210 protein-coding genes, 6 tRNA genes and 1 pseudogene (1 of these 217 only partly in view) are annotated in these 220,538 nt (G+C 68.3%); 106 read left to right on the top strand and 111 right to left on the bottom strand.

The annotated features are described in order from the left end of the window. Window positions 1–124: the 3' portion of a type IV pilin protein gene (locus tag M9799_RS12005; RefSeq protein WP_255662378.1), read on the top strand. The gene continues 308 nt to the left of window position 1, outside the view; only the last 124 of its 432 coding nucleotides appear in the window; the start codon falls outside the window, past its left edge; it ends in the stop codon at window positions 122–124. Window positions 125–148: 24 nt separating this feature from the next. Here M9799_RS12005 and M9799_RS12000 read toward each other — a convergent pair whose 3' ends face one another. The 8 genes from M9799_RS12000 to M9799_RS11965 all read right to left on the bottom strand — a co-directional run bounded on the left by M9799_RS12000 (window position 149) and on the right by M9799_RS11965 (window position 7,374). Beyond that, on the bottom strand, window positions 149–850 hold the full coding sequence (locus M9799_RS12000) for an ABC transporter ATP-binding protein (protein WP_422688580.1): 702 nt from the start codon (window positions 848–850) through the stop codon (window positions 149–151). An 11-nt stretch (window positions 851–861) separates the two neighbouring features. Continuing rightward, window positions 862–1,629, bottom strand: coding sequence for an ABC transporter ATP-binding protein (locus tag M9799_RS11995; RefSeq protein WP_231041908.1), 768 nt, complete (start codon window positions 1,627–1,629; stop codon window positions 862–864). Continuing rightward, window positions 1,626–2,591: a branched-chain amino acid ABC transporter permease gene (locus M9799_RS11990; RefSeq protein WP_231041907.1), complete on the bottom strand. Its 966-nt coding sequence runs from the start codon at window positions 2,589–2,591 to the stop codon at window positions 1,626–1,628. Before M9799_RS11990 ends, M9799_RS11995 begins: the two co-directional genes overlap by 4 nt. 22 nt (window positions 2,592–2,613) lie before the next feature. Further along, on the bottom strand, window positions 2,614–3,531 hold the full coding sequence (locus M9799_RS11985; RefSeq protein WP_231041906.1) for a branched-chain amino acid ABC transporter permease: 918 nt from the start codon (window positions 3,529–3,531) through the stop codon (window positions 2,614–2,616). Window positions 3,532–3,674: 143 nt separating this feature from the next. Continuing rightward, window positions 3,675–4,874 (bottom strand): ABC transporter substrate-binding protein, encoded by a 1,200-nt coding sequence (locus tag M9799_RS11980; protein WP_377008114.1) that lies wholly within the window; start codon window positions 4,872–4,874, stop codon window positions 3,675–3,677. Between the two features lie 105 nt (window positions 4,875–4,979). Further along, window positions 4,980–5,504 carry a carboxymuconolactone decarboxylase family protein gene (locus tag M9799_RS11975; protein ID WP_231041905.1) on the bottom strand — a complete coding sequence of 175 codons (525 nt, stop codon included), beginning with the start codon at window positions 5,502–5,504 and terminating at the stop codon, window positions 4,980–4,982. 33 nt (window positions 5,505–5,537) lie between these two features. After that, complete coding sequence (locus tag M9799_RS11970; protein ID WP_231041904.1) at window positions 5,538–6,506, bottom strand: Bug family tripartite tricarboxylate transporter substrate binding protein; 969 nt, start codon at window positions 6,504–6,506, stop codon at window positions 5,538–5,540. Between the two features lie 73 nt (window positions 6,507–6,579). Continuing rightward, window positions 6,580–7,374, bottom strand: a complete 795-nt coding sequence (locus tag M9799_RS11965) for an SDR family NAD(P)-dependent oxidoreductase (protein ID WP_231041903.1) — start codon at window positions 7,372–7,374, stop codon at window positions 6,580–6,582. 127 nt (window positions 7,375–7,501) lie between these two features. Here M9799_RS11965 and M9799_RS11960 point away from each other — a divergent pair, with 127 nt between their 5' ends. The 3 genes from M9799_RS11960 to M9799_RS11950 all read left to right on the top strand — a co-directional run bounded on the left by M9799_RS11960 (window position 7,502) and on the right by M9799_RS11950 (window position 12,554). After that, window positions 7,502–8,461 carry a LysR family transcriptional regulator gene (locus tag M9799_RS11960; protein WP_231041902.1) on the top strand — a complete coding sequence of 320 codons (960 nt, stop codon included), beginning with the start codon at window positions 7,502–7,504 and terminating at the stop codon, window positions 8,459–8,461. Window positions 8,462–8,583: 122 nt separating this feature from the next. Continuing rightward, complete coding sequence (locus tag M9799_RS11955) at window positions 8,584–10,263, top strand: VRR-NUC domain-containing protein (protein WP_231041901.1); 1,680 nt, start codon at window positions 8,584–8,586, stop codon at window positions 10,261–10,263. Beyond that, window positions 10,260–12,554 carry an ATP-dependent DNA helicase gene (locus M9799_RS11950; RefSeq protein WP_231041900.1) on the top strand — a complete coding sequence of 765 codons (2,295 nt, stop codon included), beginning with the start codon at window positions 10,260–10,262 and terminating at the stop codon, window positions 12,552–12,554. Before M9799_RS11955 ends, M9799_RS11950 begins: the two co-directional genes overlap by 4 nt. 253 nt (window positions 12,555–12,807) lie before the next feature. Here the strand turns inward: M9799_RS11950 and M9799_RS11945 are convergent, their stop codons facing one another. Next, the gene (locus tag M9799_RS11945; RefSeq protein ID WP_231041899.1) at window positions 12,808–13,767 is read right to left on the bottom strand and encodes a Bug family tripartite tricarboxylate transporter substrate binding protein; all 960 of its coding nucleotides are present in this window, start codon (window positions 13,765–13,767) and stop codon (window positions 12,808–12,810) included. Window positions 13,768–13,840: 73 nt separating this feature from the next. Next, entirely contained in the window at window positions 13,841–14,752 is a 912-nt protein-coding gene (locus M9799_RS11940; protein ID WP_231041898.1) for a dihydrodipicolinate synthase family protein, read from the bottom strand. Window positions 14,753–14,853: 101 nt separating this feature from the next. On the opposite strand from M9799_RS11940, the gene M9799_RS11935 reads away from it, so the two are divergent. Further along, a complete protein-coding gene (locus M9799_RS11935; RefSeq protein WP_231041897.1) occupies window positions 14,854–15,759 on the top strand; it encodes a LysR substrate-binding domain-containing protein in 906 nt (301 codons plus the stop codon). An 8-nt stretch (window positions 15,760–15,767) separates the two neighbouring features. Here M9799_RS11935 and M9799_RS11930 read toward each other — a convergent pair whose 3' ends face one another. The 4 genes from M9799_RS11930 to M9799_RS11915 are packed head-to-tail and all read right to left on the bottom strand — an operon-like array spanning window position 15,768 to window position 19,079. Then, window positions 15,768–16,529 carry an alpha/beta fold hydrolase gene (locus tag M9799_RS11930; RefSeq protein WP_231041896.1) on the bottom strand — a complete coding sequence of 254 codons (762 nt, stop codon included), beginning with the start codon at window positions 16,527–16,529 and terminating at the stop codon, window positions 15,768–15,770. Window positions 16,530–16,535: 6 nt separating this feature from the next. Further along, window positions 16,536–17,522: a Bug family tripartite tricarboxylate transporter substrate binding protein gene (locus tag M9799_RS11925; RefSeq protein ID WP_231041895.1), complete on the bottom strand. Its 987-nt coding sequence runs from the start codon at window positions 17,520–17,522 to the stop codon at window positions 16,536–16,538. A gap of 42 nt (window positions 17,523–17,564) precedes the next feature. Beyond that, window positions 17,565–17,843, bottom strand: a complete 279-nt coding sequence (gene catC / locus M9799_RS11920; RefSeq protein WP_231041894.1) for a muconolactone Delta-isomerase — start codon at window positions 17,841–17,843, stop codon at window positions 17,565–17,567. Between the two features lie 60 nt (window positions 17,844–17,903). Beyond that, on the bottom strand, window positions 17,904–19,079 hold the full coding sequence (locus M9799_RS11915) for a muconate cycloisomerase family protein (RefSeq protein WP_231041893.1): 1,176 nt from the start codon (window positions 19,077–19,079) through the stop codon (window positions 17,904–17,906). A gap of 142 nt (window positions 19,080–19,221) precedes the next feature. Here M9799_RS11915 and M9799_RS11910 point away from each other — a divergent pair, with 142 nt between their 5' ends. The 4 genes from M9799_RS11910 (at window position 19,222) to M9799_RS11895 (ending at window position 24,162) form a co-directional block, all read left to right on the top strand. Beyond that, a complete protein-coding gene (locus M9799_RS11910) occupies window positions 19,222–20,142 on the top strand; it encodes a LysR substrate-binding domain-containing protein (RefSeq protein WP_231041892.1) in 921 nt (306 codons plus the stop codon). A 123-nt stretch (window positions 20,143–20,265) separates the two neighbouring features. After that, window positions 20,266–21,459: an acyl-CoA dehydrogenase gene (locus M9799_RS11905; protein WP_231041891.1), complete on the top strand. Its 1,194-nt coding sequence runs from the start codon at window positions 20,266–20,268 to the stop codon at window positions 21,457–21,459. A gap of 246 nt (window positions 21,460–21,705) precedes the next feature. Continuing rightward, window positions 21,706–22,944: a CaiB/BaiF CoA transferase family protein gene (locus M9799_RS11900; RefSeq protein WP_231041890.1), complete on the top strand. Its 1,239-nt coding sequence runs from the start codon at window positions 21,706–21,708 to the stop codon at window positions 22,942–22,944. 252 nt (window positions 22,945–23,196) lie between these two features. Beyond that, a complete protein-coding gene (locus M9799_RS11895; RefSeq protein ID WP_231041889.1) occupies window positions 23,197–24,162 on the top strand; it encodes a tripartite tricarboxylate transporter substrate binding protein BugE in 966 nt (321 codons plus the stop codon). 62 nt (window positions 24,163–24,224) lie between these two features. Here M9799_RS11895 and M9799_RS11890 read toward each other — a convergent pair whose 3' ends face one another. The 11 genes and pseudogenes from M9799_RS11890 to M9799_RS11840 form a co-directional block, all read right to left on the bottom strand. Continuing rightward, window positions 24,225–24,656 carry a DUF4148 domain-containing protein gene (locus tag M9799_RS11890; protein ID WP_231041888.1) on the bottom strand — a complete coding sequence of 144 codons (432 nt, stop codon included), beginning with the start codon at window positions 24,654–24,656 and terminating at the stop codon, window positions 24,225–24,227. Window positions 24,657–24,798: 142 nt separating this feature from the next. Next, window positions 24,799–25,479: a nitroreductase gene (locus M9799_RS11885; RefSeq protein WP_231041887.1), complete on the bottom strand. Its 681-nt coding sequence runs from the start codon at window positions 25,477–25,479 to the stop codon at window positions 24,799–24,801. Between the two features lie 13 nt (window positions 25,480–25,492). Continuing rightward, on the bottom strand, window positions 25,493–26,626 hold the full coding sequence (locus M9799_RS11880) for a thiolase family protein (protein WP_231042165.1): 1,134 nt from the start codon (window positions 26,624–26,626) through the stop codon (window positions 25,493–25,495). Continuing rightward, entirely contained in the window at window positions 26,623–28,095 is a 1,473-nt protein-coding gene (locus M9799_RS11875; RefSeq protein WP_231041886.1) for an AMP-binding protein, read from the bottom strand. Before M9799_RS11875 ends, M9799_RS11880 begins: the two co-directional genes overlap by 4 nt. Then, window positions 28,095–28,679 carry a biotin transporter BioY gene (locus M9799_RS11870; protein ID WP_231041885.1) on the bottom strand — a complete coding sequence of 195 codons (585 nt, stop codon included), beginning with the start codon at window positions 28,677–28,679 and terminating at the stop codon, window positions 28,095–28,097. Before M9799_RS11870 ends, M9799_RS11875 begins: the two co-directional genes overlap by 1 nt. A 36-nt stretch (window positions 28,680–28,715) precedes the next feature. Then, complete coding sequence (locus M9799_RS11865; RefSeq protein ID WP_231041884.1) at window positions 28,716–29,309, bottom strand: energy-coupling factor transporter transmembrane component T family protein; 594 nt, start codon at window positions 29,307–29,309, stop codon at window positions 28,716–28,718. A gap of 2 nt (window positions 29,310–29,311) precedes the next feature. Beyond that, window positions 29,312–30,073 (bottom strand): energy-coupling factor ABC transporter ATP-binding protein, encoded by a 762-nt coding sequence (locus M9799_RS11860; RefSeq protein ID WP_231041883.1) that lies wholly within the window; start codon window positions 30,071–30,073, stop codon window positions 29,312–29,314. 277 nt (window positions 30,074–30,350) lie between these two features. Continuing rightward, the gene (panD, locus tag M9799_RS11855) at window positions 30,351–30,734 is read right to left on the bottom strand and encodes an aspartate 1-decarboxylase (protein ID WP_231041882.1); all 384 of its coding nucleotides are present in this window, start codon (window positions 30,732–30,734) and stop codon (window positions 30,351–30,353) included. 3 nt (window positions 30,735–30,737) lie between these two features. Continuing rightward, on the bottom strand, window positions 30,738–31,583 hold the full coding sequence (gene panC, locus M9799_RS11850; RefSeq protein ID WP_231041881.1) for a pantoate--beta-alanine ligase: 846 nt from the start codon (window positions 31,581–31,583) through the stop codon (window positions 30,738–30,740). A gap of 15 nt (window positions 31,584–31,598) precedes the next feature. Further along, window positions 31,599–32,393 (bottom strand): 3-methyl-2-oxobutanoate hydroxymethyltransferase, encoded by a 795-nt coding sequence (panB, locus tag M9799_RS11845; protein WP_422692659.1) that lies wholly within the window; start codon window positions 32,391–32,393, stop codon window positions 31,599–31,601. Window positions 32,394–32,545: 152 nt separating this feature from the next. Further along, a pseudogene (locus M9799_RS11840) lies at window positions 32,546–34,193 on the bottom strand (acyl-CoA synthetase). A 182-nt stretch (window positions 34,194–34,375) separates the two neighbouring features. Between M9799_RS11840 and M9799_RS11835 the strand changes: the two are divergent. The 6 genes from M9799_RS11835 to M9799_RS11810 all read left to right on the top strand — a co-directional run bounded on the left by M9799_RS11835 (window position 34,376) and on the right by M9799_RS11810 (window position 40,987). Further along, window positions 34,376–35,338 carry a Bug family tripartite tricarboxylate transporter substrate binding protein gene (locus M9799_RS11835; protein WP_231041878.1) on the top strand — a complete coding sequence of 321 codons (963 nt, stop codon included), beginning with the start codon at window positions 34,376–34,378 and terminating at the stop codon, window positions 35,336–35,338. Further along, entirely contained in the window at window positions 35,335–36,615 is a 1,281-nt protein-coding gene (locus tag M9799_RS11830) for a 3-isopropylmalate dehydratase large subunit (RefSeq protein ID WP_231041877.1), read from the top strand. Before M9799_RS11835 ends, M9799_RS11830 begins: the two co-directional genes overlap by 4 nt. Continuing rightward, window positions 36,612–37,151: a LeuD/DmdB family oxidoreductase small subunit gene (locus M9799_RS11825; RefSeq protein ID WP_231041876.1), complete on the top strand. Its 540-nt coding sequence runs from the start codon at window positions 36,612–36,614 to the stop codon at window positions 37,149–37,151. Before M9799_RS11830 ends, M9799_RS11825 begins: the two co-directional genes overlap by 4 nt. Beyond that, a complete protein-coding gene (locus M9799_RS11820; protein ID WP_231041875.1) occupies window positions 37,148–38,002 on the top strand; it encodes an isocitrate lyase/PEP mutase family protein in 855 nt (284 codons plus the stop codon). Before M9799_RS11825 ends, M9799_RS11820 begins: the two co-directional genes overlap by 4 nt. 122 nt (window positions 38,003–38,124) lie before the next feature. Next, a complete protein-coding gene (locus tag M9799_RS11815) occupies window positions 38,125–38,907 on the top strand; it encodes a GntR family transcriptional regulator (protein WP_231041874.1) in 783 nt (260 codons plus the stop codon). A 151-nt stretch (window positions 38,908–39,058) separates the two neighbouring features. Next, the gene (locus M9799_RS11810) at window positions 39,059–40,987 is read left to right on the top strand and encodes a B12-binding domain-containing radical SAM protein (protein WP_231041873.1); all 1,929 of its coding nucleotides are present in this window, start codon (window positions 39,059–39,061) and stop codon (window positions 40,985–40,987) included. A 149-nt stretch (window positions 40,988–41,136) separates the two neighbouring features. Here the strand turns inward: M9799_RS11810 and M9799_RS11805 are convergent, their stop codons facing one another. Next, window positions 41,137–43,383, bottom strand: coding sequence for a hypothetical protein (locus tag M9799_RS11805; RefSeq protein ID WP_231041872.1), 2,247 nt, complete (start codon window positions 43,381–43,383; stop codon window positions 41,137–41,139). Window positions 43,384–43,576: 193 nt separating this feature from the next. On the opposite strand from M9799_RS11805, the gene M9799_RS11800 reads away from it, so the two are divergent. Next, window positions 43,577–44,317 carry a GntR family transcriptional regulator gene (locus tag M9799_RS11800; protein ID WP_231041871.1) on the top strand — a complete coding sequence of 247 codons (741 nt, stop codon included), beginning with the start codon at window positions 43,577–43,579 and terminating at the stop codon, window positions 44,315–44,317. A gap of 96 nt (window positions 44,318–44,413) precedes the next feature. Beyond that, a complete protein-coding gene (locus M9799_RS11795; protein WP_231041870.1) occupies window positions 44,414–44,743 on the top strand; it encodes an I78 family peptidase inhibitor in 330 nt (109 codons plus the stop codon). Between the two features lie 139 nt (window positions 44,744–44,882). Here the strand turns inward: M9799_RS11795 and hemW are convergent, their stop codons facing one another. From hemW to M9799_RS11775, 4 genes are read right to left on the bottom strand one after another with little or no spacing between them, the layout of a single operon-like run. Next, window positions 44,883–46,133: a radical SAM family heme chaperone HemW gene (gene hemW / locus M9799_RS11790; RefSeq protein WP_231041869.1), complete on the bottom strand. Its 1,251-nt coding sequence runs from the start codon at window positions 46,131–46,133 to the stop codon at window positions 44,883–44,885. 2 nt (window positions 46,134–46,135) lie between these two features. Further along, window positions 46,136–46,735: a non-canonical purine NTP pyrophosphatase gene (locus M9799_RS11785; RefSeq protein ID WP_231041868.1), complete on the bottom strand. Its 600-nt coding sequence runs from the start codon at window positions 46,733–46,735 to the stop codon at window positions 46,136–46,138. A gap of 52 nt (window positions 46,736–46,787) precedes the next feature. After that, complete coding sequence (locus M9799_RS11780) at window positions 46,788–47,690, bottom strand: PP2C family protein-serine/threonine phosphatase (protein WP_231041867.1); 903 nt, start codon at window positions 47,688–47,690, stop codon at window positions 46,788–46,790. Next, window positions 47,687–48,700: a serine/threonine protein kinase gene (locus tag M9799_RS11775; RefSeq protein ID WP_231041866.1), complete on the bottom strand. Its 1,014-nt coding sequence runs from the start codon at window positions 48,698–48,700 to the stop codon at window positions 47,687–47,689. Before M9799_RS11775 ends, M9799_RS11780 begins: the two co-directional genes overlap by 4 nt. An 89-nt stretch (window positions 48,701–48,789) precedes the next feature. On the opposite strand from M9799_RS11775, the gene M9799_RS11770 reads away from it, so the two are divergent. From M9799_RS11770 to M9799_RS11755, 4 genes are all read left to right on the top strand, one after another. Continuing rightward, a complete protein-coding gene (locus tag M9799_RS11770) occupies window positions 48,790–49,686 on the top strand; it encodes a YicC/YloC family endoribonuclease (RefSeq protein ID WP_304505200.1) in 897 nt (298 codons plus the stop codon). Between the two features lie 67 nt (window positions 49,687–49,753). After that, on the top strand, window positions 49,754–50,374 hold the full coding sequence (gene gmk, locus M9799_RS11765; RefSeq protein WP_231041864.1) for a guanylate kinase: 621 nt from the start codon (window positions 49,754–49,756) through the stop codon (window positions 50,372–50,374). Window positions 50,375–50,392: 18 nt separating this feature from the next. Then, a complete protein-coding gene (gene rpoZ, locus M9799_RS11760) occupies window positions 50,393–50,596 on the top strand; it encodes a DNA-directed RNA polymerase subunit omega (RefSeq protein ID WP_231041863.1) in 204 nt (67 codons plus the stop codon). Between the two features lie 94 nt (window positions 50,597–50,690). Beyond that, window positions 50,691–52,994, top strand: coding sequence for a RelA/SpoT family protein (locus M9799_RS11755; protein WP_231041862.1), 2,304 nt, complete (start codon window positions 50,691–50,693; stop codon window positions 52,992–52,994). Window positions 52,995–53,189: 195 nt separating this feature from the next. Here M9799_RS11755 and greB read toward each other — a convergent pair whose 3' ends face one another. From greB to M9799_RS11720, 7 genes are all read right to left on the bottom strand, one after another. After that, window positions 53,190–53,753 carry a transcription elongation factor GreB gene (gene greB, locus M9799_RS11750; protein WP_231041861.1) on the bottom strand — a complete coding sequence of 188 codons (564 nt, stop codon included), beginning with the start codon at window positions 53,751–53,753 and terminating at the stop codon, window positions 53,190–53,192. A 77-nt stretch (window positions 53,754–53,830) separates the two neighbouring features. Continuing rightward, window positions 53,831–53,907 (bottom strand) — tRNA-Arg (locus tag M9799_RS11745). A 430-nt stretch (window positions 53,908–54,337) separates the two neighbouring features. Further along, window positions 54,338–54,414 (bottom strand) — tRNA-Arg (locus tag M9799_RS11740). Window positions 54,415–54,416: 2 nt separating this feature from the next. Beyond that, window positions 54,417–54,506, bottom strand: a tRNA-Ser gene (locus tag M9799_RS11735). A gap of 33 nt (window positions 54,507–54,539) precedes the next feature. Next, window positions 54,540–55,856 (bottom strand): serine--tRNA ligase, encoded by a 1,317-nt coding sequence (serS, locus tag M9799_RS11730; protein ID WP_231041860.1) that lies wholly within the window; start codon window positions 55,854–55,856, stop codon window positions 54,540–54,542. 108 nt (window positions 55,857–55,964) lie between these two features. After that, entirely contained in the window at window positions 55,965–56,960 is a 996-nt protein-coding gene (gene ispH / locus M9799_RS11725; RefSeq protein WP_231041859.1) for a 4-hydroxy-3-methylbut-2-enyl diphosphate reductase, read from the bottom strand. 3 nt (window positions 56,961–56,963) lie between these two features. Further along, entirely contained in the window at window positions 56,964–57,449 is a 486-nt protein-coding gene (locus M9799_RS11720; RefSeq protein WP_231041858.1) for an FKBP-type peptidyl-prolyl cis-trans isomerase, read from the bottom strand. Window positions 57,450–57,551: 102 nt separating this feature from the next. On the opposite strand from M9799_RS11720, the gene radC reads away from it, so the two are divergent. The 3 genes from radC to M9799_RS11705 all read left to right on the top strand — a co-directional run bounded on the left by radC (window position 57,552) and on the right by M9799_RS11705 (window position 59,597). Next, a complete protein-coding gene (gene radC / locus M9799_RS11715) occupies window positions 57,552–58,265 on the top strand; it encodes a RadC family protein (protein WP_231041857.1) in 714 nt (237 codons plus the stop codon). A gap of 84 nt (window positions 58,266–58,349) precedes the next feature. After that, window positions 58,350–59,009, top strand: a complete 660-nt coding sequence (locus M9799_RS11710; protein ID WP_231041856.1) for a Smr/MutS family protein — start codon at window positions 58,350–58,352, stop codon at window positions 59,007–59,009. A 135-nt stretch (window positions 59,010–59,144) separates the two neighbouring features. Next, a complete protein-coding gene (locus M9799_RS11705) occupies window positions 59,145–59,597 on the top strand; it encodes a type III secretion system chaperone (RefSeq protein ID WP_231041855.1) in 453 nt (150 codons plus the stop codon). 2,026 nt (window positions 59,598–61,623) lie between these two features. Here the strand turns inward: M9799_RS11705 and M9799_RS11700 are convergent. Further along, complete coding sequence (locus M9799_RS11700) at window positions 61,624–62,028, bottom strand: group II truncated hemoglobin (RefSeq protein WP_231041854.1); 405 nt, start codon at window positions 62,026–62,028, stop codon at window positions 61,624–61,626. Between the two features lie 233 nt (window positions 62,029–62,261). Between M9799_RS11700 and M9799_RS11695 the strand changes: the two genes are divergently transcribed. Then, a complete protein-coding gene (locus tag M9799_RS11695) occupies window positions 62,262–64,379 on the top strand; it encodes an alpha/beta hydrolase domain-containing protein (protein WP_231041853.1) in 2,118 nt (705 codons plus the stop codon). Window positions 64,380–64,428: 49 nt separating this feature from the next. Here M9799_RS11695 and M9799_RS11690 read toward each other — a convergent pair whose 3' ends face one another. Both M9799_RS11690 and apbC read right to left on the bottom strand, forming a co-directional pair. Further along, window positions 64,429–66,951: an ABC transporter permease gene (locus tag M9799_RS11690; protein WP_231041852.1), complete on the bottom strand. Its 2,523-nt coding sequence runs from the start codon at window positions 66,949–66,951 to the stop codon at window positions 64,429–64,431. Window positions 66,952–67,044: 93 nt separating this feature from the next. Continuing rightward, the gene (gene apbC, locus M9799_RS11685; protein ID WP_231041851.1) at window positions 67,045–68,136 is read right to left on the bottom strand and encodes an iron-sulfur cluster carrier protein ApbC; all 1,092 of its coding nucleotides are present in this window, start codon (window positions 68,134–68,136) and stop codon (window positions 67,045–67,047) included. Window positions 68,137–68,255: 119 nt separating this feature from the next. Here apbC and M9799_RS11680 point away from each other — a divergent pair, with 119 nt between their 5' ends. The 3 genes from M9799_RS11680 to M9799_RS11670 all read left to right on the top strand — a co-directional run bounded on the left by M9799_RS11680 (window position 68,256) and on the right by M9799_RS11670 (window position 71,312). Then, on the top strand, window positions 68,256–68,819 hold the full coding sequence (locus M9799_RS11680) for a restriction endonuclease (RefSeq protein ID WP_231041850.1): 564 nt from the start codon (window positions 68,256–68,258) through the stop codon (window positions 68,817–68,819). 124 nt (window positions 68,820–68,943) lie between these two features. Continuing rightward, the gene (metG, locus tag M9799_RS11675; protein ID WP_231041849.1) at window positions 68,944–71,058 is read left to right on the top strand and encodes a methionine--tRNA ligase; all 2,115 of its coding nucleotides are present in this window, start codon (window positions 68,944–68,946) and stop codon (window positions 71,056–71,058) included. Beyond that, window positions 71,058–71,312 carry a hypothetical protein gene (locus M9799_RS11670; RefSeq protein ID WP_231041848.1) on the top strand — a complete coding sequence of 85 codons (255 nt, stop codon included), beginning with the start codon at window positions 71,058–71,060 and terminating at the stop codon, window positions 71,310–71,312. Before metG ends, M9799_RS11670 begins: the two co-directional genes overlap by 1 nt. A 128-nt stretch (window positions 71,313–71,440) precedes the next feature. On the opposite strand, the gene bamE is transcribed toward M9799_RS11670, so the two are convergent. Beyond that, on the bottom strand, window positions 71,441–71,935 hold the full coding sequence (gene bamE / locus M9799_RS11665) for an outer membrane protein assembly factor BamE domain-containing protein (protein ID WP_231041847.1): 495 nt from the start codon (window positions 71,933–71,935) through the stop codon (window positions 71,441–71,443). Between the two features lie 47 nt (window positions 71,936–71,982). Between bamE and M9799_RS11660 the strand changes: the two genes are divergently transcribed. The 5 genes from M9799_RS11660 to M9799_RS11640 all read left to right on the top strand — a co-directional run bounded on the left by M9799_RS11660 (window position 71,983) and on the right by M9799_RS11640 (window position 75,426). Further along, on the top strand, window positions 71,983–72,186 hold the full coding sequence (locus M9799_RS11660) for a DUF3460 family protein (RefSeq protein ID WP_231041846.1): 204 nt from the start codon (window positions 71,983–71,985) through the stop codon (window positions 72,184–72,186). 49 nt (window positions 72,187–72,235) lie between these two features. After that, window positions 72,236–73,108, top strand: a complete 873-nt coding sequence (locus M9799_RS11655) for a segregation and condensation protein A (protein ID WP_231041845.1) — start codon at window positions 72,236–72,238, stop codon at window positions 73,106–73,108. Window positions 73,109–73,154: 46 nt separating this feature from the next. Next, complete coding sequence (locus M9799_RS11650) at window positions 73,155–73,514, top strand: 5-carboxymethyl-2-hydroxymuconate Delta-isomerase (protein WP_231041844.1); 360 nt, start codon at window positions 73,155–73,157, stop codon at window positions 73,512–73,514. 68 nt (window positions 73,515–73,582) lie between these two features. Then, window positions 73,583–74,794 carry a CynX/NimT family MFS transporter gene (locus tag M9799_RS11645; protein ID WP_231041843.1) on the top strand — a complete coding sequence of 404 codons (1,212 nt, stop codon included), beginning with the start codon at window positions 73,583–73,585 and terminating at the stop codon, window positions 74,792–74,794. Continuing rightward, window positions 74,791–75,426 (top strand): tRNA-uridine aminocarboxypropyltransferase, encoded by a 636-nt coding sequence (locus M9799_RS11640; protein WP_231041842.1) that lies wholly within the window; start codon window positions 74,791–74,793, stop codon window positions 75,424–75,426. Before M9799_RS11645 ends, M9799_RS11640 begins: the two co-directional genes overlap by 4 nt. Here the strand turns inward: M9799_RS11640 and pabB are convergent. The 4 genes from pabB to M9799_RS11620 form a co-directional block, all read right to left on the bottom strand. Beyond that, window positions 75,423–77,177, bottom strand: coding sequence for an aminodeoxychorismate synthase component I (gene pabB / locus M9799_RS11635; protein WP_231041841.1), 1,755 nt, complete (start codon window positions 77,175–77,177; stop codon window positions 75,423–75,425). The two genes, M9799_RS11640 and pabB, sit on opposite strands and share 4 nt — an antisense overlap. A 48-nt stretch (window positions 77,178–77,225) precedes the next feature. After that, window positions 77,226–78,335, bottom strand: a complete 1,110-nt coding sequence (gene nadA, locus M9799_RS11630) for a quinolinate synthase NadA (RefSeq protein WP_231041840.1) — start codon at window positions 78,333–78,335, stop codon at window positions 77,226–77,228. Then, window positions 78,335–79,186 (bottom strand): carboxylating nicotinate-nucleotide diphosphorylase, encoded by an 852-nt coding sequence (gene nadC / locus M9799_RS11625; protein WP_231041839.1) that lies wholly within the window; start codon window positions 79,184–79,186, stop codon window positions 78,335–78,337. The genes nadA and nadC overlap by 1 nt, the downstream gene beginning before the upstream one ends. Before the next feature lie 61 nt (window positions 79,187–79,247). Beyond that, entirely contained in the window at window positions 79,248–80,168 is a 921-nt protein-coding gene (locus tag M9799_RS11620) for a LysR family transcriptional regulator (protein WP_231041838.1), read from the bottom strand. Between the two features lie 128 nt (window positions 80,169–80,296). On the opposite strand from M9799_RS11620, the gene lysA reads away from it, so the two are divergent. After that, the gene (gene lysA / locus M9799_RS11615; protein ID WP_231041837.1) at window positions 80,297–81,541 is read left to right on the top strand and encodes a diaminopimelate decarboxylase; all 1,245 of its coding nucleotides are present in this window, start codon (window positions 80,297–80,299) and stop codon (window positions 81,539–81,541) included. A gap of 334 nt (window positions 81,542–81,875) precedes the next feature. On the opposite strand, the gene M9799_RS11610 is transcribed toward lysA, so the two are convergent. From M9799_RS11610 to M9799_RS11595, 4 genes are all read right to left on the bottom strand, one after another. Continuing rightward, on the bottom strand, window positions 81,876–82,877 hold the full coding sequence (locus M9799_RS11610) for an NAD(P)H-dependent glycerol-3-phosphate dehydrogenase (RefSeq protein ID WP_231041836.1): 1,002 nt from the start codon (window positions 82,875–82,877) through the stop codon (window positions 81,876–81,878). Window positions 82,878–82,938: 61 nt separating this feature from the next. Then, complete coding sequence (secB, locus tag M9799_RS11605) at window positions 82,939–83,403, bottom strand: protein-export chaperone SecB (RefSeq protein WP_231041835.1); 465 nt, start codon at window positions 83,401–83,403, stop codon at window positions 82,939–82,941. 128 nt (window positions 83,404–83,531) lie between these two features. Beyond that, window positions 83,532–83,789 carry a glutaredoxin 3 gene (gene grxC, locus M9799_RS11600; RefSeq protein WP_231041834.1) on the bottom strand — a complete coding sequence of 86 codons (258 nt, stop codon included), beginning with the start codon at window positions 83,787–83,789 and terminating at the stop codon, window positions 83,532–83,534. Between the two features lie 45 nt (window positions 83,790–83,834). After that, window positions 83,835–84,239: a rhodanese-like domain-containing protein gene (locus M9799_RS11595; protein ID WP_231041833.1), complete on the bottom strand. Its 405-nt coding sequence runs from the start codon at window positions 84,237–84,239 to the stop codon at window positions 83,835–83,837. Between the two features lie 90 nt (window positions 84,240–84,329). Between M9799_RS11595 and gpmA the strand changes: the two genes are divergently transcribed. The 4 genes from gpmA (at window position 84,330) to M9799_RS11575 (ending at window position 88,019) form a co-directional block, all read left to right on the top strand. Then, window positions 84,330–85,073, top strand: a complete 744-nt coding sequence (gpmA, locus tag M9799_RS11590; RefSeq protein ID WP_231041832.1) for a 2,3-diphosphoglycerate-dependent phosphoglycerate mutase — start codon at window positions 84,330–84,332, stop codon at window positions 85,071–85,073. A 145-nt stretch (window positions 85,074–85,218) separates the two neighbouring features. Then, complete coding sequence (locus M9799_RS11585) at window positions 85,219–86,658, top strand: S41 family peptidase (protein ID WP_231041831.1); 1,440 nt, start codon at window positions 85,219–85,221, stop codon at window positions 86,656–86,658. 69 nt (window positions 86,659–86,727) lie between these two features. Beyond that, window positions 86,728–87,480 (top strand): HesA/MoeB/ThiF family protein, encoded by a 753-nt coding sequence (locus tag M9799_RS11580; protein ID WP_231041830.1) that lies wholly within the window; start codon window positions 86,728–86,730, stop codon window positions 87,478–87,480. Between the two features lie 128 nt (window positions 87,481–87,608). Next, window positions 87,609–88,019, top strand: a complete 411-nt coding sequence (locus M9799_RS11575) for a response regulator (RefSeq protein ID WP_231041829.1) — start codon at window positions 87,609–87,611, stop codon at window positions 88,017–88,019. Here M9799_RS11575 and M9799_RS11570 read toward each other — a convergent pair. Next, entirely contained in the window at window positions 87,997–88,629 is a 633-nt protein-coding gene (locus tag M9799_RS11570) for a response regulator (RefSeq protein ID WP_231041828.1), read from the bottom strand. The two genes, M9799_RS11575 and M9799_RS11570, sit on opposite strands and share 23 nt — an antisense overlap. A 149-nt stretch (window positions 88,630–88,778) precedes the next feature. On the opposite strand from M9799_RS11570, the gene M9799_RS11565 reads away from it, so the two are divergent. From M9799_RS11565 to M9799_RS11545, 5 genes are all read left to right on the top strand, one after another. Beyond that, the gene (locus tag M9799_RS11565; protein WP_231041827.1) at window positions 88,779–90,146 is read left to right on the top strand and encodes a sensor histidine kinase; all 1,368 of its coding nucleotides are present in this window, start codon (window positions 88,779–88,781) and stop codon (window positions 90,144–90,146) included. 201 nt (window positions 90,147–90,347) lie between these two features. Further along, window positions 90,348–90,512 carry a DUF1328 domain-containing protein gene (locus tag M9799_RS11560; RefSeq protein WP_231041826.1) on the top strand — a complete coding sequence of 55 codons (165 nt, stop codon included), beginning with the start codon at window positions 90,348–90,350 and terminating at the stop codon, window positions 90,510–90,512. Window positions 90,513–90,559: 47 nt separating this feature from the next. Next, the gene (locus M9799_RS11555; RefSeq protein WP_231041825.1) at window positions 90,560–90,985 is read left to right on the top strand and encodes a hypothetical protein; all 426 of its coding nucleotides are present in this window, start codon (window positions 90,560–90,562) and stop codon (window positions 90,983–90,985) included. 167 nt (window positions 90,986–91,152) lie between these two features. Beyond that, a complete protein-coding gene (locus M9799_RS11550; protein ID WP_231041824.1) occupies window positions 91,153–91,470 on the top strand; it encodes a BON domain-containing protein in 318 nt (105 codons plus the stop codon). 86 nt (window positions 91,471–91,556) lie between these two features. Then, the gene (locus tag M9799_RS11545) at window positions 91,557–92,666 is read left to right on the top strand and encodes a zinc-binding metallopeptidase family protein (RefSeq protein ID WP_231041823.1); all 1,110 of its coding nucleotides are present in this window, start codon (window positions 91,557–91,559) and stop codon (window positions 92,664–92,666) included. A gap of 18 nt (window positions 92,667–92,684) precedes the next feature. Here M9799_RS11545 and coaD read toward each other — a convergent pair whose 3' ends face one another. From coaD to M9799_RS11525, 4 genes are all read right to left on the bottom strand, one after another. Then, a complete protein-coding gene (coaD, locus tag M9799_RS11540; RefSeq protein ID WP_231041822.1) occupies window positions 92,685–93,185 on the bottom strand; it encodes a pantetheine-phosphate adenylyltransferase in 501 nt (166 codons plus the stop codon). Window positions 93,186–93,276: 91 nt separating this feature from the next. Then, window positions 93,277–94,014, bottom strand: a complete 738-nt coding sequence (rsmD, locus tag M9799_RS11535) for a 16S rRNA (guanine(966)-N(2))-methyltransferase RsmD (protein WP_231041821.1) — start codon at window positions 94,012–94,014, stop codon at window positions 93,277–93,279. Then, a complete protein-coding gene (locus tag M9799_RS11530; RefSeq protein ID WP_231041820.1) occupies window positions 94,011–95,381 on the bottom strand; it encodes a M16 family metallopeptidase in 1,371 nt (456 codons plus the stop codon). The genes rsmD and M9799_RS11530 overlap by 4 nt, the downstream gene beginning before the upstream one ends. Before the next feature lie 20 nt (window positions 95,382–95,401). Further along, the gene (locus M9799_RS11525) at window positions 95,402–96,841 is read right to left on the bottom strand and encodes a M16 family metallopeptidase (protein ID WP_231041819.1); all 1,440 of its coding nucleotides are present in this window, start codon (window positions 96,839–96,841) and stop codon (window positions 95,402–95,404) included. Window positions 96,842–96,869: 28 nt separating this feature from the next. On the opposite strand from M9799_RS11525, the gene ftsY reads away from it, so the two are divergent. Beyond that, on the top strand, window positions 96,870–98,114 hold the full coding sequence (gene ftsY / locus M9799_RS11520; RefSeq protein WP_231041818.1) for a signal recognition particle-docking protein FtsY: 1,245 nt from the start codon (window positions 96,870–96,872) through the stop codon (window positions 98,112–98,114). Here ftsY and cutA read toward each other — a convergent pair. Further along, on the bottom strand, window positions 98,111–98,437 hold the full coding sequence (gene cutA, locus M9799_RS11515; RefSeq protein ID WP_231041817.1) for a divalent-cation tolerance protein CutA: 327 nt from the start codon (window positions 98,435–98,437) through the stop codon (window positions 98,111–98,113). The two genes, ftsY and cutA, sit on opposite strands and share 4 nt — an antisense overlap. A 178-nt stretch (window positions 98,438–98,615) precedes the next feature. Between cutA and rpoH the strand changes: the two genes are divergently transcribed. Together rpoH and M9799_RS11505 are read left to right on the top strand one after the other, a co-directional pair. Continuing rightward, window positions 98,616–99,560, top strand: coding sequence for an RNA polymerase sigma factor RpoH (gene rpoH / locus M9799_RS11510; protein ID WP_231041816.1), 945 nt, complete (start codon window positions 98,616–98,618; stop codon window positions 99,558–99,560). Window positions 99,561–99,658: 98 nt separating this feature from the next. Beyond that, the gene (locus tag M9799_RS11505; protein ID WP_231041815.1) at window positions 99,659–100,657 is read left to right on the top strand and encodes a Bug family tripartite tricarboxylate transporter substrate binding protein; all 999 of its coding nucleotides are present in this window, start codon (window positions 99,659–99,661) and stop codon (window positions 100,655–100,657) included. Window positions 100,658–100,694: 37 nt separating this feature from the next. On the opposite strand, the gene M9799_RS11500 is transcribed toward M9799_RS11505, so the two are convergent. The 3 genes from M9799_RS11500 to M9799_RS11490 form a co-directional block, all read right to left on the bottom strand. Then, the gene (locus tag M9799_RS11500; RefSeq protein WP_231041814.1) at window positions 100,695–101,309 is read right to left on the bottom strand and encodes an SCO family protein; all 615 of its coding nucleotides are present in this window, start codon (window positions 101,307–101,309) and stop codon (window positions 100,695–100,697) included. Between the two features lie 235 nt (window positions 101,310–101,544). After that, window positions 101,545–102,279 carry a hypothetical protein gene (locus M9799_RS11495; protein WP_231041813.1) on the bottom strand — a complete coding sequence of 245 codons (735 nt, stop codon included), beginning with the start codon at window positions 102,277–102,279 and terminating at the stop codon, window positions 101,545–101,547. Continuing rightward, a complete protein-coding gene (locus tag M9799_RS11490; protein WP_231041812.1) occupies window positions 102,227–102,988 on the bottom strand; it encodes an SURF1 family protein in 762 nt (253 codons plus the stop codon). Before M9799_RS11490 ends, M9799_RS11495 begins: the two co-directional genes overlap by 53 nt. A gap of 21 nt (window positions 102,989–103,009) precedes the next feature. Between M9799_RS11490 and M9799_RS11485 the strand changes: the two genes are divergently transcribed. Beyond that, the gene (locus M9799_RS11485; protein ID WP_231041811.1) at window positions 103,010–103,264 is read left to right on the top strand and encodes a twin transmembrane helix small protein; all 255 of its coding nucleotides are present in this window, start codon (window positions 103,010–103,012) and stop codon (window positions 103,262–103,264) included. 83 nt (window positions 103,265–103,347) lie between these two features. Here the strand turns inward: M9799_RS11485 and M9799_RS11480 are convergent, their stop codons facing one another. The 7 genes from M9799_RS11480 to M9799_RS11450 all read right to left on the bottom strand — a co-directional run bounded on the left by M9799_RS11480 (window position 103,348) and on the right by M9799_RS11450 (window position 109,437). Next, window positions 103,348–104,229: a cytochrome c oxidase subunit 3 gene (locus tag M9799_RS11480; RefSeq protein WP_231041810.1), complete on the bottom strand. Its 882-nt coding sequence runs from the start codon at window positions 104,227–104,229 to the stop codon at window positions 103,348–103,350. 43 nt (window positions 104,230–104,272) lie between these two features. Further along, window positions 104,273–104,476, bottom strand: a complete 204-nt coding sequence (locus M9799_RS11475; RefSeq protein ID WP_231041809.1) for a DUF2970 domain-containing protein — start codon at window positions 104,474–104,476, stop codon at window positions 104,273–104,275. Next, the gene (locus M9799_RS11470) at window positions 104,473–105,099 is read right to left on the bottom strand and encodes a cytochrome c oxidase assembly protein (RefSeq protein WP_231041808.1); all 627 of its coding nucleotides are present in this window, start codon (window positions 105,097–105,099) and stop codon (window positions 104,473–104,475) included. The genes M9799_RS11475 and M9799_RS11470 overlap by 4 nt, the downstream gene beginning before the upstream one ends. A gap of 10 nt (window positions 105,100–105,109) precedes the next feature. Further along, window positions 105,110–105,223, bottom strand: coding sequence for a cytochrome oxidase small assembly protein (locus M9799_RS11465; protein WP_231041807.1), 114 nt, complete (start codon window positions 105,221–105,223; stop codon window positions 105,110–105,112). 11 nt (window positions 105,224–105,234) lie between these two features. After that, window positions 105,235–106,887 (bottom strand): cytochrome c oxidase subunit I, encoded by a 1,653-nt coding sequence (ctaD, locus tag M9799_RS11460; RefSeq protein WP_231041806.1) that lies wholly within the window; start codon window positions 106,885–106,887, stop codon window positions 105,235–105,237. A gap of 29 nt (window positions 106,888–106,916) precedes the next feature. Next, entirely contained in the window at window positions 106,917–108,086 is a 1,170-nt protein-coding gene (gene coxB / locus M9799_RS11455) for a cytochrome c oxidase subunit II (RefSeq protein ID WP_231041805.1), read from the bottom strand. A 442-nt stretch (window positions 108,087–108,528) separates the two neighbouring features. Then, window positions 108,529–109,437: a class I SAM-dependent methyltransferase gene (locus M9799_RS11450; protein ID WP_231041804.1), complete on the bottom strand. Its 909-nt coding sequence runs from the start codon at window positions 109,435–109,437 to the stop codon at window positions 108,529–108,531. 120 nt (window positions 109,438–109,557) lie between these two features. On the opposite strand from M9799_RS11450, the gene M9799_RS11445 reads away from it, so the two are divergent. Both M9799_RS11445 and M9799_RS11440 read left to right on the top strand, forming a co-directional pair. Beyond that, window positions 109,558–110,301: a ComF family protein gene (locus M9799_RS11445; protein ID WP_231041803.1), complete on the top strand. Its 744-nt coding sequence runs from the start codon at window positions 109,558–109,560 to the stop codon at window positions 110,299–110,301. 4 nt (window positions 110,302–110,305) lie between these two features. After that, a complete protein-coding gene (locus M9799_RS11440; RefSeq protein WP_231041802.1) occupies window positions 110,306–110,782 on the top strand; it encodes a tRNA (cytidine(34)-2'-O)-methyltransferase in 477 nt (158 codons plus the stop codon). Window positions 110,783–110,792: 10 nt separating this feature from the next. Here the strand turns inward: M9799_RS11440 and M9799_RS11435 are convergent, their stop codons facing one another. Both M9799_RS11435 and M9799_RS11430 read right to left on the bottom strand, forming a co-directional pair. Beyond that, window positions 110,793–111,257 (bottom strand): MaoC family dehydratase, encoded by a 465-nt coding sequence (locus tag M9799_RS11435; RefSeq protein WP_231041801.1) that lies wholly within the window; start codon window positions 111,255–111,257, stop codon window positions 110,793–110,795. Window positions 111,258–111,319: 62 nt separating this feature from the next. Then, window positions 111,320–111,958 (bottom strand): LysE family transporter, encoded by a 639-nt coding sequence (locus M9799_RS11430; RefSeq protein ID WP_231041800.1) that lies wholly within the window; start codon window positions 111,956–111,958, stop codon window positions 111,320–111,322. Window positions 111,959–112,048: 90 nt separating this feature from the next. Here M9799_RS11430 and M9799_RS11425 point away from each other — a divergent pair, with 90 nt between their 5' ends. Continuing rightward, complete coding sequence (locus M9799_RS11425) at window positions 112,049–112,483, top strand: DUF1841 family protein (protein ID WP_231041799.1); 435 nt, start codon at window positions 112,049–112,051, stop codon at window positions 112,481–112,483. A 245-nt stretch (window positions 112,484–112,728) separates the two neighbouring features. On the opposite strand, the gene M9799_RS11420 is transcribed toward M9799_RS11425, so the two are convergent. Then, the gene (locus M9799_RS11420; protein ID WP_231041798.1) at window positions 112,729–113,373 is read right to left on the bottom strand and encodes a c-type cytochrome; all 645 of its coding nucleotides are present in this window, start codon (window positions 113,371–113,373) and stop codon (window positions 112,729–112,731) included. A gap of 110 nt (window positions 113,374–113,483) precedes the next feature. On the opposite strand from M9799_RS11420, the gene M9799_RS11415 reads away from it, so the two are divergent. The 7 genes from M9799_RS11415 (at window position 113,484) to M9799_RS11385 (ending at window position 122,481) form a co-directional block, all read left to right on the top strand. Next, window positions 113,484–114,326: an AAA family ATPase gene (locus tag M9799_RS11415; RefSeq protein WP_231041797.1), complete on the top strand. Its 843-nt coding sequence runs from the start codon at window positions 113,484–113,486 to the stop codon at window positions 114,324–114,326. A gap of 13 nt (window positions 114,327–114,339) precedes the next feature. Next, the gene (locus M9799_RS11410) at window positions 114,340–114,570 is read left to right on the top strand and encodes a hypothetical protein (RefSeq protein WP_231041796.1); all 231 of its coding nucleotides are present in this window, start codon (window positions 114,340–114,342) and stop codon (window positions 114,568–114,570) included. After that, complete coding sequence (locus M9799_RS11405; protein ID WP_231041795.1) at window positions 114,567–115,163, top strand: GNAT family N-acetyltransferase; 597 nt, start codon at window positions 114,567–114,569, stop codon at window positions 115,161–115,163. The genes M9799_RS11410 and M9799_RS11405 overlap by 4 nt, the downstream gene beginning before the upstream one ends. A 21-nt stretch (window positions 115,164–115,184) precedes the next feature. Continuing rightward, window positions 115,185–116,372, top strand: a complete 1,188-nt coding sequence (locus M9799_RS11400) for a vWA domain-containing protein (RefSeq protein WP_231041794.1) — start codon at window positions 115,185–115,187, stop codon at window positions 116,370–116,372. A 4-nt stretch (window positions 116,373–116,376) separates the two neighbouring features. Beyond that, window positions 116,377–118,251 carry an autotransporter assembly complex protein TamA gene (locus M9799_RS11395; RefSeq protein WP_231041793.1) on the top strand — a complete coding sequence of 625 codons (1,875 nt, stop codon included), beginning with the start codon at window positions 116,377–116,379 and terminating at the stop codon, window positions 118,249–118,251. Window positions 118,252–118,254: 3 nt separating this feature from the next. Then, the gene (locus tag M9799_RS11390; RefSeq protein ID WP_231041792.1) at window positions 118,255–122,340 is read left to right on the top strand and encodes a translocation/assembly module TamB domain-containing protein; all 4,086 of its coding nucleotides are present in this window, start codon (window positions 118,255–118,257) and stop codon (window positions 122,338–122,340) included. A 66-nt stretch (window positions 122,341–122,406) separates the two neighbouring features. Next, a tRNA-Arg gene (locus tag M9799_RS11385) sits at window positions 122,407–122,481 on the top strand. 60 nt (window positions 122,482–122,541) lie between these two features. Here M9799_RS11385 and M9799_RS11380 read toward each other — a convergent pair. Further along, window positions 122,542–123,705, bottom strand: a complete 1,164-nt coding sequence (locus tag M9799_RS11380) for a GGDEF domain-containing protein (RefSeq protein WP_231041791.1) — start codon at window positions 123,703–123,705, stop codon at window positions 122,542–122,544. Between the two features lie 391 nt (window positions 123,706–124,096). On the opposite strand from M9799_RS11380, the gene M9799_RS11375 reads away from it, so the two are divergent. Both M9799_RS11375 and M9799_RS11370 read left to right on the top strand, forming a co-directional pair. After that, window positions 124,097–124,420, top strand: coding sequence for a DUF805 domain-containing protein (locus M9799_RS11375; protein WP_231041790.1), 324 nt, complete (start codon window positions 124,097–124,099; stop codon window positions 124,418–124,420). A gap of 136 nt (window positions 124,421–124,556) precedes the next feature. Further along, window positions 124,557–125,171: an FMN-binding negative transcriptional regulator gene (locus M9799_RS11370; protein WP_231041789.1), complete on the top strand. Its 615-nt coding sequence runs from the start codon at window positions 124,557–124,559 to the stop codon at window positions 125,169–125,171. 9 nt (window positions 125,172–125,180) lie between these two features. Here M9799_RS11370 and M9799_RS11365 read toward each other — a convergent pair whose 3' ends face one another. Continuing rightward, on the bottom strand, window positions 125,181–126,083 hold the full coding sequence (locus tag M9799_RS11365) for a LysR family transcriptional regulator (protein ID WP_231041788.1): 903 nt from the start codon (window positions 126,081–126,083) through the stop codon (window positions 125,181–125,183). A 273-nt stretch (window positions 126,084–126,356) separates the two neighbouring features. On the opposite strand from M9799_RS11365, the gene M9799_RS11360 reads away from it, so the two are divergent. The 6 genes from M9799_RS11360 (at window position 126,357) to M9799_RS11335 (ending at window position 132,410) form a co-directional block, all read left to right on the top strand. Beyond that, a complete protein-coding gene (locus M9799_RS11360; protein WP_231041787.1) occupies window positions 126,357–127,601 on the top strand; it encodes an NAD(P)/FAD-dependent oxidoreductase in 1,245 nt (414 codons plus the stop codon). Beyond that, window positions 127,598–129,604: a hydantoinase B/oxoprolinase family protein gene (locus M9799_RS11355; RefSeq protein WP_231041786.1), complete on the top strand. Its 2,007-nt coding sequence runs from the start codon at window positions 127,598–127,600 to the stop codon at window positions 129,602–129,604. Before M9799_RS11360 ends, M9799_RS11355 begins: the two co-directional genes overlap by 4 nt. 24 nt (window positions 129,605–129,628) lie before the next feature. Then, entirely contained in the window at window positions 129,629–130,612 is a 984-nt protein-coding gene (locus M9799_RS11350; RefSeq protein ID WP_231041785.1) for a Bug family tripartite tricarboxylate transporter substrate binding protein, read from the top strand. Then, a complete protein-coding gene (locus M9799_RS11345; protein WP_231041784.1) occupies window positions 130,596–131,012 on the top strand; it encodes a RidA family protein in 417 nt (138 codons plus the stop codon). Before M9799_RS11350 ends, M9799_RS11345 begins: the two co-directional genes overlap by 17 nt. A gap of 122 nt (window positions 131,013–131,134) precedes the next feature. Continuing rightward, the gene (locus M9799_RS11340) at window positions 131,135–131,380 is read left to right on the top strand and encodes a hypothetical protein (RefSeq protein ID WP_231041783.1); all 246 of its coding nucleotides are present in this window, start codon (window positions 131,135–131,137) and stop codon (window positions 131,378–131,380) included. Window positions 131,381–131,432: 52 nt separating this feature from the next. Continuing rightward, window positions 131,433–132,410, top strand: coding sequence for an ion transporter (locus M9799_RS11335; protein WP_231041782.1), 978 nt, complete (start codon window positions 131,433–131,435; stop codon window positions 132,408–132,410). Window positions 132,411–132,418: 8 nt separating this feature from the next. On the opposite strand, the gene M9799_RS11330 is transcribed toward M9799_RS11335, so the two are convergent. Next, window positions 132,419–133,027, bottom strand: coding sequence for a hypothetical protein (locus tag M9799_RS11330; protein WP_231041781.1), 609 nt, complete (start codon window positions 133,025–133,027; stop codon window positions 132,419–132,421). A gap of 235 nt (window positions 133,028–133,262) precedes the next feature. On the opposite strand from M9799_RS11330, the gene M9799_RS11325 reads away from it, so the two are divergent. Then, on the top strand, window positions 133,263–133,769 hold the full coding sequence (locus M9799_RS11325) for an OmpA family protein (RefSeq protein ID WP_231041780.1): 507 nt from the start codon (window positions 133,263–133,265) through the stop codon (window positions 133,767–133,769). A 66-nt stretch (window positions 133,770–133,835) separates the two neighbouring features. On the opposite strand, the gene M9799_RS11320 is transcribed toward M9799_RS11325, so the two are convergent. The 4 genes from M9799_RS11320 to M9799_RS11305 all read right to left on the bottom strand — a co-directional run bounded on the left by M9799_RS11320 (window position 133,836) and on the right by M9799_RS11305 (window position 138,343). Continuing rightward, on the bottom strand, window positions 133,836–135,269 hold the full coding sequence (locus M9799_RS11320) for a phospholipase D-like domain-containing protein (RefSeq protein WP_231041779.1): 1,434 nt from the start codon (window positions 135,267–135,269) through the stop codon (window positions 133,836–133,838). A 61-nt stretch (window positions 135,270–135,330) separates the two neighbouring features. Next, window positions 135,331–136,053 (bottom strand): prephenate dehydratase domain-containing protein, encoded by a 723-nt coding sequence (locus M9799_RS11315; protein WP_231041778.1) that lies wholly within the window; start codon window positions 136,051–136,053, stop codon window positions 135,331–135,333. Then, on the bottom strand, window positions 136,050–136,430 hold the full coding sequence (arsC, locus tag M9799_RS11310) for an arsenate reductase (glutaredoxin) (RefSeq protein WP_231041777.1): 381 nt from the start codon (window positions 136,428–136,430) through the stop codon (window positions 136,050–136,052). Before arsC ends, M9799_RS11315 begins: the two co-directional genes overlap by 4 nt. A 287-nt stretch (window positions 136,431–136,717) precedes the next feature. Then, a complete protein-coding gene (locus M9799_RS11305) occupies window positions 136,718–138,343 on the bottom strand; it encodes an ABC transporter permease (RefSeq protein ID WP_231041776.1) in 1,626 nt (541 codons plus the stop codon). Between the two features lie 96 nt (window positions 138,344–138,439). Here M9799_RS11305 and M9799_RS11300 point away from each other — a divergent pair, with 96 nt between their 5' ends. Beyond that, window positions 138,440–139,507 carry an ABC transporter ATP-binding protein gene (locus M9799_RS11300; protein ID WP_231041775.1) on the top strand — a complete coding sequence of 356 codons (1,068 nt, stop codon included), beginning with the start codon at window positions 138,440–138,442 and terminating at the stop codon, window positions 139,505–139,507. Between the two features lie 80 nt (window positions 139,508–139,587). Then, the gene (locus M9799_RS11295; protein ID WP_231041774.1) at window positions 139,588–139,797 is read left to right on the top strand and encodes a GIY-YIG nuclease family protein; all 210 of its coding nucleotides are present in this window, start codon (window positions 139,588–139,590) and stop codon (window positions 139,795–139,797) included. 226 nt (window positions 139,798–140,023) lie between these two features. Here the strand turns inward: M9799_RS11295 and M9799_RS11290 are convergent, their stop codons facing one another. The 10 genes from M9799_RS11290 to M9799_RS11245 all read right to left on the bottom strand — a co-directional run bounded on the left by M9799_RS11290 (window position 140,024) and on the right by M9799_RS11245 (window position 148,753). After that, window positions 140,024–140,785, bottom strand: a complete 762-nt coding sequence (locus tag M9799_RS11290; protein WP_304505198.1) for an amino acid ABC transporter ATP-binding protein — start codon at window positions 140,783–140,785, stop codon at window positions 140,024–140,026. An 8-nt stretch (window positions 140,786–140,793) separates the two neighbouring features. Continuing rightward, entirely contained in the window at window positions 140,794–141,900 is a 1,107-nt protein-coding gene (locus M9799_RS11285; protein WP_231041773.1) for an amino acid ABC transporter permease, read from the bottom strand. Beyond that, window positions 141,897–142,943 (bottom strand): amino acid ABC transporter permease, encoded by a 1,047-nt coding sequence (locus M9799_RS11280; RefSeq protein ID WP_231041772.1) that lies wholly within the window; start codon window positions 142,941–142,943, stop codon window positions 141,897–141,899. The genes M9799_RS11285 and M9799_RS11280 overlap by 4 nt, the downstream gene beginning before the upstream one ends. 3 nt (window positions 142,944–142,946) lie before the next feature. Continuing rightward, on the bottom strand, window positions 142,947–143,966 hold the full coding sequence (locus M9799_RS11275) for an amino acid ABC transporter substrate-binding protein (RefSeq protein ID WP_231041771.1): 1,020 nt from the start codon (window positions 143,964–143,966) through the stop codon (window positions 142,947–142,949). Window positions 143,967–144,157: 191 nt separating this feature from the next. Beyond that, window positions 144,158–144,904, bottom strand: coding sequence for a lysophospholipid acyltransferase family protein (locus tag M9799_RS11270; protein ID WP_231041770.1), 747 nt, complete (start codon window positions 144,902–144,904; stop codon window positions 144,158–144,160). Continuing rightward, complete coding sequence (locus tag M9799_RS11265; protein WP_231041769.1) at window positions 144,897–146,192, bottom strand: dihydroorotase; 1,296 nt, start codon at window positions 146,190–146,192, stop codon at window positions 144,897–144,899. Before M9799_RS11265 ends, M9799_RS11270 begins: the two co-directional genes overlap by 8 nt. 11 nt (window positions 146,193–146,203) lie before the next feature. Continuing rightward, window positions 146,204–147,166 (bottom strand): aspartate carbamoyltransferase catalytic subunit, encoded by a 963-nt coding sequence (locus M9799_RS11260; RefSeq protein ID WP_231041768.1) that lies wholly within the window; start codon window positions 147,164–147,166, stop codon window positions 146,204–146,206. 2 nt (window positions 147,167–147,168) lie between these two features. Continuing rightward, window positions 147,169–147,687, bottom strand: a complete 519-nt coding sequence (pyrR, locus tag M9799_RS11255) for a bifunctional pyr operon transcriptional regulator/uracil phosphoribosyltransferase PyrR (protein WP_231041767.1) — start codon at window positions 147,685–147,687, stop codon at window positions 147,169–147,171. Next, the gene (gene ruvX, locus M9799_RS11250) at window positions 147,684–148,154 is read right to left on the bottom strand and encodes a Holliday junction resolvase RuvX (protein ID WP_231041766.1); all 471 of its coding nucleotides are present in this window, start codon (window positions 148,152–148,154) and stop codon (window positions 147,684–147,686) included. The genes pyrR and ruvX overlap by 4 nt, the downstream gene beginning before the upstream one ends. Continuing rightward, window positions 148,151–148,753 (bottom strand): YqgE/AlgH family protein, encoded by a 603-nt coding sequence (locus M9799_RS11245; protein ID WP_231041765.1) that lies wholly within the window; start codon window positions 148,751–148,753, stop codon window positions 148,151–148,153. Before M9799_RS11245 ends, ruvX begins: the two co-directional genes overlap by 4 nt. A gap of 22 nt (window positions 148,754–148,775) precedes the next feature. Here M9799_RS11245 and M9799_RS11240 point away from each other — a divergent pair, with 22 nt between their 5' ends. Then, window positions 148,776–150,284 (top strand): cryptochrome/photolyase family protein, encoded by a 1,509-nt coding sequence (locus tag M9799_RS11240; protein ID WP_231041764.1) that lies wholly within the window; start codon window positions 148,776–148,778, stop codon window positions 150,282–150,284. 38 nt (window positions 150,285–150,322) lie between these two features. Here M9799_RS11240 and M9799_RS11235 read toward each other — a convergent pair whose 3' ends face one another. Both M9799_RS11235 and M9799_RS11230 read right to left on the bottom strand, forming a co-directional pair. Continuing rightward, a complete protein-coding gene (locus tag M9799_RS11235; RefSeq protein ID WP_231041763.1) occupies window positions 150,323–152,731 on the bottom strand; it encodes a FimL-related protein in 2,409 nt (802 codons plus the stop codon). A 125-nt stretch (window positions 152,732–152,856) separates the two neighbouring features. After that, window positions 152,857–153,009, bottom strand: a complete 153-nt coding sequence (locus M9799_RS11230; RefSeq protein ID WP_231041762.1) for a rubredoxin — start codon at window positions 153,007–153,009, stop codon at window positions 152,857–152,859. Between the two features lie 114 nt (window positions 153,010–153,123). On the opposite strand from M9799_RS11230, the gene thiD reads away from it, so the two are divergent. Next, window positions 153,124–154,113 (top strand): bifunctional hydroxymethylpyrimidine kinase/phosphomethylpyrimidine kinase, encoded by a 990-nt coding sequence (thiD, locus tag M9799_RS11225; protein WP_231041761.1) that lies wholly within the window; start codon window positions 153,124–153,126, stop codon window positions 154,111–154,113. Next, window positions 154,097–155,401 carry a glutamate-1-semialdehyde 2,1-aminomutase gene (gene hemL, locus M9799_RS11220; RefSeq protein ID WP_231041760.1) on the top strand — a complete coding sequence of 435 codons (1,305 nt, stop codon included), beginning with the start codon at window positions 154,097–154,099 and terminating at the stop codon, window positions 155,399–155,401. Before thiD ends, hemL begins: the two co-directional genes overlap by 17 nt. 247 nt (window positions 155,402–155,648) lie before the next feature. On the opposite strand, the gene M9799_RS11215 is transcribed toward hemL, so the two are convergent. The 5 genes from M9799_RS11215 to dusB all read right to left on the bottom strand — a co-directional run bounded on the left by M9799_RS11215 (window position 155,649) and on the right by dusB (window position 160,707). Next, window positions 155,649–157,145: an APC family permease gene (locus M9799_RS11215; protein ID WP_231041759.1), complete on the bottom strand. Its 1,497-nt coding sequence runs from the start codon at window positions 157,143–157,145 to the stop codon at window positions 155,649–155,651. 211 nt (window positions 157,146–157,356) lie between these two features. Further along, the gene (locus M9799_RS11210; RefSeq protein WP_231041758.1) at window positions 157,357–157,761 is read right to left on the bottom strand and encodes a c-type cytochrome; all 405 of its coding nucleotides are present in this window, start codon (window positions 157,759–157,761) and stop codon (window positions 157,357–157,359) included. A 12-nt stretch (window positions 157,762–157,773) separates the two neighbouring features. Beyond that, entirely contained in the window at window positions 157,774–159,360 is a 1,587-nt protein-coding gene (purH, locus tag M9799_RS11205) for a bifunctional phosphoribosylaminoimidazolecarboxamide formyltransferase/IMP cyclohydrolase (protein ID WP_231041757.1), read from the bottom strand. A gap of 55 nt (window positions 159,361–159,415) precedes the next feature. Then, window positions 159,416–159,649 (bottom strand): Fis family transcriptional regulator, encoded by a 234-nt coding sequence (locus M9799_RS11200; protein WP_175502886.1) that lies wholly within the window; start codon window positions 159,647–159,649, stop codon window positions 159,416–159,418. Continuing rightward, the gene (gene dusB / locus M9799_RS11195) at window positions 159,646–160,707 is read right to left on the bottom strand and encodes a tRNA dihydrouridine synthase DusB (protein WP_231041756.1); all 1,062 of its coding nucleotides are present in this window, start codon (window positions 160,705–160,707) and stop codon (window positions 159,646–159,648) included. Before dusB ends, M9799_RS11200 begins: the two co-directional genes overlap by 4 nt. Before the next feature lie 299 nt (window positions 160,708–161,006). Between dusB and M9799_RS11190 the strand changes: the two genes are divergently transcribed. The 6 genes from M9799_RS11190 to M9799_RS11165 are packed head-to-tail and all read left to right on the top strand — an operon-like array spanning window position 161,007 to window position 166,516. After that, entirely contained in the window at window positions 161,007–161,831 is an 825-nt protein-coding gene (locus M9799_RS11190; protein WP_231041755.1) for an STAS domain-containing protein, read from the top strand. Window positions 161,832–161,835: 4 nt separating this feature from the next. Further along, a complete protein-coding gene (locus M9799_RS11185) occupies window positions 161,836–162,210 on the top strand; it encodes an STAS domain-containing protein (RefSeq protein WP_231041754.1) in 375 nt (124 codons plus the stop codon). Continuing rightward, window positions 162,200–162,604, top strand: coding sequence for an anti-sigma regulatory factor (locus M9799_RS11180; RefSeq protein WP_231041753.1), 405 nt, complete (start codon window positions 162,200–162,202; stop codon window positions 162,602–162,604). Before M9799_RS11185 ends, M9799_RS11180 begins: the two co-directional genes overlap by 11 nt. After that, window positions 162,595–163,602: an ATP-binding SpoIIE family protein phosphatase gene (locus M9799_RS11175; RefSeq protein WP_231041752.1), complete on the top strand. Its 1,008-nt coding sequence runs from the start codon at window positions 162,595–162,597 to the stop codon at window positions 163,600–163,602. Before M9799_RS11180 ends, M9799_RS11175 begins: the two co-directional genes overlap by 10 nt. Before the next feature lie 17 nt (window positions 163,603–163,619). Then, on the top strand, window positions 163,620–164,519 hold the full coding sequence (locus tag M9799_RS11170) for a sensor histidine kinase (protein WP_231042163.1): 900 nt from the start codon (window positions 163,620–163,622) through the stop codon (window positions 164,517–164,519). Window positions 164,520–164,524: 5 nt separating this feature from the next. Further along, the gene (locus tag M9799_RS11165; RefSeq protein WP_231041751.1) at window positions 164,525–166,516 is read left to right on the top strand and encodes a response regulator; all 1,992 of its coding nucleotides are present in this window, start codon (window positions 164,525–164,527) and stop codon (window positions 166,514–166,516) included. 10 nt (window positions 166,517–166,526) lie between these two features. On the opposite strand, the gene M9799_RS11160 is transcribed toward M9799_RS11165, so the two are convergent. Beyond that, the gene (locus M9799_RS11160) at window positions 166,527–166,844 is read right to left on the bottom strand and encodes a response regulator (protein ID WP_231041750.1); all 318 of its coding nucleotides are present in this window, start codon (window positions 166,842–166,844) and stop codon (window positions 166,527–166,529) included. A 186-nt stretch (window positions 166,845–167,030) separates the two neighbouring features. After that, a complete protein-coding gene (locus M9799_RS11155) occupies window positions 167,031–167,603 on the bottom strand; it encodes a hypothetical protein (RefSeq protein ID WP_231041749.1) in 573 nt (190 codons plus the stop codon). A 101-nt stretch (window positions 167,604–167,704) separates the two neighbouring features. On the opposite strand from M9799_RS11155, the gene M9799_RS11150 reads away from it, so the two are divergent. Beyond that, window positions 167,705–168,220, top strand: coding sequence for a YqaA family protein (locus M9799_RS11150; RefSeq protein ID WP_231041748.1), 516 nt, complete (start codon window positions 167,705–167,707; stop codon window positions 168,218–168,220). Between the two features lie 82 nt (window positions 168,221–168,302). Here M9799_RS11150 and M9799_RS11145 read toward each other — a convergent pair whose 3' ends face one another. Together M9799_RS11145 and mdlC are read right to left on the bottom strand one after the other, a co-directional pair. Next, the gene (locus tag M9799_RS11145; RefSeq protein ID WP_231041747.1) at window positions 168,303–169,292 is read right to left on the bottom strand and encodes a Bug family tripartite tricarboxylate transporter substrate binding protein; all 990 of its coding nucleotides are present in this window, start codon (window positions 169,290–169,292) and stop codon (window positions 168,303–168,305) included. 43 nt (window positions 169,293–169,335) lie between these two features. Continuing rightward, window positions 169,336–170,934: a benzoylformate decarboxylase gene (gene mdlC / locus M9799_RS11140; RefSeq protein WP_231041746.1), complete on the bottom strand. Its 1,599-nt coding sequence runs from the start codon at window positions 170,932–170,934 to the stop codon at window positions 169,336–169,338. 83 nt (window positions 170,935–171,017) lie between these two features. Here mdlC and M9799_RS11135 point away from each other — a divergent pair, with 83 nt between their 5' ends. Then, window positions 171,018–171,971: a LysR family transcriptional regulator gene (locus tag M9799_RS11135; protein ID WP_231041745.1), complete on the top strand. Its 954-nt coding sequence runs from the start codon at window positions 171,018–171,020 to the stop codon at window positions 171,969–171,971. Window positions 171,972–172,015: 44 nt separating this feature from the next. Here M9799_RS11135 and M9799_RS11130 read toward each other — a convergent pair whose 3' ends face one another. The 3 genes from M9799_RS11130 to M9799_RS11120 all read right to left on the bottom strand — a co-directional run bounded on the left by M9799_RS11130 (window position 172,016) and on the right by M9799_RS11120 (window position 173,547). After that, the gene (locus tag M9799_RS11130) at window positions 172,016–172,444 is read right to left on the bottom strand and encodes a HepT-like ribonuclease domain-containing protein (protein WP_231041744.1); all 429 of its coding nucleotides are present in this window, start codon (window positions 172,442–172,444) and stop codon (window positions 172,016–172,018) included. Then, the gene (locus M9799_RS11125) at window positions 172,441–172,731 is read right to left on the bottom strand and encodes a nucleotidyltransferase family protein (protein ID WP_231041743.1); all 291 of its coding nucleotides are present in this window, start codon (window positions 172,729–172,731) and stop codon (window positions 172,441–172,443) included. Before M9799_RS11125 ends, M9799_RS11130 begins: the two co-directional genes overlap by 4 nt. An 84-nt stretch (window positions 172,732–172,815) precedes the next feature. After that, the gene (locus M9799_RS11120) at window positions 172,816–173,547 is read right to left on the bottom strand and encodes an ABC transporter permease subunit (RefSeq protein ID WP_231041742.1); all 732 of its coding nucleotides are present in this window, start codon (window positions 173,545–173,547) and stop codon (window positions 172,816–172,818) included. 157 nt (window positions 173,548–173,704) lie between these two features. Between M9799_RS11120 and M9799_RS11115 the strand changes: the two genes are divergently transcribed. Together M9799_RS11115 and M9799_RS11110 are read left to right on the top strand one after the other, a co-directional pair. Then, window positions 173,705–174,739, top strand: a complete 1,035-nt coding sequence (locus M9799_RS11115; protein ID WP_263725227.1) for a DNA topoisomerase IB — start codon at window positions 173,705–173,707, stop codon at window positions 174,737–174,739. A gap of 94 nt (window positions 174,740–174,833) precedes the next feature. Beyond that, window positions 174,834–175,352: a hypothetical protein gene (locus M9799_RS11110; protein WP_231041740.1), complete on the top strand. Its 519-nt coding sequence runs from the start codon at window positions 174,834–174,836 to the stop codon at window positions 175,350–175,352. Window positions 175,353–175,432: 80 nt separating this feature from the next. Here M9799_RS11110 and M9799_RS11105 read toward each other — a convergent pair whose 3' ends face one another. Continuing rightward, window positions 175,433–175,894, bottom strand: a complete 462-nt coding sequence (locus M9799_RS11105) for a PA2169 family four-helix-bundle protein (RefSeq protein WP_231041739.1) — start codon at window positions 175,892–175,894, stop codon at window positions 175,433–175,435. A gap of 189 nt (window positions 175,895–176,083) precedes the next feature. Next, window positions 176,084–176,524, bottom strand: a complete 441-nt coding sequence (locus tag M9799_RS11100; RefSeq protein ID WP_231041738.1) for a hypothetical protein — start codon at window positions 176,522–176,524, stop codon at window positions 176,084–176,086. A 250-nt stretch (window positions 176,525–176,774) separates the two neighbouring features. Between M9799_RS11100 and M9799_RS11095 the strand changes: the two genes are divergently transcribed. Then, on the top strand, window positions 176,775–178,238 hold the full coding sequence (locus M9799_RS11095) for a PepSY-associated TM helix domain-containing protein (protein ID WP_250621319.1): 1,464 nt from the start codon (window positions 176,775–176,777) through the stop codon (window positions 178,236–178,238). An 86-nt stretch (window positions 178,239–178,324) separates the two neighbouring features. After that, a complete protein-coding gene (locus M9799_RS11090; RefSeq protein ID WP_231041736.1) occupies window positions 178,325–179,359 on the top strand; it encodes a GGDEF domain-containing protein in 1,035 nt (344 codons plus the stop codon). Window positions 179,360–179,363: 4 nt separating this feature from the next. Here the strand turns inward: M9799_RS11090 and M9799_RS11085 are convergent, their stop codons facing one another. Genes M9799_RS11085 through M9799_RS11075 form a run of 3 tightly spaced genes read right to left on the bottom strand, consistent with a single transcriptional unit; the run spans window position 179,364 to window position 183,719 of the window. Continuing rightward, on the bottom strand, window positions 179,364–179,669 hold the full coding sequence (locus M9799_RS11085) for a DUF3649 domain-containing protein (protein ID WP_231041735.1): 306 nt from the start codon (window positions 179,667–179,669) through the stop codon (window positions 179,364–179,366). Next, a complete protein-coding gene (locus M9799_RS11080) occupies window positions 179,666–181,288 on the bottom strand; it encodes a PepSY-associated TM helix domain-containing protein (protein WP_231041734.1) in 1,623 nt (540 codons plus the stop codon). Before M9799_RS11080 ends, M9799_RS11085 begins: the two co-directional genes overlap by 4 nt. Before the next feature lie 10 nt (window positions 181,289–181,298). Continuing rightward, on the bottom strand, window positions 181,299–183,719 hold the full coding sequence (locus M9799_RS11075; protein WP_231041733.1) for a TonB-dependent siderophore receptor: 2,421 nt from the start codon (window positions 183,717–183,719) through the stop codon (window positions 181,299–181,301). Between the two features lie 279 nt (window positions 183,720–183,998). On the opposite strand from M9799_RS11075, the gene M9799_RS11070 reads away from it, so the two are divergent. Beyond that, entirely contained in the window at window positions 183,999–185,207 is a 1,209-nt protein-coding gene (locus M9799_RS11070) for an MFS transporter (protein ID WP_231041732.1), read from the top strand. A 70-nt stretch (window positions 185,208–185,277) separates the two neighbouring features. Here M9799_RS11070 and ychF read toward each other — a convergent pair whose 3' ends face one another. Together ychF and M9799_RS11060 are read right to left on the bottom strand one after the other, a co-directional pair. Next, a complete protein-coding gene (ychF, locus tag M9799_RS11065; RefSeq protein WP_231041731.1) occupies window positions 185,278–186,372 on the bottom strand; it encodes a redox-regulated ATPase YchF in 1,095 nt (364 codons plus the stop codon). A gap of 99 nt (window positions 186,373–186,471) precedes the next feature. Continuing rightward, on the bottom strand, window positions 186,472–187,455 hold the full coding sequence (locus tag M9799_RS11060; protein ID WP_231041730.1) for a porin: 984 nt from the start codon (window positions 187,453–187,455) through the stop codon (window positions 186,472–186,474). 526 nt (window positions 187,456–187,981) lie between these two features. On the opposite strand from M9799_RS11060, the gene M9799_RS11055 reads away from it, so the two are divergent. From M9799_RS11055 to M9799_RS10970, 18 genes are all read left to right on the top strand, one after another. Then, on the top strand, window positions 187,982–189,103 hold the full coding sequence (locus M9799_RS11055) for an FAD-dependent monooxygenase (RefSeq protein ID WP_231041729.1): 1,122 nt from the start codon (window positions 187,982–187,984) through the stop codon (window positions 189,101–189,103). Window positions 189,104–189,138: 35 nt separating this feature from the next. Continuing rightward, the gene (locus M9799_RS11050) at window positions 189,139–189,843 is read left to right on the top strand and encodes a DsbC family protein (RefSeq protein ID WP_231041728.1); all 705 of its coding nucleotides are present in this window, start codon (window positions 189,139–189,141) and stop codon (window positions 189,841–189,843) included. Window positions 189,844–189,924: 81 nt separating this feature from the next. Then, on the top strand, window positions 189,925–191,715 hold the full coding sequence (locus M9799_RS11045) for a M61 family metallopeptidase (RefSeq protein ID WP_231041727.1): 1,791 nt from the start codon (window positions 189,925–189,927) through the stop codon (window positions 191,713–191,715). Between the two features lie 238 nt (window positions 191,716–191,953). Further along, on the top strand, window positions 191,954–192,733 hold the full coding sequence (locus M9799_RS11040; RefSeq protein WP_231041726.1) for an enoyl-CoA hydratase: 780 nt from the start codon (window positions 191,954–191,956) through the stop codon (window positions 192,731–192,733). 74 nt (window positions 192,734–192,807) lie between these two features. After that, window positions 192,808–192,884 (top strand) — tRNA-Met (locus M9799_RS11035). 154 nt (window positions 192,885–193,038) lie between these two features. After that, window positions 193,039–193,115: transfer RNA gene (locus M9799_RS11030), tRNA-Met, on the top strand. Window positions 193,116–193,248: 133 nt separating this feature from the next. Beyond that, on the top strand, window positions 193,249–194,571 hold the full coding sequence (locus tag M9799_RS11025; RefSeq protein ID WP_231041725.1) for a M16 family metallopeptidase: 1,323 nt from the start codon (window positions 193,249–193,251) through the stop codon (window positions 194,569–194,571). A 256-nt stretch (window positions 194,572–194,827) separates the two neighbouring features. Then, window positions 194,828–196,429 carry a DUF4394 domain-containing protein gene (locus tag M9799_RS11020; protein WP_231041724.1) on the top strand — a complete coding sequence of 534 codons (1,602 nt, stop codon included), beginning with the start codon at window positions 194,828–194,830 and terminating at the stop codon, window positions 196,427–196,429. Between the two features lie 280 nt (window positions 196,430–196,709). Further along, entirely contained in the window at window positions 196,710–197,450 is a 741-nt protein-coding gene (locus tag M9799_RS11015; protein ID WP_231041723.1) for a DUF4394 domain-containing protein, read from the top strand. A 161-nt stretch (window positions 197,451–197,611) separates the two neighbouring features. Next, window positions 197,612–199,777 (top strand): hydantoinase/oxoprolinase family protein, encoded by a 2,166-nt coding sequence (locus tag M9799_RS11010; protein WP_231041722.1) that lies wholly within the window; start codon window positions 197,612–197,614, stop codon window positions 199,775–199,777. Continuing rightward, window positions 199,774–201,447, top strand: a complete 1,674-nt coding sequence (locus M9799_RS11005; protein WP_231041721.1) for a hydantoinase B/oxoprolinase family protein — start codon at window positions 199,774–199,776, stop codon at window positions 201,445–201,447. Before M9799_RS11010 ends, M9799_RS11005 begins: the two co-directional genes overlap by 4 nt. Continuing rightward, the gene (locus tag M9799_RS11000; RefSeq protein ID WP_231041720.1) at window positions 201,444–203,117 is read left to right on the top strand and encodes a hydantoinase B/oxoprolinase family protein; all 1,674 of its coding nucleotides are present in this window, start codon (window positions 201,444–201,446) and stop codon (window positions 203,115–203,117) included. Before M9799_RS11005 ends, M9799_RS11000 begins: the two co-directional genes overlap by 4 nt. A 35-nt stretch (window positions 203,118–203,152) precedes the next feature. Continuing rightward, complete coding sequence (locus M9799_RS10995; protein WP_231041719.1) at window positions 203,153–204,751, top strand: ABC transporter substrate-binding protein; 1,599 nt, start codon at window positions 203,153–203,155, stop codon at window positions 204,749–204,751. 143 nt (window positions 204,752–204,894) lie between these two features. After that, the gene (locus tag M9799_RS10990; protein WP_231041718.1) at window positions 204,895–206,127 is read left to right on the top strand and encodes a SpoIIE family protein phosphatase; all 1,233 of its coding nucleotides are present in this window, start codon (window positions 204,895–204,897) and stop codon (window positions 206,125–206,127) included. 14 nt (window positions 206,128–206,141) lie between these two features. Continuing rightward, window positions 206,142–206,714 (top strand): SiaB family protein kinase, encoded by a 573-nt coding sequence (locus M9799_RS10985; protein ID WP_231041717.1) that lies wholly within the window; start codon window positions 206,142–206,144, stop codon window positions 206,712–206,714. A gap of 34 nt (window positions 206,715–206,748) precedes the next feature. After that, on the top strand, window positions 206,749–207,138 hold the full coding sequence (locus tag M9799_RS10980) for a DUF1987 domain-containing protein (protein ID WP_231041716.1): 390 nt from the start codon (window positions 206,749–206,751) through the stop codon (window positions 207,136–207,138). Further along, complete coding sequence (locus tag M9799_RS10975; RefSeq protein WP_231041715.1) at window positions 207,135–207,881, top strand: GGDEF domain-containing protein; 747 nt, start codon at window positions 207,135–207,137, stop codon at window positions 207,879–207,881. The genes M9799_RS10980 and M9799_RS10975 overlap by 4 nt, the downstream gene beginning before the upstream one ends. After that, on the top strand, window positions 207,871–209,649 hold the full coding sequence (locus M9799_RS10970; RefSeq protein WP_231041714.1) for a putative bifunctional diguanylate cyclase/phosphodiesterase: 1,779 nt from the start codon (window positions 207,871–207,873) through the stop codon (window positions 209,647–209,649). The genes M9799_RS10975 and M9799_RS10970 overlap by 11 nt, the downstream gene beginning before the upstream one ends. A gap of 42 nt (window positions 209,650–209,691) precedes the next feature. On the opposite strand, the gene M9799_RS10965 is transcribed toward M9799_RS10970, so the two are convergent. The 3 genes from M9799_RS10965 to M9799_RS10955 all read right to left on the bottom strand — a co-directional run bounded on the left by M9799_RS10965 (window position 209,692) and on the right by M9799_RS10955 (window position 213,385). Beyond that, a complete protein-coding gene (locus M9799_RS10965; RefSeq protein ID WP_231041713.1) occupies window positions 209,692–211,428 on the bottom strand; it encodes an ABC transporter ATP-binding protein in 1,737 nt (578 codons plus the stop codon). A 1-nt stretch (window position 211,429) separates the two neighbouring features. After that, entirely contained in the window at window positions 211,430–212,239 is an 810-nt protein-coding gene (locus M9799_RS10960; protein ID WP_231042162.1) for an ABC transporter permease, read from the bottom strand. Window positions 212,240–212,401: 162 nt separating this feature from the next. Beyond that, window positions 212,402–213,385 (bottom strand): ABC transporter permease, encoded by a 984-nt coding sequence (locus M9799_RS10955; protein WP_231041712.1) that lies wholly within the window; start codon window positions 213,383–213,385, stop codon window positions 212,402–212,404. Between the two features lie 155 nt (window positions 213,386–213,540). Here M9799_RS10955 and nikR point away from each other — a divergent pair, with 155 nt between their 5' ends. The 3 genes from nikR to M9799_RS10940 all read left to right on the top strand — a co-directional run bounded on the left by nikR (window position 213,541) and on the right by M9799_RS10940 (window position 216,851). Then, window positions 213,541–213,978, top strand: coding sequence for a nickel-responsive transcriptional regulator NikR (gene nikR, locus M9799_RS10950; RefSeq protein ID WP_231041711.1), 438 nt, complete (start codon window positions 213,541–213,543; stop codon window positions 213,976–213,978). A gap of 111 nt (window positions 213,979–214,089) precedes the next feature. Continuing rightward, complete coding sequence (locus M9799_RS10945; protein WP_231041710.1) at window positions 214,090–216,126, top strand: TonB-dependent receptor; 2,037 nt, start codon at window positions 214,090–214,092, stop codon at window positions 216,124–216,126. Between the two features lie 14 nt (window positions 216,127–216,140). Beyond that, the gene (locus tag M9799_RS10940; RefSeq protein ID WP_231041709.1) at window positions 216,141–216,851 is read left to right on the top strand and encodes a DUF4198 domain-containing protein; all 711 of its coding nucleotides are present in this window, start codon (window positions 216,141–216,143) and stop codon (window positions 216,849–216,851) included. Window positions 216,852–216,875: 24 nt separating this feature from the next. Here the strand turns inward: M9799_RS10940 and M9799_RS10935 are convergent, their stop codons facing one another. Next, window positions 216,876–217,841 (bottom strand): MBL fold metallo-hydrolase, encoded by a 966-nt coding sequence (locus M9799_RS10935; protein WP_231041708.1) that lies wholly within the window; start codon window positions 217,839–217,841, stop codon window positions 216,876–216,878. A 151-nt stretch (window positions 217,842–217,992) separates the two neighbouring features. Next, window positions 217,993–218,778 (bottom strand): 2-oxo-tetronate isomerase, encoded by a 786-nt coding sequence (otnI, locus tag M9799_RS10930; RefSeq protein WP_231041707.1) that lies wholly within the window; start codon window positions 218,776–218,778, stop codon window positions 217,993–217,995. 407 nt (window positions 218,779–219,185) lie between these two features. Between otnI and M9799_RS10925 the strand changes: the two genes are divergently transcribed. After that, window positions 219,186–220,328 carry an MFS transporter gene (locus M9799_RS10925; RefSeq protein WP_231042161.1) on the top strand — a complete coding sequence of 381 codons (1,143 nt, stop codon included), beginning with the start codon at window positions 219,186–219,188 and terminating at the stop codon, window positions 220,326–220,328. Window positions 220,329–220,538: the final 210 nt, after the last annotated feature.

Genomic DNA, 220,538 nt, shown 5'->3' with positions numbered 1-220,538 from the left:
CAAGGCCACGCCGCAGGGCAGCCAGGCCAAGGACGTGCAGTGCTATGGCTTCGCCATCAACGACGTGGGCAGGAAAAGCAATTTCTCCAGGACCAATGCGGCCCTGACCGCCGATTGCTGGTGACTGCCGTGGCAGCCCCTGGCGCCCTCACACCCCGAGATATGCGTGCCACAGCTGCCGGTCGGCATCGAGTTCCGCCGAACTGCCCTGCCAGACGACATTGCCGCGCTCCAGGATCACATGCCGGTCGGCCAGGCCCACCAGCCGGTGCACGTACTTGTCGACCACCAGCAGCGTCTGCCCCGCCGCCTTGAGCGTCGCCAGGCAGCGCCAGATCTCCTCGCGCACCACGGGCGCCAGGCCCTCGGTGGCCTCGTCGAGGATCAGCAGCCGGGGATTCGTCGACAGCGCGCGGCCGATGGCCAGCATCTGCTGCTCGCCGCCCGAGAGCTGGTTGCCCATGTGGTGCTGGCGTTCCTTCAATCGCGGAAACACGCCGTAGATGCGCTCCAGGCTCCAGGGCTCGCCCGCCGCGTGACGCCGGGACGCAAACGCCACCAGATGCTCGCGCACCGTGAGATTGGGAAAGCAGTGGCGCCCCTCGGGAACGATGGCCACGCCCAGGCGCGCGATGGCATCGGGCGATCTGGCGCGCAGCGATACCCCGGCAAAGCGCAGCTCGCCACGGGTGGGCTTCAAGGCACCGATGATGGTCTTGATGGTGGTGCTCTTGCCCATGCCGTTGCGCCCCAGCAGCGTCACCACCTCGCCGGGCAGGATCTGCAGGTCGATGCCGAACAGCACCTGGCTGGCGCCATAGCCGGCTTCCAGGCCCTCGCAGGCCAGCAGTGGAGTGGTGTTCATGCGCTCGCCCCTTCGGCTGGATCGTTTTCGGTGCCCAGGTACACCGCCTGCACCCGCGCGTCGGCCTGGATCTCGGCCGCCGTGCCGCTGGTCAGCACTTTTCCATAGACCAGCACCGAGATGCGGTCGGCCAGCTGGAACACCGCGTCCATGTCATGCTCGATCAGCAGGATCGCCATGTCCTGGCGCAGGCTCTGGATCAGTTCCACCATCTGCGCCGATTCCACCGGGCCCATGCCCGCCATGGGCTCGTCCAGCAGCAGCAGCTTCGGCGCGCAAGCAATGGCCAGCGCCACATCGAGCTTGCGCTGCGCGCCATGCGGCAGCGTGCCGGCCACGCGCTCCCATTCGGAGTCGAGCCCCACGCGGCAGGCCAGCGCCCGGGCGCGCGCGTGCAGCTCGGTGTCGCTCTCGCGCCGGCGCAGGAACCTGAAGCTCGAGCCCGCATGCGCCTGCACCGCCAGCAGCAGGTTCTCGCCCACGGTCTGCTTCGGAAAGATGCTGGTGACCTGAAAGCAGCGCGACAGGCCCGCGGCCACGCGAAGGTGCGGCGCCAGGCGCGTGAGATCGACGCCGTCGAGCGAAAGCGTGCCGCCATCGGCCGCCAGCAGCCCGGAAATCAGATGCACCAGCGTCGACTTGCCGGCGCCGTTGGGGCCGATCAGCGCATGGATCTCGCCGGCGTTCACCGCGAAGCTCACATGGTCCGTGGCCGTCAAGGCGCCAAAGCGCTTGAGCAATTGGTTGGCGACGAGCAGCGTCATGGGGCGGCCCTCCGCGATGCGAGGGCCGCGAGCCCCTTCGGCGCAAGGAACACCACGCCGATCAGCAGCAGGCCCATGGGCGCATGCCAGTACTCGGTGAACTGCTTGAGCAGCTCCTCGAACACCAGCCACACCGCCACGCCCAGCGGCGCGCCCCAGCGCCGGCCCACGCCGCCGATCACCACCATGACGATGAGCAGCGCCGACTGCGTCCAGTGCATCAGCGAGGGGCTGACGAAGCCGTTCTGCGTCGCCATCAACGCGCCCGCCAGGCTGGCCACGCCGCCGGCCGCGGCAAAGGCGCAGAGCTTGAGCCGGTAGGTGGGATAGCCCAGCGCCTGCATGCGCGTCTCGTTGTCGCGGATGCCTTCGAGCGCGCGTCCGAAATGCGAGGCCTCGAGGCGCCACAGGGCCGGCAGTACCAGTGCAACGATCGCCAGCACCACCCAGTACAAGGGCGCGCCGCTGGCAATGACCGGGTTCTCGCCGCCCAGCAGCTGCAGCGGCGTGTACAGCGTGTAGCCGTCGTCGCCGCCGTACGCGCGCAGCGATACCGCGAGATAGAACAGCATCTGCGCGAAGGCCAGCGTGATCATGATGAAGTACACGCCGCGCGTGCGCAGCGCCACCGCGCCGATGAGCGCCGAAACCACGACGCCGGCCACCAGCGCCAGCGCCCAGACCAGCCAGGCCGAGCCGAAGCCGGCCTCGGCCAGCGCCGCCACCGCATAGGCGCCCACGCCGACGAAGCCCGCATGGCCCAGCGCCACCAGACCCACGCGGCCCATCAGGAAGTTCAGGCTCGCGGCGGCCAGCGCGACGATCATCAGCCGGCGCACGAAGCCGGTGTAGTAATCGAGATCGAACAGCGGCGCGACGACCGGGAACAGCGCCAGGGCCAGCACCAGCAGCGCCAGCGCGATCGAGGGGCCCAGCGTCCTCTTTGCAGAAACATTCGACATGGCAAACCCGTCAGGTACCCGGTTAGGCGCGCGCCGGGAACAGCCCCGACGGCTTGAAGACCAGCACGCCGGCCATCAGCATGTACATCGCGATGCCGGCGATGGCCGGCCCCGCATCGGCGGCCAGCGCCGGTGGCAGCAGTTCGCGCAGCAGCGGCGGCAAAAAGGCGCGGCCGGCGGTATCGACCAGGCCCACCAGCAGGCTGGCGACGAAGGCGCCGCGCACCGAGCCGATGCCGCCGATCACGATCACCACCAGCGCCGGAATCAAAATGGCCTCGCCCATGCCGATCGACACCGCGCTGATCGGCCCCATCAGCGCCCCGGCCAGCGCCGCCAGCGCCGCGCCCAGCGCGAACACGATGGCAAACACCTTCGATACGCGCACGCCCATGAACTCGGCCATGGCCCGGTTCGACGCGCCCGCGCGCACCAGCATGCCCAGGCGGCTGTGGTTGACCAGCAGGTACAGGCCCACCGCTACCGCGAAACCCGCGCCCAGTATCAGCAGCCGGTACGAGGGATAGGGCAGCCCCAGCAGATCGATGGGCCCCGACAGCTGCGCCGGCGTGGGCGCCATGATCGGCGAAGGCCCCCAGACGAGCTTCACCAGGTCGTCGGCGATCAGCACGATGCCAAAGGTCGCCAGCACCTGCGCCAGATGGTCGCGGCTGTAGAGCCGGCGCACCAGCAGCGCCTCGAGCAGCGCTGCCAGCAGCACCGTCGCCAGCACCGCCACGCCCACCGCCAACATGAACGAGCCCGACTGCACATGCACCGCGGCCGACACATAGCCGCCCACCATGAACAGCGAGCCATGCGCCAGGTTCAGCGTGTCCATGATGCCGAACACCAGCGTGAGGCCAGCGGCCAGCAGGAACAGCATGAAGCCGTAGCCTAGTCCGTTGAAGATCTGTTCGAGGAAGAAGGTGGGATCCATGGGTTTGGGGGTCGATGAGGATATCTGAGTGAACACACCCTTCGACAGGCTCAGGGGGGCCCGCCTAGGGCGAACGGGTACCAACCGTTCGCCCTGAGCCTGTCGAAGGGTGGAGAGCCGGCTCTAGGAACCTGCCCAGCCGTTTATTTCAGCCCGCACTGCCCCGCAAACGCATCCTGATGCGCCGTCAACACCTTCCCCGGCTGCAGTTGATTCGTCACCTTCCCATCCGCCCCCTGCACCACCTTGCGCAGGTAGTAGTCCTGGATCAGGAACTGGTTGTTGCCGTACTTGACAGGCCCGCGCACCGAGTCGAACGACGCGGACTTCAACGCCTTCACCAGCGCCGGCCGGTCGCTGACCTTGCCGCCCAATTGCTTGACGGCCGCGTCCATGTTCATCACCACGTCATACGCGAAGGCCGCGTACAGCGAGGGATAGCGGCCGTTGTAGGCCTTGCGGAATTCCGCCACGAACTTCTGGTTGGCGGCATTGGGCAGATCGTGGGCATAGGAAGAAGCATTGAACAGGCCCACCATCGAGCTGCCCACGGCCGGGATGATGTCCTCGTCGGCGGTGAAGGGCGAGGAGATCAGCGTGATGTCCTTGTTCAGGCCCGCGGCCATGAACTGCTTGATGAAGTTGATGCCCATGCCCCCGGCCTGGAAGATGTAGACCGCCTCGGGCTTGGCCGCGCGCAGCTGCGCGAGCTCGGCGGCGAAGTCCAGCTGGCCCACCTTGGTGTAGATCTCGTCGGCCAGCGGTTTCTTGTACAGGCGCTTGAAGCCGTTGAGCGCGTCCTTGCCCGCCGGGTAGTTGGGCGCCATGATCACGACCTTGCTGTAGCCCTTGGTGGCCGCGTACTGGCCCGCGGCCTCGTGCATCGAGTCGTTCTGGTAGCTGGTGCCGAAGAAATAGGCATTGCACTGCGCGCCCGCGAGCTGGCTCGGGCCGGCGTTGGGCGACAGGTACGGCACCTTGGCGGCAAACAGCGTCGGGCCCACGGCCAGCGCCACGTTCGAGGCCACGGGGCCGGTGAACAGGTCGATCTTCTCGCGCTGGATCATGCGGTCCACCAGCTGGCGCGCCTGCTCGGGGTTGCCCGCCATGTCGGCCTGGATGAATTCGGCCGGCACGCCGCCCAGCTTGTTGCCCAGCAGCTTCACCGCCAGGTTCAGGCCATCGCGGATCTCGGCGCCGGGCGCGGCAAACGGACCGGAGATATCCAGCGCCACGCCCACCTTGATCGGCGCGGGCGCCTGGGCCTGGGCCAGCAGCGGCATCGAACCCACGGCCAGCGTGGCAACACCCATCAGAAAGCGCGAAGCAAGAACAGCAGACATTGTGACCCTCGTGTTTTGAAATTGGCGATCCCGCCAGGATGCGCAAATGCAGCGATTGTGCCTGTGGATCGTCAAGCTCAAAACAGGATCGATGCCTGCATGCCTTCAGCGCACGTCGTGCGAATGGATCTGCAGCGCCTCGAGAAAGCGCGACACCATGTTGTAGGCCGCCACCGTGGCCGTGATCTCCACCAGCTGCGCGGGTTCGTACCGGGCCGAAACCGCGGCAAAGATGTCGTCAGGCACCTGCACCTGGCGCGTCATCGCGTCGGTATAGGCCAGCACGGCACGCTGCTCGGCGGTGAATGCATCGCTTGGCTCCCAGTCCTGCAGCGCATCGAGCTGGGCCTGCGACACGCCCTCCTGCAGCGCGATGGGCGCGTGCTGCTGCGCCTCGTAGGGCGCCTTGTTCACCAGTGCCACGCGCATGATGATCAGCTCGCGCAGCGCGCCGGGAAGGCTGCTTTGCTGGCGGATCGCGGTCAGGTAGGTCAGCCAGCCCTCGGCGATGGGCGTGCTGTGCAGCAGCATCTGATAGAGGTGCAGGATGCTGCCGCGCTCGGCAACGATGCGCTCGGCCAGCGGGCGCACGGCCTCGCTGCTGCAGTCGGCGTAGGGGATACGGGCCATGGAATACCTTGTGAATGAAGTGAAGGATGGGGTTCAGTCGGCATTGACAATCTTGCGCTTGACCAGATCGGCCATCAGCTCCGAGTCCTTGCGCACGCGCTCGGCAAAGGCCTGCGGCGTGCTGTTGACGACATCGAAGGCGTTGTCGTTGAAGCGCTTCACGATGGCCGGGTCGTGCATGACATCGTGCACGGTCTTGAGCAGCTTCTCGCGTACGTCGGCCGGCAGGCCCGGCGGCGCGACCAGCCCGATCCAGGTCGGGAACTCGAAGCCGGGAATGCTCTCGTTCATCGCCGGCACGTCGGGCAGCTGCGACGAGCGCTGCGGCGAGCTCACGGCAATCGCCCGGATCTTGCCGGCCTTGATATGCGGCAGCATGACCGAGAGACCCGCAAACGCATAGTCGATATGGCCGCCCAGCAGGTCCGTCAACAGCGGGGCCGCGCCCTTGTAGGGCACATGCTCGGTCTTCAGACCCCGGGCCAGCGACAGCTGCGCGCTGTTCACATGGCCGGCCGAGGCCGTGCCCGCCGAGCCATAGGAGCTCTTGGGATGGCCCTGCAGATAGGCCACGAGCTCGGGCAGGTTCTTCGCCGGCACCTCGTTGCGCGTCACCAGGATCTGCGGCGTCGTCACCAGCAGGCTCAGGTAGTCGAAGCCCTTGAAGGTGTCGAAGGGCAGGTTCTTGACAATCAGATGGTTCACCGCCTGCGAGTCCAGCGCCAGCATCAGCGTGTAGCCGTCGGGTTTGGCGCGGTGCAGGTCGGTGGCGCCGAGCGCGCCGCTGGCGCCGGGCTTGTTGTCGATGACCACGGCCTGCCCGAGCCGCTCGCCCAGCGCCTGGCTGATGGTGCGCGCGGTCTGGTCCACGGCGCCGCCCGGCGCAAAGGGCACGATCAGGCGGATGGATTGGCTCGGATAGCCCTGCGCCAGGGCGCCGGCGGAAAATCCCAGGGCCAGCGAGGCGCAGGCGCCAGCAAGCCAGTGACGGCGATCAAGCATGTGTGTCTCCTTCTGTTGTGATGCATGTGGCCGCGGCCGTCTGCGCCCCCGCGCGGCGGCCGCGGCTTGGGGTTCAGCGTGTCGCGGCGACCAGCCCGCCATCGACCACGATCTCGGTGCCCGTGACGTAGCGGCTTTCGTCGGCCACGAGAAACAGCACCGCGTGCGCGGTGTCCCAGCCGGTGCCCATGTGCCTCATCGGCACCTGGTTGTTGCGGTGGTCGATGAAGCCTTGCGTGTCGCCCTTGGCGTATTTCTGCGCCAGGCCCTCGATCAGCGGCGTGTGCATCAGCCCCGGCACCACGCAGTTCAGGCGGATGCCTTCGGGCGCGTGGATCACGGCGGTGGTGTGCGTGAAGTGCAGCAGGCCGGCCTTGGCGGTGGCATAGGCCACCTGCGGCTTGCCCACATAGCGCAGCCCGGCCACCGAAGACACGTTGACGATGGCCCCGCCGCCCTGCGCGCGCATGTGCGGAATGACGTGCTTGCATGACAGGAAAGTGCCCTTGAGATTGACCTGCAGCTGCGCGTCCCAGACGGCTTCGTCCATGTCCACCGGCCCGCCCGGCTGCGACAGCCCGACGTTGTTGACCAGGATGTCGATGCGCCCGAAGCGCTGCACGCAGTCTGCGACGGCACGCGCCACCTCGTCGGCGCGCGTCACGTCGCAGGCACCGACATGGCAGTCGCCGCCCTCCTGCGCCACCAGGCGCTGCGTTTCCTCGGCCTGCTCCAGCGACAGGTCCGTGCCGTAGACCTTTGCCCCCTGCCGTGCCAGCAGCACGGCCGTCGCCCGCCCATTGCCCCAGCCCTGCGCGACCGCGCCGCAGCCCATCACCAATGCCACCTTGCCTGTGAGATCCAGCACCTTGTCTCCTTTTTGGCCATCGCTCGGAGGGCGCCACGGCGGCGCATCCGGGATGCATGCGTCGATGCTATGCGTGGCACATATATTTTTTAAATTCTTTCTTGGGCAGGATTTATAGAATGGCGGAATGAATCTCCCGCCGCGCCATCTGCGCATGTTTCTCGCGCTGTCCGAGTCGTTGAATTTCAGCAAGACCGCCGAGCAGCTGTTCATGACCCAGCCCTCGCTGAGCAAGGCCATACGCGATCTGGAGGAGACGCTGGGCCTGCCGCTGTTCGAGCGCACCACGCGCAGCGTGCAGCTCACGCCGGGCGGCAAGCGCCTGGCGGCCATGGCGCGCACCGTCATCGGCGAATACGACGCGGGCCTGCAGCGCATGCTGTCTTCCGCTGAGGAAGAAGCGCGCCAGCTGGCCATTGCCTCCCTGCCCTCGCTGGCCACCGGCATGCTGCCAGCGGTCTGCGCCGGGCTGGAGCGGCGCTTCGCGGCGCCGCAGATCACGATCCACGATTGCTCCAACAACGCCTGCGTGCAGCGGCTGCTCCACTACCAGGTGGACTTCGCACTGGCCTCGGTCGCTCCCTCGCACCCCGAGCTGCACTACGAGGAGGTGCTGCGCGACCGCTTCGTGCTGCTGTCGTGTGGCCCCTGGCGCCGGCGGCTCGCGCCGCGCATGCGGCTCGACGACCTGGCCGGCTTGCCGCTGATAACCATGACCGATGCCAGCACCGCCATGCGCTACATGAGCGCGGCCTTCCTGCAGCGCGGCATGGAGTTCCGCCCGAAGATGCAGCTCGACCAGGTCGGCACCATTGCCGGGTTCGTCAAGTCGGGCCTCGGCGTCGCGGTGCTGCCCTATCTGGGCATGATGCCGATGCAGAGCCTGCGCGGGCTGCAGGTCTCGGAGATCGCCGACGGCCCGGTGCGCTCGGTGGGCATCGTGACGCGCCGGCTGGGCACGCCCACAACCATTGCCCAGGAGGCCATGGCGGCGGTGCGCGCCGTGGGCATGGACCTGATGGCCAGGCATTCCGACTGGATTCTTGCGCCCGCTGCGCCTGCGGGTGAGTCCTCGCTACAGACCTAGTAGCAAAGCCCATTCCATGGGTTTGTCGCAGGCGCTCCAAACATGTAGTTATGTACAGTACCGCCTTATTCCCCGGTTGATGATCCTGGCCTGCCCGTGGCCAGCACCCGGTCCGGCACACCATGAGCGCGTCCATCCCGGTGCCCCCGCACCGCTATTACTACCTGCACAACTTCGAGCGCGCGCTGGACTGGATCGCGCAGCGCTACAGCGACCTGCTCGATGGCGCCGAGCATGATTTCCTCGCCCAGTTCGCGGCGCTGCCGGCCATGTCGCGCGCGCTGCTGGTGCGCATGCTGATGCGCCGCGGGCCGTGGTTCCGCGCCTCCAAGCTGGTCTACGAGGAGATTCCCGAAGTCTGCGCCGCCACCGGGCCGCTGCTGGCGCTGGGCTGGCTCGACGCGCGCGCGCCCATGCATCTGGAGGAGCTGTTCGACCTGCACACCAAGAGCGAGCTGGCGCCGCTGTTTGCGCCGCCCGAGCGCGGCGGCGGCACGCGCAAGTCGGACTGGCTGCTGGCGCTGGGCGAGGTCCACGCCGAACCCCGCCCCTATGCCGAATGGCACCCGCAGGCCAGCGAGCCGGTCTGGCGCGTCATGCTGGGCGCTTTGAGCGAGCGGCTGCGGCTGATGTTCTTCGGCAATCTGCGCCAGGACTGGACGGAGTTCGTTCTTGCCGACCTGGGCGTGTTCCGGTATGAAAGCGTGGCTTTCGACGCCGCCTCGCGCGCCTTCCAGACGCGCGCCGACATCGACGCGTATCTTGCGCTGCATGCCTGCCGCGAGGCGCTCGAGGGTGGCGCCGATGCCGCAGCCATGCGCCAGGCCATCGAGGCCTGCCGCAGCGCCAACCCCTGGCTGGAGCAGCGCCGCGCCAAGCTGCTGCTGCGCCTGGGCCATGCCTGCGAGCGCGCGCAGCAATGGGACGAGGCGCTGCTGACCTATGCGCAGTGCAGCTACCCCGGCGCGCGCCACCGGCGCCTGCGCGTGCTCGAGCGCCTGGAGCGCCATGAAGAGGCGCTCGCCGGCGCGCTCGAGGCGCAGCGCTCGCCCGAGAGCGACGAGGAATTGCAGAAGCTCCTGCGCATGCTGCCGCGGCTGCAGCGCAGCGCGGGCCAGGGCGCGCCGGGCCGGCGCCCGGGCGCGGCGCAGGCGCTGTCGCAGCTGCGCTCGGACATCGTGCTCGATCCGCCTGCGGTGCCGATGTCCGTCGAATACGTGCTGCGCCAGCATTGGCACAGCGAGGCGGCGCCGGTGTTCTATGTCGAGAATGCGCTCATCAATTCGCTGTTCGGGCTGCTGTGCTGGCCGGCGATCTTCGCGCCGGTGCAAGGCGCCTTCTTCCACCCCTTCCAGAGCGCGCCCGCCGACCTGAGCGCACCCGACTTCACCCAGCGCCGCGCGCAGGAATTCGCGCGCTGCCTGGCGCTGCTCGACACGCCCGACTACAAGGCCGTGATTCTCGAGCGCTATGCCGCCAAGCACGGGCTGCAGTCGCCCTTCGTCTTCTGGGGCACGCTGTCCGAGCCGCTGCTGCTGCTGGCGCTGGAATGCATCGGCGCCGCGCATCTGAAGCTGCTGTTCACGCGGCTGCTGGCGGACGTCAAGGCCAACCGCACGGGCTTTCCCGACCTGGTGCGCTTCTGGCCCGACGAGAAGCGCTACGAGCTGGTAGAGGTCAAGGGGCCAGGCGACAAGCTGCAGGACAACCAGATCCGCTGGCTGCAGTACTGCCGCGGGCATGGCATTCCGGTCAGCGTCTGCCATGTGCAGTGGCGCGCAGGCCCCGGGGACGGTCCGTGAGCTACACCGTCTCCGTGCGCACGCTTTGCGAATTCACCGCCAAGCAGGGAGACCTCGACCTGCGCTTCACGCCCGCGCCCACGGCGCAGCAGGGCATCGAGGGCCACGCGCTGGTGCAGTCGCGGCGTGGCCCGGAATACGAGGCCGAGCTGCCGCTGCAGGGACAGTACGAGTCGCTGCGCGTGCGCGGGCGCGCCGACGGGTTCGACCCGCAGGCCGGGCAGCTCGAGGAAATAAAGACCTACCGCGGCAATCTGACGGCCATCCGCGCCAACCACCGCGCGCTGCACTGGGCGCAGGCGAAGATCTATGGCCATCTGCTGTGCACCGAGCGCGCGCTGCCGCGGCTGAAGATCGCGCTCATCTACTTCAACATCACCACGCAGAAGGAGGATGCGATCGCGCAGGGCTTCGAGGCCGCCGAGCTGCAGGCGTTCTTCGAGGCGCAATGCGCGCGCTTCCTGCGCTGGGCGCAGAGCGAAGACGCGCACCGGCGTGCGCGCGACGAGGCGCTGGCGGCGCTGGCCTTTCCGCTGGGCGATTTCCGCGCCGGCCAGCGCGCGCTGTCGGTGGCCGTGTACCGCTGCGCGCGCGCGCCCGAGGCCGGCAACTGCCTGATGGCGCAGGCACCGACGGGCATCGGCAAGACCATCGGCACGCTGTTTCCCATGCTCAAGGCCTGCCCCGGGCAGGGCCTGGACCGCATTTTCTTCCTGACCGCCAAGGGCACGGGTCATGGCCTGGCGACGCAGGCGCTGGGCCATGTCAACCATGCCATCGGGGCCGGCGGCGCGGCGCTGCGGGGCGGCCCTCCGCTGCGCGCCATCACGCTGCAGTCGCGCGAGAAAAGCTGCGAGCACCCCGACAAGGCCTGCCATGGCGACTCCTGCCCGCTGGCCAAGGGCTTCTATGACCGCTTGCCGGCCGCGCGCGCTGCAGTGCTTGAAGTGCATGCGGTCTGGGACAGCGCGCGGCTGCGCGAGGTGGCGCTGGCGCACGAGGTCTGTCCCTACTACCTCACGCAGGAGATGGCGCGCTGGAGCGATGTGGTGGTGGGCGACTACAACTACTTCTACGACGGCGCGGCCATGCTGCACGCGCTGACGCTGGCGCACCAGTGGAAGGTCGGCATTCTGGTCGATGAAGCGCACAACCTGCTCGACCGCGCACGCAGCATGTACACGGCCGAGCTGACGCCGGGCTCGCTTGCGGCCGCGCGCAAGCAGGCCAAGGGGCGCATCCGCAAGTCGCTCGATGCCTTGAATCGCGCCTGGAGCGACATCCACGCCGGCCAGGACATCGCCTACCAGTGCCATGCACAGGTGCCGCTGGACTTCATGGCGGCGCTGCAGAAAGCCATCTCGCTGATCGCCGAGGCCAATGCCGATGTGCCGATGCTGCCCGGCGATCCGGTGCTGGGCTTCTATCTCGAGGCGCTGCAGTTTTCCGTGCTGGAGGAGAAGTTCGACACGCATGCGCTGTTCGACGTGACGCTGGTGCCCGCGCAGGGCCGGCGCAAACGCTCCTCGGTGCTGTGCATACGCAATGTCATTCCCGCGCCGCACCTGCAGGCACGGCATGCCGCCGCGCATGCGACGGTGCTGTTCTCGGGCACGCTGAGCCCGCATGCCTTCTACCGCGACACGCTGGGCCTGCCTGACGAGACGGCCTGGATCGATGTGCCCGCGCCCTTCAAGGCGGCGCAGCTGGCGGTGCATATCGTGCGCGATGTCTCCACGCGCTACCAGGACCGCGAGGCCTCGGTGGCGCGCATCGTGGCGCTGGTCCGCGCGCAGTTCGCGCGGCGCCCGGGCAACTATCTGTGCTTCTTCAGCAGCTTCGACTACCTGGAGCGCGTGGCAGATGCACTGTGCGCTCGGCCCGACGCGCCGCCCGTGTGGCGCCAGGTGCGCGCCATGGGCACCGACAGCCGCCAGGCCTTCATCGACCGCTTCCAGGCGGGCGGCCAGGGCATCGGTTTCGCGGTGCTGGGAGGGGCCTTTGGCGAAGGCATCGATCTGCCCGGCGACCGGCTGATCGGCGCCTTCATCGCCACGCTGGGCCTGCCGCAGCTCAACCCGGTCAATGAAAGCATGAAGCGCTGCATGCAGCAGCGCTTCGGCACGCGCACCGGGTATGACTACACCTATCTGTTTCCGGGGCTGCGCAAGGTGGTGCAGGCGGCGGGACGGGTGATCCGTTCGGAAAGCGATACCGGGGAGCTGTTCCTGATGGACGACCGCTTCGGGCGGGAGGAGGTCAGGAGGCTGCTGCCGGGGTGGTGGGGATAGGCAGCGCTCTGATTCCTAGGGCTGGCCGCTCATCCTTCGACAGGCTCAGGACGAACGGTTCTATAAAGGCAGTCACCTCAGAACCGTTCGTGGTGATCCTGAGCTTGCAGAAGGATCGAACCATGAACGGCCTCGCTCAAAAAAGCAAGCGCGGACTCCTCAACCCCGTTCGCCCTGAGCTTGTCGAAGGGTGGACGGCCCCCCTCAAGCCACCCCCCTACCTCACCCGTCACAGCTGCTACAGCTTGGGCCCTCACTCCGGCTCGATCCCCGCCGTCTTGATGATCTTCCCCCAGCGCTCATACTCCGCCACCTGGAACTTGCTCATCTCCTCCGGCGAGGACAGCGTCGTCTCCATCCCCGACTGCTGCGCCACGGCGCGCACCGAGGCGGTCTGCATGGCGCTGCGCATCAGCGCATTGAGCTTCTGCACGACCGGCGCGGGCGTTCCCGCGGGCGCATACAGCGCATTCCAGTAGCCGAATTCATAGCCCGGCAGCGATTCGCCGATCGCCGGCACGCCCGGCATCAGCGCCAGGCGGCCCGGGCTGCTCAGGCCCAGTGCCTTGAGCTTGCCGGCCTTGACATGCGCCACCGTGGTGGCCAGGTCGACGATCATCAGATCGGTCTGCCCTGCAATCAGGTCCATCACCGCCGGCGGGTTGGCGCGATAGGGCACGTAGTTGAACTCGGTGCCCGTCATCTGCTGGAACAGCTCGGTCGCCACCTGCGCCGACGAGCTGCCCGAGCCGTAGTTGAGCTTGCCTGGCTGGCGCTTGGCCAGCGCCACCAGCTCGGCAATGCTGTTCACGCCCAGCTTCGGGTTCACGACCATCAGCAGCGGCCCCTTGGCCAGCAGCGCCACCGGCGCGAAATCCCTGATCGGGTCGTAGGGCAGCTTCTTGAGCAGATGGGGATTGGCCGCCTGCGTCGTGTTGGTGGTCATGAACACCGTGTAGCCATCGGGCTGGGCGCGCGCCACATGCTGGGCCGCGATGCCGCCAAAGGCGCCCGTGCGGTTGTCGACCACCACCGATTGCCCGGTTTCCTTGGTGACTTCCGCGGCCACGGCGCGCGCCAGGCCATCGGTGGCGCTGCCCGCGGTCGAGCCCACCACGATGGTGATCGGCCGCGAGGGAAAGCTTTGGGCGTGAACAACGGAGCACAGCGGGGAAAGCAGTGCAAGAGCCAGGAGGGTGCGGCGCGTCGGCATGGTGTCTTGTCCTTAATAGTTATGGGTCGCTTGGAAAAAGGCGCAGCGGCGGACCACTGGCCGAAGAACTCGCTTACTGTTTCCAGCCGGAGAGCAGCGCCTCGAGCTGCTGCTGCTGCGTGCCGCTGAGCGGCCAGGCCGAAGGCGCGCGCGTGGCGCCGCAATCGTTGCCCATCCATTGCAGCGCGGCCTTCACCACGGTCACGTTGGCGCCGTTGTTCTCCTGCGCGCGCAGCTCCTCGAAAGGCAGCATCTCGCCGATCAGGCGCATGGCCTGCGCGTAGTCCGACCGCTCCAGCGCGCTGTGGATGGCCACCGAGCGCTCGGGGAACACGTTGATGAGACCGGAAGTGAAGCCGCGCGCGCCCACCGCGTACAGCGGCGGCGCCCAGACTTCGGCCAGGCCGCCGACCCAGGCCAGATCGCGGTCGGCGGTGCGGCGGATCATCTCGGCCAGCACCAGCGGCGTGGGCGAGGCCCATTTCACGCCGATGACCTCGGGAATGCGGCACAGCGCCTCGATCGTCGCCAGGCCGATGTTTTCATTGCGCAGGTAGAGCACCAGCGGCAGGCCATCGGCGGCTTCTGCAATCTGCTGCACATACTTCACGACGCCGCGCGGCGCGACAAACGGGTCCGGCGGCTGGTGCACCATCAGCGCTGCGGCGCCGGCGCGGGCCGAGGCCTTGGCCAGCGCGCGCGCCTCGTGCACGCTGCGGCCCACGCCGCCGAGCAGCGGCACGCGGCCGGCCACGCACTCGGCGGCCACATGCACCATGCGCTCGGCCTCGTGCGCCTGCAGCCCATAGAATTCGCTGGTGTTGCCGTTGGCCACCAGGACATGCACGCCGGCACCGACCGCGCGGTCGACCACGGGCTGCAGCGGGGCGCTGCAGATCGCGTCCTGCGCGTCGAAGGGGGTGACGAGAATGCCGGAAATGCCATCGAGCGCTGCGCGCAGGGCCGGGCCGGTGAAAGTAGTCATGGGGGCTCCAGGAGACGGTTTATCTGTGGCAGCCACTCTAGAAGTGCCTCGCGGCGGCGTCCAATCCAGACATCGGATGCCGCCATTCAAGAAATGAATCGATGTTCCAACTGACCCAACTGCGCTGCTTCGTGGCGGTGGCTTCCGAGCTGCATTTCGGCCGCGCTGCGGCGCTGCTGCACATGACGCAGCCGCCGCTGACGCGGCAGATCCAGCTGCTCGAGCACGAAGTCGGCGTGCAGCTGCTCGAGCGCGCCGGCGGCGCGGTGCGCCTCACGGTGGCCGGCAGGATCTTCCTGCGCGAAGCCGAGGACATCCTGCGCCGCAGCCAGGCGGCCACGCTGGCCGCGCGCCGCGCCATGCAGGCCGAAGCCGGCAGCGTGACGCTGGGCTTCATTCCCGCGGCCAGCTTCACCCTCCTGCCGCAGCTGCTGGCCTTCGTGCGCGCGCGGCTGCCCGAGGTGCATCTGGTGCTGCGCGAGATGCAGACCGTCGATCAGATCGAGGCGCTCGGCGCCGACCGCATCGACATCGGCATCGTGCGGCCCTTCGCGCCGCGCAGCTTCAGCGCCTCGGCGCCGCTGCTGCGCGAGCCCTTCATGCTCGCGCTGCCGGCGGACCACCCTCTTGCAGCGCTTGACGCCGTGCCTCTGGCGGCGCTGCAGGGCCAGGCGTTCATCGAGTTCTGCCCCTCGGAGTCACGCTATCTGTACGAGATCGTCGCCGGCCAGCTGCGTGCCCATGGCGTGGCGCCGGAGACGGTGCAGACGCTGAGCCATACGCATTCGATCCTGGCGCTGGTCGATGCCAATGTCGGCGTGGCCCTGGTGCCGCGTGCGGCCATGAAGCTGCGCTACGCCAATGTCTGCTTCAGGCCGCTGGCCCAGGTGAGCGGCCTGGATGTGGAGCTGCACCTCGCCTGGCGCCGCGACGGGCGCCACGGCGTGGCCGGCACGCTGCGCGAACTGCTGCAGGGCGACTTCCGCAGCGCCCTGCCGCAGCGCTGAGTGCCGGCTCAGGCGCGCTGGATGAAGCCGTCCAGCAGCTGCGCGAAAACCGCCGGCTGCTCGACGCAGCTGATATGCGCAGCCTCGATAGGGGCCAGCTCCGCGCCGGGGATGCCGGCGGCGATTTCCTCGGACATCGCCAGCGGCGTGGCCGCATCCAGCGTGCCGCCCAGCACCAGCGCCGGGCAACGGATCGAAGGATTGGTCTTATGCAGCGCGATACCCGCCACCGCCGCGCAAGCGCGGGCATAGGGCTCGGGCGCCAGCTGCACCAGGGCCGCGCGCATCTGCGCCACGCGCTCGGGGTGGCGCGCGATGAAATCGGCCGACAGCCAGCGCTGCAGCGCGCCATCGGCGATCGCGGCCACGCCCTGCGCACGCACGGTATCGATGCGCGCCTGCCAGCCCTGGCGCGCGGCCTCGTCATAGCGCGCGGCCGAATTGGCAATGGTGATGCTGCGCACCGCGCCAGGGTGGCGCGCGGCCAGCGCCTGCGCCGTCATGCCGCCCATCGAGACCCCCGCGAAATGCACCGGGCCGCGCCCCAGGCGCTCGATCAGATCGGCCGCGTCCTGCGCCAGGTCCTGCATGCCGAACGCCGCTTCGCCGGCAGGCGAGCGGCCATGGCCGCGCTGGTCGTAGCGCACGACGGTGTAGCGGTCCTTGAGCAGCGCGGCGACTTCGTCCCACATGTGCAGGTCGCAGCCCAGCGCATGGCTCAGGACGATGACGGGGCCTTGGCCCTCGATGATGGAGTGCAGTGCCGGCATGCTTGCTCAATCCACCTTGATGTTGGACGCTTTGATCAGTTTGGTCCAACGATCGGTCTCGGTCTTCAGATGCGCCGCCAGCGCTTGCGGCGTGCTGCCGATCGGCTCGGCGCCAATGGCGTCAAGACGCTTCTTGACCTCGGGGTCGTTCATCGCCTCGTTGAGCGTCTGGCCCAGCTTGGCGACGATGGGCGCGGGCGTGCCGGCGGGCATGAAGGTGGCGAACCAGGGCGAGACTTCATAGCCGGGAACACCGGCTTCCGCCACGGTCGGCACGTCGGGCAGCGAGGGCGAGCGCGTCTTGGTGGTGATGGCGATGGCGCGCAGCTTGCCGGCCTCGATGTGCGGGCGCGCCGAGGTGATGCTGTCGAACATGAAGTCCACCTGGCCGCCCAGCAGGTCGGTGACGGCCGGGCCGCTGCCGCGGTAGGGCACGTGCAGCATCTTCACGCCCGTCAGCGAGGTGAAGTTCGCGCCCGCCAGATGGATCGAGGTGCCGTTGCCGGCCGAGGCATAGGTCAGCGCGTCGGGCCGCTGCTTGGCCTTGGCGATCAGGTCCTTGACGTTCTTCACGTCGGACTGCTTGGCGCCCGCCACCAGCACGTTGGGCACCACGGCCAGCAGGCTCACCGGCGCGAAGTCCTTGATCGGGTCGTAGCTCAGCTTGTTGTAGAGCGCGCCGTTGGTGGCCATGCCGATCGAGGTGATCATCAGCGTGTAGCCGTCGGCGGGCTGCTTGGCCACGAAGTCCGAGCCGATGTTGCCGCCCGCGCCGGGCTTGTTCTCGATCACGAAGGGCTGGCCCAGCTTGCGGCCAGCGACCTCGCCGAGCGTGCGCGCGATCGCATCCATGGCGCCGCCGGGCGGGAATGGCACCACCCACTTGACAGGTTTGTCGGGCCAGTTGCCCACCGTGCCCTGGGCCAGGGCGGGAACGGCGCAGGCGGCCAGCGCGATGGCAGTGAGGGTCTTTTGCAGGATGGGGTTGCTCATGTTTGTCTCCTTGGAATTTTTTGTGGGAATGCGGCCGGTCGCTCAGGCTATGGCCGAGGGATGGCGCGCCAGCGGCGTCACCTGGATCTGCATGTAGGGAAACAGGGGCAGCCCCTGCAGCAGCCCGTGCAGCTCGTCGTTGGAGGCGACATCGAAGACGCTGTAGTTGGCGTATTCGCCCACCACGCGCCAGATCGACTGCCAGCGGCCATCGCGCTGCAGTTCCTGGGAATAGGCCTTTTCACGCGCCTTGATGTCTTCGACCTGCGCCGCGGGCAGGTCATGGGGAATGCGCACGTCCATGCGAACAAGAAACAGCATCGGGGTCTCCTTGATGGGATGGGTGAGGCTGCACGCCCTCGGCGTGCGGCCGGAAAGATTTCAGATCTTGGCCTGGCCCAGGTCCACGTGCACCGGCTGCCGGCCGGCCAGCGCGCGGTCGAAGCGGTCGAGCTGGCTGGGCGAGACCGTGAGGCCGTAGCCCGGGCCGTCGGGCAGCTGCAGCGCGAAATCCTGGATGGTCATCTTCTGCTCGACGATATCGTCGACCAGCAGCTGCGGGCCGAACAGCTCGCAGCCGTGGTGCGCGCCGGGCAGCGTCGAGAAGACATGGGCCGAGGCCGCGCTGCCGATCGAGGTCTCGAGCATCGTGCCGCCATACCAGCCGATGTCGGCGGCCTCGGCAATCGCCGCCACCTTGCGCGTGCGCAACAGCCCGCCATGCTTGGCGACCTTGAGCGAGAACACATGCGCGGCCTGCTCGCGCGCCAGCAGCATCGCGTCCTGCGGCGTGCACACCGTCTCGTCGGCCATGATCAGCGCTCCGCGCAGCTCCTGCGCGAGCTGGCGCAGCGCCGGCACGTTCCATTTCGCCACCGGCTGCTCGATCAGCGTCACGCCGGCCTCGATCAGCTGCGGCAGGCAGCGGCGCGCGGTGTTGCCGTCCCAGGCCTGGTTGACGTCCACCGTGAGCGTCGCGGTGGCGGGCAGGCCGCGCGCGATGCGGCTGACATGGGCCACGTCGTCCTGCGGCGCGCGCGCGCCGATCTTCATCTTGAAGATCCGGTGGCGGCCCTGCTCCAGGCGCAGCTGCGCTTCCTGCAGATCGCGCTCCACATCGCCACTGGCCAGCGTCCACGCCAGCGGCAGGCTCTCGTGCAGCTTGCCGCCCAGCAGCTGCCAGGCCGGAATGCCCAGGGTACGCGCCAGCGCGTCGATCAGCGCCATTTCCACGGCGGACTTGGCAAAGGCATTGCCTTTGCAGGCCAGGTCCATGCGCGCGAGCAGCTGCTCGATGCCGCCGGCCTTCTGACCGAGCACGGCCGGCGCGAGATAGCTTTCAATGGCATGCGCGATGCTCTCGGGCGACTCCTCGTTCCACGATGGGCCGCCGATGGTGGCGGCCTCGCCGAAGCCGCAGGCCCCGCCGCGCAGCCACAGCTGCACGATGACCGGGCTCTGGCGCTGGATCGAGCCAAACGACAGCTTGTGCGGACGGATGGTGGGGATGTCCAGAATGCGTGCCTGGATGCGTTCGATGGTGAATTCTGGGCTCATGCGGATGGCTTTGCTGCGGCGGGGCGGAGGGAAAAATCTCCGAGGAACGCAGGTTACAGCGCTGCTTTCCAGCAATCCAATGATTTATTTCCGCCGATCCATTCGATAATTTCGAATGTTTATTCCGCATCCGAAGGCTCCCATGGAAATCCGCCAGCTGCGCTACTTTCTCGACATCGCCCGCACCGAGCATCTGACGGCCTCGGCCAAGCAGCTGTTCGTCACCCAGTCGACGCTGTCGCACGGCCTGCGCCAGCTCGAGGAGGAGCTGGGCGTGGCGCTGTTCGAGCGCGTGGGCCGTGGCCTGAAGCTGTCGCAGGCCGGGCTGGTGTTCAGGGACTACGCGGCGCGCGCGCTGCAGGAGCTCGAAGCCGGGCGCATGGCGCTGGCCGATCTCGCCAGCCTGCAGGCCGGGCGGCTCACGGTGGGTGTCATTCCCACCTCGCTGCACACGCTGGTGCCCTCGGCCGTGGCGGCCTTCAACGCGCGCTACCCGAAGATCCATGTCGTGCTGCGCGAGCTGCTCGCGCCCGAGATCGAGGCGCTGCTGCTGAGCGGCGAGCTCGACCTGGGCATGGCCTTCCACCCCGCGGGCATCGACGGCGTGGCGTCCGAGCCGCTGTTCGAGGAGCACATGCAGTTCCTCGCGCATGCATCGCACCCGCTGGCAAGCCAGCGCCAGCCGCTGCGGCTGCAGCAGCTGCAGGAGGTGCCGCTGGTGCTGCTGTCGCGGCGCTTTGCCACGCGGCGGCTGGTCGAAGGGCATCTGCGCGCCGCCGGGGTGCAGCCCAGGATCATGGTGGAGATGGAATCCGTGCATGCGCTGATCGAGGCCTGCCGCTGGGGCCCGCAGCTGGCCTGCATCGTGCCCGAGCGCGCCGCCGCACTGCATGGCCAAGGGCTGTGCGCGCTGGGCCTGCAGCCGCCGCTGGTGCGCACGGCCAGCCTGCTGTGGAATGCGCGCACCTCGCGCAGCGCAGCCGCGCAGGCCTTCGCCAGCCTGCTGGCCGAGAGCGTGAAGCGGCAATGGAGCATGCCGGCGACCTCCTCCATTCATGCGTGAATCTCATATCTGGATGCAAACAAATCGTTTGCCCGCAAAGGCGCAACTGCCTACCATCGCCTTCATCTTTTGCCCACCATGCACAAAATGCAGGGCACATCCAACGCATCCAAGGAGACACACATGGCCGGCCAATTCCAATGGGACGATCCCTTCCAGCTCGACCAGCAGCTGACCGAAGACGAGCGCATGGTGCGCGACGCCGCGCGCGACTACTGCCAGGGGCAGCTGGCGCCGCGCGTGCTGGAGATGTTCCGCCACGAGAAGTCCGACATCTCCATCTTCCGCGAGATGGGCGAGCTGGGCCTGCTGGGCCCGACGATTCCCGCGGCCTATGGCGGCGCGGGCCTGAACTATGTGAGCTACGGCCTGGTGGCGCGCGAGATCGAGCGCGTGGACTCCGGCTACCGCTCGATGGCCAGCGTGCAGAGCTCGCTGGTCATGGTGCCGATCAATGAATTCGGCAGCGAGGAACAAAAGCAGAAGTACCTGCCCAAGCTCGCCAGCGGCGAGTTCATCGGCTGCTTCGGCCTGACCGAACCCGACCACGGCTCCGATCCCGGCTCGATGGCCACCCGCGCCCAGAAGGTCGATGGCGGCTACAAGCTCACGGGCAGCAAGATGTGGATCACCAACAGCCCCGTGGCCGACGTGTTCGTGGTCTGGGCCAAGGAAGTGTCCGAGGGCGGCGCCGTCGGCCAGATCCGCGGCTTCATCCTGGAGAAGGGCTGGAAGGGCCTGAGCGCTCCCGCGATCCACGGCAAGGTCGGCCTGCGCGCCTCGATCACCGGCGAGATCGTCATGGACGAGGTGTTCGTTCCCGAGGAGAACGCTTTTCCCGAAGTGCGCGGCCTCAAGGGCCCGTTCACCTGCCTCAACAGCGCCCGCTTCGGCATCGCCTGGGGCGCGATGGGCGCGGCCGAGGCCTGCTGGCACACCGCGCGCCAGTACACGCTGGACCGCAAGCAGTTCGGCCGCCCCTTGGCCGCCAACCAGCTGGTGCAGAAGAAGCTGGCCGACATGCAGACCGAAATCACGCTGGGCCTGCAGGCCGCGCTGCGTGTGGGCCGCATGAAGGACGAGCACCAGAACGTCATCGAAGTCACCTCCCTGATCAAGCGCAACAACTGCGGCAAGGCCCTGGACATCGCCCGCCTGGCGCGCGACATGCTCGGCGGCAACGGCATCAGCGATGAATTCGGTGTGGCACGCCATCTGGTGAACCTCGAGGTGGTGAACACCTATGAAGGTACGCATGACGTGCATGCGCTGATCCTGGGGCGTGCGCAGACGGGGATTGCGGCTTTCGCGAACTGAGTGAAGTCACAAGCGGGGCCGGGCTTAATCTGCCTCCCCGCGCTTGACTTGAGGTGGGACGTTCATGGTTCGACAGGCTCACCACGAACGGTGAAGAACCGTTCGCCCTGAGCTCGGAGCAGGACATGCTGTCGACGAAAGACAGCCTCACCGGAATTCCGTTCGCCCTGAGCTTGTCGAAGGGTGGACGGCCAGTCCTCCAGTGAACACCAATGCCTTCCCTGCAGGGCATCACTTCCCCCAGCCATGAACCCAACACCCACCCCCACCGCCCTCGCCGGCATCAAAGTCCTCGACCTCTCCCGCGTCCTTGCCGGCCCCTGGTGCACCCAGATGCTGGCCGACCTGGGCGCCGATGTCGTCAAGGTCGAGCGCCCGGTGGCCGGCGACGACACGCGCCACTGGGGCCCGCCCTTCCTGCGCGACGCGGACGGCAACGACACGCGCGACGCCAGCTACTTCACCGCCTGCAACCGCAACAAGCGCTCGATCACCGTCGACATGGCGCGCCCCGAGGGCCAGGCGCTGCTGCGGCGCATGGCCTGCGAGGCCGATGTCGTGGTGGAGAACTTCAAGGTCGGCGGGCTGCGCCAGTACGGCCTGGACTACGACAGCCTCAAGGCACTCAATCCGCGCCTGGTCTACTGCTCGATCACCGGCTTCGGCCAGGACGGGCCCTATGCCGAGCGCGCGGGCTACGACCTGATGGTGCAGGCCATGTGCGGCCTGATGAGCATCACGGGCCATGCCGACGGCACGCCCGGCGGCGGCCCGCTCAAGGCCGGCGTGGCGGTGATCGACGTGTTCACCGGCCTGTATGCCAGCAACGCGATCCTGGCGGCCATCAACGCGCGCCACCACAGCGGCCAGGGCCAGTACATCGACATGGCGCTGCTCGATGTGGGCATGGCGGTGCTGGCCAACCAGGCCGCGGGCTTTCTCGCCACCGGCCAGTCGCCGGGCCGCGCGGGCAACGTGCATCCCAGCCTGGCGCCCTACCAGGACTTCGTGACCTCGGACGGCAACGTGCTGCTGGCCATCGGCAACGACGGCCAGTTCGCGCGCTTTTGCGCCGCGACGGGCCATGCCGAATGGGCGCAGGATGCGCGCTTTGCCACCAACACCGCGCGCGTGCGCAACCGCGCCGAGTTGCTGGCATCGATGGAGCCGGTGCTGCGCACGCGCACCACCGCCGAATGGATCACGCTGTTCGAGGACAAGGCCGTGCCCTGCGGCCCGATCAACACCGTGGCGCAGGCCTTCGACGACCCGCAGGTGCGCGCCCGCGGCCTGCGCATCGAACTGCCGCGCGATGATGGCCAGCCGGCCATCGCCGGCGTCGCCAACCCGGTGCGCCTGTCGGCCACGCCCGTGGCGTACCACCGCGCGCCGCCGGCGCTGGGACAGCATACGCAGGAGGTGCTGCAGGAGATGGGGTTGGACGAGGCGCGCATCGAGGCGTTGCGTGAGGGCGGGGTGATTTGACAGCCGTTCCTGCGCCTGTTTCGTCAGGGCTGCGGTTCCAGCCGTTCGTCCTGAGCCTGTCGAAGGATGAAGGTCCTGCGCTCAAGCATTGAGGACAGGCCGTCCATGGTTCGACGGGCCCGCCCAGGGAAGCTCGCCACGAACGGTTCCCAGGGAAACTACCAAAGCATTCCCCCCTCCCGACCGCCCCGCTTCCCCACCAATCCACTAGCATTTGTCCCGTTGAACAAAACATCCAAGGGAGACAAATCAATGCTTCGCAAAACGCTTCTGGCCGCAGGCCTGCTCTCGGTCTTCGGCAGCGCCATCGCCCAGTCCGCCTATCCGAACAAGCCCATCAAGCTGCTGGTGCCCTTTGCCGCCGGCGGCACCACCGACCTGATTGCGCGCGTCATCGCCGACCCGCTGGGCCGCGAGCTGGGCCAGCCGGTGGTGGTCGAGAACCGCGGCGGTGGCGGCGGCAGCATCGGCGCCGCGGAAACCGCGCGCGCCACGGCCGACGGCTACCACCTGGGCATCGCCACGGTGTCGACCACGGCCACCAATCCGGCCATCAATCCCAAGATCCCCTACAACGTCGCCACCGACTTCACGCCGGTCATCAACATCGCGGCCACGCCCAACGTGATTGCGGCCAATCCGCAGTTCGCGGGCAAGAACTACGCGCAGTTCCTTGCCGAGGTGAAGAAGAACCCGGGCAAGTACTCCTATGCCTCGCCCGGCACCGGCTCGATCACCCATCTGATGATGGAAATGTTCAAGCTCTCGACCGGCACCGACATGATGCACGTGCCCTACCGCGGCTCGGGCCCGGCGCTCAACGACGCGGTGGCCGGCCAGGTGCCGCTGATCTTCGACAACCTGCCCTCGGCCCTGCCCTTCATCAAGGAAAAGCGCCTGGTGGCGCTGGTGGTGGCCGCGCCCGAGCGCGTGCCGGCCATGCCCGATGTGCCGACGTTCAAGGAGGTCGGCCTCGAGGCCGCCAACCGCATGGCCTACTACGGCATCGTCGGCCCCAAGGGCCTGCCCAAGGACATCGTCGACAAGGTCAATGCCGCGACGCGCAAGGTGCTGCAGGACCCGGCCATCCGCAAGCGCATCGAGGAAACCGGCTCCATCATCCAGGCCGACACGCCGGAGAGATTCGCCCAGCAGATGAAGGAGGAGCTGGCGGTTTACAAGAACGTCGTGGTCAAGCAGAAGCTGACGATGGACTGATCACGCTGCAATGAACAAACCCCGCCGAGGCGGGGTTTGTTCATGGGTGCATGGGTGCCGGATCAGTAGCTTTCGCCGTACTGGAGCTGGCCCGCATCGCGTGCGCGCTGCATGTCCGCATACACCTGCTCGGACGTCAGGCCCTGGCCTTGCGTCTGCGCCGGGTACAGATCGGGACGCAGCTGGTTCTGGCGCAGGCCGGCTTCGCCCTCGGCCAGTTCGCCATTGGCACGCGCCTGCTCGAGCTCGGCCAGGACCTGGGCACGGGTCTTGGGAGCGGCAGACTGCTGGGCGGGGTATTGCTGCGGCTGCAGCACGTTGCGCGGCAGGCTGCTGCGGGTGTCGATGATGGCACCGCTGCGCTGGGCCTCGGACAGCTCGGCCATGACCTGCGCGCGGGTCAGGCCGGCGGGCTCGGCGGCCAGGGCGTGGCCGGCGGCTGCGGCAGTCAGGGACAGGATCAGGATCGAAGCGCTGTGGCGGATGGATGTCATGGTGTCTCTCAAATCATGTTCAAGGAAAGCTGCGGTCCGGAGATCCGCTGCCAGGCGATGAAGACAATTCTGTGACAGCACGGCCTTTCTGAAGATTGCGCAGACATTACCTTTCCGTCATGTGCACGGCAGGCCGGCATCTTCAGGAAAGCACCTGGAAATACTGCGCCAGCGGCTCGCGCTCGGTCCGTGTCTGGTTGCCCGGCGCCTCGGGATCGGGCCAGCCCAGCGCCACGCCGCAGACCACGATCTCGCTGTCGGGCAGCCCCAGTTCGCGGCGCACGATTTCCGGATACGAGGCCAGCGCCCCGATCGCGCAAGCGCCCAGGCCCTCGGCATGCGCCGCCATCAGCAGGCCGTGCAGGCACATGCCCAGGTCCATGAAGCCGCCGCTGCCGAAGGCGCGCTCGATCGTCACCAGCAGCGCCACCGGCGCGTCGAAGAAGCGGTAGTTGTGCTCGAACTGCTGCGCGCGCGCGGCGGCATCGCCGCGCGCGATGCCCAGGCTGCGGTAGAGCGCCTGCGCCGCGGCCACCTGGCGCTTGCGCAGCTGCATGGGCATGGGTTGGGGAAAGTAATCGTATTCCTCGCGCGGCGGCTGCTGCGTGCGCACTGCCTCGCACAGCGCGACGCTCACGCGCTCGCGTGCCTCGCCCTGCAGCGCCCAGAAACGGCCGGGCTGGAGATTGGCGCCACTGGGCGCCTGGCGCGCGGTCTGCAGCAGCTGTTCGAGCAGTGCCTGGGGCACGGGGGTGGGCAGGAAGCCGCGTATGGAACGCCGGCTTTGCGCCAGCGACGCATAGGAAGGGAAATGGTTCTGCATGAAGAGGTCTGCGCTATGGGATGCCCGCGCGCTCGAATACGGCCGCCGCGCCCAGGCCGCCGGCGCCCGCGATGCAGGCCAGGCCGCGCTGTCCGCGCTGCAATCGGGCCAGCACGCGCACCGCGGCCACCGCGCCCGAGGCGCCGATCGGGTGGCCGCGCGCCAGCCCGCCGCCCTGGGTATTGAGCTGTTCCGGTGCCAGGCCGAGCCGGGCGCGGAAATCCAGGGCCTGCACGGCAAAGGCATCATGCAGCTCCCAGCAATCGATATCCGGCACGCCGAGATCCAGACGATCGAGCAGTTGGCGCGCTGCCGTGGCCGCGCAGAGCATCGGGGCCTCGGGCGCGCCGCCCACGCTCGCGCCGCCGCGCCATAGTGCCGCGGCTTGCAGGCCCCATTCGCGGCAGGCCTCGGGCGTGGCCAGCAGCAGCAGCGCCGCGCCGTCGGCCCTGGGTGAGATCGCCACGGTGCTGATGGCGCATTCGGTTGCCCCCGACGCCGGCAGCGCCGCCACCGGCATGCGCGCCACGCGCTCGGCACGCAGCGCGCGCGGGTAGGCATCATGGTCCAGGCCCTGCAGCGCAATGATTTCCTCAGCCATTGCCGCGCGCGCGGCAGCGGCCCGGGCATGGCTTTGCAGTGCGTGGGCATCCTGCGCCACGCGCGTGCAGCCGATGCGCTGCGCATGGTCGGCCGCGGCCTGCAGCATGTCGGGATCGCGTTCGGGCCAGGGCGCAAAGGCCGGCCGCTCATAGGCCACGGCGCTATGACGGTGCTGGCGGATCGGCGCGCGGCTCCAGGCTTCGGCACCACCGGCAAGGACAACGCGTGCCTGCCCCGAGGCCAGCAGCCCGCAGGCCAGCGTGATGGCGTCAAGGCCCGCGCAGCACTGCGTATCCACGCTGTAGGCGGCGCAGCTCTCATGCAGGCCCGCAGCCAGCGCCAGCATGCGCGCCGGGTTGCCGCCCGCGCCCAGCGCATTGCCCAGCACCACGGCATCGATGGCCTGCGCCGGCAGGCCGGAACGTGCCAGCAGCGCCTGCACCAGCGGCGCGCCCAGTTCATGCGGCTGCAGCTGCGACAGCGCGCCGCCCACCGGCGCCACGGGGGTGCGGGCCCAGCCAATGACGGGAACGGCGCGGTTCATGGCCATGGCTGCAGCGGGTGCGCGCCGGGATCCGCCAGCGCCCGCGCAATCGCCGCGTGATCGGTCTTGCCGCTGGCGGTGAGCGGCCAGGCGCCCTGCCACAGCCACCACTGGCGCGGCGCCTTGTAGGCTTCCAGCGTCTCGCGGCACCACTGCGCAAGGGCCAGCGCATCGGGCATGGGGCAGACATCGTCCATCGATTGCAATACCGCGTGCACCGCATGCCCGCGCAGCCCGTCGGCCACGCCATGCAGCGAGACCTGGCCCAGGGCGGGATGCGCCTGCAGCCGCGCCTCGACCTCCTCGGGAAACAGATTCTTGCCCTGGGTCACGAGCATGCGGCTCTCGCGCCCCAGCAGATGCAGCCGGCCCTGGGCATCGCGATGGCCGATGTCGCGCACCGACAGCCATTCGCCGCGCCGCAGCGCCGCCGAGCCATCGGAATGCCCCACATAGTCCATGAACAGCATCGGGCTGCGCACCCAGATCAGCCCCGGGCCGGCGCTGCTCTTTCCCTCCAGCGGATCGGTGCCTATATGCAGCTCGACATTGCTGAACGGCCGCCCCACCGCCTGCGCCGGCGCGGCGGGATCGGCCTGCATCCAAGCGATATAGCTGGCTTCCGAAGCGCCATAGAACTCGACGATGCGCGCCTTGGGAAACAGCGCCTGCAGCGCCGGCGTGCGCTCGCGCATCCAGCGCGCCCCGCTGATCAGCAGCAGCGCCACGCCATCGATGGGCTGCACAGCGCGGCGCTGCGCCCATTCCAGCATCAGCTGCAGCTGGCTGGGTACAGCCACCAGCAGGGGAAACGTCCCCGACTGCAGCCGCGCCAGCGCGCGGCCCGCGGAAAAGCGCTCCTGTATCTCCACACCCGCGCCGCTCCACAGCCCCAGCAGCGCGGCGAACAGGAATAGCGAGTGCGACAGGCGCCCGGGCGCGAACACCCGCTGCGCGGCCGCCGCCCCCAGGTCCTGCGCCGAGACACGGAAGCTTTCGGCCCACGAGCGGTGGTGGCGGCGAAAGCCCTTGGGCAGGCCGCTGCTGCCCGAAGTGAAGCCGATGTAGAAAGGTGTCTCGGGGCCGGGCTCAGGCATGTCGGCCGCGGGCTGCTGCGCGAATTGCGCCGCAATGCGCGCCTGCACGCCCGCGGGCCAATCCGGGTCCGCGACCGCGGCGCAGCGCCCGCTGGCAATCACCGCCAGGAACTCCACGATGCGCTCCAGGCCCGGGCCACTGCCCTCCAGCAGCACCGTGGCCGGCGCCCGGCATGCGCGCAACGCCTGCGCCTGCTGCTCCACGCGCGCATGCAGCTGCGCAAAAGTCAGCTGCTCCACACCGTTCGACAGCGCAATGGCGCCGGGTTGTACCCGGCTCCAGTGCGCCAGCGGCCCATGCACCAGCGCAAAGGCTTCGGGCAAGCCAGTCCCCGACTCCGGCACGGCCGGCAGGAACGCCGAAGGCCGCATCAGGCGCCGCGCCCGCCCAGGCGCCAGTCCGGCAGCGCCCGGGCCACCGTGTGCACGACCAGCGCGCACAGCACGCACTTGAGCATATCGCCGGGCACGAACAGCAGATCGCCCCAGAAGGCCTGCATCAGCGGAATCTTCGCAACCAGCACCAGCCCGGCAATGCCGAAGGCATGCAGCACCAGCACCCCGCCCAGCACCGAGGCAACGAAGGCGCTGGCCGCGGCGCGCAGCGCGGTGGCCTTGGGCAGCAGCGCCATCAGCAGGCCGGTGGTGAAGGCCGCCGGGATCCAGCCGATGAGATAGCCCGTGGTCGGCGCCATGAACACGCCCAGCCCGCCACGCCCGCCAGCGAGCAGCGGCAGGCCCGCGGCCACGGCGACCAGGAACAGCAAGATAGCCTGCAGTCCCCGCCACGGCCCGAGCAGGCAGCCGGCCATCATCACGCCCAGCGTCTGCAGCGTGATCGGCACCCCCAGCGGCAGGTCGATCTTCGGGATCAGGCCCATGACCGCGATCAGCGCGGCAAACAGGCCCACCAGGGCCATGGATTCGGACTGGCGGCGGGACATGGCGGTTTTCATCTTGGTACTCGTTGGTTCGATCGGAATAAAAGGAAATCAGCCGCCCAGGCGTGCGAACAGCGCATCGGCGACGCGGCGCGCGGACTGCAGCATCTGCACCGTGAGCGGCGCCACCAGCCGCAGCCCGCCGGCGCGGCCGGTGCGCAGGCGGTGGGCATCGTCGAGCTTCTTCCATTGCACGAAAAAATGCTCGGTGAAGCGCAGCATCAACCCCAGCTGCAGGGAAATGCGCTCGGGCTGCAGGCCGATGCGCGCCAGCGGCGCGAGCCACCGGTCCAGCACCTCCAGCAGATCCATCGGGCGCGTGCTCACCGTGAGCGCCACGCCCAGCGTGCAGGCGCAGGCCAGGCGCAGCGCGCTCACCGCCGCCAGCGCCGGCCGGCCCATCCACAGGTGGAAGGCAGCCACCAGGCCCGCGCCGATCAGCACCGTCAGCATCAGCCGGTGCGCGACGCGCGTGGCCGCGCCCAGGCTGAGCCACAGCAGTGCGCAGGCCAGGCCGCAGCCCGCCAGCACCCAGGGGTTGTCGGTGAGGAACAGCAGCGTTCCGGCCAGCGCCATGCAGGCCAGCTTGAAACCCGCGCCCAGGCGGTGCAGCCAGGTGGGCAGCTCGCTGTAGAGGCTTCCCATGTTCAGCTCCTCCTGGAGGGCGCAGCCGCGCGCCGCGCCGCGACTTCCTCGGCCACCGCGGCCTCATACGCCGCGCAGACCTGCGCGCCCGGGCCGTCGCCGCGCACCCGGCCCTGGTCGAGCCAGACCACGCGTTCATAGTCGCGCACATGGGCCAGCACATGGGTCGAGACGATGACCTGCTGCGGCGCCGCGGCGATGTCGTCGGCCAGCTGCGCCTGGCCCGGCAGGTCCAGGCTGGCATAGGGTTCGTCGAGCAGCACCGTGCGCGGCGCGGCCAGCAGCAGCGCCAGCCAGCAGACCATCTGGCGCTGGCCCTGGCTCAGGCTGCTGATGGCGCGCCCGGCCCAGTGCGCCAGCCCGCGCTGCGCAAGGAATTCACGCGCCTGCGCCTTGGCCTCGTGCTTCGCCTGGCCCCAGGCCTGCAGCCCCAGCGCCAGTTCCTCCTCCACCGTGGGAAAGATGATCTGGTCGTCGGGGTTCTGGAACATCATGCCGACCCAGCGCGTGCGCTCGCGCCCGGCCGCATGCAGGTTCTGCCCGTCGAACAGCACCTCGCCCGCGGCGGGCGCATCCAGCCCGCACAACAGGCGGAACAGGCTGGTCTTGCCTGCGCCGTTATGCCCGATCAGCCCGATGCGCGGCGCATCCCAGCGCAGGCTCAGGCCGTCGAACACCGTGGTCTGGCCGCGCGCCAGCCGCACATCGGCCAGCGCAATGGATGGCGTCTGCGCGGCAGGGTCTCGAGCGTGGGAAACGGGCATGGGGGAGTCGGGGGAAAGGAAGGCACGGCAGCGATCGCCGCAAAAGCAAAGTTCGCTTATCTTGCCACCAAATATGCGCGTTCTGCCTACAACTCCATGCAAATAAACAGGGCCCCGAAGGATGCCACATGTTCGCGCAAAGATAGGCGGATATGCAGGCGAAATGCGGTGTGTTGGAGGCCCTTTGATGCATTGCCGCGCTACTCCCCTGCAAGAGCATGCAATTCACCGCAAATGCCGGCGCCCCGTGCCCGCAGATGGGCGATATACGCGAAACTCACAGCACGGTCAGCGCCGGCTCCTCGTGCAGCAATTGCTGGATGCGGTTGCCAGGCCCCATGATCGCCACGCGCGGCACATGGGCCGCCATCTCCTCGGCACCGACATAGGCGTAGGCAATGATGATCACGATATCGCCGCGCTGCACCAGCCGCGCGGCCGCGCCATTGACGCAGATGACGCCGCTGGCGCGCGCCCCGGCAATCACATAGGTCTCGAAGCGCGCGCCATTGTTGTTGTTGACCACATGCACCTTCTCGTTGGCGACGATGCCCACGGCGTCCATCAGGTCCTGGTCGATGGTGATGGAGCCGACGTAGTTGAGGTCGGCCTGGGTCACCTGGGCGCGGTGGATCTTGCTGTTCATCAGCATGCGGAACATGGCTTATCTCTCGAAGGTGATGTTGTCGATCAGGCGCGTGCGGCCCAGGTGCACCGCGGCCAGGGCGATGCATTGCCGATCGTCCTCGCCCAGCGGCAGCAGGTCGGGCCAGGCCAGCAGCTCGAGATAGTCGATGCGGCCCTCGGGCATATGCTGCGCGATGTGCGCGCGTGCCGCCTGCAACGCGGCATCGGGCGCGCTGCCGGCCTGCAGCCGCTGCCGGCACAGCTGCAGCGCGGCGTGGATGGCCGGCGCCTGCGCACGCTCTGTGGCACTCAGATAGACATTGCGCGATGACTTGGCCAGCCCGTCGGGCTCGCGCACCACGGGAATGACCTTGATCTCAAGCGGCAGGTCGTAGTCGCGCACGAAGGTCTGGATGATCGCCACCTGCTGCGCATCCTTTTTCCCGAAGAACGCGCGCTCGGGCTGCACCAGGTTGAACAGCTTGCATACCACCTGCAGCACGCCGTCGAAATGCCCCGGGCGCGAGGCGCCGCACAGGATCCCGGCCTGGCGCCCGGCCAGGATCAGCGGGCCCGCGGCATGCGGGTACATCTCCTCGGTCGATGGCGCGAACACGGCATCGACGCCATGCGCCGCGGCCAGCGCGCAGTCGCCCTCGAGATCGCGCGGATAGGCATCGAAATCCTCGTTCGGCCCGAACTGGCGCGGGTTCACGAAGATGCTCATCACCACCCGGTCGCAATGCCGGCGCGCGCTCTCGACCAGCGCCATATGGCCGCTGTGCAGCGCGCCCATGGTCGGCACCAGGCCGATGGTGTGGCCCTGGCTGCGCTCGCGCGCCAGCCACTCGCGCAGTGCGGCGATGGAAGTCAGTATTTGCATGTGAAGAATGGAAGTTCAGGCGGCGGCGGGCAAGGCGGCGCCGTAGAGCCGCTCCAGTACCGCACCGCCAAGATTGAAGCTGTGGGCTTCGGCCGGGAACGCGCCGCTGCGCACCGCCCGGGCATAGTCCGCCAGGCCCTGCTGCACCTGCGGCCCCACCTGCGCGAACTGCTGCACGAATTTCGGCACGCGGTGGCTGCCGTAGCCCAGCAGGTCGTGGAACACCAGCACCTGGCCATCGGTGCCCGGTCCGGCGCCAATGCCGATGGTGGGAATGTCCAGCTGCCGCGTGATGTGCGCCGCCAGCTGCTGCGGCACGCATTCCAGCACCAGCGCGCAGGCGCCCGCGGCCTGGCAGGCCAGCGCGTCGCGCAGCATCTGCTCGGCGGCATCGCCATCGCGCCCCTGCACCTTGTAGCCGCCGAGCACCGCGGCCGACTGCGGCGTGAGCCCCAGATGCGCCACCACCGGAATGCCGACCTGGGTCAGGCGCCGGATCACGCCGATCACCTCGCCCGCGCCCTCGAGCTTGAGCGCATCGGCGCCGCTGCGCTGCAGCATGTCGACGGCGCAGCGCGTCGCGCTTTCCAGGCCCGCGTGGTAGCTGCCAAAGGGCATGTCCAGCACGATGCAGGTCGCGGGCGCGCCGCGGCGCACGGCCTTGGCATGGTGCACCATGTCGTCCACGGTGACGGGCACGGTGGATTCATAACCCAGCACCACCATGCCCAGCGAATCGCCGACCAGGATGGTGTCGGCGCCCGCGGCCTCGGCATAGCGCGCGCCGGGACAGTCATAGGCTGTCACCATCACGATCTTGCGCTGCTCGCGCTTGAACTGCGGGAATTCGGTCGTCGATCTCATGGCGCTGTCTCCGTGTCCCGGGGGCCTGCGGCGCAAGCCCGGGAAGCTTGTTTTTCGGCGCGCAGACCTTAACACAGCCGCCCTAAACCACCTTGGCGCTAGACGTCGATCGCCTGCGCCGCCCCCGCCCTCTTGCGCAGCTCGAACTTCTGGATCTTGCCGGTGCTGGTCTTGGGCAGCTCGCCGAACACCACCGCGCGCGGCAGCTTGAACCCCGCGAGATGCTGGCGGCAATGCGCGACGATGGCCTCGGGCGTGGCCGTGGCGCCGGCCTTGAGCTCCACGAAGGCGCAGGGCGTTTCGCCCCACCTGGGATCGGGCCGCGCCACCACCGCCGCGGCCAGCACGTCGGGGTGGCGGTAGAGCACGTCCTCGACCTCGATGGAGGAGATGTTCTCGCCGCCCGAGATGATGATGTCCTTGCTGCGGTCCTTGATCTTGATGTAGCCGTCGGGGTATTGCACGCCCAGGTCGCCGCTGTGGAACCAGCCGCCGGCAAACGCATCCTGCGTGGCCCGGGGGGTTCTTCAGGTAGCCCTTCATCGCGATATTGCCCTTGAACATGATCTCGCCCATGGTCTCGCCGTCCTGTGGCACGGGCTGCAGGGTCTCGGGGTCGAGCACGCGCACGTCGCCCTGCAGGTGAAAGCGCACGCCCTGGCGCGCGTTCAGCCGCGCGCGCTCGCCGATGTCGAGTGCGCGCCATTCCTCGTGCTGCGGGCACACCGCCGCCGGGCCATAGGTTTCGGTCAGGCCGTAGACATGGGTCAGATCGAAGCCCATGCGCTCCATGCCCTCGATCATCGAGGCCGGCGGCGCGGCGCCCGCCACCATGGCCTTGACGCCCGCGGGCACTCCCTGCTTCATCGCTTCGGGCGCGTTGACCAGCATGCCCTGCACGATGGGCGCGCCGCAGTAATGCGTGACACCGTGCGCGCGCATGGCATCGAAGATGGCCTGCGGCTCGACGCGGCGCAGGCAGACGTTGACGGCCGCGCGCAGCGCCAGCGTCCAGGGAAAGCACCAGCCGTTGCAGTGGAACATCGGCAGCGTCCACAGGTACACCGCATGCTTGGGCATGTCCCATTCCAGCACATTGCTGATGGCGTTGGTGGCCGCGCCGCGGTGGTGGTAGACGACGCCCTTGGGGTTGCCGGTGGTGCCGCTGGTGTAGTTCAGCGCGATCGCATCCCATTCGTCGGCGGGCAGCTGCCAGTCGAAACCCGCGTCGCCTTCGGACAAAAGCGTTTCATAGTCGATACCGCCCAGCGCCCGCGTCGTGGCGCCATAGACCTCGTCCTGCACCTCGACGACCAGCAGCTCGCGGGTGGATTGGCGCAGCGCCAGCGCCCGGCCCAGCAAAGCGGCGAATTCCGGGTCGACGATCACCGCGCGGGCTTCGCCATGGTCCAGCATGAAGGCGATGGCTTCGGGGTCCAGCCGGGTGTTCAGCGCATTGAGCACCGCGCCGGCCATCGGCACCCCGAAATGCGCCTCGACCATCGGCGGCGTGTTCGGCAGCAGCACCGCCACGGTGTCATTCTTGCCGATGCCATGTTGCTGCAGCGCACTGGCGAGCTGGCGGCAGCGCGCGTAGGTCTGGCCCCAGGTCTGGCGCAGCGCGCCATGCACGATGGCCAGGCGCCCCGGGTAGACCTCGGCGGTGCGCGCGATGAAGGCCAGCGGCGTGAGCGGCGCGGTGTTGGCGGGGTTGCGGGGAAGATCGCTGTCGAAGATGGAAGTCACGGCGGGATTCCTTGCTGAGCGCAACGCGACCCCCGCGCTGCAGGCAACCACTCTACCCGGCCCGGTTGCCGGGCGGAACGCGGGAACCCTCGTACAAACCCGATGGGACCACCTGGTCCTGTTGAGACTGCGGCGCCCGCGGCGGACCATCGGGCCCCAGACCCATAACGACAGGAGACATGATGAAACTCAACCGACGCTGGACCCTTGGCGCCATTGCCGCGCTGGCCCTGGTGCAGACCGTGGCGGCGCAGAAAGCCCCGCCGCTGACGATCGTCGTCGGCGCCACTCCCGGCGGCTCCACCGACACCCTGGCGCGCGTGATCGCCCAGTCGATGGGCACCACGCTGAACCGCACCGTCATCGTCGAGAACAAGCCCGGCGCGGGCGGCAACATCGCCGCCCAGCATGTGGCCAAGAGCGAGCCCAACGGCAACACGCTGCTGATGAGCTTCACCAGCCACACCATCAACGCCACGCTGTTCAAGAAGCTGCCCTTCGACCCGGTGGCCGACTTCACGCCCATCACCATGGTCGCGCAGGTGCCCAGCGTGCTGGTGGCGCGCAAGAACGCGCCCTTCGACGACGTCAAGGGCCTGATCGACTACGCCAAGAAGAACCCCGGCAAGCTGACTTTTGCCTTGGGCGGCCAGGGCTCCTCGTTGCACCTGGCCGGCGAGCAGTTCAAGCTGGCGACAGGCACCGATATCGTCAACATTCCCTACAAGGGCACCGGCCCGGCGCTCAACGACCTGCTGTCCGCGAGCACCGTCGACCTGATGTTCGCCAGCACCATCAATGTGCTGCCGCACTACAAGAGCGGCTCGATGAAGTTCCTCGGCGTGAGCAGCCCCAAGCCGCTGGCGCAGTTCGAGGGCCTGCCGACCATTGCCCAGACCGTGCCCGGCTACCACTCGCAGGCCTGGTTCGGCCTGTTCGGCCCGGCAAAGATGCCCAAGGCCGTGGTGGATACGCTCTATGGCGCGATCAAGAAGGCCATCGACTCGCCCGAGTACCGCAAGCGCATGGAAAGCGAAGCCGCCACCGTGCCCAATATGACGCCCGCGCAGTTCGCCGACTTCATCAGGAAGGACGTGGACCTGTGGGGCGACATCGTGAAGAAATCCGGAGCCACCGTCGAATGACAACACCCCAGACCCTTGCCCAGAAACTCGTGGCCCGCGCCTGCGGCCGCGACCAGGTCGCGCCCGAGGAGCTCGTGACCTGCCGGGTCGACCTGGCCATGATGCACGACTCGGGTGGCCCGCGCCGCCTGAAACCGCACCTCGACGCGCTGGGCGTCAAGGTCTGGGACCCGTCGAGGATCGTCGTCGTCACCGACCACTACGTGCCCGCGGCCGATGCCGACAGCGCGCAGATCGTGCGCATCGCGCGCGACTGGGTGCGCGAGCAGGGCATCGCCAACTTCTACGACGAACAGGGCATCTGCCATGTCGTCACGCCGCAGCACGGCCATATCCGCCCCGGCATGTTCGCCGTCGGCGGCGACAGCCACTCGTGCACCGGCGGGGCCTTTGGCGCCTATATGTTCGGCATCGGCGCGACGGAAATGCTGGGCGTTGCCGTCACCGGCGAGATCTGGCTGCGCGTGCCGCACACCATCGCCATGGAGTGGACCGGGCGCCTGGCGCCGGGTGTCTGCGCCAAGGACATGATGCTGCACATGTGCACGCGCTTCGGCATGGACGGCGGCCAGTACGAGGCCGTCGAATACTGCGGTGAGGCGGTGCGCGCGCTGTCGATGAACGAGCGCATGACGCTGTGCAACATGACGGCCGAACTGGGCGGCCAAGCCGGCCTGATCGCGCCCGACGAGACCACGCGCGACTGGCTGGTTTCCTGCGGCGTGCCCGCGCAGGAGCTGCAGGATCTGGCGCAGTGGCAGACCGATGCCCAGGCGCCGCTGCTGGCGCACCACCGCTTCGACGCGGCAGCGCTCGCGCCCCAGGTGTCGGCGCCCGGCTCGCCGGCGCTGGGCGAAGACGCGCGCAACTGCGGCGAGGAGAAGGTCGACATCGCCTATATCGGCGCCTGCACCGGCGCCAAGCTCGAGGACCTGCGCATGGCCGCCGAGGTGCTCAAGGGCCAGCGCATCGCGCGCGGCGTGGACCTGATGGTCGCGCCCGCCAGCGCCAGGGACCAGCAGGCGGCGCAGGCCGAGGGCACGCTGCAGATCCTGCTGGACGCCGGCGCGCGCCTGCTGCCCACCAGCTGCGGCGCCTGCGCCGGCTACGGCGCCAACACCTTTGCCGAGAACACCACCGCCATCAGCACCACCGCGCGCAACTTCAAGGGCCGCATGGGTGCGGCATCGTCGCGCGTGTTCCTGGGCTCGCCCTATACCGTTGCGGCCTCGGCAGTGGCCGGCCGCATCACCGATCCGCGGGAGATGCTCGCATGAACGACCAGAACCTGGGCCGCTGCTGGATTTTCGGCGACGACATCAACACCGACTTCCTCGCCCCCGGCAAGTACATGAAGTTCAGCATCGACAAGATTGCCGAACACTGCATGGAGGACGTCGAGCCGCGCTTCGCGCGCGAGGTGCGCCCCGGCGACATCGTCATTGGCGGCAGCAACTTCGGCGCCGGCTCCTCGCGCGAGCAGGCCGTCGAGGTGCTGCGCCACCTGGGCGTGCGCTGCGTCATCGCGCAGTCCTTTGCCGGGCTGTTCTACCGCAATGGCTTCAACCTGGGCCTGCCGCTGCTGCTGGGCCCGAAGGCGCCCGCGGCGCCCGCCTGGGGCATCGCGCCGGATGCGCGCGCGCAGTTCGATCTCGAGCAGGCCGTGCTCGAGGTGCCGCAGCAGGGCCTGCGCCTGCAGTGCACGCCGATCCCCGCCCACCTGCTGGCGCTGGTCAACGATGGCGGCCTGGTGCCGCACCTGCGCAAGCGCCTGGCCGCCCGCCCCCAACCCGATTCCAAGGAACCCGCATGAACTTCAAGCAACGCCTGCAGCAAAACAAGATCGTCCTGGCCCCGGGCGTCTACGACCCCTTCACGGCGCTGCTGGTCGAGCAGGCCGGCATGGAAGCCTGCTACCTGTCGGGCGCGAGCATTGCCTACACGCGCTTCGGCCGCCCGGACATCGGCTTCCTGAGCCTCGATGACGTGGCCGGCGTGACCACGCAGATCCGCGAACGCGTGGACCTGCCGCTGATCGTCGATGCCGACACCGGCTTCGGCAACGCGCTCAACGTGCGCCGCACGGTGCAGCACCTCGAGCGCGCGGGCGCCTCGGCCATCCAGCTCGAAGACCAGTCCAGCCCCAAGCGCTGCGGCCATCTGCAGGGCAAGTCGGTGATCAGCGCGCAGGAGATGAGCGGCAAGATCCGCGCCGCCGTCGACGCGCGCCGCAACCAGGACACGGTGATCATCGCGCGCACCGATGCGATCGCCACCGAGGGCCTGGACGCGGCCATCGAGCGCGCCAGGCGCTACGCCGAGGCCGGCGCCGACCTGCTGTTCGTCGAGGCCGTGCGCACGCGCGAGCAGATGGACGTGGTGCAGCGCGAGCTGGGCCACCTGTGCCCGCTGATGGCCAACATGGTCGAAGGTGGCATGACGCCCGTCAAGCCCGCCGCCGAGCTGGAAGAAATCGGCTACCGCCTGGTGATCTTCCCGGGCGGCACCGTGCGCGCGATCGCGCACACGCTGCAGGGCTACTACGCCAGCCTGCACCAGCATGGCACCACGGCGCCCTGGCAGGACCGGATGCTGGGCTTCGACGGCCTGAATGCCGTCATCGGCACCCCGGAGATGCTGGCGCTGGGCGAGAAATACGCCTGAAAAACCGGGGCGCCAGGACGCGCCTGAGGCGGCGCGCCTGAGACGACGCGCCTGAGGCGACGCGCCTGAGACGACGCGCATAATCCGGCGCAACGGCCAACCGGTCGAAAAAGCGCCCAACGATGCCCCCTCCGCCCACGCCCACGCCGCCCCTGTTCCGCCAGGTCGCAGACACCATCCGCGCGCGGCTGCGCGACGGCACCTATCCCGTGGGCATCCCCTTGCCCGGCGAGCGCGCGCTGGCCGATTCCTTCGGCGTGGCGCGCGTCACCGTGCGCTCGGCGCTGGCGCGGCTGCAGGAGGAAGGGCTGGTCACGCGGCTGCGCGGCCAGGGCACGTTGCCGCTGGGCCAGGCCATGGCCGAGCAGCACCCGAAGCTGCACAACGGCCTGCTCGACAACATCGTGAGCCAGGGGTTGCGCACGCGCATCCAGGTGCTGTCGTGCACGCGCCAGCCCTGCGGCGAGGAGATCGGCCGGCTGCTGCAGCTGCCGCCCGCGGCGGCGGTGCTGTGCATCCACCGCGTGCGCAAGTCCGGCGGCGCGCCGGTGATGTATTCCGAAGTCGCGCTGCCGGAGTCCATCGGCGCGGCCATCGCCCAGCCGCTGCTCGAGGAGATGCCGCTGCTGACGCTGATGGAGCGGGCCGGCTACCCCTTCGACCATGGCGAGCAGGAGCTCAGCGCCACCATCGCGCCCGCGCATGTGGCGCTGGCGCTGAAGATCCCCGCGGGCTCGCCGCTGCTGCAGGTGCGGCGCGTGGTCTATGACGCGCGCAAGCGCCCGATCCAGTACCTGCTGGGCTACTACGCCCCCGAGCGCTACCGCTACCGCATGCATGTCTCGCGCAGCGGCAGCGCCAGCAAGGTCTGGATCTCCGAGGGCAGCGCCACACGGCACAGCTGAATCACAGCGACCCTTGCCCGGCGCTGTCTTGCCCAACTTTTTATACTGATGGGCTTTGCCTGAGACTGGCCTGTCGCGCGGACGCCAGACCATCAGGCCCAGGGACCCGCCCGCCGCGCGCCCTCCACTTCCGCGCCCTGCCCTGACCGCCATGTCCACTTCAGCCACCGCGCCCCGCATCCTCTCCGTCATCCCGCCGATGACGCAGCTCAACACGCCCTATCCGTCCACCGCCTACATCACCGGCTTCCTGCGCTCGCGCGGCCTGCCCGCGGTGCAGGAGGACCTGGCGCTGGCGCTGGTGCTGCGCCTGCTGTCGCAGGAGGGCCTGCAGCGGGTGATCGACCTGGTGCAGGACCAGTTCGACGCCGACCCGGGGCGCGCCTTCAGCCCTGCGGTGCAATCCTTCATGGCGCAGCGCGACCGGTATCTGGCCACCATCACGCGCGTCATCACCTTCCTGCAGGGCCGCGACAGCACGCTGTCGCACCGCATCGTCGGCCGCCAGTATCTGCCCGAGGGGCCGCGCTTCGACGCGCTCGACGGCTATATCGACGACGGCAGCGGCGACCCGCTGGGCTGGGCCTTCGGCGCGCTGGGCCAGCACGACCGCGCCAAGCACATCGCGACGCTGTACCTCAACGACGTGGCCGATGTGCTGCGCGACGCGGCCGACCCGCGCTTCGAGTTCGTGCGCTACGCCGAATCGCTCGCTGGCAGCCAGGCCAGCTTCGAGCCGCTGGCGCAGGCGCTGGCCGCGCCGCACACCATGGTCGACGACACGCTGCACCAGCTCACGCTGGAGGCGCTTGAGCGCCATCAGCCCGATGTGGTGCTGCTGTCGGTGCCCTTTCCCGGCTCGGTCTATGCGGCCTTCCGCATCGCCCAGACCATCAAGGCGCATGCGCCAAAGACAAAACTGGTGCTGGGCGGCGGCTTCGTCAACACCGAATTGCGCGAGCTCACCGAGCCGCGCGTGTTCGACTATTTCGACTTCGTCACGCTGGACGCCGGCGAGCGCCCGCTGCTGGCGCTGCTCGAGCACCTGCAGGGCCAGCGCGGCGCCTCGCGCCTGGTGCGCACCTACCAGCGCGATGCACAGGGACTGGTGCGCTACACCAACATGATGGAGGCCGACGTGGCCTTTGCCGAGGTCGGCACGCCCACCTGGGACGGCCTGCCGCTGCACAGCTACCTGTCGCTGCTGGACATGCTCAACCCCATGCACCGCCTGTGGAGCGACGGCCGCTGGAACAAGCTCACCGTGGCGCACGGCTGCTACTGGAAGAAATGCAGCTTCTGCGACGTGAGCCTCGACTACATCGGCCGCTACGAGGGCGCGAGCGCCGCGGTGCTGGCCGACCGCATCGACGCCATCGTGGCGGAGACCGGCCAGACCGGCTTCCACTTCGTCGACGAGGCCGCGCCGCCGAAGGCGCTCAAGGCGCTGGCCACCGAGCTGCTCGAGCGCGGCACGGACATCAGCTGGTGGGGCAATATCCGCTTCGAGAAGACCTTCAGCCCCGAGCTGTGCAACCTGCTGGCCGACAGCGGCTGCATTGCCGTGTCGGGCGGCCTGGAAGTCGCTTCGGACCGGCTGCTGGCGCTGATGAAGAAAGGCGTGTCGGTGGACCAGGTGGCGCGCGTCACCAAGGCCTTCTCCGAAGCCGGCATCCTGGTGCATGCCTATCTGATGTATGGCTTTCCCACCCAGACGGTGCAGGACACCGTGGACGCGCTGGAATACGTGCGCCAGCTGTTCGAGAACGGCTGCATCCAGAGCGGCTTCTTCCACCGCTTCAGCTGCACCGTGCACTCGCCCGTGGGCCTGAATCCCGAGGAATACGGCATCACGCTGACCCCCATGCCGCCGGTGCAGTTCGCCAGGAACGACATCGGCTTCCACGACCCCAGCGGCGTGGACCACGACGCACTCGGCGCCGTGCTGAAGAAAGCCATCTACAACTTCATGCACGGCGTCGGCGTGGAGCAGGACGTGCGCAGCTGGTTCCCGTTCAAGGTGCCCAAGACCACGGTGCCGCGCAACCGGATCGAGAAGGCGCTGCGGGCGAAGGGGTGAGGGAGCTACCGTTCGTCCTGAGCTTGTCGAAGGATGGACGGCCGAAGCTCAGGTTTCCCCTTGGCTTATTACCGTTCGTCCTGATCCTGAGCCTGTCGAAGGATCGAAGGATGGACGGCCGGACCTCAAGTTCCCCCTCGGCCTATCCCTCAAGGCGCGGCCGGCTGAGGCGCGGCCGGCTGAGGCGCGGCCGGCTGAGGCGCGGCCGGCTGAGGCGCTGCCGACTGAGGCGCTGCCGGTGCGCCCGGCACCGTCTCCCCCACCTGCGCCGCCACCGGCAGCCACGCATCGAACCACTCCAGCCGCCAGGCAGCAAACACCAGTGCGACCACCAGCACCAGCGCCCCGATCCCCCACAGCCCCGGGCGGGTGTCGGCATAGGGATCGCTCAGCAGCCGCGAGGCCTGCACCGGCACCTTGCCGGTCTGCGACAGCGAGCGGCCCAGGCGCAGGTTGATCTTCATGCGCCCGTTGATCGCCCAGCCGCTGGCATCGAGGATCGGGCCCAGGCTGCGCTGGCGCAGCTTGAGCCAGGCGATCAGCATGCTCGGCCCGGAGATCGCCACGATCAGGCCCAGCACGGCAATCGGTATCCAGGGCCCCAGGTCGATGAACTTGCTGAAGATGCCCACCGCCACCGCGCTCAGGCTGCCCAGCGCGACGCCGATGGCCGCGACGGTGCCCACATCGGTCTTGCGCAGCCCGGGCGCCAGCGCCGGCGCCGCGGTGGGGTTGTGCACCAGCGACTGGGCCTGCGCCGCCAGGCCCGAGGTCACGCCCGCCTCCTGCGCCGCGGCGCGCTTGGCGACCTGCTCCTCGATCATGCGCAGGAACTTCTTGTAGGGCGCGGCAAAGGCCTGTCCGATGCTGGTCGGGTTCTCGATGATGCGGGTGATGGTCGCATCCCAGTCCTTGCCTTCGCGGTCGTAGAACAGGCCGTTGCGCCCGACCATCAGGAAATCCACGTCGCCGGCCGTGAAGGCCGCGACGATGGTGCGCTTGGCACCCTTGCGCCGGCATTCGCAATAGGCGAGATAGACCTTGGCCAGCCCCGCCAGCTTGGCATGGGCCGTGGCATCGGCGACATCCACCGTCAGCTCGCAGCTGCGCCCGTCGAGGTAGAGCGTGCCGGCCTGGAAGGCGGCGCCCTCGCGGCGGTAGAAATCGGCGAAGTTGACGAAATTGTTCAGCAGCTTGAGCAGGTCGCGCTGGAAGCGCAGCAGCTTCTCCAGCTGCACCGCATGCTGGTTGTGCAGCTTTTCCTCCTCGTCGCGCGCGATCAGCTGCTGCAGCCGCGCCTCGGCGCCGCCTTCGAGCAGCGCCTGCGCCTCGGCCGGCGTCATCTCGCCCAGCGCCGAATCGGGGTAGGCCCCCAGCCACGCCTGGCAGGGCGCGAGCTGGGCCTTGAGCGCCTGCCACTGCGTCAGGCTCAGCGACTGCGTCTCCGTGCCCAGCAGCGGCTGCACCACATGCTGGCGAAAGGCCTGCATGGCCTCGCTCCAGGCTGGGTTGAGGCCGATCACCAGCGGCAGCTCGCCGCCCGCGGCAATCGGCGCCAGCGGCAGCGCGGCGATGGAGTCGCTGCGGCTGCTGAGCAGATCCTGCCCCAGCGCCGCATAGCCGGCGACGCTCGGGCTCAACGGCACCAGCGCCGTGGCGTCGAAAGCCGCCAGCCGCGTGCGCGCGAAGAAATCCTCGATCTTCTCCTGCACGGCGTTGAGCGCCTGGGCCGCGGACACCGCCTGCGCGCGCTGCTTCAGCACGCAGGCATGGTCCAGCGCCAGCTCGTGCCATTGCTCGATCGCACGCACATCGCCGAAGAAGGCGTCGAGCGCGGCCCGGCCCATGCCCTGTGCGCCATCCACGCCCTCGCTGCTGCCGTAGAGCTTCATGATGCGCCGCACCAGCTCGACCAGCTGCGGCTCGTCCTGAAGCGTATCGGGGTTGATCAGCCCGTCGCCATTGAAAGGCATGGCATTGAGCGCGGCCAGGCGCCTGTGCACCTCGTCAAGCGTGAGTCCGTCCTCGCCCGCGCGCCCGGCCCAGCGCAGGATGCGCTCGGCCTCGGCATGCAGCGCCGCGCCCTCCTCGGTGTCGGTGCGCAGGCTGCCCAGCTTCAGGGCATCGCTGCCGCTGGTCAGGACATCCGGGTCGCTGACCTGCGCCGCGGCCCATTGGCAGGCCTCGACCAGCTCCGGCGCGCGGATGCGCCCATCCTTGTCGTGGTCGATGAGGTCCAGTGTGGCGCAGTCGAACTGAATGCCGCGCGTCGGGCAGGCCAGCGCCACCCACAGCGTCTGGTCCAGCTCGCCAATGTGGGCGATATCTTCGCCGGTACGGATGGACACCTGGTCCACCCCGCCGGCACGGAAAAACTGCCATGTGTGCTGCTGCATCCGACTCCAGTTCCCGGGCCGCGCCCGTTGCATTCGCGGCCCGATTCCAAGCCAACCCCGGCCGCTGCCTGCGGCCCCGAAGCGGCAAGTGTAAAAGTCCTGCGGGGCAGGCTGCGGCAACCACGGGTTTTCCCCGGGCCTGCTTTGTAACTTAAGTTCCAGAATCGGCACAATATCGATCATCAAGCACACCATGCTGCCCGAGACTTCCGCCGCTGCCCGCGTGCCCCAGGAGAAACGCTATCTGCAGCTCGCGGGCCTGTTCCGCCACAAGATCGTCACCGGCCAGTGGCCCGTGGGCGGCTCGATTCCCACCGTGGACCAGCTCGAAGCGCTGCACTGCGCCTCGCGCACGACGGTGCGCATGGCGCTGGGCAGCCTGGTGGCCGAGGGCCTGCTCAAGACGCGCAAGCGCGGCGGCACCCAGGTCGTGGCCGCCCCTCCGCGTCCGCCCTCCTTCCTGCTGCCCTCGAGCTGGAAGGACCTGGTGCTGTTCCACAGCCATACCGGCTACCGCCTGCTGGAGAGCGAACCCCATTGCATGCCGGCGATTCCCGCCGGCATGGGCTGCGAGGGCGAGCTGGCGCCAGCCTACCAGCGGCTGCTGGGCCTGCACTGCTGCGGCGACCAGCCTTTCTGCCTGAGCCAGATGTATGTGGAGCAAGGCCTCTACGAACGCATCGCGCCGCAGCTGGCGCAGCGCTCGGTGGTCGAGGCCCTGACCCGCGGCCCGCGCCCGCTGGCCAGCGCCCGCCAGCGCCTGGGCATCGCCCCGGCGGACGAACTGATCCAGACCCATCTGGGCGTGGCGCTGGGCACGCCGTTGCTGCAGACCCTGCGCTGGGCCTGCGACCGCAGGGGCCAGATGCTGCACTGGGCCCAGCTGCGCTATCTTGGCGACTACGCGCACATCGAGATGGATCTGTTGGCCTGACAGGCAGGCGCCGTGCCTTCAAGCCGCCGTCTGACGTCGACTGCGGCCGCTTTGGGCTATGGTGCTGGCAACCCATCCATCCACAGAGGAATCTCCATGCCGCTGCGCACTACTCCCCTTTTCGTTTCCGCCGCCGCACTGGCGCTGCTTGCAGGCTGCAGCAGCATGGACGCCCCCTGGAGCAAGGGCCGCGCCGGCGCCAACCGTGCTCCCGCGCCCAAGCAGATCTGCAATGCCCAGCCGGCGCAGAACCTGGTCGGCCGCACCAACACCGCGCAGAACCTCGAACAGGCCCGCCAACGTTCGGGCGCGGCCATGGCCCGCGTGCTTCACCCGGGACAGATGACGACCAAGGAATTCAATGCGGAGCGGGTGAATCTGGAGGTGGATGCGACCGGAAGGATTCTGGCGGTGCGCTGCGGTTGATACGTCCGGCCTGAAACTTGAGGGCAGGACGTCCATGCTTCGACAAGCTCAGCACGAACGGTATTTCCGTTCGCCCTGAGCCCGTCGAAGGGTGAACGGCCTGCCCTCAAGGCCAAGGCGTCCGTTCACCCGCCCACTCTCAATCCCCCAGAAATAACTCCTGCAGATCGCTCAGGAAATCAAACCCCCGCTCCGTGGGCACCACGCGCCCCAGCTCGCGCGTGATCAACCCCTTGCGCTCGGCCGTCTCCAGCCCCTTGGCAATGGAGCTCAGCGGCAGCCCCGTGCGCTCCATATAGTCCTGCAGCTTGAAACCCTCGCGCAGGCGCAGCGCGTTGAGCATGTACTCGAAAGGCAGCTCCGAGCGGCGCACCTCGTTGTCCTGCGCCAGCGCATGGCCGGCCAGCGCCTGGTCCATATAGCGCGCCGGGTCGCGAAAGCGCACCTGGCGCACCACGCGGTGCGCAAAGCTCAGCTTGCTGTGCGCGCCCGCGCCGATGCCCAGATAGTCGCCGAACTGCCAGTAGTTGGTGTTGTGGAAGCAGGCATGCCCGGGTTTCGCATAGGCGGAAATCTCGTAGCGCTGCATGCCCGCCAGCGCCGTGGTCTCGCTGATGCGGTCCAGCATCGCATAGGCCGTGTCGTCCTCGGGAACGGCCGGCGGGAATTTCGCGAAATAGGTGTTGGGCTCGATCGTCAGGTGGTAGATGGAGATGTGCGGCGGCGCAAAGGACAGCGCCGTCTGCAGGTCGCGGTCGAGATCCTCGAGCGTCTGGCCCGGCAGCGCATACATGATGTCGAGATTGAAGGTCTCGAAGGCCGCGGCGGCCTCGTCCACCGCGGCGCGCGCCTGCGCGCCGTCATGCACGCGCCCGAGCGCCTGCAGGAAGCGGTCGTCGAAGCTCTGCACGCCAATCGACAGCCGCGTCACGCCCGCCGCGCGGTAGGCGCGGAAACGGTCCTTCTCGAAGGTGCCGGGATTGGCCTCCAGCGTGATCTCGCAGTCCGGCTCCATGCGCACGCGCGCGCGCACCCCGGCGATCAGCCGGTCGATGGCCGCGGGCGAGAACAGGCTGGGCGTGCCGCCACCCATGAAGATGCTGTGCACCGTGCGGCCCCAGATCAGCGGCAGCGCGGCCTCGAGGTCGGCCATCAGCGCATCGACATAGCGCTGCTCGGGCAGCCCGGACTGCGCGTCGCCCTTGCGCCATTCATGCGAGTTGAAATCGCAATACGGGCATTTCTTCAGGCACCAGGGCAGATGGATGTACAGCGACAGCGGCGGCAGGCTGCCCAGCTGCAGCGTGCCGGGGCGCATGTAGTGCTGGATGTCGCGCTGCACCGCCGGCGCGCTGTCGGCCGCCGAAGCCGCGGGTTCGATGGGGATCATCATCACATCCAGCGTTCGCGCACCAGCGCCAGCATCTGCTGCGTCGCCCGCCCGCGGTGGCTGTGCGCATGCTTGAGCGCGGGCTCCATCTCGGCAAAGGTCTGGCCGAGCTCGGGCAGGAACAGCACCGGATCGAAGCCGAAGCCGTTGCTGCCGCGCGGCTCGGGGGCGATCAGCGCCTGGATGCGGCCGACGGCGATCAGCGGCTCGGGATCCCGCGGGCTGCGCACGCCGACCAGCGTGCTGACCATGGCGGCGCGGCGGTTGTCCACGCCCTGCAGCTGCTCGAGCAGCGCGCGCACGTTGTTGGCATCGCTTTTCTCGTAGCCGAACTGCGTGCAGTAATAGGCGGTATCGACGCCCGGCAAGCCGCCGAAGTGGTCGACACACATGCCGGCATCGTCGGCGATCGCCGGCAGGCCCGAGCGCTCGGCGGCAAAGCGCGCCTTGCTCAGCGCGTTCTCGACGAAGGTGCAGTGCGGCTCGGGCGCCTCGCCCTCGAACAGGTCGCCCTGGCGCACGAGTTCCACGCCCAGCGGGGCGAACATGGCTTGCAGCTCGGCGAGCTTGCCGCGGTTGTTGGAGGCTAGGACAATTTTCATGGATTCAATGGGAAGGCCGCGCCAGGCGCGCCTTCCGGTGGCAACAGGGTTTTCAGCGCCGGCGCTCGCCCGGGCGGCGGATGGCGGCGTTGATTTCGGCGATCTTGCGCTCGATGGCGGCTTCGCTGAGCTCGTCCTCGGGCGCCGCCAGCGTGTCGAACTGCAGCGTCGACCTGAAGGCATCGCCTTCGGACGCCTCGGTGGAAATGCCGCCCGGCGCCGCCGGCGCGCCAGGCGTTTCCCATTCCAGCGCGATCGCGGTGACATTGTCGCTGCTTGCGCCCGCGCGCTGCAGCGCCGCATCCACCAGCCGTGGCACGCAAAGGGATACTGGCCCCTGCCCCAGGCCTGCCAGCAACTCGGCCTCGGCCAAGGGCTCCCACAGGCCGTCCGAGCACAGCAGCAGGCGGTCGCCCTGCGCCAGCGTCCAGGGCCCGGCCTGGTCGAATATCGGCTCCGATGGCGCGCCCAGGCAGGTGAACAGCAGATTGCGGCTGACCTTGGGCAGCGGCTGCTGCGCGCGCTCGGCCATCCCGTGGTGGGAATGGTCGTGCGTGCGCGCCTGCAGCACCCCGCCGCGCGCCAGGTACAGGCGCGAATCGCCGCAGTGGATCCAGTGCGCCTGCCCCTGCTGCAGCAGTGCCGCGACCAGCGTGGTGCGCGGCGCCTCGGCCAGGCCATGCGTGCGCGCGTGGTGCAGGATCTGCCCGTGCGCCTGCAGCAGCGCCGCGGCCAGGAAGGCCGGCGCATCGGACAGCCGCGGGTTTGCCTGCGCCTCGAACCGCGCCAGCATGCTGCGCACCGCGATCTGCGCCGCGATCTCTCCGCCGGGGTGCCCCCCCATGCCATCGGCCAGCACCACCAGGCAGGCTTGGCGCGTGTAGGCGTAGCCCATGCGATCCTCGTTGCGCGCACGCGCGCCGCGCCGGCTGAGCTGGAACACCGAGAATCTCATGGCCGCGGCGCGTCGCGCGCCCCACCGATCTTCTGCCTGCTGCGGCGCGTGTCGCCGACCAGCGCGCCGAGCTGCAGGCGCATTTTCTCGGCCATGCTCAGCCGCGTGTGGCGCCGCTCGCCCTCGCGGTTGAGCTCCTTTTGCAGCGCGAACACCGACTGCGGCCGCGCCTTCGGGTCGGACGCCATGCACCACTCGACGATCTCGATCAGCCTGTCCGAATACACCCCGCGCAGCCGTGCCAGGCTCTGGGCCAGGCGGTCCTTTTCCTGGCGCTGCGGCGCCGCGTGCGGCGGCACGCCCTGCATGCACGCGTAGATGCAGGCGCCGATGGCGTAGATGTCCGTCCACGGCCCCATGGCCTCGCCGCGGCGGTACATCTCGGGCGCGGCAAAGCCGGGTGTGTACATCGGGCGGATGAAGCTGCCCTCCTTGGACAGCACCTCGCGCGCCGCGCCGAAATCGATCAGCACGGCGCGGTCGTCGTCGGTGATGAAGATGTTCGCCGGCTTGATGTCCAGATGCAGCATCTTGTGCTGGTGCACGATGCGCAGGCCGCGCAGCACCTCGTCGAACAGCGAGCGGATGGTGGACTCGCGCAGCACCTTGGCGGTCTTCAGGTCGCGCGCCGTGAGAATGAATTCCTGCAGGTTCGCGCCCTCGAGGTAATTCATGACCATGTAGACGGTCTCGTTCTCGCGGAAGAAATTGAGCACGCTGACCACCGAGGGGTGCGACAGCTGCGCCAGCGAGCGCCCCTCCTCGAAAAAGCTCTTCAGCCCCAGCCGGTAGAGCGAGAGCTTCTCGGGCAGCACGCGCGGCAGGCGCTCGCCGGGCTCGCGCAGCGCCAGCGACGCCGGCAGGTATTCCTTGATCGCCACCTGCTGGCCCGCGCCGTCCAGCGCCAGGTAGACCACCCCGAAGCCCCCGGCCGCGAGCCGCCGCAAGATGCGATAGCCCCCTATCATGCTATCGATGGGCAAGGGCGCGGGCTTGTTCTTGGAAGACATTTTTTACGGGTAAACCTCGTGACTGGAGCGGAACCCGGATAATCGGTGGATTGCAAGCAACCATCAAAAGTCCAATGTCAGTTTACAGCATGACCGGATACGCCAGCGCCCAGCACGGCGCGTCTGCCGAGGGTGCTGAAGCGCCCATCGGCAAGCGGCGGCTCGGCCTTGAGATCCGTTCGGTCAACAGCCGCTTTCTCGACCTGTCGTTCCGTCTGCCCGACGAACTGCGGGTGCACGAGCCGGCCCTGCGCACGCTGCTGACCTCACGCCTCAAGCGCGGCAAGGTCGAAGTCCGCGCCGCCATCGAATCCGAGGACGGTGGCGTCTTGTCCCAGCCCTCCCCTCAGCAACTGCAGCGCCTGATCACGGCGCAGGACGCCGTCCAGTCCTGGCTTCCCGATGCGCGCCCGCTGAGCGTGGCCGACGCGCTGCGCCTGTGCAGCGCCGGCGACGGCGACCGCGGCCAGAACTGGGGCGCCGTGCTGCCCGCGCTGGCCGCGCAGGCGCTGGAATCCCTGGTCCAGGCCCGCGCCCGCGAAGGCCAGCGCCTGGCCGACATGCTGCACGACCGGCTCCAGCAGCTGCGCGCGCTCGCGCAGTCCGCCACGCCGCTGATCCCGCAGCTGGTCGAGCAGCAGCGCCAGCGCTTCGTCGAGCGCTGGAAGGAGGCCATGGCGCTGGCCGAAGGCGCGGTCGCGCCCGAGGCGGCGCAGGACCGCGCGCTGACCGAAGCCACGGCCTTCGCCATCCGCATCGACGTGGCCGAGGAAGTCACGCGCCTGGACTCGCATCTCGAGGAGATCGAGCGCCTGCTCAAGAAGGGTGGCGAGATCGGCAAGCGCCTCGATTTCCTGATCCAGGAGCTGCACCGCGAAGCCAACACGCTGGGTTCGAAGTCCGCGGCGCTCGAGCTCACGCGCATCAGCGTCGACATGAAGGTCCTGATCGAGCAGATGCGCGAGCAGGTGCAGAACATCGAATAAACCACATTCCACAGGGCGCGCAAGCGCCCTTTTTACAAGGGCGCCCGAACCCGGCGCACCACCGCTTATGCAACACACCGGAAATCTCTTTGTCGTCGCCGCCCCCAGTGGGGCCGGCAAGTCCAGCCTGGTCAAGGCCCTGCGCGAGCTCGACGCCCATGTCTCGCCCTCGGTCTCGCACACCACGCGCGCGCCGCGCGGCCAGGAAAAGCACGGCCGTGAATACTTCTTTGCCTCCGAGCAGGAATTCGACGCGATGGTCGCCAACCAGGCGTTCCTGGAATGGGCCAACGTGCATGGCAAGCGCTATGGCACCTCCAAGCGCGCGCTGGCCGAACGCCTGGCCGGCGGCGCCGACGTGCTGCTCGAGATCGACTACCAGGGCGCGCTGCAGGTCAAGAGCGCCTTTCCCGAGGCGGTGCTGATCTTCATCCTGCCGCCCAGCTGGGAAGAGCTGCGCGCACGCCTGGAAAACCGCGGCGAGGACAGCCCCGAAGTCATCGAGCTGCGCCTGAAGAACGCTTCCCAGGAAATGGCCCAGGTGCAAAAGTTCGACTTCGTTATAATCAACGAGTTGTTCGAGACTGCGCTTTTCGACCTGAAAGCGATCATTCACGCCCAGCGCCTGAAGTATGCGGCCCAGCGAAGCGCGCGGTCCGATACCTTCGAGTCGCTCAATATCACCTGAATTCCCTGGAGTATCCTGATGGCACGCATCACCGTTGAAGACTGCCTGGAGCAGATCCCCAACCGCTTCCAACTCGTCCTGGCCGCCACCTACCGTGCGCGCATGCTCAGCCAAGGCCATACCGCCAAGATCGAAAGCAAGAACAAGCCCGGCGTCACCGCCCTGCGCGAGATCGCATCCGGCAAGGTCGGACTGGAAATGCTCAAGAAGGTTCCGGGCTGACCGGAATCCGCCGAAATGGCAAGAGAGGCACCGCTTTGCGGTGCTTTTTTTTGTGCACTGGCAAACCGATTGGAGAGCGCGCTACATTAAAGGTATGAAAGCGGTCCCGCCCCAGACAACTGTTCCTGACGAATCCACCCCTGCCACCGCCCCGGCGCCAGAGAGCCAGGTCGACACGCGCGCCGTGTCGACGGCCGCCGCTGCAGCGACCGCCGTTTCCCGGGCCGCATTCTCCGCGCTGCTCGACAACCTGGGCTATCTGGACGGCGCCAGCATCGAGCAGGTGCGCCAGGCCTACCTGTTTGCCGACGAGGCCCACACCGGCCAGTGGCGCAGCAGCGGCGACCCCTACATCACCCATCCCATCGCGGTGACCTCGCTGTGCGCTTCGTGGAAGCTCGATGCCCCGGCGCTGATGGCGGCGCTGATGCACGACGCGATGGAAGACTGCGGCGTCACCAAGGTCGATCTGGCCGCGCGCTTCGGCACCCCCGTGGCCGAGCTGGTCGACGGACTCACCAAGCTCGACAAGCTGCAGTTCAACACCCGCGAGGAAAACCAGGCCGAATCGTTCCGCAAGATGCTGCTGGCCATGGCGCGCGACGTGCGCGTCATCCTCATCAAGCTGGCCGACCGCACGCACAACATGCGCACGCTGTCCGACATGCCGCGCAGCAAGTGGGGCCGCATCGCCTCCGAAACGCTGGAGATCTATGCCCCCATCGCGCACCGGCTGGGCCTGAACCAGACCTACCGCGAGCTGCAGGACCTGTCCTTCCGCCACCTGCACCCCTGGCGCTATTCCACGCTGTCGAAGGCCATCGCCAAGTCGCGCACGCGCCGGCGCGACCTGGTGCAGCGCGTGCAGACAGAGGTCGACGCGCAGTTCGCCCAGCAGGGCCTCGACGCGCGCCTGGCGGGCCGCGAAAGCACGCTGTACTCGCTCTACCAGCGCATGGAGCGCAACAACCAGAGCTTTGCCAAGGTCACGGATATCTACGGCTTCCGCGTGATCGTGCCCTCGGTCACCGACTGCTATACGGCGCTGGGCGTGCTGCATCAGCTCTACAAGCCGGTGCCCGGCAAGTTCAAGGACCACATCGCCATTCCGAAGAACAATGGCTACCAGTCGCTGCACACCACGCTGGTCGGCCCCTCGGGCGTGAGCATCGAATTCCAGATGCGCACCGAGGAGATGCACATCGTCGCCGAGGCCGGCGTGGCCGCGCACTGGCTGCACCAGGCGCAGCGGCGCCCCGGCGACGCCGAGCGCATGAGCACCCAGTGGCTGCAGTCGCTGCTCGACATCCAGAACGAGACGCGCGATGCCACCGAGTTCTGGGACCACGTCAAGGTCGACCTGTTCCCCGACGCGGTCTATGTGTTCACGCCCAAGAGCGAGATCATGGCCATGCCGCGCGGCGCCACCGTGGTCGATTTCGCCTACGCCATCCACAGCAAGATCGGCAACCACGCCACGGCCGCGCGCATCAACAACGAGGACGTGCCGCTGCGCACCGAGCTCAAGAGCGGCGACGTCATCGAGATCATCACCGCCGAGAACGCACGCCCCAATCCGGCCTGGCTGGGCTTCGTCAAGACCGCCCGCGCGCGCTCCAAGATCCGCCACCATCTCAAGACCTCGGCGCAAAGCGAATCCGAAAGCCTGGGCGAGAAGCTGCTGACCCAGGCGCTGCGCGCCGAAGGCATCGAGCAGCTGCCGCCGCAGGACGATGCCAACCAGGCGCTGTGGGAGCGGCTGCTGCAGGACACCGGCAACCGCAGCCGCAGCGAGCTGCTGACCGACATCGGCATGGGCCGGCGCATCGCCAGCATGGTCGCGGCGCGCATCATGGTGCTGCTCGGCAACCACGGCCAGCGCCCGAATGCCGTGCTGCTGAGCCAGGAACGCTACACCGCCCAGGACAAGATCTCCCAGGGCACGGTGACGCTCGACGGCAGCACCAACGCCTCGATCCGTTTCGCCCACTGCTGCCGCCCCGTGCCCGGCGACCCGGTGCTGGGCTATCTGGGCCGCGGCGAGGGCCTGATGGTGCACCATGCGCGCTGCGCGATCGTCAAGCGCCTCTACGAGAAAGACGCCGAGCGCTTCATCCCGGTCGAATGGGCCGAGGGCCTGAACCAGCTGTTCGACAGCGGCATCCTGGTCACTGTGAAGAACGGCAAGGGCGTGCTGGCGCGCGTGGCCTCCGAACTGACCGATGCCGAGGTCGACATCCAGCATCTGGAGATGGTCGACGAGGCGCCGATGGGCACGACCGACCTGCGCTTCGTGGTTTCGGTCAGGAACCAGCAGCAGGTCGAGGCAGCGCTGCGCAATCTGCGCCGTGCACCGGTGGTGATCAAGGCGAAGAGGATCATGCCGGCGGTGGAATGACGTTTCCTCGCTTACCCAGTTGCCTCCATGAGGCCATGGAGTAAACGCCGCGAGGCCATTCATCCTTCGACAAGCTCAGGACGAACGGTTTTGCACGGCTGCCCTGAACAGACCACTGCCTCTCGCCCTGAGCCTTCCTAGGCGGGCCCGTCGCAAGACGGTTCAGGGCGTGGCACTGGCAGGCCCTGCTGAGCCCTACCCCTGCGCCTCCGGATACCTCACCTCCACCACCTCCAGCATCCGCACGCCCCCCGGCGTCTGCAGCGCCACCTCGTCGCCCACGCGCGACTTGAGCAGCGCGCGCGCCACCGGCGAGATCCAGCTGACCTGGCCCTCGGCGCTGTTGGCCTCGTCGATGCCCATGATGGTCACGCTGCGCTCCGTGCCGTCGTCCTCGACATAGGTCACCGTGGCGCCAAAGAAGACCTGGTCGCTGCCCGCATGCACGGTGGGATCAACGACCTCGGCGATCTCCAGGCGCTTGGTGAGGAAGCGGATGCGCCGGTCGATCTCGCGCAGCCGCTTCTTGCCGTAGAGGTAGTCGCCATTTTCCGAGCGGTCGCCATTGCTGGCCGCCCAGTGGACGATATCGACGATCTTCGGGCGTTCGTTGTCTATCAATTCGAACAGCTCGTCGCGCAGGCTCTGGTAGCCCCGGGGCGTCATGTAGTTCTTGCTGCCGGCCGGAATGGGCGGCAACGCGCCCAGTTCGTCGTCGTCATCCGCGGCATCCGATTCTTTGGTGAAGGCCTTGCTCATGCGCCGATCTTCACACAGTCCAGGGGGTGCCAGATACGAAAAAGCCCCGGAACCTTGCAGTTCCGGGGCTTGTCGTTTGGTGCGGCTGGCAGGAATCGAACCCACGACCCCTTGGTTCGTAGCCAAGTACTCTATCCAGCTGAGCTACAGCCGCTAAGCTATCGATTATAGCCCGGAATTTTTTTGCTTTCGGCAAAAAGTGGAATTTTTTGTCCAGCCACGCTGCCGGCGCCCTCTCTCCGCACTCTGCAAAAAACCAACAGCTGCTATGAGCCAACCCCAAACGATAGCTAAAAACATATAATTTTAAAATTATAATAGGAGTTATCTATGAACAGGAAAATGTTGGCCAACCTCTTTCTGCTGGGTTCCGTTCTGGCGGCTGCGTTGTGCATCGCACGCGGATTCCTGATGGCACAGCCTCAGCTCTTTGCCGGCGCCCTGCTGCTGGCGCTGGGCGGCGGCGTGGCATATCTCGTGCTGCAGCGCGAAAATGGCGAGGACGACAAGCGCAGCGAGTGACCGCCAGGCCACTGGCACAAACGAAAAAGCCCCAGAACCTTGCAGTTCTGGGGCTTGTCGTTTGGTGCGGCTGGCAGGAATCGAACCCACGACCCCTTGGTTCGTAGCCAAGTACTCTATCCAGCTGAGCTACAGCCGCATTGGCGGAGAGGGTGGGATTCGAACCCACGGTAGTATCGCTACTACGCCTGATTTCGAGTCAGGTACATTCGACCACTCTGCCACCTCTCCTGTGTGTCGAAGCATCTATTGTAGCACTGTTTTTCAGGGCTTCAGCAAAGTTTGTCCATTCATGTACGAATGCAGTGCTTCGGGTACCGTCACGGAGCCATCGGCGTTCTGGTAGTTCTCCAGCACAGCGACCAGGCAGCGGCCCACGGCCAAGCCAGAGCCGTTCAGGGTGTGCAGCAATTCGTTCTTGCCCTGGGCGTTCTTGAAGCGCGCCTGCAGGCGGCGCGACTGGAAGGCCTCGCAGTTCGACACCGAGCTGATCTCGCGGTAGGCATCCTGGCCGGGCAGCCAGACTTCCAGGTCATAGGTCTTGGCCGCGCCAAAGCCCAGGTCGCCGGTGCACAGGTTCACCACACGGTATGGCAGGCCGAGCTTTTGCAGCACGGCTTCGGCGTGGCCGGCCATTTCCTCCAACGCTTCGTAGCTCTTCTCCGGATGCACGATCTGCACCATCTCGACCTTGTCGAACTGGTGCTGGCGGATCATGCCGCGCGTGTCGCGGCCGTAGCTGCCGGCTTCGGAGCGGAAGCATGGGCTGTGGGCCGTGAGCTTGATCGGCAGCTCGGCTTCGGTCACCACCTGGTCGCGCACGAAGTTGGTGAGCGGCACCTCGGCCGTGGGAATCAGGTACAGCGCCGCGTTGTCGGGCACCGGCTCGCCTTCCTGGCCACCCTTCTTCGCGGCAAACAGATCGCCTTCGAACTTGGGCAGCTGGCCCGTGCCCTTGAGCGAGTCGGCATTGACGGCATAGGGCACGTAGCATTCGGCATAGCCATGCGCTTCGGTCTGCAGGTCGAGCATGAACTGCGCGAGCGCCCGGTGCAGGCGCGCGATCGGGCCCTTCATGACGGTGAAGCGCGAGCCCGAGAGCTTGACGCCCATGTCGAAATCCAGGCCCAGCGGCGTGCCGATGTCGACATGGTCCTTGGCCTCGAAGTCAAAGGCCCGGGGCGTACCCCAGCGGCGCACTTCGACATTGCCCGACTCGTCGCTGCCCAGCGGCACGCTTTCATGCGGCAGGTTGGGCACGGCCAGCAGCAGCGCCTGCAGCTCGCCCTGGAGCTGCTCCAGGCGCGCGGCCGAAGTTTCCAGTTCGTTCTTGAGCTGCCCGACCTGGGCCTTGGCGGCCTCGGCGCCCTGCTTGTCGCCCTTGCCCATCAGCATGCCGACCTGCTTGGACAGCTGGTTGCGCTGCGCCTGCAGCTCCTCGGTGCGCGATTGCAGGCGCTTGCGTTCGGACTCGAGGGACTGGAAGGCCTCCACGTTGAGGAAAGCCTGGGGCTTTTTGCGGGTTTCCAGCCGCGCGATGGCGGAATCAAGGTCTTTGCGAAGGAGGAGGATGTCTAGCATAGAGCGCGATTTTAGTAGCGCGCGCTCGGGGAGCCGGCAATTGCGCCGGCAACTGTTGCGCGCCAGTTTCATTTGCCGCGCCGGTGGCAGTGGCCGGCGCAGGCGGCTTCAGTGGCCAGGACCGGTTTCCGGCGCCTTGCGCACTTCGATCTCCAGCCCCGTGGCGGCGTCGATCTTCAGGCCCTTGGGCAGCGGGAATTTCACGGTTTCCTCGATGCCGTTCATGCTGCGTACCGAGGTCGCGCCCAGCGCCTTGATGCGATCGATGACCTCGCGCACCAGCACTTCGGGCGCCGAAGCGCCGGCCGTGAGGCCGACGCGCGATACGCCTTCGAACCATTCGGACTGCAGCTCGCCGGCGTTGTCCACCATGTAGGCGGGCGTGCCCAGGCGCGCCGCGAGCTCGCGCAGGCGGTTGCTGTTGGAGCTGGTGGGGCTGCCCACCACGATCACCACGTCGACCTGCGGGCTGAGCACTTTCACCGCGTCCTGGCGGTTCTGCGTGGCGTAGCAGATGTCCTGCTGCTTGGGCACGCGGATCTGCGGGAAGCGCGCCTTCACCGCCGCCATGATCTCGGCCGCGTCGTCGACGCTGAGCGTGGTCTGCGTCACAACGGCCAGCAGCTGGGTCTGCGCGGGCTGCACCCGGGCCACGTCCTCGACCTCCTCGACCAGATGGATGCCGTGGTCGAGCTGCCCCATCGTGCCCTCGACCTCGGGGTGGCCCTTGTGGCCGATCATGATGAACTCGTAGCCTTCCTTGGCCAGCTTGGCGACTTCCACATGCACCTTGCTGACCAGCGGGCAGGTCGCATCGAAGATCTGGAAGCCGCGGCGCTGCGCCTCCTGCTGCACCGCCTGGCTCACGCCGTGCGCGGAGAACACCAGCGTCGCGCCCGGCGGCACGTCGTCGAGCTCCTCGATGAAGATCGCGCCCCGGGTCTTGAGGTCGTTGACCACGAAGGTGTTGTGCACGATCTCGTGGCGCACGTAGATCGGCGCGCCGAACTTGGCGATGGCGCGCTCGACGATCTCGATCGCCCGGTCGACGCCGGCGCAGAAGCCGCGCGGCTCGGCAAGCACGATTTCCTGGGGCTTGGCCATGGCTCAGAGCACTCCGATGATCTGCACCTCGAAGGTGACGGGCTGGCCGGCCAGCGGGTGGTTGAAGTCGAACAGCACCGCGCCGTCCTCGCGCACGCTCACCACGGCGCCGGCGTAGCTGCCCAGGCCGTCGGGCGTGGGGAACTGCACGACGTCGCCGGCCGTGTACTGCTCATGGGGATCGCCGAGCTCGTTCATCAGCTTGCGCGCCACCCATTGCTGCATGTCCGTGTTGCGCTCGCCAAAGGCTTCGCCCGCGGGCAGCTCGAAGGTGGTGCGCGTGCCTTCCTCGAGGCCGATCAGGCGCTGCTCCACGGCCGGCGACAGCTCGCCCGCGCCCAGCGACAGCGTGGCGGGCTTGTCGCCAAAGGTGTTGATCACGTCGCCGGCCGGGCCGGCCATGCGGTAGTGCAGGGTCAGGAACGATCCTGCCTGCACCGTGGGTACGTGGGTCTGCGAAGCCTGTGTGGGGTGTGCGCTAGAAGTCATGAAAGTCCCGATAAACTGGTGGCTATTGTAGAAACCCGGCCATGCCCCCACGCGGTGGCTTGTCGATGTCCCCGCGCACGCGCCCGGTGCAGGAGCGGCACGATGTCACTCAAAGACCTTCCGCGCGATGCCCAGCCGCGCGAGAAACTGCTGGTGCGCGGCCCTGGCGCGCTGGCCGATGCCGAGCTGCTGGCCATCGTGCTGCGCACCGGCGTCGCCGGCAAGGGCGTGCTGCAGCTGGCGCAGGAACTGCTCGAACCGCCGGCCATCGACCCCATCAGCGGCCTGCTGCGCGGCGGATTCGGCGGCATCGCAGGCCTGCTGCAGGCGCCCTCGCAAGACCTCGCGCGCATCAAGGGCCTGGGCCCGGCCAAGCGCGCCCAGTTGCTGGCGGTGCTCGAGCTCGCGCGCCGCGCGCTGGCCCAGCGGCTGAGCGAGCGCGCGGTCTTCGACAGCCCGGGCGCCGTCATGCAGTACCTGCAGCTGCATCTCGCGGGCAAAGACCATGAAGTGTTCGCGGTGTTGTTTCTCGACAACCAGCACCGGCTGATCGCCATGGAGGAAATGTTCCGCGGCACGCTGGCGCAGACCAGCGTGTATCCCCGGGAGGTCGTGCTGCACGCCCTGCGGCACCAGGCGGCGGCCGTGGTGCTGGCGCACAACCATCCCAGCGGCGCCGTCCACCCCAGCCCCGCCGACCTGGCGCTGACGCAGATGCTGCGCAGCGCGCTGGGGCTGGTGGACGTGCGCGTGCTCGACCATATCATCGTCGCGCCCGGCGCCGGCCTGTCGATGGCCGAACAGGGATTGATATGAGGCGCCAGGGACAAAAGCAGTCCGGTTCGCAGGATATGGCGGCGGTTGCGCCGGAGCTTGCCCATCTTGGGATAAAAAGGCTGCATGCGCGTGAAATCCCTCCAGGACCTGAAGCCGGTCCGCAAAGCCCTGGCTGCCGCAGCGCAGCAGGCTGCGCTGCAGGCCGAGGAAGAACGCCGCGCCGCCCTGCGCCCGGCCACCGACCGGGCGCTGTTCCTGCAGGCCGTGGGCAGCGTGCTGCCGCTGCGCCATGCGCACAACCGCCTCGCCCCCGTGCCCGGCAACGTGCTGCCCGTGCCGCAGCAGCGGCTGCTCGACGAGCAATCGGTGCTGCGCGAGGCGATCAGCGACGAGTTCGATGTCAGCACCCTGCTGCTGACCGATGACCAGCTGAGCTACCTGCGCCCCGGCATGGGCCACGATGTGGCGCAGCGGCTGCGCGCCGGCCACTGGAGCATCCAGCGCCAGCTCGACCTGCATGGGCTGCGCACCGACGAGGCGCGCGAGGCGCTGGGGGCATTCATCCGCAAGGCCCATCGCGACGGCGCGCGTTGCGTGCGCGTGGTGCACGGCAAGGGGCTGGGCTCGCCGGGGCGCATGCCGGTGCTCAAGGGCCGGGTGCACAGCTGGCTGGTGCAGAAGCAGGAGGTGCTGGCCTTCGTGCAGGCACGCCCGGTCGATGGCGGCGCGGGCGCGCTGATCGTGCTGCTGCAGCCCTACGTGCAGCGCCAGGGCGGGCGGTAACGGCGAGGGTCCGCTGGCGGCGCGGCGCCAAGGCACGCGCCCGGGCTAGCCGGCCGCGCAGGCAAATCTGGAACCGCGCCGGGTGATCCGTTACCTACTCTGGATGATCCCTGCGCCGCTTCCGAAAGTGCCTGTATGAGCCGCTGCTTTGAAAAAGCCTTGCATGAGTTTGGCCACCGGATGGGGCTCGATGGCCTGCGCCTGGATGAGCAGGGACATTGCGCGCTGCGCTTCGATGCGGTGCATGTGCACCTGCAGCTGCTCGACGACGAGGAACAGGTGCTGTGCTACTGCCCGTTGGGCCGGCTCGATGACCAGGCCCAGCCGGCCATGGCCTGGGAGATGCTGCACGCGGGTTTTCTCTACCGGCACACCGGCGGCGCCAGCCTGTCGCGCGACAAGGAAAGCGGCGAGTGCCTGCTGAGCTGCCTGATCGAGGGCGCGCACATCACCGTCAATGGGCTCGAGGCCCGCATGACCCTGCTGGTCAATACCGCCGAGCTCTGGATGCACCGGCTGCACAGCGCGGCGCCCCCCTCCGCCGCGGAAACCGCCCTGCCGCAGCGGTTGATGCAGCAACTGGTCTGACCCCCCTCCCCAGCCTTTGCAGGAAACATCCCATGGTGGATTTCAGCGCCCTCAAGAGCCATGTCAACTCGTCTTTGGTCCAAGGTACGGAAATCCTGCGGCTCGATGGCAGCCAGGGCGGGAGTGGCGATGTCAAGGTGGGCAGCTTCCTTGGGCGCGTCGTGAACTGGCTCCTGCCCGCCGCCCTCACGGGCACCCGCCATGCCGGTCCGGCAGACAGGGCCCCCGTTGCCCGGGATCCGTTCGAGCAGATGGCGCACCAGGACGTGCGGATGCGGGTGCTGGATGCATTGATGGGCCGCTTCGACGACCATGTGCTGAACCAGACATCGCAGCTCATCGACTGGTCAAGCAGCAAGCCGCTCACGGCCCGGGAGGTGCGCGAGGTCATACAGACCGCGGAGCGGCTGCAGGAGCGCGCTGCCACCGGCGCCGGCGCCGCTGCCCGGCGCCTGCCGGCTGCCCAGGCGCCGGAGCCAGCCTTTTCCTTGCCCGGCCAACGCCCTGGCGAGTCGCACCAGGATTACAGGATGGAGGTGCTCGACACCATGGTGGGCCGATTCAGCGACCAGGTGCTCAACCAGGTATCCCAGGTGGTGGACTGGACCAGCAGCGCCCCGCTGACGGCAGGCGAGATCAGCACTTTCATCAGGGCCGCCGAGCATGCCAGAGACAGCGCCCCCACCGCCGCCACTGCCAGCAACGCCCACACCGGCCACTACAGCGATGGCAACCGCCTGGGGGAGCTGCAGCGGCTGGGCGCGGGCGCGGTGAACGTGGTGTCCAGCGCGGCCTTCATGCAACGCTCCGAAAGCCGCGAGATGGTGTTCAAGCCGGTGGCGGGCAAAGCGCCCGAAAACTTCCCTTTCTATGGCATTCAGACCCGGGAAAATCTGGGCAGCCAGGCGGGCGCCAGCGAGATTGCGGCCGATGGCAATGTCATCGGCCGCAATATCGCCACCTGCGAAATTGCGCACGCGCTGGGAATGCCGGAGCTGATTGCCCAGACGCTTGCCACGCGGCAGGACGGAGTGGACGGTATTGCCATGGCCAGGGCGCAAGGCGTCTCCGTGTTCAGCGCTACCGGCCAGCTCAGTTTCACTACCTCGTTCGACCCTGATGAAATCGAGAGGAAAACCGCCCACTGGAACGCGCAGCTGGCCAGCCACAATCTGAAAATCACGGGCCATGCGGGCAGCCAGGTGCATCTGCAGAAGCTCAGCCTGGAAAAGGATATCCAGCAGGCCATAGAGAGGACCACAGGCTTCATGGAAAAAAGGTTCTCCCGCGAGCAGATTGCAGGCATCGAAGTGACGGGAACCGAGGTGCTGAACCGCAGCGCAAGCCTGGGGCCCAGGGCTTTCGAGTCCGTCACCCGTGAGCATGCCCGACTGACCTATCTGGCAAAACGCGTCTTCATGCTGCCGCTGGACGACAAAGGCCTGATTGTCGACGCCAGGCTCAACCGCGATCTCAACCGCCTGCAATGGCTTGATTTCATCTGCGGCCAGGGCGACCGCAACCCCAGCAACCTTTTCATCCAATACGCAGCCGATGGGAAGGTGGCGGGTCTGATAGGTATCGACAACGATTTCAGCTTTGGCGAATGGGTGGACGAAAAGGGCATCCACCCCGACGGCGACCCGGCGCAGATGCAGACCGGCGTGGCCTACCAGGGGATGCCGGCAAATGCCATCGATGCCGACACCGCCGCGCGCATCAAGACGCTGCACGCGCGCAAGGAGCAGTTCCAGGACATGCTGGCGCAAAACGGAATGACCCCCAACGAGATCGCCGCCGCGACCCGCAGGCTGGATACCGCGCATCGACAGATCACGGCCTGGGAAACGGGAAGCGATCCGGCATCGCACATCCTCCCGGCAGGTTCTTCCCAATGGGAAACGCGGAATCAGGAGGGCTACAGCGCGTATTACTCCAGCATGCGCGTCAAGGCGAAGTTCGGCGCATCCAACCAGGTGTCGCCCATGACCCTGGCCGGCATATTGAGATAGCGCCTGGCGGGGGCTCACCCGCCCCGGTTGCGCATCCAGTCGGCGGTGCCCATGAAGCTGTTGGACAGGCGCTGGCGCAGCGCCTCGGGCACGCCGGTCTCGGCCATGGCCTGGTCCATGCAGGCCACCCATTGGTCGCGCTCGCGCACGCCGATGGCGAAGGGCATGTGGCGCATCTTCAGCCGCGGGTGGCCGAAGCGGCTCTGGTAATGGTCGGGGCCGCCGAGCCAGCCGCAGAGGAACCAGAACAGCTTCTGGCGCGCATCGTCCAGCGCCGAGCCATGCGCCGCGCGCAGCTCGGCATAGCCGGGCTCGAGATCCATCAGGTCATAGAAGCGGTCCACCAGGCGCTGGACCGCGGGCTCGCCGCCGATCCATTCGAACGGGGTGTCAAACGGCGGTTTTTCTTCAATCTGCATGGCATTCGGGCGCTGGCGTGCAGCGCGGTCGGGAAACGGGGGTTCTGAGTGCGCCATTGTCCCGCAGCGCATGCAGATGCGCCGCGAAAAGGCTTCTGGCGCCGCAGCCACTGTTCTGCCATTCAGATGAATCGATTCGAACAATCGATTTCACAGATCAAACCTGCCTTCCTATATTTGCCTTGGCGCATCTGCCACGCGGGTGTGCGAGATAACCAAAGCAAGGAGACAACATGCGTAGATTCCAACTTTCCGCCCTGGCGCTGGGCATTGCCGCGCTGGCCGGCTGCGGCGGCTCGTCCAGTGACGGGGACGATGCCGCGGCGGCGCAGCCCAGGCTCACCATGCAGATCACGGCTACCCAGGATTTCCCCGGCAGCTACGGCGCCGTGGGCGCCTACGAGAAGGTCAGCGGCACCCTGCGCGGTGAGCTCGACCCCAGGGATCCGAAGAATGCCACCATCCAGGATCTGCAGCTCGCGCCCGTCAACAGCCGCGGCATGGTCGAGTACGCCACCGACTTCACGCTGCTCAAGCCCAAAGAGATGGCCAAGGCCAGCGGCATCCTGCGTTACGACGCGCCGAACCGCGGCAACATCCTGACCATGCCCAACCCCAGCGCCACGCCCGGCGACGCGGTCTACCTGGAGCGCGGCTACGTCATGCTGTACGCGGCCTGGCAAGGCGACGTGCCCAAGAGCAACCCCGAGCGCCTGACGGCGCAGGTGCCGGTGGCAAGGAACCCCGATGGCAGCAGCATCACCGGCGCCTACCGCACCGAGCTGGTGCCCTCCTCCGCCACCTCGACCATGGCCTTGCCCGGCGGAGTCTTCAACGGCACGATGCTGCCCTATGCTCCCGCCAGCCTGGACAACACCCGGCCCGGCTATTCGCTCACACGGCGCATCAACGAGACCGATCCGCGCGAGCCCATTGCCGCCGCCGACTGGAAGTTCGCCAACTGCAGCGACAGCGCACCCTTCCCCGGCACGCCCGACGAGACCCGGGTCTGCCTGAAGCAGGGCTTCGATCCACTCTATCTCTACGAGCTGGTGTACGAGGCCAAGGACCCCAAGGTCATGGGGGTGGGCCTGGCGGGCCTGCGCGACGCGGTGGGCTTCTTCCGCAAGGCCGAGAAGGACTCCGAAGGCAACGCCAATCCGCTGGCCGGGCGCATCAGGCACACCATCGGCCAGGGCACCTCGCAATCCGGCAATGCCATGAAAACCTTCCTGCACCTGGGCTTCAACCAGGCGCTGGACGGTTCGCGCGTCTTCGATGGAATGTTCGCGCATGTGGCCGCACGCCAGACCAATGTCAACACGCGCTTTGCGGTGCCCGGCGGCGGCGGCGGCCTGCGCACGGACCACACCGCCTTCGGCCAGACCGCGCCGCGCGGGCTGGACAAGGACTATGTGGACGGCATCAGCGGGCGCAACGGCGGCGTGATGCGCCGCTGCAGCGCCACCGACACCTGCCCGAAGTTCTTCCTGGGGCTGTCCGGCACCGAGTTCTGGCAGCTGCAGGGCTCGCCCGCGCTCACCAACACCGAGGGCACGCAGGATCTGGCGCAGCCCGAGAACGCGCGCGTCTACTACTACGCCAGCACCCAGCATGGCGGCGCGGGCGGAGAAGCGAGCATCAGCTACGCGCCGAGCCGCAACGTCTACCCCTCGGGCACGGTCGTGCATTTCAACGACACCTTCCGCGCGCTGTTCATCGCGCTGGAGGACTGGGTGACCACGGGCAAACAGCCGCCCGCCAGCCAGGTGCCGCGCGTGGCCGACGGCAGCCTGGTGCGGCCCGAGCAGGTGCGCTTTCCGGTGATGCGGGGGCTGCAGTGGAAGGTCGGCAGCCAGTTGACGGATATTCCCGCCTTCAACTACCTGGCGCGCCACAACGACTTCGAGCTGCTGGACTTCGGCCCGCAGTTCCGCCCCGAGGACGAGGCCGGCATTGCCGGCATCTTCCCGCCGCGCCAGACCGGCAGGTTCTACCCGATCATGGTGCCCCAGGTCGATGGCAGCACCGGCCTGACGCGTGCCGGCATCCGCTCGGTGGAAGCGCAGGCACCGCTGGGCACCAGCATCGAGTTCAACTATGTGAACAGCGAAAGGATCGTTGATCTGACCAATCTGGGCGGCAGCTACATTCCCTTCCACAAGACCCAGGCGGCGCGGATCGCCGCAGGCGACACGCGCCCCTCGCTGCAGGAGCTGTATGGATCGCAGCAGGGCTATGTGCAGGCAGTGCGCAGCGCAGCGGACCGGCTGGTGGAGCAGCGCTTCCTGCTGCGCCGCGATGCCGACGCCATCGTGCAGAAGGCGCAGGCCAGCGCGATCTTCGAGTAGGGCCTGCAGGGCCGGGCCTGGCCTTTTGGGAACAGGCCCGGCCTGGCGGCTACTCCGCTGCCTGGCGCAGCGTCGTCATGACCGGCCGGCGCAGCACCTCGCGCAGGCCCCACCAGCCCGCCAGCCAGGCCAGCAGCGCACCCGCCAGCGCCCCGGCCACCGGCACCCAGGGCGAGGCCGTCCAGACGAAGTCGAAGGCATAGCGCGCCAGCGCCCAGCCGATGGCCATGGCCACGCTGCTGGCCAGGAACCCCGCCAGCAGCCCCACGCCCGCCAGTTCGGCGCGCTGCACCTGGCGCAGCAGGCTGGCGCGCGCGCCGACGGCGCGCATGATCGCGTACTCGCGCGCACGCTCCTCACGCGTGGCGGTCACGGCGGCAAACAGCACCACCAGGCCCGCGGCCAGCGTGAAGGCGAACAGGAACTCGACCGCGCGCACGACCTGGTCGAGCACCTGCTGGATCTGCGCCAGCGTGCTGCCCATGTCGACATTGGTGATGTTGGGAAACGCGCGCACCAGCGCGTTGTCGAAGCCCTTGGTTTCGGGCGCGCGGTAGGCCGCCAGATAGGTCACGGCGACATCGGGCAGGTGCTCGACCGGGTACATGACGAAGAAGTTGGCGCGCAGCGAGCCCCAGTCGACCTTGCGCAGGCTGGTGATGCGGGCCTCGTTCTGCACCCCGCCGACGTCAAACGTCAGCCGGTCGCCCAGCTTCAGGCCCAGGGTCTCGGCAATGCCTTCCTCGACGCTCAGCACGCCCTGCTCGCCCGGCGTCCAGCGGCCGGCGACGATCTGGTTGTGCTCGGGCGCCTGCTCGGCCGTCGACAGGTTGAACTCGCGGTCCACCAGGCGTTTGGCGCGGTCCTCGGTGTAATCGTCGGGGTGCACGTCGCGGCCGTTGACCTGCACCAGCCGGCCGCGGATCATCGGATACCAGTCGTAGCGCGCCACGCCGGCCTTCTGCAGCTCCTGCTGGAAGGCCTGCGCCTGGTCCGGCATGATGTTGATGACGAAGCGGTTGGGCGCATCGGGCGGCGAGGCCGCGCGCCAGCTGCCGATCAGGTCGGTGCGCAGCAGCACCAGCAGCACCAGCGCCAGCAGGCCCACGGCCAGGCTGCTGACCTGCAGCACGGCATAGACCGGGCGCGCCGAGATCTGCCGCGTCGCCAGCACCAGCCAGCGCGGTGCCGTCGATTCATTGACCAGCCGGCGCAGCAGCTTCACGGCCAGCCACGCCAGGCCCGCGAACAGCGCCACCGCGGCGCCGAACCCGGCCACGGCGATCAGTCCGAGCTTGAGATCGCGGCTCACCGCCAGCAGCAGCGCGGCAAAGCCCGCAACCCCCAGCACCAGCACCAGCCACGAGGCCGGCTTGAGCGCGCCGAGGTCGCGGCGCATGACGCGCAGCGGCGGCACCCGGGCCAGCTGCAGCACCGGCGGCAGGCCGAAGGTGAACAGGAGCGTCATGCCCATGACCAGCCCGAACACCACCGGCCGCGCGCTGGGCGCGGGCAGCGCCGAATCCACGAGCCCGGCCAGCAGCTGCACGAACACATGGTGCACTCCATAACCGATGGCCACACCAAGCGCACTGGAAAACAGACCCACCAGTGCGAATTCAATCGTATAGGCGCCGGCAATGCGCCTCTGGCTCTGGCCCAGCACGCGCAGCATGGCCGAGGCATCGAGGTGGTCGTTGGCAAAGCCGCGCGCGGCCAGCGCCACGGCCACGGCCGACAGCAGCGCGGCCAGCAGCGCCACCAGGCTGAGGAATTTCTCGGCGCGTTCAAGCGTCTGGCGCATCTCGGGGCGGCCGCTGTCCAGCGATTCGATGCGCATGCCGTGCATGCCTGGCGCCTTCACCGCTTCCTCGGTCCAGGCCTGGAACTGGCGCACCGCGGCATCTTCGCCGGCCACGGCCAGGCGATAGGTCAGGCGGCTGGCGGGCTGGACCAGCGCGGTGGACTCCAGGTCCGCCGCGTTGAGCATGACGCGCGGCGCGAAGCTCATGAAACCCGAGCCGCGATCGGGCTCCAGCACCAGGATGCGGCCGATGCGCAGCGTGGCATCGCCCAGCAGCAGCGGGTCGCCCAGCCGCAGGCCCAGCGCTTCGAGCAGCGGCGCATCGACCCAGACCTCGCCGGCCGCGGGAATGTCGCGCGTGGCCTCGCCTGCCGCACCCGGGGCGCCGGCCGTGCGCAGCGTGCCGCGCAGCGGATAGCCCGGCGGCACGCTCTTGAGCGCCACCAGCCGGCTGGCGCCGCCCTGTGCATCGGGGGCGCGCCCCATGGTGGGAAAGCCCACCGTGACCACGCTCTGCAGCCCCAACTGCTGTGCGCGCCCGGCAAACTGCGCGGGCGGCGGGTTGTCGCTCACGACCACCACATCGCCGCCCAGCAGCTGGCGCGCATCGCGCTCGAGCCCGCCCTGCAGCCGGTCGGCAAAGAAGCCCACCGCGGTCAATGCCGCCACCGCCAGCGTCACCGCGACGATCAACAGGCGCAGCTCGCCCGCACGCACATCGCGCCACAAGGTGCGCCAACCCAAAGCCCAAGCTGATGATCCATTCATGGGCTGAACAATAGCGGATCGGCCCGCGTGGGGGCATTAAAAAGCCGCCAGGGCAGGCCATGGCGGCTTTGGAACCAGACGCCGGGTGCTGGCTCAGGTGTTCTTGCTGACCGTGATGGTGGGGAACTTCGCGCTGAAATCCTTGGCCTTGAGCGCCACCTTCACCGCCATGTCGCGCGCCACGCGCTTGTAGATCTGCGCGGCTTCGCTGTCAGGGTCGGCGACCACCGTGGGCTTGCCGCTGTCGGCCTGCTCGCGGATCTGCAGCGACAGCGGCAGCGCGCCCAGATAGTCGATGCCGTACTCGCCGGCCATCTTCCTGCCGCCCTCGGCGCCGAAGATATGCTCGACATGGCCGCACTGGGTGCAGACATGCGCCGCCATGTTCTCCACCAGGCCCAGGATCGGCACGCCGACCTTCTCGAACATCTTGATGCCCTTGCGCGCATCGATCAGCGCGATGTCCTGCGGCGTCGTGACGACGATCGCGCCGGTCATCGGCACGCGCTGGGCCAGCGTCAGCTGGATGTCGCCGGTGCCCGGGGGCATGTCGACCAGCAGGTAGTCGAGGTCCTTCCAGTTGGTCTGGCGCAGCATCTGCTCGAGCGCCTGGGTGGCCATCGGGCCGCGCCAGATCATGGCCTCGTCCTGGTTCACCAGAAAGCCGATGGACATGACCTGCACGCCGTGGTTCTGCAGCGGCTCCATGGTCTTGCCGTCGGTGCTCTCGGGCTTGCCCGTCAGGCCCATCATCATCGGCTGGCTCGGGCCGTAGATGTCGGCATCGAGCAGGCCCACGCGCGCGCCCTCGGCGGCCAGCGCCAGCGCCAGGTTCGCGGCGGTGGTGCTCTTGCCCACGCCGCCCTTGCCCGAGGAGATGGCAATGATGTTCTTGACCTGGGGCAGCAGTTCCACGCCGCGCTGCACCGAATGCGCCACCACCTTGGTGTTGATGGCGACCGAGACGTTGTCCACGCCCGGCACGCTCTTGGCGGCGGCCACGAACTGGCGCCGCAGCTCGGGCACCAGGCTCTTGGCGGGATAGCCGATCTCCACGTCGAAGGCGACGTCGCCGGCGTTGATCTGCAGGTTGCGCACGGCGCGCGCGCTGACGAAATCCTTGCCGGTATGCGGATCCAGCACGCTGCCGAGCGCGGCCAAAAGTTGTTGTTCTGTGGCTGCCATGTCAATTCACTCCTTTGGGAAGGCCAAGTCTATCGAAGGGCCGCTGTCCGCACGGGAAGCAGGACAATGCGGGACTGACGCTCTTTACGCACCGACCCGAGGATCCCGTGAAATTCCAGATGGCCCCCAATTCCCTGTTTGCAATCCTGCTGCGCTCGCGCTGGTGGCTCAGCTTCGCGCTGGCGGCCGGCGTGACGCTGGTCTGCATGCTGGCCCTGCCCGCCCATATCGCGCCTTTCGGCGCGCTGGCGGCCACGCCGCTGTGGGTGGTGGGCTGCATCGCGGCCTGGCGCCAGCTGCGCGCGCCCAGCCCGGCGCAGGTCGAGCGGCTGCTGGCGGAATGCGCCAGCCAGCCCTGGCGCGGCTTTGCGCAGCAGCTCGAAGCCGCCTGGCGCGCCGAAGGCTACGGCGTGCAGGCGGTGAACCAGGGGCCGGTCGACTTCCGCCTCGAACGCGCGGGCCAGACCACGCTGGTGAGCGCACGGCGCTGGAAGGCCGCGGTGCATGGCGTCGAGCCGCTGCGCGAGCTCGAAGCCGCGCGCGTGCGCGCATCGGCGGCCAAGGCGGTCTATATCGCGCTGCAGCCGCTCGGCGAGAACGCCGCGCCGTATGCACGCGACCAGCAGCTGGTGGTGCTGGCGGGCGCCGACCTGGCGGCGCTGCTGGCGAAAGCCCGGCCCTGAATCTCCCGCGACGAAATCCGCTGCCCGGAAAACCTGGGGCTCCGGGCCCGGGTGCAACCCCACCGGAGCCGGCGGCGGCGCAACCCCTTAAAATCCCGGGTTCCCCAAGAGAAAGCCGCCTTCGATGTCTGCACGCAAGATCTTCGCCACCACAGCCCTGCCCTATGCCAACGGCAACTTCCATATCGGCCACATCATGGAGTACATCCAGGCCGACATCTGGGTGCGCTTCCAGCGCATGCAGGGCCATGCCGTGAATTTCGTCGGCGCCGACGACGCCCACGGCGCGCCGATCATGATTGCCGCCGAGAAGGCCGGCATCACGCCGCAGCAGTTCGTCGCCAACATCGCGGCCGGGCGCAAGCAGTACCTCGACGGCTTCCACATCCAGTTCGACAACTGGCACAACACCGACGGCGAGGAGAACCACGTCCTTGCCAAGCAGATCTACCTCGATCTCAAACAAGCCGGCTTTATCGACACCAAGGTCATCGAGCAGTTCTTCGACCCCGAGAAGAACATGTTCCTGCCCGACCGCTTCATCAAGGGCGAGTGCCCGAAGTGCCATGCCAAGGACCAGTACGGCGACAACTGCGAGGTCTGCGGCGCGGTCTATGCGCCTACCGACCTGATCAAACCCTATTCCGCGCTCAGCGGCGCCCAACCTGTCCTCAAGAGCTCGGAACATTTCTTCTTCCGCCTGTCGGACCCGCGCTGCGTCGAGTTCCTGCAGGAGTGGACGCAAAACGGCAAGCATGTGCAGCCCGAGGTGGCCAACAAGGTCAAGGAATGGTTCAGCGTGCGCACCAACCCCGACGGCTCGACCAGCGAAGGCCTGGGCGACTGGGACATCTCGCGCGACGCGCCCTATTTCGGCATCGAGATCCCCGACGCGCCGGGCAAGTATTTCTACGTCTGGCTGGACGCGCCCGTGGGCTACCTGGCCTCGCTGAAGAATCTGCTGGACCGCCGCGGCGAGGACTACGAGGCCTACATGGCCGACGAGCAGCTCGAGCAGTACCACTTCATCGGCAAGGACATCGTCACCTTCCACACGCTGTTCTGGCCGGCAATGCTCAAGTTCAGCGGCCGCAAGACGCCGACGCAGATCTTCGTGCACGGCTTCCTCACCGTGAACAATGGCGAGAAGATGAGCAAGAGCCGCGGCACGGGCCTCGATCCGCTCAAGTACCTGAGCCTGTCGATGAACCCCGAATGGCTGCGCTACTACCTCGCCGCCAAGCTCAACGGCCGCAACGAAGACATCGACTTCAACCCCGAAGACTTCATGTCGCGCGTCAACAGCGACCTGATCGGCAAGTTCGTCAATATCGCCTCGCGCGCCGCGGGCTTCCTGTCCAAGCGCTTCGAAGGCAAGCTCGCGGCCCTGGGCGCCGAAGGCCAGGCGCTGCTCGAGCAGCTGCGCGCCCAGGCGCCGGCCATTGCCGAGGCCTTCGACAAGCGCGACACCGCGCGCGCGGTGCGCGAGACCATGCAGCTGTGCGACCGCGTCAACGCGTACGTCGACGCCAACAAGCCCTGGGAGCTGGCCAAGCAAGAGGGCATGGATGCGCGCCTGCAGGAAGTGTGCAGCACCTGCATCGAGGCCTTCCGCCTGCTGGCCGTGTACCTCAAGCCAGTGCTGCCGGCCGTGGCGCAGCAGGTCGAGGCCTTCCTCAATGTCGCGCCCTTGACCTTTGCCGATGCGCAGCAGCTGCTGGGCGCGGGCCATGCGATCGGCAGGTACGAGCACCTGCTGCAGCGCGTGGACGTCAAGCAGCTCGACGCCCTGTTCGAGCCGCCGGCCGTGCCTGAACCGGCCGTGCCTGAACCGGCCGTGCCTGAACCGGCCGTGCCTGAACCCGAGAAGCTGGTGCCCGGCGGCGAGGAGATCGCCGGCACCATCGGCATCGAGGACTTCGCCAAGGTCGATCTGCGCATCGCCAAGATCGTCAACTGCGAGGCCGTCGAAGGCTCGACCAAGCTGCTGCGCCTGACGCTCGACGCGGGCGAAGGCCGCATGCGCAACGTGTTCAGCGGCATTGCCAGCCACTACCAGCCGGCCGACCTGATCGGCAAGCTCACGGTGCTGGTCGCCAACCTCGCGCCGCGCAAGATGAAGTTCGGTGTGTCCGAAGGCATGGTCATGGCCGCGAGCCACGCCGATGAAAAGGCCCACCCCGGCATCTATGTGCTGGAGCCGGTGGCGGGCGCGACGCCCGGCATGCGCATCCACTGATGTCTCCGATCCGCTGGCTCCTGGCGAGCAGCGCAGTCGCGCTGCTGGGCGGCTGCGCCGTCGTTGCCGTGACCTCGACGGCGGTGGGCATCACCGCCGGCGTGGTCGGCCTGGCGGCCGATGCGGCCATCGGCACGGCGCGCATCGCGGGCAAGGGGATCGGCAAGGCGGCGGATGCAATGCTGGGGGACGACGAGGCGGCTGGGGATGGCAGCGGCGTGGATATCCGCTACAACATTGCGCCTGCGCCGTAAGCTTTTTTGTCGGGCAGGCCGGGGCCGCTTTGGCAGGCTCACCACGACGTGAAAAACCGTTCGTCCTGATCCTGAGCTTGCCGAAGGATCGAAGGATGGACGGCCTGTCCACAGCTACCCAGCAGGCTTTACCCCTGGCTCTGCACCACACTGCGCCCCGTGCGCACCACCCGCCCATCGTTATCAAACGTCACCGTAAAAAGCATCTCCGTGGTCGGCGGCTCCACATAGCGCCAGTCCCAGTCGGTTTCCCGCTTGAGATCGTAAGTCGTGCGCTTGGCCGGCTTGCCCAGCATGCGGCGCACCTCCTGCTGCGTCATGCCGGGGCGCACCTGCGCGAACACATGCGGCGCCACGACCTGGCGCAGCGCGCGCATGCGGCCGTCCGGGCCGATGGTGATCATGTAGTTCTGGTGGCCCGCGGGCTGGCGGTTGTATTCGAAGGTGCGCGACCCATCCGCCTCCTGCCAGATGTTCTCCGGCACGCCGAAGCGGTCGCGCACGTCGACCTCGGTGGACACATCCTCCTCCAGCTCGCGGATGCGCTGGTCGTCGCAGCCCATCAGCGACAGGAGGCCAAAAACGGCGGCGATGGCCGCGCCCCAACGGTGGATTGGTTGCATTGCGCCTTGTCCCGTAAAATCATGGATTCCTTATAGGTTAACAGTCCATGTCCTTTTTCGCCCGCCCCGATTACAAGTCCGATGCCACCCAATTTCTCGACCAGCTGCGCGCGCAGCGGCCCGAGATCGAAGCCCAGCAGCGCGAAGGCCGCGCCCTGCTGTGGGACAAGGAGGTGGACAGCGAAGTCTGGCAGGAATACCGCGCCGGCCGCGTGGCACAACAGCCCTACGTCTATCAGACCAAGGCCTGAGCCTGCTGTCGTTGTCCATTGACGCCAGGCTGTTGCCTGCTGCCCAGCCATGAGCGCCGTGTCCGAGGGCGCGCTGGCGCTCGCCCCGGGCGAGCCGCCCGCGCTGGCGCCTGCGCCGGTCGAGCTGCCGGACGCCGTGGACCGCGTGGCGCTGGCGCGCCTGTATGGCGAGCCGCTGTTCGCGCTGCCCAACGATCTCTATATCCCGCCTGATGCGCTCGAGGTCTTCCTGGAGGCCTTCGAGGGCCCGCTGGACCTGTTGCTGTATCTGATCCGCAAGCAGAACTTCAACATCCTCGACATCCCGATGCTGAGCGTCACGCGCCAGTACCTGCGCTATGTCGACGAGATCCGCAGCCGCAACCTGGAGCTGGCGGCCGAGTACCTGCTGATGGCGGCCATGCTGATCGAGATCAAGTCGCGCATGCTGCTGCCGCCCAAGAAGTCGGCCGATGCCCAGGAAGCCGAGGACCCGCGCGCCGAGCTCGTGCGCCGGCTGCTGGAATACGAGCAGATCAAGCTGTCGGCGGCCCATCTGGGCCAGTTGCCGCAGCATGGCCGCGACTTCCTCAGGGCCCAGGTGCACATAGAGCAGAGCCTGCAGCCGCGCTTTCCCGATCTGCACCCCGGCGAACTGCAGCAGGCCTGGCAGGACCTGCTCAAGCGCGCGACCCTGGTGCAGCACCACCGCATCACGCGCGAGGAGCTCAGCGTGCGCGAATACATGAGCCAGATCCTGCGCACGCTGCAGGGCCGGCGCTTCGTGCCCTTCGAGGACCTGTTCCAGCCCGAGCGCGGCTCCACCGTGCTGGTCGTGACCTTCATCGCGCTGCTCGAGCTGGGCAAGGAAACGCTGATCGAGATCACCCAGGCCGAGGCCTTCGCGCCGATCTACGTGAGGCTGGCCTACACCCCTTTATGACCCGCGGACACAGCGCGGGCTTGGCTTTTTTATCCAGGAGACTCCCATGCCCCATCTTTTCATCGACTACAGCGACAACCTTGCCGGCCTGCCCGAGCAGCAGATGCTCACCGAGCTGGTGGCGACGGTCTGCGAGCATCCATCCATCCTTGACGAGCTCGACGTCAAGGCGCGGATTGCGCCCGCAAAGCAATATGTGATCGGCACGGGGTCCGGCCTGCGCGGCTTCATCCATGCCGACCTGCGCCTGATGGCTGGCCGCACGCCCGAGGTCAAAAAGGAGCTGTCGGACCGCGTGGCCGAGGTGCTGCGCCGCTTCACGCCCCACCCCGAGGGCATGCTGGTGCAGGTGAGCGTGGAGATCACCGACATGGACCGCCCCAGCTACCACAAGGGCCGCCTGTAAAGGCACGCTCAGCGGCCGCCCCGCGCGGCGCTGCGCGCGCCGCGGATTGAAGTTACAGTCGGCGGCCTATGCCGACCCCTGATTCCTCCCCTTCCCTGCCGCGCCAGCGCCATTGGCTGCTGGCGCTGAGCCTGCTGCTCATTGCCTGCAACCTGCGCCCGGTATTCGGCAGCCTCTCGGTCGTGCTGCCCGAAATCATGCGCGACACCGGCCTGAGCGCCGCCGGCGCGAGCCTGCTGACCACGCTGCCCATCGTCTGCCTCGGCCTGTTCTCCGCCCCTACCCCCTGGCTGTCGCGGCGCTTCGGCGCCGAGCGCGTATTGCTGCTGGCACTGCTGCTGATCGCCGCCGGCACCCTGATGCGTGCCACCGGCGGCCTGGCGTGGCTGTTCGCCTCCTCGGTGCTGGCCGGCGCCGGCATCGCCATGGGCAACGTGCTGCTGCCCAGCCTGGTCAAACGCCACTTCGCGCAGCAGGCGGCGCTGATGACCGGCATGTACATCTTCGCGATCTGCATTGGCGCGACGACCGCCATGGCAGCGACCGTTCCGCTGTCAGTGAACTGGTTCGACGGCTCGTGGGCCCATGCCCTGGCCTTCTGGGCCGCGCCGGCGCTGCTGGTGCTGATGCTGTGGGCGCCCCAGGCCCTGCGCATGCACAGCGAGCGCATCGATCCCGCCGCCAGGGCCGGCAGCCTGTGGCGCGATGCGCTGGCCTGGCAGGTCACGGCCTTCATGGGCCTGCAGTCCTCGCTGGCCTATATCGTCATCGGCTGGCTCGCGCCCATCCTGCGCGAGCGCGGCCTCGACAGCGCCATGGCCGGCTATGTGGTGGCGATCTCCACGCTGGCGCAGCTCGTGTGCTCGCTGATCGTGCCCTCCATTGCCGCGCGCTGCCGCGACCAGCGCGCGCTGGCCGTGGGCCAGACGGCGCTGGGCCTGGTGGCGTTGCTGGGCTTGATCCTGCTGCCGCTGTCCACCGTGTGGATCTGGGCGGTGCTGCTGGGCTGCGCCCAGGGTGGGCTGTTTGCCCTGGCGCTGAGCCTGATCGCCATGCGCAGCGGCAATGCCCAGGTCACCGCCCAGCTGTCGGCCATGGCCCAGGGCTGGGGTTATATCCTGGCCGCCTGCGGGCCGCTGCTCACCGGACTGCTGCATCAGTGGACAGGCAGCTTCACTTCCAGCATCTGGCTGGTGCTGCTCTTGTCGGCCGCGCTGGCCTGGAGCGGCTGGGGCGCGGGCCGCAACCTGCTGGTGCAGCCGGCCGTGCGCCCCGCATGAGCACCCGCGCGCTGTGCCTGCGCTGCGCGCGCCCCGAGCGCAACTGCATCTGCGCGCTGGCGCAGCGCGTGGACTGCGCCGCTGAAGTGTTGATACTCCAGCATCCGCTGGAAGTGCATGAAGCCAAGGGCACGGCGCGGCTGCTGCATCTGAGCCTGCCGCGCAGCCGGCTTGAAATCGGCGAGCAATTCGATGCACAGCTGCTGCAGGCCTGGCTGGAGCAGGACTGGAACGGCAGCGCCTCGTCACCCGCGCCGCGCAGCGTGCTGCTCTATCCTGAATCGACGCATGACCCGGCGCTGCCATTGGTACCCGCGCCGCCGCTGCCCGCCGACTGGCTGGCCGAGCCGGCGCGACTGCGCCTGGTGGTCATCGACGGAACCTGGCGCAAGAGCCGCAAGATGCTGTATCTGAATCCGCTGCTGCAGCAGTTGCCGCGCCTGGCGTTGCAGGAGCTGCCCGCCTCGCGCTATGCGATCCGGCGCGCGCACCGCCCCGGGCAGCTGTCGACGCTGGAAGCCGCCTGCTGCGCGCTGGCGCAGCTCGAGCCGGCGAATCCGGAGCTCGGCCGGCTGCTGCAGGCCATGGATGCACTGGTGCTGCGCGAGCAGCAGTGGCGCAGCCCGGTCTAGCGCGGAAGTTCCAACTCCGCCGCAAGCCAGCCGCGCAGGCTGTTGACAAAGGCCCAGGCCTGCACGCGCGGCAGGTCCTCGAGGCGCAGCATGCCTTCGCGCACGCGCCCCTCGCGCAGGGCGATGGCGCGCCCCACGCCGGGCAGCAGGCCGCAGGCCGGCGGCGGCGTGATCCACCGGCCGTCGAGCAGCGCCGCCACGTTGCCGCGCGTGCCTTCGGTGATCTCGCCGCGCGCATTGAACAGCACCGTGTCGAACACCGCCGGGTCTTGCGGCGCAAAGGCCTCGTAATGCGCGCGGCGCGAGGTCTTGTAGCGCACGAACTCGCCCTGGGTCCAACGGTCCTCGAGCGCCGCCGCAGCCAGCTGCAGGCGCACGGGTTCCAGCGTAGGCGCGCAGGCAAAGGCCTCGGCGCGCGCCCGGCCCTGCGCATCGAGCTGCAGCCGCACGCGCCACAGGCCCGCGGGATGCGCCGCCGCCAGCTCGTCCAGGCATTGCCCCACCTGCGCCGACCAGGGATAGGAGAAATGCCGCGCCGCATCCTGCAGCCGCTGCAGATGTTCGGGCAGATGGCGCCAGGCGCCGTCCTCCAGCGCCAGCGTCTCCAGCAGTTCGAAGGGCTGGCTGGCGCGTTCGACAAACGCGCGCTTGTGCTGCCATTCACGCCACTCGCCCTCGGCGTCGGCGCCCGAGGTGATGCCGCTGCCGATGCCGCAGACCGCCTGCGTGCCGCGCAGCGCCAGCGTGCGGATCGGCACGTTGAAGGTGGCATGCATGCGGCCAACGCCCGCCGGGCGCAGCACGCCCAGCGCGCCGCAGTAGACGCCGCGCGGGTGCGGCTCGAGCGCCTGGATCATGCGCATGGCGGCGACCTTGGGCGCGCCCGTGACCGACCCGCAGGGAAACAGCGCGGCAAACACATCCGCCAGGCGCGTGCCCGGCCGGGTCCGGGCCTGAACGTCCGAGGTCATCTGCCAGACGCTGGGCAGCGCCTGGGTATGGAACAGCCGCGGCACCTGCACGCTGAAGGGTTCGGCAATGCGCGACAGGTCGTTGCGCAGCAGGTCCACCACCATGACGTTCTCGGCGCGCTCCTTGGGCGCGCTGCGCAGCCGCTCGGCCAGCGCCTCGTCCTCCTCGGGCGTCGCGCCGCGCGGCGCCGTGCCCTTCATCGGCCGCGCCAGGATGCGCCGGCCGTCCCAGTCGAAGAACAGCTCCGGCGAGACCGACAGGATCTGCTCGTCGCCCGTGTCGATGCAAGCCGCATAGCCGCCGGGCTGCGCGCGCAGCAGCGCCGCGAACAGCGCTTCGGCACTGCCCTGCAGCAGCTCGCCATGCAGCGGCGCAGTGTAGTTGACCTGGTAGAACACGCCGTCGGCAATGGCTTCGTGGATCCGCGCCATGGCCTGGTTGAAATCCTCCCTTTGCAGGCTGCTGCGCCAGGCCACATGCGCGGCATCGCCAGTGCTGCCTTCCTCCCAGGGCAAGGCCTCGTCATAGACCGCGAACCAGGCCAGCGGGCCGTCCGCGGCATGGGTTGCCAGCGCCGGCTCGAAGGCTGCCGCGGCTTCGTAGCGCACGAAGCCCACGCACCAGGCGCCGGCGCGCGCCGCGTCCTCGGCCGCGTCGAGCACGGCGCGCACCTCGCCCGGCGCATGGGCCGCCCATACCGCGCGCGCGGCGCCAAAACGCTGGCGCAGGCGCGCCCCGGACGCGCCCTGGGGCAGCGTGAAATCAATGCAGGTATCCATATCTCAAGTTCTTGGCCGGCGCGCGGCGCCGGCTTCATTGGCTGCAGTTCAGGCAGCGCCCAGCTGCGGCACCAGGCCGGCCGTGGAGGCGCCGCTCCTGAGCGCCGCGGTGAAGGCCAGCATGCGCTCGATGGGCTGCCGGGCGCGCGGGATCAGGCCCGGCTCGACTTCGACGGCATTGCGGCCGGATTCCAGCACCTCGGCCAGCCCCGCCAGCCCGTTCATCGCCATCCACGGACAATGGGCGCAGCTCTTGCAGGTCGCACTGTTGCCCGCCGTCGGCGCCTCGATGAAGCGCTTGTGCGGCAGCAGCGTGCGCAGCCGGTGCAGCAGGCCCATGTCGGTGGCGACGATGAACTCGCTGGCCTGCATGTCGCGCGCCGCCTGGAGGATAGCCGAGGTCGAGCCCACCGCATGTGCCAGGGCCACGACTTCGGCGGGGCTTTCGGGGTGCACCAGCACCCTGGCATGCGGATGCTCGCGCATCAGCGCCTCCAGCTCGAAGGCCTTGAATTCATCGTGCACGATGCATGCGCCCTGCCAGGCCAGCAGATCGGCGCCGGTCTCGCGCTGGATGTAGGCACCCAGGTGGCGGTCGGGTGCCCAGAGGATCTTCTGGCCGTCGGCATGCAGCGCGCGCACGATGTCGAGCGCGCAGCCCGAAGTCACGACCCAGTCGGCGCGCGCCTTCACGGCGGCGCTGGTGTTGGCGTAGACCACCACCGTGCGCTCCGGATGCTGGTCGCAGAAGGCGCTGAAGGCATCGGCAGGACAGCCCAGGTCCAGCGAGCAGGTGGCCTCGAGCGCAGGCATCAGCACGGTCTTGCCTGGCGACAGGATCCTGGCGGTCTCGCCCATGAAGCGCACGCCCGACACCACCAGCGTCCGCGCCGCATGGTCGCGGCCGAAGCGCGCCATCTCCAGCGAATCGCTGACCAGACCGCCGGTTTCCTCGGCCAGGTCCTGCAGGTCGGGATGCACGTAGAAGTGCGAGACCATGACCGCGTTCTTCTGTTTCAGCAGGCCGCGGATGCGCTCCTTGAGCGCCGCGCGCTCGGCGGGCGCGGGCTCGGGCGGCACGCGCGCCCAGGCATGGCGCGTGGCGCAGGCGCCCTTCGCATCCAGCGGCAGCTGGTACTCCACGTCCATGAGCGGCATCACAGCTCCTCCATGCGCATGGAAAAGTCCATGGCGCGCACATCCTTGGTCAGGCCGCCGATGGAGATCCGGTCCACGCCGGTTTCGGCCAGCGCGCGCAGGCCTTCGAGCGCCACGCCGCCCGAGATCTCCAGCACTGCGCGCCCGGCATTCATCCCGACGGCGCGGCGCACCATGTCCAGCGGCATGTTGTCGAGCAGCACCATGCGCGCGCCGGCATCGAGCGCCTCGCGCAGCTGACCCAGGTTCTCGACCTCGATCTGGATGAACGCCGCCCGGCTGGCCACCTGCTGCGCGGCGCGCAGCACGGCTTGGATGCCGCCCGCCGCGGCGATGTGATTTTCCTTGATCAGCACCGCGTCGTGCAAACCGACGCGGTGGTTGCTGCCGCCGCCCGTGCGCACCGCGTATTTCTGCGCCAGCCGCAGTCCAGGCAGGGTCTTTCGCGTATCGCAGATGCGCGCGCGCGTGCCTTCCACCATGGCCACGTATTGCGCCGTCTTTCCGGCCACGCCCGACAGCAGCTGCAGGAAGTTCAGCGCGGTGCGCTCGGCCGTCAGCAACGCGCGTGCCCGGCCTTCGGCCTCGAACACCAGCGCATCGGGCTGAAGCCCTCCCCCCTCGCCCACATGCCAGGTGATCCGCACCCCGGGATCGAGCGCCCGCAGCGTGGCCTCGGCCCAGGGCGCGCCGCAGAGCACGCCTTCCTCGCGCGCGATCACGCGCGCCCGGGCACGCCGCGCGGGATCGATCAGCGCCGCCGTCAGGTCGCCCTCGCCCACATCCTCCTGCAGCGCCAGCGCCACATCGCGGCGGGCCAGCGCATGGATGGCCTCGATGGAATTGTTCATGGAAAGGCAGTCTAGACGCAGCGGTCCTCGGCGCCGAGGCATTCCTCCTGCGCCGGCCGGGTCATGTGCGCGGCGCGAGCCGCTGCGCCAGCGCCGCCGCTTCCTCCTGCAACGCCTGCAGCAGCGGCTGCACCTCGGGCAGCGCGGGCCGGTGCAGCGGCAGCAAGGCCTGCACGCGAAAGGGAATGGAAAACGCCAGCGGCCGCCATGCCAGTTTCGCGCTGGCGCAGGCCAGCGCCGTCAGCGGATTGACGATGGCCAGCCCCAGCCCCTGCTCGACCATCGCGCAGACCGCCACCGCGTTGTGCGTCTGCACGCGCAGCTGGCGCGCCACGCCGGCCCGGGCGAACACCGCGTCGATCTGGCGCCGGTAAGGATCGTCGGCCGACAGGCTCACGAAGGGCTGCCCGGCAAAGTCCTCGGCGCGCAGCAGCGTGCGCGCGGCCAGTGGATGGTCCGCGGGCAGCACGCAGACTTCGTCCAGCGCCAGCAGGGGCAGCGCCTGCGTGCCCGCGGGCGCGGCATCATGCTCGCTCAGCCCCAGGTCGAAACGCTGCGCCGCCATCCACTCCTCGAGCAGCGGCGACTCCTGCGGCGTCACGGCAAGCCGCGCCTGCGGATAGCGCGCCAGCAGGCGCGCCGCTGCGCCCGGCAGCAGCGCATGGCTCAGCGCCGGCAGGCACAGCACGCCGATCTGCGCCTCCTCGGCGCGGCCCAGCGCCAGCGCCCTGTCGACCACGCGCTCCAGTCCCTGCCACGAGCGCTGTACCTCGTCCCACAGCGCCAGCGCGCGCGCATTGGGTCGCAGCCGGCCCTGGCTGCGCACGAACAGCGGGTAGCCCAGCAGCTGCTCCAGGCGTGCCAGCTCGCGGCTCACCGTGGGCTGGGAGCTGGCCAGCAGCGTGGCGGCGCCGGTCGCGCTGCCCGTGGTCATCACGGCGCGAAAGACTTCGATATGGCGGTGGGAGATGCGCGAGCTCATGCTCTCAGCATATCCAAAATGAATGGCATGGCGAAAACAAAGCATTGGACTGCATGCGCCGGCACGCGCATGATGGCGCCCATTGCGCGCGTACCTGCGCGCCTTTTTTGCCTCTGGCCTGCAAAACCATGACCTGCCCCTTCACTTCCGCCCAGCTGTGGGCCCTGGCCGACCAATACGGCACCCCGCTGTGGATCTATGACGCCGCCACCATCCGCGCGCGCATTGCCCAGCTGTCGCGCTTCGACACCATCCGCTTCGCGCAGAAGGCCTGCTCCAACATCCACATCCTGAAGCTGATGCGCGAACAGGGCGTGAAGGTCGACGCGGTCTCGCGCGGCGAGATCGAGCGCGCGCTGGCCGCGGGCTTCAGCACTGGCGGCACGCATTCCGAGATCGTCTTCACCGCCGACGTGATGGACGAAGCCACGCTGGCCACCGTGGTCGAGCACCGCGTGCCGGTGAACGCCGGCTCCATCGACATGCTGCACCAGCTGGCCGCGGCCTCGCCGGGCCATGCCGTGTGGCTGCGCATCAACCCCGGCTTCGGCCACGGCCACAGCAACAAGACCAATACCGGCGGCGAGCACAGCAAGCATGGCATCTGGCACACCGACCTGCTGCCCGCGCTGGATGCGATCCGCAGCGGCGGCCTGCATCTGGCCGGCCTGCACATGCACATCGGCTCGGGCGTGGACTACGGCCACCTGTCCGAAGTCTGCGGCGCCATGGTGCAACTGGTGCGCACGACCAAGGATGCGGGCCACGACCTGCAGGCGATCTCGGCCGGCGGCGGCCTGTCGATTCCCTACCGCGAAGGCGATCCGGTCATCGATACCGCCCACTACCATGGCCTGTGGGACGCGGCGCGCAAGCAGGCCGAGGCCATCGTCGGCCACGCGCTGGGCCTGGAAATCGAGCCGGGCCGCTTCCTGGTGGCGGAATCGGGCGTGCTGCTGGGCACGGTGCGCGCCACCAAGAACGCCGGCAGCAACCACTTCGTGCTGGTCGACACCGGCTTCAACGAACTGATGCGCCCCTCGATGTACGGCAGCTTCCACGCCATGCACATCGAGCGCCGCGACGGCGCCAGCCTGCCCGCGCGCGACAGCGTGGTTGCCGGCCCGCTGTGCGAATCGGGCGACGTGTTCACCCAGGGCGACGGCGGCGTGGTGCTGCCGCGTTCTCTGGCCGGCGCCAGCGTCGGCGACCTGCTGGTGATCCACGACACGGGAGCCTATGGCGCCTCGATGTCGAGCAATTACAACACCCGCCCACTGGCGGCCGAGGTGCTGGTCGATGGGGAACGCGTGCAGTTGATCCGACGTCGGCAGACGGTGGAGGAGTTGCTGGCGCTGGAGATGGGGTTGTAAGGGTTGCCGAGAGGGATCGCTGCTCTCGCTTTCGAGAGCAGGCCGTCCATCCTTCGACAGGCTCAGGACGAACGGTTCGAATTTGCGCCATGCCTGTCCGCCCGTGATGGGCTTGCCTTAAACCGCTCGTGATGAGCTTTGGTGAACTTTTCCTTAGCGTTCGTGGTGAGCTTTGGTGAACTCTTCCTTACCGTTCGTGGTGAGCTTTGGTGAACTCTTCCTTACCGTTCGTGGTGAGCTTTGGTGAACTCTTCCTTACCGTTCGTGGTGAGCTTGTCGAACCATGAAGGGCCTGCCCAAGAGAAAAAGCATGCCCTCCCCAAAGCCTCGGGGCCTACTCCTCCCGCGGCCCCCGCTCCATCAGCGACCGCACCGCCTCGCCCGCATGCAGCCGCCCGTCCAGCAGCGCCAGCACGGTCTCCGTGATCGGCATCTCCACGCCCAACTGCTGCGCGCGCTGCCACACGGTGCGCGCGCTGTAGACGCCTTCGGCCACATGTCCGAGCGACTGCACCGCCTGGTCCAGGGTCTTGCCCTCGGCCAGCAGCAGCCCCACCTTGCGGTTGCGTGACAGGTCGCCGGTGGCCGTGAGCACCAGGTCGCCCAGGCCGGACAATCCCATGAAGGTCTTCTCGGTCGCGCCCAGCGCCAGGCCCAGCCGCGTCATCTCGGCCAGCCCGCGCGTGATCAGCGCCGCGCGCGCGTTGAGACCGAGCTGCAGCCCGTCGCACAGGCCCGTGGCAATGGCCAGCACATTCTTCACCGCGCCGCCGACTTCCACACCGACGATGTCGGTGCTGGCATAGACGCGCACATGGCCGCTGTGGAAGGCGGCCACCAGCGCCTCGCAGACCTGCGGATGGGTGCTGGCCGCGACCAGCGCCGTCGGCTGCTGGCGCGCCACCTCGAGCGCGAAGCTCGGCCCGCTGAACACGCCGGCGCGCAGCCGCGGCGCCACGGCCGCGCAGATCTCGTGCGCCATCAAGCCGCCCTCCGATTGCGCGGACGCGGCCTCGAAGCCCTTGCTGAGCCAGGCCACGGGCACCGGGCAATCGGCCAGGCGCTGCAGCCATTCGCGCAGCGCCGCCATCGGCGTGGCAATGATGATCAGATCGGCTGCGGCCGTATGGCACGTGAGGTCGCCATCGATGACCGCCAGCCGGGGCGGGAAGGAGATTCCGGCCAGGTAGCGCGTGTTTTCACGCGCCGTGCGCAGCGCCTGGGCCTGCTGCGCATCGCGCGCCCAGAGCTGCACCGCATGGCCCGCGGGATGCGCGGCCGCGCTCATGGCCAGCGCCGTGCCCCAGGCACCGGCGCCGATGACGAGAATATTCATGGCGGCAATCCGCGTTGGCGCGGGCGCCGGGCGCCCCGCGCGCGACGCCCGGCGCAGACGCTCATTGCAAAGCGGGGTTCGCGTCGCCGCCCTGGGCCGCGGCCTGGGCCTGCTGCTGCTCGTACATGGCCTGGAAGTTGATTTCCGCGAGGTGCACGGGCGGGAAGCCGGCGCGGGTCACCACGTCGGCCACGTTGCCGCGCAGGTAGGGATAGATGATCTGCGGGCAGGCGATGCCGATCACGGCGCCCATCTGGTCTTCGGGAATGTTGCGGATCTCGAAGATGCCTGCCTGCTTGGCTTCGACCAGAAACACCGTCTTGTCCTGGATCTTGGTCTGCACGGTGGCCGTGACGGCCACTTCGTACACGCCTTCGACCACGGGAGTGGCTTCAACGCCGAGCTGGATGTCCACGCTGGGCTGCTCCTGCTCCAGCAGGATGGCTGGCGAATTGGGCTGCTCGAGCGACAGATCCTTGAGGTAAACGCGCTGAATCTGGAAAACGGGATTTTCTTGGTCGGCCATGGCTTCGGTCTTTCTCGATGGAGTGAAGCGGATTCAAAACAAAGCCCGCCCGGGAGATGCTCCCGCAGCGGGCACTTGAGACGTGCATTATGCAGCCGGGCAGCGCCGCGGCCGACGCATACCGGCGTTCAGGACGCCAGCAGGGGCTGCAGGCCGCCCTGGGCGTCCAGCGCCATCAGGTCGTCGCAGCCGCCGACATGGGTTTCGCCAATGAAGATCTGCGGCACCGTGCGGCGGCCAGTGACCTGCATCATATGCTGGCGCGCGCCGGGGTCCAGGTCAATGCGGACTTCCTCGATCTGCTCCACGCCCTTGGATTTGAGGATCTGCTTCGCACGGATGCAATAAGGGCAGACGGCGGTGGTATACATCTTTACAGCTTGCATTGGTCTTCTTTCTTCAAAGGGACAAAACCCACAGGTGGGGGCGGATCAAGCTTTTGCAACCGGCAGATTGGCTTCGCGCCAGGCCTTCATGCCGCCGGCCAAGGCCTGGGCACGAGGATAACCGAGCTTCCTGGCGATGCCCTCGGCGCGCATCGCGCGCGGGCCCGTGGCGCAGACCAGGATCACCGGCAGCGCCTTGTTCTTGACGACGCCCGGCAGCCGCTCCTGCAGCTCGGCCAGCGGGATGTTGCGCGCGTTGTTCACGTGGCCCGCGGCGAATTCCCCGGCCTCGCGCACATCGATCACGACTGCCTTCTCGCGGTTGATCAGCTGCACCGCGTTGGTGGCCGTCAAGCCGCCGGCGCCGCCCTTGGCCAGGGGCATGAGCAGCATGGCGGCGGAAACCAGCGCCAGCAAAATTAAATACCAGTTGTCGATGATGAAATTCACGTCATTCCTTGGGTTGGCAAACCGGTCAATTTTAGAATGGCAGACTTTGACCTCCGGTCATCTCCTGCTTTTTCAGCCTTAAGGGACTCCATGTTCAAGCTTGTTCTGATACGCCACGGTGAATCCACCTGGAACCTTGAAAACCGCTTCACCGGCTGGACCGATGTGGATCTGACCCCCACCGGCGTGGAACAGGCGAAGAACGCCGGGCGCCTGCTCAAGGCCGAAGGCTATGACTTCGACGTCGCCTACACCAGCGTGCTCAAGCGCGCCACGCGCACCCTCTGGCACACGCTCGACGAGATGGACCGTACCTGGCTGCCCGTGGTGCACAGCTGGCGCCTGAACGAACGCCATTATGGCGGCCTGCAGGGCCTCAACAAGGCCGACATGGCCAAGCAGTATGGCGACGCGCAGGTGCTGCAATGGCGCCGCAGCTACGACATCCCCCCGCCGGCGCTCGAAGCCAGCGACGCGCGCAGCGAGCGCGGCGACCTGCGCTACGCCAAGCTGCAGCCCGAGCAGATCCCGCTGACCGAGTGCCTCAAGGACACGGTCGCCCGGGTGATTCCATTCTGGAACGAATCGATGGCCCCTGCGATCCTTGCCGGCAAGCGCGTCGTGGTCGCGGCGCATGGCAACTCGATCCGCGCGCTGATCAAGTATCTGGACAACATCTCGGATGACGAGATCGTCGGCGTGAACGTGCCCAATGGCATCCCGCTGGTCTATGAGCTCGACGCGGAGCTCAAGCCGGTGCGCAAGTACTATCTGGGCGACGCCGAAGCCGCCGCCAAGGCCGCGGCCGCCGTCGCGGCGCAGGGCAAAGCCTGAGCCAGACGGCGTACGTCCGGCACGGCAATTCACAAGACGGCACAATAGGACACCGGTCGCGCCATGCGCCGGTGCCTTGAGGCTGCTCCGGCCAACCGCCCGGAGCCGGGACCTGCGGGGTTTATTGAAGCGGTAAAGGTTTTTTATGGGCCAAAAACTGAAAATTGCTGGATGGGTCTCCGCTGGCGTCCTTGCCGGTGCCTTGACAACGGTGTCCCTGCAGACCATGGCCCGTGGCGCCATGTCCCCCCTGCCGTTGGAAGAAATACAGCAGCTGTCGGCGGTGTTCGGTCTGATCAAGACCGACTACGTCGAGGCGGTGGACGACAAGAAGCTCATCACCGACGCCATTTCCGGCATGGTGGCCAGCCTCGACCCGCATTCCCAGTATTTCGACAAGAAATCCTTCAAGGAATTCAAGGAAGGCACTTCCGGCCGCTTCGTCGGCGTTGGTATCGAGATCACGCAGGAAGACGGCCTGATCAAGGTGGTTTCGCCCATCGAAGGCTCGCCCGCGTTCCGCGCCGGCCTCAAGACCAACGACCTGATCACCAAGATCGACGACACGGCCGTCAAGGGCCTGTCGCTCAACGATGCAGTCAAGCGCATGCGCGGCGAGCCCAACACCAAGGTGCTGCTGACCATCCTGCGCAAGGACGAGAGTCGCAGCTTCCCGGTCACGATCACGCGCGAGGAGATCAAGACCCAGTCCGTCAAGGGCAAGGTCATCGAGCCCGGTTACGCCTGGATCCGCCTGAGCCAGTTCCAGGAACGCACGGTGGACGATTTCGTGCGCAAGGTCGAGGAGATCTACGCCAAGGAGCCGGCACTCAAGGGCCTGGTGCTGGACCTGCGCAACGATCCGGGCGGCCTGCTCGATGCCGCCGTGGCGATTTCGGCCGCCTTCCTGCCTGAAGGCGTGACCGTGGTCTCGACCAACGGCCAGCTCGAGGAAAGCAAGGCCACCTACAAAGCGGTGCCGCAGGATTACCTGCGTCGCGGCCAGGGTGATCCGCTGCAGCGCCTGCCGGCCGCCCTCAAGAAGGTGCCGCTGGTGGTGCTGGTCAACGAGGGCTCGGCCTCGGCCAGCGAGATCGTGGCCGGTGCGCTGCAGGACCACAAGCGCGCCAAGGTGCTGGGCAGCCAGACCTTCGGCAAGGGCTCGGTGCAGACCGTGCGCCCCCTGGGCCCCGACACCGGCATCAAGCTGACCACGGCGCGCTACTACACGCCCACCGGCAAGTCCATCCAGGCCAAGGGCATCGTGCCCGATGTCATGGTGGACGAAACCGCCGAAGGCGACCTGTTTGCCGCGCTGCGCATGCGCGAAGCCGACCTCGACAAGCATCTGGGCAGCGGCCAGGACGACGAGAAGGCCGCCGAGGCAGCGCGCGAGAAGGCCCGCGAGGAAGCGCGCAAGCGCCTGGAGCTCGAAGCCAAGAAGCCTGCCGCGGACCGCAAGATGCCCGAATACGGCTCGGCGGAGGACTTCCGCCTGCAGCAGGCCCTGCGCCAGCTTAAGGGCGAGACGGTGCAGGTCAGCAAGACGCTGACCGAGCGCCCCCCGGAAAAGAAGGAAGATTGAGCTTCCTCTCCAAGGCAGAAGGCCGGGCCACCGCCCGGCCTTTTTCATTGACCCCACACTCCTGACGCAATGACCGACGACCAGCTTCTGCGCTATTCACGGCATATCCTGCTCGATGACATCGGCATCGAGGGCCAGGAACGCATTCTTGCCGCCCACGCGGTGATCATCGGCGCCGGGGGCCTGGGCTCGCCCGCGGCACTGTACCTGGGCGCAGCCGGCGTGGGCCGCATCACGGTGGTCGATGACGACAGCGTGGACCTCACCAACCTGCAACGGCAGATTGCCCATACCAGCGAGCGTGTGGGGCACTCCAAGGCCGAATCGATCCGCGCCGCGGTGCATGCCATCAATCCCGGCGTGCAGGTCACGGCGTTGCGCCAGCGCGCCGACGCAGCCCTGCTGGACGCCCTGCTGCCCGCCGCCTCCATCGTGCTCGATTGCAGCGACAACTACCGCACCCGCCACCTCGTCAATGCTGCCTGCGTGCGCCACCGCATACCGCTCGTCGCCGCCGCGGCACTGCGCTTTGACGGGCAACTGATGGTCATAGACCCGCGCGACGCCGGGTCGCCCTGCTATGCCTGCGTGTTTCCGCCCGAAGCCAGCTTCGAGGAGGAACAGTGCGCCACCATGGGCGTATTTGCGCCGCTGGTCGGCACCATGGGCAGCCTGCAGGCGGGCGAAGCACTGAAATTGATCGCTGGCTGTGGCCAGCCCGCCACAGGCCGATTGGTGATGTTCGACAGTCGCAGGCTTGACTGGTCGGCCATGAAGACGCAAAAAATAACGGATTGTTCCGTGTGTAGTAACCATTTGTAGGAATCAACCTACTTTGGCAGCCCTCAGTCGCTGGCAAAATGATCCGATGGACGTCCAAACACTGTGTGGGCTGCCACGCCGCAGTGGCTACCTGAACTTCGGCCGCCGCCCATAACCTGGACAACACCGTGAAATTGCGTACGTATATTGTTGAAGACAATGCCACCATTCGAGAAAACCTGATTGCGACTTTGGAAGAGCTGGCCGAAATCGAATCAGTGGGGATCGCCGAAACGGAGTCCGATGGCACTGACTGGCTGACGCGCAATGCCGAGCAATGGGATCTCGCAATTCTGGACCTGTTCCTGCGCCAGGGCAGTGGGCTGGGGGTACTCGCCGCCTGTGGCAAGCGGCTGCCGCACCAGAAGATCGTGGTGCTGAGCAACTACGCCACGCCCGACGTGCGCACGCGCTGTGCGCAGCTCGGGGTCGACGCAGTCTTCGACAAATCCAATGAGATCGACGCGCTGGTGGACTATTGCATCCAGGTCAGCGCGGATCACAAGAGCGCGTTGCTCAATCGATCAAACGGTTCTTGAGCGCGTAGTAGGTCAAGTCGCTGTTCGAGGACAGCGCCATCTTCTCCATCAACCGTGTGCGGTAAGTGCTCACGGTCTTCACGCTCAGCGACAGCGACTTGGCGATGTCGCCCGCGGTCTCGCCGCGCGCCAGCTTGAGGAACACCTGGAACTCGCGCTCCGAGAGCTGCTCGTGGGCCGGTGCGTCATCCTTGCGGTTGAGCTGCTGCGCCAGCAGGTCGGCCACCGCCGGGGTCAGATAGCGCCGCCCCAGTGCGATGGTGCGGATGGCTTCGGCGATCTCCTGCGGATCGCATTCCTTGTTGAGATAGCCGCTCGCGCCCTGACGGATCAGGTTGATGGCGTAATGCTCTTCAGGATAGCCGCTGAGGATCAGGATCCCCATGTCAGGCGCCTTGGCGCGCAGCATGGCCAGCGCGTCGAGGCCGCTTTGCCCGGGCATGGACAGGTCCATCAGCAGCACATCGATTTCCTGCTCGCGCACCAGGTCAATGGCCTCGCGGCCGTTCGAGGCCTCCCCCACCACGCGCAAATCCACGTGCTCCGATAAAAATTGACGCAAACCCGAACGGACGATCGCGTGGTCATCCACAATGCCTATCTTGATCATTGAAGTTTCTCTCCCTCTTTGGGCGGGCAACTGCCCTTTAGCTACCACAAGTGAACACTTAGTTACGACACACCTGCTGGGCCACGGTGTATCGAGGTGTCTTGATTATGCAGAATAACTCGCTGAAACTCCGCACCAGGAGGAACTTCATGCGCTGGTCACAACTACGCAGGCTCGCCATCAGCTTGCCACTTGCCATTTTGGCAGCCGTTTTGCTCGTTGGCATCAACGAAGTGGGTTACAAGCGTTCGCGCGATGCGCTGGACAATTTGTCACACATCCACAATGCCCGGGCATCGCTCAGCATGCTGCTGCAGAACATGCTCGATGCCGAAACCGGCATGCGCGGCTACCTGCTGACCAACGACGAACGCTATCTCGAGCCCTACGAGAAGGCAGTGGCCTCGGTCAACGGCAATCTCGACAACCTGCGCAACATCTTCATGGCCTCGCGCCCGGATCTCGACACCTTCGCGCCGCTGTCGCGCCAGGTGGCACGCAAGCTCTCCGAAATGGAGCTGAGCCTGCGCCTGTACCGCCAGGGCAACGAGGAAGCTTGGCGTTTCGTCATGTTCACCGACCTGGGCAAGGAGAACATGGATGCGATCCGTGCCTACAGCCAGAACCTGATGGAGAGCACCACCGAGCGCAGCCGCATCAGCCAGGCCAACATCGAACAGTCGCTGCTGCTGTCGCGCATCGGCATCGCCACGGTGACGGTGATCGGGCTGCTGGCGTTCTACATGTACCTGCGCCAGGCCCACAGCCTGCAGGCCTCGCACGAGCGCGAGCAGGAACTGCAGCGCGACGAACGCCTGCGCCTTGAGGAGCTGGTGCGCGAACGCACCGCCACCCTGACCGAGCTCGCCAACCACCTCCAGCAGGTGCGCGAGGACGAGCGCGGCCATCTGGCGCGCGAGCTGCATGACGAGCTGGGCGCGCTGCTGACGGCAGCCAAGCTCGACGTGGCGCGCCTGAAGTCGCGCATCGACATGTCCACGCCGGAGATCTCCGAGCGCGTGCAGCATCTGATCGAGGCGCTCAACAGCGGCATCGCACTCAAGCGCCGCATCATCGAGGACCTGCGCCCCTCCTCCCTTGCCAACCTGGGGCTGATCACCTCGCTGGAGATCCTCACGCGCGAATTCGCCCAGCGCAGCAACATCGAGGTCGAAGCCAACCTCGAACCGGTGGACCTGCCCGAGACCACCCAGCTCACGGTCTACCGCATCGTGCAGGAATCGCTGACCAACATCGGCAAATACGCCAAGGCCAAGAACGCGGTCGTGACGGTGCACAACTACCCGACCTATGTCGCGGTGCAGATCCAGGACGACGGCGAAGGCTTCGAGACCGGCACCGTGCGCCTGAACTCGCATGGGCTGGCCGGCATGCGCCACCGCGTCGAGGCTGCAGGCGGCCGGCTCACGGTGTCATCGGAAGTCGGCAAGGGCACCACCATCTCCGCGGTGATCCCGGTCACCGCCGCCGCGCCCGCCCCTGCGATTGCGGCATGAGAAACAGCCAGGCCCGCGGCCTGGCTGCACGGCGGCAAGTGTAGGAGCGGGACGACTCCTTTGACCTCCACAAAGCTGACAATGGGCCTCGCCCGACACTGGCAGCGCCGCAATGGTCCGGCCCCTAGAGTTGTTGTTACAGCACTGCTGGCAGCAAGCACTCTTCAGACTTGCTCCTGCACGCTTTCATAGGAGAACTGCATGCTGCATTACGCTGTCATCTTTCTGGTCATCGCCCTGATTGCCGCCGTCTTCGGCTTCGGCGGCATTGCCGCAGGTGCCGTAGGCATTGCGAAGATCCTGTTTTACGTCTTCGTGATCATGGCCATCGTGACATTCGTGCTCAGCCTTCTCAAGAAGCGCTGAACCCGTCAGGCCCCCTGCCACACCCGCAAACTTCAACGGAGGATTCCATGAACATGAACAACAACGCCGATACCCAGAAAGCCGCCGACGCCACCAAGAACCTGGTCAACAACGCTGCCGACAGCGCCAAGGAAGGCGTGAACAGTGCTGCAGAAACCGCCAAAGAAGGCGTGAACGCCACCCGCAAGGCTGCCACCGAGGCTGCCGACAAGGTTCAGGAAGGCCTGGAATCCGCACAGAAGCAGGTTGCCCCCGTCATTGACGACCTGGCCGCCCGCGCCCAGGAACTCGCCAGCCGCAGCATCCACTTCTGCGCCGACACTTCCGAGCGTGCACGCCAGCAGCTGCAATGCGCAGCCGAAGCCACGAACCGCTACGTGGTCGAGCAGCCCGCGAAGTCGCTGGTGATGGCCGCCGCCGCCGGTGCCGCCATCGCCACCGCCTTCATGTGGGGCTCGCGCTCGCGTCGCTGAGCCGATGGCATTGCCGGGCTGCGTTTGAAGCCTGTGGCGGCCCCTGATCGCCGCCGCTTCACGGCCCGGACCCACGGCATACCTGTTCATTTTGGTTCCCGGCCACTGGAACATCGAGAAAACCCGTGTTCCATGTGCGCCAGCCGCATCACTAAAAGGAAGAAACCATGAAATTCACCCGCGCCATTGCTTTTGCCGTCGTCACCGGCGCCACCCTGGTGGCCGCCACGGGCTGCTCCGTGTTCCGCGACCAGCAGTCGGTCGGCGCCTACATGGACGACGCAGGCATCACGACCGCCGTGAAGGCCAAGATGGCCGAAGACAAGTCCGTGGCCGCCAGCTCGATCAGCGTCGAGACCCTGAACGGTACGGTCCAGCTGTCGGGCTTCGCCAAGACCCAGGCGGAAAAGACCCGCGCGGAGCAGATCGCTCGCTCCACCAAGCATGTGCGTGAAGTGCGCAACAGCATCGTGGTGCGCCCTTGACCTGCCGGGCCCGGCAACGGGCCCGACAGCGCTCATGAACCTGGGCCGGAAGCGATTCCGGCCCTGTTCGTCGTAGGTAGGTGTGTATGCAGGTATTCAATTGCGACCAATGCGGTCATCTGGTTTTTTTCGACAGTGTGGAGTGCCTGCACTGCGGAGCGACGCTGGCGTTCCTGCCGCAGTCGCTGGAGATAGCCGCCATGGAGCCGCTCGAAAACGACAGGTGGCGGCGCACCGGGCAAAAGGGTGCCCAAACATCCGCTGTCCAGCGCTTTTGCCGCAACCGTACCGAATACAAGGCCTGCAACTTCACCGTGGACGACAGCGACCCCCATGCGCTGTGCGTGTCCTGCCGCCAGACGCGCTGGCTGCCCGACCTCTCGGATCTCGCCAACCTCAGGCGCTGGCGCCAGATCGAGGCAGCCAAGCGGCTGCTGTACTACAACCTGGCACGTCTTGGCTTGCGGCCCAGGCCGGGCGAACGCGCCCCCGTCTACCACCTGCTGGAAGACCTCGAAGGCCAGCCGCGCGTGATGACCGGGCATGACAACGGCACCATCACGCTCAATGTGGCCGAGGCCGATGACGAAGAACGCGCCCGCCGGCGGATCTCGCTGAACGAGCCCTATCGCACCCTGATCGGCCATCTGCGCCACGAATGCGGGCACTTCTTCTGGGATCTGCTGATCAAGGACACCCCCAACCTCGAGCGCTTCCGCATCCTGTTCGGCGACGAGCGCGAGGACTATGGCGAAGCCCTGCAGCGCTATTACGCCAAGGAAGACAAGCTCACCGGCTGGCAGGACAGCTTCATCAGCAGCTATGCGCAGTCGCACCCCTGGGAAGACTGGGCCGAGACCTGGGCCCACTACCTGCACATGGTGGACCTGCTGGAGACCGCGGCCAGCTACCACACCCGCGTGACCGTGCCCGATCCGGCGCAGCCGCACGACCAGCGCGTGGAAAACCCGTTTGGCGCCAACAGGCCGGACTTCGCCACCATGCTCGAGCAATGGGTGCCGCTGACGCTGTTGCTCAACAGCCTCAACCGCAGCCTGGGCCACCTCGATGCCTACCCCTTTGCGCTGTCAGCCGGGGCGCGGTGCAAGCTGCTGTGGGTGCATGAGCTGCTGCAGCAGCACCGCTATGACAGCGAGCTGCAGTACGTCGACGAGGCCGCTTCCCCGGAAATGTGATGCCCGGCGCTCTGGCGCTCACCCCGCCATCGGCCCGGCGACTTTCTGGCGCAGGCGCTCATACACATCGGCGGACACGAACTTGTCGACCTCGCCGCCCAGCGTGGCGATCTCGCGCACGAAAGTACTGCTGATGAACTGGAACTTGTCGCTGGGCGTGAGGAACACCGTTTCCACATCGGGCATGAGCGTGCGGTTCATGCCGGCCAGCTGGAACTCGTAGTCGAAGTCGGTGACCGCGCGCAGCCCGCGCACCATGGCCTTGCCGCCGCGCTGCACGACGAAGTCGCGCAACAGGCCGGAGAAGCTTTCCACCGTTACCTGCGGATAGGGCTTGACGGCCTCGCGCACCATGGCAATGCGCTCCTCGAGGCTGAACATGGTTTTCTTGTGGTGCCCCGCCGCCACTGCCACGATCACCCGGCCGAACAGCTGGCTCGCGCGCCGCACCACGTCCTCATGGCCCAGGGTGATCGGATCGAAGGTGCCGGGATAGACGGCAAGGACGTTGTCGGCCATGAGGGAAGTTCTCCAAGGTAGCGGCAATGGCGCAGGGCTTGCGCCTTGCGGGCGATTATGCCGCAGCACCTCATCCCGCCCCGGGGCTGCCTCAGGCGCCCGGGTCGTCCCCCTTGCGCAGCAGATGGGCATGCACCGCGCCGGCCTTGAGGTAGCGCTGGCGCACCAGGCCCAGCGGCGCCAGCGCCACGTCGTCCCACTCGGCGGGCGCCTCGAGATAGATCCAGCCATTGGCGGCGACAGCGCTGCAGGCCGCGCGCAGCGCGGGCAGGAACAGCGCATTCTCGGCAAACGGAGGATCGAGCAGCACCAGGTCGAAGCTGCCTGGCGCCACTTGCTGCAGGGCACCCAGCGCATCGCCGCGCTGCACCTTCACGGCTGACGCGCCCAGGCGCTGCTGCAGGCTGCGCAGCTGCGCCACCAGGCCCGCATCGAGCTCGACCATGACGACTTCCCTGGCGCCGCGCGAGGCGGCCTCGAAGCCCAGCGCGCCGGTGCCTGCGAAGCCGTCCATGCAGCGCCAGCCGCTCAGGTCCTGGCCCAGCCAGTTGAACAGTGTTTCACGCACGCGGTCGGGCGTGGGCCGCAGGCCCGGTCGCTGAGCCACGGGCAGGCGCGTGCGCCGCCACTGGCCGCCGATGATGCGGATCTCGCCGGCGCCGCTGGCGCCGGGCTTCGCCGGGGCAGACTTGACCGCCTTGCCTTTGGCCGGCGCCGGGGCCTCGGCCGCTTCGGGCAGCTTGCGCCCCCGGGTCTTGCGTTCCAGCGCGGCAATGGCATCGCCGACTGCCATCGATTGCACATCCAGGTGAATGCGGGAGCGGCTCATGGCTTGCGGGCTCCCACGGACAGGGTCACCATGCGCTCGGGTTGAAGCATGCGCGCCATGGCGGCACGCACCTCGTCGGCCGTCAATGCCTCGACGCGTTTCGTCCAGTGCTCCAGATAGTCGAGCGGCAGATCGTTCCAGGCAATGTTGGCGACATTCGCCAGCAGCTTGCGGTTGCTGTCGATGCGCAGCGCGAAACCGCCGATCAGGTTGTCCTTGGCTTCGCGCAGCTCGGCCTCGGTGGGGCCCCTGGCGACGAAATCGGCCAGCACCTGCTGCGACACCTTGATGGCTTCGGGCGCCTGGTCGGAACGCGTCTGCAGGCCGATGACGAACGCCCCCGCATGCAGGCCTGGCGCGAAGCTGCTGGAGACGCTGTAGCTCAGACCGCGCTTTTCGCGTACCTGCTCCATCAGCCGCGAGGTGAAGCCACCGCCGCCCAGGATGTGGTTGCCGACCATCACCGCCAGGAAGTCGGGGTTGCGCCGGGTGATGCCCGGCTGGCCGATCAGCACATGGGCCTGGGCCGAAGCAAAGGGAATGTCGAGATTGCGCGCCTCGGCCAGCGCCGGCACCTCGGGCAGCGCGGGCTGCTGCGGGCAGGCACTGCCGGCCGGCCGGCTAGCGGCGTCGCGGGCCTGCAGCGGTGCCAGCAGCTGCTGGACCAGCTGGTCGGCTTGTTCGCGGTCGAGCGCGCCCACGATGCTCACGCGCGCGCTGCAGGCGTTGATCAGCCTGCGGTGGAAGGACTGCATGGCGCTCACGTCGATGCGCTCCAGGGTGGCGGCGGAACTCTGCTGTCCATAGGGATGGCCGCCATAGACCGCGGCCGAGAAGGCCTTGGCGGCGACGGTGCCCGGCTGGGTGTCCGACTCCTTGATGGCCGCGCTCCAGCGCGCGCGTTCGCGCAGCCAGATGTCCTCCTGCCAGCTGGGCTCGGCGATCTGGCGCGCCGCCAGCTGCGCGGCACGGGTCAGCAGCGCGGGATCGGTGAGCGAGCGCAGCGAATAGCTGAAGCCGTCATCGTCGGCGCCCGCGCCAAAGCTGGCGCCCAGGTCGGCCCAGGCCTCGCCCAGCGCGTTCTCATCCTGCGCCGGCGCATTGCCGCTGGCGCTCACGCCCTTGGAGGCCATCAGCGCCACGGCCGAGGCCAGGCCGGCCTGCTCGGCGGGATCGCGCCGGCTGCCGGCGTCGAACGCGACCTGGACATCGACCATTGGAATGCCGGGGCTGTCGACCAGCCAGACCTTGGCGCCGCTGGGTTGTGTCCAGTGCTGGATGGGCAGCAGCGCCCAGGCGGGCGAGGCCAGCAGGCCGCCGGTCAGGGCCAGCAGGCAGCTGGCGGTTCTTGCGGAAAAAACTTTCATGCGGTCACTCCGGGGCATGCTCAATGCAGGGGTTGGTCGCCAGCGGACTCGGGGCGCCGGGGCTTGCCCGGATCGAGCGGCTGCGGCTCCAGCGTGGCGACCGTGAGCTGGTCGTCGCCGAAATAGCGCGCGGCCACGTCCTGGACCTGCGCCGAAGTGACCCTCCGCAGGTGCTGCAGCAGGCGCTCCTCGGCATCGATGGGCAACTGCATGCTCCAGTAGCTGCCCAGCCCCTGCGCCTGGTTGAACACCGAATCGCGTTCATAGATATTGCTGGCGATCCACTGCGTCTTCACGCGCTCGAGCTCGGCGGGTGCGACCCCTTCGCGCGCCACGCGCTGGACCTGCTCGCGCAGGGCAGCCTCGACCTGCGCCGTGGTCCTGCCCGCGGCCGGGATGCCCGTGAGCATGAACATGCTCGGTCCGCGGCCCAGCACGGAAGCCGAGCTGCCGGCGGAATCCGCCACGCGCTGCGGCCCCTGCTGCAGTGCACGCTCCAGGCGCGCGCCGTCATAGCCGCTGAGCACCTCGGACAGCACCAGCAGCGCCAGCGCATCCTGGTCCTGCGGGCCCAGCGTTTCCAACTGCGAGATGCCCGGCACCTTGAAGCCCAGCGCCACCAGCGCCTGCTCGGCCGGCAGCTTCACGGTGATGCGGCGCAGGCCCAGCTGCGCCGGCTCGGTGCGCGGCTTGCGCTCGGGCGTGGCGCGGGCGGGGATGCTGCCGTAGTACTTCTCGGCCAGTCGGCGCACCTGGGCGACATCGACATCGCCGGCCACCACCACGGCCGCGTTGGACGGTACATACCATTTGCGGAAGAACGCGCGCGCGTCATCCGGCGTCATGGCCTCGAGGTCGCTCATCCAGCCCACCACGGGCCGGCGGTAGGGCGAGGCGTTGTAGGCCGTCGCATAGAACTGCTCGAACAAAGCGGCGCGCGGCTGGTCGTCGGTGCGCATGCGCCGCTCTTCCTTGACCACTTCGAGCTCCCTGCGGAATTCCTCGTCGGGCCATTGGTTGTTGGCAAAGCGGTCGGACTCGAGCCGCATCACATCCTCGAGGCGCTGCGCGGGGATCTGCTGGTAATAGCCGGTGTAGTCGCGGCTCGTGAAGGCGTTGTCGCGCCCGCCCAGCGCCGCCACGCGGCGCGAGAACTCGCCCGCGCGCAGCTTCTTCGAGCCCTTGAACATCATGTGCTCCAGCACATGCGCCACGCCCGAGGTGCCGTCGACCTCGTCCATGGAGCCCACGCGCACCCAGACCATGTGCACCGCCGTCGGGGCGCGCCGGTCCTGCTGGACGATCAGCTGCATGCCGTTGGACAGCGTGAACTGCTGCGCGCGGGCAGCACTGGCGGATGCACTGGGTGGAGCACCAGGGGAAGGGTTTGCCGCAGCGAGATTTTCCGCTCCGGCGCTCAGACAGGCCACGAGGCCCAGGAGGGTAAGAGCACGTTTCATAGAATGCTGAGATTCTACGAACCTGCCAATGTTCAGTTTTTTCAAAAAAAAGCCCCTTCCTTCCGCCGTGCCGCCTGCCGATGAGCCGGCGAGCACGCCCGCGTCCGCGCCTACCCAGCACGCACCCGTGCCGGAAATTGATCCGCAGATTATCCCGGAGTCTGCCGCCCGCGGGTCGGACGCGGCGCCAGCGTCAGGTCCGCCGGCCGCGCCGGGCGCCATGGACCGCCTGCGCCAGATGTTCGGCGCGGGCAAGCCGGCGCCGGCGCCGGCCGTTCCCGCCAGCGCAGCGCTCCCCCCTCCTGCCCCGCCCGCCGCACCCGTGCCTGTGCCTGCACCCATGCCAGTCCCCGCACCCGCGGTGCCCCCGGCGGAGCGCGCCCACTGGCTGGGCCGGCTCAAGGCCGGTCTGCGCAAGACCGGCTCCAGCATCTCCACGGTGTTCACCGGCACCAAGATCGACGAAGCGCTGTATGAAGAGCTCGAAGATGCGCTGCTGATGGCCGACACCGGCGTCAAGGCCACGCAGCATCTGCTCACCGACCTCAAGCGCCGCGTCAAGGAGACCAAGGCCACCGACCCGGCGGCCGTGAAGGAACTGCTGGCCCAGTCGCTTGCCGACCTGCTGCAGCCGCTGGAAAAGCCGCTGGTGATCGGCCAGTTCACGCCCACCGTCATCATGGTCGCGGGCGTCAACGGCGCAGGCAAGACCACCTCCATCGGCAAGCTCACCAAGCATCTGGCCGACGAAGGCGCCAGCGTGCTGCTGGCCGCGGCCGACACCTACCGCGCGGCCGCGCGCGAGCAGCTCGGCGTCTGGGCCACGCGCAATACCGTGGAGATCGTCAGCCAGCAGGGCGGCGACCCCGCGGCCGTGAGCTTCGATGCCGTGACGGCGGGCAAGGCGCGCAAGAAGGATGTGGTGCTGGTCGATACCGCGGGCCGCCTGCCCACCCAGCTGCACCTGATGGAGGAGCTCAAGAAGATCCGCCGCGTGGTCACCAAGGCCGATGCCACGGCGCCGCACGAGGTGCTGCTGGTGATCGACGGCAACACCGGCCAGAACGCGCTGGCGCAGGTGCGCGCGTTCGACGACGCGCTGCAACTGACCGGCCTGATCGTGACCAAGCTCGACGGCACCGCCAAGGGCGGCGTGCTGGCCGCGATCGCGCAGGAGCGCCCCGTTCCGGTGTACTTCATTGGCGTGGGCGAGAAGCTCGAGGACCTCGAGACCTTCAACGCCCGCGAGTTCGCGCAGGCGCTGCTCAGCTAAAGGCAGTCACGCACCCACTGCGTGTAGTCCCCCAGGCACTGCTCGGTGCGCACCAGCAGCTGCGGCACCTCGTAGGGGTGCTCGGCGCGCAGCCGCTGCATGAGCTGCGGCAGCGTGTCGGGCAGGGTCTTGAACACCACGCGCCATTCGTTCTCCTCCTGCAATGCGTGTTGCCAGAAGTAGTGGGAAGTGATGGGCTCGGTTTGCACGCAGGCCGCAAGCCGTGCCTGCAGCATGGTTACGGCCAACTGCCGTGCGTCTTCGGCACTGGCCACCGTCGTGGTGACGACGCACAGTGCGACCCAGGATGGTTCAGAGGACATGCTGGAATGTGAAGCAAAGAGGCAAACAGTCTAGATGGGCGCTGGAGCCCAACCTGGAGGCAAGGTCAGGCGCGACCTACGGATGAGGTTGGCACAGGCCGTCAATGGTTAAGGAACTTCGCCTTTAGCACTCCCTCTAATAGACTGCTAATATGAAGATATGGAAGAAAGGACTTCAATGACCTCCACATCCGCAACCGCTGCGACGACCACCCTGGCACCAGCCAACCCCTGGGCGCTGGTGCCCCCGCTGGGCAATCTGGATGCCTACATCACGGCCGTCAACCGCCTTCCCATGCTCACGCTGGAAGAGGAACAGGACTACGCCCGTCGCCTCAAGAATGACAGCGATCTGGACGCAGCCGGCCGTCTGGTGATGTCGCATCTGCGGTTGGTGGTGGCCATCTCGCGCCAATACCTGGGTTACGGCCTGCCGCATGGCGATCTGATCCAGGAGGGCAACGTCGGCCTGATGAAAGCCGTCAAGCGTTTCGACCCCGACCAGGGCGTGCGCCTGGTGAGCTACGCCATGCACTGGATCAAGGCCGAGATCCACGAATACATCCTGAAGAACTGGCGCATGGTCAAGCTGGCCACGACCAAGGCCCAGCGCAAGCTGTTCTTCAACCTGCGTTCGATGAAGCAGGGCCTGAAGGCCGACGCCGCGGCGCTGGACGAAGGCACGCACCGCGACACGCTCAGCGCGCAGCAGGTCGACACCGTCGCGAAGAAGCTCAATGTCAAGCGCGAGGAAGTCATCGAGATGGAGACCCGGATGTCGGGCGGCGACGTGCTGCTCGATCCCTCGCCCGCCGATGACGGCGAGAACGCCTTCGGCCCCATCGCCTACCTGGCCGATGGCTCGCATGAGCCTACGGCAATGATCGAGTCGCGCCAGCGCGACGCGCTGGCCACGGACGGCATCAGCCTGGCGCTGGGCGGCCTGGACGAGCGCAGCCGGCGCATCGTCGAGGAGCGCTGGCTCAAGGTCAACGACGATGGCTCGGGCGGCATGACGCTGCACGAACTCGCCGCCGTCTATGGCGTGAGCGCCGAGCGCATCCGCCAGATCGAGGCGGCCGCGATGAAGAAGATGAAAAAGACGCTGGCCGAATACGCTTGATTCTGCGGCGGAGATAATCGGCGCACTGCCCTGTCGGGCAGTGCGCTTTTTTCATGGCGCGCCAGTCACACCTACCGATAACGATCCGAGGAGTTCGCATGATTTCCAGACTGACCCGCCGCACGCTGCTGGCCTCGGCGGCCTGCGCCGTGGTGGCCGCCGCCGTTCCGGCCGTGGCCTGCGCGCAGGCAGGCGCTGCCCCCTGGCCCACGCGCCCGGTGAAGCTGATCGTCGGCTTTCCCGGCGGGTCGTCGCCCGACCTGGTCGCGCGCACGCTGGCGGAGCCGCTGGCCAGGCTGCTGGGCCAGCCGGTGGTGGTCGAGAACAAGGTCGGTGCCGGCGGCAACATCGGCGCCGAGGCAGTGGCGCATGCCACCGACGACCACACGCTGGGCCTGATGATCAATGGCAACATGACCATTGCCAAGCTGATCAACCCCAAGGCCACCTACGATCCGCTCAAGGATCTGCAGCCGGTGAGCCTGGTGGCCACCGCCCCGCTGGCATTGGCCGCGTCCGCCAATGCCCCCGGCGCCACGGCCGCAGAGTTCTTCGCGGCCGCGCGCGCCAGCGGCGACCGCTGGAGCTACGGCAGCCCCGGCATAGGTACCGTCGCGCATATCGGCATGGAACTGCTCAAGGCGCGCGCCGGCATTGCGCCGCTGCATGTGCCCTACCCCGGCAACCCGCAGGTGATCAACGGCATCATCGGCGAGCAGATCCAGCTGGCGCTGCTGCCCCCGGCCATGGCCGCGGCCCAGGCGCGCGCCGGCAAGCTGCGCGTGATCGGAGTGACTTCCACCAACCGTTCCTCGCTGGTGCCCGAATACCCGAGCCTGACCGAAGCCGGCATTGCCAACTACCAGATGGAAATCTGGAACGCGGTGGCCGCGCCGCGCTCGATGCCCCAGCCGCTGGTGCAGCGCCTGGGCACGCTGTTCAGCGAGATCGCACGCAGCCCGGACATCCGCGCCAAGCTGTTTGCCCAGGGCTGGCAGGTGGCGGGCACCTCGTCCGAAGGCCTGGCCAACCGCATCCGCACCGATGTGCAAGTGATGGGGGAGATCATCCGGAGCCAGAAGATCACGGCGCAGTGAGTTGACGCAGGCCCTTCCTCAGGGCCTGCGCCAGGGCTTACGCCTTCTCTGTCAACAACGCCTTCACATCCGCTGTCAGTACCTGCGGCCCGCTGCCATAGCGCTGATAGACGCGCAGGCGGCCCTGGGTGTCGTACACATAGCTGCCAGCCGAATGGTCGAGGGTGTAGCTTTGCGGCGTGCGGCCTTCGACCTTCTTGTAGAAGATCTTGAAATCCTTGGCCATGGCTGCCGTCTGCTCGGGCGTGCCGCGCAGCGCGACGAAGCTGGGGTCGAAGCTCTCCATATAGGCCTTGAGCACCTCGGGCTGGTCGCGCTCGGGGTCGAGCGTGACGAAGACGCCCTGCAGGCGATCGCCCTCGGCGCCCAGCTGGCGCTTGGCCTCGGCCAGCTCCTGCAGCGAGGTCGGGCAGACATCGGGGCACTGGGTGTAGCCGAAGAACACCACCACCACCTTGCCGGCGAAGTCCTTGAGCGTGCGCTGCCGGCCCTGCGCATCGGGCAGAGAGAAGTCGCGCGCGTATTCAGCGCCGGTCACGTCCACGCCCTGGAAGCTGGCCTTGGTTTCGCGGCTGCAGCCAGCCAGCACCCCCGCCATGCCGATGCCCAGCGCCGAAGCCAGCGCACCCTTCAAAAACAATCTTTTTTCCATGATCTTCAAAAACAGAGTGGTCCGCCAACGATGCGGCAAAAGGCAGGCCCGGATGGATCAGCAAAGAGCTGAAGGTCTTGCGCGCCAGGGCGTCGGGATGATGGCGCCAAGGACGCCGAAGCCCGAGCCGGTATCAAGGCTGCCACAGGTAGCGCCGGAACTCCTGCCATACGACCCGCAAACGATAACAGCGTATGGAGAAACACCTGCAGGCAGGTGAATTCCTCGCCATGCGTCACGGTTGCAGCGCTGGCCGGCCGGGCTGATCCCAGGAAGAGGACGCGCGCAGCAGCCGGTCGAGGTCGCGCTTGGCCTTGGCGGCGTTGGACCTGTCCAGCGCCGCGGGCATGCGCAGCATCCAGTTGCCCATCGGGTCCACCAGATAGAGATGGTCTTCGACGCGCTGGCCCTCGGCCGGCTGCAGCCAGGAGGCCAGGGCCTGCGCATCGACGCGCAGCACCCGGGCCTGGGCCGTGGCGGGCGCCAGCGCCGCGGGAATCTCGGCTGCGTCGTCGACCAGCCAGACCCAGTCCAGCCGTTCCTTCTCGCGCCCGAGGCCCTCGCGCAGCTGGCGCTGCAGGTAGAGGTGCTCCTCGCAGGCCGCATTGCACTGCCCGCCCGCCACGCTGACCAGCAGCCACTGGCCCTTGAGCGAAGTCAGCGCCACCGTTTCGCCGCCCAGCGTGCGTGCGGCCATCTCGGGCAGCGGGCGTTGCGGCTGGATCAGTTCGCCGAAATTGCGCCGGCCCTCGGGCCGCACCACGTAATAGGTGAAGTACGACGCAATGACCGGGGCCGCGCAGACCAGCAGCACGGCCAGCATCTGCCACCGCCCCGTCCGGGTGCGCTGCTCCGCCCCCAGGGCCGCGCCCGCCGCCGGCAGGCCATGCACGCTCAGGTCCAGCGGCTCGGCATGCTCAGGCGGACTGGTGAGGGGAATGGAAGCGTCGGAAGATTTGGAACCAGACATAGAGAACCGCCATCAGGGCACTGAGCCCGAACCATTGGAATGCGTAGCCGTGGTGCTTGCCAACGCCGGCATCGATGCGCGGCCATTGGCGCTGCAGCCCTTCGCTGTCCGCGCCGGTCTGCACGACACTGAGGGCAAGCAGCGGCAGGCCGGTCTCCCTGCGGAAAGCGGCCAGATCGAGATTCTGTCGGATGGGCGACGCTGCGGGAACCGGGTCCGCCCCGGATGCCATTTCATACAGCCGCGCGGGCGACGGTGCCAGCCGTCCGGCCACCATGACCTGGCCCGCAGGCGTCTGCACGGGCGCCAGTGCCGTGCGGTCCTGGAAATTGCGCGCGATCCAGCCGCGCTGCACCAGCACCACTGCGGGTTCCGGCCCGCCCAGCTGCAGCGGCGTGAGCACGAAAAAGCCGGGGCGGCCCTGCATCTGGCGGTTGTCCAGATAGACCGTGTGCTGTGGCAGCCAGCGGCCCTGCAACGCCACCGGCCTGTGGACCAGCTGTTCCGGCGCGGCAATGAGCGCCCGATGCAATGCCGCAGCATCGAGCGGCGCCTGCCGCCCGCGGGCTTCAATGGCCGCAGCCAGCGCCTGTTTCTGCGCCGCGCGGTCGAGCTGCCAGCGGCCCAGCGCGGCGGTGCCGGCGATGCCGACGGCCGCCGCAAGGGTGATCAGCCAGAAGCGCACACCTAGGGGCGATCCCGCTGGCATCGCGCTGCTGCTCTCCGGATAATGCTGTTCATGAAAATCTTCATTGCCTTGGCCTTTCTGGGCATTCTCGCCAGCCTGGGCAGCGCCTTGTTCTTCATGATGCGCCGCCCGCGCAACGGCTCCGAGGACAACGCCGAGGATAACCGCCGCCGCAGCCAGCACATGGCGCGCGCGCTGGCACTGCGCGTGGGGCTGTCGGTGCTGCTGTTCCTGTGCCTGCTGCTCAGCTGGAAGCTGGGGTATATACAGCCTACGGGGCTGGCGGTGGGACGCTAGCAGGCTGCAAGCGAGGGCCCGTCCATCCTTCGATCCTTCGTCAGGCTCGGGGCCGGGACGAACGGATTTTCCGCAGCCGCTGCTTACATCCAGTAGACCAGCACATAAAGCCCCAGCCACACCACATCGACGAAGTGCCAGTACCAGGCCGCGCCCTCGAAGCCGAAGTGCTTGTCCGCCGTGAAGTGGCCCTGGTGCAGCCGCAGCGTGATGAAGAACAGCATCAGCATGCCGACGAGCACATGGAAGCCGTGGAAGCCCGTGAGCATGTAGAAGGTCGAGCCGAAGATGCCCGAGGACAGCTTCAGGTTCAGGTCGGTGTAGAGGTGGTAGTACTCGTAGCCCTGCACGCACAGGAAGATGAAGCCCAGCACCACCGTGGCCCACATGAAGGCAATCGTGCGCCCGCGGTGGCTCTCGCGCAGCGCATGGTGGGCGATGGTGAGCGTGACGCCCGAAGTCAGCAGCAGCGCGGTGTTGATGGTCGGCAGCCAGAACGGGCCCACGGTCTGGAAGGGCTCGACCGTGCCGGCCGGCGAGGCCGTGGCGCCGACCGCCATGCTGGGCCAGACGGCCTTGAAGTCGGGCCAGAGCAAGGCATTCTCCAGGCCGCCGAGCGCCGGCACCGAGTGCGCGCGGCCCCACCACAGCGCGGTGAAGAACGCGCCGAACAGCATCACTTCGGAGAAGATGAACCAGCTCATGCTCCAGCGGAACGACAGGTCGATCTTGCGGCCGTACAGCCCGCCTTCGCTTTCGCGGATCGCATCGCGGAACCACTGGTAGAGCACCAGCAGCCACCAGGCCAGCCCGAAGAACAGGCTCCACTTGCCCCATGCGTGGCCGTTGACCCACTGCCCCGCGCCCAGGATCACGAAGAACAGGCCCGCCGCCGCCATGATCGGATGGCGCGATTCGCCGGGCACATAGTAGTAGGGTGTTGCGCCCTTTGCAGTTCCACTCATATCCAGCTCCTAAGGTCCTTGCATGCGCCCGCCGCCCTGCGGCTCAGACGATCCAGTTCACGATCAAGATCAGGCCCGCGACCAGCGCGACCACGGCCACCAGCCCCCCCACCACCACCTGCAGCGGGGTGATGCTCTCCACATCCTTCTGATAATCACTGCCCTTGCGCACGCCCAGCATCGCCCAGCCGACGGCGCGCGCCGTGCGCAGCCGTCCGCCCTTCTTGGGTGCCTCGTGCTCCGTCATGACGCCTGCTCCCTGGCCGGCGGCACGGGCAGCTGCGCCTGGCGCGCCGACGCCGGCGCCGGCGGAGTCTTGCCGCCGACCTCGAAGAAGGTGTACGACAGCGTGATGGTGTGCACGTCCTTCGGGATGCGCGGGTCGATCACGAAAGCCACGGGCCATTCCTTCTTCTCGCCCGGATCGAGCGTGTATTGGCTGAAGCAGAAGCACTCGAGCTTGGTGAAGTGCGCGGCCGCCTGGTGCGGCGCGTAGCTGGGGATGGCCTGCGCCGCCATGCGCCGGTTCTGCACGTTCTGGAATTCGTACTCGACCACCGTGAGCTCGCCCGGGCGCACCTTGACCGAGCGCTGGCGCGGCGCGAAATGCCAGGGCCCGCGCGCGTTGGCGTCGAACTCGACGGTGATGGTGCGGCTCGTGTCGACCTGGGTGTTGGCCGGCAGCTTCACGTTCGGCCCTGCCTGGCCGTTGCCCGGCACCTGGCGCTCGGAGATCGCCAGGATGTTGATGCCCAGCGCCTCGCAGACATGCCTGTAGATCGGGATCAGCGCATAGCCGAAGGCAAACATGCCGACCGCGATCACGGCCAGTTTGCCGACCATCTTCAGGTTTTCCTGGCGCAGTCCCATGGCGGCCCTTCTACTGCGCACCCAGCCACAGCATCTTGGCCACGAAGCCCGCCAGGAAGACGGCGGCAATCGAGGCCAGGATCAATGCCAGGCGCAGGTTCTTCTTGCGTTGTTCGGGCGTCATTGCGGGCTTTCTCAGCCAACCACGCGGGTGGCCGTGGAGTCGAGCTTGGGCGGGGTCTCGAAGGTATGGAAGGGCGCCGGCGAAGGCACCTCCCACTCCAGCCCCTCGGCCGCTTCCCAGGGGCGCTGCGGCGCGGGCACGCCCTGGCCGCGCATCGCGGGCACCACCACGAAGAGGAAGAAATACACCTGCATCAGGCCGAAGCCGAAGGCGCCGATCGAGGCCACCATGTTGAAGTCGGCAAACTGCATCGGGTAGTCGGCGTAGCGGCGCGGCATGCCGGCCAGGCCCAGGAAGTGCATCGGGAAGAAGGTGATGTTGAAGGTGATCAGCGAGCCCCAGAAATGGATGCGGCCGCGGGTTTCGGAATACATGACACCGGTCCACTTCGGCGACCAGTAGTAGTAGGCGGCAAACATCGAGAACAGCGAGCCCGCGACCAGCACGTAGTGGAAGTGGGCCACGACGTAATAGGTGTCCTGCAGCTGGATGTCGATCGGCGCCATGGCCAGGATCAGGCCGGTGAAGCCGCCCATCGTGAATACGAAGATGAAGCCCACGGCAAACAGCATCGGGGTCTCGAAGGTCATCGAGCCGCGCCACATGGTGGCCGTCCAGTTGAACACCTTCACCGCCGTGGGCACCGAGATCAGCATGGTCGCATACATGAAGAACAGCTGGCCCGTGACCGGCATGCCGGTGGTGAACATGTGATGCGCCCAGACGATGAACGACAGGATGGCGATGGAAGCGGTGGCATAGACCATCGACGCATAGCCGAACAGCCGCTTGCGCGCGAAGGCCGGCACGATCTGGCTGATGATGCCGAAGGCCGGCAGGATCATGATATAGACCTCGGGATGGCCGAAGAACCAGAAGATGTGCTGGTACATGACCGGGTCGCCGCCGCCCGCGGGGTTGAAGAAGCTGGTGCCGAAGTGGCGGTCCGTCAGCGTCATGGTGATCGCGCCGGCAAGCACCGGCATGACGGCGATCAGCAGGTAGGCGGTGATCAGCCAGGTCCAGGCGAACATCGGCATCTTCATCAGCGTCATGCCGGGCGCGCGCATGTTGAGGATGGTGACGATGATGTTGATCGCGCCCATGATGGACGAGGCGCCGAGCACGTGCATGGCGAAGATGCTGGTGTCCATGGACGGGCCCATCTGCAGCGTCAGCGGCGCATACAGCGTCCAGCCGGCCGCGGGCGCGCCGCCGGGCATGAAGAAGGAGCCGATCAGCATCGCGCCGGCCGGCACCATCAGCCAGAAGCTGAAGTTGTTCATGCGCGCGAATGCCATGTCGGAGGCGCCGATCTGCAGCGGGATCATCCAGTTCGCGAAGCCGACGAAGGCCGGCATGATCGCGCCGAACACCATGATCAGCCCGTGCATCGTGGTCAGCTGGTTGAACAGTTCGGGGTTCACCAGCTGCAGGCCGGGCTGGAACAGCTCGGCGCGGATCAGCAGCGCCAGCATGCCCCCCACCATCAGCATGGTGAAGGCAAACAGCAGATAGAGCGTGCCGATGTCCTTGTGGTTGGTGGCGTAGAGCCAGCGGCGCCAGCCGGTGGGCAGCGCATGGTGGTGGTCGTGATGCCCGTCGTGGCCCGCGTGGTCCGGATGTCCCGCCACCGGCCCGTGATTGTCGATAACTGCGCTCATCTTCGGTTCCTCGGTACGTTGGGGCCGGCTCACTTGCCGCGCTCGGCGACGATTTCGGAAGGCTGCACCAGCTGGCCGGTCTGGTTCGACCAGGCGTTCTTGGTGAAGGTGGCGACGGCGGCGAGGTCGGTGTCGCTCAGCTGCTTCCACGAGGGCATCGCGCCGTTGGCCGCGCCGTGCAGCAGGATCTGGATCTGCGGCGTGTGATCGGTGTTGAGCACCACGGCCGAGCCGTCGAGCGGCTTGATGGGCCCGGCGCCCTTGCCGTTGGCCTGATGGCAGGCCGCGCAATTGGCTGCGTACACCTTCTCGCCGCGCGCCTGCAGCGGCGCGAGCTCCCAGACCTTGGCAGGATCGTCGAGCTTGGCGGCAGCCGCCTTGCGCTGTTCATCGACCCACTGCGTGTATTGCTCGGGCTCGACCACCTTCACGTGGATCGGCATGTACGCATGCTCCTTGCCGCACAGCTCGGCGCACTGGCCGTAGTAGTCGCCGGCCTTCTCGGCACGGAACCAGGTGTCGCGCACGAAGCCCGGAATGGCATCTTGCTTGATGCCGAAGGCCGGCACCATGAAGGAGTGGATCACGTCGTTGGCGGTAGTGATGACGCGCACCTTCTTGCCGACCGGCACGACCATCGGCTGGTCGACCTTGAACAGGTAGTCGGCCGGGGCATTGGTCACGTTGCCGCTGTCGGACATCGCGCGGTGGCTGCTGTCGAGCGTGGAGATGAAACCCAGGCCCTCGCCCTCGCCGTTGAGGTAGTCGTAGCCCCATTTCCACTGGTAGCCCGTGACCTTGATGGTCAGGTCGGCGTTGGTGGTGTCCTTCTGCGCCACCAGCACCTTGGTGGCCGGCAGCGCGATGGCGATGACGATCAGGAAGGGCACCACGGTCCAGGCGACTTCGATGGTGACCGACTCGTGGAAGTTCGCGGCCTTGGCGCCGCGCGACTTGCGGTGCTTCCAGATCGAATAGAACATGACCCCGAACACGCCGACGAAGATCAGCGTGCAGATGACCAGCATCATCCAGTGCAGGAAGTGCTGCTCCTGCGCGATGCGCGTGACGCCCAGGGGCAGGTTGAGCTGGTTCACGGCCGGCCCGCCCGGCAGATCCTGGACCGCATGGACCGCGGCCGCCATGCCGCTGCCCGCCATCGCCACGAATGCCTTCAGCCTGGAGGAAATGCTTTTCATGTTTCTCACTTGGATCTAAGCCTCTGGTTGTCCAATGGGCGCGTGCCGCGCGCAGCGCCAGCCCGGCCAGGAAGGCAGGCGTTCAGAAAAGGGAAATACGGCACGCTGCAGGCCGGTGCCAAAAAAGACCGGTCGCGCCGCCACCGCGCTGCCGAGGCGGCAACGGGAGTGCACCGTTTCAGACGATAACCATTGCATGCGCGGGCCGGTCGCCCAGCGACCCGCTGGCCCGATCCCGTGGCAAAGCGAAACACCAATTTTCTTCTCCCATCGTGGCGGCAACGCCGAGGGTCCTTCCCTGCCTTGAAGTGAGGACCGCAGGGAAAGTGCTTTGGCGCGGACCCGCGCGCAAGTTGCGCGCGCGGGACCCACGCTTATGTGCCATAGCAAAAATTGTATGTCGGCCAGCGGCCAAAGCGATGGGCGGAAAACGCGATTCGGACTAGCGCAAACCCGGGTTGCGCCCACCCTTGAGCATCGTGCGCATGTCTTGCAGCGAGACCGCGCTGCTCTCGCTCACGCGCAGCCGCGGGGCGGGCTTGTAGGCATGGCCGTAGACGATCTCGAAAGTCAGCGCCAACTGACCTCCGTGCGCGGGCGATGCCAGGCGCTGCCGCAACGCCTCCTCGAGCTGGCGGCGCCACTGGCGCCCGCGCAGGGCTGGAAAGCGCGCCGGATGCAGGTTGCAGCCGAGCTCGCGCAGTTCCTGCAGCAGGCGCTCGGGCGTGGCAAAGGTCAGCGTGATGTGCTCCATGTCCATGACCGGCTCGGAGAACCCGGCCTGCACCAGCATGTCGCCCCAGTCGTGCATGTCGGTGAACGCATGCCCGGGCACGGGCCAGCCGAGCTCGGCATAGAGCGCGTGCAGCTCGCGCAGGGTGTCGGGCCCGAGGCACGAGAACATCACATAGCCGTCGACGGCCAGCGCCTGGTGCCACTGGCCGATCAGCTGCTGCGGATCGGCCGCGGTATGCAGCGCCATGTTGGCCCAGAGCATGTCGACGCTGCCGGGCTGCGGCGGGCCGAACTGCGCCGCGCCGCCCAGCCAGCGCGCCGGCTGCCACCAGCGCTGGCCCAGCTGCTCGCGCGCCACGGCCGCGCGCCGCGCCACGCCTTCATGCACCTGCACGCCGGCCTGGGGATAGCGCGCGGCCAGCAGCCCGTGGGCCTGCAGCCCGCCGCGCACCGGCTCCCAGTGGCACCAGCGCTTGGGCGCCTGCACGATCCACTCCAGCCGCTGCTCCATGCGCCGCGCGATCTCCTCGTGCAGCCAGGGCGACAGCGGCGGCGCGGCCTGGCGCCAGCGTTCGGCGGCAACGGGATCGATGGTGGGAGGAAGCAGATCGGGCATACGGACAACCAGGGCGGACGACGAACGGAATATTGCGCGGGGCGGCATGCCCCTGCCGCCATTGGGCCACAGCGCGAGAAAACGCGCCGCGCGCGCGGCGCCCGACCTATAGTGCTGGCCATGTTTTTGCGCCCCGCTCCCTGGCTGCTGCAAGGCTGGGCCCGGCTGTGCCAGGCGCTGCCCAGCGAATGCGGCATCTGCGGGCGCTGGCCCATGCAGCGCGTGTGCGGCGACTGCCTGGCGCGCTGGGCCGGCACGCAGCCGCGCTGCCGGCGCTGCGCGCTGCCGCTGGCGGGCGGCGCGCCCGAATGCGGCGCCTGCCTGCGCACGCCGCCGGCTTTCGACGCGGCCTGGGCCGCGGTGGATTATGGCTATCCCTGGTCGACGCTGCTCACGCAATTGAAGTTCCATTCCGATCCGGGCGCCGCGCGGGCCCTGGCGCAACTGCTGGCGCGCTGCCCGGGCGCGCTGTCCGCGCTGGCCTCGGCCGCGCTGATCGTGCCGGTGCCGCTGTCGCGCGAACGCCTGCGCGAACGCGGCTTCAACCAGGCGGCGCTGCTGGCCCAGGCGCTGGCGCGTCTGCCACAGTCGCCCCCCTGCGCGCGCGGGTTGCTGCTGCGCACACGCGACACGCCGGCGCAAAGCCGGCTGACGCGCAGCGAGCGCCTGCACAACCTGCGCGGTGTGTTCAAGGTGCCGCCCGAGCGCGTGGGCGGCATCGCGGGCCGGCGCGTGGTGCTGGTCGACGACATCATGACCACCGGCGCGACGCTGGACGCCGCCGCGCAGGCGCTGCGCCATGCGGGCGCGCGTCATATTTGTGCCATTGTGGTTGCGCGCACGCCGCGTGCGCCCCGACAATAGCGACATGTTCCATATCGTTCTGGTAGAGCCTGAAATCCCTCCGAATACGGGCAACGTCATCCGGCTTGCCGCCAACACCGGGTGCACGCTGCACCTGGTGGAGCCGCTGGGCTTTTCCATGGAGGACCGCCTGATGCGCCGCGCGGGCCTGGACTATCACGAATACACCGAAGTCAAGCGGCATGCGGGCTGGACCGCTTTCCTGCGCGACGAGCAGCCCGACCCGGACCGCATGTTCGCCATGACGTCCCACGCCAGCAGCCCGCTGCATGCCACCAAGTTCGAGGCTGGCGACTGGCTGATCTTCGGCTCGGAAACCCGCGGCCTGCCGGTGGCGCTGCGCGAGAGCTTCCCCCCGGGCCAGCGCCTGCGCCTGCCGATGCTGCCCGGGCAGCGCAGCCTCAATCTGTCGAACGCTGTGGCGGTCAGCGTCTTCGAGGCGTGGCGCCAACTGGGCTTCAGCGGCGCAAAAACCGATTAGGTCGCTGGAGTCAATGGGGCGCGCCGTAACTTTGAATAAGGGATTCGGCGACGCAGACCGGCCGCTCGCTGCCTTCGCGTTCGATGGTCACGGCCCAGGCCATCTGCAGCCCGTCGGGCTCGATGCGCTCGGCCTGCTGCAGCGTCATGCGCGCGCGCAGGCGGCTTCCCACGGGCACGGGCGCGGGAAAGCGCACGCGGTTCAGGCCATAGTTCACGCCCAGGCGCGCGCCGGCAAAGGCAAATGCGCCGTCGAAGAACTGCGGCAGCAGCGACAGCGTGAGAAAGCCATGCGCGATCGGCGTGCCGAAGGGGCCCGAGGCCGCGCGCTCGGCATCGACATGGATCCACTGCTGGTCGCCGGTGGCATCGGCAAAGAGCTGGATCTGCTGCTGGGTGATGGTGATCCAGTCGGTCACCGCCACTTCCTGGCCCACGCAGGACAGCGCTTCGGAGTAGGAGCTGAAGGTACGCATGCGGCCCACTGTAGTGGGCTCGGCCGCGCGCCGATGTCTGGCAGGCGACAAGCCGGCACGGCTCACGTGGTTGGAACGCTGCGCTGCACGAAGAACAACCCTGCCCCCACGGCCATCAGCAGGCCGCCGAACACGCGGTTCTGCAGGCGCAGCGCGCGCGGGCTGCGCATCAGGCGGCGCAGCGCGCTGGCGCCGGCCGCATAGCCATGCATCACCGTGGCATCGATGGCCAGCATGGTCACCGCGAGGATCAGCAGCTGCGGCGCCAGCGGCCGGCCGGGCGCCATGAACTGCGGCAGCACGGCGACCATGAAGAGGATGCCCTTGGGGTTGGTGGCGTTGGTCAGGAAGCCCGTCAGCAGCCGGCTGCGCACGCTGAGCGCGGCAGCGGGTACGTTGTCCGCGGACAGGGGGCCGGTGCTCGAGCGCCACTGCGACCAGCCCAGGTAGATCAGATACAGCGCGCCCACCACCTTGACGATATTGAACGCCCAGCTTGATGCCGCCAGCAGCGAGCCCACGCCCACGCCGGCCACGACCAGCACCAGCAGCAGGCCCAGCTGCAGCCCCCAGATCGTCGGGCTGGCCTGGCGCAGCCCGTAGCGCAGGCCATGGCTCATCGACAGGACGGCGCCCGAGCCCGGGGACACCGCGATGATCCATGCGGCAAGAAAGAAGGCCAACCAGGTCTGCAGGTCCATGAAGCGCCAGCGCAAAAACCGTCCATTCTAGGGGGCGGACCAAGCCCGTGCGCGCAGCTGGAAAGCACGCGTGCTACGCTGCGCGCCATCATGTTCAACCCTTCCCAAGCCGACGTCCGGCGCTTTTTCTGCGCGGTGCGCGCCAAGATGCTTGCCAATGCACCCATGGAGGCTATCGAGACCCTGGCCAGCCTCTGGATCGCCGAGCATCCCGAATATTTTCCCGACCTCGCCGATGCCGACGCCGCCGTGGCGCGCAATTACGACGACCCGCCGGGCCAGACCAATCCGTTCCTGCACCTGTCGATGCACCTGTCGATCAGCGAGCAGTGCAGCATCGACCAGCCGCGCGGCATCCGCCAGGCCGTCGAGCTGCTCACGCGCCGGCGCGGATCGCTGCTGGATGCGCACCATGAAGCGATGGAATGCCTGGGGCAGATGCTGTGGGAAGCGCAGCGCGCGGGACGGGCGCCGGATGGTGAGGGGTATGTGGCTTGTGTGCAGAGACGGGCGACGCGGGATTGAGTTGGCATGCGGTTGGAAGCCTGCACGATGGCAAAGGCTAGATGCACATCCTCGGTCTGGCCGTCCATCCTTCGACAGGCTCAGGACGAACGGGTTTTAAACCATTCCTGGTGAGCTCAGGACGAACGGGCTCAAACCGTTCGTGGTGAGCTTGTCGAACCATGAACGGCCAATTCTCAAAAGCATTGACTGGCCCAACCTTGGATGAATCCGCCAGGCAAGCGGAGGCCGAACGGCAAAGGTACTTACCTGAATTTCGACTGCGGCACCGTCTTCAGATCCCCGTCCAGTCTGCCGATGTAGTTCGCCAGCTGCTTGAGCTCCTGGTTGCTGAACTGCTGGGCAATGCCGGCCATGACCCCGTTGCTGCGGCCGAGCTGGGGGTTGTTGGTGATCTTGTATGACTTGAGCGCGACATAGAGATAGTCGGCATGCTGGCCCGCGATCTTCGGGTAGCTCGGGTCGATGGGCTTGGAGAAATTGTCGCCATGGCAGGAGATGCAGGCGCCGCGCTTGAGCAGCTCGGCCACCTGCACGCTGGGCTCGCGCGCCGGCTTGGCGGCGCCGGCCGGGGACTGCTGTTCATAGAATGCCGAGACATCGGCGATGTCCTGCTCGGTCAGCGAGTTGGCGATGCTGCGCATGGTCGGGTGCTTGCGCTCGCCCTTCTGGTAGGCGGCGAGCGCCGCCGCCATGTAGGGCGCGCCCTGGCCCGAGATCATCGGTACCTTGTGCACTTCGGGAAAGCTGGCCTGGTAACCCGGGATGCCATGGCAGCCGATGCACATCGCCACCTTGGCGGCTCCGGCCTTGGCATCGCCCTGGGCGTGCACGGTGCCGGTCAGGCAGGCAACAGCCAGGGCAAATATCGTGGTCAAATTCTGATTCATTTTGCGCGCACAATCCTTTGGAAGTTCCAACTGCCTAGCCTCGCGGAGCGAAATGATTATAGGCAGCAACCGCCAGGCACCCCCATCAATACTTACGCTGATATACCGCCATGAAATTTCAAGGTTCACAAAATTACGTCGCGACCCAGGATCTGATGCTGGCGGTGAACGCGGCCGCCACCCTGCAGCGCCCGCTGCTGGTCAAGGGGGAGCCCGGCACCGGCAAGACCATGCTGGCGGAGGAAGTGGCGCAGGCGCTGGGGATGCCGCTGTTGCAGTGGCACATCAAGTCGACCACCAAGGCCCAGCAGGGACTGTATGAATACGACGCCGTGAGCCGCCTGCGCGACAGCCAGCTGGGCGACGAGCGCGTCAAGGACATTCACAACTACATCATTAAGGGCGTGCTGTGGCAGGCATTTACTGCCGATCAACCCGTGGCATTGCTGATTGACGAAATCGATAAAGCGGATATTGAGTTTCCCAACGATTTGCTGCGCGAAATCGACCGCATGGAGTTTTATTGCTATGAAACCCGTGAAATGGTCCGCGCAAAGCACCGGCCGCTGGTTTTCATTACCTCGAACAATGAAAAGGAGCTGCCCGACGCGTTCCTGCGCCGCTGCTTCTTCCACTACATCAAGTTCCCCGATGCCGACACCATGCGCCAGATCGTCGCGGTGCACTTCCCCACGCTGCAGGGCGAGCTGCTGGGCGCGGCCATGAAGACCTTCTACGACGTGCGCAACCTGCCCGGCCTGAAGAAGAAGCCCTCGACCAGCGAGCTGATCGACTGGCTCAAGCTGCTGGTGGCCGAGGACATTCCGCTCGATGCGCTGCAAAGCGCCGACAACAAGGTCAGCGTGCCGCCGCTGGTGGGCGCGCTGCTGAAGAACGAACAGGATGTGAGCCTGTTCGAGAAGCTGGTCGCCATGAACCAGCGCAACCGCTGAAGAAAGAATTGCAATGACGAATGTCCGAAAGATGCTGGTCGAGGGCCTGTCCGATGCCCTGGGCTTCCTGGTGGGCGCGCTGCTCGGCTATGGAGCGGGCCGGCTGCTGGGGCTGGACCTGTTTGCTTCCGGCTACGGCCCGACCACGCTGGCGGCGATCGTGCTGATCGGCCTGTTCGGCGGCGCCGGGCTGCAGGCCGCGCGCATCTGGCGCAGCGAACGCGACAAGCCGGAGGCTGAATGAGCCACGAATTCGCCACTCCCGCCGTGCTGCAGGGCCATGGCGTGCGCCTGGAGCCGCTGACCCTGGAGCATGTGCCGGGCCTGCGCGCGGCCGCAGCGGACGGCGAGCTGTGGAACCTGCGTGTGACCTCGGTGCCGCGGCCGGAGGACACGCAAGCCTATGTGGCGCAGGCGCTGGAGCAGCAGTCGCGCGGCGAGCGCCTGCCCTGGGCGGTGGTGGACGCCGCCAGCGGCCGCGTGCTGGGCTGCACCAGCTACCACGACATCGTTGCGGCGGTGCGCCGCGTCGAGATCGGCTACACCTGGTATGCGCGCAGCGTGCAGCGCAGCCATGTGAACACTGCCGCCAAGCTGCTGCTGATGGCGCACGCCTTCGACACGCTGGGCTGCTGCGTGGTGGGCTGGCGCACCGACATCCTCAACCTGGCGAGCCAGCAGGCGATCGAGCGGCTGGGCGCGCGGCGCGACGGCGTGCTGCGCTGCCATGCGCTGCGCCGCGACGGCAGCATCCGCGACACCGTCATGTACAGCCTGCTGGCCAGCGAATGGCCGGCCGTGCACGAGCGCCTGCGCCAGCGCCTGCAGACCCCCTAGCCCCTCTCCGGAGACTGAGCCATGCTGATCGATTTCTTCTACACGCTGCGCGCGGCCAAGCTGCCGGTGTCGGTCAAGGAATACCTGAGCCTGCTCGAGGCACTGCAGGCCGGGGTCGTGGGCCCGAAGAGCGAGGACGGCTGGAGCCTGGACGACTTCTATCACCTGAGCCGCACGGTGCTGGTCAAGGACGAGAAGAACTACGACAAGTTCGACCGCGCCTTCAGCGCCTATTTCAAGGGCGTGGAGATGGTCGCCGACCTGACGCGCGAGCTGCCGCAGGAGTGGCTGCGCAAGCTGCTCGAGCGCGAGCTCAGCCCCGAGGAGAAGGCGGCGATCGAGGCGATGGGCTGGGACGAGCTGATGGAGACGCTCAAGAAGCGCCTGGAGGAGCAGAAGGAACGCCACCAGGGCGGCAGCAAGTGGATCGGCACGGGCGGCACCAGCCCTTTCGGCCATGGCGGCTACAACCCCGCGGGCATACGCATCGGCGGGCCGGGGCGCAACAAGAGCGCGGTCAAGGTCTGGGAGCAGCGCGCCTACCGCGACTACGACGACCAGCAGGAACTGGGCACGCGCAACATCAAGGTCGCGCTGCGCCGGCTGCGCAAGTTCGCGCGCCAGGGCAACGAGCTCGAGCTGGACCTGCCCGACACCATCCGCAGCACCGCGGCCAATGCCGGCTATCTCGACATCAGGATGATTCCCGAGCGGCACAACCACGTGAAGGTGCTGCTGCTGATGGATGTGGGCGGCACCATGGACGAACACATCCAGCGCGTCGAGGAGCTGTTCTCGGCCGTCAAGAGCGAGTTCAAGCATCTCGAGTTCTACTACTTCCACAACTGCGTCTATGACTACATGTGGAAGAACAACCGCCGCCGCTATGCCGAGAAGTTCGATACCTGGGACATCATCCGCAAGTACAACAAGGACTACAAGCTGATCTTCGTCGGCGACGCGACCATGAGCCCCTACGAGATCCTGCAGCCCGGCGGCAGCGTCGAGTACCAGAACGAGGAGGCCGGCGCCGAGTGGCTGCAACGCCTCACGCATGCCTTTCCGCGCTTTGCCTGGATCAACCCGGAGCCGCAGGGCGTATGGCAATACCGCCAGAGCATCGGCATCATCCAGCAGCTGATGAGTGACAGGATGTACCCCTTGTCACTCAAAGGATTGGAGGACACTATCCGGCTGCTGTCAAAATAGGCACATGCCCCTGTCTTTGCCCACACAGGCGCCGGCCATTAGGTCGGCGTTTTTATTGACGGCCGCGCTGCTGCTGTCCGGCTGCAGCCTGCTGTCCAAGGAAAAATCCCGCGATGCCCAGGCCGTGAGCTCCGTTACCGGCCCACCGAGCTTTGCCCTGCAGGTGGAGGCGCCCGACGACGTGCGCGAGCTGCTGACGAAGCACATGGAGCTGCAGCGCTTTCGCCAGCAGCCCGACCTGCAGCGGCGCGAGCTCTCGCGCCTGCTCGGCGCCGCTGACAAGAACATCCGCAGCCTGATCGGCACGCTCGGCTACTTCAGCCCGACGATCGCGCTGGAGATCCAGGAGGCGCCCGAGGCCAGCGAGGAGCGCTACGTCGTCATCGTGCGCGTGGACCCGGGCCCGCCGGCGCAGATCTCCACGGCCCAGGTGACGTTTTCCGGACCCACGGCCAACGACGCGGGCGGCGCGACCCAGCGCGCGCTGATCCAGAACACCTGGCCGCTCAAGCCCGGGCAGCGCTTCACGCAATCGGCCTGGGGCGGCGCCAAGAGCCAGGGGCTGCGCAGCCTGCAGCAGCGCCGCTATCCCACGGCCGCCATCGCCAGCAGCCAGGCGGTGATCGACGCCGATACCCAGGAGGCGCAGCTCGACGTGAACTACGCGCCCGGGCCGGCCTACACCTTTGGCGCGCTGCGCATCGAAGGCGGCCAGCGCTACGACACCGAGGGCACGGCGCGCATCGCACGCCTGCCCGAGGGCCGCGAATACTCGCAGCAGGAGATGCTCGACGCGCAGCAGCGGCTGGCGAGCAGCGGCTACTACGACTCGGTGTTCCTGACGCTGGACACCAGCGCCGCGCAGCCCGAGAGCACCGCGGTGACGGCTCCGGTCATTGCCCAGGTGCGCGAGGCGCAGCTGCAGAAATGGGTGCTGGGCGTGGGCGTGAGCACCGACAGCGGCCCGCGCCTGAGCGTGGACCACATCCACAACCGGCTGCCTTTCATCGGCTGGCGTGCGGTCACCAAGGCCAACATCAACAAGAAGAACCCGCTGCTGTCGACCAACTGGACGGCCCTGCCCGACCAGACCGGCTGGGCCTGGTTCACCGGCGCCAAGGCCGAGCGCGAGGAAACCGGCGACTTCGACACCAACAGCCTGCAACTGCGCGCGGGCCGCAGCCGCAGCGAGGACCGCATCGACCGCAACTACTACCTGCAGTACGACTATGCGCGCCAGCAGGGCGGCGAGGAGCTGCCCTCGAGCTCCTCGATCACCGCCAACTATGGCTGGACCGGGCGCTACTTCGACAGTCCGACCAACCCCACCTCGGGCCACGGCTTTGCCTGGGAAGTCGGCGCGGGCACGACGCTGACGCCCACGCGCGAGCCCTTCGGCCGCGTTTCGGCGCGCTGGCTCTCGCTGATCGGCATCGGCGAGCGCGACGAGGTCACGCTGCGCCGCAGCCGGCTGGCGCTGCGCGCCGCGGGCGGCGCGGTGATCGCGCGCGACGATGTGGCCATCCCCGTGACCCAGCTGTTCCTCACCGGCGGCGACACCACGGTGCGCGGCTACAGTTACCAATCCATTGGCGCGCGCACCGAGAACGGCCTGGTCACCGGCGGCCGCTACCTGGCCGCGGGCAGCATCGAATGGCAGCGCCCCATCACCGTGCGCGGCAATACCAGCGACTGGGAAAGCACGCTGTTCCTCGACGCCGGCACCGTCACCGACAACCTCGACGCCATGAACGTGCGCGCCGGCGTGGGCACCGGCATCCGCTGGCGCAGCCCCGTCGGCCCGGTCCAGGCGGATATCGCCTACGGCCTCCAATCCCAACGCCTGCGCCTGCACCTGCGCCTGGGCTTCACTTTCTGATCCATGGCCGAGCCGACCGCATCCCCTTCTCCCTCCTCCTCCCCTGCTGCCGCCCCCCCTCCCGCGCGGGCACCGCGCAGCCCCTGGCGCCGCGCCGGGCGCGCGCTGGCCTGGGTGTTCGCCGCGCTGCTGCTGGCGATCGCCCTGGCGCTGGGCGGCGCCTGGTGGTGGGCCGGCCAGGCCGACTCGCTGGCTTCGCTGATCACCCGCGTGGCGCGCTGGCTGCCCGAGGACCAGACGCTGGAAGCGCGCGACGTTTCGGGCACGCTGCGCGAGGGCGGCCACATCGGCTGGCTGCGCTGGCGCGGCCCCACGCTCAGCGTCGAGGTCGAGAGCGCCGACCTGGGCTGGCAATTGCAGCCGCTGCTGCAGCGCGAGGTGAAGGTCGGCAAGCTGCATGCGAAGCGCGTGGAGATCCACAGCACGCCGGACCCCGAGAAGACCCCCACCGAGCCGCTGCAGCAGCTGCGCCTGCCAGTGCGCATCGAGCTGCCCTTCGAGATCGACCAGCTGGTCTGGAGCGGCCCGCCGCGCGCGGAAATCCAGCAGCTGCAAGGCAACTACCGCTATGACGGCCGGCAGCACCGCCTGGAAGTGGCGCGACTGGACTGGGCCGATGGCAGCTACCGCGCCCAGCTGCAGCTGCAGGCCGAAGCGCCCATGCAGTTGCAGGCCCAGCTCTCCGGCCATCTGGAAGCTCCGCTGCCCGATGGGCGCAGCCAGGCGGTCGATGCCGAGGTGAAGATCGAAGGCACGCTGGCCACCGAGGCCGCGAGCCTGAACATCACCGCCGATGCCCAGGCGCCTGCGGGCACTGAGGGCCCCGCGCCCAGCGCGCATGCCACGGCCGTGGTGCGCCCCTGGCTGGAGCAGCCGCTGGAGCAGGCCGAGGCCACCTTCGAGCAATTCGACGTCGCCAGCTTCTGGGCTGATGGCCCGCGCACGCTGCTGTCCGGCAACCTCAAGGCCGGGCCCGAGGCCGAGGGCGCCTGGGCGCTGCAGACCGAGCTGCGCAATGCGCAATCCGGCCCCTGGGACAAGCAGCGGCTGCCGCTCGACCGCCTGCAGGCGCAGGTGCGCTTCGCCGGCGGCGTATGGGAAGTGCGCGAATCGCGCGCCGAGATCGGCACCGGCCAGGTCGCGCTGCAGGGCCGCTTCACCACCGCGACCAAGGCCGTCGAGGGCCGCGCCGATGTGACCCGACTCAACCCCGCGGCGCTGTACAGCACGCTGGACGCGGCGCCGCTGCAGGGCCGCATCGAGGCCACCACGCGCGAGGACCAGAGCGTCAGCTTCGTCGCCGCGCTGCAGGCCGACGGCGGCCGCGCGCGCCGCGCGGGCCAGCGCGCGCCACTCGCCATCGAGCGCCTGAACGCCACCGGCCTCTGGCAGGCGCCGCTGCTGCGGCTGAGCGAGCTCGACCTGCAGGCGCTGCAGGCGCGCGTGCGCAGCAGCCGCGTCGAAGTCGATACCGAAACGCTGCTGGTGAGCACGCGCGCCCAGGCCGAGGTGCCGGGCGGCAGGCTCGACATCGACGGCCAGCTGGGCCGGACCAGCGGCGCGGGCAAGGCCGATCTGGCCATTGCCTCGGCGCCCGCGCTGCTGCAATGGCTGCGCGGCCTGCCCGGCGTGGCCGACCCGCTGGCCGGCGCCAGCCTCGAAGGCCAGGGCCAGCTGGCGCTGCAGTGGCAAGGCGGCTGGGGCGGGCTGCAGCAGCGCCTGCAGGCCGCGGCGGGCCAGCTGCCCACCGCGCCCACGGGGCTGCAGCTGCAGGCGAGGCTGGACGTGCCCAATCTGCGCTATCTGGCGCCGGGCGCCGAGGCGCTGGCCGTGCAGGGGCTGCTGCTGAACGTCAGGGGCACGCCCGAGCAGGCGCAGATCGAGCTGCAGGGCCAGGCCCGGCAGGGCGAGCGCAACGTGCAGCTGAGCACCGCCCTGGAAGCCGGCCTGGCGCGCGCGCGCAGCGCGGCCCCGGCCGACTGGCAGGCGCGCATCACGCGGCTGCAGGCCGGCGTGGCGCTGGGCAAGGAGTTTCCCGGCATCTGGGCGCTGCAGCTGCAGTCGCCGCTGCAGCTGCGCCAGACCAGCCCCGGCGGCGCCGTGCGCAGCACGCAGTTCGAGGCTAGCGCCAGCGCGTTGAGCATCACGCCGCCCGCCCCGTTCAAGGGCCAGTCGCGCATCGAATGGCAAGACGGCATCGCGCGCTCCCAGCCCCAGGGCCTGTGGGCCGTCAAGACCCAGGGCCGGCTGCTGGCCGTGCCCATCGCCTGGGCCGATGCGCTGGGGGTGCAGAACAAGGAAGGGCCGCTGGAGCGCTCGGGCCTCAGCGGCGACCTGCGCCTCAACGGCAGCTGGAACATCGACACGACCGGCGCGCAGCTGCAGGCCGACGCCACACTCGAGCGCGCCGACGGCGACCTGCGCCTGGCCATCGACGACGAGGACACCGCAGCTTTCGTGCGCAGCAGCGGCCCCTCCGCGGAGGACACCAGCGGCAACATCGCCGCCGGCGTGCGCCCGCGCGCCGTGACGCTGCCGAACAACCGCATGTTCGCGCGCATCCAGCAGGCCAGGCTGGACCTGCGGGCGCGCGGCAATGAGGTCACGGCGCAGCTGAACTGGGCCAGCGGGCGCGCCGGCAACGTCCAGGCGCAGCTGGGCACGCGCCTGGCGCAGAACGCCGAGGGCTGGAGCTGGCCCGAAGACGCGCCGCTGGGCGGCAGCGTGAAGGCGCAGATGCCCGATGTCGGCATCTGGTCGCTGTTCGCGCCGCCGGGCTGGCGCGCCTCGGGCACCTTCAGCGCCGACGCCACGCTCTCGGGCACCCGGCTCGACCCGCGCTGGCAGGGCACGCTGCAGGCGCGCCGCCTGGGCATCACCTCGCTGCTCGACGGCGTGGACCTGCGCAACGGCAGCCTCGACGGCCGGTTCTCGGGCAACCAGCTCGACATCACCTCGCTGCGCCTCGAAGGCGGGCAAGGCAGCAGCGCGCGCATCCTGGGCTACAGCGGCAACCTCACTGCGGCTCCCGTCGGCGGCGGCGAGCTCGTCGGCCAGGGCACCATCCAGTGGGACAAGCAAGGCCAGGGCGAAGGCTCGGGCCTGCGCATGCAGTTCAACGCCGAAGCGCGCCGGCTGCAGGTACTGGTGCGCGCCGACCGCCAGCTCAGCGTGTCGGGCAACCTGCAGGCCCGGCTCGACGCAGGCCAGTGGACGCTGCGCGGCAGGCTCACCGCCGACCGCGCAGCGATCCTGCTGCCCGAGGATTCGGCGCCCACGCTGGACTCCGACGTGATCGTGCGCTCGGCCGCCTCGCGCCGCGCGGAGCAGGAAGCGAAGGCGCGCCAGACGCGTGCCCAGGCCGAAACCGCCAAGCCGCCGGACATCGCCGTGAGCCTCGACCTGGGCCGCGACTTCGCGCTGCAGGGCTTCGGCATCACCACCCGCCTGGTCGGCCAGCTCGACGTGCTCGGCCCGGCGCAGCCCGGCGGGCCGCCGCGCATCACCGGTGAGGTGCGCACCGAACAGGGCCGCTACCGCGCCTGGGGCCAGTCGCTCGATGTCGAGACCGGCATCGTGCGCTTCAACGGCAGTTACGACAACCCGTCGCTCGACATCCTCGCCATCCGCCCGAACATCGCGGTGCGCGCCGGCGTGCAGGTCACGGGCTCGGCGCGCGACCCGCGCGTGCGCCTGTACTCCGACCCGGAGCTGCCCGATGCCGAAAAACTCTCCTGGGTGGTCATGGGCCGCGACCCGGCCGAGGGCGGCGCCGAGGCCGCGTTCCTGCAGCAGGCCGCGCTGGCCCTGCTCAGCGGCGGCGGCTCGGGCGAAAACTTCGCCGGCCGCGTGGGCCTCGACGAGATCGGCTTCAAGGGCCCGGGCAGCAACGCCGCCGGCGAAGACAGCCCCGCGCTGACGCTGGGCAAGCGTCTGTCGACCAACCTGTACGTCACCTACGAGCAGAGCCTCTCGGGCGCGATGGGCACGCTCTACATCTTCTACGACCTCTCGCGCCGCCTCACGCTGCGCGGGCAGACCGGGGAAAAGAGCGCCGTCGATCTGATCTACACGGTGCGCAGGGATTGATTGGAAGCGCCCTGATGCCAGTTCACGCCGGCATCGGGGCTGCATCCGCTTACAATAGCGCGGCGTCTCCTCATAGTTCAATGGATAGAACGAGTGCCTCCTAAGCGCTAGATGCAGGTTCGATTCCTGCTGAGGGGACCAATTCCAAGGCTGCACATGTCCACAGACGTGCGGCCTTTTTCTTTTTCTCCTTGGAAACCCTCAGTCCGCCCGCCCGTTCGCGACCGGCACCAACTCCATCCGATCCCGCCCCTTGCGCTTCGATGCGTAGAGAGCTTCGTCGGCCCGCTTGAGCCAGTGCGACAGTTCCATGTCGGGCTGGTCGAACAAGGTGGCGCCGATGCTCAGTGACACCGGCTCCGGCGTCGCGAACATCGCGCGCGCCTGCTGGGCGAAGGCCTCGCGCAGGCCCTGGCCCAGCGCCTGGGCGGCCGCGCCGGAGACATTGCGCAGCAGGATCACGAACTCGTCCCCGCCCAGCCGCGCGGCCAGCGCGCCTTGAGGCAGCGCAGCGCGGATGAGGTCGCTCAGGGCCAGCAGCAGGCGGTCGCCGGCATCGTGGCCGTGCAGGTCGTTGACCTGCTTGAAGTGGTCGATGTCGATCAGCAGCAAGGCGCCAGGGCTGGCCGGCGACGCCTGCTCCAGCAGCTGCGGCGCGCGCAGATAGAGCGCGCGGCGGTTGTCCAGGGCCGTGAGCGGGTCGCGGGCGGCGATCTGCGCGATGCGTTCCTCGCGACGGTGGCGCTCGGTGCCGGTCATGGACATCGCGAGCAGCATGATCGCCATCACGCCTTCCACCAGCGAGATCTGGATCACCGCGCCACGGAAACTGGCCAGGTTGACGATGGCGTCGGGCGCCATGGTCGAAACGGCCTTGGCGAGGTAGAAAAGCCCGTGCGCCAGCAGGACGAAGCGCAGCTGCGCCGCGCCCACGCTCAGCGCGCCGTCCTGCGGGCGCAGCAGCAGGCCGGCGCGCACGGCGATGAGGGCGATCAGCAGCGACTGGACGCACATCATCGCCTTGGACCACCAGGGGCCGTCGGGCAGCAACAGCATCGCCAGCCAGACGACGGCCAGCAGCCACCAGGCGTGCGGCAGCCGCACGCGCGTGAACCCGGCGACGCCCGCCAGGAACAGCCAGTGGGCGACGATCAGCAAGCCGTTGGGGAACCAGATGCCGAACAGCATGTAGCCGCTGGAGCGCAGCAGGGCCAGCGAGCTGCCCACGGTGACCAGGGCGAACCCCGCGCTCCAGAGCAGCAGCGAGCGCTCGCGCACGATGCCCCATTCGGCGGCCAGGTACAGCGCCGAGGCGGCAGCCATGGCCGCGGTGATGACGAGCAGGGTGAAGGGGTCGAGAACCATGGAGGATGAATAGATCGGCGCAGCCTTGCTCCGCGCGAGAGCCGCCCGGCGAGGGGCAATGCGCGCGAGCAAACGGCTGCCGGGCGGCGGCGTTCGGGACGCGCATTGGAATGGAACGCAGCCGCGGGCGAGGCGATTGTCGCAGGATGCGGATTTTCAGGTATCCGCTGTGGGCCGGGCCGCCGGGTGGAATTGAGGATCGATCCGGACATGGCCCGATACGCTCCCGCGGCGATCGGAAAGCCAGGCTCGTTGACCCGCCGCCGGCGCAAATGCGTGGCCTTGACGCCACGGCCGCCTGCCTCCCCAAAAACCCTCAATATTAGATACAAAAGTTACGTCAAGATTCATTTATACCGCCAGTGTTCACCGAAAAACCATAGGGGAAGTCATGACGTTCCAGGAATCCATTCGCGTGTGCTTTGCCAAATACGCGGATTTCAGCGGGCGCGCAAGCCGCTCCGAATACTGGTGGTTCGGCCTGTTCGCCATGCTCGTCTCTTTCGGGTTGTCGCTGATCAGCGGCATACTCTGGCTCCTCTTTGCCCTGGCAACGGTGCTGCCCTCGATTGCCGTCACGACACGCCGGCTCCATGACACGGGCCGCAGCGGCTGGTGGCAGCTGCTCTACCTCGTGCCGGTCATCGGGGTCGTCGTGATGATCGTGTTCCTGGTGCAGGACAGCAAGGGCGAAGACGCTCTGGTCCAGGCCTGAGCGCGCCGGGCTCGGCGAGGGTCTGTTGCGCCGCATCAGGCGCGAATCCGCAACAACCGGCAGCACCTTGCCGCGCGGCGCTGCTTTTCGCGCGAAGATGGGGTCCGCATACGTTTCGCCAGCCACCTGCCGCACCATGTACATCCCTCCCTACTTCGCCGAAGTCCGCCCCGAAGAACTGTCGCGCATCATCCACGACCACCCACTGGGCATGCTCGTCACGCATGGCCCCGGGGGCCTGGACGCGGACCATATTCCCTTCGAGTTCGATGCCGAGGCCCGGCGGCTCACGGCCCATGTGGCGCGCGCCAATCCGCTGTGGCAGCGCTGCGCGGAGGGCAGCGAGGTGATGGTGGTGTTCCGCGGCGCCGAGGGCTATGTCTCGCCCAACTGGTACCCGAGCAAGCACGAGGCGCACCGGCAGGTGCCGACCTGGAACTACGAGGTGGTGCACGCGCATGGCGTGCTCACGGTGCGCGACGACGAGCGTTTCGTGCGCGGCCTGGTGGGGCGCCTGACGCGCCGGCACGAGGCTTCGCAGCCCAGGCCGTGGAAGATGTCCGATGCGGCGCCGGGGTACGTCGACGAGCTGCTGCGCGCCATCGTCGGCATCGAGATCGCGCTGACCTCGTTGACGGGCAAGCGCAAGCTGAGCCAGAACAAGGAAGCGCGCGACCGGCTTGGCGCGGCCGAAGGGCTCGAGGCCGTAGACAACGCCGCGCTGGCCCGGGCGATGCGCCAGGCCGGCTGAATCCAGCGCTCACTGCTCCCCCAGCCGCTGCAGCCCCACGCTCAGCGACTTGCAGAACACCTGCGCCGCGGGCGACAGCAGCGCGCCCTTCTGGTGGTAGATGAAGAAGTCGCGCCCGAGCGCCGGGGTGTGCAGCGGCACATGCCGCAGCCCGAAGCTGCCCGACAGCTGTGCCGCGTAGGCCGGCACGGCAGTGACGCCCATGCCGTTGCCGGCCAGCGCCAGCGCCGTGGTCAGGTGGTTGACCTGGGTGACCGTGCGCTCGCCGAAGCGCAGGCTGTTGCGCTCGAAGAGCTTTTCCAAGTATTGGTTGAATTCACTGGAGTAGGCAATCCAGTCCTCGCTGCCCAGGTCGCTCCAGGCTACGCTCCTGCACTGCGCGAAGCGGTGATCCTGCGCGAACACCAGCACCATCGGCACCTCGGTGAGAAAGATGCGGTTGATCTCGGGCCCGGCCTGGCGCTCGGGGCCGATGCCGAGCTCGGCGTCGCCGCTGCGCACCACGCCCAGCACCTCGTCGGCCGTGCCGTCGACCACCGTGAGCGCCACCTCGGGGTAGCGCTGGCCGAAGCTGTCGAGCACGCGCGGCAGCCAGGTGCAGGCCAGCAGCTGGGGCACGGCAATGCGCAGCCGTTCGCGGTGCATGCGCTGCATGTCGTGCAGGCTGGCCTCCATCTGCTCCAGGCTGGCAAGCACGCGCCGCGCCTGCGGCAGCAGTTCCTCGCCCTGGGGCGTCAGCTGCATGCGGCCCTGGCTGCGCTCGAACAGGCGCACGCCCGCCTGCTCGCCGAACTGCTGGATCAGCATGCTCACGGCGGACTGGGTCAAATGCATCTCGCGCGCCGCCTGGGTGACGCTGCGGTGGCTGGCGACGCAGACGAAGGCGCGGATCTGGCGCAGGGAAATATTCATGGCAACACCAAAAAACAGGGCACGGTGGAGCGCGGCCGGGCGCCGTGTCTCGATCGTGCCACGGCATGGCTGCAAGCAAGACCCATGCGAACCCCAGCCTGGTGCATGGCGCGCGCCGCAGCCTTGGCGCCCCATGGCCCCGCGCCCTGCCCCGCTTTGGGCCGCGGGCCTGCGCCAATGTGGCGCAGCCGGGCTGCGGCATCAGCTTTGCTGATGGCTGCAGCAGATTTATTCGTTTGACCCGGCGCGGTGCGCGTTCGAACAATGGGCGCCATGAATATCGCCGTGATTGGTTCCGGAATCGTGGGCAGTTGCACCGCCGCCTGGCTGATGCGCGACGGCCACCGCGTCACCTTCTTCGACCCGCTGGCGCCCGGGGAGGCCTGCTCCTTCGGCAACGCGGGCTCGCTTTCGCCCAGCGCCTGCCTGCCCGTGGGCATGCCGGGCATGTGGAAGAAGGCGCCGAAGTGGCTGCTCGATCCGCTGGGCCCGCTGACCGTGCGCTGGGACTACGCACCGCAGGTGCTGCCCTGGCTGCTGCGCATGCTGCGCCACTCCAGCCGCGAGGAAGTCACGCGCATCGCCACGGCGCTGCGCGGCCTGCTCGCCCCCATCTTCGACTGCTATGACCCGCTGCTGCAGCAAGCCGGCGCCGGGCATCTGGTGCGCAAGACCGGCTGCCTGTACGTGTACTCCTCGCGCGAAACCGCGGCGCAGTGGGCATGGGGCATGCAGTTGCGCCGCTCGCTGGGCGTGGCGCTGCGCGACATCGAGCAGGACGAACTGGAGCATCTGGAGCCGGACCTCAAGGGGCGCTTTCGCTTCGGCGTGCTGGCGCCGGAGAACGGCTCGACGCTCGATCCCTCGAAGCTGGTCAAAGCCATTCACCAGTCGTGCATCGACGGCGGCGCGGCGTCGGTGCGCGCGCGCGTCGTGCGGCTGCACCGCCAGGGCGCGGCCGTGAACAGCATCGAGACGGACGATGGCGCACGGCATGCCGTGGAGGGCGTGGTGGTCGCGGGCGGCGCCTGGTCGGGCGAGCTGGCGCGCCAGCTCGGCCTGTCGATTCCGCTGGAGACCCAGCGCGGCTACCACGTGACGGTGCGCAGCAGCAACCTGCGGCTGCGCCACACGGTGATGGCGTCGGAGCACAACCTCATGGTCAATCCCATGGAGATGGGCCTGCGGCTGGCGGGCACGGTGGAATTCGCGGGATTGCGACCGCCGCCGAACTACGCGCGCGCCGACGCGCTGCTGCGCCAGGGGCGGATGCTGTTTCCGCACCTCGACACCAGCGAGGTGACGCGCTGGATGGGCCACCGCCCCTGCCTGCCCGACAGCCTGCCCGTGGTGGGCCGCGCGCCGCGGCACGAGAACGTGTGGCTGGCCTTCGGCCACGGCCACATGGGCATGTGCATGGGCGCGGCCACGGGCCGCGAGATCGCGCACCTGGTCGCGGGCCGGCAGCCCGAAGTCGATCTGGCGCCCTTCAGCCCGTTGCGGTTCGGCCAGCCATGAAGCGCATCGCACTGATCTGCAACCGGGGCTTCTCGGACCTGCTGGTGCTGGGCCGCCAGAACCGCCCCGACCCCTATGCGCTGTGCACGCCGCAGTCGCCCTGGGAGCAATGGATTCCCGCGCGCCAGCGCCTGGAAATCGACGCGCGCATCGACGCCGCGGGCGAGCAGGTTCAGCCGCTGGACCTGGACGCATTGATCGCGCAGCTGGAGCCGCTGGCGCCTGAACTCGATGCCGTCGCCGTCTGCCTGCTGTTTTCCTGGCGCAATCCGGCGCACGAGCGGGCCATCGCGCAGGCGCTGGCGCGGCATTTCCCGGCGCTCGAGATCGGCTTGTCGCATGGCTTCGGCCATCTGCACACGGAGTACGAGCGCACGCTGCAGACGGTGCTGGCGCTGGCCGGGCCGCTGGCGCCGCCTGCCCCGCCCACTGCTGTGCAAGCCGACGCGCCCACCCTCGCCCATCGGCTTGGCACGATTGCCGATGGCATGCAGTCGGTGCTGGTGGAGCAGGCCGTCTCCAGCATCGCGCGCGAGGCGATGGACTGCGCGGCCGCGATCTTCCTGCCCGATGGCCGCTTGATCGCGCAGGCGCGTTCGCTGCCGCTGCTGCTGGGCAGCCTGAGCCCGGCGGTGCGCGGGCTGCTGGCGGCCTACCCGGCCGAGGGCATGCGCGCGGGCGATGGCTTCATGCTCAACGATCCCTGGGCCGGCGGCACGCACCTGCCCGACATCACGCTGGTGCGCCCGGTGTTCCATGCGGGCCGGCTGGCGGCGCTGCTGGCATGCATCCTGCATCACCAGGACGTGGGCGGCACCGCGGCCGGATCGCTGCCGAGCAACGCCACGCACATCCACCAGGAAGGCATCATCATTCCGCCGCTGCGCCTGTACCAGGACCATGCGATCCAGCCCGACATCCTGCGGCTGCTGCAGGCGAATTCGCGCACGCCGGAGAATCTGCGCGGCGACCTGGCCGCGCAGTGGCAGGCGCTGCTGGCCGGCGAGCCACCGCTGCAGGAACTGCTGGCGCAGGCCGGCAGCGGATTCGAGGCGCAGTGCGCCGCGCAGCTGGCGGCTTCGGCGGCGCTGGCGCGCGCGGCCATCGCGCAGTTGCCCGAGGGCGAGTATGGCTACGCCGACGCGCTCGATGGCGACGGCGTGGTGCCCGACCAGATCCGCATCGCGGTGCGCCTGACGGTGCGCGCTGGCGAGATCGAGGTGGACCTCAGCGGCTGCGCCGACCAGTGCACGGGCCCGGCCAATGCCTCGCGCGGCGCGGTACAGGCGGCCATCACCTATTTCGCGCGCATCCTTGCGCCTCATGGCGCCAGCGATGAGGGCTGCCTCGAGCCGATCCGCGTGCGCCATCGGCCCGGCAGCCTGGTCGATCCGCAGTACCCGGCGGCGGTGAATGCGCGCACCAACCTGCTGAAGATCCTGGTCAACGCCCTGCTGGGCGCGCTGGCCCAGGCCGATCCCGCGCGTTTTCCGGCGCCCAACGCGGGCGCGGCCGTGGTGCTGTCGATGGCCGGCAGGCGCGCCGACGGCCGGCCGTGGATGTACACCGAGATCATTGCCGCCGGCGCGGGCGGCACGCCGCAGGGCGCTGGCGCGGCCGGCGTTTCCACCGACATCAGCAACGCACGCAACACGCCGGCCGAAGTGCTCGAAGCCCAGGCACCGCTGCGCGTCGAGACCGTGGCCGTGCGCGCGGGCTCGGGCGGCGCGGGCCGCCACCGCGGCGGCGACGGCGTGCTGCGCCGCTATCGGCTGCTGGAAGGCACGGCCACGCTGAGCTACCGCGGCGAGCGCCACTCGATCGCGCCGCAGGGCGTGCTCGGCGGCCAGCCCGGCGAGTGCGCGCAGGCCTTCATCGAACGCGCTGGCGGCGAAACGCTGGCGCTGTCCGCCAAGTCCACGGCCACGCTTTTTGCCGGCGACCGCCTCACGATCGCCACCGCAGGGGCCGGCGGCTGGGGCGCCGCACCCTCTTCTTCCTGATCGCATCATCAACCCGCAAGAACCATGAAAACCTCCCACTTCGCATCCGGCTTCCTGGCCTGCGCCCTGGCGCTGGCCTGCACCACCAGCGCGGCCGAAACGGCGCAGGACTATCCTTCCAAGACCGTGAGCATCGTCGTGCCCTTTCCCACGGGCGGCAGCACCGACCTGCTGGCGCGGCGCGTCGCCGACAAGCTGCGCGCCGCCTGGGGCAAGGCCGTCATCGTCGAGAACAAGCCCGGCGCCGGCGGCGCGGTGGGCGCCGAATATGTGGCCAAGGCCGCGGGCGACGGCTACACGCTGCTGATGGGCGTGACCGGCAGCAACGCGATCGCGCAGTCGCTGTACCCGAACCTGCGCTACCACGTGATCAACGACTTCAAGCCCGTGACCATGCTGGTGAGCGCGCCGCTGGTGCTGGCGGTGAACCCGAACGTCAAGGCCAACAGCGTCAAGGAATACATTGCGCTGTCGAAGAACGGCCCGCGGCCGCTGAGCTTCGGCTCGGCTGGCAACGGCACCTCCATGCACCTGACGGGCGAGATGTTCAAGCAGGCCACGGGTGCGCGGCTCGAGCACATCCCCTACCGCGGCAACGGCCCCAAGGTGACGGACCTGCTGGGCGGGCAGATCGATTCCTCCTTTGGCGACCTGCTGGTGCTGCAGCCGCACCTGGAAAGCGGCAAGCTGCGCGCGCTGGCCGTGACTTCCGCCCAGCGCAATCCGATCCTGCCCAACGTGCCCACCGTGGCCGAAAGCGGCTTCCCGGGCTTCGAGGCGCTGTCGTGGCAGGGCCTGTTCGCGCCGGCCGCGACGCCCGATGCCATCGTGCAGAAGATCAACCTGGCGGTGAGTGCGGCCGTGAAGGCGCCCGACGTGCAATCCTTCTTCGCCGAACGCGGCTTCGTGATGGAGGGCAACGGCAGCGCCGCCTTCACCCAGTTCGTGAAGCAGGAGACCGGCAAGTGGAAAGACATCGTGGAGAAATCCGGTGCCAGGGCCGACTGAGCGCGCGGCGGCGCCGGCCTTCGGCTGCATCGGCGGGCCGGTGGTGCGCGCCGGCGTGGCGCAGCCCATCTCCCAGGCCACCGCGCACAATGGCCTGCTCTTCGTGTCGGGCCAAGTGCCGATGGTGGCCGGCCGCCCCGCGGCCGGGGACATCGCGGGCCAGACCCACTGCGTGCTCGACATGATCGCCGCCATCCTGGCGCAGGCCGGCGCGGGCCTGGAGCATGTGCTCAAGGTGAACGTGTGGCTCACGCATGCCGAAGACTACCCAGCGTTCCACGCGGCCTATGGCGAGCGTTTCGCGCAGGCGCCCCATCCCGCGCGCTCGACCGTGATCTCGGGGCTGATCGCGCCGGTGCGCATCGAGATGGAAGTGATCGCGGCGCTGCCCGGCGCCTGAGGCTGGGCCGGGCCGGGCGCTATGCCCCCGAAGCTGCGGCCGCGGCGGGGTGCAGGCAAAATGCGGGGTCCGCCGCTCCCTGCGGCAGCGCCCACCTTCATTTCATCGCCAAGACGCATCCCATGCCCGCCACCGAAATCACCGTCACCTCCGCAGGCAAAGTCGCGGGGCAGGAACTGCTGGTCCCCACAGGCCAGGAAGGCACGCATTACGCGCACATCCAGGACTGGCTCGGCGCGCAGCTCAAGACGAAGAAGGCGGTGCGCGACATCAGCCAGCAGGTGCTGGTCAAGGGCATCAAGCAGTGGGCGGTCTACGAAGGCAAGTCGGGCGGCAAGCCCCAGCGCTGGGTGTTCAAGATCACCTGAGGGCCAGGCGCGCCGCGCCTTCTTCCTGCCCCTGTTTCCGCCCGTACCTGCCATGCGCCTGTTTGCCTTCACGGCTTTCTTCCGCGACAACTACCCTTCCGCCGAGCGCCTGGGCGTGCCCGTGGCGCGCTGGCGCGAGAGCCTATACCGCACGGTGTTCGAGACCAATACCCAGATGGGCAAGGCCTTCGAGCGCTACCTGACGCTGGCCATCGTGCTGAGTCTGGGCGTGGTGATCGCGCACAGCGTGCCGGCGATCTCCGAGGGCTGGCGCGGCACGCTGCTGCGCTCGCTGGAGTGGGTGTTCACGGTGGCGTTCACCGTGGAATACCTGCTGCGGCTGGTCTCGGTGCGCAAGCCCTGGCGTTACGCGCTGAGCTTCTACGGCATCGTCGATCTGCTGGCCATCGTTCCAGCCTATCTCGCGATCTTCTTTCCCGAGGCGCAGTATCTGGCGGCGGTGCGTGCGCTGCGGCTGGTGCGCACCTTCCACATCTTTCCCGCGCTGCGCGGCTTTCTCGACGAGTACCTGATGCTGGGCCGGGCGCTGCAGTCGAGCATGCGCAAGATCTTCGTGTTCCTGAGCGTCGTCGCGGTGCTGGTGTTCGTCATGGGCACGCTGATGTTCGTGATCGAGGGTCCGGAAAACGGCTTCACCAGCGTGCCCACGGGCATCTACTGGGCGATCTCCACCGTCACCACAGTGGGCTATGGCGACGTGACGCCGGCCACCTCGGTGGGCCGCTTCTTCGCCTCGGTGATGATGCTGCTGGGCTGGGGCGTGCTGGCGGTGCCGACCGGCATCGTCGGCGCCGAGATCTCGCGCAGCACCGGCACCCGCGCGCGCATGAAGGGTGTCGAATGCCGCACCTGCGGCGAGAACCGCCATGAAGACGACGCGCGCTTTTGCCGCCGCTGCGGCACGCGGGTGCTGCCGCTGGCGGCCAAGGTGCCGCCCTCGACGCCCTCCACCATGGCTCCCGCCGCACATCCGGCCGCGGCCACGAGGGCCACGGCCGAAATCGACTGAGGCAGGGCTCAAAGCATGCTGCGCCGCTGCTGTCCGGCGCGTGCGGCTTCCGTGGCAGTTGCCACATTGCGCACTTCCTCGGGCGGCGGCAGCACCGCCGGCATGCCCAGGCCTTGCAGCGACAGCTCGCGGCACCAGCCCTGGCTGTGGTACAGGTGGTGGTCTTCGTCCTGCTCCACGCGCGCATACGCGTCTTTCAGCAGCTTCGCCTGCTCGCCACTGGCCACTGCCGCCACCTGGCCCAGCAGCTCCCAGTTGGCGTGGTCCTTGGTTTCGGCATGCACCACGCATTCGCAGGCGATCAGTTCGGCCGCCTGCGCCGTGCCGCTGCCTACCGCCAGTTCGATGGTCTGGACCAGCGCATTGCCGATGTGCTTGGCGACGTCGCGGCCGGCGCTGCGCCCGCCGGCATCGATGCCCAGATCCTCGCACAGCGTGCGCAGGACGTTGTAGTGGTTCTGGGTCTGCGCCAGGTATTCCTGCCACTCCTTCTTGAGATCGGGGTTGCGCGCCACGGTGATGGCTTTCTTGTAGACCTGTTCGCCGGCCAGCTCGGTTTCCAGCATCTGCAGCAGCAGGTCCTTGAGTTGCGTCGCATCGTAGGATGGGTGGGCCATGATGTCTCCTTGTGACAGCGGAAAAAACCCATGGCCCATGGTGAACCGCGGCGGAAAAACCCGGCTGTAGGGCCCGATCCCGACGCCAAGCCGGGCACGGACCGGCGCCCTGCGCGCCGCCTGCAGACGCGCCGCGGCGGCGTTGACAGCGTGCCGGCGCAGCCCTCTACAATCGATTCGTCGCGCGCGCTGCAGGTGCTGCGCCGCATCCATTCACATCCAAGGGAGTTCAGACATGGCCACCAGTTCCGATGACGACAGCCAGCAGCGTTTCGCGCTGGGTTTTCTTTTTGGCTTGATTGCCTTGATCGTTGCCACGGTGATCGGCGTCGTGGTCTATCAGCGCGTGCTCAAGTCGCCCGAGTCCGCAGCGGTGCCCGTCGGGGTGATCCCCGCCGGTGCCGTCTATGAGGAAGCGCTGGTGCGCGTAGACAACGGCGTGGTCAAGTTCTACTTCGCCACCGGCAAGGCCGACGTGGCGCCAGGCAGCAATGAAGCGCTGGCCGATGTGGTGCGCGGCGTGACGCAGGGCAAGCGCGCGCAGATCTCCGGCTACCACGATGCCACGGGCGATGCCGCCATCAATGCCGAGCTGTCCAAGCAGCGCGCGCTGTCCGTGCACAACACCCTGGTGGCGCTGGGCGTGAAGCCCGAAGCCATCGACCTGCGCAAGCCCGAGCAGACCCAGGCCAGCGGCAGCAATGCCGAAGCGCGCCGCGTCGAAGTCGTGCTGATCGACTGAGCTTCATAGCTCGGCACGAACCGGCAGCCTGCGAGGGTTGCCGGTTTTTTTTCGGCTGCGCTGCGCTCAGAGCTGGAACGCCACCGTCCGCACCATGCCCTCGAAGATCTCGCGCGGCCAGGAAGGCCGGCGGCCGACATAGGGCTCGGCGCCGGCCTGCAGCTGCTCGTGCCAGTCGCACAGCCATTGCACCTCGGCCTGGCCGTAGAACGCGGCCATGGCTTCGTAGTTCAGGAACAGGCTGCGCGCATCGAGGTTGAGCGAGCCGCACAGCGCCCATTCGCCATCGACGATGACGCATTTGGCGTGCAGCATGGCCGGCAGCAGGTGGATCTCGGCGCCGGCCTGGGCCAGCTGGCGCAGCGCGCGCTCGCGTGCCCAGTCGGCCAGCCGGTGGTTGGAGCAGCGCGGCAGTAGCAGGCGCAGCCGCACGCCGCGCCTGCACGCCAGCGCCCAGGCCGCGACCAGCGCATCATCGGGAACGAAATACGGCGTGACCGCGACGATGCTTTCGCGCGCCTGGAACGCGGCCGACAGCAGCAGCGCATGCAGTGTGTCGTCGGCATGGTCCGGGCCGCTGGCGATCCACTGCGCCCAGGTCTGGCCCGGGGCGGGAGCAAGTGCCGCGGGCTGCGCCACCGGGGGCGCGCGGTGCTTCTTGCGGTGGATGCGCCCCGGCGCGGCACGCCAGTCGGCATCGAACTGCGCCAGCGCCTGGGCCGCCAGCGGGCCTTCCACGACGAAGCCCAGGTCGACCCAGGGTGGCGCGCCATTGCTGCCGACGAAATACTCGTCGGCCAGATTGCGCCCGCCGCTCCAGATGCGCCGCGCATCGGCCACCACCAGCTTGCGGTGGTTGCGCAGGTTGAGCCGGCCGTAGAGCGGGTTGTGCAGCAGCGGCATGAAACGCCGCACCGCGATGCCCATGCCGCGCCAGTCGCGCAGCAGCGTGCGCGGCGTCTGCAGGCTGCCGATGGCGTCGATCAGCACCCGCACCTGCACGCCGCGCGCCACGCAGCGCTGCAGCGCCTGGGCCACCTGCTCGCCCGTCGCGTCGGCGGCCAGCACATAGGTGCACAGCGCGAGCTGTTCGCGCGCGCTGTCGATGGTGGCCAGCAGCGCGGCCAGCGCCTCGTCGCCGCCGGACTGGAATTGCACATGGGAGTTGCGCATGGCCTCGGGCAGATCGAGCGCGCGCAGCAGGCGCGCCACCCATTGCGGGGGCGCGGCGCCGGCTTGCGCGTCCGCATCGCTCCAGGGCGACGGAGCGGGCAGCAAGGGCGCCTGGCGCTGCATCGGCCTCAGGAACTTGCGGCTGCCGATCAGCATGAACAGCGGCAGCGCCACATAGGGAATGGCCACCATGGCCACGACCCAGGCCAGCGCCGCCGAAGGGTGGCGGCGCTGGTGGCCGATGCGCGTGGCCACCATGTAGACCAGCAGGCTGGCGATGACCACGATGCTGTGGCCCAGGCCGGAGAGCAGCGCGAAGGTCGTCATTGGCGCGGCCCCGCGGGCGCAGGGTGCGCGGGCATGGCGGCGAATGGGGTGGGCAGCTGGCTCATGCTTCAAGCATAGCGCCATGCGCCAGGCCGAAGCGGCCCAGCCAGGGATGCTGCGCATCTGCCGGGGAGTGCGGCGGCGCGGCGCGCGCCAGCAGCCACCAGCGGGTTTCATTGTGCGGGCCCTGCTCGATGCCGCCTTGCAACACCGCGAGGCCATGCATTGCGGCCGCCAGCGGCGGGCCGAGGCAGGCCAGCGGCTCCTGGTGCGCCGCGGCCACGGCCTCGGCCGCCGCGCCCGCCGAGGCACAGGGCCGGTGCGGCAGTGACGGAAGGTGCTGGCGCAGCCAGGGCGCGGCTTCGCGCAGCGCCACGGGGTGGGCGCAGAGCGCCTGCAGCTGCGCGCGGTGCACGCCGGGCCGCGCCATCAGGCTGTAGCCCAGCTGCAGCCGGCATTCGCCGACGACCTGCAGGGTATCGCCATTGCCTGCGCCGCTGCGCTCCAGCAGGGCCCGCACCGCTGCCATATAGGGCGTGGCACCCACCAGCCGCGTGCTCACGGGCAGGCACGCCATATCGACGCTGCGCGCCGCGAGCGCCTGCAGCACCGCGTCGGCCGGCATGGCCAGCAGCGCAGGGCCGGGCTGCAGGCGCGCGGTTTCGAGCCATTGCAGGCAGGCCTGATGCGTCCAGGTGCCGGCCGGGCCGAGATAGGCCAGGCGCTGGCCGGATCGCCGCAGCGCCTCGGGCCAGGGCGAGAAAACGCCCGGCGCGGGGCTCATGCGGGCAGCAGCGCCAACACCTTCTCCGGCGGGCGGCACAGCGCCGCGCCGCGCGGCGTGACGACGATCGGGCGGTTGAGCAGCACTGGATGGGCGGCCACGGCGGCAATCAGTTGCGCATCGCCCAGCGCGGGATCATCGAGCCGCAGTTCGGCGTATTCGGCTTCCTTGCTGCGCAGCAGTTCGCGCACCGGCACGCCCAGCTTCTGCACCAGCGCCGCGACCGCGGGCGCATCCAGCGGCTCGGCGATGTAGTCGACGATCCGCGGCTCGATGCCACGCTCGCGGATCAGCGCCAGCGCGCCGCGGGAATTGCTGCAGCGCGCGTTGTGGTAGATCGTGACGGGGAAGTCGGAGGGGGGATGTGTCTGGGTCATGGAGGCGGAGTTTACTCAGGCGAATGACTTCCCTGTTCGTTCTGAAACCTGAGCCCGTCGGACCATGAACGGCCCTGCCCATGCTGGAGAGCTGGCCGTCCATCCTTCGACGGGGCCGCCCAGGCAAGCTCAGGACGAACGATTTAGCGCTCATTCCCGTTCCCGTTCCCGTTCCCGTTCCCGTTCCCGTTCGCCCTGAGCCTGTCGAAGGGTGAAGGGCCTGCACAATAGATGCGGCACTGCCTTACCGAAGCGAACAAGCTTCACCCTGTAAACAGACCCTCCACTCAGCGCGAGCGCAGCGTCCGGCTCAGCATGATCACCGGCACCAGCCCCACCGCCACCAGCGCCAGCGAGGGCAATGCCGCCTCGCCCAGGCGCTCGTCGCGCGCCAGCTGGTACGCCACCACGGCCAGCGTGTCGCTGTTGAAGGGCCGCAGCACCATGGTCGCGGGCAGCTCCTTCATCACGTCGACGAACACCAGCAGCGCCGCCGCAGCGGTGGAGCGCTTGAGCAGCGGCCAGTGCACGCGCGCCAGCAGGCCCCAGCTGCGCGTGCCCAGCATGCGCGCCGAGTCGTCGAAGCTCACGGGAATGCGCGCGTAGCCGCTCAGCATGGACTGCAGCGCCACGGCGCAGAAGCGCACCAGGTAAGCCCACACGATGCCCACCGCCGTGGCCGTGATGAGCGAAGCCAGGCCCCAGTCGGGCACGGCCGCCTGCAGCCAGCCCACGGGCAGCAGCAGGCCCACGACGATGACCGCTCCGGGCACCGCATAGCCCAGGCTGGCAAGCTGCACCACGCCGCGCGTGAGCGGCGCCGGGCGCCGGCGCACCGCAAAGGCCAGCGCCAGCGCAATGGCGACGGCCAGCACCGACGTGATCGCGCCCAGGCGTACGCTGTTGCCGGCCCATTCGAGAAAACGCGACCAGGGCAGCACCGACCAGTCGGCCGCCAGCGGGCGCAGCATGAAAAAGACCGGCGCGACAAAACCCATCAGCACCGGCAGCAGGCAGACCAGCCAGGCCATGGCGGCTTGCCCGCCACGCAGGCGCAGCGGCTGGGCCTCGGCGGAACCGGCGCGGCCCACGCCGTTGGTGACGAAACGCATGCGCCGCTGGGCGCGCACCTCGATCTGCAGCAGCAGCACGACCAGCACCAGCAAGAAGGTGGCCAGCTGCGCCGCGGCAATGCGGTTGTCCATCGACAGCCAGGCCTTGTAAATGCCGGTGGTGAAGGTCTGGATGCCGAAGTAGCTGGCCACGCCGAAATCGGCCAGCGTCTCCATCAGCACCAGCGCCACGCCTGCGGCCACGGCCGGGCGCGCCAGTGGCAGCGCCACCGTCATGATGCGCCGGCGCAGCGGCGCGCCCAGCAGCCGCGCCGCTTCCATCAGGTGCGCCGCGCGCTCGCCCAGCGCGGTGCGCGCCAGCAGGTAGACATAGGGGTAGAGCGAGAAGATGAACACCCAGACCGCGCCGCCCAGGCTGCGCACCTCGGGCAGCAGCCGGCCCTCGAGGCCGTAGGTCTCGCGCAGCCAGACCTGCAGCGGGCCGCTGAACTGCAGGAAGTCGGTATAGGCATAGGCCGTGACATAGGCCGGCATCGCCAGCGGCAGCAGCAGCAGCCACTCCAGCAGGCGCCGCCCGGGGAAATCGAACAGCGTCACCGCGGCCGCGGCCACGGTGCCGACGATGGCCGCGCCCAGTGCCACCATCAGGCCGAGCCAGACCGTGGTCCAGACATAGCCGGGCAGCACCGTGGAGGCCATCTCGCGCAGGATCGGGCCGGCCAGGCCATCGGCGTCGCCCCAGGGCAGCCAGGCGGCAAACACCGCCAGCACCGGCAAGGTCAGCAGCAACGCCAGCAGGATCAGGGGCAGGGAACGGCAGGCGGAGATGATGCGGCGCAAGATGAGGCTCGGCTGAGGGAAGGCAGGGATGCGCGCGGCCGGGGCCTTTCGTGCAAATGCGAATTCTAAGCATTTGCACCGCCCTACAATCGAGGAATGTTTCTCAAGGTCTCCCAACTCGGGGTGCGCTACCGCGGCCGCCCGCAGGCCGCCGTGCAAGGCGTTTCACTGAATCTGAACGCCGGTGACATCGGCGTGCTGATCGGCCCCTCGGGCTGCGGCAAGACCACCTTGCTGCGCGCGGTGGCCGGGCTCGAGCCGGTCAGCGACGGCGAGATCCGCCTCATGGACCAGCTGGTCAGCAGCGCCGGCCTTTCGGTGCCGCCCGAGCAGCGGCGCATCGGTATGGTGTTCCAGGATTACGCCCTGTTTCCGCACCTGAGCGTGGGCGCGAACGTGGCCTTCGGCATCCACGGGCTGCGAAAGAGCGAGCAGGCGGCGCGCGTGGCCGAGGTGCTGGCGCTGGTAGGCCTCGAGGGCAGCGCCGCGCGTTTCCCGCACGAGCTCTCGGGCGGGCAGCAGCAGCGCGTGGCCCTGGCGCGGGCGCTGGCGCCGCGCCCGCAGCTGATGCTGCTGGACGAGCCCTTCTCCAACCTCGATGTCGATCTGCGCGAGCGGCTGGCGCACGAGGTGCGCGCCATCCTCAAGGCCGCGGGGGCGACGGCGCTGTTCGTCACGCACGATCAGCTCGAGGCCTTTGCCATCGGCGACGTGATCGGCGTGATGAACCAGGGCGCGCTGCACCAGTGGGACAACGCCTATACGCTCTACCACCGCCCGGCCACGCGTTTCGTGGCCGACTTCATCGGCCATGGCGTGTTCCTGCCAGCGCGCCTGGTGATGCGCGAGAACGGCGTGGTGGCCGAGACCCCGCTGGGCGAGCTCAGCGACCTGGCCGAATGCCCGCTGCCCGCGAGCTACCCGAACGGCGAATGCGACGTGCTGCTGCGCGCCGACGACGTGATCCACGACGACAACGCCGAGGTCAAGGCGCAGATCGTGCGCAAGTCCTTCCGCGGCTCGGAGTTCCTCTACACCATGCGCCTGCCCAGCGGCCAGACGGTGATGGCGCATGTGCCCAGCCACCATGACCATGCGGTGGGGGAATGGGTGGGAATGAAACTGGCGGTGGAGCATGTGGTGGCGTTTCCCAGGGAAATGTAGCCCCCACCACCGTTCGCCCTGAGCTTGTCGAAGGGCGTTTTGGGGCGTGCTCGGCCCGCCGCTACCGCACGGAGGACTCCATGGGCTTCTGGATTTACCTACTACGCTGCAATGACGGCACCTATTACACCGGACATACGGACAATCTCGAGCAGCGGGTGGCGCAGCATGTTGCCGGGGCATTCCCTGGTTGCTACACGTTTTTGCGCCGGCCTGTAGCGCTGGTGTTTGCGCAGGAGGTTGCGAGTCGTGAAGAAGCGCTTGCAGCCGAGCGGCAGGTAAAGGGATGAAGTCGTCGGAAGAAGGAAGCGATGATGCGGGGGGATTGGGACGAGGTTTCGAGGGCAGGCCGTTCATCCTTCGACAGGCTCAGGACGAACGGGGGGTGAAGCGCTCTGCCCTATGGTGATCTCTTTACCCTTTAGCCGCCCCCTTCCATCCTAAGCCTCCCCACTACCGCTCGCCCTGAGCCTGTCGAAGGGCGTTTCAGGGCGCAGCCTGAGAAAGGCATGTCCCCTACTTCCTCCCCAGCAACTTATCCAGAAACTGCCCCGCCCTCTCACTCCGAGGATTGGAGAAAAACGCCTCCGGCTCCCCCTCCTCGATGATCTGCCCCTGGTCCATGAACACCACGCGGTCCGCCACCGAACGCGCGAATTCCATCTCATGGGTCACGCAGACCATGGTGATTCCCTGCCCCGCCAGCTCGACCATCACGTCCAGCACCTCGTGCACCATCTCCGGGTCGAGTGCCGAGGTGGGTTCGTCGAACAGCAGGATCTGCGGCGACAGGCACAGCGCGCGGGCGATGGCCACGCGCTGCTGCTGGCCGCCCGAGAGCTGCTGCGGGAACTTGTGCGCCTGCTCGGCGATGTGTACGCGCTCGAGCTGCGCCAGCGCATGGGCCTCGGCTTCGGCGCGCGCGACGCGGCCGACGTGGCGCGGCGCCAGCGTCAGGTTGTCCAGCACGCTCAGGTGCGGAAACAGGTTGAACTGCTGGAACACCATGCCCACGCTGCGGCGCACCTGCTGCACCGCGCGCAGGTCCTCGCGGCCCTCGACGGCCAGCGCCGTGCCGTTCACGGACAGCCGGCCCTCCTGGAACGGCTCCAGCGCGTTGATGCAGCGGATCAGCGTCGACTTGCCCGATCCCGAGGGGCCGCAGACCACCAGGCGCTCGCCGCGCGCAATGTCGAGATCGATGTCGCGCAGCACGTGGAATTCGCGTCCGAACCATTTGTTCAGCTGCTCGAAGCGGACCATCGGAATGTCTGGCATGGATTCTTTCAACGGGCCTGGCCGCGCGCGTGCCGCTGCTCGACCCAGAGGCTGTAGCGGGACATGGCGGCGCAGACCACAAAATAGATCGCGGTGATGAACAGGTAGCCCTCCACCATGAACGGGCGCCACTCGGGGTCGCCGCTGAGCGCCAGGCCGAGCGAGCCGGTCAGTTCATAGAGGCTCACGATGGTGATCAGCGAGCTGTCCTTGAAGATCGAGATGAAGCTGTTCATCAGCCCCGGCACCACCGCGCCCAGCGCCTGCGGCAGCACCACCAGGCGCTGCGTCTGCCACCAGCCCAGGCCGATGCTGTGCGCGGCCTCGAGCTGGCCCTGCGGCACGGACTGCAGGCCGGCGCGCACCGTTTCGGCAAGATAGGCGGAGGCAAACAGCGCGATGCCCAGCAGCACGCGCACCAGCACGTCGGGCGTGGCGCCCACGGGCAGGAACAGCGGGAACAGGAAGCTTGCCATGAACAGCACCGAGATCAGCGGCACGCCGCGCACCAGTTCGATGAACACCGTGCACAGCGCGCGGATCGCCGGCATGCGCGAGCGCCGGCCGAGCGCCAGCAGCACCGCCAGCGGGCAGGCCAGCACGATGGACAGCGTCGTGAGCATCAGCGTCAATGGCAGCCCGCCCCAGCGCTCGGTGGGCACGGGCGACAGGCCGGCCACGCCGCCGCCCATCAGCGCAAAGACCACCGCCCAGACCAGCACCCAGGCAATGACCAGCCAGCGCGTCCAGAAACGCCGCATGCCGCTGGCAATCACCAGCGCCAGCAGCAGACCGGTGGCCAGCAGCGGGCGCCACTGCTCTTCCAGCGGATAGCGGCCGAACAGGATCAGCCGGTGCTTCTCGGTGATCACACCCCAGCAGGCACCGACGCCGCGCGCGGCCTGGCAGGCCTGCGCATCGTTATGCCAGACGGCGCGCCACAGCAGCCAGTCGAGCGCACCGGGCAGCGCCCACAGCGCCCAGGCCAGCAGCGCCAGCGTGGTCAGCGCGCTGACCCAGCTGCCGAACAGCTCGCGCCGCACCCAGGCCAGCGCGCCGCCCACGCGCGGTGGCGCGGCGCGGGCGGGAATGGGAGAAGTCCGCAGCCCGCTCATGGCGCCTGGCGCGCGCGATCGCGCCGGTCGAGTCCGCCCATCAGCAGCGCGGTGGCCAGCGACAGCGTCAGGTAGACGGCCATCACGATGGCAATGCATTCCAGCGCGCGGCCGGTCTGGTTCAGGCTAGTGTTGGCAATGGACACCAGATCCGGGTAGCCCACGGCCACCGCCAGCGAGGAATTCTTCGTCAGGTTCAGGTACTGGTTGGTCAGCGCAGGCGCCATCACGCGCAGCGCCTGCGGCCCCGTGACCAGGCGCAGCGTCTGCCAGCGGCTGAGCGCAATGCTCTGCGCGGCCTCGATCTGCCCGCGCGGCACGGCCAGGATGCCGGCGCGCACCACCTCGGCGACAAAGGCTGCCGTGTAGAAGGTCAGCCCGGCCAGCACCGCCAGGAATTCGGGCGACAGCGCGGCGCCGCCCTCGATGGAAAAGCCCTCGAGCACCGGCCGGCTCCAGTGCCAGCCGTCGGCGCCATGCTGCGCAAAGGGCAGCACCAGCCCCGACTTGCTGAGAAACACCGCCCCGCCCCAGGACCAGGCCTCGGTCGTATCGGGCAGGTATTCGACCAGCAGCAGGTACCAGACCAGCAACTGCACCAGCAGCGGCACATTGCGGAACAGCTCCACGTAGCCGCGGCACAGCGCGCGCACCGGCAGGTTGCGCGAGAAGCGCCCGATGCCGACCAGCGCGCCCAGCAGCGTGCACAGCACGATGCCGGCCAGCGCCACGCGCAGGGTGTTGAGCAGGCCAACGGCAAAGGCGCGCCAGTAGCTGTCCGACGATTCATAGGCGATCGGCTGCTCGCCGATATCGAAGCCCGCGGTCTGGCCGAGGAAGTCCCAGCCGCTCTGGATGCCGCGCGCCGCCATGTTGGACTGGGTGTTGTGGATCAGCCAGCCCAGCAGCGCGGCGATGCCCAGCAGCGCCAGCAGCTGCCAGATGCGCGCGCGCGTCGCCGGATGGTGCCATGACCAGCCGGCGCGCGGGCGCGGCGGCGCGGGCCGCGCGGGGATCGGGGCCGCCGGGCGTTCGGCACTCATGGCTCAACGCACCGGCAGCGCGTACATCAGCCCGCCCTCGGTCCAGAGCTGGTTCTTGCCGCGCGCCAGGCCCACGGGGGTCTTCTCGCCGACATTGCGCTCGTAGATCTCGCCATAGTTGCCCACGGCCTTGATGGCGCGCACCAGCCAGTCTTTGTCCAGGCCCAGCAGCTTGCCGGTGTCCTCGGTCTTGCCCAGCAGGCGGCCGATGGTCGGGTCGGTGGTCTCGGCCTTGAGCTTGTCCACATTGGCCTGCGTGATGCCGTTCTCCTCGGCCTCGATCAACCCGTAGACCACCCAGCGCACGATGGACAGCCACTCGTCGTCGCCGCGGCGCACCAGCGGGCCCAGCGGTTCCTTGGAGATCAGGTCCGGCAGGATGGTGTGCGCCTTCGCATCCTTGGCTTCCTTGGCGCGCACCGAAGCCAGGCCCGAGGCGTCGGTGGTGTAGGCCTGGCAGCGGCCGGCGAAATACGCGGCATTGGCGGCGTCGAACTTGTCGAACACCACCGGCTTGAGATTGAGCTTGTGGATGCGCGAGAAGTCGGTCATGTTCTTCTCGGAGGTCGTGCCCGCCTGCACGCAGACCGTCGCGCCCTTGAGCTGTTTGGCGCTCTGCACCTTGGTCTTGGCCGGCACCATGAAGCCCTGACCGTCGTAGAACACCACGGCGGTGAAGGCCAGGCCCATCGAGGCATCGCGCGTCAGCGTGACCGAGGTATTGCGCGAAAGCACGTCGACCTCGCCCGACTGCAGCGCCGTGAAGCGCTGCTGCGACGCCAGCGGCACCCACTTGACCTTGTTGGCGTCGCCCAGCAGCGCGGCGGCAATCGCCTTGCCCACGTCGACGTCGAGGCCGGTCCACTGCCCCTTGCTGTCGGCGGCCGAGAAGCCGGGCACGCCGCTGCTGATGCCGACGCTGATCTGGCCGCGCTGCTTGATGGTGTCGAGGGTCTTGCCGGCGTGGGCCGAGGTCAGGCCGGCCAGAGCCAGTGCCAGCAGGGATAAGCGGGAAATTTTCATGGGGACACCTGTAGCCGTGATTGAAAAGCCCAAAACACCCTTCGACAAGCTCAGGGCGAACGGGTTTGTGCAGCGTGCGTCCAACGAGAGTTCGGCAACGGAAAATCCGTTCGTCCTGAGCCTGTCGAAGGATGGACGGTCCAAAACGCTAGATTACCGCGATTCAGCCCCTCTACTTGCGCGAAAAACAACTAAGCGCGCCGCAACCGTTCCACTTCCGACTGCAAGTCACGTGCCCACGCACGCCGGTCGCGCCCATGCGCCCTCTGCGGTACCCCATATTCCACGCGCGCAATGATCGCCGGCGCGCTCAGCGTGCTCCAGACCGATGCCCACAGCGTGGTGTCGCCCGCGTAAATGGGCGCCGGGCTGTCCAGCCCCGTGGCCGGGTCGATGAAGCGCAGCGCCAGCGGCTGCACCGGCGCGTCCACCTCGATCGCGGCTTCCAGCAGATTGGCGCGAAACGGCAGCATCGCCGTGCCATCGCTGGTCGTGCCCTCGGGAAACACCGCCAGCACATCGCCGGCGCGCAGCGCCTCGCCCATCAGCTTGACGATGCGCAGCGTGTCGCGGCGGGAGCCGCGGTCGATGAACAGCGTGCCCGCGGCGCGCGCCAATGTGGCCACCAGCGGCCAGGAGTCGACATCGGACTTGGAGATGAAGCGGCAATGGCGCGCCGCGTGCAGCACCGGAATATCGAGCCAGGAAAGATGATTGGCCACCAGCAGCACCGGGCCGCTGACCGGCGGCGTGCCGTGCACCTCGAGCTGCACGCCGATGCGCGCCAGCAATCCTTGCGCCCAGGCCTGCACCAGCGCATTGCGCTGCAGGGTGGACAGGCGCGGGAAGCGCCAGGCAATGGTCCAGAGCCCGCGCAGCAAATGGCCCGCCAGCCGCAGCAGGCGCAGGGCCGTACGGCCCCAGCGCCTCTCAGGCACGCTCGAAGGCAATGCGCCCGGCCACCAGCGTGCAGCGCACGCGCGCCGGCAGTTCGTAGCCGCTGAACGGCGTGCACTTGCCCTGGCTGGCCAGCGCCGCGGGAGTGACTTCCCAGTGGGTGCCGGGATCGACGATGCACAGGTCGGCAATGCCACCCTCGCGCAGCTGGCCGATCTCCGGCTGCAGCGCGCCCAGCGCCGTGCCCAGCACGCGCGCGGGCGCGGCGGTGACGACTTCGAGCGCGCGCGCCAGCGGCACCTGCTGCGCTTCGGACCATTTCACAGCCAGCGACAGCAGCAGCTCCACCCCGGTCGCGCCGGGCTCGGCCTCGGCGAAGGGAAGCACCTTGGCGTCGTCATCGACGGGGGTGTGGTCGGAGACCAGCGCGTCGATGGTGCCGTCGGCCAGCGCCGCCGACAGCGCATCGCGGTCGCGCTGCTGGCGCAGCGGCGGGTTCAGGCGCGCGCTGCTGTCGAAGTAGCCGATGTCGGTATCGGTCAGGTGCAGCGAGTTGATGCTGACGTCGGCCGTGACGTTCAGGCCCTCGGCCTTGGCGCGGCGCACCAGCTCGACGCCGGCGGCGCTCGACAGCCGGCACAGGTGCACGCGCGCCGCGGTGCCGCGGATCAGCTCGAAGATGGTGTGCAGCGCGATCGTCTCGGCCGACACCGGCACGCCCGACAGGCCCATGCGCGTGGCGAGCGGCCCGCTCGCGGCCACGCCCTTGCCCAGGTGCATCTCCTGCGGGCGCAGCCAGACCGTGTAGCCATAGGTGGCGGCGTACTGCAGCGCGCGCTGCAGCGTCTGGGTGCTGGCCAGCGGCACGTCGGCCTGGCCGAAGCCCACGCAGCCCGACTCCGTCAGCTCGTTCATCTCGGTCAGCACCTCGCCGGCCAGGCCGCGCGTGAGCGCGCCCAGCGGGAACAGGCGCGACTGGTTCAGCTTCTCGGCGCGGAACTTGAGCATCTCGACCAGGCCCTGCTCGTCGAGCACCGGGTCGGTGTCGGGCGGGCAGACCAGGCTGGTCACGCCGCCGGCGACGCTGGCCGCCATCTCGCTTTGCAGCATGCCTTCATGTTCATGGCCGGGCTCGCGCAGGCGCACCGCAAGGTCCACCAGGCCGGGCAGCACCCAGCAGCCGTTGGCATCGATCACGCGCCCGGGCTCGAAGCCCGCGGGCGCCGCGCCCATCGCAGCGACGCGGCCGCCATCGACGGCGATATCGCAGACCTGGTCAAAGCCGCTGGCCGGGTCCATGACGCGGCCGTTCTGGATCAGTAGTTTCATGGGTCTGGACCTCAGGCTTCGTTGCCCGCGACGATGGACATGACGGCCATGCGCACGGCAATGCCGAACGAGACCTGCGACAGGATCACGGCCTGCGGGCCGTCGACCACCTCGGAGTCGATCTCCACGCCGCGGTTGATCGGCCCGGGATGCATGACGATCGCATCGGGCTGCGCCAGGCGCAGCTTCTCGGCCGTCAGGCCGAAGGCCTTGAAGTATTCCTGGCTCGAGGGCAGCAGCGCGCCGGTCATGCGCTCGTTCTGCAGGCGCAGCATGATGATCACGTCGGCATCGCGGATGCCTTCCTCCAGCGTATGGAACACGCGCACGCCCATCTGCGCCAGATCCGATGGCACCAGCGTGCGCGGGCCGACCACGCGCACCTCGGCCGCGCCGAGCGTGGTGAGCGCGTGGATGTCCGAGCGCGCGACGCGCGAGTGCAGCACGTCGCCGACGATCGCCACGCGCAGGTTGGAGAAATCCTTCTTGTAGTGGCGGATGGTGTACATGTCCAGCAGCCCCTGCGTGGGATGGGCGTGGCGCCCGTCGCCGGCATTCACCACGTGCACGTGCGGCGCCACATGCTGGGCCACCAGATAGGGCGCGCCCGACTCGCTGTGGCGCACGACGAAGATGTCCGCGGCCATCGCCGAGAGGTTGGCGATGGTGTCGAGCAGCGACTCGCCCTTGCTGGCCGAGCTGCGCGCGATGTCGAGGTTGAACACGTCGGCCGACAGGCGCTTGGCGGCGATCTCGAAGGTGGTGCGGGTGCGCGTGCTGTTCTCGAAGAACAGGTTGAACACGCTCTTGCCGCGCAGCAGCGGCACCTTCTTGATCTCGCGGTCGTTGACGCTGACGAAATTGGCGGCGGTGTCGAGGATATGCGTCAGGATGTCCTTGGACAGGCCCTCGGTCGACAGCAGGTGGATCAGCTCGCCGTTCTTGTTGAGCTGGGGATTGCGCTTGTACAACACGTTCAGGCCTCCTGGATGCGGAACTGGAAGCGGCCCTGCTCGTCCTGCGCCAGCGCCAGCGATTGCTTGGGCGGCAGCGCCACGCGCGCGGCGGCGAAGTCGGCCTGTATCGGCAGCTCGCGCCCGCCGCGGTCCACCAGCACCGCCAGGCGCACGCAGTCGGGGCGGCCATAGTCGTAGAGCTCGTTGAGCACGGCGCGGATGGTGCGGCCGGTGTAGAGCACGTCGTCGAGCAGCAGGATGTCGGCGCCGTTGACGTCGAAATCAATCTGCGTCTGCGCGCTGCTGGCCATGCCGCGCTGCGCGAAATCGTCGCGGTGCAGCGCCGAGGAAATGACGCTGGGCGCGCCCTCCAGCTTCAGGTCCTGGTGCAGGCGCTCGACCAGCCAGGCGCCGCCCGAGGCGATGCCCGCCAGGCGCGTCGAGGGCCCCATGAGGCTGCGCACGCCGCGCAGCAGTTCGCGGTACAGCGCCTCGGCGTCGAGCACCAGGGTGCCGCTGCCGGCTCTCGGATCGTTCATGGAAGACTCCTCAGAAACTGTTCAAGAATGATGCAGGCCGACGCGGCATCGGCATCGCGCGCGCCCTCGGCGAGGGCCTCGGTGGTGCTGTAGCGCTCGTCCACCTCGAACACCTGCAGGCCAAAGCGCCCGCGCAGCTGGCGGCCGAACTTCAGCGCGCGCGCGGTGTTCTCGTGCGCCGTGCCGTCGGGGTGCCAGGGCACGCCGATCACCAGCGCGTCGGGCTCGAATTCCTTGATGCGCGCCGCCACCTGCAGCATGCGCGCGTCGGCGCCTTCGGCCTTGATCGTGGCCTGCGGCGTGGTGATGCCGAACATGCGGCTGCCGGTGGCGACACCGGTGCGCTTGGCGCCGAAGTCGAAGGCCAGGAAGCTCTGGAAATGCGCCGGCACCACGGCCGGCGCGGTACCCGACGCGCGTGGCGGAGCTGCGGGCGCGCCGGCGCCCTGCGGGGAGGCTTCGCTCATGCGTGCCCCACGTCGCGCGACAGCGACCAGGCGTGCAGGCCCAGCAGGCCCAGCGCGCGGTCGTAGCGCTCGGCCACGGGCGCGTCGAAGATCAGCGCCGTGTCGGCGCCCACCGTGAGCCAGGCGTTCTCCGCCAGTTCCGATTCGAGTTGGCCCTCGCCCCAGGAGGCGTAGCCCAGCGAGACGAACACCCGGCGCGGGCCGGCGCCGTTCGCCAGTGCCTCGAGCACGTCCTTGGAGGTGGTCATCTCCAGGCCGCCGGGGATGGTCATGGTCGAGGCGTAGATGGATTCGTCGGAGGGAATGCCGCCTTCGGCCGCAAACGCCTCGTGCAGCACGAAACCGCGGTCGGTCTGCACCGGGCCGCCCCGGTAGACCACATTGGAGCGCAGATCCTCGCGTCCGAGGGAAAGATCGATCTTGTCGAGCAGGCCTTCAAGGCTCAATGGCATGGGTTTGTTGATGATCAAACCCAGGGCGCCACGCTCGCTGTGCTCGCACAGGTACACCACGCTGCGCGAAAAGGACTCATTTTCGACGCCGGGCATGGCGATCAGAAAATGGTGCGTCAAGTTGATAGGCGCAGAATCAGCGGGCATTCATTGATTTTAACGGTGATCCATGGCACTTTCGGGACCTGTGGGCTTGGTCTGGCTCAGGCGCGACCTGCGCGTGCGCGACCACGCCGCCCTTTACCACGCGCTGCGCAGCTGTTCGCAGGTGCATTGCGTGTTTCTTTTCGACGCGGAGATCCTCGCGCCGCTGGCGCGCGCCGACCGGCGCGTGGAGTTCATCCGCGAAAGCCTGGTGCAGCTCGATGCCGATCTGCGCGCGCTGTCGGGCCATGCCGGGGGCGGGCTGATCGTGCGCCAGGGGGTGGCCGCGCAGGAGATCCCGCGCCTCGCGCAGCAGCTTGGCGCGACGGCCGTCTTTGCCAACCACGATGACGAGCCCGATGCCCAGGCGCGCGATGGCGCCGTGCGCAAGGCGCTGCAGGCGGCGGGCGCGGCGCTGCACACCTACAAGGACCATGTCATCTTCGAGCGCAACGAGGTGCTGACGCTCTCGGGCAAGCCCTTCAGCGTGTTCACGCCCTACAAGAACGCCTGGCTACGCAAGCTCAATGCCTTCTATCTCTCGTCCTACCCCGTGGAGCGCCACGCGCAGCAGCTGGCACCCCGGCCCGAAGGCGAACGCCGGCCCGTGCCGGCCCTTGCCGAGATGGGCTTCGAGCCGACCAATCTGTCATCCCTGCCCCTGCCGCCGGGCAGCGCGGGCGCGGCCAGGCTGCTGGCCGACTTCCTGCCGCGGCTGGCCGACTATGGCGAGGCACGCAACTTCCCGGCCGTGAAGGGCCCGAGCTATCTGGGCGTGCACCTGCGCTTTGGCACGGTATCGATACGCGAGGTCGCGCGGCTGGCCTGGGAGGCTTCGCAAAAGCACAACGCAGGCGCGGCCGTGTGGCTCAGCGAACTGATCTGGCGCGATTTCTACCACCAGATCCTGGCGCACCACCCGCGCGTGGCAACGCACAGCTTCAAGCCCGCGTATGACGCGATCGAGTGGGAGCAAGGCGCCGAGGCCAGGCGGCTGTTTGCCGCCTGGTGCGAGGGCCGCACCGGCTACCCGCTGGTCGATGCGGCCATGGCGCAGATCAACCAGACCGGCTACATGCACAACCGGCTGCGCATGGTGACGGCCAGCTTTCTGGTCAAGGACCTGGGCATCGACTGGCGCTGGGGCGAGCGCTACTTTGCCGAGAAGCTCAATGATTACGACCTGGCGTCGAACAATGGCGGCTGGCAGTGGGCGTCATCGAGCGGCTGCGATGCGCAGCCCTATTTCCGCATCTTCAACCCCGTCAGCCAGAGCGAGAAGTTCGACCAGGCGGGGCGCTTCATCCGCCACTATGTGCCGCAGCTGGCGGGACTTCCGGACAAGCTGATCCACGCGCCCTGGCAGGCCGGGGCGCGTGAACTGGCGGCGGCAGGGGTGGAGCTGGTGGATGCGGGGCAGGTGCCGGGGATGGGGAGCTATCCGCGGCCGCTGGTGGACCATGCGCAGGCGCGCGAGCGGACGCTTTCGAGGTATGGAGTGGTGAAGGGGAGCGTTCAGGACGAACAATCCTGATTCCCCTGCCCCAGGCGGCCAGGCCGCTACGGTTCGCCTCAGTCGCGCAGTGCGCCAGGCACGGCCACCTCTGCATGCCCCCTGCCCTGCCGGACCGGCTCCAGGTGCTCGTCCTCGGCGGCCGCAAGCTGGCGCTGCAGCCTGCGCTGCACCGCGGCCACGTCGGCGACCGACCCGGCCATCCTGCGCATGCGCTCGTGCATGCGCGTATTGCGATCGACTTCCAGCGCATCGGAGCCCTGCGCCGAAGCACGCGACAGCGCCTGGCGCCGCAGCTGCATTTCGGCCTGCAGTTCAAGGGCGCGCAGCGGCTGGCGCAGGCGCTCCAGGGTGGCGCCGAGATCGTGCAGCGAACTGCGCGCCTGCTCCAGGCACGCGTCCATGCGCGAGCGCGCCACCGATGCCTCGAGCGGCTGGCTGGCCAGCTGGTCCAGCAACCGCTGCAGCGCTTCTTCCACCGGGGGCTGCGGCGGCTTGAGAAAGCCCGCGGCAAACTGGTGCAGCAGCCGGCGTATCTCGCTGGCCGCGGCCTGGAACACTTCCAGCTGCTGCGCATCGGCCGCGCCCTGCGCCCGCGCATGCATCAGCGCCTGCTCCAGCAAGCCTGCCAGGCGGGAAAGATCCTTGAAACCCACCGCTGCGGAGCTGCCGGCCAGCGCGTGCGCACAGGCCGCCGCGTCCTCGGGCTGGGGCCGCTGCGGCGCAAGCCGCCATTCCTGCAGCATGGTTTCCAGGCGGCGCGACCACTCGTCGGCCGCGTTCAGATAGGCGTTGATGCCCAGGCCGTCGATCCGCCCGGCAGCGCCATCCAGGGCTGCGGCTGCAGGCTGCGCTGCGGCCTCGGGCACCTGCAAGCCCGCGCCGCACGCCAGCGCGGGGGCCAGCGCGGGCGCGCTCTGCGCCAGCGATTGGCTGGCCTGCAGCGCGCATTCAATGGCCGCGAAATCGATTCCCTCGGCTGCGTCCGCGTCGACGTCCGGCAGCGGCAAGGGGCTTGTTTCTTGCGTCTGCGGCAGCTGGGCTGGCGGCGCCGGCGTATCCAGCGCCATGCGGCGCCGGCGCGATGGCCGCAGCGCCACGGGAGCGCGCTGGCCCACAAGGCGCATGGCATCGGCGGCGGCGCGAAACGGCGTGGCCGACCAGTCCTGGTCCCGGCCATCGGCCATGGCATCCGCCCAGGCCGCAAGGGCCTGCAGGGCCTCGCGTGCCAGCGCCTGAAAGGCGGCCGGCACGGGTTGCTGCCCGTCCAGCCCGTGGAGCATCTGCTCCATGGCCGCACCGGCCTCGCCGAATTCATCGAGCCCGGCCATGCGCGCGCTGCCCTTGAGTGCATGGAAGGCGCGGCGCAGCTGCGCCAGCGCACTCCGATCCGCAGCGTCGGCGGCCAGCGCGGCCAGCGCTTCGACACCCTGGCGCACGGCCTTGTGCGCTTCTTCGAGAAAGAGGGCGCGCAGTTCGTCGCCCGTGCCCTCGGGGGCCAGGCTCAAGGGCGGGCGGCACTCCAGGCCATACGCGGAGCGCACCGCACGCAGCACCGATGGCTGCGCGCCCGCGTCGCCGGCGGCCTGGCAGCCCGCCTGGGCGCAGAAGAACAACAGTTCCGAGGTCAGCCGCTCGGGCCGCCGGCTGTCGCCCTTGGCCATCGTGGCGTACTGCAGCAGCACGCGCGAGGTGGTGCGCTTGGCATAGATATCGGACTCGACCAGCCCCTGTGCCAAGGCATCGAAGAACCCGGCCGCGATGCGCCAGAAGGTGCGCGCTTCGGGCTCGGCCTGCGCGACCGCGAATCCCAGGCAGGCCGCGCGCAGCTGGGCCGCAGCCGCGGCCTCGCCGGTTTTGACGAATGCCAGCACGCTCGCATCGAGCACAGCGCGCGCCTGCGGCCCATAGGGCAGCGCCGGCGCGCCGTACGGCAAGCCATGGGGCACGCCCTCCTCCCACGCGGGTTCGGGCACGCGCTGCTCGGCCAGCCATAGATCCGCGGGGTGCACCTTGTCGTTGCCGGCCAGCGACTGCACCGCGCGGTATGGCGCAAACAGCGCCACGGCGGCCCCCTGCCGTCCCGCCTCCAGGTACTTCAGCAGCGCCAGGCAGGCATTTTCCAGCGTGCCCGCGGCTTCGGGCGTACAGCCATCGGGTTCCTGCGCCAAGCGCAGCAGCGCCGCTTCGAGGGCCTGCACCAGCAGCATGGGCGCGCCCATCTCCAGCATCTGCAGCGACCTGCCTGCCTGGTGCAGCGCCTGCTGCATGGCAGGGATGTCCAGCGGCCCGGAGCCCGGCTGTGCGTGCGGGGCGCTGCCGCGCGCGCAGCGCGCCAGCGCGGCGGCCATGCTCTTGAGCGATTCGTACAGCCCATCGACGACCCACGCCAGCGGCCCCGGGGCCTGCTTGCCCGGTGCCGACGGGGCAGCGGTTTCGGAATAAAAGTTGGAATCAGTGGAAGGCATGCGCAACTCCCCGGCTGTCAGGGCCGGCATGGGGGGACGGACCACAGGTTGTCTTGCCCCGGTTCGAGCGGCAGATGGGCTCCCAGGCCCTGGGAGGTTCTTCCCGGCGCAGGTTCAGCCTGTGCTCAAATTTCAACCATCTCGAAGTCTTCCTTGCGGGCCGCGCATTCGGGGCAGGTCCAGTTCATCGGCACATCCTCCCAACGGGTCTGCGGGGGAATGCCATGCTCCGGACAACCCAGCTCTTCCTGATAGAGCCAGCCACAGATCAAACACATCCAAGTCTTAGGGTTCGTCACAGCTTAAAGGGCCTTCACATAGAATGCAACGATTGTATCCAGTCATCACCCTGGCCCAACCAGCCGCAGTGCCGGTGCACACTAAGGCCTCCTATGACAAGCTCCCCCACCCCTACCACCGCCTCCGGCCCGACGCCTGAAGAGCTCGACGTCGCGCAGCCGGTGTGCGTGCTGGTCTTCAATGCCAACGACCCCAGCGGCGCCGGCGGGCTCACCGCCGACATCACCACCATCGCCTCGGTGGGTGGCCATCCGCTGGGCGTGGTCACCGGCACCTACGTGCGCGACACCGTCCGCATCTTCGAGCACCACAGCTTTGCCGACGACTGCGTCGACGAGCAGGCCCGCGCCGTGCTCGAGGACCTTCCGGTGCGCGCCATCAAGGTCGGCTTCGCCGGCAGCCCCGAGAACCTGGCGGTCATTGCCGAGATCTCCTCCGACTACCCCGAGCTGCCGATCATCAGCTACATGCCCGAGCTGTCGTGGTGGCGCGACGATCTGCTCGACCAATACCTCGATGCCTTCCGCGAGCTGGTGCTGCCGCAGACCTCGGTGCTGATCGGCAACCACAGCACGCTGTGGCGCTGGCTGCTGCCCGACTGGGACGCCAGCCGCAGCCCGAGCGCGCGCGACCTGGCCATGGCCGCCGACGCGCTGGGCGTGCCCTACGTGCTGGTGACCGGCATGCCGCTGCCCGAGCAGTTCCTCGACAACGTGCTGTCGACCCCGCAGGCGGTGCTCGCCAGCCACCGCTTCGAGATGTTCGACGGCACCTTCACCGGCGCCGGCGACACCCTGTCCGCGGCGCTCACGGCGCTGGTCGCCAGCGGCAATGACCTGATCAGCGCCACGCAGGAAGCGCTGGAATACCTGGACCACAGCCTGGACAACGGTTTCCGCCCGGGCATGGGCCATTTCCTGCCCGACCGCATGTTCTGGGCCCAGCCCGAGGACGACGAACTCGAGGCCGAGGCAGAACCCGGCGAGGCGGCGCCCGCGCCCGCGGACCCGGCCGGCCGATCGGTCAATGAACCCATGCCCCTCGAGGGCTTCGTGATGCCACCCCATGACACCAAACACTGACCTGAACATCCCCCTGTTCGAACGCGCCAAGGCCGTGATTCCCGGCGGCGTGAACTCTCCCGTGCGCGCCTTCAATGCCGTCGGCGGCACGCCGCGCTTCGTGCAGCGCGCCGAAGGCGCCTACTTCTGGGACACCAACGGCCAGCGGTTCACCGACTACATCGGCTCCTGGGGCCCGATGATCCTGGGCCACGGCCATCCCGAGGTGCTGGCGGCGGTGCAGCAGGCGGCGCTCGACGGCTTCAGCTTCGGCGCGCCCACCGAGCGCGAGGTGACGCTGGCCGAGAAGCTGATCGAGCTGCTGCCGTCCATGGAAATGGTGCGCCTGGTCAGCTCCGGCACCGAGGCCACGATGAGCGCGATGCGCCTGGCGCGCGGCTTCACGGGCCGGCGCAAGATCATCAAGTTCAACGGCTGCTACCACGGCCATTCCGACGCCCTGCTGGTCAAGGCCGGCTCGGGCCTGGCGACCTTCGGCAACGCCACCAGCGCCGGCGTCACGCCCGAGGCCGTGCAGGACACGCTGGTGCTCGAGTACAACGACATCGACCAGCTCGAGGAAGCCTTCGCGCTGTATGCCGACGACCTGGCCTGCGTCATGATCGAGCCCATTGCCGGCAACATGAATTTCGTGCGCGCCAGCGTCGCCTTCACGCGCCGCATCCGCGAGCTGTGCACGCAGCATGGCGCGCTGCTGGTCTACGACGAGGTCATGACCGGTTTCCGCGTCGCGCTGGGCTGCGCGCAAGCCGTCTATGCCAAGCAGATCCCGGGCTTCGCGCCCGACATCACGGTGCTGGGCAAGGTGATCGGCGGCGGCATGCCGATGGCGGCCTTCGGCGCGCGCCGCGAGATCATGGAAAAGCTCTCGCCCCTGGGCCCGGTCTACCAGGCCGGCACGCTGTCGGGCAATCCGATCGCCACCGCCTGCGGCCTGAAGACGCTGGAGCTGATCAGCCACGCGGGGTTCCACGAGCAGCTGCACCGCCAGACCGGACGCCTTATGAACGGCCTGTCGGAAGCCGCGCACGAAGCCGGCCTGCCGTTCTGCGCCGACCACGAGGGCGGGCTGTTCGGCTTCTTCTTCCTGCCGGAGCTGCCGACCACCTATGCCGAAGTCATGCGCACGGATGGCCAGCGCTTCAACAAGTTCTACCACGGCATGCTCGAGCGCGGACACTACTTCGCGCCGGCGCTGTACGAGGCGGGGTTCGTGAGCGCGGCGCATACGGATGCGGATATCGACCGGACGGTCGAGGCGGCGCGCGAGGTGTTCAAGACGCTGTAGTTGCGGGCGCCCTTTGCGGGGTCGGCCCAAGCAAGCGCATATCAGGGCACGGTTTTTGTACCGTTCGCCCTGAGCCTGTCGAAGGGTGAAGGGCCTGTACGAAAAAGCCCGCAGGGCCTTGCCGAAACGCATGGTCCTAAACTTGTGGGCAGGCCGTCCATCCTTCGACAAGCTCAGAACGAACGGTGATGAAGATGTTCGCCCTGTGCTTGAGCATGGGCCGTAGGGCGCCAACGTCCTGCGGCCTTCAGGTTGAATCGCGCCCACCCGCCAGCCGCGAATGCCGGGCCCCATAGGCCAGATAAACCACGACCCCCAGCGCCAGCCACACCACGAAGCGCACCCACGTCAATGTAGTGAGATTGAGCATCAGATAGAAGCACAGCGCCGCCGACAGCCATGGCAGCACGGGCGCGAAGGGCACGCGGTAATGCTGCGCGCGCTCCAGGTCCGGGCGGCGGCGGCGCAGCAGCGGCACGGCCAGGCTGACCATGACGAAGGCCGACAGCGTGCCGATGTTGATCATCTCCTCGAGCAGCCCGACATTGGTGAAGCCGGCCAGGAAGGCGACCACCGCGCCGCACAGCAGCTGCAGCCGCACCGGCGTCTTGCGCTTGGCCGAGGTCGTGCCCCAGGCGCGCGGCAGCAGGCCGTCGCGGCACAGCGCCAGCAGCACGCGCGAGGTGCCCATCAGCAGCACCATGACCACCGTGGTCAGGCCGGCGAGCACGCCCACGGCAATGACCTGCGCCGCCCATTCGGCGCCGACCAGCACGAAGGCCGTCGACAGCGAGGGGTGCTCGGCCTTGGCCAGCTCGGTGTAGGGCACCATGCCGGTGAGCGCCAGCGTGACCAGGATATAGAGCAGCGTGACCAGCGCCAGGCCGCCGAAGATGCCGCGCGGCAGGTTGCGCTGCGGGTCGCGCACCTCCTCGGCCGAGGTCGCCACCACGTCGAAGCCGATGAACGCGAAGAACACCAGCGCCGCGCCCGAGAGCACGCCGGTCCAGCCGTACTGGCTCGGGACCGCGCCCGTGAGCCAGGACAGCAGCGGCTGCCCCCAGGCATCGGCGCCGATGCTGCCCGGGCCGGCGATCGGCGGCTGCGAGGGCGGCACGAAGGGCGAGAAGTTCGCCGTATCCATGTAGCTGAAACCCACGGCGATCACGAACAGCGTGATCGCCACCTTGATCAGCGTGAACACGCTGTTGACGCGCGCCGAGACCTGGGTGCCGACGATCAGCAGCGCGGTGAACACGCCGACGATCAGCAGCGGGCCCCAGTCCATGGCCACCGGGCCGAGGTACACGGTGCTCGGCACCTCCCAGCCGCCCAGGCTGAACACGGTGCTGAGGTAGATGCCCCAGTACTTCGCCACCACGGCCGCGGCCGCGACCATCTCCAGCAGCAGGTTCCAGCCGATGATCCAGGCCAGCCCCTCGCCCATCGTCAGATAGGTGTAGGTATAGGCGCTGCCCGTCACGGGAATGCTCGAGGCGAATTCCGCGTAGCACATCATGGCCAGCGCGCAGGTCATGGCCGCCAGCACGAAGGAGAAGATCACGGCCGGGCCGGCAAAGCTGCCTGCGGCGCGCGCGCCTACCGAGAAGATGCCTGCGCCCACGGCCACCGCGACGCCCAGGATCATGAGATCGAACACCCCGAGGCTGCGCTTGAGCTGGCGCCCGGGCTCATCGGAGTCGGCCACCGCCTGTTCTATGGTTTTGGTTCTGAGCCACTGCATGCGCGTCCTTGCGAAATGGCGGCGCACCTGGTTGGCCCTGCCCTGTGCAGCAGCCGATGCGCCGTGGAAAATCGCGCAAGCATAGTGATTTGCGCATATCCCCACATGAGAAATGCGCGAAGGACCGCGAAATCGTTGGTTTATTGCGCGACTGCAAGCGCAGGCCGCGCCGCTGGAAGACGCAGCCATCGCCTTGCGCGATGGCGTTGCCTCAAGGCTGGCCGGGATCGGGCTGCGCCAGCACCCAGGCGGCCAGCAGCCGCGCCTCCTCGGGGCCGATATTCGGCTGGCGCGGCATCACCCTGCGGCCCCAGCGGCCCGAGCTGCCCTGCTGGATGCGCTCGGCCAATTGCGCGGGCGCGCTGGCGTCGCCGCGGTAACGCTGGGCGATCTGCGCGAAGTCCGGGCCGAAACGGCCATTGCCGTGGCAGCGCAGGCAGTAATTGCTCTGCACCAGCGCCGCACCGGCATGCAGCGTCTGCTGCGATTCCAAAGCGCCGCTGGGCATGGCCGGCGAGGTCAGGCTGCGGAAGGCCAGCACCAGCAGCGCCACCGCTACGGCGGCCACGCCGGCCGCCGCCAGCCAGCGCCGGGCCTTGAATGCGGGCGGCGCCATGGGGAGTGCCGATCAGTGGCGGAAGTGGCGCACGCCCGTGAAGACCATCGCCACGCCGCGCTCGTTGGCGGCGTCGATGACTTCCTGGTCGCGCATCGAGCCGCCGGGCTGGGCCACGCAGGTCGCGCCCGCGTCCACCACCACGTCGAGGCCGTCGCGGAAGGGGAAGAAGGCATCGCTCGCGACCACGGTGTTGCGCAGCGACAGCTTGGCGGCCTCGGCCTTGATCGAGGCGATGCGTGCCGAGTCAAGGCGGCTCATCTGGCCCGCGCCCACGCCCATCGTCATGCCGCCCTTGCAGAACACGATGGCGTTGCTCTTGACGTACTTCGCCACCTTCCAGGCGAACAGCAGGTCCTGCAGTTCCTCCTGGGTCGGCTGCTTCACGGTCACGACCTTCAGGTCGGCCAGCTGCAGCTCGTGGTTGTCGGCGGTCTGCAGCAGCATGCCCGAACCCACGCGCTTCGTCTCGATGGCGTTGCGCACCTGGTTGTAATCCTCGGGCAGCGCGATCTTCATCAGGCGCACATTGGCCTTGGACTTGAAGACTTCCAGCGCCTCGGGCGTGAAGTCGGGCGCCATCAGCACTTCGGTGAACTGCTTGGCCACGGCCTGGGCCGCGGCCAGGTCCACCGTGCGGTTGAAGGCGATGATGCCGCCGAAGGCGCTGGTCGGGTCGGTCTGGAAGGCCTTGGCATAGGCATCATGCGCGTTGCCGGCCACGGCCACGCCGCAGGGGTTGGCGTGCTTCACGATCACGCAGGCCGGGGCCTCGAAGCTCTTGACGCATTCCCAGGCGGCATCGGCGTCGGCGATGTTGTTGTACGACAGCTCCTTGCCCTGCAGCTGCACGCCGGTGGCGAGCGAGCCGGCGGCGGGCGCCAGGTCGCGGTACCAGGCCGCCTGCTGGTGGCTGTTCTCGCCGTAGCGCAGGTCCTGCACCTTGATGAACTGGCTGTTGGCCTGGCCGGGGAAGGCGGCGCGCGTCGGCACGTATTCCTCCGCCAGCTTCTCTTCCTCGAAATTCACGCTCGACAGGTAGTCGCTGATCGCGCCGTCATATTGCGCGATGCGGTTGAATGCCGCCACCGACAGCTCGAAGCGCAGCTTGTGCGACAGCTTGCCTGCGGCTTGCAGCTCGGCCAGCACGGCTGCGTATTGCGAAGCGTCGGTGACCACGCCGACATCGGCCCAGTTCTTGGCCGCCGAGCGCACCATGGCCGGTCCGCCGATGTCGATGTTCTCGATCGCGTCGGCCAGCGTGCAGCCGGGCTTGGCGACGGTGGCTTCGAAGGGGTAGAGGTTCACGACCAGCAGGTCGATGGTGTCGATGCCATGTTCCTTGAGCGCCGCCATGTGCGCCGGCAGCTCGCGGCGCGCCAGCAGGCCGCCGTGCACCTTGGGGTGCAGGGTCTTGACGCGGCCGTCGAGCATCTCGGGGAACTGCGTCACTTCGGCGACTTCGGTGACGGGCAGGCCCTGGTCGGCCAGCAGCTTGGCGGTGCCGCCGGTCGAGAGCAGCTTGATGCCCATGGCGTGCAGCGCCTGGGCGAATTCAACGATGCCGGTCTTGTCGGAGACGGAAAGAAGTGCGTTCATGGTGGAAGATCTTCAAAAGGAAACGGGAAAGTCGCGTGCGTCCGGCGGCCGGCGCTCAGAGCAGCTGGTGCTCGACCAGCTTCTTGCGCAGCGTGTTGCGGTTCAGGCCCAGCCATTCGGCGGCCCGCGACTGGTTGTGGTCGGCCTGGCTCATGACCACTTCCAGCAGCGGCTTTTCGACGACGCGCAGCAGCATGTCGTACATGCCGTTGGGCGCTTCGCCGTCCAGGTCGCGGAAGTAGCTCTCCAGGCTGTCGCGCACGGTTTGTTCGATGTTCTGGTTGCTCATGCAGTGTGTCCTGCGGATTCCTCTAGGGGCTGGGCGTCGCCGGACGCGGCCGCCGCCGGCAGCCGGTCCATCCGCGTGGCCAGCCAATCCAGGTAGTCGGCCACGGCCTGCGACTGCGCGCCGCAGTCCTCGATGGTGTTGATGTGTTGGCGCAATGCCTCCCCCCCGGGCAGGCTGCGCAGGTACCAGGCGATGTGCTTGCGCGCGCTGCGCACGCCGGTGCCTTCGCCGTAGAGGCTGTAATGGTCCTGCAGATGCTCGAGCAGCAGCCGGCGCAGCTCGGCGACCAGCGGCGGCGCCATGTGCTCGCCGGTGGCCAGGAAATGCGCGATCTCGCGGAAGATCCATGGACGGCCCTGCGCCGCGCGCCCGACCATGACGGCGTCGGCGCCGGTACGGGCGAGCACGTCGCGTGCCTTCTCGGGCGTGGTGATGTCGCCGTTGGCGACCACCGGCACGCGCACCGCGGCCTTCACCGCGGCAATCGTGTCGTATTCGGCAAAGCCCTTGTAGCCCTGCTCGCGCGTGCGCCCGTGCACGGTGAGCATCTGGATGCCCACGCCCTCGAAGGCACGCGCCAGCACCTCGGCGTTCTTATGATCGTCGCTCCAGCCGGTGCGCATCTTCAGCGTGACCGGCACATTGGCCGGGGCACAGGCCTCGACCACCGCCTCGGCGATTTCCACTGCCAGCTTCTCGTTCTGCATCAGCGCCGAGCCGGCCCACTTGTTGCAGACCTTCTTGGCCGGGCAGCCCATGTTGATGTCGATGATCTGCGCGCCGCGCTCGACGTTGTAGCGCGCGGCGTCGGCCATCATCTGCGCGTCGGTGCCGGCGATCTGCACAGAAATGGGCCCGGGCTCGCCCTCGTGGTTGGCGCGGCGCGAGGTCTTGAGGCTGTTCCACAGGTCCCTGCGCGAGGTCACCATCTCGCTGACCGCATAGCCCGCGCCCAGCGCCCGGCACAGCTGGCGGAACGGCCGGTCCGTCACCCCGGCCATAGGGGCGACGAACAGGCGGTTGTCCAGTGGAATATGACCAATGCGCAGCGCAGCCATGGGAAGGATGGAATGGGGAAGGAGACGGGGAAAAGGAGGCAGGATTGTAGCTGCTCAATTTTTCAGCAGAGCGAAACCGGAGCAAAACCATCGGCAGCGCATCAACTACCCAGGCCCGCTGTTGGAACACCGGCACTGCGTCGCTGCAGTAGGCCAAGCGCCCATTCTCTGTAGGAGGGAACCCCGATTCAGCTGCATCCGCCAGCTTGAAAGGGGGCAAGCGGCCGACTTGCCCCATAATCTTTGGAGCTTACAAGTTACATTCAGAGAGGGTTGCTGTGGGTACAAGTTTTGACACTTTGGCGCTCTTGCTCCAGCGCGAGCAATCGGCGATCCAACAAGGCTGGGCGGCCGCCGCGGGCGGCGCCAATGCCTCCCCCAAGGCCCAGGCCGAAGCCAGCAGCGTCTTGAGCGCGCTGCTGCCCGCCATCCAATCCGATACCAGCTTCGTCGCCGGCTCCGGCGCGTGGCAGCCCGTCAAGGCGGCCCTGGAACAGCTGTCCGCCTCGCGCGCGGCCCAGGGCATCACGGCCGGCAACACCAGTGCCTTCGTGCTGGCCCTGAAGCAGCCGATCTTCGCCGCGCTGCAAAAGGAATTGCAGTCCGACACCCAGGCCATGGTCCAGGCCATCTCCGAGGTGACGGGGCTGGTCGATGCCATGGCCCAGTGGACCGTCGATGCCTACCAGCGCACGCGCGAACAGCTGATCGCGCGCCAGCAGGAGGAACTGCTCGAGCTGTCCACGCCCGTCATCAAGCTCTGGGACGGCATCCTGGCCGTGCCGATGATCGGCACGCTGGACTCCAACCGCACCCAGCTGGTGATGGAGACGCTGCTGCAGCGCATCGTCGAAACCGAAGCCGAGCTGGCGATCATCGACATCACCGGCGTGCCCACCGTCGACACGCTGGTGGCCCAGCATCTGCTCAAGACCGTCACGGCCATCCGCCTGATGGGTGCGGATTGCATCATCAGCGGCATCCGTCCGCAGATCGCGCAGACCATCGTCCATCTGGGCATCGACCTTCAGTCCGTGACCTCCAAAGCCACCTTGGCCGACGCGCTGGCCCTGGCAATGAAACGCAGGGGCTACACCTTCACCAAGACCGCAAGGCAGGTCTGAGGCCATGTACCGCATCCCTATTCTGCGCATGGGGCGCTCCTTGCTCGTGACCATCCAGGTCGACATGGAGGACCAGACCGCCATGGCCCTGCAGGATGACCTGGCAGAGCAGATCGCCAATACCGGCGCCAATGGCGTGCTCATCGACATCTCGGCGCTGGAAATCGTCGATTCGTTCGTGGGCCGCATGCTGGCCGCCATCTCCGGCATCGGGCGCATTCTCGATGCCACCACGGTCGTGGTCGGCATGCAGCCGGCCGTGGCCATCACCCTGGTGGAGCTGGGCATGTCGCTCGACGGCGTCAAGACCGCCCTCAATGTCAGCCGCGGCATGGCGCTCCTGGAAGCGTCTGTCGAGGGAGATCCTTTTGACGAATGACACTCAGGGCGTGGAGCCGCTGCGCGTGGAGGCCGACATCATCCTCTGCCGCCAGGTGGTGAGAAAACTGGTGACCCAGCTGAAGTTCTCGATCGTGGACCAGACCAAGATGATCACCGCGGCCAGCGAGCTGGCGCGCAACACCGTGGTCTATGGCGGCGGCGGCGAGATGGAGTGGGAAATCGTCACCGACATGCTCAAGCAGGGCCTGCGCCTGCGCTTCAGGGACCAGGGCCCGGGCATTCCGGACATGGGCCTGGCGCTCAAGGACGGCTGGACCTCGGGCAAGGGCATGGGGCTGGGCCTGTCCGGCAGCAAGCGGCTGGTCCATGAGTTCGACATCGAATCGGCCGTGGGTGTGGGCACCTGCGTCAGTGTGACCCGGTGGAAGTGATACAAGGTTCCAGCCACGCCTGTTTTGCAATAGACGATCCCAGCGGTGTAGGCGAGGCGCGCCGCCACGTCGCGGCCCTGTGCCGCGATCTGGGTTTCGACGAGGTGCGCTGCGGCCAGGCCGCGATCATCATCAACGAGCTGGGCGGCAACCTGTGCAAGCATGCGGGCCGGGGCCAGCTGTGGATTGCCGCGCGCGCGGGCGAGGCACCCGAGCTCGAGATCCTGTCGGTCGACAGCGGCCCGGGCATCAGCGACCTGCCGCGCGCCATGCGCGATGGTTTTTCCACCGCCGGCACACCGGGTAACGGCCTGGGCGCGGTGCAGCGGCTGGCGACGGATTTCGACATCCACTCGGAAGTCGGCAAAGGCACCGTCACCCTGGCCCGGTTGCGGCCTGGCGCACGCAGCGGCAGCGCCTTCCGCTGGGGGGTGGTGGCCCTGCCCGCCCCGGGGGAGACCGTGTGCGGCGACAGCTGGGGCCTGGCCTTCGAGGGCCCGCGCGCGGCGCTGGTGGTGGCCGATGGCCTGGGACATGGCATCCATGCGGCAGAGGCCTCGCTGGCCGCGGTCGATCTGTTTGCCAAGCAGCCCTTTGCCGGAATGAAGGAAGCGCTCGAGGAATCGCATGTCGTCCTGCGCATGACGCGCGGAGCAGCCGTCACGCGCGCGCAGCTCGATGTCGAAACCGAGGAATTGCGCATGTCGGGCGCGGGCAACGTCGCGATCCGCGTGGTGAGCGGGATTTTCAACCGTTCGATGCTGCCCCAGCATGGCACCGTGGGCGTGAACATGCGGCGCGCGGAAGAAACAAGAATGCAATGGCCGGCGCATGCGCTGGTCGTGTGCCACAGCGACGGCCTGCAGTCGCGCTGGCCGCCCGAAGCCATCTTCGGGCTCATCGGACACGACCCGGCGCTGGCCGCGGCCGTGCTGGTGCGGGATTTCGGCCGGGGGCGGGACGACGTGACCGTGCTGGTGGTGCGCCGAGGCGACTAGGAGGCTCAATGAATGACATGATGGAAATCGACCGCAATGCCGGCAGCGCCCAGGGCGCCGAACTGGCGCAGGCGCTGGCCGCCGCCGAGGCCCAGGTGGAGGCCCTGCAGTCCGAGCTGGAGGAAACCAACCGCGGCGTGCTCGCGCTCTACGCCGAGCTGGACTCGCAAGCCGAGCATCTGCGCCAGGCCACCGAGCTCAAGAGCCGCTTCCTAGCCTACATGAGCCATGAGTTCCGCACGCCGATCGGCGCCATCCAGAGCATTTCGCGCATCCTGCTGGACCGCATGGACGGCCCGCTGACCGACGAGCAGGAAAAGCAGGTGCGCTTCATCCAGAGCACCTCGGCCGAATTCGCCGACATGGTCAACGACCTGCTGGATCTGGCCAAGGTCGAGGCCGGGCGCATCGACGTCTCGCCGGACTGGTTCGAGATGGTCGACGTGTTTTCCGCGCTGCGCGGCATGTTCAAGCCGGTGAGCATCAATCCGGACGTGACGCTGATCTTCGAGGAGCCGGTCAACGTCCCCAAGCTGTTCTCGGACGACCGCAAGCTGGCGCAGATCCTGCGCAACTTCATCAGCAACGCGCTGAAGTTCACGCTGCGCGGCGAGGTCCGCGTCAGCGCTCGGCGCCATTCGGAGGACTTCGTGCAATTCGCGGTGTCCGACACCGGCATCGGCATTGCGCCAGAATTCCACCACGCCATCTTCCAGGACTACTCGCAGATCGACTCGCCGATCCAGAAGCGCCTGCGCGGCACCGGCCTCGGGCTGTCGCTGAGCAAGCGCCTGGCCGAACTGCTGGGCGGCACCGTGTCCGTCGAAAGCGAATCCCAGAAGGGCTCGACCTTCTACGTGACCATCCCCATCAGCGTGGCAACGTCCACCCCCGAGGCCACGCACCGTTCAAGCTAAGCAACATGCCACCCACATCCGCCAGGCTCAACGTCAGCATCGACCGGTCCCAGCACACCGTATTGGTCGTCGACGACAACCCGGTCACCTGTTACGCGACTTCTCGCTCGCTGCGCGCGGCGGGGTTCCGCACGATCGAAGCCGGCACGGGCCAGGGCGCGCTCGACCTGTCGCTGGGCGACATCTCCGCGGTCGTGCTTGACGTGCACCTGCCGGACATCGGCGGTTTCGAGGTCTGCCGGATGATGCGCGAGCGCGAGGCCACCAGCGCCCTGCCCATCGTGCATCTGTCGGCGGCGTTCATTGCCGATGCCGACAAGATCGCCGGCCTCGATGCCGGGGCCGACGCCTACCTCACCCACCCCGCCGAGCCGGCCATGCTCGTGGCCACCATCCAGGCCCTGGTGCGGGCCCGGCTGGCCGAGGACCGCGTGCGCCAGAGCGAAGCCAAGTTCCGCTCCATCTACGAGCAGGCGCAAAGCGGCATCGCGCTGATCGACGATGGCGGCCGCTTCGTGGACGCCAACCCGGCCATGCTGGAGATGATGGGGCGCAGCGCCGAGGAGGTGTTGGGCCGCCCGGTCGCGGACTTCTCCGCGCCGGGGCACGAGCAGCACATCCAGGCGCTCAGCGCGGCGCAGAACGTGCAGTCCATGTGGCGCGAGGAAGTGGTGTTCCTGGACGCCAGCGGCCAGTTGCTGCACCTCGAGTGGAGCATGGCGCCCAGCGTCAACGGCGAGCTGCGCGTGGCCGCGGTGTCGAATGTCTCGAACCGCATCCAGCTCGAAGAGGAGCGCAGGCAGCTGCTCGAGCGCGAACAGGCGGCGCGCGCTGCCGCCGAGCGCTACAGCCGTTCCAAGGACGACTTCGTGGCGGTGCTGTCCCATGAACTGCGCAACCCGCTGAGCGCGATCATGATGAACGTGCACCAGCTGCTGCGCAAGGCGCCGCCCGCCGAATTCGCGCGCAGCCTCGACGCCATCAAGCGCAACGCCAGCACCCAGGCGCGCATCATCAGCGACATCCTGGATGTCTCGCGCATCAACTCCGGCAAGCTCGCGCTCGAGCGCGAATGGATCGAGCCGGACGCGCTGATCTCCTCGTCGCTCGATTCGCTCAAGGCGATGATGGAAGCCAAGCAGCTGCGGCTGCGCCTGGAGACGCAGACCCGCGGCGTCAAGGCCTTCCTCGATCCGGCCCGGTTCCAGCAGATCTTCTGGAACATATTGAACAACGCCATCAAGTTCTCCAGCGAAGGCGGGCTGCTCGAGGTCAGCCTGTCGGCCACGGACAACCAGCTGCTGCTGTCGGTGCGCGACCATGGCAAGGGCATCGAGGCCGCCTTCATGGACCGCATCTTCGAGAAGTTCACGCAGGCCGCCACGCCCGGAAGCCGCACCTCCGGCGGCCTGGGCCTGGGCCTGTCGATCGTCAAGCACCTGGTCGACCTGCACTCGGGAGACATCTCGGTGTCGAGCCCGGGCCTGGGCCTGGGGACCACGGTCAGCGTCACGCTGCCCCTGGGCCTGGCCGCCGAGGGACAGGCCGCCAGCCCGGATGCCGACATGGCCGCCGTGATGGACGGCGCGCAGGAACTGCAGGGCCTGCGCATCCTGGTCGTGGAAGACGATACCGAAGCCGCCAACCTGCTGGCACTGATCCTGCAGGAGCGTGGCGCCACGGTGTCGATGGCGGGCGATTACGACACCGCCGTGGCGCTTCTGGACCGGCACGGCGCCGACGTGCTGGTCAGCGACATCGGACTGCCCGGCAAGGACGGCTATGAGCTCATACGCGACGTGCGCGCATCGAAGAGCGGCCATGCCGGGCTTCCCGCCATCGCATTGACAGCTTTCGGGCGCGCCACGGACAAGCAGCTGGCCATGGACGCGGGCTTCGACTTCCATCTCGCCAAGCCGCTGCAGCCGCAGAAGCTGCTCGATGCCATCCGCTCGCTGATGGCCCGGCCGGCGCGCCAGGACGAAGCCCGGGCCTGAGGGCCGCGCCCTAGCTGGCGCGCGCGCTCAGCACGTCCTCGATGCCCAGCAGGGCCGCCTCCAGCTCCTCGGGTTCGGCGCTCTTGAGCAGCGCCCGCACATTCGGGCCGATCGCTTCCAGGCCATGCCTGAACTCATAGCCCGAGAGCAGCAGCACATGCCGGCTCGGGTCGTCTGCCACCCACTGCCTGGCAAGGTCCACGCCCGAGATGCCGGGCAGGCTGATGTCGGTGACCAGCACATCGAAGCGGGCGCGGTCGTCCCGGGCCAGCGCGGCTTCCGCATTCGGCAGCGCGACGATCTCGCGATGTCCGGCCTCAATGCACATTGCCACACCCTCCCGGATATCGGCATCGTCTTCTACGTATAAATAGGAAATCATTCTCTTGCGTGCCAATGGCGAGGACCTTGCTGCGAAAAGGCGCAGAGCGGGTGCCGGAGTTGTGACTGACAGGACTTTGTACCCTAATTCCCCGCTTCCTGCAGGGGTCGCGCAGCATCCCGAGCAATGGGGTCAGCGTGGCGCGAACGCCCACCAGGTATCGGCCACCTGGCGCAGGCCCTGCGCCGCCATGAGCCTGCGCAGCCAGGCGCGGTTGTAGAGCACGTCGGGCGACAGGCTGTCGCGCGGCGGCTGCGCCAGCGCCGCCGTGCTCACGCGCTGCAGCGGGCCGGAGGCTGCCTGCGGCGCGGCGCTGCCCATGTCCAGCAGCTCGCCGTCGGCCAGCGGGCCGCGCACGGTATCGGCGGCGCGCTCGCCATCGACCACGAGCACCGCTACCGCGATCACCTGCGCGCCGGCCGCTTTCCCCGCGGGCAACTGCGGGCAGCCCAGCACGCGCAGGCCCATGCCCTCGCGCGCCAGCGCCGCATGCACCGCCTGCAGGCGCGCGCGCTGGCTGGCCATGCGCCGGCACTCGGGCTGGGCCAGCACGGCCAGCGCACCCTGGCTTTGCATGTCTTGTCCCGCCGCCTCCTGTCCGGCCGTTCCCTGCGGCGGCACCACGGCACAGCTGGCCAGGCCCAGGGCCAGTACCCCCAGGCCGAGCTGCACCCAATCCCTACCCGGGGTCTGAAATCGTGGCATGGCGGACTACCTTTTTTGTTGTGTCGAGCGTTTACCATAACCTTCGTCCCAACAAAGACAAGCCGGTCCACACCTACACTTGCCGTCACATGGAAATCTGGATGCATCAGTTGCTGGGATGGTTGTCGCTGCCGCAATTCGGGCTGAGCACGGTTTTCCTGGTGGCCCTGGTTTCGGCCACGCTGCTGCCGCTGGGCTCCGAGCCCGCCGTGGCCGGGCTGCTGCAGCTCAACCCCGATCTTTTCTGGCAGGCGATCCTCGTGGCCACCGCCGGCAACACGCTGGGCGGCGCCATCAGCTGGTGGATGGGGCTGGGCGCGCACAAGGCCTGGGAGAAGGCCAAGGAGGCGCACCTGATCGAGGGCAGCCCCCCGGGCAAGGAGCCGCGCCAGCCCTCGCGCCACGAACGCAAGGCGCGCATCTGGCTGCGCCGCTTCGGCGCCAAGGCCTGCCTGCTGAGCTGGCTGCCCCTAGTCGGCGACCCGCTGTGCGCGGTGGCCGGCTGGCTGCGGCTGCCGTTCTGGCCCTGCCTGTTCTATATGGCGATCGGGAAGTTCTTCCGGTATCTCATCATGACCAGCGCGCTGGTCTGGATGTGGCCGGCGGGGAGTCTTTAGGGAGTTTCCTGAAAAACCACCCACCGAAGGGCAGGAGTTCAACACTGTAGGGCAGGCCGTCTCCCTGGGTCCTCGATCTGCCTCAATCCGCCTTCAGCCCAATGCTCCTCACCAATTCCCCGAACCTCTGCGCCTCCGCCCCATGGTGGTCGATGAACTGCTTGCGCGTCATCACCGCCGGCGTCGCGCCCAGGCTGGCGACGATGTCGCGCACGTTCTTCTGCTCCATGGCCCTGGCGACGCCTTCGCGCACCTTGTCGACCACCACCTCCGGCACGCCCGTGGGCGCGTAGATGCCGAACAGCGTGTCGGCGTCGAAGCCCGGCAGGCCGCTTTCGGCCAGCGTCGGCACGTTCGGGTACTGGGGCGAGCGCTGCGGGCTGCCCACGGCCAGCAGGCGCAGCTTGCCGGCCTCGACATGCTTGAGGCCCGGGCCCGGATCGAACCAGTACTGCAACTGGCCGCTGACCACGTCGTTGAGCGCGGGCGCCGCGCCGCGGTACGGCGCATGCACCGCCTCGACCTTGGCCATGCGCTTGAACATCTCGCCCGCCAGGTGCGGCGAGCTGCCCTGCCCCGGCGAGCCATAGCTCACCTTGCCCGGATTGGCCTTCAGGTACTGGATGAACTCGGCCACGTTCTTCGCCGGCACGTCGGGATGGGTCTCCAGGTAGACGTGCACGCGCGCCACAGCGGTGATCGGCGTGAGATCGCGCGCCGGGTCGTAGGGCAGCTTGGCGTAGATCATCGGGTTGATCGTGATCGCCCCGCCCGAGCTCAGCAGCAGCGTGTATCCGTCCTTGGCCGCACGCACCGTCTCGGCAATGCCGATGTTGCCGCCGGCGCCGGGCTTGTTCTCGATCACCACCGGCTGGCCCAGCGTCTTCGAGAGCTCGGGCAGCAGGGCGCGCGCCAGCACGTCGGCTGCGCCGCCGGGCGCGAAATTGACGACCAGGCGCACCGGCTTTTCCGGCCAGTTCTGCGCCACGGCCGGCAGCGCCAGCGCCGCCAGGGCCAGCGCCGGCAACGCCTTCAGGGCATGGCGGCGCGCGGCTTGGGTAGGTGATGTCATGATGCTTGTCTCCTTGTGAATTTATGGTTGTGCGGCGCCGGTGTCAGGCGACTTCGACCTCGACAAGTATCGGCCGCGGCGAGGCAATGGCCGCCTCGAGCGCGTCACGCAGCTGCAGCGCGTCTTCCACATGCACGCCGTCGCAGCCCTGGGCTTTCGCCAGGCCGACGAAATCGATGTCGGGCAGCTCCGTGCCCTCGACCTTCTCGCCATCGCGGTAGCCGAACACCTTGGCGAATTCCTGCAGCGCCGCGTAGCGCCGGTTCTTCAGGATCACGAAGGTGATCGGCAGCCGCAGCTGCGCCGCGCTCCACAGCGCCTGGATCGCATACATGCTCGAGCCGTCGCCGATCACCGCGATGATCTTCTTCTCCGGCTCGGCCAGCGCCACGCCCACGGCCGCCGGCATGCTGTGGCCCAGGCCGCCGCTGCACATGGTGTAGAAGGTGCCCGAGTGGAGGATCGGCAGGTGCGCCTGGATCGTCGGGCGCGAACTGGGCGCTTCCTCGACGACGATGCTGTGCGGATCGCGCAGCTCGGCCAGCGTCTGCATCGCCCAGGCCACCGACATGCGGCGCCCCGCCTCGGGCGGCTGCGCGCGCGGCGCAGGCACGCGGCGCGCGGGTGCGGGGCGCGCCGCTGGTGCGGGCCGCGCCAGCAGCTCCTGCACGCCCAGGCGGATGTTGCCGATGGCCGCAGTGCCCACCGGCGACCAGGCGGCAATGGCCGGGTCCTCGATCAGCTGGTACAGAGCCGCGCCCTCGGGAATGTGCGGGCCCTGGCCCTCGACATGGTAGGTGAAGGTGGCGGCGCCCAGCGCCAGCACCACGTCGTGCCCGCCCAGCAGCTGCACGATGCGCTCGCGCATGGCGGGCAGGAAGCCGGCAAACAGCGGATGGTCCTCGGGGAAGCTGCAGCGCCCGGACATCGGCGCGACATAGACCCGCGCCTGGTGGCGCTCGGCCAGCGCCACGACCGCATCCCAGGCCGCACCGCGGTCCACGGCCGCACCCACGACCAGCGCCGGCGTGCGCGCGCCATCGAGCGCCGTGCCGATCGCATCGAGCACGCGCGGATCGGGCCGGCTTTCGAAGCCGACATCGCGCACCTGGATGGGCTCGGCCGGGTGGTCCCAGTCATCGGCGGGAATGGACACCAGCACCGGGCCGCGCGGCTCCTGCATGGCGATGTAGTAGGCGCGCGCCAGCGCCTGCGGCACATCCTCGGCGCGCGCCGGCTCGCAGCTCCACTTGACATAGGGCTTGGGCAGCTCGGCCGCCTGGTTCGAGTGCAGGAAGGGGTCGAACTGCAGGATCGAGCGCGCCTGCTGGCCGGCGGTGATCACCATCGGCGTGCGGTTCTTGAAGGCCGTGAAGATATTGGCCATCGCATGGCCCACGCCCGCGGCCGAATGCAGGTTCACGAAGCTGGCGCGGCGCGTGGCCTGGGCGTAGCCATCGGCCATGCCCACGACCACTGCCTCCTGCAGGCCCAGCACATAGGAGAAGTCTTCGGGATAGTCGCGAAACAGCGGCAGCTCGGTCGAGCCGGGGTTGCCGAAGATGCGCGTCATGCCGAGCTGGCGCAGCAGGTCGATCACCGCATGGCGCACGGTGTGGGGGGAATTCAGGTTCTGTGGCATCGGGGTTCCTTGGCGTACAGCGCATCGTGCCCGCGGCGATAATTTCCAGCAATTGAATAAACCATCTAAGAGATATTCATTCCATGGATATGAACCAGCTGGATCTGAACCTGCTGCGCGTGTTCGATGCCGTCTACCGCCACCGCAGCGTGAGCCGCGCGGCCGAGGAGCTGGGCCTGTCGCAGCCCGCAGCCAGCCAGGCAGTGACGCGCCTGCGCCTGCTGCTGGGCAATGCGCTGTTCGAGCGCGTACATGGCGGCGTGCGCCCCACCCCGCGCGCCGAGCGCCTGGCGGCCGTGGTGCGCGAGGCGCTGGCGGCGCTGGAGGTCGGCCTGGGCGAGGCGCGGGCTTTCGATCCACGGGCATCGCAGCAGGTGTTCCGCCTGCACCTGAGCGACATCGGCGAAGCGCGCTTCCTGCCGGCCCTGATGGCGGCGCTGCGTGAACGCGCGCCGGGCGTGCGCATCGAGACGCTGCCGCTGCCCATGGCGGAGATCGCCGAGGCGCTGGACCGCGGCACGCTGGATGCGGCCATCGGCTTCCTGCCCGGCGTGCCGAGCACCGAGCACAGCGTGCTGCTGCACGACCACTATTGCGTGCTGCTGCGCAGCCAGCACCCGCTGCTGGCTGCCACGAAAGGCCGGCGCCTGGGGCTGAAATCGCTGCGCCAGCTGGAATTCGTTGCCGTGCGCTCGCATTCCGAAACCCTGCGCATCCTGCAGTCGCTCGATCTCACCGGCCGCATCCGGCTGTCCGCGGCGCATTTCCTGGCCGTGCCCTCGATCGTCAGCGAAACCGATCTTGCCGTGCTCATGCCGCACGAGATTGCCGCGGTCTTCGTGCGCCGCGGCGGCTACGCGCTGCTCGAGGCCGAGCTGCCCGGCCACCGCTTCGCGGTCTCGCTGCACTGGAGCCGGCGCTTTGCGCAGGAGCCGGGGCGGCTGTGGCTGCGGGAGTGCATCGGGGAGCTGTTTGGGCAGCAGACGGGCTCTGGGGACCAATCCAGCACTGACCGAAGGACAAAACGGAGCCGCTAAAAGGCCTGCCTAGGGCAGCGCGGGAACGCGGGAATCACCTGCTGTTATCGCCTGTGACCACGCTGAGGGCGGGCGCGATCCACACGAACCAGTGGATCGTTCTGGTCCAAGCAGTGCTGTACCTTTGCTACCAACGCAGGTAGGTCCAGCTTCACGACACCCCACAGCAACCCATGATCCACATCTCCATAGCCATGGCTGATCTTCGAGCGCAAGCCGTACCATCCACTTACATCCAGCGACTGGCGCCGCACATATTCGGGATCTGTCGCCTGGATATTGTGCAGCGCCTGACCAATGATCTCCAGCCGGCGCACCACACTGTCGCGCACCTGGGTGAGCTGGATTGAAGATGCATCTTCACTGGCATAGGTGTCCCGGGTGTATGGCCGCAGATAGGCTTGCAGCAATGCGGCCGAATCCAGGACATCTTGCAGATAGCTTTCGATGCGTTTCGAAGGCGGGGGTTTCATAGCGCAACAGCCTGCCTCAACACCTCATCGCGCCATTGCCGCGGCAACCCCGCCAGGGTATTGACCTCGAAAGTCAGGCCCAGCTCGCGCTGCAGTTGCTGCTCCATGTGCACGATATCAAGCATCGTCGCGCCAGGCAGGGCATCGACCAGCAGATCCACATCGCTGGAGCGGGTCTGCTGCCCTTTGGCCACCGATCCATACAGGCGTGGATTGTGGCCCTTGTGCAGGGCCACGATGCGCCGGATGGAATCCTTGTGGCGCATGATTTCAGCGTAGGTATTCACAGCGCATCTCCTGATTGCTAGCGCGTACATGCACTGCGTCATTGTTGCATCATGAGCCACAACACACCTGATCTCCATGCCTCTTCAGATGCCTTTGGCTGCCACTCCGCCAGACCTTCGCAGATGGGTTGTAAACAAGCGAAACAGCGCAAATATCACTGCCAGCACCAGAACCATGCCTTGCAATACAGGAATGTCACGCTGGAAGATCGCTGCATGCAGCAGATGGCCCGCGCCAGGCCAGCCAAACACGGTTTCCATCAGGATCGCGCCGCCGACCAGATGAGGCAGCTGCAACGCCAGCGCCACCAGTAGCGAGGGCCCGGCGTTTTTCAGCACCTGCCAGGCAAAGCGCTGCGAGACGCCGAGGCCATGGTGCACGATTCCCATAGCCGCACCGCGCACCGCGCGCATCGCGCTGCCCGCCGGGATGACGCCCAGCGCGATGGCCGGCAGCAACAGGGCACCGTCCACCGCGGGCAACCATCCCATGCTGGCGCTGAAGGCTGCAACCAGCGCCAGAGTCACCCAGCAGTGCGGCAATGAGACCCCGATCATGGCAAATGCCGAGTCCAGCCGGTCGGGCCAGCGGCTGCGCTGCAGCGCGGGCTGGACGCCCAGCAGCGTGCCGCCTGCCGTGCCGATCAGCGCCGCCGTCAGCGCCAGCAGCAGGGTGTTCCCCAGCGCGTGTGCCAGTGCGGCGGCCAGGCCGCTAGCAGTGTCGTTCATCAGAAGCCGGCAGAGCAGGCCGACGGCCAGCGCGGTGGCCAGGACATGGAGTGCCGAGAGAAGCAGGGAAGGGTGGCTGAAGCGCATGCCTGGTTCAAGCAATTGGCGGGCCAGCCTGGAAATACGGCGCTGGACTGCCGCCTTCCCGAAGCTTCACGAGGAAGCGGCGCCGGCTGACGGCGCCGCGGCCCGAATGTGCGCAAGATCGACCTCGATCCATATCCAGAAAAGGGCGCGCACCACGATGGCCACGCTGATCTATGTCGACGAGCAGACCGAAGGCTGGCGCCGCGTGCGCCGCGGCAAGGGCTTTTCCTATGTGGCGCAGGACGGCAGCCCGGTGCGCGACCCCGGGCACCTGGAGCGCATCCGCAAGCTGGCCATTCCGCCGGCCTATACCGATGTCTGGATCTGCCCCGATGCCAACGGCCACCTGCAGGCCACGGGGCGCGATGCGCGCGGGCGCAAGCAGTACCGCTACCACGCGCTGTGGCAGGAGCACCGCACGCAGGCCAAGTTCGAGCGCATGCGCGAGTTCGGCCACCACCTGCCGGCGATCCGCCGCGCCGTCGAGCGCGATCTGGCGCAGCGCCGCCCGGGGCTGGAGCTGGTCGCCGCCACCGCCGTGCGGCTGCTGGACGCCACCGGCATACGCATCGGCAACGACGAATATTCGGAGCAGAACGGCTCCTACGGCCTCACCACGCTGAAGAACCGCCACGCCAAGGCCACGACCAGCGGCCTGACGCTGCATTTCAAGGGCAAGAGCGGCGTCATGCAGAAGGTGTCGGTTGCCGACCGGCGCGTGGCGCGCATCGTGCGGCGCTGCCAGGAGCTGCCGGGCCAGCGGCTGTTCCAGTTCCTCGACGAGAACGACGAACTGCAGCATCTGCGCTCCGATCACGTCAACGACTACCTGCGCTCGCTGTGCGACGAGGATTTCACGGCCAAGGACTTCCGCACCTGGCATGCCAGCGTCACGGCGATGGAGCTGGCGCTGCAGGCGCGCGAGGCCAATGCCGAGGCCGGCATCCTGGACGAGCCGGCGATTGCCGATATCGTCAAGCAGGTTGCGCAGCGCCTGGGCAACACCAGCGCGGTGTGCCGCAAGTTCTATATCCACCCCGAGGTGCTGAGCTATTGCGCACGCGAGGCCGAGGCTGGAGCGGGCACCCCGCGCAAGTCCGGCCTGAGCGCCCCGGAGTGCGCGCTGCTGCAGCTGCTCGACAGCTGCCAGCCGGCCATGAAGGAGCCCGTCAGGATCCTGGCCCCCGCATGAGACACGAAGCCGGCGCCATGGCTTTTCGTCCTATGGCGCCTGCCGCGCAGACGCGCTAGGCTGCAATCACCAAAGAAACCTGAGGAGCTATGCAATGGATCCAGCCGATCACCGCGCCTATGGCGTGTTCAAGCCCGTGGGCCACATGGTGGTGTCGTTTCCCGATGCCGACAGCGCCGGCAAGGGCAGGCAAGCCCTGGAGGCGCTGGGCTTCGAGCGCGCCGACATCCACCCCTACACCGCCGAACAGATGGTGGCGCAGTGCGATGCCGACATCGCGCGCGCCAGTCCCGTGGCTTCCATCGGCCAGGAGCTGAACCTGGTCAAGGCCTACCGCGAGCTGGCCGAGCGCGGTTTCCACTGGCTGGTCGTGCACGTGGAGGACGACGACCGCGCGCGCCGCGCCGCCGATGCGCTGCAGGACGCAGGCGCGGAGCGTGCGCAGCACTACGGCCGCTTCATCATCGAGGAGATGATCGAGCGGCCCTCCGATGTGCGCCAGGTCAAGGAGTCGCCCGATACCGGGCTGGATCCGCAGACCCCCTCGGGGCAGGAAAAGGAACGGGCGCATATGCGCCCGTCCGATAACTCCGATCGCGACCTGAAGCGTTGAAGCCTTGGCTTCAGACTCCAAGGGGCCTTGAAGAAGGCCCCTTTTGGTGCCCCCGCAGGGGCTCCAGGATCGCTTTGTCTTCAGGCCTTGTCGGCCGCGCGAGCCGCGTCGCGCAGGTTGCGGATCTCGTTGTGGTTGCGCTTGGCGCCTTCGTATTGCTGCTGCACCACGGCGCGCACATCGGCCGGCAGGTCCTTTTCCAGGGCCTCGCGATAGCGCTCCAGCGCTGCATCCTCGCCGCGCTCGGCTTCCTCGAGCATGTTCAGGTCGCTGTAGCCGGCCAGCGTGCCCTTCACGGCCACCCAGCCGCGGTGCGCGGCGCCGGCAATCGTGCCGCCGTCGGGCGAGGACTTGCCGCCCAGCTGGGCCACCAGGCCGCGCAGCTGCTCGGCTGCCTGGCGGCAGTCCTGGGCGCGCGCCAGGAAGGTCCTCTTCAGGCTGTCGGTGCGGGCATGTTCGGCGCTGCTCTGGAAGCCGAACTCGCCATCCTTGCAGTTTTCAATCAGGTCGTTGAGGGTATCGATGACTTGCTTGTTTTCCATGGTGATGCTTCCTGTTGGATGGTTGAGACTGCCCGCCTCCGGACGGGCCTGGAAATTGGCCTTGGCCATGCCCGCTGCCCTTTCGGCGACGGATTGATACCCATTTGACGGCAGCCCGCCGCCCGGCGGAGTCGGTCGAACGCCCTTGTCCGACGCGTCCTGCGCCTACAAGGCATGCAGCGCCAGAGCTCAGAACTGGAACTTCAGTTTCATTTTCAGCTGCCATCGCTTCACGGCGAAAGGCTGCGCCGTGGTGCAGTGATGGGAGCCGCCGGTGCGCTTGTCGTAGGCAGCGAAGCCACGCAGTGCGAGCGTGGTGCCGGCGCCAGGATTCCATTGCAGCGCCACGCCGGGGCGGGGGGACGCCGCATGGCTCCAGACAGGCGGGCGTTCCGCCGGGCGCCCGCCCGCATGCTGCCAGCCAGCGGAGAGCGTCCATCCCGGCTGCAGCTCCCAGCCAACCCAGGCCATGGCGGCGCGCGCGTGGATCCGATCGTGCAGCATGCCCCCTGCGCGCGGCAGCGCGAGCGTTGCGCCGGCCTGCAGCGCAGGGGCAAGGCGCAGGGCCAGCGTGGCTTCCACATGTTCATCGGCCTGCAGGTCCATCGACCAGCGATCGCCTGGCAGCATGGGCCCCGGTTCGGCTGGCAATGGCAGAGCGCGCGCAGGCAGGGCCGCAAAGACCCATACTGCGAGCCAGTGCAGACAGGCCGTGCGCCAGGACCACGGAAAGGCTGAAAACAACCGCTTCATAAACCAAAACAAGTGTCAACTTATTTTTCATAGCCAAAAACTATTATGTATCTGGCTTTGTGGTTCACGCAAGTTCCCGGCCGGTAGCTCCATGCCCGCGCGCCCCTGCCCCGACCATCCGAATTCCATGACGACCTTCCCCTCAGCAAACCCTGCGCGCCCCGGCTCCAGAAACCGCTTCCCCGATCTCTACCGCGCGGTCTGGCGCTGGCATTTCTATGCCGGCCTGCTGGTGCTTCCCTTCCTGATCTGGCTGGCCGTCACGGGCGGCCTCTATGTCTTCAAGAACCAGATCGACGGCTTTTTCCACCAGCAGCTGATGTCGGTGGCTGCGGCGGACACGCCCGTGCGCGCCCCGACCGAGCTTGCCGCCGCCGCGCTGGCCGCGCATCCGGGCGCGCTGCTCAAGTACACGCCGCCCGCGGGCCCGGCGCGCAGCGCCGAGGCGCTGGTGTCCACCATTGCCGGCGAGCGGCTGGTAGTGTTCGTCGATCCGTACCGCGCCCGGGTGCTGGGCACGCTGCCCGATGGCGGAAGCGTGGCCTGGACCATCCGCAAGCTGCACAGCCTCAAATACTTCAGCCCGATCGCACGTGGGGCGATAGAGATCGCGGCCGGCTGGGCGATCCTGCTGGTGCTGACCGGCATCTACCTGTGGTGGCCGCGCGGGCGCTCGGGCGGCGTGGTCAGCGTGCGCGGCACGCCGGCCAAGCGCGTGTTCTGGCGCGACCTGCATGCGGTCACGGGCCTGGGCGTCGGCGGCATGGTGCTGTTCCTGGCGCTCACGGGCATGCCCTGGTCGGTGCTGTGGGGCCAGCAGATCAACCAGTGGGCCAATGGCAACAATTTCGGCTATCCGGCCGGCGTGCGCGTGCAGGTGCCGATGTCGCAAGTGCGGCTGGCCGAGGGCGAGAGCACCACCTGGTCGCTGCAGCAGGCGCAGCTGCCGCAGTCGGGCCATGAAGGGCATCAAGGCCACGAAGACCACGACGGCCATTCGGGCCATGACGGGCACGAGGGCCATACCGCCCACGCCGGCCATGCGGTGCCCGATGTCCCGCCCCTGCCCTCGGCGCTGGATCTCGATCAGGCCGTTGCCGCCTTCGACCGCCTGGGCCTGGCGCCCGGCTATGCGGTGCAGATGCCGCGCGGCCCCAAAGGCGTCTATTCGGGCTCGGTATATCCCGCGGATCTGGCGCGGCAGCGCGTGGTGCATCTGGACCAGTACAGCGGCAAGCCGCTGCTGGACATGTCCTATGCCGACTACGGACCGATGGGCAGGACGCTGGAGTGGGGCATCAATGTGCACCTGGGCATGGAATGGGGGGTGTTCAACCAGGCGCTGCTGGTCGTGACCTGCCTGGGCATTGTGCTGCTGTGCGCCAGCGCCGCCGTGATGTGGTGGAAGCGCCGCCCCGCGGGCGGCCTGGGCGTGCCGCCGCAGCCCGCGAACCGCCGCCTGCAGGCGGGCGTGCTGGCGCTGCTGCTGGTGGGCGGCGCGATCTTTCCGCTGGTGGGTGCATCCATGTTGATCATGGCGCTGCTGGACTGGCTGGCATTCGGGCGGCGCGCGCAGCAAACCCCGGCCTGACACCCAGCGCAATTCCTCGACCGGCAGGCTGGACATTGCCTGCAGGCTTTGCGCCGCTTGCCGGCCGGGCGCATCATTCCACCGGAATGCAAGCACCTTCGTATCAGCAGAAGTCCTTTTGCCAGCTTCGGCCGGTGGCAGTGGTCTGCAAGATCATTGCCACCCTGGCCTGCCTGGCTTTCCTGGTGCTGGTCGACCTGCATTACCCGGTACCTTCCTACCTGTACCTCTGGGTGTTGGTGGCGGGCATCTGCTGCTGGGCCGCGGCCAGGGCCCAGACCCCCGATTTCCTGTTCGTCATGGCCACGCTGGTGCTGACGATCTGCTCGGCATGCCTCGCGCAGCTGGCGGTGGCCATGGGCGAGCCGACGTACTGGCTGCTGCCGATCGGCATGGTGCTGAGCCTGCCCAGCGCCACCATCCACATGCGCCCGCTGCATTACCTGGTGTGCAGCAGCCTGATCTGGGGCACGGCCTATCTGCTGATCCAGCCCACGTTCGTGCGCCCGCTGGATTTCACGCTGACCATGATGACCATGGGCGCCACGCTGCTGACCGGGCTGGCGGTCTGCATCGCCTACCAGCGGGTGCGCAAGACGGTGTTCGAACTGCAGCAGCAGCTCCATGCGCTGGCCTACCAGGACCCGCTCACCGGGCTGCCCAACCGCCGCGCCTTCCTGCAAGGCCTGGAAGCAGCCGGCGCGCCGCGCTTTTTCCTGATGATCGATATCGACGACTTCAAGAACATCAACGACACCCTGGGCCACGCTGCTGGCGACCAGATGCTGATCGACGTCGGCAAGGTGCTGCAGGCCACCGTTCCCGGGCATTCCCTGGCGCGCCTGGGCGGCGAGGAGTTCGCGGTGGCGGCGCACGCGGCGGACCTGGCGCATGCCGAGCAGCTGGCGCAGCGCCTGGTCGCGGCGGTGCATGCCATCAGAATGCACGGGCTGGTGCCGTCCATCAGCCTGGGCCTGGCCGAGCGCGGCGCGGGCGAAGCCGCCGCCAGCTGGATGCAGCGCGCCGATGCCGCGCTGTACGAGGCCAAAAGACGGGGCAAGAACCGCTACGCGGTGGACCGCGCCGATACCCCTGCCGCCACGGGCTCGGCGCCGTCTTGATGCGCTATGCCGGCCAAAGCCACAGCAGCGCGGCGCAGGGCGCGCACACGCCGCAGATCCCGGCCCAGGCGCGCGTGGCGGAGCGCGCGGCAAACACCCATAGCGCCGCGACGGTGTAGAGCGCGAAGCTGGCGAAGCTGGCCCACAGCACCGCATCGGCGCGCGGCATCAGCGCCGCGCGCACCATCAGCAGCGTGAAAGCCGACGCGCACAGCGCCGCCACCGCGTAGCCGCCCAGGCCCGCCGCCAGCACGCGGCTGGCCACGCTCCAGCGCCCGGCCGCGCCTGACCCTTGGTGCGTTCGGCTCATGCGCGCGCCTCCATGGCAGCGCCGCGGCGCGGCTGCGCCACCGGCTTGGCGCGCCAGCCGCGCTGCGTGCGCCAGGCCGTCCAGGCCAGCGCCAGCCCGAGGCCCAGCGCCACCAGCTCCACCGACATGCGCTGCCAGTCCGCTGCCCCGGCGTAGCCCAGCAGATGCTGGCCCGTGGACGCCGCGTTCAGCGCTGGCAGCGCCAGGCACAGCGCGGCCGCGGTGCCCAGCTGCTCCACCCAGGCGCGCCGCGGCGGGCGCAGCGCGGCATGCACCAGGGTGGCCAGCCAGATCCACAGGAAGGCGCGGATCTCCCACTGCGGGCGTTGCGCCAGCTCCACGGGCAGCAGCCGGTTGGCGTGGAAGAACGCAATGCAGGCCACGCAGATTCCCGCCACCGAGGCCACGCCCAGCGCGTCGATGCAGCGGTAGACGCCCGCCGTGGCACGGCCGAATTCCTTCCCGCTCTTTTGCCGCCGCTTGACGCTGAACAGCACCGTGCCGGTGGCCACCATCACGGTGCCCACCAGCCCGCTGAAGAAATACAGCCAGCGCATGCTCCAGCCACCGAAGCGCGCGAAATGCAGCGACTCCATCACGCCATGCACCTGCTCGGTGGCAAAGGCGGCGCCAGGATCGTGGCGCTGCAGCTGCAGCACTGCGCCGCTCACGCCGTCGAAGGCCACGCTGCCCGCGGGGTTGAGCAGGGTGCGCGAGGGGTGCTCGTTCTCGTCCACGCGCCCGAGCACGCGCACGGTGGCATGCAGGTCGCCGGGCTGCTCCACCACCAGCGCGCGCGCCGGCTGGCCCAGCAGTTGCCGGGCCTGCGCCAGCAGCGGCGCCAGGGGCACCAGCGCCGCCGCCTCGCCGGCGCGCGAACGGTCGGGCGGCTCGGCCGCGTGCTGCAGCAGCTCGCCCTGGAAGCGCGCGTGGGCCTGGGGCTCGCTGCCGTAGACCGTGCGCATCGGCCAGGGCATGTAGGAGGTGTAGAAGATGAACAGCCCGGTGTAGACGATCATCAGCAAGAAGGGCAGCGTGGTCACGGCCGTGGCGTTGTGCGCGTCGAGCCAGGAGCGCTGGCCCTTGCCCGGGCGGAAGGTGAAGAAGTCCTGGAAGATGCGCCGGTGCACGACCACGCCCGAGACCAGGCCCACCAGCATGCACATCGACACCCATCCCACCAGCCAGTAGCCCGGCATGCCCGCATGCAGCAGGTAGTGGAAGGACATGAAATGGCGCCCGCCCTCGGTGGCGCGCCCCCAGGGCTGGGGCAGCAGCGCGCCCGTCACCGGGTGCAGCGCGGCGTGCTCCTGCGTGCGCCCCTGGCGCCAGATCAGCAGCATGGCGTCGCCCGGATGCGCCGGGAACTCGATGCGCCACAGCCGCGCGCCGGGCGCCTGCTGCGCCAGGTGGCGCACCGCCTGCTCCAGCGGCACGGCCATGCCGGAATCGGCCGCCGCCGCCTCCTGCAGCGCCGGCCGCGCCTGCATCCAGCGCGTGATCGGCTCGCGGAACACGCTCAGCGTCCCCGTGAGCATGATCGCGCACAGCAGCCAGCCGCAGGTCAGGCCGCACCAGGTATGCAGCCAGGCCATGGACTGGCGAAAGCCGTTCTTCATCGCAGCCCGATCAGAACGCGCCGCGCAGCGTCAGCATCACGTTGCGCGGGTCGCCGTAGTAGTTGCCGTTGACCAGCGTCGTGCTCGAGCTGTAGTAGCGCTTGTCGAACAGGTTGTTCACATTCAGCGCCGCCGTCCAGTTGCGGTCGATCCGGTATTTGAGCAGCGCGCTCCACACCGCGCGCCCGCCGTTGAGGGCGCGCGCGGCGCCGACCTGCTGGTAGCTGGCGCTCTGCGCGTTGACACCGCCGCCGAGCGTGAAGGCATTGAGCTCGCCGGGCAGCTGGTAGGTGCTCCACAGGCGCAGCAGATGCTTGGGCGTCTGGGTCTGGAAGGCCAGGCCTTCGTTGTCCACGTCCTTGACGTACTTGCTGCGCACGAAGGTATAGCCCGCAAACAGGTTCCAGCCGCGCGCCACTTCCCCGCTGATTTCGGCGTCCAGGCCCTGGCTGCGCACCTTGCCGGAGTCGGTGTAGCAGTAGAAGTCGTCGCGGCAGGTGGGGCTGCTGCCGTAGTCCACCTGCGCGCGGTGCTTCTGCTCGATGCGGAACAGCGCCAGGGAGGTGTTGAGCCGCCCCTGCATCAGCTCGCCCTTGAGGCCGGCCTCGTAGTTGGCGCCGACCATGGGCCGCAGCAGCGCGCCGGAAGCGTCCAGCTCGTTCTGCGGCTTGAAGATGTCGGCATAGCTCACATAGGCCGACCATTGCGGATCCAGCGCATAGATCAGGCCGGCATAGGGGTTGATCTTGGCGTTGTTGCGGGCACGCGTGGTGCCCGTCGAGGGGGCCGCACCCGTCGTGACGGTGTCCCAGTCCGTGCGGAACCAGCTCACGCGCGCGCCCACGACGAGCTTGAGCGGATCGCTCAGCTGCAGGCGCAGCGCGTTGTAGAAGCCCAGCTGCCGCGCATTGCCTTTGCGGTCTTCGCGCGTGGCGGAGTAGATCTCCGAGTCCAGGGGTTCGCGCAGCGCCGGGTCGTAGCTGCCGATGTTGAAGATGTTGTAGTTGGTCCTGAAACCATAGGTGGTGTCGTTGGTCGTGCGCGTGTAGTTCATGCCGCTGACCAGCTCATGGCGGCGGCCGTAGGCATCGAAGCGGCCCGTCAGGTGGGCGTCGATGCCGCTGGTCTCCAGGTCGGCCAGGGAGCGCGCGACGATATTCGCGCTCTGCCCCAGCGCCGGGTTCACCGCGCGGTTGACGCCGGCGTACTTCATGTCGTGGTCTTCGGTCAGGTACAGGCCCGACACCAGCAGCTTCCAGTCGTCGTCGAACTGGTGGCTGACATCGAAATGCAGGCCGCGGTGGCTGCTTTCCTGGCGGTTCCAGGTGGCGCCGAAATAGGTCGAGCGCGGCAGACCCAGATCGCCCCCCGTGGTGCTGCGCGGCAGGCCGTTGAGAAAGGGGCGGCCGTGGATTTCCTCGGCGCTCGCGGCCACGTTGATGCGCGTGGCCGGCGACAGGTCGTACTCCAGCGTGCCGTAGACCGCGGTATTGCGCCGGTTCACGTAGTCGATGAAGGAATGCTGGTCCTCATGGTCGATCAGCGCGCGGCCGCGCAGCGTGCCTTCCTCGTTGAGCACGCGCGAGATGTCCAGCTGCGCGCCATAGCGGTCCCACGATCCGGCGCGCAGCTCCGCCGTCATGGCATTGCCGTCGAGCGGACGCTTGCGCACCAGGTTCACCGCGCCGCCGGGGCTGCCCTCGCCCTGCAGCAGCCCGGCTGCGCCGCGCAGCACCTCGGCGCGGTCGATGCTGGCCATGTTCGAGGAGAAGTTGCTGGCCCGCCCGTAGATGCCGCGGTTGAGCGGCACGCCGTCGTACTGCACCGTCGTCAGGTCGAAGCCGCGCGAGTAGATGTACTTGCCTCCCTGCGGGCTTTGCGCCAGCGTGATGCCGGTGGTGCTGGCCAGCACGTCGTAGACCGACTTGAGATTCTGGTCGTCCATCAGCTGGCGCGTGACCACGCTCACGGATTGCGGGATGTCCTTGATCGCCTGCGTGCCGCGGCCCAGGGTGACGGCCGGCGTGGTGTAGGAGCCCGTGTGCTCGGTCACGGCGCTGCGCGCGGCCAGCGCCGACACCGTGACGGGAGCCAGCGTGGCGCTGCCCTGGGGCACGCGGCGCACGAGCACCGCGCTGCCGTCGATCTCGGCATACAGCCCGCTGCCGGCCAGCAGGCGGTTCAAGGCTTCGGAAGCCGTAAGCTGCCCCTGCACGGCGGGGGCGCTCTTGCCCTCCACCAGCGCCGGCTGCACCATCAGCTCGAGCCGGGCCTGGCGCGCCAGCGCATCGAGCGCCTGCGCCAGCGGCTGCGCGGCAATGCGGAACTCGATCGAGGCCGGCGCGGCGCCGGATTGGGCCTGGGCCGGCACCGCCGCCAGCAGGGCAACGGCCACCGCCAGCGGGGCGGGATGGAAACGGAAACGGGACATGCGGGAACTCTCCGAAGCTGGAATGAATAGGAATGCTTCTCAGGTAGACGCATGGCATCGCAAAACCCCAACCGGGTTTGCAAATTTTTTTACAAAATGCATGGAGGATGCAGTTGCTTGCCCTTGAAGAGCACGCGGTCGTCAAAGCGGCTGGGCACGGCCGGGCTCCGGCATCGGTAGACTGCAGCCCCGGGTCCTGGCACCCCGCGACTCCTCCCCACCCTCCCCTTTTGCCCATCGCACCGGACATTGCGTGCCCGGTCGGCTCCCGTATTGCCCATGGATAGTCCCCTCATCTCCTCCACCCCCACCGCGTCCGGCGGCAGCTCCGACCGTTCCTTCATCAAGGCCCTCTTGGCGCTGGGCGTCGGCGGCTTCAGCATCGGCACCGGCGAATTCGTCATCATGGGCCTGCTGCCCGATGCGGCCCACGATCTGGGCGTGTCGATCCCCTCGGCCGGCCATCTGATCAGCGGCTATGCCCTGGGCGTGGTGATCGGCGCGCCGGTGCTGGCCGTGCTGGGTGCGCGCCTTCCGCGCGGCGTGCTGCTGATGGCGCTGATGCTGCTGTACGCCATCGGCAATTTCGCCAGCGCCATCGCGCCGGAATATAGCGCCATGGTGCTGATGCGCTTTCTCAGCGGCCTGCCGCACGGCACCTACTTCGGTGTCGCGGCGCTGGTGGCCGCGCAGCTCGCGCCGCCCGGGCGGCGCGCGCAGGCCGTGGGCTATGTCATGATGGGGCTCACCACGGCCACGCTGGTGGGCGTGCCGCTCGCGGCCGGGCTGGGCCAGTGGCTGGGCTGGCGCGCGGCCTTCGCGCTGGTCGGCGCCATCGCGCTGCTGGCCGTGCTGCTGGTGTGGCGCTGGATTCCCCGGCTGCCCGCGCCCGCAGGCGCCAGCCCGTGGAAGGAGCTGGGCGCGCTGCGCAGCAAGCAGGTCTGGCTCACGCTGGGCATTGCCGCCATCGGCTTCGGCGGCATGTTCGCGGTGTTCAGCTACGTCAAGCCGACGCTGATGAACCTGGCGGGACTGCCCGAAGCGGGCGTTCCGCTGGTGCTGGCCCTGTTCGGCGCCGGCATGGTCGCCGGCAACCTGGTCGGCTCGCGCCTGGCGGACAAGGCGCTGATGCCCACCATCGGCGGCCTGCTGCTGTGGTCGGGCGCGGTGCTGGCGCTGTTCTGCTTCACCGCGCACCATCTGTGGCTGGGCGCCTTCAACGTGCTGCTGGTGGGCACCGCGGTGGCCCTGGGCCCGGCGCTGCAGATCCGGCTGATGGATGTGGCCGGCGAGGCCCAGACCCTGGCCGCTGCGCTCAACCACTCGGCCTTCAACCTGGCCAACGCGCTGGGCGCGTGGCTGGGCGGCATCACCATCTCGATGGGCCTGGGCTGGGAGTCGACCGGGTGGGTCGGCATGCTGCTGGCGCTGGGAGGCTTGGTGATCTTCGGCTGGGCCTGCGCCGATATGAAGCGCCGGGGCCAGTAAACGAAAAACCCTGCAGATCGATGATCTGCAGGGCTCTGCGGGCCCCAGCGCATGGGGCGAGGGTCCGGAATCAGACGTTGAACAGGAAGTTCAGCACGTCGCCATCCTTGACCACATAGTCCTTGCCTTCGGCGCGCATCTTGCCAGCGTCCTTGGCGGCCTGTTCGCCCTTGTAGGCGATGTAGTCGTCGAAGGCAATGGTCTGCGCGCGGATGAAGCCGCGCTCGAAGTCGCCGTGGATCACGCCCGCGGCCTGGGGCGCGGTGGCGCCGACCGGCACGGTCCAGGCGCGCACTTCCTTCACGCCGGCGGTGAAGTAGGTCTGCAGGCCCAGCAGGCTGAAGCCGGCACGGATCAGGCGGTTCAGGCCGGGTTCGTCCTGGCCCATCTCGGCCAGGAACATGTCGCGGTCTTCGTCGCTCATCTCGGCCATCTCGGCTTCCATCTTGGCGCAGATGGCGACCACGGGCGCGCCCTGGGCGGCGGCGTATTCCTTCAGGCGGTCGAGCAGCGGGTTGTTCTCGAAGCCATCCTCGCTGACGTTGCCGACGAACATCGCCGGCTTGGCGGTGATCAGGCAGAACTGCTTGAGCAGCGGAGCGTCTTCCTTCGACACCGGCACCACGCGCGCGGGCTTGCCCTCGTTGAGCGCGGCCAGGATCGGCGTGAGCAGCGAGACCAGCTTCGCGGCTTCCTTGTCGTTGCCCGACTTGGCGGCCTTGCTGTGGCGGTTGAGCGCCTTCTCGACGGTGTTCATGTCGGCCAGGCACAGCTCGGTCTGGATGACCTCGATGTCGGAGATCGGATCGACGCGGCCGGCCACGTGGATCACGTTGTCGTCCTCGAAGCAGCGCACCACGTTGACGATGGCGTCGGTTTCGCGGATGTGGGCCAGGAACTGGTTGCCCAGGCCTTCACCCTTGCTCGCGCCCGCGACCAGGCCGGCGATGTCGACGAACTCGACGATGGCCGGGACGATGCGCTCGGGGCTGATGATCCCGGCGAGCTGCTGCAGGCGCGGATCGGGCACTTCGACCACGCCGGTGTTCGGCTCGATGGTGCAGAAGGGGTAGTTCTCGGCCGCAATGCCGGCCTTGGTCAGTGCATTGAAGAGAGTGGACTTGCCGACGTTGGGCAGGCCCACGATGCCGCATTTCAGGCTCATGGCAGGGCTTTCTGGAGATCGGGGGACAAACCCGGCATTTTAAACGGTCGGGGCATATCCCTGCCAGCCACGGCCGCCGGCAGGGCCGCGCCCGTCGCGTCAGAAGTTGTGCGACATGCCCACGCCGAACGCGGTGCGCGACGGCAGGTTCGCATCGCGCTTGTGGCCCAGGCTGGCATACAGGGTCGTGCGCTTGGACAGCGCGTAGTCCGCGCCCACCGAGACGAAGCGGTTGGTGTCCCGGTTCAGGCGCTGGTGGCCGTAGCCGGCCTTGAGCGTGGTCTGGCCCAGGCGGTAGGTGCCACCCAGCGTGGTCGCGCGCGACTTGTTGCTGCTGTCCGCGCTGCGGCTGCGGTCGTGCGCCAGCATGAGCGCGGCACTGCCGAAGCTGTACTTGCCGGCCAGGAAGGTGTCGCGATCGCCAAAGCTGTTGCGCTCGACGGCGGCCATCGCCGCCACGGCCTGGTGCTCGTATTCCAGCGCCGCGGAATACGGCCGCTCGGTGGCGCCCAGTGCGCGCTGGCGCTCGGGCGAGCTGCTCAGGCGCAGCGTGAAGCCGGCGACCTTCGGCGAATCGTAGAAGATGCCGTTGTTCAGGCGTCCGTACTCGGCCGTGCCGTTGTTGCCCAGGGGATCGCTGGGCGACAGGTAATGCCATTGGTACCAGGCGGGCGAGGCAATGCGGTTGAAGTTGCCCCAGGGATCGAATTTCCAGTCCTGCGCCCACATCGGCGTCAGGGCCCGGCCCATGCGCAGCGTGCCCCAGCTGCCCAGCAGCCCGACGGTGGATTCGTCATGCCAGAAGGGCTTGAAGCCCGCGCCTTCGCTCTCGCCGGTATCGAGCTCCAGGCGCGTGCTCAGGCGGAAAATGGCCTTGAGGCCGCCGCCCAGGTCTTCGCTTCCCGAAATCGCCACATTGCTGCGCTGGATGGTGCCCAGCTGGTTCACGCCGTCGAAACCGCGGTAGATGCCGGCATCGAGCAGGCCGTTGATGGACAACGAGGATTGCGCCCAGGCCGGCGCCGATGCCGCAAGGGTGCCCAAAACTGCACAGGCCAGGAGCCGGGGGGAATTGCAGCGCATGATCAAAGTCTCTCCTTTGGACGATTGCTTCCAGCAGCGCTTCTTTGCAAAAGCGGCAAGCTGGCGCAGCCCGGGGCGGGCCAGCGTCTGGAAGCAATGTTGGTAGAGGCAGGTGCCTCAGGCGATGGCGGGGGCTGCGCGTCTTGCACGCATTGCCGCCAGCAAGGGAACTGCACCGGCACACACAGGGCTGGACCAAGCCTGAAGGCATGGCAGCGGCGCACGCGGCAGCAGCGTCGAGAGGACCGGCCGCAGGGGTTGCGGCGGCCGGAGCAAGGGGCGCTGGCCGTCAGTCTGGACCGCGGGCCGCCGCCTTGCAGCAGGCATTCTAGCGACCGCCGCGCGGCGGCCCGAAGCAAAAACCCGCGGCTGCCGTTCGAGGCCCTGCCTTACAAGCGCAATGGCGCATCGCGGGAACGTTCCGCGGCGCAGGTGGTCTATAACCACCAGACAGGCGAATTCCCGCTGCTGCCGCGCGCATGGTGCGCCGCGGGCCGAGGGATTCGCTGCCTCCTACAATCCCCGCATGGCGCAAACCTTTGATATCTGTATCCGTGGGGCCGGCATCGTGGGCCACACCCTGGCCCTGCTGCTTGCCCGTGAACGCCTGCGCGTCGCGCTGGTGGCGACTCCCGTGGCAACCGCCGGGCACCATGACGTGCGGGCCTATGCCCTGAACGCGGCCTCGCGCCAGCTGCTCGAATCGCTGCGCAGCTGGCCCGACGCGCAGCACGCCACCGCGGTGCGGCACATGGAAGTGCATGGCGATCTCGACGGCAGCGTGCATTTCGATGCCCAGGCCCAGGAGGTCGATGCGCTGGCCTGGATCGTCGATGTGCCGGCGCTCGAGACGCGGCTGCGCGAGGCCGTGCGCTACCAGCCGCAGGTCGAGGTGGTCGACGCGCCCGTCGACGCGCCGCTCGTCGCCATCTGCGAGGGCCGCGCCAGCCGCACCCGCGCCGAGTTCGGCGTGGAGTTCGCCGTCACCCCCTACGCCCAGCATGCGATTGCCACGCGCCTGGCCTGCGAGCTGCCGCATGGCGAGACCGCGCGCCAGTGGCTGGCGCCCGAAGGCATCCTGGCGCTGCTGCCGCTGGACGGCCCGCTGGGCCAGAACGTGGCCGTGGTGTGGTCCATCGCGCAGGAAAACGTATCCACCTGGATGAATGCCGACCCCGAAGCCTTCACCCAGCGGCTGCAAGACATCAGCCAGGGCAACCTGGGCCGGCTGACGCTGGCCAGCGAGCGCGTCGAATGGCCGCTGCAGCAGGCCATGGCCGAGCGCTGGAGCGGGTCCCTGGGCAATGCCGGCAGCTGGGTGCTGGTCGGCGATGCGGCGCACAACGTGCACCCGCTGGCCGGCCAGGGCCTGAACCTGGGCCTGGCCGATGCGCAGGCCCTGGCGCGCGTGCTGCAGCAGCGCGACGGCTGGCGCAGCACCGGCGACCTGCGGCTGCTGCGCCGCTACGAGCGCGAGCGCAAGGCGGCGCTGGCGCCCATGGGCCTGGCGCTGGACGGCCTGCAGCAGCTTTTCACGCGCCGCGAGGCGCCGCTGCAGGCGCTGCGCAACTGGGGCATGAAGGGCTTCGAGCACAGCGGCCCGATCAAGGCCTGGATGGCGCGCCAGGCCATGGGCATCGGGACCTGAAGGCATCCGCCCCCAACGACTACGGAACACCTGCCATGAAACTGATTCTTCCCCTGCTGGCCTCCGCACTCCTGTGCGTCGGCATGACGGCCCAGGCCCAGGACGCCGCCCTGCGCAAGACGCTGAGCGAGCGCATTCCCCAGCTCGACAAGATCGAGGAGGTGCGGCCCACGCCGATGGCCGGGCTGTACGAGGTGCGCATCGGCACCGACCTGTTCTATACCGACGCCAAGGGCAACTACCTGATCCAGGGCGAGCTGATCGACACCAAGGCGCGGCGCAACCTGACCGAGGACCGCATCAACCAGCTGACCTCGGTGGACTTCTCGGCGCTGCCGCTCAAGGACGCGTTCACCATCGTGAAGGGCAACGGCGCGCGCAAGATGGCCGTGTTCGAGGACCCGAACTGCGGCTACTGCAAACGCTTCGAGCGCGACCTGCAGAAGGTCGACAACGTCACCATCTACCTGTTCCTCTACCCGATCCTGAGCCCCGATTCGGCCGAGAAATCGCGCAACATCTGGTGCGCCAAGGACCGGGTGCAGGCCTGGCACGACTACATGCTGCGCGAGAAGGCCGCGCCAGCGGCGAGCTGCGACACCGCGGCGCTGCAGCGCAACCTGGCCTTCGGGCGCAAGTACAAGATCACCGGCACGCCGACGCTGATCTTCGCCAACAACACACGCGTGCCCGGCGCCATCAGCGCCGCGGAGGTGGAAAAGCATCTCTCGGCCCAGTGATCGCAGGGCGCGTATGCGCCCTTTTCCTTTTCCGGCCCCGGGCAGTGCACGCGTCCCGGGCCCTGCCTTGAACCTGAACCCATGTCCGCCATCCAGTCCGATTCCTCCTGCGCCAACGTGCATTACCACGTGACGGCGCATGATCTCCACGCCCGCCTGTTTGCCATCGAGCTGCGCGTCGAGGCGCCCGCCGCGCAGCAGCAGGTCTCGCTGCCGGTCTGGATTCCCGGCAGCTATCTGGTGCGCGAATTCGCCAGGAACCTGCAGGGCCTGCAGGCCAGCCAGGGCGGCGCCGAGCTCGCCGTGCGCCAGCTCGACAAGCAGCGCTGGCAGATCGACTGCGCGGCCGGCGCGCCGCTGACACTGCGCTATCAGGTCAGCGCCTACGACAACTCGGTGCGCACCGCCTGGCTCGATGCGCAGCGCGGCTTCTTCAATGGCACCAGCCTGTGCCTGCGCGTGCACGGCCAGGAAGATGCGCCGCACAGCCTGGAGCTCGCGTCCACGCCGGCCACGGCGGACTGGCGCATTGCCACCGGGCTCGAACCTGCGCGCACCGACGCCCAGGGCTTTGGCCTGTACCGCGCGCAGGACTATGACGAGCTGGTCGATTGCCCGGTCGAGATGGGCCGTTTCTGGAGCGGCTTATTCGAGGCCGGCGGCCTGCGCCACCAGTTCGTCGTGGCCGGGGCCGCGGAATCCTTCGACCACGAACGGCTGCTGGAGGACTCGCGCCGGATCTGCGAGGCCGCGATCGGCTTCTGGCACGCCCACGACGGCAGCCGCGCGCCGCATGGCCGCTACGTCTTCATGCTCAATGTGGTCAACGATGGCTACGGCGGCCTCGAGCACCGCAATTCCACGGCGCTGATCTGCAGCCGCCGCGACCTGCCGCGCCTGGGCGAGAGCAAGACCAGCGATGGCTACACGACGCTGCTGGGGCTGATCAGCCACGAATACTTCCACACCTGGAACGTCAAGCGCCTGCGCCCCGACGCGTTCGCGCGCTATGACTACGACCGCGAGAACTACACCGAGCTGCTGTGGTTCTTCGAGGGCTTCACCAGCTACTACGACGACCTGCTGCTGCTGCGCGCCGGGCTGATCGACGAGGCGCGCTATCTGAAACTGCTGGCCAAGACCGTCAACCAGGTGCTGCAGACCCCGGGCCGCCTGGTGCAGAGCGTCGCCCAGTCGAGCTTCGATGCCTGGGTCAAGTACTACCGCCAGGACGAGAACACGGCCAACGCCACCGTGAGCTACTACACCAAGGGCGCGCTGGTCGCGCTGAGCCTGGACCTGAGCCTGCGCCGCACCGGCGCCAGCACCCTCGACGCCGTGATGCGCGCGCTGTGGCAGCGCTGCAGCGGCGGCCCGATGTCCGAGGCCGATGTGCTGGCCGTGCTGCAGCAGCTGGCAGGCCGCAGCCATGCCGACGAGCTCTCGAAATGGGTGCACGGTACCGAAGAGCTGCCATTGGAAGAACTGCTGGCCGCGCATGGCGTGCGCCTGCAGCCCGAGCCGCCCCAGCCCGCGCAGCGCCTGGGCCTGCGCGTGCAGGAGAACCACAGCGTGCAGGTCAAGGCCGTGCTGCGCGGCGGCCTGGCCGAACGCGCGGGCTTCATGGCCGGCGACGAATGGCTGGGGATCGAGCTGGAGAGCGGCGCGGGGTGGCGCATTGCGAAGCTGGAGGATCTGGCGTTCTATGCGGGGCAGGCTACCCAGGTCACGGCGCTGGTGGCGCGGGATCAGCGGTTGCTGCGGTTGGCGCTGGAGCTCAAGGAGGCTGAGGGGGCGTTGGCTTCCAACGTGGGGTTGGCGGTTGTGGATGCGGGGGTGGCGAAGCGGTGGTTGAGGGATGAAGGCTGTTAACCGCTCGTCCTGAGCCTGCCTGGGCGGCCCCGTCGAAGGATGAACGTCCTGCGCTCCGGGCACGAGGGCGGGCCGTTCATGGTTCGACAGGCTCACCACGAATGGGGACAACCGTTCGTCCTGATCCTGAGCTTGTCGAAGGCTCGAAGGATGAAGGGTCCGCCCTCTGCCCCCCCCCCCCGACACTCCGCTTGGGTATAGTGCCAAAGCCCTCTACAACGACATCAGGAGATCCCCCTTGGCCTACGAAACCCTCGAAGTCCGCACCGAAGCCGAAAAGGTCGGCATCATCACCCTCAACCGCCCCAAGCAGCTCAATGCCCTGAACGACCAGCTCATGACCGAGCTGGGCGCGGCGCTGCAGGCCTTCGATGCGGACGAGAAGATCGGCTGCACCATCATCACCGGCAGCGAGAAGGCCTTTGCCGCGGGCGCCGACATCGGCGCGATGGCCAAATACAGCTTTGTCGATGCCTACAAGGGCGACTACATCACGCGCAACTGGGAAAGCATCCGCAGCATCCGCAAGCCGGTGATCGCGGCCGTGTCGGGCTTCGCGCTGGGCGGGGGCTGCGAGCTGGCGATGATGTGCGACTTCATCATTGCCGCCGACAACGCGAAGTTCGGCCAGCCCGAGATCAAGCTGGGCGTGATCCCCGGCGCGGGCGGCACGCAGCGCCTGCCGCGCGCCGTCGGCAAGTCCAAGGCCATGGACATGGCGCTCACCGGCCGCATGATGGATGCCACGGAAGCCGAGCGCGCCGGCCTGGTCAGCCGCGTCGTGCCGCTCGACAAGCTGATGGACGAAGCCCTGGGCGCGGCGCTGCAGATCAGCGGCTTCTCGCAGATCGCGGTGATGGCGGCCAAGGAATCGGTCAACCGCGCCTTCGAGGGCGGCCTCAGCGACGGCGTGATGTTCGAGCGCCGGCTGTTCCACGCGCTGTTCGCCACGCAGGACCAGAAGGAAGGCATGGATGCGTTCGTGAACAAGCGCCCCGCCACCTTCACGCATCAGTGAAGCAGAAGATTTGTTGCAAAAATATTCCTTGAACCGCTTGGGGCCGCGATTATTTGCATATAATTGCCGTCTTCGGTCGTGTAGCTCAGTCGGTTAGAGCGCAGCATTCATAATGCTGATGTCGCAGGTTCGAGTCCCGCCACGACCACCAGACAGGAAACCGCAGTGCTTGCAAAAGCACTGCGGTTTTTTCTTTGCAGCAGCGCAATCTTTCAGCGCCGTTACGGCTCGGCGTTACGGCTCGCGGGCAAAAATCCCCAACCTGGCTGCAAAGGCAATTTCTTCCTATATAATTTCGGGTTATCGGTCGTATAGCTCAGTCGGTTAGAGCGCAGCATTCATAATGCTGATGTCGCAGGTTCGAGTCCCGCTACGACCACCAGATTCAAGCCCCAAGCGCGCAAGCCCTTGGGGCTTTCGCATTTCTCGAGCCACTGCGACGGCGACAATGCCCCATGGATCAAAAGACCTGCCCTGTGTTGGACACCGCCTCTTCCCATCCTCCCCGGCCGCCGATGGAAGCGCCCGCTTCCCTGCAGCTTCGCACGCTCCCGAACGGCGTGCGGCTGCTGGCCCTGCCGATGCCGCATGTGCAAAGCGCCAGCGTCGGGGTGTTCCTGCGCGTGGGCTCGCGCGACGAGACACCCGCCTCCAACGGCATCAGCCATGTCCTGGAGCACATGGCGTTCAAGGGAACCACGACCCGATCCGTCCAGACGATCAACCTCGATGCGGAGCGGCTGGGGGCGGATGTCAATGCCTACACCGGCAAGGACAGCACGGGCTATTTCATGACCGGCCTGGGACAGCATGCCCGGCAGTTGCTGCGCATGACGGCCGATATCGTGCTCAACAGCACCTTCCCCGAGACCGAGCTGCAGCGCGAGCTGGAGGTGATTCGCCAGGAAGCCATCGAGTACGACGAGGATCCGGAAGACAGCGCCAACGAGCTGCTGGACCGAGCCATCTGGGGGAGCGACCCCATGGGCATGCCCGTGATCGGCACCATCAGGAACATCGAGGGCTTCAGCCGCGACGATCTGGTGGCCCATGTGCGGCAGCATTACGTGGCCGACAAGACCATCGTGGCCGCGGCTGGCAACTTCGACGTCGACGCCTGGATGGAGCTCGCCGGTGAACTCTTCACCGGGATGCCTGCGTCGGCCGCTACTTCCAGGGCGCAGCCACCCGTGCCCGCCGGGTACGCAGGCCAGGCCGTGGCCCGCCGATTCACGCAGGTGTCGCAGGTCTTCCTGAACATCGCCTACCCGCTGCCGCTTGCCGGAGCGGATGACGCACCGCCGCAGCGTTGGCGCCTGGCAGGGTCGATCGCCGCCAACCTGTTCGGTGGCGGAATGTCGTCGCCGCTGGTCGATACGGTGCGGGAGCGGCTCGGCCTGGCCTACACGGCCGATGCCACCATCGACAGTGGCGACGCCTGGCTCAACTTCGTGGTCCATGCGGTGACGACGCCCGACAAGGTCGATGCGCTGGTGAAGGCCACGGGCGAACTGCTGCGCGCCCAGGCGGCAGCCATCGACCCGATCCATCTGGAGCGCGCCAAGAACCAGCTGACCGTCTCGCGCGTGCGCTCGGCTGAACGGCCATTCGCGACGATGGAGAGGGCCGTGGAGGAAGTCTTTGCCCATGGAGCCGTGACGCCGTTGTCCGAGACCGTCGCGCTGATCGACAGCATCGGCGCGCAGGAAGTGCGGGAAGTGTTCGTGCGGATGCTCTCCCATCCACCGGCCCTGTCGATCACCGGCAAGGGCGCGAGCGGGAAGTCTGCGCGGCAGTTGGCAGCGGCGCTGTCGGCCAGCGTCCATCAGGGTCATTGAAACAGTTCGGCAATGGGCATTTCTTGCTCCCGGCGGCTGCCGCAAGGGCGTTGGCGGCCGGGCTGCTGGCCATCGCGCTGGCAACGCTGCTTGCAGCCCGGGGCGCTGCCAGCGCATGAGTTGATGCCGGACAGGAAAATGTATTTCTTTGTTACATGCCGCATCCGATCGCGCAGCTACCGGGTAGTGGACGGGTCGCTCACCAAAACGCAAGACAACCTCGTGCGTGACATCTCCTCCACTTCAAGGAAATGCAATGAATCGATCCACATTCTTTCGCCCGGTAGCGCTCATGTCGGCTGTGCTTGCCCTGTCTGCCTGTGGCGGCGGCGACGGTGACGGCGACCACCAGGAAACGCCGCAGCCGCCCGCGGTCACGCTGGGCAACGCGATCGCGGTCACGGCCTCGGGCCGCGTCATCAGCTTCGACCGCGCCGCGCCCGGCGCGCTGTCCAGCAACGTCGCGCTGTCCGGGCTGGCGGCGGGCGAGGCGCTGGTCGGCTTCGACGTGCGCCCGGCGGACGGCCAGATCTATGGCGTGAGCTCGAACAGCCGCATCTACACGCTCGATGCCAGGACCGGCGCGCTGAGCTTCAAGTCGGCGCTGAGCACGCCGCTCGCGGGCAGCCAGTTCGGCGTCGACTTCAACCCGGTCGCGGACCGGCTGCGCCTGGTCAGCAACACGGGCCAGAACCTGCGCGTCGATGTCACCACGGGCGTGGCGGTCGTCGATGGCGCGATCAACGGCGCCCCCGGCGCGGCCATCACCGCCTCGGCCTACACCAATTCCTTCGCGGGCGCGACGACGACGCAGCTCTACAACCTCGACGCGGCCGGTACCGTGTATCTGCAGGATCCGCCGAACAACGGCACGCTGGCCAACCCGGTGCCGCTGAACGTTGCGTTCACGGCCAGCAACGGCTTCGACATCGATGCGCGCAACAACCAGGCCTGGGCCGCGCTGTCGGTCAACGGCACTGCACAGCTCTATACGGTGGCACTCACCGGCACGGCCGGCGCGAAGCTGGTGGGCACGATCGGCACCGGCGAGGCGCTGGTGGGCCTCACGCTCACGCAGCCCCAGGCGCCACTGGTCTACGCGCTCGACGACACCGCCCAGCTGCGCAGCTTCTCGCCCTCGGCCCCCGCGACGCTGTCGGCGCCGGTGCGCATCAGCGGCCTGGCCGCCGGCGAGAACGTGCTCGGCATCGATTTCCGCCCCGCCAACGGGCGCCTGTATGCGCTGACGGGCAACGGCCGCCTGCTGACGGTGGATCCGGCGACGGGTGCCGCGACGGCCGTCGCGACGCTGGCCGCCGATGCCTCCGACACCACCGCGCCCTATGCCGGCCTGAACGGCAGCAGCTTCGTCGTCGACTTCAACCCGGCGGCCGACCGCCTGCGCGTGATCAGCAACCTCGGCCAGAGCCTGCGCATCAACGTCGACACCGGCGCGACCACGACCGACGGCGACATCAACCGCGCCACGCCCGCCGTGGTCGCCGCCGGCGCCTACACCAACAGCTTTGCCGGCACCACCGTCACCGACCTCTACGACATCGACAGCCGCGAGAACGTGTTGGCCAAGCAGACGCCGCCGAACAATGGCACGCTGGTGGACGTCGGCCCGCTGAACCTGGCCGTGAACGGCGCGGGCGCGATGGACATCGCCGGCGGCGCCAACGGCCTGGTGCTGGCGGCGCTGCGCACCGCGCCCGCGGGGCCGTTCAGCCTCTACACGGTATCGCTGACGACGGGTGCCGCGACGCTCTACGGCAATGCCAGCGGCGATGCCGCGCGCTCGCAGATCGGCGGCGCGGCGGGGCCGGTGGTGCGGGACATCGCCATCCGCTACTGAGCCCGAGGCCGTGGCAGCACCGCGCCCGCCCTGCCTGCCAGGCTGTCGCCTTGACAGGCTGCGGGGCGCTGCCACGGCGCGCCGGCCGGTGCCGCTCAGCCCATCGCAGCCATGACAGCGATACGAAATTACGTATCTATTTGCAACCCAATGGATCCAGCCCGGCATCTCGCGGGCAGTGGACGGTTCGCCACCCGCAGGAAGACAGGGTGCATGGCATCTTCCCCAATTCGCGCACATAACGATGAACCGGCTCGAGATCTTTCGCCCTGTGGCAGTCATGTCCACTGCCTCTGCCCAGGCTGGCCGCCCCGGCAGCGGAAATGACCCTGAACATGCGCCGGACCAGCCGATGGTCCATGTGCTCGATGATGCCCTGCAGCTCAGAAGCTTCCCGCTGTCGGCACCCGGCACGTTGTCTGCTCCGGTGAAGATCACGGGCCTGGCCATCGGCGAGGACATCCTGGGCATCGATTTTTACCCTGGCCAGACGCATCTCCATGCGCTGACCAGTGCCGGTCGCCTGCTGCTGGTGGATCCGGCCACCGGCGTCACGGCGGCGGCCGCAATCCTGAGCGCCGCGGCCACCGAAGCATCCGCGCCGCGCCTGAACGGCACGGACCTGGGCGTCGGCTTCAACCCGGCGGCCGACTGCCTGCGCGCCCTCGGCACGCTGAGCCACAGCCTGTGCATCGGCGTGGACATGGGCGACGGGACTCCCGGCACGGCGGCAGCCGTTGCCACCGACATCTACGACCTCTGCGACGGCAGCAGCATGGAAAACCTGCGGGCCATGCAGGCGCCGCCGAACCACGGCACGCCCTTGGATCCAATGGATACCGCCGGCGGCCTGGTGCTGGCCGCACTGCGCCCGGGGGCCACCGGGCCGTTCAGCCTCTACACGGTGTCGCTGGCAACGGGCGCCGCCACGCTCTATGGCAACGCCAGCGGGGATGCGGCGCGCTTGCAGATCGGCGGCGCGGCGGGTCCGGTGGTGCGGGACATCGCCATCCGCCACTGAGTGCAGGGCCCGGCGCGCCCGGGGCGTGGCAACTTCCGCATAACCAAGCATGAAAAGCTTCGTTGGGCAAAACCCCGCCCAAACCTAGCATGGCCAGGTCATCGCTGATCCACCGGAGCCGGTGGAGCACTGCGAATTCATCCCCTGCCGCCAGAGTCCTCATGCCCTCTTCCCAAGCTACCAAAGCCCTCCAGGCTGCCCTCGATCCGCGCGTGCGCGTGGCCGTCGATGTCGGCGGAACCTTTACCGATGTCGTGCTGCTGCACGGCGCCCGCAAGCACACCGTCAAGGTGCTGACCACGCCGCAGGCGCCCGAGCAGGCCGTGCTGTCGGGTGTCGGGGAAATCCTGCGTTTGGCCGGGCTGGACTGGCCGCAGGTCGATCTGCTGATTCTGGGCACGACGCTGGCCACCAATGCGCTGATCGAGCGCAAGGGCGCGAAGACCGCGCTGATCACCACCGAGGGCTTTCGCGACCTGGTCGAGATTGGCCTCGAAGACCGCTTCGCGCAGTACGACGTGTTCCTGGAAAAACCCGCGCCGCTGGTGCCACGCCACTGGCGCCATGGCGTGGCCGAACGCGTGAATGCCGCGGGCCAGGCACTGGCTGCGCTGGATGAGGCGCAGGTCGAGGCGCTGGCGCAGCAACTGCTTGCCGACGGCATCGAAAGCGTGGCCGTGTGCTTCTTGCACGGCTATGCCAACCCGGCGCACGAGCGCCGCGTGCGCGCGCTGCTGGCACAGCATGCGCCCGGCATCTGGGTCTCGCTGGCCTGCGATGTCTGCCCCGAGATCCGCGAATACGAGCGCCTGTCGACGGTCTCGGCCAATGCCTATGTGCAGCCACTGGTCGCCGGCTACCTGCGCCGGCTGCAGCAGGGGCTGAAGGAGCGCGGGTTGCAATCCGAGCCCTTCCTCATGACTTCGGGTGGCGCGCTCACCACGCTGCAAAGCGGCATCGACGAGCCGGTGCGGCTGGTCGAGTCCGGCCCCGCGGGCGGCGCGGTGCTGGCGCGCCAGGTGGCCGAGCAGATCGGCGCGGCGCGCGCGCTGTCCTTCGACATGGGCGGCACCACCGCCAAGATCTGCTTCATCGACGACTACCAGCCGCAGCTCAGCCGCAGCTTCGAGTTCGGCCGTGTGCACCGCCATCTCAAGGGATCGGGCCTGCCGATACGCATCCCGGTCATCGAGATGGTCGAGATCGGCGCCGGCGGCGGCTCGATCGCGCGCGTCAACCACCTGGGCGTGGTGCAGGTCGGCCCGGACAGCGCCGGCTCCAGCCCCGGCCCCGCGGCCTATGGCCTGGGCGGCGAGCTGCCCACCGTCACCGACGCGCATGCCGCGCTGGGCCATGTGGATCCGGCACGCTTTGCCGTCGGCAAGGTGCAGCTCGATCCGGCCCTGGCGCGCGCCGCGCTGGCCCGGGGCCTGGCGGCGCAGACCGGGCTGGAACCCGAACCCGCGGCCCAGGCGGTGGTCGACATCGTCACCGAGAACATGGCCAACGCGGCGCGCGTGCATGCCTCGGAGCTGGGCAAGGCAGCCGATGAAAGCACGCTGATTGCCTTTGGCGGCGCCGCCCCGCTGCATGCGGCGCTGCTGGCGCGCAAGCTGGGCATCGCGCGGCTGGTGGTGCCCGCCTCGGCCGGCGTCGGCTCGGCGCTGGGCTTCCTGTGGGCGCCCGTGGCCTACCAGACGGTGCGCAGCCTGCACCAGCGCCTGGACCGCATCGACCACGTCGCCGTCGAGCGCCTGCTGGCCGAGCTGACCGAGGCCGCAGATGCGGTGGTGCTGCGCGCCGCGCCCGGGGCGCCGCTGGTGCGCCAGCGCCAGGTGTTCATGCGCTATGCGGGCCAGGGCCATGAGATTGCCGTGGCCCTGCCCGAGGGCACCTTCGATGCCCCGGCCAGCGCCGCCCTGCACCGGCGCTTCGAGCAACGCTACGCCGAGCTCTACGGCCGCAGCCTGCCGCACATCGCGGCCGAGGCCGTGAGCTGGTCGGTGGCGGTGCAGGCCGGTGAACACGCGCCGCCCGCGCCCGATTTCATTCCAGCCGACCAGTCACCGGCGGTGCCGGCCCAGACGCGCCAGGTCTACGATGCCGAAAGCGGCGCCTGGCAGGCGGTGCCGGTCTACGAGCGCCACCGGCTGCAGCCGGGGCAATGGCTGGCGGGCCCGGCGCTGGTCGTGGAGGATGAAACCACCACCCATGTGATTGCCGGCTTCGAGCTGCGCCTGAGCCATCTGGGCGCGCTGATACTGGACGACACGCAGCAGTTGGCGCAGGACGCGCTGGCCGAAGCCGAACTGGTGGTGCCCGCATGAGCCGCCGTACCATCCACCAGCAGCTGATCTGGAGCCGCCTGCTGGCCATCGTCGAGGAGCAGGCCCAGGCGCTGATACGCACCGCGTTCGGCACCTCCACGCGCGAGGCCGGCGACCTGTCGGCCGGCGTGTTCCTGCCCGATGGCCGCATGGTCGCCCAGGCCGTCACCGGCACGCCCGGACATGTGAACTCGATGGCCGACTCGGTGCTGCATTTCCTGCGCGCCTACCCGGCCGACACCATGCGCGACGGCGATGTGTTCATCACCAACGATCCCTGGAAGGGTACGGGCCACCTCTATGACGTGGTCATGGTCACGCCGGTGTTCCACAAGGAGCGCATCGTCGCGCTGTTCGCGTCGACGGTGCATGTCGTGGACATCGGCGGGCTGGGCGCCGGGCCCGACGGCCTGGAGATCTACCACGAGGGGCTGTTCCTGCCGCTGCTGCACTTCGTGCGCGCCGGGGTGCTGGAAGAGTCCATTTTGGCCATCGTCCGTGCCAACGTGCGCGAGCCCGAGCAGGTCGAGGGCGACCTGCATGCGCTGGTGGCGTGCAACGCCGTGGGCGCGCGCCGGCTGCGGCAGCTGCTGCGCGAGTTCGCGCTGGACGACCTGCAGGAGCCGGGCAACTACATCGTCGAGCGCTCGGCGCGCGCGATGCGCGAGGCGCTGCGCGAATGGCCGCGCGGCACCTGGCACAACCACATGACCGTCGACGGCTACGACGTGCCGCTCGAGCTGCACGCGGCCGTGACCATCGACGACGAAGGCGTGCGCGTCGACTTCGCCGGCACCTCGGGCACCGTGCCGCGCGGCATCAACGTGCCCAAGGCCTATACCGATGCCTACACCTCCTTTGGCATCCGCTGCCTGATCGGCGCCGAGGTGCCGAACAATTCGGGCTCGCTGGCCGCCATCCAGGTGAGCGCACCCGAGGGCTCGATCGTCAACGCGCTGCCGCCCGCGGCCGTCACCGCGCGCTCGGCCGTCGGCCAGATGCTGCCGGACCTGGTGTTCGGCGCGCTGCGCCAGGCGCGGCCCGACCGCGTGCCGGCCGAGGGTGCGTCGTCGCTGTGGAACATCCACCTGGTCGGCGGCCGGCCCTTCCCGGGCGGACCCAACGAGGCGCTGGCCCGGGCGCGGCGCTTTGCCATCACCAGCTTCACCACCGGCGGCACGGGCGCCCGGCCGGGCCAGGACGGGTTGTCCGCCACGGCCTATCCCAGCGGCGTGCGCAATGTCTCGCTGGAAATTCTCGAGACCCAGGCGCCGCTGCTGTTCCGGCGCAAGGAGTACCGCGCCGACTCGGGCGGCGCCGGCGCGCAGCGCGGCGGCCTGGGCCAGACGATTGCGGTGGAGAACGCCGACGGCGCGCCGATGGTGCTCGCCGCCAGCTGGGACCGCGTGCGCTTTGCGCCGCGCGGTGCGCTCGGCGGCGGCGATGGCGCCCGGGGCCAGGCGCGGCTGCAGCATGCAGGCACGGCGCTGCGCGGCAAGGGCCGGCAGCTGATTCCCGCGGGCGAGGTGCTGGTCGTCGAAACCCCTGGAGGCGCCGGCCTGGGCGACCCGCGCGAACGCGATCCCGCGCGGCTGGCGCGTGATCTGCTGGCCGGGCTGGTGACGCCGCAGGGCGCGGTTCTCTATCAGCCCGCCAGGGAGGCCGCATGAGCCAGTCTCGCATCATCCGCCAGCAACTGGCCTGGAACCGCCTGCTGTCGGTGGTGGAAGAACAGGCGCAGACGCTGATGCGCACCGCCTTCGGCACGCCCACGCGCGAGGCCGGCGACCTGTCGGCGGGCGTGTTCCTGCCCGACGGCCGCATGGTCGCGCAGGCCGTGACCGGCACGCCCGGGCATGTGAATGCCATGGCCGAATCGGTCAAGCATTTCCTGCAGGCCTTTCCCCTGGACACGATGCGCGACGGCGATGTGTTCCTGACCAATGACCCGTGGAAGGGCACCGGCCATCTGTTCGACATGACGATGGTCACGCCGGTGTTCCGCGCGGGCCGCCCCGTGGCGCTGTTCGCGGCGACGGTGCATGTGGTCGATATCGGCGGCATCGGCTCGAGCCCCGACGGCCTCGAGATCTACCACGAGGGCCTGTTCCTGCCGATCCTGCGCTTCATTCGCGAAGGCACGGTGGAGCCGGCCGTGCTGGCCATCATCCACGCCAACGTGCGCGACCCGGCGCAGGTCGAAGGCGACCTGTTTGCGCTGGTCGCATGCAATGACGTCGGCAGCCGGCGGCTGAAGACGCTGATGCAGGAGTTCGCGCTCGAGGACCTCGAGGCGCTGGGCAGCTACATCATTGCGCAGTCGGCGCAGGCCATGCGCAATGCGCTGGCCGGCTGGCCCAAGGGCACCTGGCACAACACGCTGGTGGCCGATGGCTACGACGCGCCGATCACGCTGGCGGCCAGCGTCACCATCTCCGGGGACGGCATCGACGTCGATTTCAGCGGCACCTCGGGCACGGTGGCGCGCGGCATCAATGTGCCCAAGGCCTATACCGATGCCTACACCTCCTTCGGCATCCGCTGCCTGGTGGGCGCCGACGTGCCCAACAACGCCGGCTCGCTGGCGCCGATCCGCGTGCAAGCGCCCGCGGGCTGCATTCTCAACGCCCTGCACCCGGCGGCCGTGACCGCGCGCCATGTGGTGGGGCAGTTGCTGCCCGATGTGGTGTTCGGCGCGCTGCGCCAGGCGCGCCCGGACCTGGTGCCGGCCGAGGGGGCCTCCTCGCTGTGGAACCTGCAGCTGATGGGCGGCGAGGGCCTGCCCGGCGCAAGTGCCGAAGACAGCGCCGCGCTGCGGGCCGGGCCGCGCTTCAATGTGATCAGCTTCTCGACCGGCGGCACGGGTGCGCGCCCGGGCCAGGACGGGCTTTCGGTCACGGCCTACCCCAGCGGCGTGCGCAATGTCTCGCTGGAGATCCTCGAGACCCAAGCCCCGCTGGTGTTCGAGCGCAAGGAATTGCGCACCGACTCGGGCGGCGCCGGCGCGGCGCGCGGCGGGCTGGGCCAGGTGATCGAGGTGCGGCATGCCGACCCGCATGCCGCCATGCTGATTGCCGCGGCTTTCGACCGCGTGCACCACCCGGCGCGCGGCGCGCTGGGCGGCCTCGATGGCGCACCCGGACAGCTGCGGCTGGGGTCGGGCACGGTGCTGCAGCCCAAGGGCCGCCAGGTCGTGCCCGCGGGCGACCGGCTGATCGTCGGCACTCCGGGCGGCGGCGGCCTGGGCCCTGCGGCACAGCGCCCCGCCGAGCGCATTGCGCAGGACCTGCGCCATGGGCTGATCTCGGCCGAAGCGGCTGCGGCCTACGCCGCCACCTGAACTCCCGATCCCTTTCCTGCTTTCGCGTACAAACCATGAAACACCCATTCACTTCCCGTACCCGTTCCCTGCTGGCCGCGGCGGCGCTGCTGGCCATCGGCCTGGCCAGCCATGCGGCCCCGCCCGATCACTCCGGCTCGCTCACGCTGCTGCTGCCCACCGAGCCCACGGCGCTGGTCACCGTGAGCAATGTCGCCACGCCGATCCTGAGCGTCAGCGCCAAGGTCACCGAAGGCCTGCTGAAGTACGACCACGGCGTCAATCCCCAGCCCCAGCTTGCGACCCAATGGAGCATCAGCCCCGACGGCCTGACCTATAGCTTCACCCTGCGCGAGGGCGTCAAGTGGCATGACGGGCGCGAGTTCAGCTCGGCCGACGTCGCCTTCTCCATCGACCTGCTCAGGAAGATCCACCCGCGCGGGCGCAATACCTTTGCCAACGTCAGCGCCATTGAAACGCCCGACCGGCACACCGCGGTCATCCGCCTGTCCAAGCCCGCGCCCTATCTGATCCGCGCGCTGGTGGCCACCGAGACGCCGATCGTTCCCAGGCATCTCTATGACGGCACGCAGGCCCAGTCCAACCCGCACAACAATGCTCCCGTGGGCACCGGCCCCTTCAAGTTCAAGGAATGGGTGCGCGGCAGCCATATCGTCTATGAGCGCAACGCCGATTACTGGGACAAGCCCAAGCCCTATGTCGACCAGCTGATCGTGCGTTTCGTCGGCGACCCGGCCGCTGCCGCCGTGGCCTTCGAGACCGGCACCGCCGACCTGGGCTACCGCACGCCGGTGCCGCTGGCCGACCTCGAGCGGCTGAAGAAGCTGCCCACGCTGCGCTTCGAGACCAAGGGCAACAGCTATTCGCACAATGTCACGCGCCTGGAATTCAACCTCGACAACGAATATTTCAAGAACGCCAAGGTGCGCCAGGCGGTGGCGCATGCTCTGGACCGCAACGTGATCGTCAAGGTCGTGAACTACGGCTACGGCAAGGTCAGCCATTCGCCGATCGCGCCGGGCCTGACCGCCTACCACGACCCCGCGCCCTCGCCTTATGCCTACGACCTGAAGAAGGCCAACGCCCTGCTCGACGAGGCCGGCTATCCGCGCAAGGCCGGTGGCGTGCGCTTTGCGCTGCCGCTGGACTTCAACCCGATCAGCGCCGAAGGCACGCGCCTGCCCGACTACATCCGCACGGCGCTGGCGCGCATCGGCATCGCGGTGACGGTGCGTGCGCAGGACCCGAGCGCCTTCATCAAGCGCATCTACACCGACCGCGATTTCGCCTTCACCACCAACGGCGCCAGCAACCTGTTCGACCCGACGGTCGGCGTACAGCGCCTGTACTGGTCGAAGAACTTCATCAAGGGTGTGCCCTTCTCCAACGGCACGCACTACAGCAGCCCGGTGGTCGACAAGCTGCTGGAAGACGCTGCGGTGGAAAACGATGCGGCCAAACGCAAGAAGCTGTTCAAGGACTTCCAGGACACGGTGGCGCGCGACGTGCCCGACCTGAACCTCTACCAGCCGGAATTCATCACCATTGCCAACCAGCGCGTGCATGACCATTCGCTCACGGCCGATGGCGTGGAGTCGAACCTGGCCGACGTCTGGGTGGACGCGCGCAAGTAAGCGCCTGCCACCCGCGGGCCCGGCGCCGTGTGCACCGGGCCTGCACGCGCCGGCAGTGCCGATGCCGGCATGCAATGGAGCGTCATGAAAACGAAATATGGCAAAAGTAACATTTATGCACATCGTTTTCTGTGACCTCTTCCATGTCCGAGACCACCGAGTACCTGAGCGACTTCCGGCCGCGCTTTCGCCAGCCGAGCGCGGCCGACCTGTGCCTCGAGGTTCCCTGCATGACGCCGGAGGAAAACAACGAGAAGGTCCTGGAGGTCTTCAGCCAGCACCGTGATCTGGTGAGCCTTCCGGTGGTCGAAGACGGCAGGCCCATCGGCCTGATCAACCGCAACATCTTCCTGTCGCAGATGAGCAAGCAGTTCCGCCAGGAGCTGTACGGCAAGAAGAGCTGCATCGCCTTCATGGACAAGGAGCCGCTGATCGTCGACTCGGCGCTCGACATCGACGCGCTGACGGTGAAGACCGTCGAATTCGGCGAGAAGACCCTTTCCGATGGCTTCATCATCACGCGCGATGGCGCCTATGCCGGTGTCGGCAACGGGCTGCAGCTGATGCGTGCGGTGGCCGACATCCAGGCCTCGCGCAACCGCCAGATCATGCACAGCATCGAATACGCCAGCGTCATCCAGCGCTCCACGCTGCGCAGCTCGCTGGAGGCCATGGCCCGCGCCTGCCCCGATGCCCACCTGGTATGGGAGCCGCGCGACATCGTGGGTGGGGATTTCTACCAGTTCTGTACCGGCACCGACGGCTGGTTCGCCACCGTGGCCGACTGCACCGGGCATGGCGTGCCCGGCGCCTTCATGACGCTGATCGCCTCGACCAGCCTGAATCAGGCGATCGAGCAGCACGGCCCGCGCGACCCGGCCAGCCTGCTGGGCCATGTCAACCGCAGCATCAAGCAGATGCTGGGCCAGGTGGACGGCCAGGACGGCACGCCGGGCTCCGACGACGGCATGGATGCCGCCTGCTTCTGGTTCGAGCCCGCCACCGGCCGGCTGATCGTCGCCAGCGCGCGGCTCACGGTCTTCGTGCTGCGCCCGGATGCCGAGGGCGTGGAAATGCTCGACGGCCAGCGCAAGGGCGTGGGCTATGTGGACAGCGAATTCGACTACGCCTGGCAGAACCAGGAAGTGGCGCTTCCCGCGGGCAGCCTGGTGTTCGTCAGCACCGACGGCCTGATCGACCAGATCGGCGGGCCGCGCGGCATCGCGCTGGGCAAGCGCCGCATCCGCGAGCTCCTGCTCGAGCAAAGGCACGGCACCCCGGCGCAGATCAATGCCGCGCTGCTCGATGCGCTGCGGCTGTGGCAGGGCGAGCACCACCGCCGCGACGACCTGACCTTCTTTTGCTTCCGTACCTGACGCCGGCCCGACCTATGCCCTCCCCGATGATCGCCGACAAATACGGCTCCTTCTTCCATCTGGCGCGCGAGCACCAGGTGATCTTCTACTACGTGGGCTATTTCTCGCAGCACATCGTGGCGGCGATGGCCGATGCGGTGAAGCTGCAGCTCGAGGTGGCCGGAGTGGCCACGCCCACCCGGCGCAAGCTGTTCTCCTCCTTCATCGAGATGGCGCAGAACATCATCCATTACTCGGCGGATGCGCTCACGCCGGCAAGCCAGAACGACGGCGAGCTGCGCCATGGCTCGGTGTGCATCCGCCGCGAGGCGGACGGCAGCTTCCTGCTGCTGTGCGCCAACCCGATCGAGGCCGTGCTGGCCGAGGAACTGCGGGTGAAGCTCGAGGCGCTGCGCAAGATGACGATGGAGGAAATCAAGCAGGCCTACCGCCAGACGCTGCGCGAGGAGGCCCCCGAAGGCAGCAAGGGCGCCGGCATGGGATTTCTCACCGTCGCGCGCGACGCGCGCCAGCCGCTGGATTTCGATTTCGACACCGACGACGCATCCGGCGATGCGCCGGTCTTCTATCTGAAGGCAGCCATCTGAGCTGGGCCCGCCCGTCAACGAACCGATACCACTGATGGAAAACCTCTACATCGCCCCCACGCCCAGCTCTCCCGAGGTGGATTTCAAGTTCGACGCGCTGCGCCTGAGCCTGCGCGGTGAGTCGTACCCCGAGAACGCCGCCGCCTTCTATGGCGACATCATCGCGCGCCTCAAGGACTTCCTGGCGCAGCGGCAGGGCATCACGCTCGAGGTGCACATCGCGCTGGCCTATTTCAACAGCTCCAGCACGAAGATGCTGTTCAACCTCATCGAAGCGCTGAGCAACGCCGCGGAGGGCGGCAGCCAGGTCATGCTGCACTGGTACCACGACGAGGAAGACGACACGATCCTCGAGTTCGGCCAGGAGCTGAGCGAGGACTTCCCGGCCATCGACTTTTCCACCCACGCCGTCGAAGCGCCATGATGACCTGCACCGGCGCCGGGCCCGCCCCCGATCTCTTCGATGCCGAGACCCAGGCGCTGCTGGCCGCGAAGGCGGCCTTTTGCGCCGGCCCGGGCCAGCAGGCGCTGGGCGACCTGATCACCGCCTACGAGCGGCTGCTGCGCGAGACCCGCCGGCTGGTGCGCCGCAGCGACAAGGCCGAGCTGGAGATGAACCGGCTCAACGCGCGGCTGCAGGATCTGGCGGCCGAGCTCGAGCACCGCGCCAACCACGATCCGCTGACGGGCGTGCTCAACCGCGCCGCGATCATCGATCTGGTGAACCGGCAGTTCGCGCACCAGGACCTGGCGCTGATCGTTCTCGACATCGACCACTTCAAGCGCATCAACGACAGTTTCGGCCATCCCATGGGGGACCGCGTCATCCTTGGCGTGGTGGCTTGCCTGCAAGCCGTGGTGCCGGCCGCCGCCCAGGTCGGCCGCGTGGGCGGCGAGGAATTCACCGTGGTGCTGCCGCAGCACAGCGGCGCCGCTTCCGAGCGCGTCGCGCAGGAGCTGCGCCGCGCCATTGAAAACCATGCGTTCGGGCTGCCTGACGCCAGCCGCGTCACGGCCAGCTTCGGCGTCTGCTGGGCAAGCGCCGGCGGCGACTTCGACAGCGCCTATGGCCTGGCGGACGAGGCGCTGTACATCGCCAAGCGCGCCGGCCGCAACCAGGTCCGGCTTGCCTCCCATGCCTTGCAGACCCTCGAGCATGTGGTGTAGCCCCGCGCTGGGCTGGCTGGATACCGGATCGACCGCCGCCCCCGAAGAACCGACGGCCGAGCCCGACCCCAGCCCGAAGTGGCGGGTGCTGATCGTCGACAACGACCCCGACGTCCACGCCGCGACCTGCGCCGCGCTGGAAGGCCAGATGCTGTTCGAGCGCCCGCTGGTGTTCATGCATGCCTTCTCGGGCGACGAGGCGCGCGCCCTGCTGCTGCGCGAGCACGACCTGGCGATGGTGCTCATCGACGTGGTGTCGGAGCGCACCAGCTCCGGGCTGGAGCTGGTGGACTTCATCCGCCACAGCGCCGGCCTGCGCAACACGCGCATCGTGCTGCGCACGGGCCAGCCCGGGCAGGTGCCCGACCTGGAGACGCTGCTGCGCTACGACATCAACGACTACCGCACCAAGGCGGAGCTCACGCGCGACCGGCTGCTGGCGATGGTGGTCACCGCCGTGCGCTCGTACAAGCAGCTGTGCGCGGTGCATGCCAGCGCCTACCACGACCCGCTGGTCGATCTGCCCAACCGCTCGCACTTCATCGAGCGCATCCACGACGGCGAACGCCGGGCCATGGAGGACTACATCCTGGCGCTGATCGACATCGACGATTTCAGCGCCACCAACGACATGATGGGCCACCATTTCGGCGACCGCCTGCTCGAGCGCGTCGCGCGCTGCCTGGAAGCCGCGCTGCCCGCGGGCGTGCTGCTGGCGCGGCTCGGCGCGGATACCTTCGCGGTGCTGGGCTCGGTGGCGCAGGTGCAGCCCCGGCGCCTGCTGGAATGCGTGCACCAGCCGCTGCTGGTCGATGGCGTGCCGCACAAGGTATCGCTGACCTGCGGCTACGTGCTGCTGCCGAAGGAGCCGCAGGCCGGCGCCGACCTGATCAAGGACGCGACCATTGCGCTCAAGCGCGCCAAGCGCGACCATCGCGGACAGCACCTGCAGTATGCCGACCAGATGGGCACGGAGGCACGCGCCCGCGCGGTGCTGCTGTCCCAGCTGCGCGAGGCCATCGAGAAGCGCCAGCTGTTCCTGGTGTATCAGCCTCAGCTCAACCTGGACACGCAGCAGCTGACCGGGCTCGAGGCGCTGCTGCGCTGGCGCACCGAAGACGACCGCTTCATCCCGCCGGACCAGTTCATTCCGGTGGCCGAGCACTCGGGCCTGATCCTGGCGCTGGGGCAATGGGTGCTCGACACCGCCTGCGCCACCATGCGCGATCTGCTGGACACCGGGGTCGCGCCGCTGCGCATGGCGGTCAACGTCTCGCCGGTGCAGCTGCAGGACCCGGGGTTCTTCGCGCTGGTGCGCACCGCGCTCGCGGACAACGGCCTGCAGGGGCGGCACCTGGAGCTGGAGATCACCGAATCGGTCGCGGCGCTGCCGACCCAGCTGCTCGACTCGACGCTCGGCGCGCTGCGCGCCGAGGGCATCTCGATCGCCATCGACGACTTCGGCACCGGCTATTCATCCTTGAGCTACCTGGAACGCCTGCCGCTGGACCGCATCAAGATCGACCGCTCCTTCACGCGCCAGCTCGGCGACCCGCATGGAGCACGCATTGCCGAGATGGTCGCGGAGCTGGGGCGCAAGCTCGGGCTGACGGTGCTGGCCGAGGGCATAGAGGATGCGGGCGCCTGGCAGGCGCTGCGGGCCATGGGCTACCAGGAAGGCCAGGGCTACCACATTGCCCGGCCCATGGACAAGCCGGCGCTGGTCCATTGGCTGCAGCACCATCCGCAGCGCCTGCAGGCGGCCTGAGCCAGGGCGGCCGGGGCCGCCGTGGCCACCTCAGGCCCAGGCTCAGGCCGCCTGCCGGTGCTGCGCCCCCGGCACCGCGGCGATCAGGCTGCGCGTGTAGGCATGCTGCGGCCGCTGCCAGATCTCCTCGTGGTTGCCGGTCTCGACGATACGGCCTTGGTTCATGACCATCACCCGGTCGGCAAAGTAGCGCACCACCGACAGGTCGTGCGAGATGAACAGGTAGGACAGCCCGAAGTCCTCCTTGAGCTCGACCAGCAGGTTCAGGATCTGCGCCTGCACCGACACATCGAGCGCCGACACCGGCTCGTCCAGCACCACCAGCGCCGGCCGCACGATCAGCGCGCGCGCAATGCCGATGCGCTGGCGCTGGCCGCCCGAGAACTCGTTGGGGTAGCGCACCGCGGCATCGGCCGGCAGGCCCACGCGCTTGAGCATCTGCGCAATGCGCTGGCGGCGCTCGCCCGGCTGCGCCACGCCATGCACGCGCAGCACGCTGTCGAGGATGTCAAAGACGCTGCGCCGCGGGTTGAGCGAGGCATAGGGGTCCTGGAACACCATCTGGATGCGCCGGCGCCAGGGCTTGAGCGCGCGCGCATCCAGCGGCACGATATCGGTGCCGTCCAGCACGATGCGCCCACTGGTGGGTTGCAGCAGGCGCAGCAGCGTGCGCGACAGCGTCGACTTGCCGCAGCCCGACTCGCCCACCAGCCCCAGGGTCTCGCCGGGAGCGATGTCGAATGACACGCCATCGACCGCATGCACCACGTGGCCCTGGCGCGCCGGGTAGCTGGTGCGCAGATCGCGCACCGACAGCAGCGGCGCCGCGTTCCGCGCATGCGGCGGGCGCGGCGCCGGCGCGGCCGGCCGGTGCAGCGTGAATTCGCGCTGGCCGCTGGCCTCATCGGCGCGCACGCGGATCTCGGGCAGCCGCTCGGCGGTGTAGTGCAGCGTGTGGCCCGCATGCAGCGAGGCGCCCAGCAGGCCGCGCGTGTAGGCGTGGCCGGCACAGGAAGGCGCGGGCTGCGCGAACAGCGCGGCCGTGGCCGCCTCCTCGACCTTCTCGCCGCCATACATGACCGCCACGCGGTCGGCCCATTGCGCCACCAGCCCGAGGTCGTGGGTGATCAGCAGCAGCGCCATGCCGAACTCGCGGCGCAGGCCGTCGAGCAGCTCGAGGATCTGCGCCTGCACCGTGACATCCAGCGCGGTCGTGGGCTCGTCGGCCACCAGCAGCCGCGGGCGGCAGGCCACCGCCATGGCAATCATCACGCGCTGGCGCTGGCCGCCCGACAGGTGGTGCGGGAAATCGTCGATGCGCCGCTGCGGCTCGGGAATGCGCACCAGCTCGAGCAGCTCGATCGCGCGCTGGCGTGCCGCGGCCGCGGACAGGCGCTCGTGGCGGCGCAGCGTCTCGATGATCTGCGCGCCGATGCTGTGCACCGGGTTGAGCGAGGTCATCGGCTCCTGGAAGACCATCGCGATATCGCGCCCGCGCAGCGCGCGCAGCTCGGCCGGCGGCATGGCGAGGATGTCGCGCCCGTCGAAGCGGATGCTGCCGCGCAGCGCCGCGCCCGGCGCCAGCAGCCGCAGGATCGACAGCGCCGTGGTCGACTTGCCGCAGCCCGACTCGCCGACCAGCGCCAGCGTCTCGCCGTGGCGCACCTGCAGGTCCAGCCCGCGCACCGCCTGGATCGGCCCGCGCGCACCGCGGAACTGGATATCGAGGCCGCGGATATCGAGCAGCGGCGTCGGAGGAGGTATCAGTTCAAGCGTCATTTCAGCGGTTCCGAAGGCGTGGATTGAGGGCGTCGTTCAAGCCTTCGCCCACCAGGTTCAGCGCCAGCACCGTCAACACGATGGCCGCGCCCGGCAGCGCGCACAGGTACCACGAGGTGCGCAGCAGTTCGCGCCCTTCGCCGATCATGCTGCCCCAGCTCACGGTGTTCGGGTCGCCCATGCCCAGGAAGGACAGCGCCGACTCGATCAGGATGGCGCTGGCCACGAGCACCGAGGTCGTCACGATGACCGGCGGCAGCGCGTTCGGCAGCATCTCCTGCAGCATGATGCGCAGGTGGCCGAAGCCCTGGCTGCGCGCGGCCAGCACGAACTCCATCTCGCGCAGCGTGCGGAACTCGGCGCGCACCAGGCGCGCGATCACCGGCCAGGAGGCCAGGCCGATGGCCAGCACGATCACCGCCACCGAGGGCTGGCCGATGGCCACCACGACGATCACGAAAAGAAAAGTCGGCATGGTCTGGAACAGCTCGGTGATGCGCACCAGCACATCGTCGACGCGGCCGCCGAAGTACCCGGCAGTGGCGCCCACCACGATGCCGATCAGCAGGCTCAGCACCGCGGCGACGACGCCCACCGCCAGCGACATGCGCGCGCCATGCGCGATGCCGGCGAGCACGTCGCGCCCCATGGAATCGCTGCCCAGGGGAAAGGCCGGGTCCTGCCCGGGCCACAGCAGCGGCGTCGCCACCATGTCCAGCGGGTCGCCGGGAAACAGCCAGGGCGCCGCCAGCGCCATGGCCAGCACCAGCAGCAGCAAGGCGACGGCGCCGACCGCGACCGCATTGCGCATGAAGGCCTGCAGCGCGGCGCTGCGCGCAGAGCTTGCAGGGGCCGGCGCGCGGCGCGCCAGGCGCCGCACGAGGCGGCTCCAGAGGGTGCTCGGCCGGAGCGTGGGGCGCTTGCCCGTGGTGGGAAAGGGAGTGGACATGGGGTATGTGATGAGAGAGGAAGCTCAGTGCAACTGGATGCGCGGGTCGAGCCAGGCATGCAGCAGATCGACCAGCATGTTGGCCAGGATCACCAGCAGCGAGGACAGCAGCAGGATGCCCAGCAGCACGGTGTAGTCCCGCGCCATCACCGACTCGAAGGCCAGCCGGCCCAGGCCCGGCCAGCTGAACACCGTCTCGACCACGACCGCGCCGCCCAGCAGCGTGCCGAAATGCATGCCCGCCACTGTCGTCACCGGAATCAGCGCATTGCGCAGCACATGGTGCAGGCCCACGCGCAGCGGGTGCAGGCCCTTGGCCACGGCGGTGCGCACGAAGTCCTGGCGGCTGACCTCCAGCATCGAGGCGCGCGTGAGCCGCGCGAAGATCGCGATGTAGAAGCCCGACATCGACAGCGCCGGCAGCACCAGGTGGCGCAGGCGGTCGACAACGCTGTCCCATTCGCCCAGCTGCACGCCGATGCTGGCGCTGCCGCCCGTGGGCAGCCAGCCCAGGTGCACCGAGAACAGCACCACCGCCATCAGCCCGAGCCAGAAGCTCGGCGTCGAATACAGCAGCAGCGCCAGCACCGACAGCACGCGGTCCGACCAGCGCCCGACGCGGCTGGCCATGATGCTGCCCAGCAGCACGCCCGCAAGCAGCGCCGTGCCCAGCGCAGCCAGCATCAGCAGCAAGGTATTGGGCAGCCGCGAGCCGATCAGCTCCGTGACCGGCAGGTTGTAGCGCGGCGAGTTGCCGAGGCTGAAATGCGCGAGATTGCTCAGATAGGCGCCGAGCTGCTGCAGCAGCGGCAGGTCGAGCCCGAAGTGGCTGCGTATCTGCGCCATGCTTTCGGCCGTGGCCGAGCCCGATTCCGCGGCAATGACATCGGCGGCATCGCCGGGCACCAGCTGCAGCAGGCAGAAATTGAGGATGACGACGCCGATCACCGTGGGGACGGCCTGCCACAGGGTGCGGCGCAGGACCCGGCCGGCTTTGAGAAGATTCATGGAGCTTGCGTGCAATGGGGCAGGAACATGGATGCGCCTGCGAGCATAGGAGCGCGGCCCTGCGGCGCGCAACGAAGGAAAGCGAGTAAGTAAAATCGCTTTTTCGCAAGGCCCGCGCGGCGCCCCGGCGGCATGAACATCGCTAGCATCCAGGCATGCAACGCTTCACCATTTCCCTTCAGGACCACCTGGCCCAGGAGTTCGACGCCTTCATGGCGCGCACCGGCCACAGCAACCGCTCCGAGGCTATCCGCGATCTGCTGCACACGCACCTGGGGCAGCAGCGCGAGGCGGCGCAGGCCATGGGGCCCTGCGTGGCCAACCTGTCCTATGTCTACGACCACCACGAGCGCGAGCTGTCCGAGCGCCTGGCACGGCTGCAGCACGCGCACCACCACCTCACGATCGCCACCACCCATGTGCTTCTGGACCATTCGCGCTGCCTGGAGACCGTGATGCTCAAGGGCCCGGCGCAGCAGGTGCGGCAGTTCGCCCAGCAGCTGATCGCCGAGCGTGGCGTGCACCATGGGCAGCTGAATCTGGTGATGGGCCAGGACGGGGGCGGCACGCACCATCGCCACCCGCACGAGTGACCGCAGTGCGCACCTCGCGGGTGCGCCCGCACTGCAACGGTGCGCAAAGTGGCGTCAGCGCCTGGTATGAAGTTTGCTCGAAACTTCATACATATCACTGCCTCCGCTTCCATGATCCCCTGCCCACCGCGGCCCGGCACGCGCCAGTTGCCACCATTGCTTTGCGCCACCCTTGCGCTGTGCCTGGGCGCAGCCGCACGGGCCGATGAACTTCCCGCCGTCACGGTCAAAGGCCAGGCGCTCGAAGCCAGCCGCGCCGCCTACTCGGTGCCCACGCTGGGCCGCGAGGACATCCAGGCGGCAGCGGTGTCCGAGGTCGAGGCGCTGTGGCGCAATGTGCCGGGCATGCATGTCAACCACTACCAGCTCGGCGGAGTCGCCAACAGCGTGGTGCTGCGTGGATTCTCCGGCGGCGGGCATGGCGGCGATGTCGCGGCGACGCTGGACGGCATCTCGCTCAATGAGGCGATGTCGCATGCCGACGGCTACTTCGATCTGAACGTGGTGGTGCCGCTGGAGCTCGAGGAAGTCGCGGTGCACCAGGGCCCGGTGTCGGTGCTGCAGGGCAACTTCAACCGCGCCGGGCTGATCGAGCTGCGCACGCGCAGGAGCGGCGAATACCGCGATGTCGCGCTGCAGGCCGGCAGCCACGGCAGCCTGGATGCGCAGGCCGCGCTGGGGCTGCGCCTCGACGCGGACAGCGGACTCTTCCTCGCCGCCCAGCATGCGCGCAGCGATGGCGCGCGGCCCGACTCGGGCCACGAGCGCAGCACGCTAAGCGCACGCTGGCAGCGCCAGCTCGGCAGTGGCCTGCGCATTGCGCTGTCCGGGCGCATGCATGCCGCAGAAGCCGACTCGCCAGGCTATCTGGGATTTGCCCAGTGGCAGGCCGCCCCCCAGGGCAAGGATGCGCGCGTGCAGGGCGACGGCTCCGACAAGCATTTCAAGACGCTGCGCCTGGACGTGAACCACGACCTGGGCAGCGACACGCGGCTGCTGGCCTATGCCTATGGCACGCAGCAGGATTTCGTGCGCTGGTTCACGCGGCCGCGCGGCGGCAGCTGGGCGCAGCGCGAGGAGCGCTATGAGCGCAGTGTCGCGGGCGCCGGCTTGAATCTCGGCGGCGATGCGCAGTGGGCCGGCCGCCCGGCGCAATGGACCCTGGGCCTGGAGGCGCTGCGCGAATCCACCGACTACGGCTACTGGGACGACCTGCGCAACCGCGCGCGCTCGGCCGGCGCCATCAGCGACCGCGAGGCCACGCTGAACAATGCCGCGGCCTTCGGCCAGCTGGCCTGGCAGCTGCATCCGCTGTTCGCGCCCAGCGTGGGCCTGCGCCACGACCGCTTCACCGGCGATTGCCAGCGGCTGGGCGCCGAGACCGGCACCGATCCCTGCACCCGCATGCAGCGCGTGTCGCACACCAGCCCCAAGCTGGGCTTCAGCTCCCGGGTGCACGAGTGGGTGACGCTGCGCGCCAGCTGGAGCGAAGGCTTCGCGCTGCCGGGCAACTTCGCCAAATACGCGCTGGGCGCGGCGCAGCTCGACCCGAACATCTTCCGCCAGACCGAGCTGGGCCTGCAGTGGCGCGCGAGCTCCCGGCTGTGGCTGGACCTGGCGCTGTACCGCATGCGCTCCAGCCAGGAGATACGCAACCTGGCCCCCGGGGTCTATGAGAACTTCGGCCAGACATCGCGCAAGGGCGCTGAACTTCAGGCCCTATGGACCCCCTCAGGTGCTGTCGAATTGCGCTGGAACTACGGCCGCGCGCAGTCGCGCGTGGCGCGCAACGCCAATGCCGCGCTGCTGGGCCGCCAGGTCGCGGCCGTGCCGCGCTACACCAGCATGCTGCAGGCGCGCTGGCAGATGGACGCCGACTGGGCGCTGCAGGGCGCGCTGCGCCATGTGGGCCGCATGGCCGTGGATGCCGCCAACAACACCTGGAGCCAGGCCTACCACGTGGCCGATCTGGGCGTGCAATACCGCCTGCCTGCATCCACGGGACTGCAGAACGGCACGCTGAGCCTGATGGTGCGCAACCTCACCGACAAGACCCATGCCTCGAACCTGTCGGTGATCGGCGGCGAACTGCTGGTGGCGCCCGGCGCCCCGCGCACCGTGCTGCTCGGCCTGAACTTTTCGCTTTGACAAGAAAGCCTTCCATGCAAAAACTGCAATCCCTCGCGCGCATTGCGCTGTGCAGCGCCGCGCTGCTGGCCGGCGCCGCGCAGGCCCACAATGTCTGGCTCGAGCCCGATGCCGAGGGCGGCTATCTGATCCAGTTCGGCGGCCATGCCGGCAAGCTCGAAGCCTTCGACCCGGCCAAGCTGCAGAGCGTGCGCGCCTTCGACCGGCGCGGGCGCGGTGTCGAGGCCCGCGTGCAGCAGGCGGCACAGGGCCTGCGCGTGCTGCCCTCCCCCGAGGCGGCAATGATTGCCGTCGAGCTCGACAACGGCTTCTTCAGCGGCGGCGGCAGCGCCGGCGCGATACGCAATGTACGCATGGACCAGAACCCCGGCGCCACGCGCGGCATCCATGCGCGCAAGTTCCACAAGACCGTGATCGCCTGGAACGCGCTGACCCAGCGCGACATCGGCCAGGTCTTCGAAGTCACCCCGCTGCAGGGCCGCGCACCGCACGCTGGCGACTGGCTGGAACTGCGGGTGCAGCTGCAGGGCAAGCCGCTGCCCGGCGCCACCGTCAGCCTCGGGGAAAACGGCCCGCCGGCCAAGACCGATGCCAACGGGCACGCCAAGATCCAGACGGCGCGCGGCACCAACCATGTGCAGGTGATCTTTCGCCAGCCGGTGCAGGGCAATGCGCAGATCACCGAAAGAAGCTACGAGGCCCTGTTCAGCTTTGCAGTGCATTGAGGGGCTGCTGCCCCTCCTCCTGCATCAACGCTCTGGCAGCCACTCGTAGCCATCGCCCCGCTTGCGGATACGTCCGAGCGAAGGCATAGGGAAGTGGAAGCCGCCGACCAGCCCGCCCTCCTGCGCCATGCGCGCCAGCATGGCATGGCGCGTGCTGCGGGCCTGGGCCGGGTCCATGTCGAACTGCACCTGCCAGTCGGGGTTGCGCACGAACAGCGCCGGGAAATGCGCGGTATCGCCCAGATAGGTGAAGCGCTCGTTGCCCGAGCGCAGCGCCAGCGCCGTGTGGCCCGGCGAATGGCCGAAGGCGGCAATGCTCTCGATGCCGCCCACCACCGCCATGCCGGGCTCGAACAGGCGCAGCTGGTCCGCGGGGTAGTTCTGGAACACGCGCTGTACCGCATTGAAGCCGCCGCGCGCGGCCTCGGGCGCGGCGTTGCGGCGCTCCTCATCCATCCAGTACGCATGCTCGGGCGCGGGCACATACACCAGCGCCTGGGGATAGACCAGGCTGCCGTCCTTGCGGCGCAGGCCGTTGACATGGTCGCCATGCAGATGGCTCAGCACCACGGCATCGATGGACTTGGGATCGATGCCCGCGGCGCGCATGTGCGTCAGCAGCTGACCGGTGCCCGCCGGGCCGTTGTCGGCAAAGCCGGTATCGAGCAGATAGCGCTTGCCATCGACTTCCAGCACGAAGCAGGTATAGGGCACATCGAGGTAGTCGGTGGGCAGGTCCTGCGCCGCCAGTGCGGCCTGCACCTGCGCCAGCTTGGCGTTGCGCACGAAGCCCTCGGCCAGCGGCCTGCGGCCCACGCCGTCGCTCAGCGCCACGACGCGGGCGTTGCCGACCCGGTGGCGGGAAAAGCCCGCCGAAGTGCCCGGCGTCGAGACGCCTGGCGCAGGCGAATGTGCGCAGCCGGAAATACCCGCGGCGGCGGCCACGGTACCGGCGCCCCAGAGCAGCCATTGACGGCGTGTTGCTTGCATAGTCGATCGTCCTTGTGTGTGCAGACAAAGAAACGCCCGGCCCTGGATGAAGGGCACGGGCCGCGGTGGCGGCTGCCCGTGCGGGCAGACCCGGCGGGCCAATGTAACATTCTGCAGGCAGCCCGGCGCGTCGGCGGCGGCCGGCACCGGCTTATCGTGTCAGCCAACCCAGACCGCCGCGCGTTGCCCCGGGTGCCGCGCCGCGCGCCGGCAGGTATTCACAGCCGACCCAGCCGGCGTAGCCCAGTTCGTCGATCAGCGCGAACAGATAGGGATAGTGGATCTCGCCCACATCGGGCTCGTGCCGCCCGGGCACGCCGGCGATCTGCAGATGGCCGACGCGGCCGCCGGGCAGGTACTGGCGCAGCTTGCTTGCCAGATCGCCCTCGCCGACCTGGCAATGGTAGAGATCCATCTGCACCTGCACATTGCGCGCGCCGATCTCCTCCAGCAGCGCATGCGCCTGCGCCTGGCGCTGCAGGAAATAGCCCGGCATGTCGCGGCCGTTGATCGGCTCGATCATCAGCGTGATGCCCTGCGGCGCGGCCAGCGCGGCGGCGGCGCGCAGATTGGCGACATAGGTGGCATGCGCATCGGCGGCCTGCGCCGCCGCGATACCGGCCATCACATGGATGCGCGGGCAGTGCAGCGCCTGCGCATATTCCAGCGCCTGCCGGATGCCGGCGTGGAACTCCGACTCGCGCCCGGCAAGGCAGGCCAGGCCACGCTCGCCCGCCTCCCAATCGCCGGGCGGGGCATTGAACAGCACCTGCGCGAGACCATGCCCGCGCAGCAGCGCCGCCAGCTCTTCGGGCGCATGGGCATAAGGGAACAGATATTCCACGCCCTGGAAACCATCGCGCGCGGCGGCGCCGAAGCGCTGCAGGAAATCCACCTCCTGGTAGAGCATGGACAGATTGGCGGCAAAGCGGGGCATGGCGGGTCTTTCGGGGCAATGCGCCGATTATGGCGAGGGCGTGCACCCGATTTTGGCTTTGCCGCTACAATGGCGCCCGTCCCCGAGCCCAGCGCTTCATCCACAAGCCCAGCAAAACGCATTTGCCGGGCTTTTTGCTTTTTACAGGGGCTCCTGCCTGCTGCCCGCGCAGCCACGGCCCGCCCACTCCCATTTCTCCCCTCCCCGTCAGCAGGCGCAGCCATGCCTGATGACGGCTGCCGCACGCGGCTAGCGGCTAGCCGCGCGCGGCGCACGGCGGGCGGGCCTTTTGTTCAGCAAGGATCGATGTGTCTTCCATTCCACTTACGCAGGGCGCCCCGGCGGCGCCCACCGAGATCAACGGCTACAGCTGGAAAGCCCTGGCGGGCTCGGCGGTGGGCTATGCGATGGACGGCTTCGACCTGCTGATCCTGGGCTTCATGCTGTCGGCCATTTCCGCCGACCTGAACCTCACACCCGGCCAGGCCGGCTCGCTGGTCACCTGGACGCTGATCGGCGCGGTGGTGGGCGGCTTCTTCTTTGGCGCGCTCAGTGACCGCTATGGCCGCATCCGCGTGCTGACCTGGACCATCGTGCTGTTCGCAGTGTTCACCGGCCTGTGCGCCTTCGCGCAGGGCTACTGGGACCTGCTGGTCTACCGCACCATTGCCGGCATCGGCCTGGGCGGCGAGTTCGGCATCGGCATGGCGCTGGCGGCCGAAGCCTGGCCGGCGCGCCACCGCGCGCGCGTGTCCTCCTATGTGGCGCTGGGCTGGCAGGCCGGCGTGCTGGGGGCGGCGCTGCTGACGCCGCTGCTGCTGCCGGTGATCGGCTGGCGCGGTATGTTCCTGGTCGGCGTGATTCCGGCGCTGGTGGCCTGGGTGATCCGCAACAAGCTGCACGAGCCCGAAGTGTTCGTGCGCAAGCAGCGCGTGACACAGCCGCGTTTCCATGCGCTCAGGCTGCTGATGGCCGACAGAGCCACCACGCGCGTGAGCATCGGCATGATCGTGCTGACCTCGGTGCAGAACTTCGGCTACTACGGCATCATGATCTGGATGCCCAGCTTCCTGTCCAAGCAGCTGGGTTTCAACCTGACCAAGTCCTCGCTCTGGACCGCCGTGACGGTGCTGGGCATGATGGCCGGCATCTGGGTCTTCGGCCAGCTCGCCGACCGCATCGGCCGCAAGCCCAGCTTCATCCTGTTCCAGCTCGGCTCGGTGCTGATGCTCGTGACCTACTCCCAGCTCAGCGACCCCACCGCCATGCTCTGGGCCGGCGCGCTGCTGGGCCTGTTCGTCAACGGCATGATGGGCGGCTATGGCGCGGTGATGAGCGAGGCCTATCCCACCGAGGCCCGCGCCACGGCGCAGAACGTGCTGTTCAATATCGGCCGCGCGATCGGCGGGCTGGGGCCGATCGTGGTGGGCGCCGTGGCGATGGCTTACTCCTTCCAGGTGGCGATTGCGCTGCTGGCGGCGATCTACATTCTTGACATGATTGCCACTGCGATGCTGATTCCGGAGTTGAAGGGGAAGGAGCTGCAGTAAACGCCAAAATTGTTTGTTCTGAGATGGCACAGGATGCGGCGGCAGTGTTTTTGTAGCAAGGCCGTCCATCCTTCGACGCGGCCGGCGAGGCAAGCTCAGGACGAACGGTTCAAACCCGTTCGCCCTGCGCTTGCCTGGGCGGTCCCGTCAAAGGGTGCATGGCGGGATTGATAAACCGTTCGTCCTGATCCTGAGCTTGCCGAAGGATCG

It is taken from the genome of Comamonas endophytica (genome assembly GCF_023634805.2).
GTDB lineage: Bacteria > Pseudomonadota > Gammaproteobacteria > Burkholderiales > Burkholderiaceae_C > Comamonas > Comamonas endophytica.
Note: the sequence above shows the minus strand (reverse complement) of the source record. Positions and strands in the feature narration are given on the sequence as shown.

What these genes read in the sequence shown, in the direction of transcription:
- M9799_RS11090 (WP_231041736.1), top strand. Translation starts at nt 178,325, where the DNA reads ATGCAAGCACCTTCGTATCAGCAGAAGTCCTTTTGCCAGCTTCGGCCG.
- M9799_RS11130 (WP_231041744.1), bottom strand. Translation starts at nt 172,444, where the DNA reads ATGAAACCCCCGCCTTCGAAACGCATCGAAAGCTATCTGCAAGATGTC.
- nadC (WP_231041839.1), bottom strand. Translation starts at nt 79,186, where the DNA reads ATGAACAATTCCATCGAGGCCATCCATGCGCTGGCCCGCCGCGATGTG.
- M9799_RS11620 (WP_231041838.1), bottom strand. Translation starts at nt 80,168, where the DNA reads ATGAGCTCGCGCATCTCCCACCGCCATATCGAAGTCTTTCGCGCCGTG.
- M9799_RS11800 (WP_231041871.1), top strand. Translation starts at nt 43,577, where the DNA reads ATGCTGCCCGAGACTTCCGCCGCTGCCCGCGTGCCCCAGGAGAAACGC.
- M9799_RS11055 (WP_231041729.1), top strand. Translation starts at nt 187,982, where the DNA reads ATGGCGCAAACCTTTGATATCTGTATCCGTGGGGCCGGCATCGTGGGC.
- M9799_RS11470 (WP_231041808.1), bottom strand. Translation starts at nt 105,099, where the DNA reads ATGGGACTGCGCCAGGAAAACCTGAAGATGGTCGGCAAACTGGCCGTG.
- M9799_RS10985 (WP_231041717.1), top strand. Translation starts at nt 206,142, where the DNA reads ATGCCCTCCCCGATGATCGCCGACAAATACGGCTCCTTCTTCCATCTG.
- M9799_RS11410 (WP_231041796.1), top strand. Translation starts at nt 114,340, where the DNA reads ATGACGAATGTCCGAAAGATGCTGGTCGAGGGCCTGTCCGATGCCCTG.
- M9799_RS11805 (WP_231041872.1), bottom strand. Translation starts at nt 43,383, where the DNA reads ATGCAGCAGCACACATGGCAGTTTTTCCGTGCCGGCGGGGTGGACCAG.
- M9799_RS11925 (WP_231041895.1), bottom strand. Translation starts at nt 17,522, where the DNA reads ATGAGCAACCCCATCCTGCAAAAGACCCTCACTGCCATCGCGCTGGCC.
- M9799_RS11020 (WP_231041724.1), top strand. Translation starts at nt 194,828, where the DNA reads ATGAATCGATCCACATTCTTTCGCCCGGTAGCGCTCATGTCGGCTGTG.
- M9799_RS11115 (WP_263725227.1), top strand. Translation starts at nt 173,705, where the DNA reads ATGGCCACGCTGATCTATGTCGACGAGCAGACCGAAGGCTGGCGCCGC.
- hemW (WP_231041869.1), bottom strand. Translation starts at nt 46,133, where the DNA reads ATGATCCCCATCGAACCCGCGGCTTCGGCGGCCGACAGCGCGCCGGCG.
- M9799_RS10970 (WP_231041714.1), top strand. Translation starts at nt 207,871, where the DNA reads ATGTGGTGTAGCCCCGCGCTGGGCTGGCTGGATACCGGATCGACCGCC.
- M9799_RS11655 (WP_231041845.1), top strand. Translation starts at nt 72,236, where the DNA reads ATGAGCGCCGTGTCCGAGGGCGCGCTGGCGCTCGCCCCGGGCGAGCCG.
- M9799_RS11585 (WP_231041831.1), top strand. Translation starts at nt 85,219, where the DNA reads ATGGGCCAAAAACTGAAAATTGCTGGATGGGTCTCCGCTGGCGTCCTT.
- M9799_RS11610 (WP_231041836.1), bottom strand. Translation starts at nt 82,877, where the DNA reads ATGAATATTCTCGTCATCGGCGCCGGTGCCTGGGGCACGGCGCTGGCC.
- M9799_RS11185 (WP_231041754.1), top strand. Translation starts at nt 161,836, where the DNA reads ATGTACCGCATCCCTATTCTGCGCATGGGGCGCTCCTTGCTCGTGACC.
- M9799_RS11390 (WP_231041792.1), top strand. Translation starts at nt 118,255, where the DNA reads ATGGCCGAGCCGACCGCATCCCCTTCTCCCTCCTCCTCCCCTGCTGCC.
- M9799_RS11905 (WP_231041891.1), top strand. Translation starts at nt 20,266, where the DNA reads ATGGCCGGCCAATTCCAATGGGACGATCCCTTCCAGCTCGACCAGCAG.
- M9799_RS11645 (WP_231041843.1), top strand. Translation starts at nt 73,583, where the DNA reads ATGCCGACCCCTGATTCCTCCCCTTCCCTGCCGCGCCAGCGCCATTGG.
- M9799_RS11075 (WP_231041733.1), bottom strand. Translation starts at nt 183,719, where the DNA reads ATGTCCCGTTTCCGTTTCCATCCCGCCCCGCTGGCGGTGGCCGTTGCC.
- M9799_RS11720 (WP_231041858.1), bottom strand. Translation starts at nt 57,449, where the DNA reads ATGACTTCTAGCGCACACCCCACACAGGCTTCGCAGACCCACGTACCC.
- M9799_RS11210 (WP_231041758.1), bottom strand. Translation starts at nt 157,761, where the DNA reads ATGGCGCCGCCCGCATTCAAGGCCCGGCGCTGGCTGGCGGCGGCCGGC.
- M9799_RS11045 (WP_231041727.1), top strand. Translation starts at nt 189,925, where the DNA reads ATGTCCGCCATCCAGTCCGATTCCTCCTGCGCCAACGTGCATTACCAC.
- M9799_RS11990 (WP_231041907.1), bottom strand. Translation starts at nt 2,591, where the DNA reads ATGTCGAATGTTTCTGCAAAGAGGACGCTGGGCCCCTCGATCGCGCTG.
- M9799_RS11015 (WP_231041723.1), top strand. Translation starts at nt 196,710, where the DNA reads ATGTCCACTGCCTCTGCCCAGGCTGGCCGCCCCGGCAGCGGAAATGAC.
- M9799_RS11825 (WP_231041876.1), top strand. Translation starts at nt 36,612, where the DNA reads ATGAACGACCAGAACCTGGGCCGCTGCTGGATTTTCGGCGACGACATC.
- M9799_RS11245 (WP_231041765.1), bottom strand. Translation starts at nt 148,753, where the DNA reads ATGCCCGCTGATTCTGCGCCTATCAACTTGACGCACCATTTTCTGATC.
- M9799_RS10940 (WP_231041709.1), top strand. Translation starts at nt 216,141, where the DNA reads ATGCAAAAACTGCAATCCCTCGCGCGCATTGCGCTGTGCAGCGCCGCG.
- M9799_RS11705 (WP_231041855.1), top strand. Translation starts at nt 59,145, where the DNA reads ATGAGCCGCTGCTTTGAAAAAGCCTTGCATGAGTTTGGCCACCGGATG.
- M9799_RS10960 (WP_231042162.1), bottom strand. Translation starts at nt 212,239, where the DNA reads ATGCGCAATGCGGTCGCGGTCGGCGCCGTCGCCTTGCTGCTGCTGGTG.
- M9799_RS11835 (WP_231041878.1), top strand. Translation starts at nt 34,376, where the DNA reads ATGAAACTCAACCGACGCTGGACCCTTGGCGCCATTGCCGCGCTGGCC.
- M9799_RS11795 (WP_231041870.1), top strand. Translation starts at nt 44,414, where the DNA reads ATGCCGCTGCGCACTACTCCCCTTTTCGTTTCCGCCGCCGCACTGGCG.
- bamE (WP_231041847.1), bottom strand. Translation starts at nt 71,935, where the DNA reads ATGCAACCAATCCACCGTTGGGGCGCGGCCATCGCCGCCGTTTTTGGC.
- M9799_RS11165 (WP_231041751.1), top strand. Translation starts at nt 164,525, where the DNA reads ATGCCACCCACATCCGCCAGGCTCAACGTCAGCATCGACCGGTCCCAG.
- M9799_RS11670 (WP_231041848.1), top strand. Translation starts at nt 71,058, where the DNA reads ATGTCTCCGATCCGCTGGCTCCTGGCGAGCAGCGCAGTCGCGCTGCTG.
- M9799_RS11450 (WP_231041804.1), bottom strand. Translation starts at nt 109,437, where the DNA reads ATGCCCGATCTGCTTCCTCCCACCATCGATCCCGTTGCCGCCGAACGC.
- M9799_RS11405 (WP_231041795.1), top strand. Translation starts at nt 114,567, where the DNA reads ATGAGCCACGAATTCGCCACTCCCGCCGTGCTGCAGGGCCATGGCGTG.
- M9799_RS11935 (WP_231041897.1), top strand. Translation starts at nt 14,854, where the DNA reads ATGTTCCAACTGACCCAACTGCGCTGCTTCGTGGCGGTGGCTTCCGAG.
- M9799_RS11785 (WP_231041868.1), bottom strand. Translation starts at nt 46,735, where the DNA reads ATGAAAATTGTCCTAGCCTCCAACAACCGCGGCAAGCTCGCCGAGCTG.
- panB (WP_422692659.1), bottom strand. Translation starts at nt 32,393, where the DNA reads ATGGTGACAGCCTATGACTGTCCCGGCGCGCGCTATGCCGAGGCCGCG.
- otnI (WP_231041707.1), bottom strand. Translation starts at nt 218,778, where the DNA reads ATGCCCCGCTTTGCCGCCAATCTGTCCATGCTCTACCAGGAGGTGGAT.
- M9799_RS11095 (WP_250621319.1), top strand. Translation starts at nt 176,775, where the DNA reads ATGACGACCTTCCCCTCAGCAAACCCTGCGCGCCCCGGCTCCAGAAAC.
- M9799_RS11820 (WP_231041875.1), top strand. Translation starts at nt 37,148, where the DNA reads ATGAACTTCAAGCAACGCCTGCAGCAAAACAAGATCGTCCTGGCCCCG.
- M9799_RS11490 (WP_231041812.1), bottom strand. Translation starts at nt 102,988, where the DNA reads ATGCCAGCGGGATCGCCCCTAGGTGTGCGCTTCTGGCTGATCACCCTT.
- mdlC (WP_231041746.1), bottom strand. Translation starts at nt 170,934, where the DNA reads ATGCCACAGAACCTGAATTCCCCCCACACCGTGCGCCATGCGGTGATC.
- secB (WP_231041835.1), bottom strand. Translation starts at nt 83,403, where the DNA reads ATGGCCGACCAAGAAAATCCCGTTTTCCAGATTCAGCGCGTTTACCTC.
- M9799_RS11025 (WP_231041725.1), top strand. Translation starts at nt 193,249, where the DNA reads ATGGAAGCGCCCGCTTCCCTGCAGCTTCGCACGCTCCCGAACGGCGTG.
- M9799_RS11550 (WP_231041824.1), top strand. Translation starts at nt 91,153, where the DNA reads ATGAAATTCACCCGCGCCATTGCTTTTGCCGTCGTCACCGGCGCCACC.
- M9799_RS11770 (WP_304505200.1), top strand. Translation starts at nt 48,790, where the DNA reads ATGACCGGATACGCCAGCGCCCAGCACGGCGCGTCTGCCGAGGGTGCT.
- M9799_RS11080 (WP_231041734.1), bottom strand. Translation starts at nt 181,288, where the DNA reads ATGAAGAACGGCTTTCGCCAGTCCATGGCCTGGCTGCATACCTGGTGC.
- M9799_RS11860 (WP_231041883.1), bottom strand. Translation starts at nt 30,073, where the DNA reads ATGCCCGTTTCCCACGCTCGAGACCCTGCCGCGCAGACGCCATCCATT.
- M9799_RS11560 (WP_231041826.1), top strand. Translation starts at nt 90,348, where the DNA reads ATGCTGCATTACGCTGTCATCTTTCTGGTCATCGCCCTGATTGCCGCC.
- M9799_RS11425 (WP_231041799.1), top strand. Translation starts at nt 112,049, where the DNA reads ATGTTCAACCCTTCCCAAGCCGACGTCCGGCGCTTTTTCTGCGCGGTG.
- lysA (WP_231041837.1), top strand. Translation starts at nt 80,297, where the DNA reads ATGACCTGCCCCTTCACTTCCGCCCAGCTGTGGGCCCTGGCCGACCAA.
- M9799_RS11565 (WP_231041827.1), top strand. Translation starts at nt 88,779, where the DNA reads ATGCGCTGGTCACAACTACGCAGGCTCGCCATCAGCTTGCCACTTGCC.
- M9799_RS11375 (WP_231041790.1), top strand. Translation starts at nt 124,097, where the DNA reads ATGACGTTCCAGGAATCCATTCGCGTGTGCTTTGCCAAATACGCGGAT.
- M9799_RS10965 (WP_231041713.1), bottom strand. Translation starts at nt 211,428, where the DNA reads ATGACGCTTGAACTGATACCTCCTCCGACGCCGCTGCTCGATATCCGC.
- M9799_RS11335 (WP_231041782.1), top strand. Translation starts at nt 131,433, where the DNA reads ATGCGCCTGTTTGCCTTCACGGCTTTCTTCCGCGACAACTACCCTTCC.
- M9799_RS10945 (WP_231041710.1), top strand. Translation starts at nt 214,090, where the DNA reads ATGATCCCCTGCCCACCGCGGCCCGGCACGCGCCAGTTGCCACCATTG.
- M9799_RS11330 (WP_231041781.1), bottom strand. Translation starts at nt 133,027, where the DNA reads ATGGCCCACCCATCCTACGATGCGACGCAACTCAAGGACCTGCTGCTG.
- M9799_RS11870 (WP_231041885.1), bottom strand. Translation starts at nt 28,679, where the DNA reads ATGAAAACCGCCATGTCCCGCCGCCAGTCCGAATCCATGGCCCTGGTG.
- M9799_RS11650 (WP_231041844.1), top strand. Translation starts at nt 73,155, where the DNA reads ATGCCCCATCTTTTCATCGACTACAGCGACAACCTTGCCGGCCTGCCC.
- M9799_RS10925 (WP_231042161.1), top strand. Translation starts at nt 219,186, where the DNA reads ATGGACGGCTTCGACCTGCTGATCCTGGGCTTCATGCTGTCGGCCATT.
- dusB (WP_231041756.1), bottom strand. Translation starts at nt 160,707, where the DNA reads ATGGCTGCGCTGCGCATTGGTCATATTCCACTGGACAACCGCCTGTTC.
- M9799_RS11325 (WP_231041780.1), top strand. Translation starts at nt 133,263, where the DNA reads ATGGCCACCAGTTCCGATGACGACAGCCAGCAGCGTTTCGCGCTGGGT.
- M9799_RS11465 (WP_231041807.1), bottom strand. Translation starts at nt 105,223, where the DNA reads ATGACGCCCGAACAACGCAAGAAGAACCTGCGCCTGGCATTGATCCTG.
- gpmA (WP_231041832.1), top strand. Translation starts at nt 84,330, where the DNA reads ATGTTCAAGCTTGTTCTGATACGCCACGGTGAATCCACCTGGAACCTT.
- M9799_RS11970 (WP_231041904.1), bottom strand. Translation starts at nt 6,506, where the DNA reads ATGCTTGATCGCCGTCACTGGCTTGCTGGCGCCTGCGCCTCGCTGGCC.
- M9799_RS11150 (WP_231041748.1), top strand. Translation starts at nt 167,705, where the DNA reads ATGCATCAGTTGCTGGGATGGTTGTCGCTGCCGCAATTCGGGCTGAGC.
- M9799_RS11875 (WP_231041886.1), bottom strand. Translation starts at nt 28,095, where the DNA reads ATGCGGCCTTCGGCGTTCCTGCCGGCCGTGCCGGAGTCGGGGACTGGC.
- M9799_RS11525 (WP_231041819.1), bottom strand. Translation starts at nt 96,841, where the DNA reads ATGAAACGTGCTCTTACCCTCCTGGGCCTCGTGGCCTGTCTGAGCGCC.
- M9799_RS10955 (WP_231041712.1), bottom strand. Translation starts at nt 213,385, where the DNA reads ATGAATCTTCTCAAAGCCGGCCGGGTCCTGCGCCGCACCCTGTGGCAG.
- M9799_RS11530 (WP_231041820.1), bottom strand. Translation starts at nt 95,381, where the DNA reads ATGAAAGTTTTTTCCGCAAGAACCGCCAGCTGCCTGCTGGCCCTGACC.
- ispH (WP_231041859.1), bottom strand. Translation starts at nt 56,960, where the DNA reads ATGGCCAAGCCCCAGGAAATCGTGCTTGCCGAGCCGCGCGGCTTCTGC.
- apbC (WP_231041851.1), bottom strand. Translation starts at nt 68,136, where the DNA reads ATGGCAGCCACAGAACAACAACTTTTGGCCGCGCTCGGCAGCGTGCTG.
- M9799_RS11555 (WP_231041825.1), top strand. Translation starts at nt 90,560, where the DNA reads ATGAACATGAACAACAACGCCGATACCCAGAAAGCCGCCGACGCCACC.
- M9799_RS11360 (WP_231041787.1), top strand. Translation starts at nt 126,357, where the DNA reads ATGAATATCGCCGTGATTGGTTCCGGAATCGTGGGCAGTTGCACCGCC.
- arsC (WP_231041777.1), bottom strand. Translation starts at nt 136,430, where the DNA reads ATGACCCAGACACATCCCCCCTCCGACTTCCCCGTCACGATCTACCAC.
- M9799_RS11980 (WP_377008114.1), bottom strand. Translation starts at nt 4,874, where the DNA reads ATGTCTGCTGTTCTTGCTTCGCGCTTTCTGATGGGTGTTGCCACGCTG.
- M9799_RS11340 (WP_231041783.1), top strand. Translation starts at nt 131,135, where the DNA reads ATGCCCGCCACCGAAATCACCGTCACCTCCGCAGGCAAAGTCGCGGGG.
- thiD (WP_231041761.1), top strand. Translation starts at nt 153,124, where the DNA reads ATGACAAGCTCCCCCACCCCTACCACCGCCTCCGGCCCGACGCCTGAA.
- M9799_RS11995 (WP_231041908.1), bottom strand. Translation starts at nt 1,629, where the DNA reads ATGACGCTGCTCGTCGCCAACCAATTGCTCAAGCGCTTTGGCGCCTTG.
- M9799_RS11480 (WP_231041810.1), bottom strand. Translation starts at nt 104,229, where the DNA reads ATGAGTGGAACTGCAAAGGGCGCAACACCCTACTACTATGTGCCCGGC.
- M9799_RS11570 (WP_231041828.1), bottom strand. Translation starts at nt 88,629, where the DNA reads ATGATCAAGATAGGCATTGTGGATGACCACGCGATCGTCCGTTCGGGT.
- M9799_RS11085 (WP_231041735.1), bottom strand. Translation starts at nt 179,669, where the DNA reads ATGAGCCGAACGCACCAAGGGTCAGGCGCGGCCGGGCGCTGGAGCGTG.
- ftsY (WP_231041818.1), top strand. Translation starts at nt 96,870, where the DNA reads ATGTTCAGTTTTTTCAAAAAAAAGCCCCTTCCTTCCGCCGTGCCGCCT.
- M9799_RS11320 (WP_231041779.1), bottom strand. Translation starts at nt 135,269, where the DNA reads ATGACGACCTTCGCGCTGCTCTCCGGCCTGGGCCACAGCATCGTGGTC.
- M9799_RS11945 (WP_231041899.1), bottom strand. Translation starts at nt 13,767, where the DNA reads ATGCCGACGCGCCGCACCCTCCTGGCTCTTGCACTGCTTTCCCCGCTG.
- M9799_RS10975 (WP_231041715.1), top strand. Translation starts at nt 207,135, where the DNA reads ATGATGACCTGCACCGGCGCCGGGCCCGCCCCCGATCTCTTCGATGCC.
- M9799_RS11430 (WP_231041800.1), bottom strand. Translation starts at nt 111,958, where the DNA reads ATGGACCTGCAGACCTGGTTGGCCTTCTTTCTTGCCGCATGGATCATC.
- M9799_RS10990 (WP_231041718.1), top strand. Translation starts at nt 204,895, where the DNA reads ATGTCCGAGACCACCGAGTACCTGAGCGACTTCCGGCCGCGCTTTCGC.
- M9799_RS11910 (WP_231041892.1), top strand. Translation starts at nt 19,222, where the DNA reads ATGGAAATCCGCCAGCTGCGCTACTTTCTCGACATCGCCCGCACCGAG.
- M9799_RS11890 (WP_231041888.1), bottom strand. Translation starts at nt 24,656, where the DNA reads ATGACATCCATCCGCCACAGCGCTTCGATCCTGATCCTGTCCCTGACT.
- M9799_RS11315 (WP_231041778.1), bottom strand. Translation starts at nt 136,053, where the DNA reads ATGAGCCCCGCGCCGGGCGTTTTCTCGCCCTGGCCCGAGGCGCTGCGG.
- M9799_RS11100 (WP_231041738.1), bottom strand. Translation starts at nt 176,524, where the DNA reads ATGCTGCCAGGCGATCGCTGGTCGATGGACCTGCAGGCCGATGAACAT.
- M9799_RS11275 (WP_231041771.1), bottom strand. Translation starts at nt 143,966, where the DNA reads ATGAAAATTTCCCGCTTATCCCTGCTGGCACTGGCTCTGGCCGGCCTG.
- cutA (WP_231041817.1), bottom strand. Translation starts at nt 98,437, where the DNA reads ATGTCCTCTGAACCATCCTGGGTCGCACTGTGCGTCGTCACCACGACG.
- M9799_RS11640 (WP_231041842.1), top strand. Translation starts at nt 74,791, where the DNA reads ATGAGCACCCGCGCGCTGTGCCTGCGCTGCGCGCGCCCCGAGCGCAAC.
- grxC (WP_231041834.1), bottom strand. Translation starts at nt 83,789, where the DNA reads ATGCAAGCTGTAAAGATGTATACCACCGCCGTCTGCCCTTATTGCATC.
- M9799_RS11060 (WP_231041730.1), bottom strand. Translation starts at nt 187,455, where the DNA reads ATGCGCTGCAATTCCCCCCGGCTCCTGGCCTGTGCAGTTTTGGGCACC.
- M9799_RS11960 (WP_231041902.1), top strand. Translation starts at nt 7,502, where the DNA reads ATGAATCTCCCGCCGCGCCATCTGCGCATGTTTCTCGCGCTGTCCGAG.
- M9799_RS11830 (WP_231041877.1), top strand. Translation starts at nt 35,335, where the DNA reads ATGACAACACCCCAGACCCTTGCCCAGAAACTCGTGGCCCGCGCCTGC.
- M9799_RS10935 (WP_231041708.1), bottom strand. Translation starts at nt 217,841, where the DNA reads ATGCAAGCAACACGCCGTCAATGGCTGCTCTGGGGCGCCGGTACCGTG.
- M9799_RS11985 (WP_231041906.1), bottom strand. Translation starts at nt 3,531, where the DNA reads ATGGATCCCACCTTCTTCCTCGAACAGATCTTCAACGGACTAGGCTAC.
- M9799_RS11145 (WP_231041747.1), bottom strand. Translation starts at nt 169,292, where the DNA reads ATGACATCACCTACCCAAGCCGCGCGCCGCCATGCCCTGAAGGCGTTG.
- M9799_RS11885 (WP_231041887.1), bottom strand. Translation starts at nt 25,479, where the DNA reads ATGCAGAACCATTTCCCTTCCTATGCGTCGCTGGCGCAAAGCCGGCGT.
- M9799_RS11435 (WP_231041801.1), bottom strand. Translation starts at nt 111,257, where the DNA reads ATGCGTACCTTCAGCTCCTACTCCGAAGCGCTGTCCTGCGTGGGCCAG.
- M9799_RS11300 (WP_231041775.1), top strand. Translation starts at nt 138,440, where the DNA reads ATGTTTCTCAAGGTCTCCCAACTCGGGGTGCGCTACCGCGGCCGCCCG.
- M9799_RS11475 (WP_231041809.1), bottom strand. Translation starts at nt 104,476, where the DNA reads ATGACGGAGCACGAGGCACCCAAGAAGGGCGGACGGCTGCGCACGGCG.
- M9799_RS11775 (WP_231041866.1), bottom strand. Translation starts at nt 48,700, where the DNA reads ATGTCTTCCAAGAACAAGCCCGCGCCCTTGCCCATCGATAGCATGATA.
- M9799_RS11895 (WP_231041889.1), top strand. Translation starts at nt 23,197, where the DNA reads ATGCTTCGCAAAACGCTTCTGGCCGCAGGCCTGCTCTCGGTCTTCGGC.
- M9799_RS11880 (WP_231042165.1), bottom strand. Translation starts at nt 26,626, where the DNA reads ATGAACCGCGCCGTTCCCGTCATTGGCTGGGCCCGCACCCCCGTGGCG.
- M9799_RS11285 (WP_231041773.1), bottom strand. Translation starts at nt 141,900, where the DNA reads ATGAGCGGGCTGCGGACTTCTCCCATTCCCGCCCGCGCCGCGCCACCG.
- M9799_RS11440 (WP_231041802.1), top strand. Translation starts at nt 110,306, where the DNA reads ATGTTCCATATCGTTCTGGTAGAGCCTGAAATCCCTCCGAATACGGGC.
- M9799_RS11010 (WP_231041722.1), top strand. Translation starts at nt 197,612, where the DNA reads ATGCCCTCTTCCCAAGCTACCAAAGCCCTCCAGGCTGCCCTCGATCCG.
- M9799_RS11680 (WP_231041850.1), top strand. Translation starts at nt 68,256, where the DNA reads ATGGCCCCCAATTCCCTGTTTGCAATCCTGCTGCGCTCGCGCTGGTGG.
- M9799_RS11380 (WP_231041791.1), bottom strand. Translation starts at nt 123,705, where the DNA reads ATGGTTCTCGACCCCTTCACCCTGCTCGTCATCACCGCGGCCATGGCT.
- M9799_RS11400 (WP_231041794.1), top strand. Translation starts at nt 115,185, where the DNA reads ATGCTGATCGATTTCTTCTACACGCTGCGCGCGGCCAAGCTGCCGGTG.
- M9799_RS11900 (WP_231041890.1), top strand. Translation starts at nt 21,706, where the DNA reads ATGAACCCAACACCCACCCCCACCGCCCTCGCCGGCATCAAAGTCCTC.
- M9799_RS11695 (WP_231041853.1), top strand. Translation starts at nt 62,262, where the DNA reads ATGCGTAGATTCCAACTTTCCGCCCTGGCGCTGGGCATTGCCGCGCTG.
- M9799_RS11495 (WP_231041813.1), bottom strand. Translation starts at nt 102,279, where the DNA reads ATGTCTGGTTCCAAATCTTCCGACGCTTCCATTCCCCTCACCAGTCCG.
- M9799_RS11160 (WP_231041750.1), bottom strand. Translation starts at nt 166,844, where the DNA reads ATGTGCATTGAGGCCGGACATCGCGAGATCGTCGCGCTGCCGAATGCG.
- M9799_RS11975 (WP_231041905.1), bottom strand. Translation starts at nt 5,504, where the DNA reads ATGGCCCGTATCCCCTACGCCGACTGCAGCAGCGAGGCCGTGCGCCCG.
- M9799_RS11005 (WP_231041721.1), top strand. Translation starts at nt 199,774, where the DNA reads ATGAGCCGCCGTACCATCCACCAGCAGCTGATCTGGAGCCGCCTGCTG.
- M9799_RS11105 (WP_231041739.1), bottom strand. Translation starts at nt 175,894, where the DNA reads ATGGAAAACAAGCAAGTCATCGATACCCTCAACGACCTGATTGAAAAC.
- coxB (WP_231041805.1), bottom strand. Translation starts at nt 108,086, where the DNA reads ATGAAAAGCATTTCCTCCAGGCTGAAGGCATTCGTGGCGATGGCGGGC.
- M9799_RS11295 (WP_231041774.1), top strand. Translation starts at nt 139,588, where the DNA reads ATGGGCTTCTGGATTTACCTACTACGCTGCAATGACGGCACCTATTAC.
- hemL (WP_231041760.1), top strand. Translation starts at nt 154,097, where the DNA reads ATGACACCAAACACTGACCTGAACATCCCCCTGTTCGAACGCGCCAAG.
- greB (WP_231041861.1), bottom strand. Translation starts at nt 53,753, where the DNA reads ATGAGCAAGGCCTTCACCAAAGAATCGGATGCCGCGGATGACGACGAC.
- rsmD (WP_231041821.1), bottom strand. Translation starts at nt 94,014, where the DNA reads ATGAGCCGCTCCCGCATTCACCTGGATGTGCAATCGATGGCAGTCGGC.
- radC (WP_231041857.1), top strand. Translation starts at nt 57,552, where the DNA reads ATGTCACTCAAAGACCTTCCGCGCGATGCCCAGCCGCGCGAGAAACTG.
- coaD (WP_231041822.1), bottom strand. Translation starts at nt 93,185, where the DNA reads ATGGCCGACAACGTCCTTGCCGTCTATCCCGGCACCTTCGATCCGATC.
- M9799_RS11290 (WP_304505198.1), bottom strand. Translation starts at nt 140,785, where the DNA reads ATGCCAGACATTCCGATGGTCCGCTTCGAGCAGCTGAACAAATGGTTC.
- M9799_RS11230 (WP_231041762.1), bottom strand. Translation starts at nt 153,009, where the DNA reads ATGTGTTTGATCTGTGGCTGGCTCTATCAGGAAGAGCTGGGTTGTCCG.
- M9799_RS10995 (WP_231041719.1), top strand. Translation starts at nt 203,153, where the DNA reads ATGAAACACCCATTCACTTCCCGTACCCGTTCCCTGCTGGCCGCGGCG.
- panD (WP_231041882.1), bottom strand. Translation starts at nt 30,734, where the DNA reads ATGTTCCGCATGCTGATGAACAGCAAGATCCACCGCGCCCAGGTGACC.
- M9799_RS11395 (WP_231041793.1), top strand. Translation starts at nt 116,377, where the DNA reads ATGCCCCTGTCTTTGCCCACACAGGCGCCGGCCATTAGGTCGGCGTTT.
- M9799_RS11545 (WP_231041823.1), top strand. Translation starts at nt 91,557, where the DNA reads ATGCAGGTATTCAATTGCGACCAATGCGGTCATCTGGTTTTTTTCGAC.
- M9799_RS11930 (WP_231041896.1), bottom strand. Translation starts at nt 16,529, where the DNA reads ATGCCGGCACTGCACTCCATCATCGAGGGCCAAGGCCCCGTCATCGTC.
- M9799_RS11955 (WP_231041901.1), top strand. Translation starts at nt 8,584, where the DNA reads ATGAGCGCGTCCATCCCGGTGCCCCCGCACCGCTATTACTACCTGCAC.
- M9799_RS11940 (WP_231041898.1), bottom strand. Translation starts at nt 14,752, where the DNA reads ATGACTACTTTCACCGGCCCGGCCCTGCGCGCAGCGCTCGATGGCATT.
- M9799_RS11815 (WP_231041874.1), top strand. Translation starts at nt 38,125, where the DNA reads ATGCCCCCTCCGCCCACGCCCACGCCGCCCCTGTTCCGCCAGGTCGCA.
- M9799_RS11215 (WP_231041759.1), bottom strand. Translation starts at nt 157,145, where the DNA reads ATGCAGTGGCTCAGAACCAAAACCATAGAACAGGCGGTGGCCGACTCC.
- serS (WP_231041860.1), bottom strand. Translation starts at nt 55,856, where the DNA reads ATGCTAGACATCCTCCTCCTTCGCAAAGACCTTGATTCCGCCATCGCG.
- M9799_RS11120 (WP_231041742.1), bottom strand. Translation starts at nt 173,547, where the DNA reads ATGCGCTTCAGCCACCCTTCCCTGCTTCTCTCGGCACTCCATGTCCTG.
- M9799_RS11485 (WP_231041811.1), top strand. Translation starts at nt 103,010, where the DNA reads ATGCTGTTCATGAAAATCTTCATTGCCTTGGCCTTTCTGGGCATTCTC.
- M9799_RS11865 (WP_231041884.1), bottom strand. Translation starts at nt 29,309, where the DNA reads ATGGGAAGCCTCTACAGCGAGCTGCCCACCTGGCTGCACCGCCTGGGC.
- M9799_RS11915 (WP_231041893.1), bottom strand. Translation starts at nt 19,079, where the DNA reads ATGAGCCCAGAATTCACCATCGAACGCATCCAGGCACGCATTCTGGAC.
- M9799_RS11265 (WP_231041769.1), bottom strand. Translation starts at nt 146,192, where the DNA reads ATGAAACTACTGATCCAGAACGGCCGCGTCATGGACCCGGCCAGCGGC.
- M9799_RS11500 (WP_231041814.1), bottom strand. Translation starts at nt 101,309, where the DNA reads ATGGAAAAAAGATTGTTTTTGAAGGGTGCGCTGGCTTCGGCGCTGGGC.
- M9799_RS11445 (WP_231041803.1), top strand. Translation starts at nt 109,558, where the DNA reads ATGTTTTTGCGCCCCGCTCCCTGGCTGCTGCAAGGCTGGGCCCGGCTG.
- M9799_RS11070 (WP_231041732.1), top strand. Translation starts at nt 183,999, where the DNA reads ATGGATAGTCCCCTCATCTCCTCCACCCCCACCGCGTCCGGCGGCAGC.
- pabB (WP_231041841.1), bottom strand. Translation starts at nt 77,177, where the DNA reads ATGGATACCTGCATTGATTTCACGCTGCCCCAGGGCGCGTCCGGGGCG.
- nikR (WP_231041711.1), top strand. Translation starts at nt 213,541, where the DNA reads ATGCAACGCTTCACCATTTCCCTTCAGGACCACCTGGCCCAGGAGTTC.
- ctaD (WP_231041806.1), bottom strand. Translation starts at nt 106,887, where the DNA reads ATGAGCGCAGTTATCGACAATCACGGGCCGGTGGCGGGACATCCGGAC.
- pyrR (WP_231041767.1), bottom strand. Translation starts at nt 147,687, where the DNA reads ATGAACGATCCGAGAGCCGGCAGCGGCACCCTGGTGCTCGACGCCGAG.
- M9799_RS11690 (WP_231041852.1), bottom strand. Translation starts at nt 66,951, where the DNA reads ATGAATGGATCATCAGCTTGGGCTTTGGGTTGGCGCACCTTGTGGCGC.
- M9799_RS11780 (WP_231041867.1), bottom strand. Translation starts at nt 47,690, where the DNA reads ATGAGATTCTCGGTGTTCCAGCTCAGCCGGCGCGGCGCGCGTGCGCGC.
- M9799_RS11505 (WP_231041815.1), top strand. Translation starts at nt 99,659, where the DNA reads ATGATTTCCAGACTGACCCGCCGCACGCTGCTGGCCTCGGCGGCCTGC.
- M9799_RS11200 (WP_175502886.1), bottom strand. Translation starts at nt 159,649, where the DNA reads ATGAGCAACCAGAACATCGAACAAACCGTGCGCGACAGCCTGGAGAGC.
- rpoZ (WP_231041863.1), top strand. Translation starts at nt 50,393, where the DNA reads ATGGCACGCATCACCGTTGAAGACTGCCTGGAGCAGATCCCCAACCGC.
- catC (WP_231041894.1), bottom strand. Translation starts at nt 17,843, where the DNA reads ATGCTGTTTCTTGTTCGCATGGACGTGCGCATTCCCCATGACCTGCCC.
- ychF (WP_231041731.1), bottom strand. Translation starts at nt 186,372, where the DNA reads ATGAGCCTGAAATGCGGCATCGTGGGCCTGCCCAACGTCGGCAAGTCC.
- purH (WP_231041757.1), bottom strand. Translation starts at nt 159,360, where the DNA reads ATGAACGCACTTCTTTCCGTCTCCGACAAGACCGGCATCGTTGAATTC.
- M9799_RS11135 (WP_231041745.1), top strand. Translation starts at nt 171,018, where the DNA reads ATGGATATGAACCAGCTGGATCTGAACCTGCTGCGCGTGTTCGATGCC.
- M9799_RS11580 (WP_231041830.1), top strand. Translation starts at nt 86,728, where the DNA reads ATGACCGACGACCAGCTTCTGCGCTATTCACGGCATATCCTGCTCGAT.
- M9799_RS11755 (WP_231041862.1), top strand. Translation starts at nt 50,691, where the DNA reads ATGAAAGCGGTCCCGCCCCAGACAACTGTTCCTGACGAATCCACCCCT.
- M9799_RS11155 (WP_231041749.1), bottom strand. Translation starts at nt 167,603, where the DNA reads ATGCCACGATTTCAGACCCCGGGTAGGGATTGGGTGCAGCTCGGCCTG.
- rpoH (WP_231041816.1), top strand. Translation starts at nt 98,616, where the DNA reads ATGACCTCCACATCCGCAACCGCTGCGACGACCACCCTGGCACCAGCC.
- M9799_RS11370 (WP_231041789.1), top strand. Translation starts at nt 124,557, where the DNA reads ATGTACATCCCTCCCTACTTCGCCGAAGTCCGCCCCGAAGAACTGTCG.
- ruvX (WP_231041766.1), bottom strand. Translation starts at nt 148,154, where the DNA reads ATGAGCGAAGCCTCCCCGCAGGGCGCCGGCGCGCCCGCAGCTCCGCCA.
- M9799_RS11420 (WP_231041798.1), bottom strand. Translation starts at nt 113,373, where the DNA reads ATGAATCAGAATTTGACCACGATATTTGCCCTGGCTGTTGCCTGCCTG.
- M9799_RS11710 (WP_231041856.1), top strand. Translation starts at nt 58,350, where the DNA reads ATGCGCGTGAAATCCCTCCAGGACCTGAAGCCGGTCCGCAAAGCCCTG.
- M9799_RS11810 (WP_231041873.1), top strand. Translation starts at nt 39,059, where the DNA reads ATGTCCACTTCAGCCACCGCGCCCCGCATCCTCTCCGTCATCCCGCCG.
- M9799_RS11415 (WP_231041797.1), top strand. Translation starts at nt 113,484, where the DNA reads ATGAAATTTCAAGGTTCACAAAATTACGTCGCGACCCAGGATCTGATG.
- M9799_RS11700 (WP_231041854.1), bottom strand. Translation starts at nt 62,028, where the DNA reads ATGCAGATTGAAGAAAAACCGCCGTTTGACACCCCGTTCGAATGGATC.
- nadA (WP_231041840.1), bottom strand. Translation starts at nt 78,335, where the DNA reads ATGCCGCTCATGGACGTGGAGTACCAGCTGCCGCTGGATGCGAAGGGC.
- M9799_RS11350 (WP_231041785.1), top strand. Translation starts at nt 129,629, where the DNA reads ATGAAAACCTCCCACTTCGCATCCGGCTTCCTGGCCTGCGCCCTGGCG.
- M9799_RS11235 (WP_231041763.1), bottom strand. Translation starts at nt 152,731, where the DNA reads ATGCCTTCCACTGATTCCAACTTTTATTCCGAAACCGCTGCCCCGTCG.
- M9799_RS11110 (WP_231041740.1), top strand. Translation starts at nt 174,834, where the DNA reads ATGGATCCAGCCGATCACCGCGCCTATGGCGTGTTCAAGCCCGTGGGC.
- M9799_RS11660 (WP_231041846.1), top strand. Translation starts at nt 71,983, where the DNA reads ATGTCCTTTTTCGCCCGCCCCGATTACAAGTCCGATGCCACCCAATTT.
- M9799_RS11000 (WP_231041720.1), top strand. Translation starts at nt 201,444, where the DNA reads ATGAGCCAGTCTCGCATCATCCGCCAGCAACTGGCCTGGAACCGCCTG.
- M9799_RS11365 (WP_231041788.1), bottom strand. Translation starts at nt 126,083, where the DNA reads ATGAATATTTCCCTGCGCCAGATCCGCGCCTTCGTCTGCGTCGCCAGC.
- panC (WP_231041881.1), bottom strand. Translation starts at nt 31,583, where the DNA reads ATGCAAATACTGACTTCCATCGCCGCACTGCGCGAGTGGCTGGCGCGC.
- M9799_RS11050 (WP_231041728.1), top strand. Translation starts at nt 189,139, where the DNA reads ATGAAACTGATTCTTCCCCTGCTGGCCTCCGCACTCCTGTGCGTCGGC.
- M9799_RS11170 (WP_231042163.1), top strand. Translation starts at nt 163,620, where the DNA reads ATGATGGAAATCGACCGCAATGCCGGCAGCGCCCAGGGCGCCGAACTG.
- M9799_RS11280 (WP_231041772.1), bottom strand. Translation starts at nt 142,943, where the DNA reads ATGAGTGCCGAACGCCCGGCGGCCCCGATCCCCGCGCGGCCCGCGCCG.
- M9799_RS11355 (WP_231041786.1), top strand. Translation starts at nt 127,598, where the DNA reads ATGAAGCGCATCGCACTGATCTGCAACCGGGGCTTCTCGGACCTGCTG.
- metG (WP_231041849.1), top strand. Translation starts at nt 68,944, where the DNA reads ATGTCTGCACGCAAGATCTTCGCCACCACAGCCCTGCCCTATGCCAAC.
- gmk (WP_231041864.1), top strand. Translation starts at nt 49,754, where the DNA reads ATGCAACACACCGGAAATCTCTTTGTCGTCGCCGCCCCCAGTGGGGCC.
- M9799_RS11240 (WP_231041764.1), top strand. Translation starts at nt 148,776, where the DNA reads ATGGCACTTTCGGGACCTGTGGGCTTGGTCTGGCTCAGGCGCGACCTG.
- M9799_RS10980 (WP_231041716.1), top strand. Translation starts at nt 206,749, where the DNA reads ATGGAAAACCTCTACATCGCCCCCACGCCCAGCTCTCCCGAGGTGGAT.